General features: G+C 71.4%; 203 protein-coding genes, 4 tRNA genes and 2 pseudogenes (2 of these 209 running past the window's edge). 89 read left to right on the top strand and 120 right to left on the bottom strand.

Going from position 1 to position 228,927, the window contains the following annotated elements:
• Both ACIRQH_RS08870 and ACIRQH_RS08865 read right to left on the bottom strand, forming a co-directional pair.
• A protein-coding gene (locus ACIRQH_RS08870) for a nuclease-related domain-containing protein (protein ID WP_388930156.1) crosses the window boundary here: on the bottom strand, positions 1-375 show its 5' portion. 165 nt of this gene lie to the left of the window's left edge; 375 of the gene's 540 nt are visible here — the first part of the coding sequence; it begins with the start codon at positions 373-375; the stop codon falls past the left edge of the window.
• A gap of 714 nt (positions 376-1,089) precedes the next feature.
• Positions 1,090-1,563 carry a carboxymuconolactone decarboxylase family protein gene (locus ACIRQH_RS08865; RefSeq protein ID WP_388875799.1) on the bottom strand — a complete coding sequence of 158 codons (474 nt, stop codon included), beginning with the start codon at positions 1,561-1,563 and terminating at the stop codon, positions 1,090-1,092.
• A gap of 241 nt (positions 1,564-1,804) precedes the next feature.
• On the opposite strand from ACIRQH_RS08865, the gene ACIRQH_RS08860 reads away from it, so the two are divergent.
• Complete coding sequence (locus ACIRQH_RS08860; protein ID WP_404225022.1) at positions 1,805-3,790, top strand: NAD-binding protein; 1,986 nt, start codon at positions 1,805-1,807, stop codon at positions 3,788-3,790.
• 404 nt (positions 3,791-4,194) lie between these two features.
• On the opposite strand, the gene ACIRQH_RS08855 is transcribed toward ACIRQH_RS08860, so the two are convergent.
• Entirely contained in the window at positions 4,195-6,024 is a 1,830-nt protein-coding gene (locus ACIRQH_RS08855) for a prolyl oligopeptidase family serine peptidase (protein WP_358815399.1), read from the bottom strand.
• 172 nt (positions 6,025-6,196) lie between these two features.
• Between ACIRQH_RS08855 and ACIRQH_RS08850 the strand changes: the two are divergent.
• Positions 6,197-6,572: pseudogene (locus tag ACIRQH_RS08850) on the top strand (nuclear transport factor 2 family protein).
• Positions 6,573-6,621: 49 nt separating this feature from the next.
• On the top strand, positions 6,622-7,518 hold the full coding sequence (locus ACIRQH_RS08845) for an SURF1 family protein (RefSeq protein WP_358815553.1): 897 nt from the start codon (positions 6,622-6,624) through the stop codon (positions 7,516-7,518).
• Positions 7,519-7,874: 356 nt separating this feature from the next.
• On the opposite strand, the gene ACIRQH_RS08840 is transcribed toward ACIRQH_RS08845, so the two are convergent.
• From ACIRQH_RS08840 to ACIRQH_RS08810, 7 genes are all read right to left on the bottom strand, one after another.
• Positions 7,875-8,912: a hypothetical protein gene (locus ACIRQH_RS08840; protein ID WP_404224836.1), complete on the bottom strand. Its 1,038-nt coding sequence runs from the start codon at positions 8,910-8,912 to the stop codon at positions 7,875-7,877.
• Positions 8,913-8,995: 83 nt separating this feature from the next.
• A complete protein-coding gene (locus ACIRQH_RS08835) occupies positions 8,996-9,664 on the bottom strand; it encodes a SigE family RNA polymerase sigma factor (RefSeq protein WP_358815396.1) in 669 nt (222 codons plus the stop codon).
• 437 nt (positions 9,665-10,101) lie between these two features.
• Positions 10,102-11,160: an aspartate-semialdehyde dehydrogenase gene (locus ACIRQH_RS08830; protein WP_388930154.1), complete on the bottom strand. Its 1,059-nt coding sequence runs from the start codon at positions 11,158-11,160 to the stop codon at positions 10,102-10,104.
• A complete protein-coding gene (locus ACIRQH_RS08825; RefSeq protein ID WP_355880306.1) occupies positions 11,157-12,434 on the bottom strand; it encodes an aspartate kinase in 1,278 nt (425 codons plus the stop codon). The genes ACIRQH_RS08830 and ACIRQH_RS08825 overlap by 4 nt, the downstream gene beginning before the upstream one ends.
• Positions 12,435-12,681: 247 nt before the next feature.
• Complete coding sequence (locus ACIRQH_RS08820) at positions 12,682-13,341, bottom strand: DUF5063 domain-containing protein (protein ID WP_388875815.1); 660 nt, start codon at positions 13,339-13,341, stop codon at positions 12,682-12,684.
• Complete coding sequence (recR, locus tag ACIRQH_RS08815) at positions 13,334-13,933, bottom strand: recombination mediator RecR (RefSeq protein WP_328749050.1); 600 nt, start codon at positions 13,931-13,933, stop codon at positions 13,334-13,336. Before recR ends, ACIRQH_RS08820 begins: the two co-directional genes overlap by 8 nt.
• A gap of 86 nt (positions 13,934-14,019) precedes the next feature.
• Positions 14,020-14,364, bottom strand: coding sequence for a YbaB/EbfC family nucleoid-associated protein (locus tag ACIRQH_RS08810; RefSeq protein WP_081218502.1), 345 nt, complete (start codon positions 14,362-14,364; stop codon positions 14,020-14,022).
• Between the two features lie 351 nt (positions 14,365-14,715).
• Here ACIRQH_RS08810 and ACIRQH_RS08805 point away from each other — a divergent pair, with 351 nt between their 5' ends.
• Positions 14,716-15,456, top strand: a complete 741-nt coding sequence (locus ACIRQH_RS08805) for an SLATT domain-containing protein (protein WP_388875818.1) — start codon at positions 14,716-14,718, stop codon at positions 15,454-15,456.
• A 45-nt stretch (positions 15,457-15,501) separates the two neighbouring features.
• Here the strand turns inward: ACIRQH_RS08805 and ACIRQH_RS08800 are convergent, their stop codons facing one another.
• From ACIRQH_RS08800 to ACIRQH_RS08785, 4 genes are all read right to left on the bottom strand, one after another.
• Positions 15,502-17,034, bottom strand: a complete 1,533-nt coding sequence (locus ACIRQH_RS08800) for a substrate-binding domain-containing protein (RefSeq protein WP_404224832.1) — start codon at positions 17,032-17,034, stop codon at positions 15,502-15,504.
• A 152-nt stretch (positions 17,035-17,186) separates the two neighbouring features.
• Positions 17,187-19,247: a serine/threonine-protein kinase gene (locus tag ACIRQH_RS08795; protein ID WP_404224830.1), complete on the bottom strand. Its 2,061-nt coding sequence runs from the start codon at positions 19,245-19,247 to the stop codon at positions 17,187-17,189.
• A gap of 79 nt (positions 19,248-19,326) precedes the next feature.
• On the bottom strand, positions 19,327-19,830 hold the full coding sequence (locus ACIRQH_RS08790; protein WP_404224828.1) for a MarR family winged helix-turn-helix transcriptional regulator: 504 nt from the start codon (positions 19,828-19,830) through the stop codon (positions 19,327-19,329).
• Positions 19,827-20,462: a DJ-1/PfpI family protein gene (locus ACIRQH_RS08785; RefSeq protein WP_388875830.1), complete on the bottom strand. Its 636-nt coding sequence runs from the start codon at positions 20,460-20,462 to the stop codon at positions 19,827-19,829. Before ACIRQH_RS08785 ends, ACIRQH_RS08790 begins: the two co-directional genes overlap by 4 nt.
• Positions 20,463-20,661: 199 nt before the next feature.
• Here ACIRQH_RS08785 and ACIRQH_RS08780 point away from each other — a divergent pair, with 199 nt between their 5' ends.
• From ACIRQH_RS08780 to ACIRQH_RS08770, 3 genes are all read left to right on the top strand, one after another.
• A complete protein-coding gene (locus ACIRQH_RS08780; protein ID WP_358815388.1) occupies positions 20,662-22,017 on the top strand; it encodes an aspartate aminotransferase family protein in 1,356 nt (451 codons plus the stop codon).
• A 193-nt stretch (positions 22,018-22,210) separates the two neighbouring features.
• Positions 22,211-22,906 (top strand): GntR family transcriptional regulator, encoded by a 696-nt coding sequence (locus tag ACIRQH_RS08775; RefSeq protein ID WP_404224826.1) that lies wholly within the window; start codon positions 22,211-22,213, stop codon positions 22,904-22,906.
• Positions 22,907-23,017: 111 nt separating this feature from the next.
• A complete protein-coding gene (locus tag ACIRQH_RS08770) occupies positions 23,018-23,668 on the top strand; it encodes a hypothetical protein (protein WP_358815386.1) in 651 nt (216 codons plus the stop codon).
• Positions 23,669-23,769: 101 nt separating this feature from the next.
• Here ACIRQH_RS08770 and ACIRQH_RS08765 read toward each other — a convergent pair whose 3' ends face one another.
• The 3 genes from ACIRQH_RS08765 to ACIRQH_RS08755 form a co-directional block, all read right to left on the bottom strand.
• Positions 23,770-23,904 carry a hypothetical protein gene (locus ACIRQH_RS08765; RefSeq protein WP_404224824.1) on the bottom strand — a complete coding sequence of 45 codons (135 nt, stop codon included), beginning with the start codon at positions 23,902-23,904 and terminating at the stop codon, positions 23,770-23,772.
• Positions 23,905-24,093: 189 nt separating this feature from the next.
• Complete coding sequence (locus ACIRQH_RS08760) at positions 24,094-25,911, bottom strand: bifunctional metallophosphatase/5'-nucleotidase (RefSeq protein ID WP_404224822.1); 1,818 nt, start codon at positions 25,909-25,911, stop codon at positions 24,094-24,096.
• A 287-nt stretch (positions 25,912-26,198) separates the two neighbouring features.
• Positions 26,199-27,482 (bottom strand): adenylosuccinate synthase, encoded by a 1,284-nt coding sequence (locus ACIRQH_RS08755; RefSeq protein ID WP_388875843.1) that lies wholly within the window; start codon positions 27,480-27,482, stop codon positions 26,199-26,201.
• Between the two features lie 200 nt (positions 27,483-27,682).
• Here ACIRQH_RS08755 and ACIRQH_RS08750 point away from each other — a divergent pair, with 200 nt between their 5' ends.
• Positions 27,683-28,546, top strand: coding sequence for a diacylglycerol kinase family protein (locus ACIRQH_RS08750; RefSeq protein WP_404224820.1), 864 nt, complete (start codon positions 27,683-27,685; stop codon positions 28,544-28,546).
• Between the two features lie 182 nt (positions 28,547-28,728).
• Here the strand turns inward: ACIRQH_RS08750 and ACIRQH_RS08745 are convergent, their stop codons facing one another.
• From ACIRQH_RS08745 to ACIRQH_RS08730, 4 genes are all read right to left on the bottom strand, one after another.
• Complete coding sequence (locus ACIRQH_RS08745; protein ID WP_388875847.1) at positions 28,729-29,970, bottom strand: cytochrome P450; 1,242 nt, start codon at positions 29,968-29,970, stop codon at positions 28,729-28,731.
• 94 nt (positions 29,971-30,064) lie between these two features.
• Positions 30,065-30,766, bottom strand: coding sequence for a response regulator (locus ACIRQH_RS08740; protein WP_388930147.1), 702 nt, complete (start codon positions 30,764-30,766; stop codon positions 30,065-30,067).
• Complete coding sequence (locus ACIRQH_RS08735; protein ID WP_388875960.1) at positions 30,763-32,001, bottom strand: sensor histidine kinase; 1,239 nt, start codon at positions 31,999-32,001, stop codon at positions 30,763-30,765. Before ACIRQH_RS08735 ends, ACIRQH_RS08740 begins: the two co-directional genes overlap by 4 nt.
• Before the next feature lie 349 nt (positions 32,002-32,350).
• Positions 32,351-33,271 carry an alpha/beta hydrolase gene (locus ACIRQH_RS08730; RefSeq protein WP_388875853.1) on the bottom strand — a complete coding sequence of 307 codons (921 nt, stop codon included), beginning with the start codon at positions 33,269-33,271 and terminating at the stop codon, positions 32,351-32,353.
• Between the two features lie 196 nt (positions 33,272-33,467).
• Between ACIRQH_RS08730 and ACIRQH_RS08725 the strand changes: the two genes are divergently transcribed.
• Positions 33,468-34,085, top strand: coding sequence for a TetR/AcrR family transcriptional regulator (locus ACIRQH_RS08725; protein ID WP_358815378.1), 618 nt, complete (start codon positions 33,468-33,470; stop codon positions 34,083-34,085).
• Positions 34,086-34,273: 188 nt separating this feature from the next.
• Here ACIRQH_RS08725 and kynU read toward each other — a convergent pair whose 3' ends face one another.
• The 11 genes from kynU to ACIRQH_RS08670 form a co-directional block, all read right to left on the bottom strand.
• Positions 34,274-35,473, bottom strand: a complete 1,200-nt coding sequence (kynU, locus tag ACIRQH_RS08720; RefSeq protein WP_404224816.1) for a kynureninase — start codon at positions 35,471-35,473, stop codon at positions 34,274-34,276.
• Complete coding sequence (locus ACIRQH_RS08715) at positions 35,466-36,311, bottom strand: tryptophan 2,3-dioxygenase family protein (RefSeq protein WP_358815376.1); 846 nt, start codon at positions 36,309-36,311, stop codon at positions 35,466-35,468. Before ACIRQH_RS08715 ends, kynU begins: the two co-directional genes overlap by 8 nt.
• A gap of 168 nt (positions 36,312-36,479) precedes the next feature.
• Positions 36,480-36,893, bottom strand: coding sequence for a DUF3151 domain-containing protein (locus ACIRQH_RS08710; protein WP_358815375.1), 414 nt, complete (start codon positions 36,891-36,893; stop codon positions 36,480-36,482).
• Between the two features lie 108 nt (positions 36,894-37,001).
• Positions 37,002-38,612, bottom strand: a complete 1,611-nt coding sequence (locus ACIRQH_RS08705; RefSeq protein ID WP_388875857.1) for an MFS transporter — start codon at positions 38,610-38,612, stop codon at positions 37,002-37,004.
• 114 nt (positions 38,613-38,726) lie between these two features.
• Positions 38,727-39,749: a class II fructose-bisphosphate aldolase gene (gene fbaA / locus ACIRQH_RS08700; RefSeq protein ID WP_358815373.1), complete on the bottom strand. Its 1,023-nt coding sequence runs from the start codon at positions 39,747-39,749 to the stop codon at positions 38,727-38,729.
• A 182-nt stretch (positions 39,750-39,931) separates the two neighbouring features.
• Positions 39,932-40,480: an orotate phosphoribosyltransferase gene (pyrE, locus tag ACIRQH_RS08695; protein ID WP_358815372.1), complete on the bottom strand. Its 549-nt coding sequence runs from the start codon at positions 40,478-40,480 to the stop codon at positions 39,932-39,934.
• Positions 40,481-40,490: 10 nt separating this feature from the next.
• Positions 40,491-41,285 carry an aldose 1-epimerase gene (locus ACIRQH_RS08690; protein ID WP_404224813.1) on the bottom strand — a complete coding sequence of 265 codons (795 nt, stop codon included), beginning with the start codon at positions 41,283-41,285 and terminating at the stop codon, positions 40,491-40,493.
• Positions 41,286-41,487: 202 nt separating this feature from the next.
• Positions 41,488-42,597 (bottom strand): carbon monoxide dehydrogenase, encoded by a 1,110-nt coding sequence (locus ACIRQH_RS08685; protein WP_404224811.1) that lies wholly within the window; start codon positions 42,595-42,597, stop codon positions 41,488-41,490.
• 67 nt (positions 42,598-42,664) lie between these two features.
• On the bottom strand, positions 42,665-44,314 hold the full coding sequence (locus ACIRQH_RS08680) for a polyamine aminopropyltransferase (protein WP_404224809.1): 1,650 nt from the start codon (positions 44,312-44,314) through the stop codon (positions 42,665-42,667).
• A 139-nt stretch (positions 44,315-44,453) separates the two neighbouring features.
• Entirely contained in the window at positions 44,454-44,984 is a 531-nt protein-coding gene (locus ACIRQH_RS08675) for a DUF2617 family protein (RefSeq protein ID WP_164372825.1), read from the bottom strand.
• A 391-nt stretch (positions 44,985-45,375) separates the two neighbouring features.
• Positions 45,376-45,690 (bottom strand): hypothetical protein, encoded by a 315-nt coding sequence (locus ACIRQH_RS08670; protein WP_388875868.1) that lies wholly within the window; start codon positions 45,688-45,690, stop codon positions 45,376-45,378.
• A 138-nt stretch (positions 45,691-45,828) separates the two neighbouring features.
• Between ACIRQH_RS08670 and ACIRQH_RS08665 the strand changes: the two genes are divergently transcribed.
• Together ACIRQH_RS08665 and ACIRQH_RS08660 are read left to right on the top strand one after the other, a co-directional pair.
• On the top strand, positions 45,829-47,055 hold the full coding sequence (locus ACIRQH_RS08665) for a pyridoxal phosphate-dependent aminotransferase (protein ID WP_358815368.1): 1,227 nt from the start codon (positions 45,829-45,831) through the stop codon (positions 47,053-47,055).
• A 228-nt stretch (positions 47,056-47,283) separates the two neighbouring features.
• Complete coding sequence (locus ACIRQH_RS08660) at positions 47,284-48,387, top strand: mannosyltransferase family protein (protein WP_404225019.1); 1,104 nt, start codon at positions 47,284-47,286, stop codon at positions 48,385-48,387.
• 49 nt (positions 48,388-48,436) lie between these two features.
• Here the strand turns inward: ACIRQH_RS08660 and ACIRQH_RS08655 are convergent, their stop codons facing one another.
• Complete coding sequence (locus tag ACIRQH_RS08655) at positions 48,437-48,967, bottom strand: YbjN domain-containing protein (RefSeq protein WP_358815366.1); 531 nt, start codon at positions 48,965-48,967, stop codon at positions 48,437-48,439.
• Positions 48,968-49,360: 393 nt separating this feature from the next.
• Positions 49,361-51,973 carry an ATP-dependent chaperone ClpB gene (gene clpB, locus ACIRQH_RS08650; protein WP_404224806.1) on the bottom strand — a complete coding sequence of 871 codons (2,613 nt, stop codon included), beginning with the start codon at positions 51,971-51,973 and terminating at the stop codon, positions 49,361-49,363.
• A gap of 128 nt (positions 51,974-52,101) precedes the next feature.
• Between clpB and ACIRQH_RS08645 the strand changes: the two genes are divergently transcribed.
• Complete coding sequence (locus tag ACIRQH_RS08645; RefSeq protein ID WP_358815364.1) at positions 52,102-52,515, top strand: TIGR03618 family F420-dependent PPOX class oxidoreductase; 414 nt, start codon at positions 52,102-52,104, stop codon at positions 52,513-52,515.
• A 180-nt stretch (positions 52,516-52,695) separates the two neighbouring features.
• Here ACIRQH_RS08645 and ACIRQH_RS08640 read toward each other — a convergent pair whose 3' ends face one another.
• Together ACIRQH_RS08640 and ACIRQH_RS08635 are read right to left on the bottom strand one after the other, a co-directional pair.
• Positions 52,696-53,031 (bottom strand): hypothetical protein, encoded by a 336-nt coding sequence (locus ACIRQH_RS08640; RefSeq protein WP_355872996.1) that lies wholly within the window; start codon positions 53,029-53,031, stop codon positions 52,696-52,698.
• Entirely contained in the window at positions 53,028-53,441 is a 414-nt protein-coding gene (locus ACIRQH_RS08635) for a hypothetical protein (RefSeq protein WP_388875880.1), read from the bottom strand. Before ACIRQH_RS08635 ends, ACIRQH_RS08640 begins: the two co-directional genes overlap by 4 nt.
• Positions 53,442-53,595: 154 nt before the next feature.
• On the opposite strand from ACIRQH_RS08635, the gene ACIRQH_RS08630 reads away from it, so the two are divergent.
• Positions 53,596-54,606 (top strand): helix-turn-helix transcriptional regulator, encoded by a 1,011-nt coding sequence (locus tag ACIRQH_RS08630; RefSeq protein ID WP_355873001.1) that lies wholly within the window; start codon positions 53,596-53,598, stop codon positions 54,604-54,606.
• Between the two features lie 12 nt (positions 54,607-54,618).
• Here ACIRQH_RS08630 and ACIRQH_RS08625 read toward each other — a convergent pair whose 3' ends face one another.
• From ACIRQH_RS08625 to ACIRQH_RS08595, 7 genes are all read right to left on the bottom strand, one after another.
• Positions 54,619-55,728 (bottom strand): LuxR C-terminal-related transcriptional regulator, encoded by a 1,110-nt coding sequence (locus ACIRQH_RS08625; protein WP_388875883.1) that lies wholly within the window; start codon positions 55,726-55,728, stop codon positions 54,619-54,621.
• 417 nt (positions 55,729-56,145) lie between these two features.
• The gene (locus ACIRQH_RS08620; protein WP_358815361.1) at positions 56,146-57,273 is read right to left on the bottom strand and encodes a substrate-binding domain-containing protein; all 1,128 of its coding nucleotides are present in this window, start codon (positions 57,271-57,273) and stop codon (positions 56,146-56,148) included.
• Positions 57,274-57,763: 490 nt separating this feature from the next.
• Positions 57,764-58,219: a heat shock protein transcriptional repressor HspR gene (locus ACIRQH_RS08615; RefSeq protein ID WP_355873009.1), complete on the bottom strand. Its 456-nt coding sequence runs from the start codon at positions 58,217-58,219 to the stop codon at positions 57,764-57,766.
• 7 nt (positions 58,220-58,226) lie between these two features.
• Positions 58,227-59,417, bottom strand: coding sequence for a molecular chaperone DnaJ (dnaJ, locus tag ACIRQH_RS08610; protein ID WP_358815360.1), 1,191 nt, complete (start codon positions 59,415-59,417; stop codon positions 58,227-58,229).
• Positions 59,418-59,447: 30 nt separating this feature from the next.
• Positions 59,448-60,116 carry a nucleotide exchange factor GrpE gene (gene grpE, locus ACIRQH_RS08605; protein ID WP_358815359.1) on the bottom strand — a complete coding sequence of 223 codons (669 nt, stop codon included), beginning with the start codon at positions 60,114-60,116 and terminating at the stop codon, positions 59,448-59,450.
• Positions 60,113-61,981 (bottom strand): molecular chaperone DnaK, encoded by a 1,869-nt coding sequence (gene dnaK, locus ACIRQH_RS08600; protein WP_358815358.1) that lies wholly within the window; start codon positions 61,979-61,981, stop codon positions 60,113-60,115. The genes grpE and dnaK overlap by 4 nt, the downstream gene beginning before the upstream one ends.
• A 147-nt stretch (positions 61,982-62,128) precedes the next feature.
• Complete coding sequence (locus ACIRQH_RS08595) at positions 62,129-63,274, bottom strand: undecaprenyl/decaprenyl-phosphate alpha-N-acetylglucosaminyl 1-phosphate transferase (RefSeq protein WP_388875894.1); 1,146 nt, start codon at positions 63,272-63,274, stop codon at positions 62,129-62,131.
• Between the two features lie 274 nt (positions 63,275-63,548).
• On the opposite strand from ACIRQH_RS08595, the gene ACIRQH_RS08590 reads away from it, so the two are divergent.
• From ACIRQH_RS08590 to ACIRQH_RS08575, 4 genes are all read left to right on the top strand, one after another.
• Entirely contained in the window at positions 63,549-65,855 is a 2,307-nt protein-coding gene (locus ACIRQH_RS08590; protein ID WP_358815356.1) for a (Fe-S)-binding protein, read from the top strand.
• Between the two features lie 340 nt (positions 65,856-66,195).
• Positions 66,196-67,683, top strand: coding sequence for an FG-GAP and VCBS repeat-containing protein (locus ACIRQH_RS08585; RefSeq protein ID WP_404224800.1), 1,488 nt, complete (start codon positions 66,196-66,198; stop codon positions 67,681-67,683).
• A 184-nt stretch (positions 67,684-67,867) separates the two neighbouring features.
• Positions 67,868-69,304 carry an FG-GAP-like repeat-containing protein gene (locus tag ACIRQH_RS08580; RefSeq protein ID WP_358816962.1) on the top strand — a complete coding sequence of 479 codons (1,437 nt, stop codon included), beginning with the start codon at positions 67,868-67,870 and terminating at the stop codon, positions 69,302-69,304.
• Between the two features lie 58 nt (positions 69,305-69,362).
• On the top strand, positions 69,363-70,385 hold the full coding sequence (locus ACIRQH_RS08575; RefSeq protein ID WP_358816961.1) for a YIP1 family protein: 1,023 nt from the start codon (positions 69,363-69,365) through the stop codon (positions 70,383-70,385).
• A gap of 490 nt (positions 70,386-70,875) precedes the next feature.
• Here ACIRQH_RS08575 and ACIRQH_RS08570 read toward each other — a convergent pair whose 3' ends face one another.
• From ACIRQH_RS08570 to ACIRQH_RS08555, 4 genes are all read right to left on the bottom strand, one after another.
• A complete protein-coding gene (locus ACIRQH_RS08570; RefSeq protein WP_388875901.1) occupies positions 70,876-71,121 on the bottom strand; it encodes a hypothetical protein in 246 nt (81 codons plus the stop codon).
• Positions 71,122-71,273: 152 nt separating this feature from the next.
• Positions 71,274-71,783, bottom strand: coding sequence for a phosphoribosyltransferase (locus tag ACIRQH_RS08565; RefSeq protein ID WP_358816974.1), 510 nt, complete (start codon positions 71,781-71,783; stop codon positions 71,274-71,276).
• Positions 71,784-71,793: 10 nt separating this feature from the next.
• Positions 71,794-72,369: a dCTP deaminase gene (dcd, locus tag ACIRQH_RS08560; RefSeq protein WP_358816959.1), complete on the bottom strand. Its 576-nt coding sequence runs from the start codon at positions 72,367-72,369 to the stop codon at positions 71,794-71,796.
• A 114-nt stretch (positions 72,370-72,483) separates the two neighbouring features.
• The gene (locus tag ACIRQH_RS08555) at positions 72,484-72,645 is read right to left on the bottom strand and encodes a hypothetical protein (RefSeq protein ID WP_358816975.1); all 162 of its coding nucleotides are present in this window, start codon (positions 72,643-72,645) and stop codon (positions 72,484-72,486) included.
• A 265-nt stretch (positions 72,646-72,910) separates the two neighbouring features.
• Here ACIRQH_RS08555 and ACIRQH_RS08550 point away from each other — a divergent pair.
• Positions 72,911-72,984: transfer RNA gene (locus ACIRQH_RS08550), tRNA-Gly, on the top strand.
• A gap of 127 nt (positions 72,985-73,111) precedes the next feature.
• Here the strand turns inward: ACIRQH_RS08550 and ACIRQH_RS08545 are convergent.
• Positions 73,112-73,255 carry a hypothetical protein gene (locus tag ACIRQH_RS08545; protein WP_388875903.1) on the bottom strand — a complete coding sequence of 48 codons (144 nt, stop codon included), beginning with the start codon at positions 73,253-73,255 and terminating at the stop codon, positions 73,112-73,114.
• 347 nt (positions 73,256-73,602) lie between these two features.
• Here ACIRQH_RS08545 and ACIRQH_RS08540 point away from each other — a divergent pair, with 347 nt between their 5' ends.
• The 6 genes from ACIRQH_RS08540 to ACIRQH_RS08515 all read left to right on the top strand — a co-directional run bounded on the left by ACIRQH_RS08540 (position 73,603) and on the right by ACIRQH_RS08515 (position 79,300).
• Positions 73,603-74,376: a polysaccharide deacetylase family protein gene (locus ACIRQH_RS08540; protein WP_358816973.1), complete on the top strand. Its 774-nt coding sequence runs from the start codon at positions 73,603-73,605 to the stop codon at positions 74,374-74,376.
• Positions 74,377-74,708: 332 nt separating this feature from the next.
• A complete protein-coding gene (locus tag ACIRQH_RS08535) occupies positions 74,709-75,524 on the top strand; it encodes a hypothetical protein (RefSeq protein ID WP_404224797.1) in 816 nt (271 codons plus the stop codon).
• A 598-nt stretch (positions 75,525-76,122) separates the two neighbouring features.
• Positions 76,123-76,326, top strand: coding sequence for a cold-shock protein (locus tag ACIRQH_RS08530; protein WP_030224351.1), 204 nt, complete (start codon positions 76,123-76,125; stop codon positions 76,324-76,326).
• 510 nt (positions 76,327-76,836) lie between these two features.
• A complete protein-coding gene (locus tag ACIRQH_RS08525) occupies positions 76,837-78,390 on the top strand; it encodes a DEAD/DEAH box helicase (RefSeq protein ID WP_388875908.1) in 1,554 nt (517 codons plus the stop codon).
• Positions 78,391-78,545: 155 nt separating this feature from the next.
• Entirely contained in the window at positions 78,546-78,875 is a 330-nt protein-coding gene (locus ACIRQH_RS08520; protein ID WP_388930137.1) for a CBS domain-containing protein, read from the top strand.
• A gap of 110 nt (positions 78,876-78,985) precedes the next feature.
• Positions 78,986-79,300: an SCO5918 family protein gene (locus ACIRQH_RS08515; RefSeq protein ID WP_081218450.1), complete on the top strand. Its 315-nt coding sequence runs from the start codon at positions 78,986-78,988 to the stop codon at positions 79,298-79,300.
• Positions 79,301-79,464: 164 nt separating this feature from the next.
• On the opposite strand, the gene ACIRQH_RS08510 is transcribed toward ACIRQH_RS08515, so the two are convergent.
• On the bottom strand, positions 79,465-79,839 hold the full coding sequence (locus tag ACIRQH_RS08510; RefSeq protein ID WP_358816955.1) for a hypothetical protein: 375 nt from the start codon (positions 79,837-79,839) through the stop codon (positions 79,465-79,467).
• 448 nt (positions 79,840-80,287) lie between these two features.
• Here ACIRQH_RS08510 and ACIRQH_RS08505 point away from each other — a divergent pair, with 448 nt between their 5' ends.
• The 3 genes from ACIRQH_RS08505 (at position 80,288) to ACIRQH_RS08495 (ending at position 82,323) form a co-directional block, all read left to right on the top strand.
• Entirely contained in the window at positions 80,288-80,614 is a 327-nt protein-coding gene (locus ACIRQH_RS08505) for a MerR family transcriptional regulator (RefSeq protein WP_358816954.1), read from the top strand.
• Positions 80,615-80,893: 279 nt separating this feature from the next.
• Entirely contained in the window at positions 80,894-81,238 is a 345-nt protein-coding gene (locus ACIRQH_RS08500; RefSeq protein WP_358816971.1) for a hypothetical protein, read from the top strand.
• An 89-nt stretch (positions 81,239-81,327) separates the two neighbouring features.
• Positions 81,328-82,323 (top strand): NAD-dependent epimerase/dehydratase family protein, encoded by a 996-nt coding sequence (locus ACIRQH_RS08495; RefSeq protein ID WP_388875918.1) that lies wholly within the window; start codon positions 81,328-81,330, stop codon positions 82,321-82,323.
• 75 nt (positions 82,324-82,398) lie between these two features.
• Here the strand turns inward: ACIRQH_RS08495 and ACIRQH_RS08490 are convergent, their stop codons facing one another.
• The gene (locus ACIRQH_RS08490) at positions 82,399-83,496 is read right to left on the bottom strand and encodes a sensor histidine kinase (RefSeq protein WP_404225017.1); all 1,098 of its coding nucleotides are present in this window, start codon (positions 83,494-83,496) and stop codon (positions 82,399-82,401) included.
• Positions 83,497-83,510: 14 nt separating this feature from the next.
• Complete coding sequence (locus tag ACIRQH_RS08485; protein WP_358816951.1) at positions 83,511-84,413, bottom strand: response regulator transcription factor; 903 nt, start codon at positions 84,411-84,413, stop codon at positions 83,511-83,513.
• A 111-nt stretch (positions 84,414-84,524) separates the two neighbouring features.
• Here ACIRQH_RS08485 and ACIRQH_RS08480 point away from each other — a divergent pair, with 111 nt between their 5' ends.
• The 3 genes from ACIRQH_RS08480 (at position 84,525) to ACIRQH_RS08470 (ending at position 87,342) form a co-directional block, all read left to right on the top strand.
• Positions 84,525-85,382, top strand: coding sequence for a glycosyltransferase family 2 protein (locus ACIRQH_RS08480; protein WP_358816950.1), 858 nt, complete (start codon positions 84,525-84,527; stop codon positions 85,380-85,382).
• Between the two features lie 23 nt (positions 85,383-85,405).
• Positions 85,406-86,173 (top strand): DUF2064 domain-containing protein, encoded by a 768-nt coding sequence (locus ACIRQH_RS08475; RefSeq protein ID WP_404225015.1) that lies wholly within the window; start codon positions 85,406-85,408, stop codon positions 86,171-86,173.
• Positions 86,174-86,409: 236 nt separating this feature from the next.
• On the top strand, positions 86,410-87,342 hold the full coding sequence (locus tag ACIRQH_RS08470) for a class I SAM-dependent methyltransferase (RefSeq protein ID WP_404224793.1): 933 nt from the start codon (positions 86,410-86,412) through the stop codon (positions 87,340-87,342).
• Between the two features lie 454 nt (positions 87,343-87,796).
• Here the strand turns inward: ACIRQH_RS08470 and ACIRQH_RS08465 are convergent, their stop codons facing one another.
• A complete protein-coding gene (locus ACIRQH_RS08465; RefSeq protein WP_404224791.1) occupies positions 87,797-89,488 on the bottom strand; it encodes a molybdopterin-dependent oxidoreductase in 1,692 nt (563 codons plus the stop codon).
• 359 nt (positions 89,489-89,847) lie between these two features.
• Here ACIRQH_RS08465 and ACIRQH_RS08460 point away from each other — a divergent pair, with 359 nt between their 5' ends.
• The gene (locus tag ACIRQH_RS08460; protein ID WP_404225013.1) at positions 89,848-91,254 is read left to right on the top strand and encodes a hypothetical protein; all 1,407 of its coding nucleotides are present in this window, start codon (positions 89,848-89,850) and stop codon (positions 91,252-91,254) included.
• A gap of 79 nt (positions 91,255-91,333) precedes the next feature.
• Here the strand turns inward: ACIRQH_RS08460 and ACIRQH_RS08455 are convergent, their stop codons facing one another.
• On the bottom strand, positions 91,334-92,149 hold the full coding sequence (locus tag ACIRQH_RS08455) for a hypothetical protein (RefSeq protein ID WP_358816947.1): 816 nt from the start codon (positions 92,147-92,149) through the stop codon (positions 91,334-91,336).
• Positions 92,150-92,470: 321 nt separating this feature from the next.
• Here ACIRQH_RS08455 and ACIRQH_RS08450 point away from each other — a divergent pair, with 321 nt between their 5' ends.
• Positions 92,471-93,082, top strand: a complete 612-nt coding sequence (locus ACIRQH_RS08450; protein WP_404224789.1) for a hypothetical protein — start codon at positions 92,471-92,473, stop codon at positions 93,080-93,082.
• Positions 93,083-93,168: 86 nt separating this feature from the next.
• Positions 93,169-93,564, top strand: a complete 396-nt coding sequence (locus tag ACIRQH_RS08445) for a helix-turn-helix transcriptional regulator (protein WP_358816945.1) — start codon at positions 93,169-93,171, stop codon at positions 93,562-93,564.
• A gap of 42 nt (positions 93,565-93,606) precedes the next feature.
• Here the strand turns inward: ACIRQH_RS08445 and ACIRQH_RS08440 are convergent, their stop codons facing one another.
• From ACIRQH_RS08440 to ACIRQH_RS08430, 3 genes are all read right to left on the bottom strand, one after another.
• Positions 93,607-94,794 carry an NAD-dependent formate dehydrogenase gene (locus ACIRQH_RS08440; protein WP_404224787.1) on the bottom strand — a complete coding sequence of 396 codons (1,188 nt, stop codon included), beginning with the start codon at positions 94,792-94,794 and terminating at the stop codon, positions 93,607-93,609.
• 104 nt (positions 94,795-94,898) lie between these two features.
• Complete coding sequence (locus ACIRQH_RS08435; protein WP_388930131.1) at positions 94,899-95,834, bottom strand: LysR substrate-binding domain-containing protein; 936 nt, start codon at positions 95,832-95,834, stop codon at positions 94,899-94,901.
• A gap of 135 nt (positions 95,835-95,969) precedes the next feature.
• The gene (locus ACIRQH_RS08430) at positions 95,970-96,467 is read right to left on the bottom strand and encodes a molybdopterin-dependent oxidoreductase (protein WP_358816942.1); all 498 of its coding nucleotides are present in this window, start codon (positions 96,465-96,467) and stop codon (positions 95,970-95,972) included.
• Positions 96,468-96,706: 239 nt separating this feature from the next.
• Between ACIRQH_RS08430 and modA the strand changes: the two genes are divergently transcribed.
• From modA to ACIRQH_RS08415, 3 genes are all read left to right on the top strand, one after another.
• Positions 96,707-97,549 carry a molybdate ABC transporter substrate-binding protein gene (gene modA / locus ACIRQH_RS08425; protein ID WP_404224784.1) on the top strand — a complete coding sequence of 281 codons (843 nt, stop codon included), beginning with the start codon at positions 96,707-96,709 and terminating at the stop codon, positions 97,547-97,549.
• A gap of 97 nt (positions 97,550-97,646) precedes the next feature.
• A complete protein-coding gene (modB, locus tag ACIRQH_RS08420) occupies positions 97,647-98,540 on the top strand; it encodes a molybdate ABC transporter permease subunit (RefSeq protein WP_388875936.1) in 894 nt (297 codons plus the stop codon).
• Between the two features lie 28 nt (positions 98,541-98,568).
• Positions 98,569-99,651, top strand: a complete 1,083-nt coding sequence (locus ACIRQH_RS08415) for an ABC transporter ATP-binding protein (RefSeq protein ID WP_404224782.1) — start codon at positions 98,569-98,571, stop codon at positions 99,649-99,651.
• A gap of 84 nt (positions 99,652-99,735) precedes the next feature.
• Here ACIRQH_RS08415 and ACIRQH_RS08410 read toward each other — a convergent pair whose 3' ends face one another.
• On the bottom strand, positions 99,736-100,668 hold the full coding sequence (locus tag ACIRQH_RS08410; RefSeq protein ID WP_388875940.1) for an FkbM family methyltransferase: 933 nt from the start codon (positions 100,666-100,668) through the stop codon (positions 99,736-99,738).
• Between the two features lie 80 nt (positions 100,669-100,748).
• On the opposite strand from ACIRQH_RS08410, the gene ACIRQH_RS08405 reads away from it, so the two are divergent.
• Positions 100,749-101,198, top strand: a complete 450-nt coding sequence (locus tag ACIRQH_RS08405; protein WP_358816937.1) for a cupin domain-containing protein — start codon at positions 100,749-100,751, stop codon at positions 101,196-101,198.
• A 222-nt stretch (positions 101,199-101,420) separates the two neighbouring features.
• The gene (locus ACIRQH_RS08400; RefSeq protein WP_362969004.1) at positions 101,421-101,840 is read left to right on the top strand and encodes an ATP-binding protein; all 420 of its coding nucleotides are present in this window, start codon (positions 101,421-101,423) and stop codon (positions 101,838-101,840) included.
• Between the two features lie 217 nt (positions 101,841-102,057).
• On the opposite strand, the gene ACIRQH_RS08395 is transcribed toward ACIRQH_RS08400, so the two are convergent.
• A complete protein-coding gene (locus ACIRQH_RS08395) occupies positions 102,058-102,261 on the bottom strand; it encodes a cold-shock protein (RefSeq protein WP_020871138.1) in 204 nt (67 codons plus the stop codon).
• A gap of 302 nt (positions 102,262-102,563) precedes the next feature.
• Positions 102,564-102,878, bottom strand: coding sequence for a MerR family transcriptional regulator (locus tag ACIRQH_RS08390; RefSeq protein WP_358816935.1), 315 nt, complete (start codon positions 102,876-102,878; stop codon positions 102,564-102,566).
• 204 nt (positions 102,879-103,082) lie between these two features.
• Between ACIRQH_RS08390 and ACIRQH_RS08385 the strand changes: the two genes are divergently transcribed.
• On the top strand, positions 103,083-103,943 hold the full coding sequence (locus ACIRQH_RS08385) for a hypothetical protein (RefSeq protein WP_388930127.1): 861 nt from the start codon (positions 103,083-103,085) through the stop codon (positions 103,941-103,943).
• Positions 103,944-104,154: 211 nt separating this feature from the next.
• Positions 104,155-106,149 (top strand): TerD family protein, encoded by a 1,995-nt coding sequence (locus ACIRQH_RS08380; RefSeq protein ID WP_404224779.1) that lies wholly within the window; start codon positions 104,155-104,157, stop codon positions 106,147-106,149.
• A gap of 34 nt (positions 106,150-106,183) precedes the next feature.
• Here the strand turns inward: ACIRQH_RS08380 and ACIRQH_RS08375 are convergent, their stop codons facing one another.
• The 3 genes from ACIRQH_RS08375 to ACIRQH_RS08365 form a co-directional block, all read right to left on the bottom strand.
• Positions 106,184-106,405: a hypothetical protein gene (locus ACIRQH_RS08375; protein ID WP_081218430.1), complete on the bottom strand. Its 222-nt coding sequence runs from the start codon at positions 106,403-106,405 to the stop codon at positions 106,184-106,186.
• Positions 106,406-106,967: 562 nt separating this feature from the next.
• Positions 106,968-108,047: a tyrosine-protein phosphatase gene (locus ACIRQH_RS08370; protein WP_404224777.1), complete on the bottom strand. Its 1,080-nt coding sequence runs from the start codon at positions 108,045-108,047 to the stop codon at positions 106,968-106,970.
• Positions 108,048-108,188: 141 nt separating this feature from the next.
• Positions 108,189-109,142, bottom strand: coding sequence for a L,D-transpeptidase (locus tag ACIRQH_RS08365; protein WP_404224775.1), 954 nt, complete (start codon positions 109,140-109,142; stop codon positions 108,189-108,191).
• Positions 109,143-109,253: 111 nt separating this feature from the next.
• Here ACIRQH_RS08365 and ACIRQH_RS08360 point away from each other — a divergent pair, with 111 nt between their 5' ends.
• Together ACIRQH_RS08360 and ACIRQH_RS08355 are read left to right on the top strand one after the other, a co-directional pair.
• A complete protein-coding gene (locus tag ACIRQH_RS08360) occupies positions 109,254-109,811 on the top strand; it encodes a SigE family RNA polymerase sigma factor (protein WP_358816930.1) in 558 nt (185 codons plus the stop codon).
• Positions 109,801-110,484, top strand: coding sequence for a L,D-transpeptidase (locus ACIRQH_RS08355; protein WP_358816929.1), 684 nt, complete (start codon positions 109,801-109,803; stop codon positions 110,482-110,484). Before ACIRQH_RS08360 ends, ACIRQH_RS08355 begins: the two co-directional genes overlap by 11 nt.
• Before the next feature lie 57 nt (positions 110,485-110,541).
• On the opposite strand, the gene ACIRQH_RS08350 is transcribed toward ACIRQH_RS08355, so the two are convergent.
• Positions 110,542-111,375 (bottom strand): alpha/beta fold hydrolase, encoded by an 834-nt coding sequence (locus tag ACIRQH_RS08350; protein WP_388868467.1) that lies wholly within the window; start codon positions 111,373-111,375, stop codon positions 110,542-110,544.
• A 63-nt stretch (positions 111,376-111,438) separates the two neighbouring features.
• Here ACIRQH_RS08350 and ACIRQH_RS08345 point away from each other — a divergent pair, with 63 nt between their 5' ends.
• Both ACIRQH_RS08345 and ACIRQH_RS08340 read left to right on the top strand, forming a co-directional pair.
• Positions 111,439-111,912: a MarR family winged helix-turn-helix transcriptional regulator gene (locus ACIRQH_RS08345; protein WP_358816927.1), complete on the top strand. Its 474-nt coding sequence runs from the start codon at positions 111,439-111,441 to the stop codon at positions 111,910-111,912.
• Positions 111,913-111,923: 11 nt separating this feature from the next.
• The gene (locus ACIRQH_RS08340) at positions 111,924-112,199 is read left to right on the top strand and encodes a ribosomal protein L7/L12 (RefSeq protein WP_388930212.1); all 276 of its coding nucleotides are present in this window, start codon (positions 111,924-111,926) and stop codon (positions 112,197-112,199) included.
• Between the two features lie 181 nt (positions 112,200-112,380).
• On the opposite strand, the gene ACIRQH_RS08335 is transcribed toward ACIRQH_RS08340, so the two are convergent.
• Entirely contained in the window at positions 112,381-113,724 is a 1,344-nt protein-coding gene (locus ACIRQH_RS08335) for a helix-turn-helix domain-containing protein (RefSeq protein ID WP_358816926.1), read from the bottom strand.
• Between the two features lie 151 nt (positions 113,725-113,875).
• Between ACIRQH_RS08335 and ACIRQH_RS08330 the strand changes: the two genes are divergently transcribed.
• Complete coding sequence (locus tag ACIRQH_RS08330) at positions 113,876-114,037, top strand: hypothetical protein (protein ID WP_358816925.1); 162 nt, start codon at positions 113,876-113,878, stop codon at positions 114,035-114,037.
• 125 nt (positions 114,038-114,162) lie between these two features.
• Positions 114,163-115,404 carry an amidohydrolase gene (locus tag ACIRQH_RS08325; protein ID WP_388868463.1) on the top strand — a complete coding sequence of 414 codons (1,242 nt, stop codon included), beginning with the start codon at positions 114,163-114,165 and terminating at the stop codon, positions 115,402-115,404.
• Positions 115,405-115,499: 95 nt separating this feature from the next.
• Here ACIRQH_RS08325 and ACIRQH_RS08320 read toward each other — a convergent pair whose 3' ends face one another.
• From ACIRQH_RS08320 to ACIRQH_RS08310, 3 genes are all read right to left on the bottom strand, one after another.
• Complete coding sequence (locus ACIRQH_RS08320) at positions 115,500-116,963, bottom strand: hypothetical protein (protein WP_404224772.1); 1,464 nt, start codon at positions 116,961-116,963, stop codon at positions 115,500-115,502.
• Positions 116,964-117,084: 121 nt separating this feature from the next.
• The gene (locus ACIRQH_RS08315) at positions 117,085-118,278 is read right to left on the bottom strand and encodes a PP2C family protein-serine/threonine phosphatase (protein ID WP_358816922.1); all 1,194 of its coding nucleotides are present in this window, start codon (positions 118,276-118,278) and stop codon (positions 117,085-117,087) included.
• A 75-nt stretch (positions 118,279-118,353) separates the two neighbouring features.
• Positions 118,354-118,992, bottom strand: coding sequence for an NAD(P)H-binding protein (locus ACIRQH_RS08310; protein ID WP_358816921.1), 639 nt, complete (start codon positions 118,990-118,992; stop codon positions 118,354-118,356).
• A gap of 202 nt (positions 118,993-119,194) precedes the next feature.
• Between ACIRQH_RS08310 and ACIRQH_RS08305 the strand changes: the two genes are divergently transcribed.
• Complete coding sequence (locus ACIRQH_RS08305; protein WP_358816920.1) at positions 119,195-119,629, top strand: hypothetical protein; 435 nt, start codon at positions 119,195-119,197, stop codon at positions 119,627-119,629.
• Positions 119,630-119,710: 81 nt separating this feature from the next.
• Here ACIRQH_RS08305 and ACIRQH_RS08300 read toward each other — a convergent pair whose 3' ends face one another.
• Positions 119,711-120,268 (bottom strand): SH3 domain-containing protein, encoded by a 558-nt coding sequence (locus ACIRQH_RS08300; protein WP_358816919.1) that lies wholly within the window; start codon positions 120,266-120,268, stop codon positions 119,711-119,713.
• Positions 120,269-120,525: 257 nt separating this feature from the next.
• On the opposite strand from ACIRQH_RS08300, the gene ACIRQH_RS08295 reads away from it, so the two are divergent.
• The 9 genes from ACIRQH_RS08295 to ACIRQH_RS08255 all read left to right on the top strand — a co-directional run bounded on the left by ACIRQH_RS08295 (position 120,526) and on the right by ACIRQH_RS08255 (position 133,505).
• Complete coding sequence (locus tag ACIRQH_RS08295; protein ID WP_358816918.1) at positions 120,526-121,425, top strand: hypothetical protein; 900 nt, start codon at positions 120,526-120,528, stop codon at positions 121,423-121,425.
• 215 nt (positions 121,426-121,640) lie between these two features.
• The gene (locus ACIRQH_RS08290) at positions 121,641-122,660 is read left to right on the top strand and encodes an endonuclease/exonuclease/phosphatase family protein (protein ID WP_358816917.1); all 1,020 of its coding nucleotides are present in this window, start codon (positions 121,641-121,643) and stop codon (positions 122,658-122,660) included.
• Between the two features lie 46 nt (positions 122,661-122,706).
• Positions 122,707-124,635 carry an FUSC family protein gene (locus tag ACIRQH_RS08285; RefSeq protein WP_358816916.1) on the top strand — a complete coding sequence of 643 codons (1,929 nt, stop codon included), beginning with the start codon at positions 122,707-122,709 and terminating at the stop codon, positions 124,633-124,635.
• A gap of 160 nt (positions 124,636-124,795) precedes the next feature.
• Positions 124,796-126,283: a VWA domain-containing protein gene (locus ACIRQH_RS08280; RefSeq protein ID WP_404224768.1), complete on the top strand. Its 1,488-nt coding sequence runs from the start codon at positions 124,796-124,798 to the stop codon at positions 126,281-126,283.
• A 173-nt stretch (positions 126,284-126,456) separates the two neighbouring features.
• Positions 126,457-128,181 carry a methionine--tRNA ligase gene (gene metG, locus ACIRQH_RS08275; protein ID WP_358816914.1) on the top strand — a complete coding sequence of 575 codons (1,725 nt, stop codon included), beginning with the start codon at positions 126,457-126,459 and terminating at the stop codon, positions 128,179-128,181.
• A 195-nt stretch (positions 128,182-128,376) separates the two neighbouring features.
• Positions 128,377-128,742 carry a PH domain-containing protein gene (locus ACIRQH_RS08270; RefSeq protein ID WP_358816913.1) on the top strand — a complete coding sequence of 122 codons (366 nt, stop codon included), beginning with the start codon at positions 128,377-128,379 and terminating at the stop codon, positions 128,740-128,742.
• 131 nt (positions 128,743-128,873) lie between these two features.
• A complete protein-coding gene (locus ACIRQH_RS08265; RefSeq protein ID WP_404224766.1) occupies positions 128,874-131,960 on the top strand; it encodes an FG-GAP repeat domain-containing protein in 3,087 nt (1,028 codons plus the stop codon).
• Between the two features lie 231 nt (positions 131,961-132,191).
• A complete protein-coding gene (locus ACIRQH_RS08260; RefSeq protein ID WP_358816911.1) occupies positions 132,192-132,668 on the top strand; it encodes a hypothetical protein in 477 nt (158 codons plus the stop codon).
• Positions 132,669-132,800: 132 nt separating this feature from the next.
• Positions 132,801-133,505: a hypothetical protein gene (locus ACIRQH_RS08255; protein WP_404224764.1), complete on the top strand. Its 705-nt coding sequence runs from the start codon at positions 132,801-132,803 to the stop codon at positions 133,503-133,505.
• A gap of 64 nt (positions 133,506-133,569) precedes the next feature.
• On the opposite strand, the gene ACIRQH_RS08250 is transcribed toward ACIRQH_RS08255, so the two are convergent.
• Together ACIRQH_RS08250 and aspS are read right to left on the bottom strand one after the other, a co-directional pair.
• Complete coding sequence (locus ACIRQH_RS08250) at positions 133,570-134,520, bottom strand: intradiol ring-cleavage dioxygenase (RefSeq protein WP_388930115.1); 951 nt, start codon at positions 134,518-134,520, stop codon at positions 133,570-133,572.
• A 151-nt stretch (positions 134,521-134,671) separates the two neighbouring features.
• Positions 134,672-136,435 (bottom strand): aspartate--tRNA ligase, encoded by a 1,764-nt coding sequence (gene aspS / locus ACIRQH_RS08245; RefSeq protein ID WP_358816908.1) that lies wholly within the window; start codon positions 136,433-136,435, stop codon positions 134,672-134,674.
• A gap of 246 nt (positions 136,436-136,681) precedes the next feature.
• Between aspS and ACIRQH_RS08240 the strand changes: the two genes are divergently transcribed.
• Complete coding sequence (locus ACIRQH_RS08240) at positions 136,682-139,120, top strand: SpoIIE family protein phosphatase (RefSeq protein WP_404224761.1); 2,439 nt, start codon at positions 136,682-136,684, stop codon at positions 139,118-139,120.
• On the opposite strand, the gene ACIRQH_RS08235 is transcribed toward ACIRQH_RS08240, so the two are convergent.
• The 3 genes from ACIRQH_RS08235 to ACIRQH_RS08225 form a co-directional block, all read right to left on the bottom strand.
• Positions 139,054-140,136 (bottom strand): AI-2E family transporter, encoded by a 1,083-nt coding sequence (locus tag ACIRQH_RS08235; RefSeq protein ID WP_388868432.1) that lies wholly within the window; start codon positions 140,134-140,136, stop codon positions 139,054-139,056. The two genes, ACIRQH_RS08240 and ACIRQH_RS08235, sit on opposite strands and share 67 nt — an antisense overlap.
• A gap of 199 nt (positions 140,137-140,335) precedes the next feature.
• A complete protein-coding gene (locus ACIRQH_RS08230; protein ID WP_358816905.1) occupies positions 140,336-141,307 on the bottom strand; it encodes a pirin family protein in 972 nt (323 codons plus the stop codon).
• A 268-nt stretch (positions 141,308-141,575) separates the two neighbouring features.
• Positions 141,576-142,067 (bottom strand): SseB family protein, encoded by a 492-nt coding sequence (locus ACIRQH_RS08225; protein ID WP_081218408.1) that lies wholly within the window; start codon positions 142,065-142,067, stop codon positions 141,576-141,578.
• A gap of 144 nt (positions 142,068-142,211) precedes the next feature.
• Here ACIRQH_RS08225 and ACIRQH_RS08220 point away from each other — a divergent pair, with 144 nt between their 5' ends.
• The 3 genes from ACIRQH_RS08220 (at position 142,212) to ACIRQH_RS08210 (ending at position 145,880) form a co-directional block, all read left to right on the top strand.
• Complete coding sequence (locus tag ACIRQH_RS08220; RefSeq protein WP_404224759.1) at positions 142,212-144,038, top strand: acyl-CoA dehydrogenase; 1,827 nt, start codon at positions 142,212-142,214, stop codon at positions 144,036-144,038.
• Positions 144,039-144,189: 151 nt separating this feature from the next.
• On the top strand, positions 144,190-145,485 hold the full coding sequence (locus ACIRQH_RS08215) for a M18 family aminopeptidase (RefSeq protein WP_388868426.1): 1,296 nt from the start codon (positions 144,190-144,192) through the stop codon (positions 145,483-145,485).
• Positions 145,486-145,634: 149 nt separating this feature from the next.
• Complete coding sequence (locus ACIRQH_RS08210) at positions 145,635-145,880, top strand: DUF6458 family protein (protein WP_266847692.1); 246 nt, start codon at positions 145,635-145,637, stop codon at positions 145,878-145,880.
• Positions 145,881-146,144: 264 nt separating this feature from the next.
• On the opposite strand, the gene ACIRQH_RS08205 is transcribed toward ACIRQH_RS08210, so the two are convergent.
• Entirely contained in the window at positions 146,145-147,986 is a 1,842-nt protein-coding gene (locus ACIRQH_RS08205; RefSeq protein WP_404224756.1) for a thioredoxin-like domain-containing protein, read from the bottom strand.
• A gap of 152 nt (positions 147,987-148,138) precedes the next feature.
• Between ACIRQH_RS08205 and ACIRQH_RS08200 the strand changes: the two genes are divergently transcribed.
• Positions 148,139-148,633, top strand: a complete 495-nt coding sequence (locus ACIRQH_RS08200) for an LURP-one-related family protein (protein WP_358816901.1) — start codon at positions 148,139-148,141, stop codon at positions 148,631-148,633.
• A 41-nt stretch (positions 148,634-148,674) separates the two neighbouring features.
• On the opposite strand, the gene ACIRQH_RS08195 is transcribed toward ACIRQH_RS08200, so the two are convergent.
• The gene (locus tag ACIRQH_RS08195; protein ID WP_358816900.1) at positions 148,675-149,487 is read right to left on the bottom strand and encodes a carbon-nitrogen family hydrolase; all 813 of its coding nucleotides are present in this window, start codon (positions 149,485-149,487) and stop codon (positions 148,675-148,677) included.
• A gap of 154 nt (positions 149,488-149,641) precedes the next feature.
• On the opposite strand from ACIRQH_RS08195, the gene ACIRQH_RS08190 reads away from it, so the two are divergent.
• A complete protein-coding gene (locus ACIRQH_RS08190) occupies positions 149,642-150,466 on the top strand; it encodes a maleylpyruvate isomerase family mycothiol-dependent enzyme (RefSeq protein WP_358816899.1) in 825 nt (274 codons plus the stop codon).
• Positions 150,467-150,570: 104 nt separating this feature from the next.
• Here ACIRQH_RS08190 and ACIRQH_RS08185 read toward each other — a convergent pair whose 3' ends face one another.
• Positions 150,571-151,869 (bottom strand): MFS transporter, encoded by a 1,299-nt coding sequence (locus tag ACIRQH_RS08185; protein ID WP_358816898.1) that lies wholly within the window; start codon positions 151,867-151,869, stop codon positions 150,571-150,573.
• Positions 151,866-152,540: a GntR family transcriptional regulator gene (locus tag ACIRQH_RS08180; RefSeq protein WP_388700353.1), complete on the bottom strand. Its 675-nt coding sequence runs from the start codon at positions 152,538-152,540 to the stop codon at positions 151,866-151,868. Before ACIRQH_RS08180 ends, ACIRQH_RS08185 begins: the two co-directional genes overlap by 4 nt.
• A gap of 202 nt (positions 152,541-152,742) precedes the next feature.
• Here ACIRQH_RS08180 and ACIRQH_RS08175 point away from each other — a divergent pair, with 202 nt between their 5' ends.
• Positions 152,743-153,639 carry a D-alanyl-D-alanine carboxypeptidase gene (locus ACIRQH_RS08175; protein WP_358816896.1) on the top strand — a complete coding sequence of 299 codons (897 nt, stop codon included), beginning with the start codon at positions 152,743-152,745 and terminating at the stop codon, positions 153,637-153,639.
• An 89-nt stretch (positions 153,640-153,728) separates the two neighbouring features.
• Here ACIRQH_RS08175 and ACIRQH_RS08170 read toward each other — a convergent pair whose 3' ends face one another.
• Genes ACIRQH_RS08170 through pdhA (ACIRQH_RS08160) form a run of 3 tightly spaced genes read right to left on the bottom strand, consistent with a single transcriptional unit; the run spans position 153,729 to position 157,420 of the window.
• Positions 153,729-155,177, bottom strand: coding sequence for a dihydrolipoamide acetyltransferase family protein (locus ACIRQH_RS08170; protein ID WP_404224753.1), 1,449 nt, complete (start codon positions 155,175-155,177; stop codon positions 153,729-153,731).
• A 10-nt stretch (positions 155,178-155,187) separates the two neighbouring features.
• Positions 155,188-156,192, bottom strand: a complete 1,005-nt coding sequence (locus tag ACIRQH_RS08165; protein WP_358816894.1) for an alpha-ketoacid dehydrogenase subunit beta — start codon at positions 156,190-156,192, stop codon at positions 155,188-155,190.
• A 1-nt stretch (position 156,193) separates the two neighbouring features.
• The gene (gene pdhA, locus ACIRQH_RS08160) at positions 156,194-157,420 is read right to left on the bottom strand and encodes a pyruvate dehydrogenase (acetyl-transferring) E1 component subunit alpha (RefSeq protein ID WP_388868413.1); all 1,227 of its coding nucleotides are present in this window, start codon (positions 157,418-157,420) and stop codon (positions 156,194-156,196) included.
• Positions 157,421-157,834: 414 nt separating this feature from the next.
• Between pdhA (ACIRQH_RS08160) and ACIRQH_RS08155 the strand changes: the two genes are divergently transcribed.
• Together ACIRQH_RS08155 and ACIRQH_RS08150 are read left to right on the top strand one after the other, a co-directional pair.
• Positions 157,835-158,500 (top strand): response regulator transcription factor, encoded by a 666-nt coding sequence (locus ACIRQH_RS08155; RefSeq protein ID WP_358816892.1) that lies wholly within the window; start codon positions 157,835-157,837, stop codon positions 158,498-158,500.
• A 94-nt stretch (positions 158,501-158,594) separates the two neighbouring features.
• Entirely contained in the window at positions 158,595-159,047 is a 453-nt protein-coding gene (locus tag ACIRQH_RS08150; RefSeq protein WP_388868410.1) for a pyridoxamine 5'-phosphate oxidase family protein, read from the top strand.
• Positions 159,048-159,182: 135 nt separating this feature from the next.
• Here the strand turns inward: ACIRQH_RS08150 and ACIRQH_RS08145 are convergent, their stop codons facing one another.
• Positions 159,183-160,763, bottom strand: a complete 1,581-nt coding sequence (locus ACIRQH_RS08145) for a protein kinase domain-containing protein (RefSeq protein WP_358816890.1) — start codon at positions 160,761-160,763, stop codon at positions 159,183-159,185.
• Between the two features lie 302 nt (positions 160,764-161,065).
• On the opposite strand from ACIRQH_RS08145, the gene ACIRQH_RS08140 reads away from it, so the two are divergent.
• Entirely contained in the window at positions 161,066-162,688 is a 1,623-nt protein-coding gene (locus tag ACIRQH_RS08140; protein ID WP_358816889.1) for a protein kinase domain-containing protein, read from the top strand.
• Positions 162,689-162,802: 114 nt separating this feature from the next.
• On the opposite strand, the gene ACIRQH_RS08135 is transcribed toward ACIRQH_RS08140, so the two are convergent.
• Positions 162,803-163,345, bottom strand: a complete 543-nt coding sequence (locus ACIRQH_RS08135; RefSeq protein WP_081218391.1) for a bacterial proteasome activator family protein — start codon at positions 163,343-163,345, stop codon at positions 162,803-162,805.
• A 227-nt stretch (positions 163,346-163,572) separates the two neighbouring features.
• Here ACIRQH_RS08135 and ACIRQH_RS08130 point away from each other — a divergent pair, with 227 nt between their 5' ends.
• The gene (locus tag ACIRQH_RS08130) at positions 163,573-164,061 is read left to right on the top strand and encodes a hypothetical protein (protein WP_388868402.1); all 489 of its coding nucleotides are present in this window, start codon (positions 163,573-163,575) and stop codon (positions 164,059-164,061) included.
• Positions 164,062-164,104: 43 nt separating this feature from the next.
• On the opposite strand, the gene ACIRQH_RS08125 is transcribed toward ACIRQH_RS08130, so the two are convergent.
• The 8 genes and pseudogenes from ACIRQH_RS08125 to pdhA (ACIRQH_RS08090) all read right to left on the bottom strand — a co-directional run bounded on the left by ACIRQH_RS08125 (position 164,105) and on the right by pdhA (ACIRQH_RS08090) (position 172,984).
• On the bottom strand, positions 164,105-165,091 hold the full coding sequence (locus ACIRQH_RS08125; protein ID WP_388868399.1) for an NAD(P)H-quinone oxidoreductase: 987 nt from the start codon (positions 165,089-165,091) through the stop codon (positions 164,105-164,107).
• 31 nt (positions 165,092-165,122) lie between these two features.
• Positions 165,123-166,220, bottom strand: coding sequence for a potassium channel family protein (locus ACIRQH_RS08120; protein ID WP_358816886.1), 1,098 nt, complete (start codon positions 166,218-166,220; stop codon positions 165,123-165,125).
• 116 nt (positions 166,221-166,336) lie between these two features.
• Positions 166,337-167,788 carry a molybdopterin molybdotransferase MoeA gene (locus ACIRQH_RS08115; protein WP_388868395.1) on the bottom strand — a complete coding sequence of 484 codons (1,452 nt, stop codon included), beginning with the start codon at positions 167,786-167,788 and terminating at the stop codon, positions 166,337-166,339.
• Positions 167,785-168,627, bottom strand: coding sequence for a DUF6457 domain-containing protein (locus ACIRQH_RS08110; RefSeq protein ID WP_404225010.1), 843 nt, complete (start codon positions 168,625-168,627; stop codon positions 167,785-167,787). Before ACIRQH_RS08110 ends, ACIRQH_RS08115 begins: the two co-directional genes overlap by 4 nt.
• A 69-nt stretch (positions 168,628-168,696) precedes the next feature.
• Positions 168,697-169,113 (bottom strand): annotated as a pseudogene (locus ACIRQH_RS08105) (NTP transferase domain-containing protein); the annotation flags it as partial.
• Positions 169,114-169,191: 78 nt separating this feature from the next.
• Positions 169,192-170,814 (bottom strand): dihydrolipoamide acetyltransferase family protein, encoded by a 1,623-nt coding sequence (locus ACIRQH_RS08100; protein WP_404224748.1) that lies wholly within the window; start codon positions 170,812-170,814, stop codon positions 169,192-169,194.
• Entirely contained in the window at positions 170,814-171,818 is a 1,005-nt protein-coding gene (locus tag ACIRQH_RS08095) for an alpha-ketoacid dehydrogenase subunit beta (protein WP_358816883.1), read from the bottom strand. The genes ACIRQH_RS08100 and ACIRQH_RS08095 overlap by 1 nt, the downstream gene beginning before the upstream one ends.
• The gene (gene pdhA / locus ACIRQH_RS08090; protein ID WP_404224746.1) at positions 171,815-172,984 is read right to left on the bottom strand and encodes a pyruvate dehydrogenase (acetyl-transferring) E1 component subunit alpha; all 1,170 of its coding nucleotides are present in this window, start codon (positions 172,982-172,984) and stop codon (positions 171,815-171,817) included. Before pdhA (ACIRQH_RS08090) ends, ACIRQH_RS08095 begins: the two co-directional genes overlap by 4 nt.
• Positions 172,985-173,158: 174 nt before the next feature.
• On the opposite strand from pdhA (ACIRQH_RS08090), the gene ACIRQH_RS08085 reads away from it, so the two are divergent.
• On the top strand, positions 173,159-173,659 hold the full coding sequence (locus tag ACIRQH_RS08085; protein ID WP_388868386.1) for an Lrp/AsnC family transcriptional regulator: 501 nt from the start codon (positions 173,159-173,161) through the stop codon (positions 173,657-173,659).
• Positions 173,660-173,745: 86 nt separating this feature from the next.
• Here the strand turns inward: ACIRQH_RS08085 and ACIRQH_RS08080 are convergent, their stop codons facing one another.
• Together ACIRQH_RS08080 and ACIRQH_RS08075 are read right to left on the bottom strand one after the other, a co-directional pair.
• Positions 173,746-174,336, bottom strand: coding sequence for a TetR/AcrR family transcriptional regulator (locus tag ACIRQH_RS08080; RefSeq protein WP_358816882.1), 591 nt, complete (start codon positions 174,334-174,336; stop codon positions 173,746-173,748).
• Complete coding sequence (locus tag ACIRQH_RS08075; RefSeq protein WP_404224743.1) at positions 174,333-175,847, bottom strand: 3-hydroxyacyl-CoA dehydrogenase; 1,515 nt, start codon at positions 175,845-175,847, stop codon at positions 174,333-174,335. Before ACIRQH_RS08075 ends, ACIRQH_RS08080 begins: the two co-directional genes overlap by 4 nt.
• 148 nt (positions 175,848-175,995) lie before the next feature.
• Here ACIRQH_RS08075 and paaN point away from each other — a divergent pair, with 148 nt between their 5' ends.
• Complete coding sequence (gene paaN / locus ACIRQH_RS08070; RefSeq protein ID WP_358816880.1) at positions 175,996-177,708, top strand: phenylacetic acid degradation protein PaaN; 1,713 nt, start codon at positions 175,996-175,998, stop codon at positions 177,706-177,708.
• A 30-nt stretch (positions 177,709-177,738) separates the two neighbouring features.
• Here the strand turns inward: paaN and ACIRQH_RS08065 are convergent, their stop codons facing one another.
• Genes ACIRQH_RS08065 through ACIRQH_RS08055 form a run of 3 tightly spaced genes read right to left on the bottom strand, consistent with a single transcriptional unit; the run spans position 177,739 to position 180,736 of the window.
• Positions 177,739-178,488, bottom strand: a complete 750-nt coding sequence (locus tag ACIRQH_RS08065) for a TrmH family RNA methyltransferase (RefSeq protein ID WP_358816879.1) — start codon at positions 178,486-178,488, stop codon at positions 177,739-177,741.
• Positions 178,485-179,717: an HTTM domain-containing protein gene (locus ACIRQH_RS08060; RefSeq protein ID WP_404224741.1), complete on the bottom strand. Its 1,233-nt coding sequence runs from the start codon at positions 179,715-179,717 to the stop codon at positions 178,485-178,487. Before ACIRQH_RS08060 ends, ACIRQH_RS08065 begins: the two co-directional genes overlap by 4 nt.
• Positions 179,714-180,736 (bottom strand): DUF5819 family protein, encoded by a 1,023-nt coding sequence (locus ACIRQH_RS08055; protein ID WP_404224739.1) that lies wholly within the window; start codon positions 180,734-180,736, stop codon positions 179,714-179,716. Before ACIRQH_RS08055 ends, ACIRQH_RS08060 begins: the two co-directional genes overlap by 4 nt.
• 263 nt (positions 180,737-180,999) lie before the next feature.
• Between ACIRQH_RS08055 and paaA the strand changes: the two genes are divergently transcribed.
• From paaA to ACIRQH_RS08025, 6 genes are all read left to right on the top strand, one after another.
• Entirely contained in the window at positions 181,000-182,040 is a 1,041-nt protein-coding gene (gene paaA, locus ACIRQH_RS08050) for a 1,2-phenylacetyl-CoA epoxidase subunit PaaA (protein WP_404224737.1), read from the top strand.
• On the top strand, positions 182,037-182,324 hold the full coding sequence (gene paaB, locus ACIRQH_RS08045; protein ID WP_358816875.1) for a 1,2-phenylacetyl-CoA epoxidase subunit PaaB: 288 nt from the start codon (positions 182,037-182,039) through the stop codon (positions 182,322-182,324). The genes paaA and paaB overlap by 4 nt, the downstream gene beginning before the upstream one ends.
• Positions 182,321-183,040, top strand: a complete 720-nt coding sequence (paaC, locus tag ACIRQH_RS08040) for a 1,2-phenylacetyl-CoA epoxidase subunit PaaC (protein ID WP_388930102.1) — start codon at positions 182,321-182,323, stop codon at positions 183,038-183,040. The genes paaB and paaC overlap by 4 nt, the downstream gene beginning before the upstream one ends.
• Entirely contained in the window at positions 183,034-183,579 is a 546-nt protein-coding gene (gene paaD / locus ACIRQH_RS08035; RefSeq protein WP_358816873.1) for a 1,2-phenylacetyl-CoA epoxidase subunit PaaD, read from the top strand. The genes paaC and paaD overlap by 7 nt, the downstream gene beginning before the upstream one ends.
• Positions 183,579-184,643: a 2Fe-2S iron-sulfur cluster-binding protein gene (locus ACIRQH_RS08030; RefSeq protein ID WP_388930101.1), complete on the top strand. Its 1,065-nt coding sequence runs from the start codon at positions 183,579-183,581 to the stop codon at positions 184,641-184,643. Before paaD ends, ACIRQH_RS08030 begins: the two co-directional genes overlap by 1 nt.
• Before the next feature lie 256 nt (positions 184,644-184,899).
• Complete coding sequence (locus ACIRQH_RS08025; RefSeq protein ID WP_404224734.1) at positions 184,900-186,033, top strand: acyl-CoA dehydrogenase family protein; 1,134 nt, start codon at positions 184,900-184,902, stop codon at positions 186,031-186,033.
• A 144-nt stretch (positions 186,034-186,177) separates the two neighbouring features.
• On the opposite strand, the gene ACIRQH_RS08020 is transcribed toward ACIRQH_RS08025, so the two are convergent.
• The 4 genes from ACIRQH_RS08020 to ACIRQH_RS08005 all read right to left on the bottom strand — a co-directional run bounded on the left by ACIRQH_RS08020 (position 186,178) and on the right by ACIRQH_RS08005 (position 189,941).
• A complete protein-coding gene (locus tag ACIRQH_RS08020; protein WP_388868358.1) occupies positions 186,178-186,525 on the bottom strand; it encodes a rhodanese-like domain-containing protein in 348 nt (115 codons plus the stop codon).
• Positions 186,526-186,587: 62 nt separating this feature from the next.
• Positions 186,588-187,613, bottom strand: a complete 1,026-nt coding sequence (locus ACIRQH_RS08015; RefSeq protein WP_404224732.1) for a hypothetical protein — start codon at positions 187,611-187,613, stop codon at positions 186,588-186,590.
• Between the two features lie 149 nt (positions 187,614-187,762).
• Positions 187,763-189,394: a DUF2252 domain-containing protein gene (locus ACIRQH_RS08010; RefSeq protein ID WP_404224730.1), complete on the bottom strand. Its 1,632-nt coding sequence runs from the start codon at positions 189,392-189,394 to the stop codon at positions 187,763-187,765.
• A 175-nt stretch (positions 189,395-189,569) separates the two neighbouring features.
• Positions 189,570-189,941, bottom strand: coding sequence for a helix-turn-helix domain-containing protein (locus ACIRQH_RS08005; RefSeq protein WP_358816867.1), 372 nt, complete (start codon positions 189,939-189,941; stop codon positions 189,570-189,572).
• Between the two features lie 266 nt (positions 189,942-190,207).
• On the opposite strand from ACIRQH_RS08005, the gene ACIRQH_RS08000 reads away from it, so the two are divergent.
• Complete coding sequence (locus ACIRQH_RS08000; RefSeq protein WP_404224728.1) at positions 190,208-190,861, top strand: FMN-dependent NADH-azoreductase; 654 nt, start codon at positions 190,208-190,210, stop codon at positions 190,859-190,861.
• A gap of 414 nt (positions 190,862-191,275) precedes the next feature.
• Here the strand turns inward: ACIRQH_RS08000 and ACIRQH_RS07995 are convergent.
• Positions 191,276-191,358, bottom strand: a tRNA-Leu gene (locus tag ACIRQH_RS07995).
• 577 nt (positions 191,359-191,935) lie between these two features.
• Here ACIRQH_RS07995 and ACIRQH_RS07990 point away from each other — a divergent pair.
• The 6 genes from ACIRQH_RS07990 (at position 191,936) to pknB (ending at position 200,068) form a co-directional block, all read left to right on the top strand.
• Entirely contained in the window at positions 191,936-192,778 is an 843-nt protein-coding gene (locus ACIRQH_RS07990) for a DUF3662 and FHA domain-containing protein (protein ID WP_358816865.1), read from the top strand.
• 10 nt (positions 192,779-192,788) lie between these two features.
• Positions 192,789-193,310 (top strand): FHA domain-containing protein, encoded by a 522-nt coding sequence (locus ACIRQH_RS07985; RefSeq protein WP_358816864.1) that lies wholly within the window; start codon positions 192,789-192,791, stop codon positions 193,308-193,310.
• A gap of 98 nt (positions 193,311-193,408) precedes the next feature.
• Complete coding sequence (locus tag ACIRQH_RS07980) at positions 193,409-194,965, top strand: Stp1/IreP family PP2C-type Ser/Thr phosphatase (RefSeq protein ID WP_388930209.1); 1,557 nt, start codon at positions 193,409-193,411, stop codon at positions 194,963-194,965.
• 26 nt (positions 194,966-194,991) lie between these two features.
• On the top strand, positions 194,992-196,431 hold the full coding sequence (locus tag ACIRQH_RS07975) for an FtsW/RodA/SpoVE family cell cycle protein (RefSeq protein ID WP_358816862.1): 1,440 nt from the start codon (positions 194,992-194,994) through the stop codon (positions 196,429-196,431).
• A complete protein-coding gene (locus tag ACIRQH_RS07970) occupies positions 196,428-197,900 on the top strand; it encodes a penicillin-binding transpeptidase domain-containing protein (protein WP_358816861.1) in 1,473 nt (490 codons plus the stop codon). Before ACIRQH_RS07975 ends, ACIRQH_RS07970 begins: the two co-directional genes overlap by 4 nt.
• Positions 197,901-198,070: 170 nt before the next feature.
• Positions 198,071-200,068 carry a Stk1 family PASTA domain-containing Ser/Thr kinase gene (gene pknB, locus ACIRQH_RS07965; protein WP_404224726.1) on the top strand — a complete coding sequence of 666 codons (1,998 nt, stop codon included), beginning with the start codon at positions 198,071-198,073 and terminating at the stop codon, positions 200,066-200,068.
• Positions 200,069-200,154: 86 nt separating this feature from the next.
• Here the strand turns inward: pknB and ACIRQH_RS07960 are convergent, their stop codons facing one another.
• The 6 genes from ACIRQH_RS07960 to ACIRQH_RS07935 form a co-directional block, all read right to left on the bottom strand.
• Positions 200,155-200,922 (bottom strand): class E sortase, encoded by a 768-nt coding sequence (locus ACIRQH_RS07960; protein ID WP_388868337.1) that lies wholly within the window; start codon positions 200,920-200,922, stop codon positions 200,155-200,157.
• A 121-nt stretch (positions 200,923-201,043) separates the two neighbouring features.
• Entirely contained in the window at positions 201,044-202,309 is a 1,266-nt protein-coding gene (locus tag ACIRQH_RS07955; RefSeq protein WP_404224725.1) for a class E sortase, read from the bottom strand.
• Positions 202,306-202,944, bottom strand: coding sequence for an aminodeoxychorismate/anthranilate synthase component II (locus ACIRQH_RS07950; protein ID WP_355873320.1), 639 nt, complete (start codon positions 202,942-202,944; stop codon positions 202,306-202,308). The genes ACIRQH_RS07955 and ACIRQH_RS07950 overlap by 4 nt, the downstream gene beginning before the upstream one ends.
• Positions 202,941-203,102, bottom strand: a complete 162-nt coding sequence (locus ACIRQH_RS07945; protein ID WP_107482591.1) for a hypothetical protein — start codon at positions 203,100-203,102, stop codon at positions 202,941-202,943. The genes ACIRQH_RS07950 and ACIRQH_RS07945 overlap by 4 nt, the downstream gene beginning before the upstream one ends.
• Positions 203,103-203,133: 31 nt before the next feature.
• Positions 203,134-203,886 (bottom strand): class E sortase, encoded by a 753-nt coding sequence (locus ACIRQH_RS07940; RefSeq protein ID WP_358816858.1) that lies wholly within the window; start codon positions 203,884-203,886, stop codon positions 203,134-203,136.
• A 68-nt stretch (positions 203,887-203,954) separates the two neighbouring features.
• Entirely contained in the window at positions 203,955-204,734 is a 780-nt protein-coding gene (locus tag ACIRQH_RS07935) for a DUF881 domain-containing protein (protein ID WP_358816857.1), read from the bottom strand.
• A 142-nt stretch (positions 204,735-204,876) separates the two neighbouring features.
• Between ACIRQH_RS07935 and crgA the strand changes: the two genes are divergently transcribed.
• The gene (crgA, locus tag ACIRQH_RS07930; RefSeq protein ID WP_081218355.1) at positions 204,877-205,131 is read left to right on the top strand and encodes a cell division protein CrgA; all 255 of its coding nucleotides are present in this window, start codon (positions 204,877-204,879) and stop codon (positions 205,129-205,131) included.
• A 289-nt stretch (positions 205,132-205,420) separates the two neighbouring features.
• Here crgA and ACIRQH_RS07925 read toward each other — a convergent pair whose 3' ends face one another.
• Positions 205,421-206,326, bottom strand: coding sequence for a rhomboid family intramembrane serine protease (locus ACIRQH_RS07925; protein ID WP_388868325.1), 906 nt, complete (start codon positions 206,324-206,326; stop codon positions 205,421-205,423).
• A 178-nt stretch (positions 206,327-206,504) separates the two neighbouring features.
• Positions 206,505-207,038 carry a peptidylprolyl isomerase gene (locus ACIRQH_RS07920; protein WP_358816855.1) on the bottom strand — a complete coding sequence of 178 codons (534 nt, stop codon included), beginning with the start codon at positions 207,036-207,038 and terminating at the stop codon, positions 206,505-206,507.
• Positions 207,039-207,430: 392 nt separating this feature from the next.
• Here ACIRQH_RS07920 and ACIRQH_RS07915 point away from each other — a divergent pair, with 392 nt between their 5' ends.
• On the top strand, positions 207,431-208,132 hold the full coding sequence (locus tag ACIRQH_RS07915) for a DUF5324 family protein (RefSeq protein WP_358816854.1): 702 nt from the start codon (positions 207,431-207,433) through the stop codon (positions 208,130-208,132).
• Positions 208,133-208,616: 484 nt separating this feature from the next.
• Here the strand turns inward: ACIRQH_RS07915 and ACIRQH_RS07910 are convergent.
• Positions 208,617-208,689, bottom strand: a tRNA-Ala gene (locus ACIRQH_RS07910).
• A 182-nt stretch (positions 208,690-208,871) separates the two neighbouring features.
• Between ACIRQH_RS07910 and ACIRQH_RS07905 the strand changes: the two genes are divergently transcribed.
• On the top strand, positions 208,872-209,420 hold the full coding sequence (locus ACIRQH_RS07905; RefSeq protein WP_358816853.1) for a helix-turn-helix domain-containing protein: 549 nt from the start codon (positions 208,872-208,874) through the stop codon (positions 209,418-209,420).
• Between the two features lie 130 nt (positions 209,421-209,550).
• Positions 209,551-211,350 carry a protein kinase gene (locus ACIRQH_RS07900; protein WP_404224722.1) on the top strand — a complete coding sequence of 600 codons (1,800 nt, stop codon included), beginning with the start codon at positions 209,551-209,553 and terminating at the stop codon, positions 211,348-211,350.
• A 59-nt stretch (positions 211,351-211,409) separates the two neighbouring features.
• On the opposite strand, the gene ACIRQH_RS07895 is transcribed toward ACIRQH_RS07900, so the two are convergent.
• Together ACIRQH_RS07895 and ACIRQH_RS07890 are read right to left on the bottom strand one after the other, a co-directional pair.
• Positions 211,410-212,882, bottom strand: a complete 1,473-nt coding sequence (locus ACIRQH_RS07895) for a hypothetical protein (protein ID WP_404224720.1) — start codon at positions 212,880-212,882, stop codon at positions 211,410-211,412.
• Between the two features lie 228 nt (positions 212,883-213,110).
• The gene (locus ACIRQH_RS07890) at positions 213,111-213,239 is read right to left on the bottom strand and encodes a DLW-39 family protein (protein ID WP_003999697.1); all 129 of its coding nucleotides are present in this window, start codon (positions 213,237-213,239) and stop codon (positions 213,111-213,113) included.
• A gap of 327 nt (positions 213,240-213,566) precedes the next feature.
• Between ACIRQH_RS07890 and ACIRQH_RS07885 the strand changes: the two genes are divergently transcribed.
• A complete protein-coding gene (locus ACIRQH_RS07885; RefSeq protein ID WP_388868315.1) occupies positions 213,567-213,995 on the top strand; it encodes a DUF6344 domain-containing protein in 429 nt (142 codons plus the stop codon).
• Positions 213,996-214,690: 695 nt separating this feature from the next.
• On the opposite strand, the gene ACIRQH_RS07880 is transcribed toward ACIRQH_RS07885, so the two are convergent.
• The 9 genes from ACIRQH_RS07880 to dnaA all read right to left on the bottom strand — a co-directional run bounded on the left by ACIRQH_RS07880 (position 214,691) and on the right by dnaA (position 228,042).
• Positions 214,691-214,764: transfer RNA gene (locus tag ACIRQH_RS07880), tRNA-Ile, on the bottom strand.
• Between the two features lie 101 nt (positions 214,765-214,865).
• On the bottom strand, positions 214,866-215,585 hold the full coding sequence (locus tag ACIRQH_RS07875; RefSeq protein ID WP_358816849.1) for a DUF3566 domain-containing protein: 720 nt from the start codon (positions 215,583-215,585) through the stop codon (positions 214,866-214,868).
• A 19-nt stretch (positions 215,586-215,604) separates the two neighbouring features.
• Complete coding sequence (gene gyrA, locus ACIRQH_RS07870) at positions 215,605-218,196, bottom strand: DNA gyrase subunit A (RefSeq protein WP_358816848.1); 2,592 nt, start codon at positions 218,194-218,196, stop codon at positions 215,605-215,607.
• Between the two features lie 42 nt (positions 218,197-218,238).
• On the bottom strand, positions 218,239-220,302 hold the full coding sequence (gene gyrB, locus ACIRQH_RS07865) for a DNA topoisomerase (ATP-hydrolyzing) subunit B (RefSeq protein WP_358816847.1): 2,064 nt from the start codon (positions 220,300-220,302) through the stop codon (positions 218,239-218,241).
• Positions 220,303-220,887: 585 nt separating this feature from the next.
• Positions 220,888-221,463 (bottom strand): DUF721 domain-containing protein, encoded by a 576-nt coding sequence (locus tag ACIRQH_RS07860; RefSeq protein ID WP_388868310.1) that lies wholly within the window; start codon positions 221,461-221,463, stop codon positions 220,888-220,890.
• Entirely contained in the window at positions 221,460-222,584 is a 1,125-nt protein-coding gene (gene recF, locus ACIRQH_RS07855) for a DNA replication/repair protein RecF (protein ID WP_388868307.1), read from the bottom strand. The genes ACIRQH_RS07860 and recF overlap by 4 nt, the downstream gene beginning before the upstream one ends.
• Positions 222,585-222,715: 131 nt before the next feature.
• A complete protein-coding gene (gene gnd / locus ACIRQH_RS07850) occupies positions 222,716-223,591 on the bottom strand; it encodes a phosphogluconate dehydrogenase (NAD(+)-dependent, decarboxylating) (protein WP_358816844.1) in 876 nt (291 codons plus the stop codon).
• A gap of 192 nt (positions 223,592-223,783) precedes the next feature.
• The gene (dnaN, locus tag ACIRQH_RS07845; RefSeq protein WP_149512458.1) at positions 223,784-224,914 is read right to left on the bottom strand and encodes a DNA polymerase III subunit beta; all 1,131 of its coding nucleotides are present in this window, start codon (positions 224,912-224,914) and stop codon (positions 223,784-223,786) included.
• A 1,088-nt stretch (positions 224,915-226,002) separates the two neighbouring features.
• A complete protein-coding gene (dnaA, locus tag ACIRQH_RS07840) occupies positions 226,003-228,042 on the bottom strand; it encodes a chromosomal replication initiator protein DnaA (protein ID WP_404224716.1) in 2,040 nt (679 codons plus the stop codon).
• A gap of 398 nt (positions 228,043-228,440) precedes the next feature.
• On the opposite strand from dnaA, the gene rpmH reads away from it, so the two are divergent.
• Together rpmH and rnpA are read left to right on the top strand one after the other, a co-directional pair.
• Entirely contained in the window at positions 228,441-228,578 is a 138-nt protein-coding gene (rpmH, locus tag ACIRQH_RS07835; protein ID WP_100597229.1) for a 50S ribosomal protein L34, read from the top strand.
• Between the two features lie 21 nt (positions 228,579-228,599).
• Positions 228,600-228,927: the 5' portion of a ribonuclease P protein component gene (gene rnpA, locus ACIRQH_RS07830; RefSeq protein WP_358816842.1), read on the top strand. 44 nt of this gene lie beyond the right edge of the window; the window shows 328 of its 372 coding nt (coding positions 1-328); it begins with the start codon at positions 228,600-228,602; the stop codon falls past the right edge of the window.

The raw sequence follows: 228,927 nt of genomic DNA, 5'->3' as shown, positions 1-228,927 counted from the left end.
GAAGACGAGGACCGGCTCGACCGGGACGGTGAAGCCGCAGAAGTGGCCGAGGACGCGTTGGACGCGCTCCGCTTCGGATCGGCTCTTCCGGGCGTACGGCCGGGGCTCGCCGTTGTCGACCTTCACGGCGTCGTCGCCGACCCAGACCGGCTTCCCCGGGTGGTTCTTGGTGTTGATGCTGAAGACCCCGCCGGGCCCGATCAGCAGGTGGTCGAGGTCCACGTCCCCGGGCAACGGGATGGAGTGCAGGACATGCCATCCGTGCCGCCGCAGCCGGTCGAGTTCGGCGCCGACGCGGCGTTCACCGGCCGCGCCCTTGCGCCAGGAGTCCCCGTCGGCCGGGCGCCCGAGTATCCGGGCCAGGGCCCGTGCCACGGGACCGGCCGAGGACTCGTCGACCCTCGGTTGAAGTGCCGTGCCGGGAGTGTTCTCCGCCAGGTCGTCGGGTGGGGTCAGGGGTGGCAGGAGGGGAGTCAGGTGGTGGGGCGTCGCCGCCGCTGCCTCCGGTGCCTGCGCTGCCTCCGCTGCCTCCGGTGCCTGCGCTGCCTCCGCTGCCTCCGATGCCTCTGGTGCCGGACCTCTGTGCAGGCCGCCTTGGAACCGGCGGATGTCCGGCACCGCCCGGCGAGAGGATCCGCCCTCACGGAACGGTGCGCCCGCGCGCGACGGTGACCCCTCACGAGACGACGCCCCCGCGCGCGACGGTGCTCCCGGTGCCGGCGACTCCGGCCTTTCCCGTAAGTGCGGTGCGAGTACGGACGTCACCGGCTCCAGGTACTCCGTGTGCAGGACGGTGATCGTGCCCGTCGTACAGTCCGCCCAGCCTGCCGCCGTGCCGTCGGGAAGATTGACGTAGAGACGGTCGTGCCCGAACCGCCTCCATCGAACGACCGTGAGCTGAAGCATGGTTGCCCCCTCTGACCTCGTCGGTGCCGATGTCGACATGGCAGCAGCGCGAGGACGACACGCACAAGGGCGCGCTGGGGGCGGCCGGATCCCCGACCGGGGAACGGGTCGCGACAGCGGAACGAGAAAGTGCTGGGCAGAGGCCCCGTCACACGATGGCGACCGGGCCCCTGCCGTGCCCCCTCAGGCGAACTGGCCCGGGCGGTAGCTGCCCGCCGGCTGCTGGACCATGACGTTGCCCCGGTTGAAGGCGTTGATGAGGGAGATGACGCAGACCAGGGTGGCGAGTTGCTCCTCGTCGTAGTACTTGGCGGCGTTCGCCCAGCACTCGTCCGTGACGCCGCCCGCCGCGTCGGCGATGCGGGTGGCCTGCTCCGTCAGCTCCAGGGCGGCGCGCTCGGCGTCGGTGAACACCGAGGCCTCCCGCCAGGCCGCGACGAGGTGGAGGCGTACCGACGTCTCGCCGGCGTGCTCGGCGTCCTTGGTGTGCATGTCGGTGCAGAAACCGCAGCCGTTGATCTGGCTGGCGCGGAGCTTCACCAGTTCCTGCGTCGCGGCAGGCAGGGTCGAGTCCGCGAGCGCCTTGCCCGCCGCGTTGAGGTGCTTTCCGAACTTCGCGGCGACCGGGCTGGCGAACAGGTTCAAACGGGCTTCCATGGCTTCTCCTATGTCACGTGGGCCGCACATGCGGTGGCTTGCCGTGGTGCTTCAACCCCTTGGACGGGACGAGCCCCGCCCGTTGTGACATCGCCGTCCGTGACCCGCGTCTCGCCCCGGTGGACCGAGCGGCGACAGCCGGGTCTCATCCGGAACTGGAACCGCCCGCGCCCGTGCGGCAGTCTTCTCTCCCGTGGTGAACCTTCCGTCTCAGATCGCCTCGACCGACGCCGCCGCTCACATGGTGGTGGCCGGTGACGACGCCCTGGCGCACCGGCTGGCCGCCGAATTGCGCGGGGTCTACGGCGAACAGGTCACCCTCGTCGTACCGCCCGCGCAGCGCAGTGTGCGACCGCCGGTGGTCGGGCGGACACGGGCCACAGCCCTGTTCGACCGCGTCTCCGCAGCCGTCAACCGGGCCTCCGGGAACGGGAACGGGGCGAATGGCGGCGGGGACGGCACCGCACCCGCCGGTGGGCGCGTGGGCGAGCCTCCCGGTTCCGAACGGGTCGTGGAGGCCGCCGAGTTGACCGAAGAGGTGCTCGGCGAGGCCGGGGTGGAACGGGCCGCCGCGCTGGCGCTCGTGTATGACGACGACGAGACCAACATCCGTGCCGCCCTCACCGCGCGGCGGCTCAACCCGCGGATCCGGCTGGTCCTGCGGCTCTACAACCGACGCCTCGGACAGCACATCGAAGCCCTCCTCGACCAGGCCTCCGCCCTCGCCGGCGCCTCGCTCCGCGCCGGGACTCCCGGGTCCGGCGCCGTAGGAGACTCCGGCGGTCCCGGCGACCGCGGCCGTGACGTCTACGACGCGTCCACCACCGTCCTGTCCGACGCCGACACCGCCGCGCCCGCGCTGGCCGCCACCGCCGTGGCCGGCACCAGCAAGGTCGTACAGACCGACGGGCTGATGCTCCGCGCGGTCGAGCGGCCGCCACCGGGACCGGGCGAGGTCGCCGATCCCGGTCTGTGCACCCTCGCGTTGCTGTCCGCCACGACCAACGACCCTGCGGGCGCGGACGGTTCGGAGGGGAGTGGTTCCCAGGGACCTCGACTGCTCCCCGACGCGGGGGCGGTGGCCGCGGCTACCGGGCGCGGCACCGTCGTCCTGGAGAACGTCTCGTACGCCGGTCCCGAACTGTCCTCCGGGCGCCGCGTCGTACCGTCCTTCGGTTCGCTGCTCTCGCGGCGGCTGCGCTGGTCGTTCGCCGGGCTCGTCGCGTGCGTGGTCGGGCTCGCCGTGGCCTCGATGCTGGTCACCGGCGAGAAACCGCTCCAGGCGACGTATCTGACGCTGCTCGATCTGTTCGCCATCAACGACCCGGCCACAGGTCAGCCGCTGGGGCGCCAGATCCTCCAACTCTGTTCCGGCATGGTCGGGTTGCTGCTCCTGCCGGTACTGCTGGCCGCCGTGCTGGAGGCACTCGGCACGTTCCGCAGCGGGTCCGCGCTGCGCAAGCCGCCGCGAGGCCTGTCCGGGCACGTGGTGCTGCTCGGCGTCGGCAAGATCGGCACCCGGGTACTGGCCCGGCTGCGCGAGCTGCACATCCCCGTGGTGTGCGTCGAGGCCGACCCCGAGGCGCGCGGGCTGGCGCTGGCCCGGCGGCTGCGCGTGCCGGTCGTGCTGGGCGACGTGACGCAGGAAGGTGTGCTGGAGGCCGCCAAGATCCGCCGGGCCCACGCACTGCTCGCGCTGACCAGCGCGGACACCACGAACCTGGAGGCCGTGTTGTACGCCCGCAGCGTGCAGCCCGACCTGCGCGTCGTCCTGCGGCTGTACGACGACGACTTCGCGACCGCGGTGTACCGCACCCTGCGGGCCGCGCATCCCGGCGCGCTCACACGGAGCCGCAGCGTGTCCCACCTGGCCGCGCCGGCGTTCGCCGGGGCGATGATGGGGCGGCAGATCCTCGGGGCGATTCCGGTCGAGCGACGGGTGCTGCTGTTCGCCGCGGTCGACGTGGGCGGTCATCCGCAGCTGGAGGGGCGCACGGTGGGTGAGGCGTTCCGGGCCGGGTCGTGGCGGGTGCTCGCCCTCGACACCGCGTCGCGTGGACAACGCCGGGCGGCCGCGGCGCCGGCCTCGCGCGGCCCCAGCCTGGTGTGGGACCTGCCCGCCACGCACGTCCTGAAGTCCGAGGACCGCGTGGTGCTCGCGGCGACCCGCCGCGGACTCGCGGAACTGCTCGGACGACAGCCCCAGCAGCGGGCCGGGGGGAGCTGAGCGGGCTGGAGGCCGGGCCTGGCCGGCCGGCCGGCCGGCGGGCCCCGCTCGGGAGCCCTTCATCCGTATCTTCCCCAACCCCCCGACCCCTCCCCCGACCCCCCCCGACCCGGAGAAGGAGTGCTGTCCGCCTCCCCCCACCCACGGCCGGGGTGTTGTCCGCCCCGACCGGCCGAGGTGTTGTCCGCTTCGCCGACCCGGGCGAGAGGTCGGGACGCACGGCACAGCGCGTTCCCCGCCCCGGCCCGGAGCGACGCATGCGACCCCGCCGGGCCTTGCGACGCACGAGGGCGGGCCGGAGAAGCAGGATCGCCTCCCCGGGCACCGTGCCCCTCAGGGCGTAAGCGGTAGCCGTGGCCGTGCCCCAGCCCCAGCCGTGGCTGTAGCTGTAGCTGTAGCCCGGCCTACTTCCCCAAGTACCTTTCCGCGAAGTCCAGTTCCAGGCGGACCTGCTTGATGCGTTCCTCGACGACCAGGGAGCCGTGGCCCGCGTCGTAGCGGTAGACCTCGTGAGGGGCTTCGCGGGTGGCGAGGCGCGTGACGTAGTTGTCGATCTGGCGGATGGGGCAGCGGGGGTCGTTCACACCGGCCGAGATGTAGACGGGGGCCTTCACCGCATCGACGTAGGTCAGCGGGGAGGACGCCTCGAAGCGCTCGGGGACCTCTTCCGGCGTGCCGCCGAGCAGCGTGCGGTCCATCGCCTTCAGTGCCTCCATCTCGTCGTGGTACGCCGTGACGTAGTCGGCGACCGGCACGGCGGCGATGCCCAGGGTCCACGCGTCGGGCTGGGTGCCGAGGCCGAGGAGGGTGAGGTAGCCGCCCCAGGATCCGCCGGTGAGGATCAGCCGCTCGGGATCGGCCAGACCCGAGTCCACCGCCCAGGCGCGGACCGCCTCGATGTCCTCCAGCTCGATGAGGCCGACGCGGTGCTTGAGCGCGTCCGTCCACGCGCGGCCGTAGCCCGTGGAGCCGCGGTAGTTGACCCGGACCACCGCGTAGCCGTGGTCGACCCAGGCCGCCGGGCCCGCCGCGAACGAGTCGCTGTCGTGCCAGGTCGGGCCGCCGTGGATGTCGAAGACGGTGGGGAGCGGACCGGTGGTGCCGGCCGGCTTCTGGATCAGGGCGTGGATGCGGCCGCCGGGCCCCTCGACCCAAACGTCCTCAACGGGCACCGATCCCGGGGACTTCAGGCCGGGCGGGTCCAGGACGACCTTGCCGGCCGTGGAGCGGACCACCGACGGCTCGGCCGCCGAGGACCACAGGTACTCCACCGTGCCGTCCGGGCGGGCCGTCGCTCCGGAGACGGTGCCCGGCGGGGTCGGGACCTCGGTCAGCTCGCCGGAGGCGAGGTCGTAGCGCCAGAGGTCGCTGCGGGCCTCGAAGCTGTGGGCCACGAGGAGGGCCGAGCCGTCCGGATACCACTCGGCGGCCACGTCACCGGGGAGGTCGAGCGCCAGGTCGGTCTGCTCGCCGGTCGACACGTCCCACACCAGGGGCTCCCAGCGGCCCCGCCGCTGATGCCCGATGAGCAGCCGGCTGTCCCCGTCCACCGGTGCGAAGCCGAGCACTTCGAGGCCCAGCTCGACGGTGCCGCCCTCGGTGTCGTCGAGCTCGGCGACCGAGGAACCGTCCGGGCGCAGCACTCGCAGCGCGGAGTGCATCGCGTCGCCGTGCTCGGTGTGCTCGATCGCGATCAGCGAGCCGTCGTGCGCGAGGTCGCCGACACCGGCCGACTCGCGGTGCCGGTAGATCTCCACCGGGGACTCGCCGGCCCGCGCCAGGTGGATCGTCGAACCGTCGTCGTCCGTCGAGCGACCGACCACGGCCGTCCGTCCGTCGCGGCCGATGGCCAGGCCCGCGGGGTACGAGGGGTCGAGATCGGGGACGGCCGGTTCATCGGTCTCGCCGTCGACCAGAGCGGCCTCGAAGGGGCGGCGGCGCCAGATGCCGAACTCGTCGCCGTCCTTGTCGTCGAACCACCAGATCCACGCGCCGTCGGGCGAGAGCACACCGTCCGTCGTGCCGTTCGCCCGGTGGGTGACCTGGCGCTGCTCGCCCGTCGCACGGTCCCACGCGTACAGCTCGTACGTCCCTGTCGCGTTCGAGACGAACAGGGAGCGGTGCGGGGCGTCCTCCGCCCAGTCCGGCAGCGACACCCGGGGGGCCCGGAAGCGCTTCTCCCAGTCGGGCATGTCTGCCTGCTGCTGCTCGATGGACCTGCTGCTGTCAGTCATGGCCCCATAGTGCCTGGCCCGGGCGGCAGAGCGCCGACGGGATCCCCGGCCTGTGGACAACTCCCCCGCCGCCGGGCGTCACGCCTCCCGGAGGCGGACCGGGCCGTACCCGGCCGACGCGGTGTCCGCGCAGGTCAGGCCCTGTGTCAGTGGCGGGATGCAGACTCTTCGCATGACCGATCTGCGCACCACCGTCGAGAGCTACTGGGCCGCCGCCGACGTCCGGGACTGGGACGCGTTCGCGGACCTGCTCGCCGAGGACGTCGTCTACACCCTGCCGCAGACGCGGGAGCGCATCAGCGGCAGAGAGCGGTACGTCGCGTTTCAACCGCGAGTATCCGGGCGACTGGCGCGTCCGGATCGAGCGGATTGTGGCCGAGCCCGGTCACGCCGTCTCATGGATCGTTCTCACCGTGGGCCTGGAGGAGACGCAGGCCGTCACGTTCTTCGGGGCCGACGGGGACGGAAGGATCACCACCGTCACGGACTTCTGGCCCGAGCCGTACGAGCCGCCGGCGGGCAGGGACCATCTCGCGGAGCGCTATTGAGCGGGCCCCACGGCCGAGCCCCGCGGGGCGGCACCGTACCGTGGACGATGTGTACCGGTTCCTGCTGACGCCCCGCTGGTGGGGGATCAACGTCTTCGTGCTGTTGGCCATCCCCTTCTGCATCTTCATGGGGTCATGGCAGTTGGGGCGCTTCGAGGACCGGGTGCAGGACCACCGGGCGGCGGACGAGGCCGCCTCGGCGGCCAAGACGGACCCCGCCAGGCCGCTGGCCGGCATGCTGCCCGTGACCACGCAGACGTCCGGCAAGCAGACCGTCGCGACGGGCCGGTACGACAAGCAGCTCCTCGTGCCCGACCGCGAACTGGACGGCAGGCAGGGGTTCTACGTCCTGACGCTGCTGCGCGTCGACGGCGGCAAGGCGCTGCCCGTGGTCCGCGGCTGGCTGCCCGGGGACGCCGACCCTGCGAAGGCCCCGGCGGCCCCCGGCGGCGAGGTCACCGTCACGGGCGCGCTGCAGGCCTCCGAGAGCCCCGGCTCGGACGGCGTCAGCACGGCCGGCGGACTTCCCTCGGGGCAGACCGCCGCGATCAGCGCCGCGTCCCTGGTGAACCTGCTGCCGTACACGCCGTACGACGCGTGGATCACGCTCGACAAGGCCGACGCCGGCATGAAGGCGGTGCCGCCGGCCGCCCCGCAGAACACGAGCCTCGACCTCAAGGCGTTCCAGAACCTCGGCTACACCGGTGAGTGGTTCGTCTTCGCGGGCTTCGTCGTCTTCATGTGGTTCCGGCTGCTGCGCCGCGAGGTGGAGTTCGCCCGCGACGCCGAGTTGGGCCTGTTCCCGGACGCCGGCCCCGAGGAGCACGGCGCAACCGGATCCGCGTCCGCCCCCGGGACGGGCGACGGCGAGACCGAGGACGACCGCGACCGCTATGGCGACCCCGACGAAGCCGGCGCCGAGGCGACACCCTCCACCACCGCCTAACGACCGCGACGGCCTCCCAGCCGCCGCCCGAACCGCGACGGCCCGACCGGCCACCGCACGGCGACCACGACGGCCCGACCGGCCACCGTACGGCGACCGGGAAGTCCCAGCAGCCGTAGCCCGCGAGTACACCGTCCGTCGGCATCACCGGGCCCGGCGGGACGCGAAGGCCGCCCCGCGGCGGCCGTCCGGGCAACGCGAAGGCCCTTCGCGCATCCGCCGGCGGGCGAGCGCAAAGGGCCGTCTGTGCCACCGGCGCCCGCGAGGGCACCGAGACCGTCCACCGCCGTCTGCCGACGAGCGGCGGATTCCACGCTGTACGGCCGGCCGCTGCCGCCGGGGGCGGCGGCGGCCGGTCAGGCGGACGCCAGGATTCCGGTGTGGATGACCGTGCCGGCGCAGGCGTTGGGCACGTTCACCGAGGCCCCCGCGCCCCCCGTGGCCGCCGTGCTGGACACGATGACACTGCCCTCCTGCACACCGTCCTCGACGTAGAGCTGCGGCGCCGCACCGACCCCCTCCGACGACGTGCCGCCGGTGTCGGTGGCGCCCTCGGTGGGCGTCGGGTCCGGGGACGGCGGGATGGTCGGGCACGTCTCCGAGGGCACCCAGGCGAACTTCACCACGTACGAGCCACCCGGCTGCAGGACCAGTGAGGTCACCTCCGCCGAGGGGTCGGGCAGGCCGCCGGCCGCGTCGCCCGCGACATGTGTCGCCACGCCGATCTTGCCCTGCTCCGCCGCGCCCTCGGCCGAGGCGTTGAAGCTGCCCGAGCCGGTGACCGTGCAGGCGGTGGTGGAGACGTTCGAGACGGTGAAGGAGCCGTAGACCGCGCCCGTGGAGTCCGGGCCGGCGGCGGTGCCGGTGGCTCCGCCGAGCTGCTCCGTCGTGCACGCGGCCGCGCTCAGGGCCGACGCCGACGGGTCGGTACCGCCCGTGGTGGCACCGCTGCCCGCGCCCTTGTCCTTGCCCGGCTTCTCGGTCCGGCCGCCGGTGTCCTTGCCCTTGGACGTGCCGCCCGAGCCACCGGCCTCCTTGCCGTTCCCCGTCCCCGTGCCCTTGTCCTGGTTCGCGCCGCTCTGGGCGGGGGAGCTGTTGGCCGCCATGGACGGGTCGGCGTTCGACCCGGAGGAGTTGGAGACGTGGACGACCGCCGGGATGGCCGTACCCATGAAGAGCGCGGCGGCGGCCATGCCGACCAGGGCCTGGCGCTTGCGGGCCCGCCGGGCCGGTACGGCGCGGCGCAGGTGGGCCAGGGTGCCGTCGGTGGGTTCGACCGTGTCGACGGCCTGGTGCAGCAGTCGGCGCAGCGCCAGCTCGTCCGAGCCGAACCCCTCGGCTTCCGGTCCGTCCTGCCCGTGCGTGTCGGGCTGTTCGTCTGGGCCGTGGTTCACAGTTCCGTTCCCAGCGTGCGATTGCTTGTGCTCAGGTTCCGGGCGCCCCGGGTCGCCGGGACGCCACCGATCGTCGGACGCGCTCATGCCGGAGCCTCCATGGCGACGCGGAGCGCGGCGATACCGCGCGAGCCGTACGCCTTGACCGAGCCCAGGGAGACGCCGAGCGTCTCGGCGACCTGCGCCTCCGTCATGTCCGCGAAGTAGCGCAGGACGAGGACCTCGCGCTGGCGGCGCTGGAGTCCCTTCATCGCCTTGATCAGCGCGTCGCGCTCCAACTGGTCGTAGGCGCCTTCTTCGGCGCTCGCCATGTCGGGCATCGGCTTCGAGAGGAGCTTGAGGCCGAGGATGCGACGGCGCAGGGCCGAGCGCGACAGGTTGACGACGGTCTGCCTCAGGTAGGCGAGCGTCTTCTCCGGGTCACGCACGCGCTTGCGCGCCGAGTGCACCCGGATGAAGGCCTCCTGGACGACGTCCTCGCAGGAGGCGGTGTCGTCCAGCAGGAGTGCCGCCAGGCCGAGGAGCGAGCGGTAGTGCGCCCGGTACGTCTCGGTCAGGTGGTCTACGGTCGTGCCCGCCGCCGCGATGTCCTCGGCGCCGTCACGCTGGTCCGGAATGCGGGTAGGCCGCGTCGCAGGCATGGGCGCGATCACCGGCATGCCGCCGGGCGAGCCGGGGCTGCGGGGTCGGCGGGGTGGACGCAGGGCGGTGCCCCTCGTCTGTACCGCGGTGAATTCGAGTACCTCTGCCACGCCAGTTGGACACACGTCCCCCCTGGAGGGTTGTACGCGACGGTCGTCACATTCGCGCCGGACGCCACATTCGCCTGAACACCGCCCTCCGGTACGCCCGTTGGACCGCCCGCCGGAACGCCGTACGGCGCGCGCGACGATGCACTAGATGCCCTCATGCGTACCAGCTCTTCCCCTGTGCCCCATATGCCTGCTACCCCCGTCGCCCCTGAACGGCGACCGCAAAGACGCTCCCCGCCCTCCGCGCGGTTGCGGAGAGCGGGGAGGGAAATCTTCCGACGCCGACACGGGTCGGTTCAAGTGGTCCGGACCATTAAATTGATCACTGAACCAACACGGATCTTACAAAGGTCTCCCATAACGGCCACCAAGATTCCGGCTGGTGGACGCCCGGAGCGCAGAACCTGCGGAACGGCGCGGGTTCCGACGCCCGGGACCTACGCGCCGAAGATCTCCGCCGCCACCAGCTCCGCGATCTGAGCGGTGTTCAATGCAGCACCCTTGCGCAGGTTGTCACCGCACACAAACAGTTCGAGGGCAGTCGAATCGTCGAGGGCCCGGCGGACCCGGCCCACCCACGTCGGGTCGGTGCCCACCACGTCGGCGGGAGTGGGGAACTCACCGGCGGCGGGGTTGTCGAACAGCACGACACCGGGCGCGGTGGCCAGGATCTCCCGTGCCTTGTCGACGGTGACCTCGCCCTCGAAGCGGGCGTGGACGGTCAGGGAGTGCGTGGTGACGACGGGGACGCGGACGCAGGTCACGGCGACCTTCAGCTGCGGCAGCGCGAGGATCTTGCGCGTCTCGTTGCGGACCTTCATCTCCTCCGAGGACCAGCCGTCCTCGGCGAGCGACCCGGCCCACGGCACGACGTTCAGCGCGACCGGCTCCGGGAAGGGACCCGTGTTGTCACCGACGGCCCGGCGTACGTCACCGGGGCTCGTGCCCAGTTCCGTACCGGCGACCAGCGACATCTGCTGGCGCAGGGTCTCGACGCCCGCACGGCCGGCGCCACTGACCGCCTGGTACGAGGAGACGACGAGTTCACGCAGCCCGAACTCGGCGTGCAGGGCGCCGAGCGCCACGATCATCGAGAGGGTGGTGCAGTTCGGGTTCGAGATGATCCCGCGAGGGCGCACGCGCGCGGCGTGCGGATTCACCTCGGGGACGACGAGGGGCACTTCCGGGTCCATCCGGAAGGCGCCCGAGTTGTCGACGACGACCGCGCCCTTCGCGGCGGCGATCGGCGCCCACTGGGCGGCCACCTCGTCCGGTACGTCGAACATGGCGACGTCGACCCCGTCGAAGGACTCCTCCGACAGGGCCACCACCTCGACCTCCTCACCGCGCACGGCCAGTTTGCGGCCGGCGGAGCGCGGCGAGGCGATCAGACGGATCTCGCCCCAGATGTCCGCGTGCTGGGACAGGATCTGGAGCATGACCGAGCCGACGGCTCCGGTCGCACCCACGACCGCGAGCGTCGGTCGTCCGGTCATCGCCCGGTGCCCCCGTAGACGACGGCCTCGTCGCTGTCGGAGTCGAGTCCGAAGGCGCTGTGCACGGCGCGGACGGCTTCGTTGACGTCGTCGGCGCGGGTGACCACCGAGATGCGGATCTCGGAGGTCGAGATCAGCTCGATGTTGACGCCGGCGTCGGTGAGGGCCTCGAAGAAGCCCGCCGTGACACCCGGGTTCGTCTTCATGCCGGCGCCGACGAGGGAGATCTTGCCGATCTGGTCGTCGTAGCGCAGCGACTCGAAGCCGATCACACCCTTCGCCTTCTCCAGGGCGTCGATGGCCTTGCGGCCCTCGGTCTTGGGGAGGGTGAAGGAGATGTCCGTCAGGCCCGTGGTGGCCGCCGACACGTTCTGCACGATCATGTCGATGTTGATCTCGGCGTTGGCGATGGCGCGGAAGATCGCGGCGGCCTCGCCCGGCTTGTCCGGGACGCCCACGACCGTGACCTTGGCCTCGGAGGTGTCGTGAGCGACACCGGAGATGATGGCCTGCTCCACCTTCTGGTCCCCTTGCTGGTTCTGTGCGCTGCTGACCCAGGTGCCCTGGAGCCCGCTGAAGGACGAGCGCACGTGGATCGGGATGTTGTAGCGGCGGGCGTACTCCACACAGCGGTGGAGGAGCACCTTCGATCCGGAGGCGGCGAGCTCCAGCATGTCCTCGAAGGCGATCCGGTCGATCTTCTTCGCCTTCTTCACCACGCGTGGGTCGGCGGTGAACACGCCGTCCACGTCGGTGTAGATCTCGCACACCTCGGCGTCGAGCGCCGCGGCCAGCGCGACGGCCGTGGTGTCGGACCCGCCACGGCCCAGCGTGGTGATGTCCTTCTTGTCCTGCGAGACGCCCTGGAACCCGGCGACGATGGCGATGTTGCCCTCGTCGAGCGCCGTACGGATACGGCCGGGGGTGACGTCGATGATCCGGGCTTTGTTGTGGACCGAGTCGGTGATGACGCCTGCCTGGCTGCCGGTGAAGCTCTGGGCGCTGTGGCCCAGGTTCTTGATCGCCATCGCCAGCAGCGCCATGGAGATCCGCTCTCCGGCGGTCAGCAGCATGTCGAACTCTCGTCCGCTGGGCATCGGAGATACCTGCTCGGCGAGATCGATCAGCTCGTCCGTCGTGTCGCCCATCGCGGAAACGACCACGACCACCTGGTGGCCGTTCTTCTTCGCTTCCACGATTCGCTTGGCGACGCGCTTGATGCCCTCGGCATCGGCTACGGAGGAACCTCCGTACTTCTGCACGACAAGGCCCACGTGCGCTCCTCGGTCAATCCGTCTCTGCACCGCACAACTGCGGTCGGCTCAGTCTAACGAGCGGCCGGATTTCCCTTCCGAGGTATCGCATCGTGAGATGTCCCGCTCACGAAGTGATCACTCGGGATGTCAGGTCAGCAAGGGACATCCGGCCGCTCCGAGACGGCACCTGCCCGTCCTTCGGCCCGGCCACTCCGAAAGTGCCCGGTGTCACATCCCGCGGCACCGGGTGGGGCGGACGACCGGGCTACTTGACGGTGCGCAGGCCGAGCGGGCCGGCGATCTCCTGGGCCATGACCTGGCCCGCCTCCTCCGCGAGGGCGTCCTCGCCGAGGTCCTGGTCGGTGTCGAGGCCGTTCAGGTCGTCGAGGGGCTGGTTCAGGCGGACGTGCGCCACCAGCGACTGGAGGGCGCGCAGGGCAGCGGAGGCGGTGGAGCCCCAGTTCGAGAAGTAGGAGAACTGCCACCACCACATGGCTTCCGTGGTGCGGCCGGCCCGGTAGTGGGCCATGCCGTGGCGCAGGTCGGCCATGACGTCGGCCAGGTCGTCGGAGATACGGCAGGCGACCGGCGCCTTGCGGGGCTCGTAGGGGTCGAAGACCTCGGAGTAGACGTCGATCGGTTCGAGCATCACCGCGAGCCGCTCGCGCAGGACGTCGACGTCCGCCTCGGGGCCCAGGTCGGGCTCGTAGCGCTCGTCGGGGACGATGTCCTCGTGCGCGCCGAGACGGCCGCCCGCCAGGAGGAGCTGGGACACCTCCAGGAGGAGGAAGGGCACGGCCGAATCCGGCTCGTCGCCCTTGGCCACCTCGGTGACGGCGACCAGGAAGCTCTCCACCTGGTCCGCGATCTGGACCGAGAAGTCGTCGGGGTCGGGGCTCGTCGCGTGCAGCGTGGCGTCAGACATCTAGGAGTCGTCTCCCCTCGAAGGCACGGCCGAGCGTGACCTCGTCCGCGTATTCCAGGTCGCCGCCCACCGGGAGGCCGCTGGCCAGGCGGGTGACCTTGAGGCCCATGGGCTTGATCATGCGGGCGAGGTACGTGGCCGTGGCCTCGCCCTCCAGGTTCGGGTCCGTCGCCAGGATCAGCTCCGTGACCGTGCCGTCGGCGAGACGGGTCAGGAGTTCCCTTATCCGCAGGTCGTCCGGGCCGACACCCTCGATCGGGCTGATCGCGCCGCCGAGGACGTGGTACTTGCCCCGGAACTCACGTGTCCGCTCGACCGCGACGACGTCCTTCGGCTCCTCCACCACACAGATCACCGTGAGGTCGCGGCGCGGATCGCGGCAGATGTTGCAGAGCTCCTCCTGCGCGACGTTGCCGCAGGTCGCGCAGAAGCGGACCTTCGCCTTGACCTCCATCAGGCACTGCGCGAGCCGGCGGACGTCCGTCGGCTCCGCCTGGAGGATGTGGAAGGCGATCCGCTGCGCGCTCTTGGGACCGACGCCGGGGAGCCGCCCCAGTTCGTCGATGAGGTCCTGAACCACGCCTTCGTACAACGGACTGCCTTTCCGAGTGCTTCGGTACCGCCTGGTTCCGTCTTCCGTCTTTTCCTTGTGCGTACGGTAGTTGGCCGCCCCCGGTCTTAGAAAGGCAGACCGGGAATGCCGCTGCCGCCGCCGAGCCCCTGGGTGAGCGGGCCGAGCTTCTGCTGCTGGAGCGCCTGAGCGTTCTCGTTGGCCGCCTGGACGGCCGCGACGACGAGGTCGGCGAGCGTCTCGGTGTCCTCGGGGTCGACCGCCTTCGGGTCGATCACCAGGCCGCGGAGCTCTCCGGAACCCGTCACGGTCGCCCGGACCAGACCGCCTCCCGCCTGGCCTTCGACCTCCGTCCGCGCCAGTTCCTCCTGGGCGTTCGCCAGGTCCTGCTGCATCTTCTGGGCCTGCTGCAGCAGCTGCTGCATATTGGGCTGGCCACCACCGGGAATCACGATCAGCTCCTGGTTTCGAGTACGGCTGTACGGGCCGTTTTTCCTGTCCAGCACGAGCCTACGTGGTCGACCGGCCCGTCGCCCAAGCACTCTTTCGAGTGAGACCGTCTTGACGCCTATACCTGATCAAGGGCCTCTTCCGGGCGGAAAAGCGGGGAAACCCGGTCCATCGCCACCCATTGGGCGGTAGGAAGGGGGCGGCGCTTGCGTACCACGCGTCACACGGCATCACACAGGGTCAGTGCCGTCGGCTGCGCGGGCGCGATCCGTCGGCGCCGTACGCGCCGGCGTCCGCCGTCTTCTGGTGCCGTCCATTCCGTTGTCGTCACCGTCGTCAGTGAGGAGTGCCGGGTGAGTCAGCCGGAGATGCAGCCCGAGGGTCCGCCCCAGGAGGGGCGGAGCGAGGGAGCGGGGCTGCGGCCGGGCGATCTGACGGGCCGGCCGTTTCCGCTCGGCGACTGGGGGGAGCCCGCCGAGCGGCTCCACGAGCTGTACCGCTGGGTGGAACAGGGGGCCCTCGACACGATGTCCTGGTACCTCGGCGACCGTATGGGGAAGCGGTGGGGCGCGCGACTGCTGCGCTGCGGAGCCGCGGTCGGCGCCGTCGCCGGGGCCGCGCTGCCGCTGCTCGACCTGACCGGGTCGGTGGGCGGGGTGGCGCCCTGGGGGTATCTGGCGCTGTTGCTCGCCGTCGCCTGCGTCGCCGTCGACCGGTTCTTCGGGGTGACCTCCGGGTGGATAAGGGACGTGGCCACCGCGCAGGCCGTGCTGCGGCGCCTTCAGGTGCTCCAGTTCGACTGGGCGTCGGAGAGCGTGCGGGAGGTCCTCGGCCCCACCGACGGGACCGCCGGCGAGGCGGCCGAGCGGTGTCTCGGGGTGCTGCGGAAGTTCTCGGAGGACGTCACGGAGCTGGTGCGCACCGAGACGGCGGACTGGATGGTGGAGTTCCGTACGGGTCCGGCGCCGCTCGGCATCCAGTCGTCGGCGGTAGGCGCCCCCCGGGTCGACGGGGCTCATCTCAACGGACGCGTCCCGCTGCCGCCGGGCACCCGCCCGAACATGCCCCGCCAGCGCCCGCCGGAGCCCCGCTGAGGACGGTGTGCCGGGTTCGGTGAGGGCCGGGGCGGCGCGGGAGGGTCAGCCCGCACCGCAGATCTTCAGCCCGACCGGCGTCCCGCACGGCAGATGGCCATGGGTGCGGACGACGTCCTGGCCGCTGCCCCGGCCGACGTAGGACAGGAAGCTGGAGGCGAGCGAGTCGGCGGGCGGCTGCCCGTAGGTGTAGGCGTACTCGATCTCGCGGTACGGGTAGTCCGACGTGCCGTGTTCCAGGTCCTCGACGGAGGCGGTGTGGCCGTCGAGGCCCAGCCGGTGCAGGCCCTGGTGCCCGGTGGCGTTGTTGAGTTCGCTGTAGCCGACCGCGCCGGGCAGCCGGGCGACGGTGTTCAGCACCTGGTCGGTGGAGTCGAGCTCGCAGCGCACCAGCGGCGCCGTCGCGTCGTCCTTGTGGACGCAGTCCAGTGAGGAGTTGGCGATCTCGCCGCGACCGAGCACCCGCCGCTGGAACACCTGCCGTGTACCCGAGTTGGCGTCCCGGCTGACGAGCAGGACGGGCCGGTCGGGTCCGCCGAGCTGCTTCCAGTTCCTGATCTCGCCCCGGTAGAGCCGCCGTACGTCCGTCAGCGACAGGTTCTTGAGCGGGATGTCGTCGTTGACGACCAGCGCGAAGACCGAGACCGCGACCCGGTTCTCCCGCAGCCGGGGGAAGTCTCCCGGCTTGGGACCGTCGGAGAGGGCGACGACGGCCGGTGATCCGTTCTTCGACTCCTGCCCCGCCGCGTCGAGTTCGCGCACCCCGGCGGTGCTGCCGTGGGCGTCGACGGTGATGGTGGAGCCCGCGCAGTCCTCCTCGTACTTTTCGGCGAGTTCGCGCATCACGGGCTCGAAGGCGGTGGAGCCGGTGACCGTGAGGATGCCCTGCGCGCAGCCGATCGGGGGCGGTGAGTCGTCCCGCAGCACGACGATCAGCGCGAGGGTGACGACGCACACCGTGAGCAGCACGGTGATCAGCCGGGCGGCGCGGCTGAACAGCGGCGGCTGGTCGTCGGGGGTCGTACTGCGGTTGGGCCGGACCTCGCCGTCACGGATACCGCCGATGATCCGTATCGGGCATCCCACGTCGCCGCCGGACAGCAGGACGAGCAGCTTGAAGTGCTCGCCGCGGTTGAGCGGGACCCGCGGGATGCGCAGGGTGCCGTCCGCGTAGCCGAGGCCCGCCGCCGCGGTGAAGTGGTCCATCAGGTGGTCGGTGCCGGGCGGCTGGGTCACGGACACGCCGCGGATGGTGCGGTCGGTGAACACCGCGTTCAGGCCGTGCCGTTCGCGGCTCGTGTAGTCGTCCCCGGCGATGCTCTGCGAGCCGTCGTTCTCGATCCGCAGCAGGACGAGGGTGGCGTCGGACATACCGGGGGTCTCGTCGAACAGGCCGAGCCGTACGTTCGCGCGCCCCGAGCGGACGTCGTCGCCGATGGGGTTGTCCATCTGCACGCGGTAGCCCAGCCGTTTCCGACGGGGCACCCTGCGTTCGTACCAGACCATCACGGCGGAGGCGACGACACCGACGACGGCGGTTCCGACGGCCACGACGTTCTCTGCGCTCAGCCACTCCACTGCGCGTCACTCCCCCGGGCACTGCGGTCCGGTCACCGTACGGCCTCGGCCGGAAACGGCCGTCGTACACGGGGTGAACTTCAACAGCCCTCAGGCAAAGGGGCGTTGGCGTGGTCCGTCGCAGGTGCGCGGGGTGCCGTCCGCGGGTGTGCTCAGCCGCTCTTCGCGTAGGTGAGCGCCTCGCCCGAGGTCGTGTTCACCCGGCGCAGGCCGCCGTCCGACAGGAGGGTGATCTCGGACGCGGAGCCCGGGGAGCAGGAGGACAGCGGTTCGCCGGAGGTGACCTGGGAGGGGCCGATCTCCAGCGTTCCGCCGGCCGGGGCGCTCGTGAGGGTGGCCCGGAAGACGCAGTGGTAGGTGCCGCTGCCGGCCGGGCCGTCGGCGGTGAGGGTGAGCACGGGGTCACCGACCTCGCCCTGCTCGATGGTCAGTCGGCGGGTGTTGTGGCCGGTGGCGTTGTCGATGCTGGTGTCCCAGGTGCCGAGGAAGGCCTCCGGGACGGTGCCCGCGGCCGGGTTCTCGGCGCTCGGGGAGGTGGACGCGGCGGACGGCGCCCGCGAGGCGCTCCCGTCCGGTGAGGCGGGCCCGGCGGAGGACGCGGGGGACGCCTTGGAATCGTCGTCGCCGCCGCTGCCGCCGCCCTTCATCAGCGCGTACACACTGCCGCCCGCGCCGAGCGCGACGACCAGGGCCACCACGACGAGGAAGGCGGTGGAACGGCCGCTGCGGCGCGCGGGTTCGGGTCCGGCCGGGACGGCCGCAGGACCGTACGGCGGGGTCGGTCCGTAGGGCGGGGTCGGGCCGCCGGGACCGTACGGGGTGGTGGCACCCGGGCCGTACGGGGGCGTCGAGCCGTACGGCGCCTGCGGGCCGCCCCAGCCGGCCTGCGGATAGCCGTACGCGGCCTGGGCCGGCCCTTGGCCGGTGGGCTGCGGGTGCTGCTGCGGATAGCCGTACGCCGGGTGCGGGCCGGCCGGCGTCGGCGGAGGCGTGGTTCCCGCGCCGGCGACGAGGGTGGGGAGATGGTTCACCGGGCCGGGGCCGCCCGGCGCGGGCGGGGTCGTTCCGCCCTCGGGCGGGGCGGGGGCGTGCTCCGGGGACGCCTCGGCGGACGCGCCGGGCGTCGCGGAGGAGGCCGAGGGCGACGCGGGCGAAGAGGGGGAGGGCGGGCCCGCGGGGACGGGCGGGGCGGCCGGCGGCTTGGACAAGTCCGGAGCGGAGGCCGGGCGTTCGGGTGCGGGCGGCAGGGCCGGACGGACCGGGGCAGCGGCGACGGCGGGTGCCTGCCGCTCGTCGGGATCCTCGGTGTCCAGCAACTGCACCGCGTGACGGCCGAGTTGGGCGACCAGCGCGCTGGGCAGCCACGGATCGCGGGTGCGGCCGTCGGCGACGGTGTCCTCCGCGCCGGTGCGCGCGAGGATCTCGTCGAGGCCGGGCCGGGCCGCCGGGTCCTTGCGCAGGCAGGCGCGCACGAGGTCGGACAGGCTCTCGGGCACCCCCGACAGATCGGGTTCCTCCTGAGCGATGCGGAACATCATCGCGTGCACACCGCTGTTGGACGCGCCGAACGGCAGGGCGCCGGTGGCGGCGTACGACAGGACCGAGCCGAGGCAGAAGATGTCGCAGGCGGGGGTGACGCGGTCGCCGCGCACCTGCTCGGGGGCCATGAAGCCGGGCGAGCCGACGAGCGCGCCGGTGCGGGTGAGTCCGCCGTCGGTCACCGTCTCCAGGGCGCGGGCGATACCGAAGTCGATGACGCGCGGGCCGTCGATGGTGACCAGGACGTTCGAGGGCTTGAGGTCGCGGTGGATGAGGCCCGCGGCGTGGATGTCCTGGAGCGCGTGCGCGAGTCCGGCGGCGAGGATGCGCACGGACCGCTCGGGCAGCGCGCCGTGGTCGTGCCCGACGACGGTCTGCAGCGAGGGCCCGGCGACGTAGCCGGTGGCCACCCACGGGATCACTGCCTCGGTGTCGGCGTCCAGGACGGGCGCGGTCCAGTACCCGCCGACGCGGCGCGCGGCCTGCACCTCCTGGCGGAACCGGGCCCGGAACTCCTCCTGTTCGGCGAGTTCCTCACGGACGAGCTTGACGGCGACGGTACGTCCCCGGTCGGACCGGGCGAGATAGACGTGCCCCATTCCCCCGGCGCCGAGCCGTGCCAGCAGCCGGTACACCCCGATCTGCCGCGGATCCCCCGCCCCCAGTTTCTCCATGGCAGCGCCCACCCTCCCCCGTGTGTGTGCAACAGCCCGAGGATAGTGCGGCCCCGCAGGCCCGCGGGCGGGCACCTGTCTACGGTTCCGTCACGGATCGTGCCGTTTCGGTAACAGGAAGCACGGGTTCCGCGAGGTCCTCCGCGGCGAGGGCGTCGAGCACGGCGGAGAGGCGCTCCAGGACCTGGACGGTCTCGGCGAGCGCGTCCGGGCCGAGTGCCTCGGCGACCCGGTCGGCGTAGGCGGCGTGACCGGGCCCGATCCCGGCGATCGCTGCGCGGCCCTGTTCGGTCGGGGCGAGGAGCTTGGCGCGCCGGTGGGCGGGGTTGGGCCGGTACGCGGCGAGGCCCTTCTCGACGAGCAGGTCCGCGATGCGCTGCACGCTCTGCCGGGTGATGCCCATGACGCGGGCGATCCCGGAGACCGGCAGGGGTTCGCCGAGGACGGCGCCGAGGACCTGCCACCAGGCGGCGGTGATGCCGGCCGGCCGGGCCAGGTCCTCGGCCACGGAGAGGTACTGCCCGTTGAGCCGGAACACCGCGAGGGCGCTGCGGCTGAACAGGTCCTGGCGCCGCCGGCTCACCGGCCCGCCTTCTCCAGCACGGCGTAGGCCGCGGCGTCGGAGTCGTGGAACAGCCGGTACCAGGCGTCCAGGACCTCTCCCTCGTAGACCCCGAGGAGGCCGAAGACCTCGCGGGCGAAGGCGACGGGCTCGGTGGGTCCCGCGGTGACGAGGAGCCCGTCGGTGACGGCGTCCGCGTCGACGTACCGCTCGCCGCCCCCGTAGCCCGTGGCGGCCAGGTAGAAGGAGACCGCGCTGGTGTGGGCCCGGTTGTCGAGCAGGCCCTCGCGGGCGAGGCCGGCGGTCGCCCCGCAGATCGCGGCGACGGGCACCCCGGCGTCGAGGAACGCGCGGGCGGCGCGGGCGAAGGGCGCCAGGTCGCCGGAGGTGTCCCACAGGGAGGCGCCGGTGAGGACGAGCAGCGAGCTGTCCTCGGGGCGCAGCTCGTCGAGCGCGAGGTCGGGCAGCACGCGCAGGCCGCCCATGGTGGTGACCGGCTCGCGGCCGGGGCCGACGGTGCGGACCGGGTACCCGGCGCGGGCGAGGTGGGCCGTCGTGTGGCCCGTCTCCCAGTCGGCGAAGGTGTCGTACACGGCGAGGTGGACGGGCTTGCGGGGTGCGGTGCCTGCGTCGGTGTCCGTGGTGGCGTTCATGTCGGTCACTCCTCCTCGGCGGGCGAAAACCTATGGAAGCATGCTGTCAATTGGACAGCACACTGTCAAGATAGGCGGGAGTGTCGGCCGGGCACGCCACGAGGGTGTCCGCGAAGCCCGACAGACTGTCGCGGAAAGCCGCCGTCCACAGACAGGACGCCGATATCGCCTCCGGTCCGTGGACATTTACGCTGCGCGCATGACCCCTCAGCCCAACCCCCAAGCCGGCGCCGCAGTGAAGGCCGCGGACCGCGCGCACGTGTTCCACTCCTGGTCAGCGCAGGAGCTCATCGACCCGCTCGCCGTCGCAGGCGCCGAGGGGTCGTACTTCTGGGACTACGAAGGCAAGCGGTATCTGGACTTCACCAGCGGGCTCGTCTTCACCAACATCGGCTACCAGCACCCGAAGGTCGTCGCCGCGATCCAGGAACAGGCCGCGACCCTGACCACGTTCGCGCCCGCCTTCGCCGTCGAGGCCCGCTCGGAGGCCGCCCGACTGATCGCCGAGCGGACCCCCGGCGACCTGGACAAGATCTTCTTCACCAACGGCGGCGCGGAGGCCGTCGAGAACGCCACCCGGATGGCCCGGCTGCACACCGGCCGCCCGAAGGTGCTCTCCGCCTACCGCTCGTACCACGGTGGCACCTCCACCGCGATCAACCTCACCGGTGACCCGCGGCGCTGGGCGAACGACAGCGGCGCCGCCGGTGTCGTCCACTTCTGGGCGCCCTTCCTGTACCGCAGCCCCTTCCACTCGGACAGCGAGCGGCAGGAGTGCGAGCGCGCCCTGACGCACCTGGAGGACACGATCGCCTTCGAGGGGCCGGGGACCATAGCGGCCCTCATCCTGGAGACGATCCCGGGCACGGCCGGCATCATGACGCCGCCGGCCGGCTACCTGGCCGGGGTGCGCGAGATCTGCGACCGCTACGGGATCGTCTTCATCCTGGACGAGGTCATGGCCGGGTTCGGGCGCACCGGCAAGTGGTTCGCCGCCGACCACTTCGACGTGACGCCGGACCTGATGACCTTCGCCAAGGGCGTGAACTCCGGTTACGTCCCGCTGGGCGGCGTGGCGATCTCCGCGGAGATCGCCGAGACCTTCGCCAGGCGGCCCTACCCCGGCGGGCTCACCTACTCCGGTCACCCGCTGGCCTGCGCCGCCGCCGTCGCGACGATCAACGTCATGGAGGAGGAGGGGATCGTCGGCCAGGCCGCCACCATCGGCGAGACCGTCATCGGACCCGGCCTGCGCGAGCTGGCGGAACGGCACCCGAGCATCGGCGAGGTGCGCGGCACGGGCGTCTTCTGGGCGCTGGAGCTGGTGAAGGACCGGGAGACCCGGGAGCCGCTGGTCCCGTACAACGCTGCGGGCGAGGCGAACGCGCCGATGGCCGCGTTCGGTGCGGCGGCCAAGGCCCGCGGTCTGTGGCCCTTCATCAACATGAACCGCACGCACGTCGTGCCGCCGTGCAACGTCACCGAGGCCGAGGCCAAGGAAGGGCTCGCGGTGCTGGACGAGGCGCTGTCCGTCGCGGACGAGCACACGGTCTGAGGCCGTAGCGGTTCCCGCCCCCGCCCTCCCCTCCCTTCCCTCCCTTCCCTCCTCAGGGGCGCGGGTGCGGGCGGGTAGGGGCCGGTCGTGCGGCTCCCCCCGCCGCTACGGGCGGCGGGGACCCGCCCGCCGAATCCCACCGCGTATGGTGTCCTGCTCGGGGAGACACGCGACGGGGAGTGAGACCACCACCATGGCCGGCACCGGCCGCGCGGGCGGCGTAACCCGCAGCACCCTGCGCCAGCAGATCGCGGACGCGCTCCGCGACGAGGTGCTCGGGGGCCGGCTCCAGCCGGGCCAGGAGTTCACGGTCAAGGAGATCGCCGAGCAGTACGGCGTCTCCGCCACCCCCGTCCGCGAGGCCCTGGTCGACCTGTCGGCCCAGGGGCTGCTGGACGCGGACCAGCACCGGGGCTTCCGGGTGCACGAGTACTCCGCCGCCGACTACCGCGGCATGATCGAGGCACGCGGCCTGGTCACGGAGGGGATGTTCCAGGCCCTCGTGGCCGGCGGCTTGCGGCAGTTCGACGATCCGCGCGCGGTCGCCCTCCTCGCCGGTGTCCGGCGCCGCGGCGAGGAGGCCCAGCGCGCGGCCTCGGCCGGTGACCTGAACATCCTCATCGGGTACGACCTGCGGTTCTGGCGCGAACTCAGCAGCCTCTACGGCAACCCCTACCTCGGTGGCTTCCTGCACCGGCTGCGGGTCCAGTCCTGGGTCTGCACCGTCCAGCACCTGCGCCACGTCGCGGACCTCAAGGGTCACCTCTGGTCGGCCCACACGGAGCTCGTGGACGCCCTCGCCCGCCGCGACCCCGGGACGGCGCGGGCGATCGTGACGGCGTACAACGAGCACGCGCTCGGCCTCATCGAACACCTCGACGCGGAATGAACCCACGGGTCCGCCGGGTACGGACTTGCGTACGGCCCCCTTCACAGGACCGCCACGCGCACTACGCTGCCCTGACCACCGTGCACCCCAAGGAGCAAGAGGAGCCGTCTGTTGGCCTGTGACCTGTGGTTGGTCCCGCTCGTCGACGTGCTGTGCCACACCCCCGACAACCCCTTCGCCGAGGAACTCGCGCTCTACGACAAGGTGCTCGCCGAGGCCGGACTCCCACCCGTCCCGGTGTACGCGTACATGCCCGGCCTCTCGGGTGACGTCGCACCGGTCGCCGGCTTCGACTACGACGCGCTGCACTTCCTGCGCCGCGCCTACCTCCTCCAGATGTGCGGGCTCGCCGTCACACCCGTCGACGAACTGGGCGGCGACTACGAGCAGTTGCTGGAGATGTTCGAGACGAACGCCCAGCAGTCCCATCTGGTCTGGCACTACGACCACGCGGGCGCCTACGTCCCGGTCGACTTCCCGCATCCGCTGGCCAACGACGAACTCCTCGCGGGCGGCGGCCCCCTGGGCTCCTCCCAGGCCCTGCTGCGCGAACTCGAGTTCGTGGCCCCCGCCATCGGCATCGACCCGGCCAACCCGCCGGCCCCGCCGCAGCCCCCCAACGCTCCCACCGAGCTGGAGGAGCCGGCCGCCCCCGCCCCCTACGACGCCAGCCCCTTCGCCCGCGAACGCCATGTCTGGCTGGGCCTGCACGCCGCGGCGACCCGCAGCCTCGCCCAGGGCTCAATGATCATCTTCAGCTGACCGGTGGTTTCCTGGTGCGGGGCTCCGGCCCGTCCGGACCCGCACCGGGCTCACCCCGACGCTCGCCCCGCCCGGTCCGGCGCGGGACGCGTTCCGCCGGCTCAAAGGCGCTGCGACTGCGTGTCGCGGACGCGTGCACGGCGGGCCAGGGCGGCCGCCACCAGCACGGCCGTCGCCGGATTGACGTAGCCCGGGACGACCGCCTCGATGGTGTGGCCGTCGCTCCGTAAGGACACCCAGGGGGTTGTGGCCGGCGTAGGGATCGTCGCCAGACATGGCGATCACCCTAGGCGGGCGCCACGGTGAACTCCTCCGGGAGTATGGGAGTTGACGGACATCGGCATGAACGGCCACCGCCGCCGCCACCCTCCGGGGAGGAGGAGGGAGGCGGCGGCGGAGTGCTGGGCGGGGTTTCCGCGGGGTGGTCAGAAGACCGGGGTGCCGTTCTGGGTCAGTCGCCAGTTGGCGGCGGCGAAGTCCGCCGGGTCGAGGGAGCCCTTGGCCGTGACGTAGTCGATCATCAGCTGGCGGATCTCGTTGGTGGAGCTGTAGGCGATGTCGGCGGCCGCGATGTGCGGGTAGCCGCTGCCGCCGTTGGCGCGGTAGTTGTTGACGGCGACGACGAAGACCTGGCCGTCGGCGACCGGGGTGCCCTCGTAGGAGAGGTTCTTGATCCTGGAGCCCTCCGGCTGCGCGATGTCGATGTCGTACGAGACGCCCGCCGCCGTGTCGTACATGTAGTCCCAGAAGCTGTTGGCGTTGGTGAGGGTCGCGGTGTCGACCTTCGTGCCGGACGGGACCTGGTGGTAGTACTTCGCCGCGTACTCCAGGTAGTCCTTGAGCTGCGCGCCCGTGAGCTTCTTGCCGTACAGGGTGTTGTCGTAGATGTAGAGCCCTGCCACGTCGCGGATGGTGACGTCGCCCCGGGGGATGTCGGCCGTCCGGCTGAAGGGCGCGGCGACGGAGATGAGCGGCAGCGCCGCGTCGGCGGTGGACAGCCCGGTGGCGACGGCGGCCATCTGGACCTGATGGATGAAGTCCATGACGGGGACGTCCTTCCAGCACGCCTCCGCCGCGGAGAGGTCGGCGGTGCACGTGCCGACCGGGGTGTTGACGTACTTCACCACCAGGTCGTGGTCCGCCGTGAGGAGCCCGGTGATCTCGGCGTCCTCCTCGACGGTGTTGCTGTTGAGGGTCTGCGCCTTCGTGCTGGTCACCTTCCACTGCCCGTGGACGAGTTCGAGCTCGAAGTCGAAGACGGTCAGCCGCATGCCGTAGCAGTACGGCTCGGAGAGGACGACCTCCTTGCCGGTCTCGGTGTTCGTCACCGTGTAGGAGGAGACCTCGGTGTGGGTGTGGCCGACGAGGATCGCGTCGATGCCGGGGACCTGCTGGGCGACGAGGTTGGAGGCGTTCTCCACGTAGGGCAGTTCGTCGCCGTAGGACGAACTGCCGTCCAGGCCCGAGTGGTCGGTGAGGAACACGACGTCGCAGCCGAGCGCCCGCATCCGCGGCACGTACTTCTTCGCCTGCTCGACGAGCCCGGTGAACGCCATCTTCCCGGCGACGTTGTCCTTGTCCCACAGGGCGATTCCGGGGTTGGTCAGTCCGAGGATGCCGACCTTGATGTCCGGGGCTCCGGGCACCCGGAGCCGCTTCACGGTGTACGGCTGGAAGGCCGGCCGCAGGGTCTTCGCGTCCAGCGCGTTGGCGCCGAGCAGCGGGAAGTGGCACTGCTCCTCGAAGCGGCGCAGCGTCTCGATGCCGTAGTTGAACTCGTGGTTGCCGAGCGCGGCGGCGTCGTACCGCATGGCGTTCATCGCGATCGCCATCGGGTGCTTGGGACCCCGCTTGCCGCCGGTGCCGACGATGGGGTCGACGCGCGCGTAGTAGTACGCCAGCGAGGTGCCCTGGATGATGTCGCCGGCGTCGACGAGCAGGACGTGGTCCTCGCCCTTGGCGGCGCGCTGCTGCTTGACGAGGGTCGCGACGCGGGCGACACCGACCGAGTTGCCCTTGCTGTCCTGGTAGGCCGCGTCCGTGTAGTAGTCCCAGTCGAAGACGTGGCTGTGCAGGTCGGTGGTGCCGAGGATCGAGAACGACCAGGTGCGGGGCGGCTTCGGCGGCTTGCGGTGGGCCGCCTGCGCGGGCGTCGCCGCGACCGTGCCCGCGACGGCCACGGCCGCACCGGTGACGGCCGACTTCTTGACGAACTCCCGGCGGTTCAGGGGAGGGACGTGCATGGAGGACACTCCTGGGACGAGGGCGAGGGGGCGGACGTACGAGCCCGTGCGGGGTCTTCGAGGTCTGCGAGCCGTGCGGGACTACACGCGTAGAGCGTGGTCGCCGACGAGCCCCTCCGGAACCAGGAGCACCCCATCTCCCGGTCAAGTAACGGTCAGTTCGCGCCCGCCGCGGACACCCCGTCGCCCGGCTTCAGGACGAGTTCGTCCCCCGGCGGGCTCCCGGGTACGACAGCGCCCCCGGCCGGAGACCCGGCCGGGGGCGATGATCCGCCTGACGTCCCGTACTAGATGAACGAGTTGATCTCGATCGTCTCGTCACGGCCCGGGCCGACGCCGATCGCCGAGATCCGGGCGCCGGACATCTCCTCCAGGGCCCTGACGTACGCCTGGGCGTTCTTCGGGAGGTCCTCGAAGGTCTTGGCCTTGGTGATGTCCTCGGACCAGCCGGGGAGGGTCTCGTAGATCGGCTTCGCGTGGTGGAAGTCGGTCTGCGAGTACGGGAGTTCCTCGACGCGCTTGCCGTCGATCTCGTACGCCACGCAGACCGGGATCTCCTCCCAGCCGGTCAGGACGTCCAGCTTGGTGAGGAAGAAGTCGGTCAGGCCGTTCACGCGGGTCGCGTAGCGGGCGATGACGGCGTCGAACCAGCCGCAGCGCCGGTCACGGCCGGTCGTCACACCGCGCTCGCCGCCGATGCGGCGCAGCGCCTCGCCGTCCGCGTCGAGCAGCTCGGTCGGGAACGGACCCGAGCCGACCCGGGTCGTGTACGCCTTGAGGATGCCGATGACCCGGCTGATCTTGGTCGGGCCGACACCGGCACCCGTGCAGGCGCCGCCCGCGGTCGGGTTCGACGACGTCACGAACGGATACGTGCCGTGGTCGATGTCCAGCAGCGTGCCCTGGCCGCCCTCGAAGAGCACGACCTTGTCCTGCTCCAGCGCCTGGTTCAGCACCAGCACGGTGTCCGCGACGTACGGCTGGAGCCGGTCCGCGTAGGCCAGCAGCTCCTCGACGACCTGGTTCACCTCGATGGCGCGCCGGTTGTAGAGCTTGGTGAGCAGCTGGTTCTTGACCTCCAGCGCCGCCTCGACCTTCTGGATGAGGATCGACTCGTCGTAGAGGTCCTGGATGCGGATGCCGACGCGGTTGATCTTGTCCGCGTAGGTCGGACCGATGCCGCGTCCGGTGGTGCCGATCTTCCGCTTACCGAGGAAGCGTTCCGTCACCTTGTCCACGGTGACGTTGTACGGCGTGATGATGTGAGCGTTTCCGCTGATCAGGAGCTTGGAGGTGTCGACACCGCGCTCGTTCAGTCCGTTCAGCTCGGAGAACAGGACCGACGGGTCGATGACGACTCCGTTGCCGATCACCGGAGTGCACTCCGGCGTGAGGATTCCGGAAGGGAGGAGGTGGAGGGCGTACTTCTGATCGCCCACGACTACCGTATGGCCGGCGTTGTTACCGCCCTGGTAGCGCACCACATAGTCCACGGATCCACCGAGCAGGTCGGTGGCCTTTCCCTTGCCTTCGTCACCCCACTGAGCACCGAGCAGCACAAGTGCGGGCACAGGCGTACACCCCTTCCGGGCGGGGCATGTCCAAGGTCGGGGACGTACGCGGCTGCTTCTTGACACAGCTGAGTACGCCGGCGACCACCTTTGGCCGCGACCGTCGGACCGGATGCCCCGGAATAGACGAAGCCCCTGGCGCAATAGCGCAAGGGGCTCTTGCACAAAGATGCTACCCGAGGAAGCGAGGCAGGACCGAGGTGGCGGCTTCCGACCAGCTTCTGGTGGTCATCGACCCGGTCGCCCGACGGACGGACGGCGAGTCTGTGCGCATCGCGAAAGACGTGCTCAGCGCGGGTGCGGCGACCAAAGTGTGCCTTCCGGAGGGACCCGAGGAATTCGCCCGGGCGCTGATCCGCCGGGGTGCGCGGCGACCCGTCGTGATCGGGGACGACGGCGCCCTGCTGCGGGCGGTGGCCCTGCTCCACCGGCAGCGGGAGCTGGCCGGATGCGGGCTGTCCCTCGTGCCCGTGGGCGGCGTGCTGTCGCTCTCCCGGGCGCTCGGGGTGCCGCTCGGCGCCGTCGCGGCGGCCCGGGCGGTTCTCGACGGCGCCGCGCGGCGCCTCGACCTGCTCGTGGACGACAGCGACGGCGTGGTGCTCGGCGCGCTGCGCATCCCGTCCCTGCCCGCCCGGGCTGCCGCCGCGCTGGGCACGGTCCCGTCCGGGGAGCCGGGGGAGGACGGCGCCCACCCCTGGCTGCGCACCTGCCAGTCGCTGGTGCGCACGCTCGCCTCCCGTCCCACCCGACCGGCCGCGGGCCCCGCCCACAGTCCCTCCCGGCTGCGGATCGAGGTCGACGGCGTGTGCGTGGTGGACCTGGACCAGCCCGTGGAGACCGTGTCGGTGACCCCCGGGGCGTCCGGGACCGGCGCCGAGATCGAGGTCCGTCCGGTGTCCGTGGGCGCCGAGGCCACCCCGCTCCGGCTGACCGGACACCGGGTCACCGTCTCCGGCGCCGACTTCCGCTACCGCGCCGACTCCGTGGTGAGCGGCCCGGTACGGACCCGGACGTGGACGGTGCGGGAGTCGGCCTGGGGGCTGATGCTGCCCACGGTGCGCTGAGGGGCCCCTGGGACCGTTCCCGGCACGGAGGGCCGGGCGTGCCACCCGTGCCACCCGTGACGGTCCTCAGGAGCGTCGTACCCCGTCAGAGGCGTCAGGCGTTCCCGTGGAGCTTCGTACCGTGGGCGCCCCGGCGTTCCGTCGGCGCGCCGGTCCCACACCGCCGGCGCACCCGGAGCACGTCACACCTCGACCTTCAGGCCCTCCAGGCCGCGGATCACGAAGCCCGGCTTGCGGACCGGCTCCTCGGTGAGCCGGAGCCCGGGAGCCCTGGTCAGCAGCGCACTCATGGACGCGGCCAGTTCGATGCGTGCCAGCGGGGCGCCGATGCAGTAGTGGATGCCCGCGCTGAAGGAGATGTGCGGGTTCTCCGCCCGCGACAGGTCCAGCGTGTCCGGGGACGCGAACACCTCGGCGTCACGGTTCGCCGAACCGAAGAGCATCGCGATCTCCGCGCCCCGCGGCACCGTCGTCCCGTCGATGTCGATGTCGTCGAGGACCCAGCGCTCGAACAGCTGGAGCGGGGTGTCGTAGCGGAGCAGTTCCTCGACCGCCGACGGGATCAGCGTGTGATCGGCCCGCAGATCGGCCAGCTGCGCGGGGTGCCGGAACAGGTTCCACCAGCCGGTGACCGTGGAGTTGACCGTCGCCTCGTGCCCCGCGTTCAGCAGCAGGACGCAGGTGGAGATCATCTCCTGCTCGGTGAGCCGGTCGCCCGCGTCGTGCGCCGCGATCAGCCCCGAGATCAGGTCGTCCGCCGGCTCCTTGCGCCGGGCCTCGATCAGCACCCGCAGATACTCGGTGAACTCCACCGACGCCCGGACCGCCCGCTCCGCGACCTCCTCGGACGGGTTCAGCTCGTACATCCCGCAGATGTCCGCCGACCAGGGCCGCAGCGGCGCGCGGTCGGACTCCGGGATGCCCAGCATCTCCGCGATCACCGCCACCGGCAGCGGCTCCGCCACGTCGGTCAGCAGGTCGCCGCCGCCCGCCTCCACCAGCCGGCCGACCAGCTCGCCGGCCAGCCCCTCCACGTACGGCTTCAGCCGCTCCACCGTGCGCGGGGTGAACGCCTTCGACACCAGCCGTCGGATCCGGGTGTGGTCCGGGGGCTCCAGGTCCAGCATCCCGTGGTCGTTGAGCACATGGAACGGCTCCTGCTCCGGCGGCGGCGCCGTCCGGCCGAAGTCCTCGTGCGTGAACCGGTGCCGGTAGGTCCGGCCGAGCCGGCGGTCCCGCAGCAGCGCCGACACGTCCGCGTGATGCGACACCAGCCACTGGTCCGTCGGCTCGTAGTGGTGCACCCGGCCCCGCGCGCGCAGTTCCTCGTACGCCGGGTAAGGATCCGCCACGAACGCCGGGTCCCACGGGTCGAAGGCCCCCGGGGCCGGACTCTTCGGGGCGGACGTCTCCAAAGCTGCCATGACCGGACGCTAGCCCGAGGAGAGCCCCGCTGAACAGGGGTGACCGGGGCGAGGTGCCCGGAGGCGGGCGGGTCGGGGCGGGCCACCCAGGGCGTCAGCGCGGGGTGACCAGGCGGGCCTCGTACGCGAACACCGCCGCCTGCGTACGGTCCCGCAGGCCCAGCTTCACCAGGATGCGGCTCACATGGGTCTTGATCGTCGACTCCGCCACGACGAGCCGGCCGGCGATCTCCGCGTTCGACAGGCCCTGCGCGATCAGCACCAGTACCTCCGTCTCCCGGTCGGTCAGGTCCCCGTACGCCGCGTGCGCCGTCGCCGACATCCGGGGCGTTTCCGCGAGCTTGGAGAACTCCGTGATCAGCCGCCGGGTGACCGAGGGGGCGAGCAACGCCTCCCCGGCCGCCACCACCCGTACCCCGTCCGCGAGTTGGCGCGCCGACGCGTCCTTCAGCAGGAAGCCGGACGCGCCCGCGCGCAGCGCCTGGTACACGTACTCGTCGAGGTCGAACGTCGTCAGCACCAGCACCTTCGCGGCACCGTCCGCCGCGACGATCTCCCGGGTCGCCTCGATGCCGTTCATCTCCGGCATGCGGATGTCCATCAGGACGACGTCCGGGGCCAGTTCGCGGACCCGGTCCACCGCCTCGCGGCCGTTGACCGCCTCGCCCACCACTTCGATGTCCGGCATCGCACCGAGCAGCACCGAGAAGCCCTCGCGGACCATCATCTGGTCGTCGGCGATCAGGACCCGGATCGTGCCGCCGTCCGGGCCCCCGCCGAGCGTGTCCCGCGTCATCCCGTCTCCTCCGCCGACGGCACCGGCAGGAACACCGCCACCTCGTAGCCCCCGTCGTCCGTCACCCCGGCCGTCATCTCGCCGTCCAGCATCGTGACCCGCTCGCGCATGCCGGTGATGCCGTGCCCCGCGCCGTGCGAGGACTTCTCCAGCGACGTCACCGGCGCGGGGCCGTTGACTATCCGCAGGCCGAGCCCGCCGAGGACGTAGCCGATCTCCACCCGGGCCGGCGCTCCCGGCGCGTGCCGCAGGGCGTTGCTCAGCGCCTCCTGGACGATCCGGTACGCCGACAGCTCGACGCCCTGCGGCAGCTCGCGCACCGCTCCGGTGACCGCCTTCTCCACGGCAAGGCCCGCCTCCCGCACGTTGGCGAGGAGCGCGTCCAGGTCGGCGAGCGTGGGCTGCGGGGCGTCGGGGGCCTCGTAGTCCTCGGCCCGCACCACGCCCAGCACCCGGCGCAGTTCGGTGAGCGCGGCGACGGCGTTCTCGCGGATCGTGACGAAGGCCTGCTCCAGCTCGGGAGGCGGGTTCTGCACCCGGTAGGGGGCCGCCTCCGCCTGGATGGCGACCACCGACATGTGGTGCGCGACGACGTCGTGCAGCTCGCGGGCGATCGTCGTGCGCTCCTCCAGCAGCGTGCGCCGGGAACGCTCCTGCGCCGTCTCCGACTGGTGCGCGGTCACCTCCTGCTCCGCCGCACGGCGGATGTTGCGGACCGTGACGACGAGCAGGGCCAGTGCGGAGACGAACAGCAGCGGGAACGTGTTGGAGGCGTAGTAGCCGCCCCCGAACAGGGCCTCGGAGAACATGCTGTACGCCGCCGTCAGGAGCCACATCCAGGCGGCGACGCGGGGGCGGCTGCGCAGCGCCACGACGGTCATGACCGTCACCTGCGCGACGAAGCTCCCCGGCGCCCACGGCCAGTCGGCCCAGGCGCCGCCGAACAGCGCGACGACCGGGGCCGCCGCGATCGAGAACCAGAACGCGCCGATCGGGCGGATCAGCGTGGCCAGCACCGGGAGCAGGGCGAGGAGGCCGCACGACAGGGGCCCGAAGCCGTCGTCGCCGTCGGCGGCGGTGTAGCCGGCGGCCATCGCGATCAGGCCGGCCGCCACCACCGTCGCGTGCGGGGTCCAGGCGGCGTAGGCGCGCAGGGTGCCGGAGAGACGGCGGGTGAGGGGGCCGTCCGTGCGCATCGGGGGCAGCGGACGGTAGGCGAAGACGTCGCGGAACATGTCCTGCCGCAGATCCGCGACGAGGCGGTACTCCGGGCTGGGGTGGCTGGTGTCGGTCACGTTCGAAACGGTAGGCGGGAGGCGACCCCACGGTCGTCACCTCCGAGGAGGGTCCTTCGGGGTCCGTCTCAGGTACTACACGGTCCGGGTCCGGTGGGTGGGACGGCCCGTGCGCCGGGGCGGGGGACGGGATCTCAGCTCCGCCGGAGGGGAGAACCCTGCCCCTCCGACGTTTGGGGACCGGGGTCCGGGGCGGAGCCCCGCGGACGGGAGGGCAGGGGCGGCGGGGGCGAAGAAGGGTTGCGCCCGGCCGGGGCAGAGGTGACGGGCTCCGCGTCAACTCAACTGGTTACCAAGCCAGTTGGGCGATCTCCTCGGCCACCACCGCGCAGGCGTCGGCGGCCGGATCGATGAGGGGGAAGTGACCGACGTCCTCCAGGAGCGTCAGGCCGACCACCTCACCCGCCTTGGCCGCCGCATCGGCATACGCCTCGGCGACGGCCTGTGGCACCACGGCATCTTTCCGCCCCTGGACCAGGGTGGTGGCGATCCCGGTGGGCAGCAGCCGGACGGGGTCGGCGTACGGCAGACGCTCGTCGAAGCCGGCCTCCCCACCGAGCAACTGCCGCGCGGCCCCGCCACAGACGCCCAGCTTCTCCGCGACCTCGAAGTCCGCGATCGGAGCGAGCGCCACGACCCCGCGCAACTGCACGGGACGCTCGGTGCGCCAGGGCGCGTCGGCGGGCAGCAGGTGACGCGCCGCGGCCCACAGGGCGAGGTGCCCGCCCGCCGAGTGCCCGACGACCACCATGCGGCGGGGATCGGCCCCCGGCACCGCCTCGCGCACGAGCGCGGGCAGCGCGTCCAGCGCGGCGGCCACGTCGTCGAAGGTGTCGGGCCAGCGTCCGGCGACCGGACCCGCGGGGTCCACCGGCCCGCCCTGCGCGGGGATCGGGCCGCCCGACGCGGGCGCCGGAGCCTCGCCGCGGCGGTACTCGACGTTCGCCACGGCGAAGCCGCGCCGGGTCAGGAAGTCCGCGAACGGGGTGACATGCCGGCGGTCGTACGGGGCCCGCCACGCGCCGCCGTGCAGGACGACCACGAGGGGCGTGGGGATCGCCGGGTCGGGGTCGCGCGGGGCGTAGAAGTCGATCACCTGGTCGGGGTGGTCGCCGTACGCCACCGTGACGTCGGGGTCCACGGCCGGGTGGGAGAAGGCCGACGCCTCTTCGGCGTCGGAGCCGTCCTGGGGTGCGGCGTCGTCCTGCATGCTCCAACCTCTCAGCGGTGAAACGGATTTGGCGGACCAGGGAAGAATTCGGCCGTTGGCCGGGACGGTATCAGGCCCGTGACGTGCGTCGACACGCGGTTGTCACGCTCGGTGAGGGTTAAACGGTTCTGCTGTTTCGTTACGCTGAGGGTCGGCACCCCCGCCCGCCCGCACGTGATCCACGAAGGAGACCGACATGTCCGCCGAGTCCGCCGAGCCCGGCACCGTACGTCCCGGCGGGCGCACCGCACGTGTCCGCGCGGCCGTCCTGCGGGCCGCCGGCGACGTGCTCGCCGAGGAGGGTTTCGCACACCTCGATCTCGCCGACGTCGCCCGGCGGGCCGAGGTCGGCAAGACGACCGTCTACCGCCGGTGGGGCTCCGTGACGGCCCTGGTCGCCGACCTGCTCGGCGACATGGCCGAACAGTCGCTTCCCCGCGCGGACACCGGCAGCGTGCTCGGCGACCTGCGCGCCAACGCCGACCTCGTACGGCGGACGCTCGCCGATCCCCGGCAGGGGGCGCTGTTCCGGGCGGTGATCGCCGCCGGGGCGTGCGACGCGCGGACGGCGGAGGCGCTGCGCCGGTTCTACGAGGTGCGGGTCGCCGAGTGGGCACCCTGCGTCGAACAAGGTGTGTCCCGGGGGGAGTTGCCGGTGGGAACGGACGCGGGGGCGGTCGTGCGTGCTGTGTCGGCGCCGTTGTACTACGGGCTGCTCACGGGCGGGGTGGTGCCCAGTGCCGCCGATGCCGAGCGGGCCGCAGGCGCCGCGGTGGCCGCCGCCGCGGCGGGGGCGTTCGCCGTCACCGGGTGACCCCCGTGCCCCAGGGTGCGATGGTTCCCGCGGGCCGGTGGGGCGGACGGGGGTTTTCGCCCCCTGCGCCCCTGCCCTTCCCGTCCCCGCGGCTCCGCCCCGGACCCCGCTCCTCGAACGCCGGAGGAACTGGATCTTCCCGAGCGGCGGAGGGACTGGACGCTCCCCTCCGCCGGTGCTGAGGCCGCCTAGCCCAGGACCTCCGCCAACACGCGTGCCGCCCGTTCCGTCTCCGTGAAGCCGACGTACAGCGGGGTGAAGCCGAAGCGGAGGATGTCCGGGTGGCGGAAGTCGCCGACGACGCCCCGGTCGATCAGCCGCTTCATGACCGGGCCCGCGTCGGCACAGCGCAGTGCCACCTGGCTGCCTCGTTCCGCGTGGGCGGCCGGGGTCACCGACTCGACGCGGCCCTCGGGCGTGTAGGCCGCGACGCACTCCAGGAAGAAGTCCGTCAGGGCGAGGGACTTGGCGCGGACGGAGTCGACCGAGACGCCGTCCCACACCTCCAGGGCCGCTTCGAGAGCCAGCATCGAGAGGATGTCCGGCGTGCCGACCCGGCCGCGCAGCGCACCCGGCGCGGGCGCGTACGACGGGCTCATGCCGAAGGGCTCCGCGTGCGAGTTCCAGCCGGGCAGCGGGGAGTCGAAGCGGTCCTGGAGGCCGGAGCGGACGTACAGGTACGCGGGCGAACCGGGGCCGCCGTTCAGGTACTTGTAGGTGCAGCCGATCGCCAGGTCCACGCCGTGCTCGTCCAGCCCCACGGGCAGGGCGCCCGCGCTGTGGCACAGGTCCCACACCGCGAGCGCGCCCGCCGCGTGGATGGCGCCGGTCAGGGCGGGGAGGTCGTACTGCCGGCCCGTGCGGTAGTCGACGTGGTTGAGCAGGACGGCCGCCGTACGCGAGGTGAGCGCCGAGGGCACCTCGGCCGGTTCGACCGGGCGCAGTTCACACCCGGTCAGGCGGGCGGCCGAGGCCGCGATGTACCCGTCGGTCGGGAACGTCGTCGCGTCGACCAGGATCTCGTCCCGGCCCTCGGCGGCGAGCCGGACCGCTCCCACCAGGGCCTTGAAGACGTTGACGCTGGTCGAGTCGCCGACCACGATCTGGCCGGGCGCGGCGCCGACGAGCGGGGCGATCCGGTCGCCGATCCGCTCGGGCGCGGTCCACCACCCGCTCTCCTCCCAGGACCGGATCCGCAGTTCGCCCCACTGGCGGCGGACGACGTCCTCGACCCGGCCGGGGACGTCGACCGGCAGCGCGCCGAGCGAGTTCCCGTCCAGGTACACCACGTCGTCGAGCACGAACCGCTCGCGCAGCTTGCCGAGTTCGTCGGCGGCGTCCAGCTCCGCCGCCCGCTCGGCCAGGGACTCGGGGGCTCGCTCAGACATAGGACCTCGCCGTCCACAGCTCGGGGAACACGTTCTTCTGCGCGCGCTTCTCCAGCCAGGCCACCCCGGCGGAGCCGCCCGTGCCGGTCTTCGAGCCCATCGCCCGCCGGGTGGCGACGAGGTGGTCGTTGCGCCAGCGCCACACCAGTTCGGCCACGTCGGTCATCGCCTCGCCGAGACGCGCGAGCTCGTCGCTCTCGTCACCGGCGTACAGCGCCGTCCAGGTCGCCTCGACCTCGGGCGACGGCTCGTAGCGCTGCGACACGTCACGCTCCAGCACGGCGGCCGGGATCGCGTGCCCGCGCCGCGCGAGCAGCCGCAGCACCTCGTCGTACAGACTCGGCTCGTGCAGCGCCTTCTCCAGCTCGGCGTGAACGCGCGTCGCGCCCCGGTGCGGGACGAGCATGGACGCGGACTTCTCGCCGAGCAGAAACTCCATGCGCCGGTACATCGCCGACTGGAAGCCGGACCCCTCGCCGAGGGCCGAGCGGTAGGAGTTGAACTGCGCGGGGGTGAGCTGTCCGAGCGGACGCCAGGACGCGTTGAGCGCCTCCAGCTGCCGTACGGAACGCTTCAGCGCGGCCACCGCGACGGGGATGTCGTCCGAGCGCAGCGCCTTGGCCGCCGTCTCCCACTCGTGGACGATGACCGTGAACCACAGCTCCATGACCTGGGTCGTCACCAGGAAGACCATCTCTCCGGGGTCGTCGGAGAGGGTGTGCTGGAGGTGGGTGAGCACGTCGGCCTGTACGTAGTCCTCGTACGGCGTCGTGCCCTGGAAGTCGAGATGCGGGGTCTCGGGCTCCTGAGCCTGCGCGGGCTGAGCCTGGTGGGACATCGCTGTCTCCTGCGTTGTGCTCCGGGTAGCGGTCCGCCCCTGCCGTTACCGACACGGGGGCCCCGGTCCCCACCGGGCATCCTCCACAATCGTCCCCCGAAACCGCAAGGTCCGCCTGGTCACACCAGGCGGACCCGCATCAGAGCCCCCGCCGGGGGGCTCCCGGTACTAGCCCAGCGTCTGGGCCGCCGTCGGCGAGGAGTCCTTCAGGAACGAGCTGCAGCGCTCGTACTCCTCCTGCTCGCCGATCGCGTGCGCGGCGCGGGCGAGGCCGTGCAGGGCGCGCAGGAAGCCGCGGTTCGGCTCGTGCTCCCACGGCACCGGGCCGTGGCCCTTCCAGCCGCTGCGGCGCAGGGAGTCCAGACCGCGGTGGTAACCCGTGCGGGCGTAGGCGTACGACTCGACGACGCTCCCCCGCTCGAACGCCTCGTCGGCGAGCTGCGCCCAGGCGAGTGAGGAGGTGGGGTACTTGGCGGCGACATCGGCGGGGGCCGTGCCGTTCGCGAGGAGCTCGCGCGGCTCCGGGTCGTCGGGGAGATGGGTCGGGGGCGGTCCCCCGAGGAGGTTCTCGTGAATCGTCATGGGTTCCAGTCTGGCGCATGCCCGCACCGCTCCCACCGCCCGGCGGAGCGACAGCGGCGGCATTCCGGGCGGGGCACGGTCAGGGGCTCCGCGTGAGCCAGGGCGCGGTCAGGGTGTCGGGCCCTCGGCGGAGGTGTCCGGGCCCGCCGGGCCCAGGCTGCCGTGGCGGGTGCGGCGGGGTTCCAGCGGGGGCGCCAGGATCGAGCCGTGGGTGCGGCACTCGGGGCGCCGGCAGCCGGGGGCGGGACGGCGCACCGTCGTGAAGGCGATCACCGCGCCGACCACCAGCACGCCCGCGCACAGCGGCATCGCCCGCCGGAACGCGGCGTCGAAGGCGTCCGCCGAGCGGTACGCGTCCTCCCCCATCCCGGTGAGCACGGGCAGCGCGGCCACGGCGACGAGGCCGGCCGCGCGGGCCGCCGCGTTGTTGATGCCGCTCGCGAGCCCCGCCCGGCCGGTGTCCACCGAGGCCAGCACGGTCGCGGTCAGCGGCGCGACCAGCGCCACCAGGCCGACGCCCATCACCAGCAGCGCGGGCAGCACGTCCGTGGGATACGAGGCGTCCTCGCCGACCCGCAGCATCAGCAGCATGGCCGTCGCGCACAGCAGGGGGCCGACCGTGAGCGGGATGCGCGGTCCGATGCGCTGGGCCAGTTCACCGGAGCGGGCGGAGAACAGCAGCGTCAGAACCGTGATCGGCAGCAGTGCCGTGCCGGCCTGCAGCGCCGAGTAGCCCGCCACCACCTGGAGCTGGAGCGCGGTCAGGAAGAAGAAGCCGCCGAAGGCCGCGTAGACGCACAGCGTCACCAGGTTCACCGCCGTGAACTGGCGCGAGGAGAAGATGTCCGGCGGCATCATCGGATCGGACCGCCGCCGCTCGACCTGCACGAAGGCCACGCCCGCCGCGACACCCGCGACCGCCGTCACCGGCACGAGCACGGAGCCGCTCCGGGCCTCGATCAGGGCGTACGTCACCAGGGCGAGCGCGGCCGCGCCGAGGACGGCTCCGAGGACGTCGAAGCGGCGGTGCGGGGCGGCTCCCCCGCTGTCGGCCCCGCCCGTGCCGTCGGCCTTCCCCACGTCGAAGGTGCCGGAGGACTCCGGGACGTGCCGCAGGGCGACGGGCACGCAGACCAGGGCGACGGGGATGTTCAGCAGGAAGACCCAGCGCCAGCCCGGCCCGTCCACCAGCCAGCCGCCCAGGAAGGGTCCGACGGCGGCCCCGACGCCCCCGAAGCCCGACCACAGGCCGACGGCCCGGGCCCGGTCGGCGGGGTGGAAGGAGGCCTGGATGATCGCCAGCGAACCGGGGGTGAGCAGCGCCCCGCCGACGCCCTGCAGGACGCGGGCCGCGATGAGCACGTCGACGTTCGGCGCGAGCCCGCACAGCAGCGACGCGGCGGCGAACCACACCACGCCGACGACGAAGACCTTCCGGCGCCCGAAGCGATCGCCGAGCGAGCCGCCGAGCAGGATCAGCCCGGCCAGCGAGAGCATGTAGCCGTTGACGGTCCACTGGAGCGCGGCGAGGCTCGCGTCCAGGTCGCGGCCGATGGCCGGCAGGGCGACGTTGACGACCGTCGAGTCCAGCAGGGCCATGCCGGAGCCGAGGACCGTGGTCAGCAGGACCCACTTCCCCGCCGGGGAGGCGATCCTTAGGGCAGGTCCGACGGATGTGTCGGGTCCGTCGTCCGATGCGTCCCGCTCGGGCACAGCCATACCCCGGAGCATACGGAAGGGCCCGGCACCGCGTGGGGTACCGGGCCCTTCCTAGAGCGACGAGCGTGCGCGACGTGCGGATGCGAAGCTGCGCGTGCGCGAGCAGGCGTGCGACTACTTGAGGCGGGTGCCCGTGGAACGCAGGGCACCGCAGGCCTCGGTCACGCGCGCGGCCATGCCGGCCTCGGCGAGCTTGCCCCAGGTGCGCGGGTCGTACTTCGACTTCGTGCCGACCTCGCCGTCGACCTTCAGGACGGCGTCGTAGTTGCGGAACATGTGGTCCACGACCGGGCGGGTGAAGGCGTACTGCGTGTCGGTGTCGAGGTTCATCTTCACGACGCCGTTCTCCAGCGCGGTGGCGATCTCCTCGGCGGTGGAGCCGGAACCGCCGTGGAAGACGAAGTCGAACGGGCTCGCCTTGCCGTACTTGGCGGCGACGCCCTCCTGGAGGTCCTTGAGGAGCTCGGGGCGGAGCACGACGTTGCCCGGCTTGTACACACCGTGCACGTTGCCGAAGGACGCGGCCAGCAGGTAGCGGCCCTTCTCGCCCAGGCCGAGGGCCTCGGCGGTGCGCAGCGCGTCGTCGACGGTCGTGTACAGCGAGTCGTTGATCTCGTGGCTGACGCCGTCCTCCTCACCACCGGTGGGGGTGATCTCCACCTCGAGGATGATCTTCGCGGCGACGGCCTTGGCGAGCAGCTCCTGGCCGATGGCCAGGTTGTCGGCGAGGGTCTCGGCGGAGCCGTCCCACATGTGGGACTGGAACAGCGGGTTCCGGCCCTGGGCGACGCGCTCGGCGGACACCTCGATCAGCGGGCGCACGTAGGCGTCCAGCTTGTCCTTGGGGCAGTGGTCCGTGTGCAGCGCGACCGTGATGTCGTACTTGGCGGCGACGATGTGCGCGAACTCGGCGAGGGCTACGGCACCGGTCACCATGTCCTTGTTGTGCTGGCCGCCCAGGAACTCCGCGCCACCGGTGGAGATCTGGATGATGCCGTCGCTCTCCGCCTCCGCGAAGCCGCGCAGCGCAGCGTGCAGGGTCTGGGACGAGGTCACGTTGATGGCCGGGTAGGCGAACTTGCCTGCCTTCGCCCGGTCGAGCATCTCGGCGTAGACCTCGGGGGTTGCGATGGGCATCTGTCCGCTCCTTGTATGTGCGGGTCTGCGTACTGCTGCTGCCGTACGGGACTGGTGCTATGGCCCTGACCTAGGGGGGCGACGTCATCGTCGGCCCCATCTTTCCAGACGTGCCCGCCTGGTCCGCACCCCGTGTCCGGCATACGGGACCCCGCGCCCGGCGGGGTCCCGCAGGGGTGTCGTCAGTCGAGCCCCAACTCGTCCTTGGAGTAGGCGAAGAGGTACGGCACACCGGCGCCCGCCTCGATCTTCTCGGCGGCTCCGGTGGCGCGGTCGACGATCGTGGCGACGCCGACGACCTCGGCGCCCGCCTCACGGACGGCCTGGACCGCTTCGAGCGGGGAGCCGCCCGTGGTCGAGGTGTCCTCGACGACGAGCACGCGCCGGCCCTTGATCTCGGGGCCCTCGACGCGGCGCTGGAGGCCGTGCGCCTTCGCGGCCTTGCGGACGACGAACGAGTCGACCTTGCGCCCGCGCGCGGCGGCGGCGTGCAGCATGGCCGTGCCGACCGGGTCGGCGCCCATGGTCAGGCCGCCCACCGCGTCGTAGTCCAGCCCCTCGGTCAGGTCGAGCAGGACCTGACCGACGAGCGGGGCGGCCTCGCCGTCCAGCGTGATGCGGCGCAGGTCCACGTAATAGTCGGCTTCCAGACCCGAGGAGAGGGTCACCTTGCCGTGCACCACGGCCTTGTCCTTGATCTGCTGCAGCAGCTCGCCGCGTACGTCACTCATGCCCGCCAGCTTAGAGGCGCCGCCAGCTCCAGGTCATGGTGGCTTCGAGGGGCTCGATGGGGGTGACCAGGCGCGGGTGGGTGTTGAGGCCGTTCGGCGGGCCGGTCTGCGGCTCCACGCACACGGCGGCCTCCTGCTCGTCGTAGACGACGGCCCACTCCTCGCGGCTGGTGACCTTCAGCTCCAGCCGCTCCGGCCAGGTGAGCGTGACGTCGACGCCGTCGGGCATGCCGAAGCAGTCGTCCCAGGGGCCGGGCTGCGGGTCGAGGCGGCGGCCGGTGGGCAGGTGGTCGTCGCCGCGCTCCTCCTGCCACGCGGGCAGGAAGTCGACCCGCACGTCCGCGCCGCCGTCGCCGAGGTTCCGGTGGAACCAGGGGTGCCAGCCGATCTGGGCGGGGAACGAATCCCCGTACGTCTCCACGGACATGGTGACCGTCAGCGCGTCCCCGGTGAGGGCGAGCACCTGGGTGACCCGGCCGGGGTGCGGCCAGGGCTCCACCATGTCGTACGTGATCACGGCCTCGTCGGCGGCGACGCGGGCGGTGCGCCAGGAGCCGTCGCGGGCGGTGCCGTGGATGGTGTGCGGCGGGGAGTTCAGCGGCATCTGCCGGACGGTCGCGCCGTCGAGGAACCGGCCGTCCCGGATGCGCCCGCACCACGGGACCATCGGGAAGCACCCGAACTTCGCGCCCTGCCGCAGCAGTTCGACGCCGCCGACCCGCAGACCCCCGATCCGTCCGCCGTTGCCCGGCGTCACGGTCACCTCCGCGTCACCCGCGGTCAGCGTGATGTCTTCGTCACTCACACGCCGACCCTACTGGCCCGCCCCCACCCCTCGCTGTCCCACCCTCGGGGACGGCAGCCGACACGCGGGTACCGCGCCACGACGGACGTCAGCCGGCGCACGCGGTCACCGCACGCACTCCGCCGCCACGACCGGCACCCGTCACCGGGGCCGTTCCGTCACCGCACCGCACGGGCGTTCTCCCCGCGAGGGCTCCCGGCGCCTACCGGCGCTTGCGCAGGGCGCGGGTCACGGCGATCGCCGAGGCCACGGCAATGGCCGCGGCCGGGGCCGCCCAGCGGAGGGTGGCGCGGGCGGCGGTCGCCTCGGGGGGCGGGACGGGGGCGTAGCGGCCACGCGGCGGGGCGTGGTCCACCTCCTCCGCGCTGCGTCCGATCATCGTCCGCCGCGCATGGGCCGCCTCGGCCATCGCGTCCTCGGCCCCCGGTTCCCCCTCCTCCACGACGAAGGCCTCTCCCCCGAAGTCGTCGTCCTCGGCCGACGGGTCGAGGGACGAGGGCGGTACGTCGGTCTCGAAGAGGCCGGACGCCTCGGCGCCGGGCACCGGCTCGGTCCCGTCGCCGGGGACCGCCCCTTCGGTCCCCTCCGCGGGGACCCTTCCGGCATCCGGGCCGGGGGCGGGCTCGGCATCCGGGCCGGGGGCAGGCTCGGCATCCGGGCCGGGGGCAGGCTCGGCATCCGGGCCGGGGGCGGGCTCGGGCGCCGCTTCCGCGTCCGCCTCGGGCGCGGTGTCGGCGGTGGGCCGGGGTCCGGTCGGCACGGAGCCCTCGGGGTCGCGCTCGGGCGCGGTCTCCCCGGCGGCGGCGTGCGGCCGGGGCTCCGGCTTCTCCCCGCTCTCCGGTGCGAGGCCCGTCGTCAGGGACTCCGTGAAGCGCGTCAGCAGGCGGTGGGCCGCCGCGGTGACCGAGTCCTGCGGGAGTTCGGTGACGCGGCCGTCGGCGGACGCCGTGCCGCCGTAGGTGAGCGTCGTACCGCCCTCGGAAGTCGTCAGTCGCAGGGTGAGCGCCAGTTTCACCACGCCCGTGCCGCGCACCTCCGTGCCGTCGCCCTCGACGGCGTAGGACCCGTCGTCCTGGGCGGTGACCCGAAGAGCCCCGCGGTAGGTGATCGTGTGGCCGGCGACCCGGACCTTCAGGCGCCCGGCGACCCGTGCGGGCCGCGGCTGCGGGGGCCCGGCGGGGTCCTGCCCGGCGCCGGGGCCGGCCGACGCGTCCTGCTGGAGCCCCGGGACGGCGCGGGCGACCCGGACGGGGTCGGCCAGCGCCTCCCTGAGCGGCCCGGCCGGAAACGGAACGAACACCTCATGCTCCATGTCAGCCGAGCCTACCCAGCACGCCCCGGACCGCACCCGGGTATCACCGGATTCCCGCTCCTCCTGCTCAGTCGGAGTACCGCGGGTGCACCAGCGTGGAGGGCGCGAGGGGCCGGTGCGGCCGGCTGCGGTCCGCCGCCCGGGCGTCGGCGGCCAGCGCGGCCCGGGTGAGCGTGCGCAGCCGCGGCCCGGAGGCGGGCAGCCGCAGGGGCGCGGGCGAGCGGGCGGCCAGCACGAAGCCCCAGTCTCCCGGCGCGCCCGGGGAGCCGCCGGCGGTGCGGTCGGGCCCCGCGGCATACCCGGAGTCCCGTCCGCCGACCCGGTAGGGCGTGGCGCTCAGGCCCGCCGCACGGAGTGTCGCGTCGACCGTCCAGAACGCCCGCTGCCGCCCGCCGAGCGGCCCGGCGTGCACGACGAGACGCCCGCCGGGGGCGAGGACACGACGGGCGAGGCCGTAGAACTCCTGCGAGTACAGCTTGGTGCTCGCGGTGATGCCCGGGTCGGGGAGGTCCGAGACGACCACGTCGTACGTCGACGGAGCCCCGCGCAGCCAGCTGAAGGCGTCCGCCGTCGCCTCGTGCACGCGGGGGTCGTCGTACGCGTGGTGGTTGAGGGCGGTGAGCGCCCTGTCGTGGCGGGCGAGCCGGACGACGTCCGCGTCGATCTCCACGACGTCGACCCGGCGCACCCCGGGGTGCCGCAGCACCTCGCGGACGGCGAGCCCGTCGCCGCCGCCGAGGATGAGCACGCGCGCGTGCGGGCCGTTCATCGCGGGGTGCACGAGTGCCTCGTGGTAGCGGCGCTCGTCGCGGCCGCTGAACCGAAGGCGGCCGTCGAGGAAGAGGTGGAGCGGGTGCCCCCGGGTGCCGCCCGCGAGGACGACCTCCTGGACGCCGCCGGGCAGCGCCACGCGGACGTTCCCTCCGTACACGGCGTGCCGGGCGGCACGTTCGAAGTCGTCGACCAGTACCGCGGCGGAGGCGAGCAGCCCGAGGACGACGACGTTGGCGACGAGCAGGGTCCAGCGCGCACGGCGGCTCAGGTCCTTCCGGAACAGGCCGAGGACGAGGGCGCCGCCCGCGACCGCGTTGACCGTGCCGGTGAGCAGCGCGCCGGTGAGCTGGCCGAGCAGGGGCAGCAGCAGGAAGGGGAAGGCGAGGCCACCGACGAGGGCGCCCACGTAGTCGGCGGCGAACAGGTCGGCGACCGCGCCGCCCGGGTCCTGGCGGCGGATGCGCTGTATCAGCTCCATGAGGAGAGGGACCTCGGCGCCGATGAGCAGGCCGATGGCGAGCGAGAAGGCCACCAGCAGCCAGCGGGACCCGTCCGCCCACAGGCCGCCCCAGCCGCCGGTCCAGGCGAACGCCGCGTAGAGGGCCATCGCGCTGCAGCCCCCGACCAGCGCGAGAGCCGCCTCGACCGCGCCGAAGCCGGCCGCGGCGCGCGGGCGCAGCCGCTTCGCGGCGAGGGAGCCGACCCCCATGGCGAAGACCATGACGGACAGCACCACGGAGGCCTGCGTTACGGAGTCGCCGATCAAGTAGGAGGCGAGGGCGACGAGTTCCAGTTCGTACACCAGTCCGCACGCCGCGCAGACGAACACGCCGGCCAGGACGAGGAACCGGCCGACGCCCGGGCGGACGGGCAGCCGCGCCTGGCCCTGGACGCCCCAGGACGGCGGCGCGCCGGGTGGGGCAGGCGCGTGCGGTTCGATCACGCTGCGAACGCTACGTCACGGCGCCACCGCGCTTCGTCACCCACACGTGTGGAAAGCGTTGCGCTTCATGGCACACGGGGCCGGCGCGGGCATCTTCCCCCCGGGCCCGGCACCCATGCGCCGCCCGCGGCCCGCTTCCTCAGACCCCGGACGCGCTGAGCGCGTCCGCACGCACGCCGACCCGTGTACGCGTCGCGACCAACTGCCCGTCCTGCGGGTACGCGTGCCACGTACGCCAATGGACCTGGCCGTCGTGGCGCTGGGCGAGCATGGCGGTGAAGGCGTGCGGGCTGCCGGGGAAGACGCCGGCGAGGCCCTGGGGGTGGTCCGAGACCAGCGCGAGCAACTCCTGCGCGCGGCCCGCGAAGGAGCCGGGCGACAGGACCTCGACGCGGGCCGCGAACTCGTACTCCCAGTCGCCGAACTGCTTGGCCACGCCGAGGGGCAGGGGCGTGCTGCTGCCGGGGATGCAGGCGACGGTCTCCGAACAACTGCCGCGCTCCTCTTCGAGGAGCACCTGGTGGGACGCGCCGAGCAGTCTCAACTGCAGGTTCGCCCCGTTCAGTTCGAGATCGAGGGTGGCGAGGGCCGGCAGCGGTTCGCGGCCCAGTGTCCAGGCGAGATCGGCCGCGCGCGTGTCGGTGTACGAGGTGTTCAGGGTCGTGAGCATGGGTCGGCTCCGCTAGCACGCAAAGGTGAGGTGGGGGTTCCGGCGCAGCCGGTCAGCACCGGGGGAACGGCCCGGTCGGCCCGGCCGGAAGGACATCCGAAGGACGGTTCCGATAGGACCATCCGATGGACTCCGAGTCCTGTCGGCCCAGGGCTGTTTCGGTGATTTACCAGGGCTGCTTCGGTGGTTAGAGGGAATCATGAACGGTGGCGCCGCCACAGCGTTTTTACCCAACTTCGTAGGGTTTCCATCCCCCCGAGGGCTGCACAGCTCAACTGTTCAACTACGGCGTACGCCCGGGGGAATGGAAGTGCCCGCCGGCAGAGGTCTGCCGGCGGGCACTTCCGTGCGCCGGATGCGCATTCCCCGCGGGGAGCTCAGCTGCCCCGTGTCAGCTGCCTCCGCCGCATCCGCCGCCGCCACCGCACGAGGACCCGCCTCCGCAGGACGAGCCTCCGCACGACGAGTGACCCCCGCAGGAGTGACCCCCGTGACCTCCGTGGTGACCACCGGACGAACCGCCGGACGAGCAGGACGTGGCGCTGCCGCCCGCCGCGGCCCCGCCGCCGGCCCACCAGCTGCTGTCGCCGCTCCCCGAACCGCCTCCCGACCGGCCCCCGGACCGGCGCTTGCGCTTGCTGCCCCCGCTCACGGCCTTCACGAACACGACGAGCAGGACGACCGCCAGGATGATGCCGAAGATCATGGCGTCACCCTCCTTTCGTTCCCCCGAAGCGGCCCCCCGTGGGCCGTGCTTCTCGATTCCGGTCTTGCGTGACAGGGGGATGCCCTCACGCGTCACGGCCCAAAGCAGAGTTGAGGAACTCCAGAGCTTGGGCGGAGGATGGCCGGCATGACCTCCAGCGCGCGCCCCCTGTTGAACCGCCGGCTCGCCGAGTTCGGGACGACGATCTTCGCCGAGATGTCCGCCCTCGCGACGAGCACCGGATCGATCAACCTCGGCCAGGGTTTTCCGGACACGGACGGTCCCGAGGAGATCCGGGAGGCGGCCGTCCGCGCCCTGCGGGACGGGCGCGGCAACCAGTACCCGCCGGGCCCGGGCGTCCCCGAACTGCGCGCCGCCGTCGTCGCGCACCAGGAGCGCCGCTACGGCCTGTCCTACGACCCCGACACCGAGGTGCTGGTCACGGCGGGCGCCACCGAGGCCATCGCCGCAGCACTGCTCGCGCTGCTGGAACCGGGTGACGAGGTGATCGCCCTGGAGCCGTACTACGACTCGTACGCGGCCTCCATCGCCATGGCGGGCGGCACGCGCGTGCCCGTGACCCTGCGCCCCGACGACGCGGCGGCGCCCGCCGGCACCCCGGGCGGCGGCGCGCACCGCCGGTTCCGCCTCGACCTCGACGAACTGCGCGACGCGGTCACCGACCGGACCCGGCTGCTGCTGCTCAACACCCCGCACAACCCGACGGGCACCGTCCTGACCCGGGCGGAGCTGACGGAGATCGCCCGGCTCGCCGTCGAGCGGGACCTGCTCGTGGTGACCGACGAGGTCTACGAGCACCTGGTCTTCGACGACGCCGAGCACGTCCCCCTGGCCACCCTGCCCGGCATGCGCGAGCGGACGGTCACCATCGGCAGCGCGGGCAAGACGTTCTCCTTCACCGGCTGGAAGGTGGGCTGGGTGACCGCGCCGCCGGCCCTGGTCAGCGCCGTACGGTCGGCGAAGCAGTTCCTGACGTACGTGGCGTCGGGCCCCTTCCAGTACGCCGTCGCGGAGGCGCTCGCGCTGCCGGACGCCTACTTCGACGGGTTCCGCGCGGACATGCTGCGCAAGCGGGACGTGCTGGCGGCGGGGCTCACCGACGCGGGCTTCTCGGTGTTCCGGCCGCAGGGCACGTACTTCATCACGACCGACATCCGGCCGCTCGGCGAGTCGGACGGCTTCGCGTTCTGCCGCGCGCTGCCCGAGCGGGCCGGGGTCGTCGCGATCCCGAACGCGGTCTTCTACGACCACCGGGAGGCGGGCGCGCCCTTCGTGCGGTTCGCGTTCTGCAAGCGGACGGACGTGCTGGAGGAGGCCTCGCGGCGGCTGAAGGCGGCCTGGTAGCCCGGCCTGCACGAACGCACCCCTAGCACCGGCGGACGTCTCCGTCCGCGCGGCACGCCGGTGGGCGGGCATCCGTACCCGCACGGGTGCTCCCGGCTCGCGAACACCCCGCAAGGATCGCACAGTTCGGGTGTGACCCGCCCGAACGCCCTCGCCCGCCCCGCCGTTGCGGAACCCGCCGGCCGGACCGTCCGCCCCTCCAGCGTCGCGCGCGCCGGGCGGTCCCCCATGCTGACCGCGCTCGGGCTGTTCGCCGCCGCGCGCATGACGGGCGTCCTCGTGCTCGCCGCGACCGCGTGGGCCACCGGCAGGCATCCGGCGACGCTGCTCGCGCGGTCCTGGGACTCGCTCTGGTACCTGAGGATCGCGGCCCACGGCTACGGCCGCACCCTGCACTTCCGTCCCGGGGTCGTCTACAGCGACCTGGCGTTCTTCCCGCTGTACCCGGGGCTCGTCCGCGGCCTCACCGCGCTGACACCGCTGAACGCGAGCACCGCGGCCCTGTTCGTCTCCTGGTTCGCGGCGGCGGCCGCCGCGTGCGGGGTCTACGCGGTCGGGGCGCGGCTGCGCGGCCGGGCGGTCGGCACCGCGCTGGTGCTGCTGTGGGGGCTGCTGCCGCACTCGGTGGTGCTGTCGATGGCGTACACCGAGCCCCTCCTGACGGCCTTCGCCGCCTGGTCGCTGTACTCGGTCCTCGACGGACACTGGGTCCGGGCCGGCTCGCTGGCCGCGCTCGCGGGGCTGACCCGGCCGAACGGCCTCGCGGTGGCCGCGGCGGTCCTCGTGGCGGCGGTGTGCGAGCTCGTGCGCCACCGCGGCAGGGTTTCCCACAGGCTGTGGACGGGCGCCGCGCTCGCGCCGCTCGGCTGGGCCGGCTACGTGCTGTGGGTCGGCCACCGCAGGGGCGACCTGCTCGGCGGCTACTTCGCGGTGCAGCGGCGCTGGGGCTCGCGCTTCGACCTCGGCGCGGGGGCCCTCCGCTTCGTCCGGCACCTGCTGCTGCACGGCGGCCGGTTCGTGTTCCCCATGACGATGGTGATCGTCGCGGCGGCCGTGCTGCTGTACGCCCTGCTGATCGCGGAGCGGGCGCCGCTGCCGCTGCTGGTGCACAGCGGGGTCCTGCTGCTGATCGCGCTGGGCGGCTCGGGGTTCTTCGCGTCGAAGCCGCGCTTCCTGCTGCCCGCGTTCCCGCTGCTGCTGCCGCTCGCCTCGGCCCTGGTCAGGACGGCGAGAGCCCGCCCCTGGCACGCGACCCTGATGGTCGGCGCCCTGGCCGGGCTCTCGTTCGCCTACGGCGCGTATCTCGTCGTGGTCGCGCACACCCCGCTCTAGAGCGTGTCCACGAGGGTGCGCGAGGGGTGCGCCGCCGCGAGGAGGAGAACTACTCCCCGTCGTCCTCGGGCTTGTCCGTCTCGTTGATCTCCTGCTCCAGGCCGAGCTGCTCGACGAGCCACTTGTCGAACTCGATGGCGGCGCGGACCCAGCTGACCGTGGAGGACACGAAGTGCTCCAGGCTGACGCCGGTGCCGATCAGCATCTGCGCCTCGCCGATCAGGCGGACGGTGCCGTCGTCGTGCGTGTGGCTGTAGACCTTCGGCCACAGGGTGCGGCGGTTCCAGTCGTCGATCGACTCCAGCAGCGCGGGCTTCTCCTCGAGCTGGTGCGGCCGGTCGTAGAACGTCCGCACCGAGAAGACCTGCTGGTCACCCTCGCCGCGGAACATGAAGTACGTACGGAACTCCTCCCACGGCGCCGCGAGGTCACCCTCGTCGTCGACGACGTACTTCAGCTCCATCTGCTCCAGGAGCTGCTTCACGAGGTCCTGATCCGGGACCACGGGGCCCGCGGGGCCGCCGGGCTGCGGCTCGGGCTGGCCCCCGAAGTTCGGAATCGAGGACGGGTCGATGCTCACCGTGTATTTCCCTTCGTACGGATCCTGCCATCCTCCCCCATGCGGGGCGGGGGGTGGCAACCCCTGGCCGGGCCTGTCCGCCGGGGGCTGACAAGATCCGGTCACATCGGGACATCGGGCCAGGTGGGAATGGGCCGCGGGGGTATGCGGGGCGTCGCGACGGAGACGACGGGATGAACATGCACATGTCGGTCCCCGAGGGGGCCGGACGCTCGGCCCCGTTTCCGGCCGCCGAGGGTGCCGGACGCTCGGCTCGGCTCCGTTCCGGCTGCCGAGGGTGCCGGACGCTCGGCCCGGCTCCGTTCCGGCCGCCGAGGGTGCCGACCGGCTCCCGACACGCCGAGGGCCCGCGACGACGGAGCCGCGGGCCCTGGCCGGAACATGCGCTCCGGACTACAGCGTCTTGCCGGTGGCCGGTCCCACGATCAGGCCGTCGCCGAACGCGTCCACCCGGACCGTGTCGCCGTCCTTGACCTCGCCGGCCAGGATCTCCTTGGCCAGCCGGTCACCGATGGCGGTCTGGACGAGGCGCCGCAGCGGGCGCGCTCCGTACGCCGGGTCGTTCCCCTCCTCGGCGAGCCAGGCCAGGGCCGCGTCACTGACCTCCAGGGTGAGCCGGCGCTCGGCGAGCCGCTTGGCCAGCCGGTCGATCTGGAGGCGGGCGATGCGCTCCAGCTCCGCCCGGTCGAGCGCGGAGAAGACCACGAGGTCGTCCAGCCGGTTCAGGAACTCCGGCTTGAACGAGGCCCGGACGACCTCCAGGACCTGCCGCTTCCTGTCCTCCTCGGAGCTGAGCGGATCGGCGAGGCTCTGTCCGCCGAGGAACTGGCTGCCCAGGTTCGAGGTGAGGATCAGGATGGTGTTGCGGAAGTCGACCGTCCGCCCCTGACCGTCCGTCAGCCGCCCGTCGTCCAGCACCTGGAGCAGCACGTCGAAGACCTCGGGGTGCGCCTTCTCCACCTCGTCGAGCAGGATCACGCTGTACGGGCGGCGGCGCACCGCCTCGGTGAGCTGGCCGCCCTCCTCGTATCCCACGTATCCGGGCGGCGCGCCCACCAGCCGGGACACGCTGTGCTTCTCGCCGTACTCCGACATGTCGATGCGGACCATCGCCCGCTCGTCGTCGAAGAGGAAGTCGGCGAGAGCCTTGGCGAGTTCGGTCTTGCCGACGCCCGTCGGGCCGAGGAACAGGAAGGAACCGGTGGGGCGGTCCGGGTCGGCGATGCCGGCGCGGGTGCGGCGCACGGCGTCGGAGACGGCGCCCACCGCCTCGGTCTGACCGATCAGGCGGCGGCCCAACTCCTCCTCCATACGGAGGAGTTTCTGCGTCTCGCCCTCCAGGAGGCGCCCGGCGGGGATGCCGGTCCAGGCGCCCACGACGTCGGCGATGTCGTCGGGTCCCACCTCCTCCTTGACCATGGTGTCCCGGCCCGCCTCCTCCTCGGCCTCCGACGCCTCCTCCAAGTCCCTTTCCAGGGTGGGGATCTCGCCGTACAGCAGCTTGGAGGCGGTGTCGAAGTCACCGTCGCGCTGCGCGCGTTCGGCCTGGCCACGCAGCCCGTCGAGCTTCTCCTTCAGCTCACCGACGCGGTTGAGGGACTGCTTCTCCTTCTCCCAGCGGGCAGTGAGCCCGCGCAGCTCCTCCTCCTTGTCGGCGAGGTCGCGGCGCAGTTTGTCCAGCCGCTCCCTGCTGGCCGCGTCCGTCTCCTTGCCGATCGCGAGCTCCTCCATCTTCAGCCGGTCGACGACCCGCTGGAGCTCGTCGATCTCGACGGGGGACGAGTCGATCTCCATGCGCAGCCGCGAGGCGGCCTCGTCGACGAGGTCGATGGCCTTGTCGGGCAGGAAGCGGGAGGTGATGTAGCGGTCGGAGAGGCTCGCGGCGGCCACCAGCGCGCGGTCGGCGATCTGGACCTTGTGGTGGGCCTCGTACCGGCCCTTGAGTCCGCGCAGGATGGCGATGGTGTCCTCGACGGTCGGCTCGGCGACCAGCACCTGCTGGAAGCGCCGCTCCAGCGCCGGGTCCTTCTCGATCCGCTCGCGGTACTCGTCGAGGGTGGTGGCGCCGACCATGCGCAGCTCACCGCGGGCGAGCATGGGCTTCAGCATGTTGCCGGCGTCCATGGCGGAGTCGCCGCCCGCGCCGGCCCCGACGACCGTGTGCAGCTCGTCGATGAAGGTGATGACCTGCCCGTCGGAGTCCTTGATCTCCGCGAGCACGGTCTTCAGCCGCTCCTCGAACTCGCCGCGGTACTTCGCGCCGGCGACCATGGCGCCGAGGTCGAGGGAGACGAGGCGCTTGTTCTTGAGCGACTCGGGCACGTCGCCCTTCACGATCCGCTGGGCGAGCCCCTCGACGACGGCGGTCTTGCCGACGCCGGGCTCGCCGATGAGGACCGGGTTGTTCTTGGTGCGGCGGGACAGAACCTGCACCACCCGGCGGATCTCCTGGTCCCGGCCGATGACCGGGTCGAGCTTGCCCTCACGCGCGGCGGCGGTGAAGTCCGTACCGAACTTTTCGAGTGCCTTGTACTGGCCCTCGGGATCCGGGGTCGTCACCCGGCGCCCTCCCCTGGTCTTCTGGAACGCCTCCAGCAGCTTTTTCGCACCGGCGCCCTGCTGGGAGAGTACGTCGCCGCTCCGGCCGCCCTTCGCGGCGATGCCGACGAGGAGGTGTTCGGTGGAGATGAACTCGTCACCCAGCTCCTTGGCGCGCTCGGCGGCGTCGGCGATGACGGCGAGCAGTTCGCGGTCGGGCTGCGGGGGCGCGACGGTGGAACCGGCCACGCTGGGCAGGCCGGCGAGCACGCGCTCGGCGCCGGCCCGTACGGAGGCCTGGTCGGCCTCCACCGCTGTCAGCAGGTCGATGATGTTCTCGTTGTCCTGCCCCTCCAGCAGAGCGAGCAGCAGGTGGGCGGGGGTGAGGTCCGGGTGCCCCTCCGTCACGGCGCGGCTGCCGGCCGCGTTGATCGCGTCCCGGCTCCTGTTGGTCAGCTCGGCGTCCACGTTCGCGTTCTCCTCCTCCTGGTGTCCGACCGTTGCCTGACACGGGCAACGTACACAAACTTGAGTCTATTCCACTCAAGGCTGGAACGGGACAGGAACGGGCGGGCCGGAGCGTAGATTCAGGCCTCATGGCTTCCCTTCCGGTGGACCCGCGGCAGCCCGACGCCGCCTACCTGCGCTTCTGGCGCGAGCGCCACCTCTGCACCCTGACCACCCTCCGGCGCGACGGCACCCCGCACGTGGTGCCCGTCGGCGTCACCTACGACCCCGAGGCCGGACTCGCCCGGATCATCACCGGCGGAGCCACCGCGAAGGCGGCGCACGTGCGGGCGGCGGGGCCGGACGGGGCGCGGGTGGCGGTCTGCCAGGTGGACGGGCGGCGCTGGGCGACGCTGGAGGGGCTGGCCCGGGTGTCCACGGACCCGGAGCGCGTCGCGGACGCGGTGCGCCGCTACACGGAGCGGTACGAGCGGGTGCCGTCCCCGAACCCGGCCCGCGTGGTCATCGAGATCGAGCTGACGAGGGCGCTGGGCCACGGCTGAGAGCGGGACGGCCGGGAAGGCGGCGCGCCGCGTCGCCTACGGCTGGTTTCAGCCCTTGCCAGGATCGGCGGAAACCCGGAGATTTCCGGGAAAACTGCAGCGGCGTCACCGTGTTCAGGTCACGGTGACGCCGCTGCGGGGGGAAGTACCTGCGCGATCTACTACGACGGGGGAATCGCGTCAGGCACTGCGGGGGGTGGCTGCGATGGTCTCTACGTCGGGGATGTCGGGTCCGGTCAGGCGGTGGTCGCGCTGATCGAGGTTCACGAAGATCATTCCGTACCGGATGGCGCACCGTACTGGCTGCGGCGCCCCCCGAGGCCGCCGCAGACACCGATAGGCCCGTACGTCCTCGTCGTCGTCGCGGGTGACGACGACGGGCTCACCGAAGACGGTCACCATCAGCGAGTCACCGTTGTGGGGGATGGCGGTGACCAGGTCGATGAAGTGCCAGCCGGAGCGGTACGCGGTGGCCATCTCCCGCCGGAACGAACGGTCGTCGGGTGGTGTAGTCATGAGTCCACTGAAGCCTTCGTGACGTCACTCGAAGCACTGCCGGCCGGAGCCACGAAACCCCAGCCGCTGTCAGCCAGCACGATCGTCTTCGCGTTGCCCCAGCCGCTGTCGGCCAGGTCCGTCCGTACGTTGCCCCAGCCGCTGTCGCCAGGCAGCGCCTTCACCGCGTTGCCCCAGCCGCTGTCCGCGGGCTGCGCCTTCGCCACGTTGCCCCAGCCACTGTCCAGAGCGAGCGCCGCGGGCCCGTTGCCCCAGCCACTGTCCAGAGCGAGCGCCGCAGGCCCGTTGCCCCAGCCACTGTCCAGGGAGAGAACCGCGGGTGCACTGCCCCAGCCACTGTCCGGTGGCGCCGAGGTGGTCGCCGAACCCCCCGCCGCGAGACCCACGGCACTCAGGGCCCCGACAGCCACAACCGCGGAGAAAGCGGTGGCAAGTACCGAGCGAAGCATTCTCCTGTACATAGTCGGCTTCGTCCTCACTTGATCGGATCCTCTCCCCCGGTAATGAAGACGATGTCTCATTCAGGCACGTCACCACCACCGACACGATGCATCATGTTCCTGCATGTTCAGGACCCTGGGGGGTGGCGATTTGCCCATAGAACACACAAACCAGACACATCCCCATCCCGTCACGGAACTTTGTGACGAAGGGGCACGCTTGTACACGAGCGCTTTGAGCACCGGACGGATCGCCCGGGCCGAAGCGGCGGCAGCCCCATGCCTGCTGGAGTTCGCCCTGCTGCGCCCGGATCCCGACGACTCCAACTGGCTGCGCCCGGTGCCGCCGTCCGTCGCGCTCACCCAGCGCCTCCACCCTATTGAGCGCGAGATCCAGGAGCGCAGGCGGCGCACCATCGAACTGACCGAATCATTCGAGCCGTTCATGATGGTCAGCGCGATGGCACCCGCTCCCACCCACGCCATCACCGTGCTGGAGGGCATCGACCGGATCAACGCCGCGCTCGACATCGCGACCTCCGAGTGCCACACGGAGATGCTCACCATCCAGCCCGGCGGCCGCCGCAGCGAGCACATCCTGAACCAGGCCCTCGAACGGGACCGCCCGCTCACCGACCGCGGCGTCCGCATCCGAACGCTCTACCAGCACACGGTCCGCTACAGCCAGGGCACCGCCGCCTACATGGACCGCATAGCCAGCGGAAAGATCGAGATCCGCACGCTGGAGGAGCTGATCGAGCGGCTCATCATCTGCGACGGAACGGTCGCCTTCATCCCCGCGAGCGACGACAACCAGTTCGCCCTCGAACTGCGCCACCCCGGCCTCGTCCGCTATCTGACCAGGGTCTTCGAGCAGCTCTGGCGGCGCGCCACCCCGCTGCGCGAGGAAGTCACCTACGAGTCCACCCCGGACGGCATCACGGGCGTCCAGCGCTCCATAGCCAAGCTCCTCATCGAGGGCCACGTGGACGAGGCCATCGCCCGCAGACTCGGGATGAACGTCCGCACCTGCCGCGCCCACATCGCGAAGCTGGCGGCCTCCCTGGGCAGCGGCAGCCGGGCCCAACTCGGCTTCCTGATCGCCCAGTCGGGCATCCTGGAGCAGGACCACTGAGGAGCCGGGCGCTCAGCGCTGGGCGGGCGAGCCCTGACCGGGCAGCCCCTGGACGCCGGCCGCGCCCGGACCGGCCGCGGAAGGGCCTGTGGCGGCCGTAGCCGCGCCCTGACGGGGGACGGTGACGGGGGACGGCTCCGGCGAGCGCGGCGGCCCGTCCAGCCCCGCCTGCGCGATCCGCACGCCCAACTGCGTACGGCTGGCCGCCCCCAGCGTCTCCGAGAGGCGGGCGATGTGGGCCCGGCAGGTGCGGACACTGATGCCGAGGCGCTCCGCGACCACCGCGTCCTGATGCCCCTCCGCCAGCAGCGCGGCGATCGAGCGCTCGCGGTGGGTGATCCCCTCGATGCCCGTGGACGGCAGCGGCGAGGCCAGCGGGATCGCGAGACGCCACAACCGCTCGAACACCGTGACCAGGTAGTCGATCAGCGCGGGATGGCGCAGTTCCAGCGCGATCGTGCGGTCGGAGTTCGCGGGGATGAAGGCGACCTTGCGGTCGAAGAGGATGAGCCGTTCCACGACCTCGTCGAGAGTCCGGGCCTCGGCCGCGTCCCCCATCAACTCCATGTAGTTCAGCAGGCCCTGGCCGTGCCGGGCCACATGCGTGTACAGGTCGCGCATGCGCACCCCGCGCCGGCGCATCTCCAGCGCCCGGTGCAGCCCCTCCACCAGTTCGTCCTCGCGCCGGATGCCACCGGGCTGGACCGTCAGGACCTCGCTCGCGCACTCCTCGGTCGCCTTGTCCATGGCGGCCCGGATGCGTGGCAGTCCGTCCAGGACGCGGATCGCGGCGCCCTCCGCGGGTGCCTGGACGTGGCCGCCGAGCCCGGCGTACCACTCGAACGCGGACACCGCGTCGCCCACCCGCGCCTGGCTGGCGCTGACTTCCTCGTACACCCCGCGCAGCAGCCGGGTCATGACCTCCTGCGGGGAGGTCGGCACCAGCCAGCCCATGTCGTCGGGGTCGGGGTGCAGCAGCGCCAGCTCCAGCAGGCACGGCACCGTGCCGGCGTCGTCGCGGGGCACCCGGCCGCGCCGCACGGCCCGCGAGTACACCCGGTCGCCGGCCTCGCACAGTCGGTCAGCGCCGTGCGGATGCCCGTCCGTCCCGTGCCCGGCCATCTCCCACCTCTGGCTGCAGCTCCGACCCCTGGCGTGAGCACCGCGTCAGGGCGTCCTACGCAGCGCAACTATGCGCGGACGCGTCCGGCACCGCAACACGGCTGTGCCGCCCCCGGGAGCCGGTTCGCCCCTTCTGGTCACCATAAATCCGCACCTCCGCCCCGCCCGTTGCAACAAGCTGCAAGCAGCGGCCCCCGGACGCCCGGGACTTCGCGGAAAGGGCCCTCGCCGGACCTCCGGCGCACCGCTCGGGCTTGGCCGGATATCTCCCTCGTCGGCGGGCGTCCGGCGGGGAGCGGGCCCCGGAGCGCGTCGAGGGCCCGGGGTGTGCACCCCGGGCCCTCGATGTCGTGCGCCGTGCCGTGGCCGCCAGGAGGCCCTCGCCGCCACCGGGCGGCCTCCTGGTCGGCTCCGGTCCTACTTGAGCTTCAGAGCGTCACAGGCCGCCTTGTAGGGGGCGGTGCAGATCTGCTTGAGGGTGTAGATGCTGTCCTGCAGGACCGTGTCCTCGATGTTGTCCTTGGTCAGGTCGACCACGGGCACGAGCTGCGCCGGAATGTCCTTGTTCGTCGGGCTGGTCACCTTGTCGCGGGTCAGCGCGTCGAACTCGATCGAGCGTCCCTGGACCCGGGCGACCGCCATCTCGGCGGCGGCGTTCGCCTCCTGCGGGTAGGACTTGTAGACGCTCATGAACTGGTCGCCCTTGAGGATCCGCTGCACGGCGACGAGTTCGGCGTCCTGGCCGGTGACCGGCGGCACCTTGCTGACGCCCGCGCTCTTCAGCGTGTCGATGACCGCGCCCGCGATGCCGTCGTTGGCGGCGTACACCCCGGCGATGTTGTCGAGGCCGACCTCCTGGATCGCCTTCTCCATGTTGGCCTTGGCGTTGACCGGGTTCCAGTCCTTGGTGTCGTACGTCTTGGCGACGGTCACCTTGTCCTTGAGCTCGGATTCCGCGCCGGCCTTGAACTGCGCCGCGTTCGGGTCGGTCGTCGCGCCGTTCATCATGATGACCTTCTTCGACGCGGAGTTGCTGCCCAGCGCGCCGACCAGGGCCTTGCCCTGGACCTCGCCGACCAGCTCGTTGTCGAAGGAGATGTACGCGTCGATCGGGCCCTGCGCCAGCCGGTCGTAGGCGATGACCGGGATGCCGGCCTCCTTGGCCTTCTTCACGCCCTTCGCGATCGACTTCGAGTCCACCGCGTCCACGAGGATGACGTCGAGCTTGTCGTCCACCATCTGCTGGAGCTGGGCGAGCTGCTTGCCCGCGTCCTGCTCGGCGTTCTGGTAGACCACCTCACCCTTGTTCTCGGTGAGCTTCTCGACCTGCTCCTTGATGATCGGGTAGTCGAACTTCTCGTAACGGGTGTTCTCCTTCTCCGGAAGGAGGAGGCCCACCTTGATGTCGTCGCCCTTCGTGGGGCTGGCCTTGGCGTCGCTTCCACCGAGCCCGTCGACGACCCCGCAGCCGGCGAGCGAGAGGGCGGCGGCGGACGAGGCCAGGGCTATGACGGTACGACGGAGACCGGTGTTACGAGTGTTCACATCAGGTGCCTTCCGGGCGAGGTTGCAGCATTGCGACCCAGGTGGCTGAAAGCCAACGCGGCGATCACCTCAGCGTCAAGGACTAGCCACTTAACGAGATGGCAACAGCGTTCTGTGTTCCACAAGTGAACACGGTGGGAAGAGGTTACGCCCGAGGTTCCAGCAATCCCCTCAGCTTCACCTTCTGTCATCCACGCGACGCGGGCGGCGCCGCGGACCGCGCGACGCCATCCACCATGCCTTTAAGGGTTGTTGACACTCCGGTAAACGCCGGGACACGGGCCCCGGCACGAGTCCGTGTGCGGCACCGGATCCCGCCACCGCGCGGTGCGGGCGCCCGAACGAATGCGGTCAACCCGGCCATTCCGACCGGACCGTCAAGATCGAGCCACCGCGGATCGCGACCGGTCGAAAACGGTCACGGACTCCGCCGGGTACGCGAGAGGGGGCCCGGAGGAAGAACCTCCGGGCCCCCTCTCGGGTGCTTCGGTCACTGATCGGGCGACCTCTTGGGACGCCAGACCACCAAGGCACTCGTCTGCTGGACCTCCTGGTACGGGACCAGGTCACGCCGGTAGGAGGCGTGCACGGCGGCCTCGCGCTGCTGCATGGCCACCGCGGCGCCGTCGAGGGCCGACTGGAGCTCGGCGGCCCGGGACTGGAGCGCCGCCACCTGGTTCTCCAGCTCGATGATGCGCTTGATGCCGGCCAGGTTGATGCCCTCGTCCTGCGACAACTGCTGGACGGTGCGCAGCAGTTCGATGTCGCGGGCCGAGTAGCGGCGGCCCCGGCCGGCCGTGCGGTCGGGAGAGACCAGGCCGAGCCGGTCGTACTGACGCAGGGTCTGCGGGTGCAGTCCGGAGAGCTGGGCCGCCACCGAGATGACGTAGACCGGCGTCTCCTCGGTCAGTTCGTACGGGTTGCGCCGCCGACCGGTGGTGTCCATGGCTCCGTCATGCTCCCTTCGCGGCCTGGAACAGCTCCGCCCGCGGATCCTCACCCGCGGTCGCCTCGCGATACGCCTCCAGCGCGTCCCGAGCCTTGCCCGACACGTCCTGCGGAACGGCCACCTCGACGGTGACGAGCAGGTCGCCCCGTGTGCCGTCCTTGCGGACCGCACCCTTGCCCCGGGCACGCATGGTGCGTCCGTTGGGCGTGCCCGGCGGCAGCTTCAGTGTCACCGCGGGTCCGCCCAGGGTGGGCACCTTCACCTCGCCGCCGAGCGCCGCCTCCGTGAAGGTGACGGGCACCGTGACGGTGAGGTTGTCGCCCTTGCGGCCGAAGACCGGGTGGGCGTCGACGTGGACGGTGACGTACAGGTCGCCGGAGGGGCCCCCGCGTTCACCGGGAGCGCCCTTGCCGCGCAGCCTGATCCGCTGGCTGTCGCTGACGCCGGCGGGGATCCGCACCTGCATGGTCCGGGACGACTTGGCCCGGCCGCTGCCCTTGCAGACCTCGCAGGGGTTCTCCGAGATCAGCCCGCGGCCCTTGCAGTCCGGGCACGGGTCGGTGAGCGAGAAGCCACCGCCCGAACCGCGGGCGACCTGGCCGGTGCCGACACACGTCGGGCACACACGGGGTGTGCCGTTCGCGTCGCCGGTGCCCGAACAGGCCTTGCAGGGGGCCTGCGAGGTCATGCGCAGCGGAACGGTCGCGCCGTCCACCGCCTCGGTGAAGCTCAGCGTCACCTCGGTGTCGATGTCCTGGCCGCGCCGGGGCTGCGTACGGGTTCCCGTACCGGCTCCGCCGCGGTTGAACAGGCCGCCGAAGACGTCGCCGATGCCTCCGCCGAAGCCACCGGCTCCGCCGGCCTGGCCGCCGCCCTGGGGGGCGCCTCCGAAGAGGTCGCCCAGGTCGAAGTTGAAGTTGCCGCCGCCCGCGCCGGGACCCGGCCGGAAGCCGCCGTTGCCGAAGAGGGCGCGTGCCTCGTCGTACTCCTTGCGCTTCTTGGGGTCACCGAGGACGTCGTTCGCCTCGGAGATCTCCTTGAAGCGCTCCTCGGCCTTGACGTTGCCCTTGTTGGCGTCCGGGTGGTTCTCGCGGGCGAGCTTCCGGTACGCCTTCTTGATCTCGGCCTCGGTGGCGTCCTTGGGGACGCCGAGGACCTTGTAGAAGTCCTTCTCGATGAAGTCCTTGGTGCTCATCCCCGACGTCCCTCCTTTCCTCGTTCAAGCTCAGCCCTCGTCCGGGCCACCGCTCTCCTTGTCCGTGGCGGTCTCGGCCGCCTCGGCCGACTCCTCGGCCTTGACCGTCTGCGCCCCGGGCTGCGGCTCGGCGACCGCCACCCGCGCGGGGCGGATGGTGCGCTCGCCGAAGCGATACCCCGGCTGCAGAATCGCCACGCACGTCGTCTCCGTGACGTCCGGCGCGTACGAGTGCATCAGTGCCTCGTGGATCGTCGGGTCGAAGGGCTCGCCCTCCTTGCCGAACTGCTGGAGCCCCATCTTGGCCGCGACGGTCTCCAGCGACTCGGCGACGGACTTGAATCCGCCCACGAGTTCGCCGTGCTCCCGCGCGCGGCCGATGTCGTCGAGCACGGGCAGGAGCTCGGTCAGGAGGTTCGCCACGGCGACCTCCTTGACCGCGATCCGGTCACGCTCGACGCGGCGGCGGTAGTTCTGGAACTCGGCCTGGAGACGCTGGAGGTCCGCGGTGCGCTCGGTGAGACCCGTGCGTGCCTGGTCCAGCTGCGCCGTCAGGCCGGCCAACTGTGCACTGTCGTCCCCGTCCGGGGCCGCCGCCCCCTCCGCAGAGGGGGTGGCGGACTGCGGATCGGCGTCGTCGGAGGTGGCGCCGGAGGGGACGTCAGGCTGCTCTTCGAAGCCCGGGGTCTCCTCCGTCACGCGGCACCGTCCTTGCGGTCCTCGTCGACGATCTCGGCGTCGACGACGTCCTCGTCGGAACCGTCGGCCTTCGGAGCCTCGGCACCCGGGGCGTCGCCGCCCGCGGCCTGCGCGGCCTGGGCGTCGGCGTACATGGCCTGGCCCAGCTTCTGCGAGACGGCGGCGACCTTCTCGGTGGCCGTACGGATCTCGGCGGTGTTGTCGCCCCCGGCGGCCTCGCCCTTGAGCGCGGCCTTCAGCTCCTCGACGGAGGCCTCGACCTCGGTCTTGACGTCACCGGGGACCTTGTCCTCGTTGTCCTTGAGGAACTTCTCCGTCTGGTAGACGAGCTGCTCGCCCTGGTTGCGGGTCTCGGCGGCCTCGCGGCGGGCGTGGTCCTCGTCCGCGTACTTCTCGGCCTCCTGGCGCATCCGGTCGACCTCGTCACGCGGCAGCGAGGAGCCGCCGGTGACGGTCATCTTCTGCTCCTTGCCCGTGCCCAGGTCCTTCGCGGTCACGTGCATGATGCCGTTGGCGTCGATGTCGAAGGCGACCTCGATCTGCGGGACGCCACGCGGGGCCGGCGGCAGACCGGTCAGCTCGAACATCCCGAGCTTCTTGTTGTACGCCGCGATCTCGCGCTCGCCCTGGTAGACCTGGATCTGCACGGACGGCTGGTTGTCCTCGGCCGTCGTGAAGATCTCGGACCGCTTGGTCGGGATCGTGGTGTTGCGCTCGATGAGCTTGGTCATGATCCCTCCCTTGGTCTCGATACCGAGGGACAGCGGGGTCACGTCGAGGAGCAGGACGTCCTTGACCTCGCCCTTGAGGACACCGGCCTGGAGGGCGGCGCCGATGGCGACGACCTCGTCCGGGTTCACGCCCTTGTTGGCCTCGTTGCCACCGGTCAGCTCCTTGACGAGCTCGGCGACGGCGGGCATACGGGTCGAGCCGCCCACGAGAACGACGTGGTCGATCTCGGAGAGGTTGATGCCGGCGTCCTTGATGACGTTGTGGAACGGCGTCTTGCAGCGCTCCAGCAGGTCGGCCGTCAGCTGCTGGAACTGGGCGCGCGTGAGCTTCTCGTCCAGGTGCAGCGGGCCCTCGGCGGACGCCGTGATGTAGGGCAGGTTGATCGAGGTCTCGGTGGACGAGGACAGCTCGATCTTGGCCTTCTCGGCGGCCTCGCGGAGGCGCTGGAGGGCCATCTTGTCCTTGGACAGGTCCACGCCGTGACCGGACTGGAACTGCTTGACCAGGTAGTCCATGACCCGCTGGTCCCAGTCGTCACCACCGAGGTGGTTGTCGCCGTTGGTGGCCTTCACCTCGACGACGCCGTCACCGATCTCCAGGAGGGACACGTCGAACGTGCCGCCACCGAGGTCGAAGACGAGGATCGTCTGGTCGTCCTTGTCGAGGCCGTACGCCAGGGCGGCGGCGGTCGGCTCGTTCACGATGCGCAGGACGTTCAGGCCCGCGATCTCGCCGGCCTCCTTCGTCGCCTGACGCTCGGAGTCGTTGAAGTACGCCGGGACGGTGATGACCGCGTCGGCCACCTTCTCGCCCAGGTACGCCTCGGCGTCGCGCTTCAGCTTCTGCAGGATGAAGGCGCTCATCTGCTGCGGGTTGAAGCTCTTGCCGTCGAGCTCGATCTTCCAGTCCGTGCCCATGTGACGCTTCACCGAACGGATGGTCCGGTCCACGTTCGTGACCGCCTGGCGCTTGGCGACCTCGCCGACGAGCACCTCACCGTTCTTCGCGAAGGCGACGACGGACGGCGTGGTCCTGGCGCCTTCGGCGTTGGTGATGACGGTGGGCTCGCCGCCTTCAAGAACGCTGACGACTGAGTTAGTCGTGCCCAGGTCGATGCCGACCGCACGTGCCATTTCGATTCCTCCAACGATGACTTGAGTGGAACAGGCTCAAGTGTGCACGACGTCCGCCGCTCGGTCAACAGACCTGAGTCGTGGGGGCTCAACTCTTATCCGTTCCTTACGCGCAGGAAGCTCTTGACCTGCGCCTTTCACACGGAGCTAGGGGACTTTTACCCCACCGTTCGCCACATCCGCCGGGCGACGGAGGAGACCTGCGGGCCGATTCACGGTCCCGGTGACGGGTCCCCCGGGAGCGGGGATCGCATGCGGACGGGATCGGGGCCGGGGGCCGGGGCGGCGCGGGCGGCGTCCGGGGCGCAGGGCGCCCGCGGCGGCGACGATCAGCACGGCCCCGGCCACCCACCAGGCCGCGGCGGCCCCGAGCCGGCCGAGATCGATGGACAGCCCGACGAGCGCACCCGCGAACGTGGCGAGCCCCATCACGACCATGACGCCCTGCCGGGTCAGCCCGGCCCTGCGCAGCCGGTGCACCAGATGGTCGGGCGCGGACCGCAGCACCGGCCGTCCGGCGCGCCACCGGCACACGAGCACCAGGGCGGCGTCGGCGCTGACCACGGCGGTCAGCGCGAACGCGGCACCGAACCCGGCCCCCGCGGGCCGCTCCGCGTGCACCAGCACGACGGCCGAGGCCAGCACGAACCCGGCGAACTGGGAGCCGCACCGGCCGGCCGCGATCCGGGCCGGTGGCCAGCCGTGCATCAGGAAGCCGGTGAGCGCGGCGGCCAGCACGCTGAGCAGGGCCGCGAGTCCGTCCATGACCTCGGCCGCCGCGCAGCCGCTGAGCGCGAACGCGGTGACGACCCCGACGGTCCCGAGCACCCCGTCGGACTGGTCGAGCGAGCGGAAGGCGTGGGTGACGAGGACGATCCAGCAGGCCGCGAGCACCCCTCCGGGCACGCCGAGCGCGTCGTAGGGCACGGCGAGGACGGCGGCACCGGCGACGGCGGTCAGCCGCAGGAGGGGCGGCACGGGCAGCAGGTCGGCGGCGAGGCCGGCCAGGGCGACGACGAGGCCGGCGACCAGCAGCCGGCTGGTCTCCGGGCCGAGCGGGGCGACGCCGGTCCAGTCACCGGCGCAGCCGACGAGGGCCGTCGCACCCGCCACGGCGATCCCGCCGAGCACGGGGACGCGTCTTTCCCGGCCCGGCGGACGGGGCCGGGAACGGCCGGCGAGGAGCCCCGGCCCGCCGGCCGCACCGAGGCGCAGGGCGAGCGACCGCAGCAGCGCGGCGAGCGCGGCGGTCAGGAGCAGAGCGGCGGTGGCAGCCGCGATTCCGTACAGCACATCGCTAATTTAGGGGTAATTGTCACAGTATTGTGCGAATAACACGATCGGGTTTACGTGTCCTTGCGCCAGAACGCCCCCGATCGCGAAAAGGACCGCCTGCCCGCCCGCGACGCACCCACTCAGGTTTGCCTCAGCGACGCAGATCACCGCACCTCTGGCTACAGTGCGGCGGAAGAAGTGGGTAGTCTCAGACGGACTGCATAAGTTACCGCTTAGTAATCACTTCGAGGTCGCTCTCGAAGAACACCTCGCAGGCCCGAGGAGCCCCCGAATGCAACTCGCCGCGATCGTTGTGTCGCTGGTCCTGACCGTGGTCGGCGTCGCGCTGATCACCCGGGCCGTCGCACAGATCTACCGGTTCATCAAGCTCGGCCAGCCCGTCCCCGCCGGCAGCCGCACCGACGACTGGAAGGCCCGCACCGTCACGCTGGCCAAGGAGTTCGTCGGCCACACCCGGATGAACCGGTGGGGCATCATCGGCGTCGCGCACTGGTTCGTCGCCGTCGGCTTCCTGACCCTGGGCCTGACGATCGTCACCGCCTACGGCCAGCTCTTCAAGGCCGACTGGACCCTCCCCGTGCTCGGCGGCTGGCTCCCCTACGAGCTGTACACCGAGTTCATCGCGCTGTTCACGACCCTCGGCATCCTGGTGCTGATCGCGGTCCGGCAGCTGAACCGGCCGTCCAGGCCCGGCCGCAAGTCGCGCTTCGCGGGTTCCAAGACGGGCCAGGCCTACTTCGTCGAGGCCGTGATCCTCGTCATCGGCCTCGCCATCATGACCCTGCGCGGCCTGGAGGGCGCCCTGCACGGCGTCGACCACTACGAGGCCGCCTACTGGGCCTCGTACCCCCTGGTCGCCGCCTTCAAGGGCCTGAGCCTCGACACCCTGCAGACGCTGGTCTACCTGACCGCCATGATCAAGCTCGGCGTCACCATGGGCTGGGCGATCACCGTCGGCCTGAACACCAACATGGGTGTCGCCTGGCACCGCTTCCTCGCCTTCCCCAACATCTGGTTCAAGCGCGACGCCAAGGGCGCGACCGCCCTCGGCGAGCTGCTGCCGATGACCAGCGGCGGCCAGGCCATCGACTTCACCGACCCCGGTGAGGACGACGTCTTCGGCGTCTCCCAGGTCGAGCAGTTCTCCTGGAAGGGCCTGCTCGACTTCTCCACCTGCACCGAGTGCGGCCGCTGCCAGTCGCAGTGCCCCGCCTGGAACACCGGCAAGCCGCTCTCCCCCAAGCTCCTCATCATGTCGCTGCGCGACCACGCGCACGCCAAGGCCCCGTACCTGCTGGCCGGCGGCGGCAAGACCATGGAGGGCGAGGAGAAGGCGTCCGCGGAGCAGCTCAAGGACGTCCCCGCGGCCGCTCTCGCCGAGGCCGAGCGCCCCCTCATCGGCACCGCCGAGGAGAACGGCGTCATCGACCCGGACGTCCTGTGGTCCTGCACCACCTGCGGCGCCTGCGTCGAGCAGTGCCCGGTCGACATCGAGCACATCGACCACATCGTCGACATGCGTCGCTACCAGGTGATGATCGAGAGCGCGTTCCCGTCCGAGGCGGGCACGATGCTCAAGAACCTGGAGAAGAAGGGCAACCCCTGGGGCCTCGCCAAGAAGCAGCGCCTGGAGTGGACCAAGGAGGTCGACTTCGAGATCCCCGTCGTCGGCCGCGACATCGAGGACCTCACCGAGGTCGAGTACCTCTACTGGGTCGGCTGCGCCGGCGCCCTCGAGGACCGCGCCAAGAAGACCACCAAGGCCTTCGCGGAGCTGCTGCACATGGCGGGCGTCAAGTTCGCGATCATGGGCGGCGACGAGAAGTGCACCGGTGACTCCGCCCGCCGCCTCGGCAACGAGCCCCTCTTCCAGGAACTCGGCATGGAGAACGTCGCCGCGCTGAACATGGCGTTCGGCGAGGAGACGGACGACGAGGGCAACAGCACGCCCGAGTCGAAGAAGCCGAGGTCGGCGAAGAAGATCGTCGCCACCTGCCCGCACTGCCTCAACACCATCGGCAACGAGTACCCGCAGCTCGGCGGCGACTACGAGGTCATCCACCACACCCAGCTGCTCCAGCACCTCATCGACGACGGCAAGCTGCTCCCGGTGACCCCGGTCGAGGGCCTCATCACCTACCACGACCCGTGCTACCTGGGCCGGCACAACAAGATCTACACGCCCCCGCGCGAGATCATGTCCGCCGTCCCGGGCCTGCGCCAGCAGGAGATGCACCGCCACAAGGAGCGCGGCTTCTGCTGCGGTGCCGGTGGCGCGCGGATGTGGATGGAGGAGCGGATCGGCAAGCGCATCAACAACGAGCGCGTCGACGAGGCCCTGTCGCTGAACCCCGACATCGTCTCCACCGCCTGCCCGTTCTGCCTCGTCATGCTGACCGACTCGGTCAACGGCAAGAAGAACGACGGCAAGGCCAAGGAGTCCATCCAGGTCGTCGACGTGGCCCAGCTCCTCCTCGACTCGGTCAAGACCCCGCTCGACGACACCGACGGCGACGACGAGCCCCCGGCGGGCGCGGCGGAGTCGGAGAACGAGCCCGAGCCGGAGCCGGTGAAGTAGCGCTTCCGACGGCCCGGTTCACCCCGGTCGGCACCATCGACACCCCCGTGTTCTCAGGAACACGGGGGTGTCGGCGTGTCCGCACGCGGCCCGCCGGGTCCGCCGCCTCCGGCCGCGCGGCGTCCGGACGCCGCCCCACCCGCCACGACCGCCACGACCGCCACGAAAATTATCCGAACTCACGTACAACCCTCACCCCCCACCAGCGGTCTCCTGTTCGCCGATCACCCAGTGAACCGCCGGACGACTCATGGACAACCACCGGCAAACACGGGCAGTCGGAACCCCATTGACAGTGGATGTCCGCCAGACATCCCCGCATGCCGCAGGAGAATCCCGCATGCACAAGCGTCACCCGCACTCCGTGCGTATCGCCCTCGCGACGGCCACCGCTGCCGCGCTGACGGGCGGACTGCTCACCTTCTCGGCCGCGACCGCGACCGCCGCCGACTCCGCGCACGTCCCGCAGGCCGACTTCAACGGCGACGGCATCGGCGACGTGGTCTTCTCGGCGCACGCCGCGTACGTCGGCGGCCACAAGGCGGCCGGCCAGATCGTCGCCCTCTACGGCACCGCCACCGGCGTCTCGTCCGCCAAGCGCTCCACGATCAGCCAGGACACCTCGGGCGTCCCGGGCACCGCCGAGGCCGGCGACGGCTTCGGCGGCGAGACCGCCTACGCCGACTTCAACAAGGACGGTTTCGACGACCTCGCCGTCGCCGCCCCGTGGGAGAAGGTCGGGAGCGACACCGGCGGCGGCACCGTCGCCATCCTGTGGGGCTCCGCCGCGGGCCTCACCGGCAAGGGCGTCACCATCGCCGACCCCTCCCCCTCCTCGCACGACTACTGGGGCAAGGACCTGGCCGCCGGCGACTTCGACGGCGACGGCAGGGCCGACCTCGCCGTCGGCAGCTCGACCAGCACGATCTACGTCTACAAGGGCGGCTTCAGCACCTCCGGCACGCCCGGCGGCCGGTACACCATCAAGCCCCCGATCCAGTCGGGCTCCAACGACTTCCCGTACGGGCCGCTGAGCCTGACCGCGGGCGACGTGAACGGCGACAAGCGCACCGACCTCATCGTCGACGGCTTCGAGAACGGCACCGGCTGGAACACGAACTACTTCGTGCCCGGCACGGCGAGCGGCCTCAGCGTCGCCTCCGCCGAGGCGCTCAAGGCCGGTCAGATCACCGGCGTCGGCGACATCAACGGCGACGGCTACGGCGACATCGTCAGCGGCGCCGGCTGGGACCACCACACCGAAGAGGGCGAGACCATCCCGGACTCCTCCGACGGCGGCCAGGCGAACATCACCTACGGCTCCGCCTCCGGACCCGCCGGCACCACCGGGATCAACCAGAACACCGGCAGCGTCCCCGGCAGCTCGGAGAAGGGCGACAGCTTCGGCTGGGACCTCGACATGGGCGACGTGAACGGTGACGGCTTCCAGGACCTCGTCGTCTCCGCCCCGAACGAGGACATCGACGGTGTCACCGACACCGGCATGGTCACCGTCCTCTACGGATCGTCGAGCGGCGTGAACGTCTCCTCCGGCACGCAGTCCTTCGCCCAGAGCACCGCGGGCGTCCCCGGCAGCGACGAGGCGAACGACCTGTTCGGTGCCGACATCAAGCTCGACGACGTCACCGGCGACGGCAGGGCGGACCTGCTCGTCGGCTCGTACGAGAACGCCGGCAACGGCGCGGTCACCTACCTGCCCTCCAACGGCACGACGATCACCACGGCCGGCTCCCGCACCCTGTCCCCGAGCACCTCGGGCGTCTCGACGACGGGGTCGCCGCAGTTCGGCGCCCTGTTCGCCGACTAGCCCACACCCGGCGACCCTTCCGCTCGCCCCGGGCCGGCCCTCGGGCCGGCCGCTCCACGCACCACCCGGGGCGCTCGTCCGCGAGCGCCCCGCTCCCGACACGCCGGGCCCGCACCGCTCACGGGCCCGGCGTGTCTCTCCCTGCGGTGTCCCCTCCCGCCTTCTGCCACCCCGGAGCCCCACGTTGCGCAACCGCACCCTCCTCCTGGCCGCGACCCTCACCACCGGCCTGCTCACCGCCCTGCCCGTCACCCCGGCGACCGCCGCGCCCTCCGGGCTCTCCGGTGACTTCAACGGCGACGGCCACCGCGACCTGGCGATCGCCGCTCCCCTCGCCAAGGTCTCCGGCAAGTCCGGCGCCGGCTACGTCGCCGTGGTCTACGGCACCGCGAGCGGCCTCGACACCTCCAAGCGGCAGATCATCAGCCAGGCCACCACGGGCATCCCGGGCACCCCGGAGTCGTACGACTACTTCGGCGACCGCGTGACCACGGGTGACATGGACGGTGACGGCTACACGGACATCGTCGTGGGCGTGCACAGCGAGCGGATCGGCTCCACCGACTCCTACGGCACCCTGACGGTGCTGTGGGGCGGCGCGAGCGGGGTGAAGTCCGGCACCGACATAGCCTCACCGCTGCCGCAGTACCTCAACGAGCTGGGCTGGGAGGTCGCGGCCGGCGACTTCGACGGCGACGGCCACACCGACCTGGCCGCCGCGAACAACGCGACGCCCGCGCTGAACATCTTCAAGGGCCCCATCTCCCGTACCGGCAAGGCCGCTTCACGCATCGGCGTCGACACGATCGCCCAGAGCACCATCTACCCGGACCAGCTCGTCGCGGGCGAGGTCAACGGCGACGGCAGGACCGATCTCCTGGTCATGGGCCAGGAGGAGACCAGCGGCGGCGACTACCGCACCCGCAGCGTCCTCTACACCGGCTCCGCCACCGGCCCGAAGCTCGGCAAGAAGCTCGCGGGCGGCTACGCGGGCACGATCGCCGACGTCGACAAGGACGGCTACGGCGACATCGTCACCGGCAACTTCATGGAGAAGTCGTCGACCGAGCCGGACGGCGGACTCGGCGGCGCGATCACCGTGACGTACGGCGCCGCCGGCGGCCTCAGCACCCGTACGCCGAAGCGGATCACGCAGGACACGGCGAGTGTGCCGGGCACCGGCGAGAAGAACGACGGCTTCGGCTGGAGCCTGTCGTCGGGGGACACCGACGGAGACGGATACGCCGACGTCGCGATCGGCTCGGACAGCGAGTACATCGGGTCGGTGAAGCACGCCGGCCAGGTCAGCGTCCTGCGCGGCTCCGCCTCCGGCCTGACCGGCACCGGTTCCACGTCCTTCTCCCAGAACACCTCCGGAGTCCCGGGCACCGCCGAGGCCCAGGACTACTTCGGCGACGCGGTCCGGCTCACCGACGCGAACGGGGACGGCCGCGCCGAGCTGATCGTCGGCGCGCTCGGCGAGAACAGTGCCGACGGCGCGGTCTGGTACTTCAAGGCCGGTGCCTCCGGCATCACCGCCACCGGCTCGAAGTCCTTCAACGGCACCACCCTGGGCGGCCCCTCGGGCGACGCCTACTTCGGCAACGTCCTGGCGGGCTGACCTGCCCCGAGGCCCCCTTCGGTACCCGTAGGGGGCCACCTCACCTCCCCCGTAGGGGATGTCACAGCTCGGCAGCAAAGCCGGGCCGGATGCCCCGGGCCCGGCACGTCACTCTCCGGGACCAGGTACGTTCGATAACGTGGCTGGATTCAGGATCGGACGCGGCGGCCGGGACAACCGTGCTTCGCAGGCGCGACCGCAACAACGACCGTCGTACGGACAGCAGGCCCCCCAGGGAGGCGGCCGGCAGCCGTACGGTTATCCGAACGCGCCTTCGCAGCCGCAGTACGGGGCACAGCCGCCGTACGGCGGCTCGCAGGGCGGCGGGCAGCCCTACCGCGGCAACGCGCAGGGCGGCTGGCCCCAGACCGGCGGCGGACAGGGCGAGCCGGAGTACTTCGGCGACGGCCACCCGCAGCAGGGCCCCGACCCGTACGCGGCGAACAGCCCCGGACACACTCAGGCCTTCTCGATCGACGAGGACCCGTACAGCCAGGGCGGGACGTACCGCGCCGGCCAGGCGGCGGCTCCGCCGGTCGGACCACGGCTGCACTGGAAGGACCTGCTCAAGGGCGTCGTGACCGCCCCGAACAGGACCTTCCTCCAGATGCGCGACTACGCGATGTGGGGCCCGGCCCTGGTCGTGACGTTCATCTACGGCCTGCTGGCGGTCTTCGGCTTCGACGGCGCCCGCGAGGACGCGATCAACGCGACCCTCTCCAACGCGATCCCGATCGTCCTGACGACCGCCGTCGCCATCGTCCTCAGCACATTCATCCTCGGCGTGGTCACCCACACCCTGGCCCGCCAGCTCGGCGGCGACGGCGCCTGGCAGCCCACGGTCGGCCTCTCGATGCTGATCATGTCCATCACGGACACCCCGCGTCTGCTGGTCGCCATGTTCCTCGGCGGCGACGCGTCGTTCGTGAAGCTCCTCGGCTGGGCGACGTGGGTCGCCGCGGGCGCGCTGCTGACCCTGATGGTCGGCAAGTCCCACGACCTCCCCTGGCCGAAGGCGCTCGCCGCGTCATCCATCCAGCTCATCGCGATCCTGTCGATCATCAAGCTGGGCACGTTCTGACGCCCACCGCACCAAGGACACACAAGAGGGGCTCCCGGCACACCACCGGGAGCCCCTCTCACGTCACGACCGCGAGCCGCCCTGGCCACAGGCGCTCGCCTACGGGATCATCACGCGTGAAACTGGGGGAGGACATGACAGACACCGAGGAAGATCGATGGTGGCCGCAGGGGATCGGCTGCACGGCCGCGGCGGTCTGGGCCGGCGTCCGCGCGGTGGGTGGAAGCCAGCCGCCGTTGATTCGGTGGGGCCTGGGCACAGGGGCGGTCTGCTTCCTCATCGCGCTCGCGTGGCCCGTCATCGACCGCATCCGCGCAGCCGGGCGGAGCCGCAAGACCTCAGCGGTCGACCCTGACACGGGCGAGCGGCGAGAGCCCTCACGCCGGAAGGTACGGGAGCCGGCCACACCGCCCACTGATGTCTGACATCAACGGCTGACACCGGCCCCGGACGACCAACCGTCGAACGAACCTCGGGTGGTTCGGGGTCGTCAGGGCGCTGAATCGCTCGCGGCCAGCCGCCGACCGATCTCCTTCAGCTCCACCCGGGCTGCCGGCGTACCCGCGGGCGTCTCCCAAAAAGGATGCGCCGCGATACGCCGGGACAACGCGAGCAAGCGCCGTCGGTGGCCGGCGGCGCCCGTGTCCTGCACCGACACGAGGCGCTCGTAGGTCACGTACCAAGCCGTCTGCGCAGCCAAAAGATCATCTGGGATCCGGTGCCTGTCCATACTCATTATTAGATCGTACGTTCGATTTTTGCATCAAGCCGACTCCCCCGGGACGCGGTCAACCGTGTACGACGCCGACCGCGACGCGACAGGGCCCCCGGCTCACACCGAGGGCCCTGATCTTCGTCAGTGAGAAGCTGCCGCGACGTGTCCGCGGCTCAGAGCGCTTCCCTGTTCTTCTTGGCCGCCTCGCCGGACTTGTGTACCGGAGGCAGGACACTCCACGGAAAGTTGATCCACTCGTCCGTGCGCTTCCAGACGTACTCGCATTTCACGAGCGACTGGGTCTTCTCGTAGATCACCGCGCTGCGGACCTCGGCCACGGCGCCGACGCAGAAGTCGTGGACGAGCTTGAGCGTCTTGCCGGTGTCGGCGACGTCGTCCGTGATCAGGATCTTCTTGTCGGAGAAGTCGATCGCGTTGGGGACGGGGGCGAGCATCACCGGCATCTCCAGCGTTGTCCCCACCCCCGTGTAGAACTCCACGTTCACCAGGTGGATGTTCTTGCAGTCGAGGGCGTAGGCGAGCCCGCCCGCGACGAAGACGCCGCCCCGGGCGATCGACAGCACGATGTCGGGCTCGTAGCCGTCGTCGGCGATGGTCTGGGCGAGTTCGCGTACGGCGACGCCGAACCCCTCGTAGGTGAGGTTCTCGCGCTCGGAGGACACGGTCACCGCCTCACACCTGGGTCCGGTGGAAGTTCAGGAAGGACCGGGAGGCCGTCGGTCCGCGCTGGCCCTGGTAGCGGGACCCGTACCGGTCGCTCCCGTAGGGGAACTCGGCCGGCGAGCTGAGCTGGAACATGCACAGCTGCCCGATCTTCATGCCCGGCCAGAGCTTGATCGGCAGCGTCGCGAGGTTCGACAGCTCCAGGGTCACGTGCCCGGAGAAACCGGGGTCGATGAACCCGGCGGTGGAGTGGGTGACCAGACCGAGGCGACCGAGCGAGCTCTTGCCCTCGAGGCGCGAGGCGAGGTCGTCTGGCAGCGAGATGACCTCGTACGTACTGGCGAGGACGAACTCACCGGGGTGCAGGATGAACGGCTCGTCCCCCTCCGGCTCGACGAGCCGCGTGAGGTCCGCCTGCTCGACCGAGGGGTCGATGTGAGGGTAGCGGTGGTTCTCGAACACCCGGAAATAGCGGTCGAGCCGCACGTCGACGCTCGACGGCTGCACCATGGATTCGTCGTAGGGATCGATCCGGACCCGCCCGGCGTCGATCTCGGCCCGGATGTCCTTGTCTGAGAGAAGCACGCCCTGAGGATACGCAAGGGGCGCGGAGCCATCACCATCGCGACGGCACCACGCACCCGCAGACCGGCGATGCGACGCCCCGGCACCGGAGCGTCACGTCACCGGCTCACCGCGTCAACGCTTCTCCATGGTCACCGGCACCACACTGCGGAGCCGGGCGCAGCGTGGGCACCGGACCAGCCGTCCGGGGCCGAGCCGCTCGGCCTGCTGCATCGGGAACGACGCGGTGTTGAACACGTGCCCCTCGGCACAACGGACGACGGTGCGCTCCATCACGTCCCAGAGTCCCTTCCCCAAGAGCTGTGTCAGGCTGATGCCCTGACAACGAAAGCCACATTACGGGATCAAAGGGAAGGCACTCCAGGCGGCACTCCGGTACCGTCCGGACCCGCTCGAAGGCCCTCACCGTACGCCTCAACTCCGCGCCGCCGCAGCCTCATCCACCCCCTGGAACACGGGCGGCCCCCGCGGCTTCGACGCCGGCTGCCGGGCATGAGGTAGAGTGAGCGAGCATTCGACACCGGTTCAACCGGCGTCTTACGCGGGTGTAGTTTAGTGGTAGAACATCAGCTTCCCAAGCTGAGAGTGCGAGTTCGATTCTCGTCACCCGCTCCATAGAAACGGATAAACCCCCAGGTCCATGACCCGGGGGTTCTTTGTTGTGGTGCGCGGGGTCGTCGTCGTGGCGCTTCGCCCGCCCGGCGCGCACCATGCCGGCGAGCCCGGCCGCCACGTCCCGTCTTCACCGCTCCTCGTCGGAGCGGACTCTCCTCTGCAGCCGGTACCGGACGACACCGGTGACCGCGAGGCCCATGGCCAAGTAGAACCAGCGCAGTTCGGACGTGTCGTTCTGAGCGGACAGCGAGAAGGCGGTGGTGCCCGCCACGGCTGCGACGTGAGGCACCCACGCGGGACGGCACGGCCTCCGCATCCCCTGGCGAGCGCGGATACGCACCATCAGTGCCCATGCGCCGAGGGCCAGGGCGAGTCCGATGAGGGGGTCCGTCAGGCCTGGCCCGCCGTTGCTGCCGAGCGTCCGCGCCCCCTGGCCACCCCGAACCGTCGAAGTCCTCCTGCTCCAACCCCGGCCGAACCGTCTCCACTGTCCCTGAACTCCCCCGGGATTGTCCGTGATCGGTAACGGGTGCATCCCCCGGTGCGCATCTCTCGTCCTGCCAAGTGGTCGCATCGCGACCGGGGATCGACGGGGCACTGGGCGAGAGCGGGGCGGACATGGCGCGGCACGGCGGAACGCGGGGCTGGTACGGCAAGGTGGTCGGGGCGGCACTCGGGGTGACGCTGTTCGCGGTCGGGGCCTCGGTGTGGACCGCGCAGGCCGACGCCGTGGGCGGCCCGTCGTCCAAGGCGACCGCGCCGGCCAGGCCGGGCAGCGACGTGAAGACGGTCGCGATGACCATCGCGCACGCCTCGGACAAGGGGGCGCACGGGGTCAACATCACCATCGACGACGGCCCCGACCCCATATGGACGCCCCAAGTACTGGACGTGTTGCGGGAGTACGGAGTGAAGGCCACGTTCTGCATGGTGGGGACGCAGGCGCAGGCCCACCCCGACCTCGTGAAGAAGGTGGTCGCGGCCGGGCACCGGCTCTGCGACCACACGGTGTCGCACGACACCGCCATGGACAAGAAGTCCCCCGCCTACCGCTCCCAGCAGATACTCGACGCCGAACGCATGATCACCAAGGCGTCCGGAGGCGTGCGGCCGATGTACTACCGGGCCCCCGGCGGTGCCTTCACCCCCGACAGCCGCAAGCTCGCCGCGTCCCGGGGCATGCGCCCGCTGGGCTGGAACGTGGACACCAAGGACTTCGAGCGGCCGGGCACGGACGCCATCGTCACCACCGTCCAGCAGGAGCTTCCCAACGGGCCGACGCTCCTCTTCCACGACGCCGGAGGCGACCGTTCGCAGACCGTCGAAGCGCTGCGGCGGGTCCTGCCCTGGCTCAAGCAGCAGGGCTACTCGTTCGGCTTCCCCGTGCGCTGAGCCACCGCATCCGCCCGTGCCCACCCGTGTCACCCGAGCCACCGGCCCCGGCCGGTGGCTCCTTGCGTGGTCCCGGCGCCGGCCGGGCGCGCGGGCACCGCGCGCCGGGTGCGCCCGTGCCTCACGCGCAGCTCGCGTCCGCGGCACGGCGGCGCGTCGCCGAACCGCCCTCCACAGCCGAAGTGTTGCCGTGTCACGACGCTGCCACGGCGGTGTCCGGAAGGGACGACGGGCGTGACCCGCGGGCTCTCGGACCCCTCATAGTCGGCACAGAGCGAGAGACCGGCGGAGAACGCCGGCTCCCCGTCGTCCCGCCGGAAGGAACTCCCGTGATGAACCGCCACCTGCGCAAGGCCGTCTTCGCCACCGCCGCGATCACCGCCGGGCTGCTGATGACGGCGTGCCAGAACGGCGCCGACTCCGACTCGTCCGGCAAGAGCGGAACGGGTACGTCGGCCGTCGCGGAAAAGGCCTCGGACTCCAAGAAGTCCGCGCACTCCAAGGGCGTCAACGGCTCGTTCGAGAACGGCAAGGTCACCTACCTCGCCCCGGGCAAGTACATCGTGTCCGTGCCGGGCAAGCAGGGCCAGGAGTTCTTCGTCGCCGACGACACCGAGGTCTACGGCACCGGCACGATCTGCGGCGAGGCGGGAGCCAAGGTCGACGCGCCTTGCACGCTGGACCAGTTGGAGGCGGCGACGAAGAAGGGCGCCGTCAACGCCGACGTCCGGATGAAGAACGGCATCGCGACCCTGGTGAACGAGCGGCGCGCCGCCCAGCAGGGCTCGGGCTCCGACTCCGGCTCCGACACGGGTTCCGGCTCCGACTCCGGCTCCGATTCCCGCGACACCGCCGTCGAGGGCATCAACAAGGGCAAGGGCGTCAACGGCACCTGGTTCGGCAACGTCTCCTTCCTGGCTCCGGGCAAGTACACGGTCTCCGACATGAAGGGCAGCGAGCAGGAGTTCCTCGTCGCCGAGGACACCCGGATCGTGGGCTACGACGACATCTGCGGTGACGCGGCCCGAGCCGGCCAGGACGGCACCAAGTGCACCGAGGACGAGCTGGAGACGGCCGCCAAGAAGGGCTTCGGCGCCGAGGTCGTGATCAGCAACGGCATCGCGACCAGCGTCCGCGACGACCACTGAAGCGTCGCTCCACTGACAGAGGAGGCCCCGGTCATCGACCGGGGCCCTTTCCCTGTCCGCTTCCTTGTCCGCTTCCCTGTCCGCCGCGACCGTTCACGGAGGGCCGGACAGGGACGAGAGCTTCGCCACATGGCTCGTCCCGGGCGGGAAACCGTGGATCCGGAGTCCCCCGGTGGCACGGGACGAGGGCGTCGGCCACGTCCGGGACCATCACGACAACCCGTGGACCGGCGCGGGCGCCACTGGCATCCCTATCGGGCGTCCCTCGGGCCCCGGTGACGAGCTGAGAAAGAACGAGGAAACGCTGCGACCCGGGCGAGCCAATATCTGTGACCGCCACATGAGAAATGGGCGTCGGACGCGATCAGGATTTCTTGATCCGCTTGGGGTGTGGCGTTATCCACCGCACACGGACGATCTCGTCGTGCTACTGTCGACAACAGTTGCAGTTGTGGTTCCCAAAAACTTGTGAGCTTCCACCCTATTTTTGTGGTGGAGTTCTTTTGTGTCTCCGGTCTTTTTCCGGCGGGGTAATCATCACGGCGACGCGGAATCCGCGCACTGCGGACTCCGAGCACCGTCCCGAAGGAGAATTGACATGGCTACTGGCACCGTGAAGTGGTTCAACGCTGAAAAGGGCTTCGGCTTCATCGAGCAGGACGGCGGCGGCGCTGACGTCTTCGCCCACTACTCGAACATCGCCGCGCAGGGCTTCCGCGAGCTGCAGGAGGGCCAGAAGGTCTCCTTCGACATCGCGCAGGGCCAGAAGGGCCCGACGGCGGAGAACATCGTTCCCGCCTGACACCCACACGCACAGCGCAGCTGGGGCCCGCACCTTGGGGTGCGGGCCCCAGCTCGCCGCTTTCCCGGGTACGGAGACGGGCACCGGCCGACGCGACAGGCGTCGCCCACCGCCCCGCCCCGAGAACCCCTCACCCGGACCGCCGTACGAGAGTGGCCGACCCGAACGCGGGTATGAATCCCCTCGGGACCGCCCGCGAAAGTCCTGGTTCCGCCGGTGGCTCCGCCCCGGCTCCCCCTCTTCGCTTCTCGGCACCGCCGCCGGTTTCGTCCACGGTTGCATCGCCCCCTGGTTCCGCCGCCCGGCAACGCCGCCGTTTCGGACTCATCGCTTTCGGGACAGTGCCGGATTCCCGGCCCCACGTCCCGCTCGAATTCTTCACCGCCCCGGACCGATATCGGTCCGATCCCTTTCGGTGTCGTATTTCATTCGGCTCGTTCTCGCGATTCTCTGCGCTGCACATTCGCTGCGGGAATTCCTTGATACGCGCCCGTTCAAGGAAGGTTCCGCATGAACCGCACGCGCACGAACGATCGTTTCGCCCGTACCCGATCCGAGGGCGCCGGCCCCAAGAGGAGCGGTGGCAGCCGCTTCGGGTCCGCGTCCTCGGGCCGTTCCGGCGGCCCCAGCAGGTCGAAGGGCTACGGACGCCAGCAGAACTCCCTGCAGGGCGAGTTCGCCCTCCCGGTGACGGTGACGCCCGCCCTGCCGGCCGTGGAGGCGTTCGCCGACCTCGCCCTGCCGGCGCCGCTGCTGACCGCGCTCGGGCACGAGGGCGTCAGCGTCCCCTTCCCGATCCAGGCCGCGACCCTGCCGAACTCCCTCGCGGGACGTGACGTACTCGGCCGCGGCCGCACCGGCTCCGGCAAGACGCTGGCCTTCGGCCTCGCGCTGCTGACCCGGACCGCCGGCCGGCGCGCCGAGCCGCGTCAGCCGCTGGCCCTGATCCTCGTGCCGACCCGCGAGCTGGCCCAGCAGGTCACCGACGCGCTCACCCCGTACGCCCGCTCCCTGCGGCTGCGGCTCGCCACCGTCGTCGGCGGCATGTCGATCGGCCGCCAGGCCGGCGCGCTGCGCAGCGGCGCGGAGGTCGTCGTCGCCACGCCGGGCCGCCTCAAGGACCTCATCGAGCGCGGCGACTGCGCCCTCGGCGACGTCGCCATCACCGTCCTCGACGAGGCCGACCAGATGGCCGACATGGGCTTCATGCCGCAGGTGACGGAGCTGCTCGACCAGGTGCGCCCGGAGGGGCAGCGGATGCTCTTCTCCGCCACCCTCGACCGCAACGTCGACCTGCTGGTCCGCCGCTACCTGAGCGACCCGGTCGTCCACTCCGTCGACCCGTCCGCGGGCGCCGTCACCACGATGGAGCACCACGTCCTGCACGTGCAGGGCGCGGACAAGAACCGTACGACCACCGAGATCGCGGCGCGGGACGGCCGGGTGCTCATGTTCCTGGACACCAAGCACGCGGTGGACCGGCTGACCGAGCACCTGCTGAACAGCGGCGTGCGGGCCGCGGCCCTGCACGGCGGCAAGTCGCAGCCGCAGCGCACGCGGACCCTGGCCCAGTTCAAGACCGGGCACGTGACGGTCCTGGTGGCGACCAACGTCGCGGCGCGCGGTATCCACGTCGACCAGCTCGACCTGGTGGTGAACGTCGATCCGCCGAGCGACCCCAAGGACTACCTGCACCGTGGTGGCCGTACGGCCCGCGCCGGTGAGTCGGGCAGCGTCGTGACGCTGGTGACGCCGAACCAGCGCCGCGACATGAGCCGCCTGATGGCAGCCGCCGGGATCACCCCGCAGACCAGTCAAGTGCGGTCCGGAGAGGCCGAGTTGACTCGCATCACGGGCGCCCAGGCGCCTTCGGGCGTGCCGGTCGTCATCCGCGCGCCCGTGTCGGACCGCCCGCGGCGCGGGGCCTCCGGTTCCTCCCGCGGACGCCGTGGCCGCTCCGGTCAGGGCGGTGGCCGCCCCACCGGTACGGGCGCGCACCGCACGTCCGAGGCGGGCGGGCGGCGTACCGCCGAGGCCGCCGCGCGCCCCACGGCCGAGCGCTAGGCCGGACCCGGCCACGCCCCGCGTCGCACGTCGGACGTCCGGTCCCGCCGCTCCCCTTTTCGGGTGAGCGGCGCGGGCCGGACTCCGGTGCGGCGCACGGCCCGCTCCGCTCCGCCCCGTACGTCCTCTCCGCAACCACGCCGCAGGAGGCACCTTTGACGATCATTCAGCTTCCGTCGAGGCAGCAGGGCCAGCAGCCGCGGACGCGTTCCGCCGGAGCTGTCCCCGGAGTTCTCGTCGACCTGGAGGACCTCTCCGGGCCGCGGGTGGGGGCCGACATGACCGTCGAGGTGGCGCTGTCCGTCATGGCGGGCGCCGGTGTCACGTACCTGCTCGTCTGCGACGAGGACGACCAGTGCACGGGCTCGGTCACCGCGGCGCAGCTCGCCGTCGTCCGCGGCGGCTCCGCCTACACGGACCGCGTCCGCGTCGGGGACGTCCTCACCCACCGCCGTTCCCAGGGCGCGCTCGCCCTGTCCTGCTGAGCGTCCCGCACGGCCGCCCGCGCGTCCCCCGTACGCTGGGCGACACGCCCGGCCGCACTCCCCGCTTGCTTCTCCCCGTTCCCGCTTCCTCCCGTCACCTGTGAGGCACCATGCGCTGCGTCATCGCCCGCTTCCCGTTCGATCTCACCAAGAGCGGTGTGCTGGACTCGATGAAGGGCGTCAAGCCCGAACCCATCACGGGGGAATCCGTGATCATCGGCCGCTGCCACTACCCCGTCAAGCAGGTGGGTGAGGTCATCACCCGCCAGGACCGCCGCGACTTCACCAGCGGTGAGGTCACCCGCGCGATGGCCCGCCTCGGCTTCACCTGCCGTACGCCGGAGGTGGCCCCCGTACCGCGCGCGCTCAGCCCGCTGCAGAACGCGTCCGCGCTGCTCGGGAGCCCCGCCCCGCTCGAGCCCTGAGGGCGCCCCACACCACCGGGACGGACCCGTCGGGTCCGGACCGCCAGAGCAGGCCGCAGTCATGAGGGCCCCGCCGACACCCGTCGGCGGGGCCCTCATGACGTTCCGGCCCATAAGCCGGGACCGCTGCGTCCGTACGCCCTCACGGCCGCCGCCGGTGGGCCTCAGTGGTCGGAGTAGCTGAAGTCACCCACCGTCCAGGCCCCCACGTCCCTGATCGCGACGCGGTACATGCCGCCGGTCTCGGGGATCCCGACGCTGCCCTGGAGGATGCGGGCGAGGTGGAAGTGCAGGTGGGTCGGTGCCGGGGCGTTCTCGGAGCGGGCCGCCGCCCGGCCGGTGTCGAAGATGTCGGAGAACGGGCCCAGGCGGTCCGAGTCCCTGAGGACCTCCGACACCCGCTCCCGCCACACCGCTTCGGGGGCCAGCCGGCCGGTGATGACGGCGCCGCCGACGACGACCGTCAACGACATCTGCGTGCTGTGCCCGGACTCCACCATGGCGGAGATGTCAACGAGGAGCTCGTCAGGGTTCGACATGGGAGCCGATTCTATTCAGCAGCCCCGCCCGGCGCTCCGGTGCCCGCGCATCCCAGTATTCCTGTGACCCGAGCGAACCAAAATCTATTGTTGTCACGGTAGACATCGGGCGGTCGCATGATTAGGGTTTCTCTTGTAGACATCGTGGCCGCCGGAGTTCCGGGCAGGCCCGACTTGAGATTCGTCCAGAGGAAGGACTGAGGAAGCAGACGCCATCAGGATCGCCCCGTCCGAGAGGGATTCGGACGCGGGTACCGCAAGACCAGGATTGGAAGGTGGTCCCCGGTCACGCAATCGCGATCCCCGCTCACCCGCCCGACGCCCGGGCCCGGGAGCGGAAACAGACGGTCGGCTCCGCAGTAGAGCCGGCAGATGGTGTTCAATTTCCTTCGGGGCCCTGGTGCCGTACGGCATCGGGGCCCCTCGACGCGTGCCACAACGAGGTGAAATGACAGCGGACACTCCACTCAGTGGTCGTCTCGACGACGACGACTACCCCGCGTACACGATGGGCAGGGCGGCTGAGATGCTCGGCGCCACGCCGGGCTTCCTGCGGGCGATCGGCGAGGCCCGCCTGATCACCCCGCTCCGCTCGGAGGGCGGCCACCGGCGCTACTCCCGCTACCAGCTGCGGATCGCCGCCCGTGCGCGCGAACTCGTCGACAAGGGGACCCCGATCGATGCGGCGTGCCGCATCGTCATCCTCGAGGACCAGCTGGAGGAGGCCCAGCGCATCAACGCCGAGTACCGGCGCGCGGCCGCGACCTCGGACTGATCCGGCGCCGCCGCCGGCCGAACCCGTCCGAGGGACGGAGACCTCGTTGACACGGGCAGTCACCCGGCGTTGACTGACAGCCCGGTGCACAGCCGGCCCACGCCTCTCCGACGACCGTGGCAGCCGTGGTCACCGACGTGACCGGCACAGCGGCCCGCGAAGTGATCACCGAGGTGATCGTCGCCGCGACGGCAGCCCACGCGGGCGGGTCCTCGACCGTACCGACCGATCGCGCCCGCGCGCCCGGCCGGTACGACGTACAGGAAGTGGCCCACGATGATGTACGACCAGACACGCGCCCAGCAGCCCCCGGACCGGCAGCCCGGGTCCTCCGGGCGTCGCTCGGCAGGCCCGGAGCCACTGCTCGGGCCGGACGAGCGGGGCGAACTCACCCAGCGGCTCAACCGCGCGCTCAACACCTTCGCGCACAACCCGCGCGAGGCACTCGGAGAGGCCGAGACCGCGTTCGACGAAGCGGCCGCCCACCTCATGAGCGCCCTCACCGAACGGCGCGCCGCCCTCCACGACGGCTGGCAGGACCGGGACCCCGAGACCCAGGGCGACGAACTCCGCCAGGCACTGCGGGAGTACCGCGAGATCACCCAGCGACTGCTGCGCATGTGAGCCCGCCGGCCCCGCGAGGTCTTACGGAGCCGTGACATGTCGGGCGCGGTGCCACCGTGCGACGGGGTGCCGGTCCTAGCGTTCAGGGCATGCGTGTACTGGTAACCGGCGGGGCCGGGTTCATCGGAAGTCATGTCGTCGAGGCGCTGCGGGCGCGCGGGCACGAACCCGTCGTGTTCGACCTGCGGGACGGACAGGACGTACGGGACGCCGAGGCGGTCGCGGGCGCGCTCGCCGGCGTCGACGCCGTCTGCCACCAGGCCGCGATGGTGGGCCTCGGCGTGGGGTTCGGCGACGCGGTCGAGTACGTGTCGCGCAACGACCTCGGAACGGCCGTGCTGCTGGCCGCCATGGCGGACGCGGGGGTACGGCGGCTGGTGCTCGCCGGATCGATGGTCGTGTACGGGGAGGGGCGCTACGCGTGCGAGTGGCACGGGGTGGTGCGCCCGGGGCCGCGGGCCGTCGCCGACCTGGACGCCGGGCGGTTCGAGCCGCGGTGCCCGCGCTGCGGCGAGGAGTTGACGCCGGGGCTGGTGGAGGAGGACGCGCCCGTCGACCCGCGCAACGTGTACGCGACGACCAAACTGGCGCAGGAGCACCTCGCGGCCGCGTGGGCCCGTTCGACGGACGGTTCCGCCGTGTCGCTGCGCTATCACAACGTCTACGGCCCCGGGATGCCCCGGGACACCCCGTACGCCGGTGTCGCCTCCTTCTTCCGTTCCGCGCTCGCCCGCGGTGAGGCGCCGCGTGTCTTCGAGGACGGCGGGCAGCGGCGGGACTTCGTCCACGTGGGCGATGTCGCCGCCGCCAACGTGGCCGCCTTGGAGGCGGGTTCGGCGCCCGGCGCGCTCGCCGTCTACAACACCGGCAGCGGTGACCCCCGTACCGTCGGCGAGATGGCGCACGCGCTGGCCGCCGCGTACGGAGGCCCAGAGCCGGTCGTGACCGGCGAGTACCGTCTCGGCGACGTCCGCCACATCACCGCCGACTCGGCCCGGCTGCGCGCCGAGCTCGGCTGGAAGGCGGAGATCGGATTCACCGAGGGGATGCGGGAGTTCGCGGGCGCGAGGCTGCGGGGGGAGTAGGCGACGGAAGCCGGGCCGGGGCGCGGTGGCGCCCCGGCCGGCGGCAGGTGTGAAGCCGACGTGCGGCTGGTGTCGTCAGACTCCTGCCACCATCGGCAGGGTCACTTCGAAGCGGCAGCCGCCGGGGACGTTCCGGACGGCCGCCCGGCCACTGTGGGCCTCGACGATGCCGCGGACGATGGCGAGGCCGAGGCCGGCTCCGGCCGGCGGGGTCCGGGCGTGGGTGCCGCGCCAGCCGGTGTCGAAGACGCGCGGCAGGTCCTCCTCCGGGATGCCGCCGCAGCCGTCGGTGACGGACAGGACGACGCCCACGTCGGACCGTTCGGCGGTGACCGCGACGGTGCCGTCGGCAGGTGTCCGGCGGATCGCGTTGACCAGCAGGTTGCCGAGGACCCGGCTCATCTCCTTGCCGTCCACCTCGACCGGCACCTGCTCGATGCGGTCGCCGACCAGGCGCACGCCGTGCTCGCGGGCCAGCGGGTCCGCCCCCGCGAGGGCGTCGCCGACGAGGTCGTAGACGGAGACGCGGGAGGGGGACAGGGCGAGGGCGCCCGCGTGGATGCGGGACAGTTCGAAGAGGTCGCCGACCATGTCGTTGAGGCGCTCGACCTCCGTGCGGATCTGGCGGAGATAGCGGTGCGGGTCAGCCGCGACCCCGTCCTCCAGGGCCTCGGACATGGCGCGCAGTCCGGCCAGCGGGGTGCGCAGGTCGTGCGAGATCCAGGCGACGAGCTCGCGCCGCGAGGTCTCCAGCGCACGCTCGCGGTCACGGGACTCCGCCAGTTTGCGGCTGGTGGCGGCCAGCTCCCGGCTGAGTGCCGACAGTTCCGCCGTCGCCGGGCCGGTCGGGGCCGCGAAGTCGCCGCCGTCACCGAAGGAACGGGTGGCCAGCGTCAGCGCCCTGCTGCGGGCCACCACCCACCGGCCGAGCAGCAGCGCGGTGGCGAGGGAGACCACGGCGGCCATGGCGACGACCGTGGTGACCACGTACAGGTCGTGCGAGGAGAGGAACATCGCCCACGCGACCACCAGCGTGCCCGCGAGCATCGCGCAGACGGCCACCGCGGCCACGACCGCGAGCGAGGCGGTCAGCGAGCGGCGCCGGATCAGCCACAGGACACCCGCCCCGCCCAGGCCCGCCACGGCGGCGCCCAGAAAGGCGTACAGGGCCATCGCCACTATCGCGTTCACGGGCGGGCCTCTTCCTGGCGGGTGGCGGGGGACTCGTCCGGGTGGGACGGCACGGTCCGGTCGGCCGGGTCCATCTGGTCGGCGCTTGCGGGCGCGTCGCCCTCGGGGTCGGCGAAGCGGTAGCCGACCCCCCACACCGTCTGGATCAGGCGGGGGCGCGCCGGGTCGTCCTCGACCTTGCCACGCAGCCGGCGCACATGGACGGTGACCGTCGACAGGTCACCGAAGTCCCACCCCCACACCTCCCGCATCAGGTCCTCCCGCGCGTACGCCCGTCCGGGATGCCGGAGGAAGAAGGCGAGGAGGTCGAACTCCCGCAGGGTCAGGGCGAGTTCGACACCGTTCTTGGCGGCGCGACGGGACGACGGGTCGACGGTGAGCCCGGCGGCGTCCAGGGGACGCGCGGCCGGGGCGGGGCGGGCCCTGCGCAGCACCGACTCGACGCGCAGGACGAGTTCCCGGGGGCTGAACGGCTTGGTGACGTAGTCGTCGGCGCCTACCTCCAGGCCGAGGATCCGGTCGTCCTCGTCGCCGCGCGCGGTGAGCATGATCACCGGTACCGGGCCCTGCGCACGCAGCCGTCGGCACACCTCCAGGCCGTCCATGCCCGGCAGCATCAGGTCGAGGACCACCAGGTCGGGGCGGTGCGCGGCGGCCCGGGCGAGCGCGGCGGGACCGTCGGCGGCCCGGTCCACGAGGTGGCCGGCGCGGTCGAGGTACCCGGAGACCACCTCGGCGACGGTCGGATCGTCGTCCACGACGAGGACCCTGCTGGCCGCCACGCCGGGAGCGGGCTCCTTCCTCGCAGCGGAACCCGAGCCCGTACGGGCGTCGGCGCCCACGCCGGGACGCGGGCCCTCGTCGGCGCCGGTACCTGGGGATTCGTGCGGTCGATGCATGCCTTCAGCGTCCCACCCGGCCGGGCACGGCGCGGCTTCCCACCGTCGACGTCCGAGTTTCGTAAGGTCCCGAAGTCCGGTATATCCCTTTCGTGTTCGTAGGGTGAGGCCGTGACGACCTTTCCCGTACCGAACCCGGACGTCGACGTGGTCCTGCCCTGCCTCGACGAGGCCGGCGCCCTGCCCTGGGTCCTGTCCCGCATTCCGCCCGGCTGGCGGGCGCTGGTCGTGGACAACGGCTCCACGGACGGCTCGGCCGAACTGGCCCGTGAACTCGGCGCGACCGTCGTGCGGGAGGAGCGCCGCGGGTTCGGCGCCGCCTGCCACGCCGGCCTGACCGCGGCCACGGCGGACATCGTCTGCTTCTGCGACTGCGACGGCTCCCTCGACCCGGCCCTGCTCCAGCCGTTCGTCGCCGAGGTCCTGGCGGGCGACGCCGACCTCGTGCTCGGCAGACGTCGCCCGCAGGAACGCGGTGCCTGGCCGCCGCACGCCCGCGCGGGCAACATCGCGCTGGCCCGGATGCTCCGGCGGCGGACCGGCCTGCGGCTGCACGACCTCGGGCCGTTGCGTGCCGCCCGTCGTGAGGCGCTGCTCGGGCTGGGGCTCACCGACCGGCGCAGCGGCTACCCCCTGCAGATGGTCGTCCGCGCCGCCGACGCCGGCTGGCGCGTCACCGAGCACGACGTGCCGTACCTGCCGCGCACCGGTGTCTCCAAGGTCACCGGGACCTGGCGCGGCACCTGGCAGGCGGTCCGGGACATGAGCCATGTGCTGGCCGAACCGCCGGTGTCCACCTCCGGTGCCGAGGCCGTCCGGTCCACCGTCGGCGTGCCCTCCCAGGCCGTGCTCGGAGCCGAGGCTGCGGGCCGGACTCCGGCGCACGCCTCGGCCACCGCTCCCCCACCGGCGCCGGCCCGCGTGTCCGCGCCGGCGCCCGCATCGCCCCGAGGAGGATCCGTCCAGTGAGCCCCGCAAGCCCCGCTGATCCCGTGGACCCTGCGTGTCCCGAGCGCCCCCGGCACCCCCAGGGTCCTGAGGGCGTCACCCTGCTCGTCATCGCCAAGGAACCGCGGCCCGGCCGGGTGAAGACCCGGCTCACGCCTCCGTTCACCCCCGAGGAGGCGGCGGCACTCGCCGAGGCGGCCCTCGTCGACACCCTGCACGCGGTCGCGGCGACGCCCGCCCGGCGCCGGGTGCTGGTCCTGGACGGAGCGCCCGGCGCCTGGCTGCCGGACGGCTTCGACGTCGTACGTCAGTGCGCGGGCACGCTGGACGAACGGCTGGCGGCGGCCTTCGCGGGCTGCGACGGGCCCGCGCTGCTCGTCGGCATGGACACCCCGCAGGTGACGCCCGAACTCCTCACCGTGGACTTCGCGGACTGCGACGCCTACTTCGGGCCGGCGGAGGACGGGGGCTTCTGGGCGCTCGGCCTGGCCGAACCCGATCCGGCCCTGCTGCGGGGCGTACCGATGTCGACGCACACCACGGGTGCCGTGCAGCGGGCACGGCTCGTCGAGGCCGGACTGCGGGTCCGGGATCTGCCCCGGCTGCGGGACGTCGACACGGCTCCGGACGCGACGGCGGCGGCAGCGGCGGCACCGGGCGGGGCCTTCGCCGCGGAACTGACGCGCCTGCGAGGCCCGGTGCCGTCCTCCCCGCCGACCCCGGTGCCTGCTCCGCTCCCGGGTCCGGTCCCGGCGCAGGCCGCGGGCCAGGATGCGGCGCGGGCGACCGCCGGACGGGGTACCGCCCGATGAGCGCGGCCCGCGGGACGACCCCGCCCGGCGTGACGGGCCCCCGAAGGCCCCGACCGACCCCGGAGAGCACCACGCCGGAGGCGGAGCCGGGAGCCGAGGCCTGGTCCGGGTCCGAGTCCGGGACAGGCGCACAGGCCGTGCCCCGGACGAAAGCCGGGTCCGGGCCGGACTCCCGGGCGGCGGCGGTGCTCCCGTCCGGGAGGAAGGCCCGGCCGGAATCAGGACACCCCGCCGGGATGGAGGCCAGGTCCGGCGCAGGAGTCCGTGCCGGGTCCGAAGCCCGTCCCCGGGCCGGGGCCCGGGTCGGGGGAGAAGCCACCGGCGGTGAAGGTGCCCGGTGCGGTGGACGGTCCTGGGCTGCCGACCCCTATGCGGACGCGCTCGGTGCCGAACGGGGACCGCTGTTCCTGCGCCGCACCGACGGCTGGCTTCTCCCGCTGGAGGTGGAGCGCTGGTGCGCCCGCGCCGACGCGGTGGACCTCCAGGTGCTGGCCCACTGCGAGGGCACCGTGCTCGACGTGGGATGCGGGCCGGGCCGGCTCGTCGCGGAACTCGCCGCCCTCGGACGGCCCGCGCTCGGTATCGACGTCAGCGAGGCCGCCGTCGCCCGCACCGTGCGCCTCGGCGGCCAGGCCCTGCGCCGGTCGGTCTTCGAGCCGCTCCCCGGCGAGGGGCGCTGGGGCACCGCCCTGCTCGTCGACGGCAACATCGGCATCGGCGGCGACCCGGCCGCTCTCCTGCGCCGCACGGCCCAACTGCTCGCCCCCGGCGGGCTGCTGATCGCCGAGACGGTGGCGGGCGCGGACGTCGACGAACGCGTCGACGTCCGGATCGTGAGCGCCGCGCACCCCGGCGACGCCGTGGACGACACGGCCGGCGAGGGCGCCGACGCGCGGGAGGGCGGCCCGTCCGCCGACCGGGCCGCCTTCCCCTGGGCACGGGTCGGCACCCCTGCCCTGCTGCGCCACGCGGTCCGGGCCGGCTGGCGCACGGACGCTCAGTGGGAGGCCGGCGGCCGCTCCTTCGTGGCCCTGCGCAGCGGCCCCGGACGCGACGGCCGCAGGGACCGCAGGACGAGCAGCAGCGCGGACCCCGCGAACAGCGCCGCCGTGATCAGCAGCCAGTGGGCCAGGAAACTGTCGCCGGGCAGGGCGGTGGCCGACCGGTAGTGGTCGGCCACCTGGCCGCTGATGAGCGGGTACCAGATCAGCAGCAGGAGCCCCGAGAAGGCCGCCGGAACACGGACGTACATCGTCAGGTTCCGGTGGCCCGTCGCCTTCAGCGTCTCCGACACGGCCCGGTCCGCGCCCGCGTACAACGGCACGAAGACCAGGTCGTGCAGGACGGCGGCGCCGACGAACCAGAGCGCCACCTGGAACCAGTCGCCCTGGAGGAGCCGCACCGCCGCGTAAGCGGCGAGCGCGAACGTGCAAGCCAGCATGCAGAGTTGGAAGGGGCTGCCGATCAGGGCCCGGGCGGAGACCGGGCGCCTCTCCGGCAGCCGCGCCTCGATCCGCCGCCGCTGCGTCGCCGCACGCTGTCGCAGCGCGTCGAGGCGCCGCCGCATCGGGGGCCGGCGGCGCGCCCCGCTCTCTTCTCCCACGTCGGGCCTCCGTCGCGTCATCACAGGGCCCCGAACGTCATCCGGGAGACCCACTTGGTGTTCAGCACACCCGGCGCGGCCGGGACGATGATCCGCGCCGGGTAGCCGTGGTCGGGGGTCAGATCCGCCCCGTTGACGGACAGGGCGAGCAGGGAGAGCGGATCGCGGACCTGGTTGTAGCGCAGGGCCGCCACCCGGAACGCCCCGGCCCGCTGCAGCGACTCCACGACGACGTCCGGGGCCGCGTCGGCCTCGTAGCCGACGAGCACCGCGAGGTCCCGCAGCCGTACGCCCCGCCACGCCTGGTCGGACGTCGACCAGCCCTCCACGCAGGCGATGGGCAACGCCGAGCCGTGCAGGGGGAGTTCCTGGAGCTGGGCGCGGCTCAGCCGGACCGTCCGTCCGTTGCCGGCGACGACCAGGCTCCATGCCTCCGCGCCGGTCTCCTTCGGGTCGATGCCCCGCGACGCGGCGGTCTTGTTGATCTGGAAGGCGCCCGGTCCGGAGCCCGGTTCGGGGCCACCGTGCGGGGCGAGCAGTGCCGTCTCGCGCACCGGCGCGTCGAAGCTGTGACCCACCGTGGTGGCGGCCAGAAGCAGGGACCCGCCGCCGACGAACGCGATGGCCCCGCGGCGCGAGACCGTGGGCGGCAGCGGGTCGGGGGAGATCAACTCGTCCTCGGACCGCGCTGGTTCACCCGCTTCCGGCGCCGGGACGGACGGCCTCGGCACCCGGTCCCGGCCACCCCGCTGCCCCTCCGGAGCACTCGCGGGCCCCGGGGGCGCCCCCGGTCCGCCCGCGACACCCGCGCCGCCGGACGCCCTGCCCGCGCCGTCCCGGTCACGGCCCGCGTCGTCGGGCAGAGGGGCCGACCGGTCGGCCGCAGGGCCGGAGTGATCGGGCGCGGCGCCCGGCACACCGGGTTCCGGGTCCGGTCCGCCGGGCGAGGTGCTCGGCCGCCCGGACGCCGAACCCGGCCCGTCCGGTGCCGAGTCCGAGCCGTCGGAGGCCGAGCCCGGCCGGTCGGAGGCCGGACCCGGGCCGTCGGCCGTCGTGCCGGGCGCGCCCGGCGCCGCGCCCGCCGCCTCGGACGGTCCCGCGCCCGCCCCGTCGGAGGGTTCGCCCGAGCGGTCGGGCCACCCGCCCGGTCGGCGCATCTCGCTCAGGTTGCGCAGGGCGATCGGCACGCGCAGGACCGCGTGGGTCACGAAGGCGGCGATGAACACCCAGGCGCCGTAGAAGTGCAGCGTGTAGAAGGAGCCCGGGAAGATGTAGTCGAGCTGGATGTTGAGCACGCCGGTGGTGAACTCGAAGAGGGCACCCCCGACGAGCAAAAGCAGCGAGAGCCGTTCCAGGGCGTGCGCGAGCGAGCGGGCCGGCGGCAGCGCGAACAGCTTCGGGACCACCGACCACAGCTTCGCCAGCAGCACGGGGATCAGCGTGATGCCGAGCGTGACGTGCACGCCCTGCGTGAGGCGGTACAGCCAGACCGGGTGGGTCGGCCAGGAGAACAGGTAGAACCCGAGGATCCCCTTGTCGGGGGTCTTGTCGTTCACCGCCGCGAGGTTCGGGTTGTACGCGGCGTAGGACAGCAGCCCGGTCACGAACATCACCGTGATGCCGACGAGCAGCACCACGCCGAGCAAGGAGGTGAACCAGGGACCGCGCAGCGGGCTGCGCCAGAACGCGGGTGAGGAGGGGGACCGTGACATGCCCCGACCGTAGGCCGCGGGGACCCCCCGAACGGGTTCTCAAACCATGACGAAACTCTGACGTCCACCCCTGTCACGGCTCTGTCGAGGGCTGTCCGGCCTAGTGTGCGAGCGTGAACCGCGATCTTCCCCGCGACATCCCCGGCGACCTCCCACGCGATCTGCTCGACGACCGCCCCGGAGGCGCGTCCCGCGCCCCGTCCCCGGTCCCCTCCCCGGTCCCCTCCCCGGCCCCGGCCAGGTCCCGGGGCGTGTCACAGGTCCTGGCCGTGGCCGGTTCCCGGGTCCGCGCGCGGGCCCGCTCCCGCGAACTCTCCGGCGCGCTCCTCGGCGACCGGCCGCGGGAGGTCCGCCGCGACCTGGCGGTCGCCGTCGCCGCGGCGCTGCTCGTCGCGACGGCGGCAGTCGTCGGGTACGCCATCGAGCACAGCGACGGCACCCTGTTCGTCAGCGCGGCCCCGCTGTACGGGCGCTGGGGACCCCACGTCGGACCCGGCACCGCGGCCGCGATCGCCCTGGCCGCCGCCGTCGTCACGTACGGACCGTCCCTCGCGGCCCGGCTGCCCTGGCGGTGGCTGCTGCCCGCCACGTGGGGCACCGGGACGGCGTGGACGTTCTCCCTCGCGCTGATCGACGGCTGGCAGCGGGGTGTGGCCGGACGTCTCACCGCACGGTACGAGTACCTCCAGGTCATCTCCCCGGTGAACCGTTTCCACGACATCCCGGCCACCCTGCGGGACTTCACCCATCACATCCTGATCCACTCCCCCGGCCACTGGCCCGCGCACATCGCCGGGCACCCGCCGGCCGCCACGCTCACCTTCGTGTACCTCGACCGGATCGGTCTGGGCGGCGGGGCCTGGGCGGGCGTCTGGTGCGTGACCGTCGGCGCGACGGCGGCGACGGCGGTACTGGTCTCCGTCCGCGTACTGGCGGGCGAGGCACTCGCCCGGCGGGCCGCGCCCTTCCTCGTCCTCGCCCCGGCGGCCGTCTGGATGGGCACCTCCGCGGACGGCTACTTCGCCGCGGTCGCCGCCTGGGCCGTCGCCCTGCTCTCCCTCGCGGTCACCGGCCACCGGCCCAGGACGGCCGGCCTCGCCTCCGGGCTCCTCTTCGGCCTCACCGCGTATCTCTCGTACGGGCTGACCCTGTTCGCCGTGATCGCGGGCGCGGCGGTGCTGCTCGGCTCGCGGCCTCGGCTCCGGCCGCTCCCCTTCGTGCTGGCCGGACTCACCGTCGTACCACTGGTGTTCACACTGCTCGGCTTCAACTGGTGGGAGGCGTATCGTCTGTTGGTCACCCGCTACTACGAAGGCGCGGGCGGCGTAAGGCCGTACGGCTACTGGGTCTGGGCGAACCTCGCCTGCACGGTGCTGATCGCGGGCCCGGCGACGGTCGCGGGCCTGCGCCGGGCGGGAGTGACGACGGTACGCCTGGCCGCGACGGCCCCCCGCACCCCGGCGCCCCTCACGCCGCTGCCCGCCCCCGCCCGCCGGCCCGGCTCCACCGACGCCACCGTCACCGTCACCGGCACCGGCACCGGCTCAGCCGCTCCCCGGCTCGCCGTTCTCGTCGTCGCCGCGCTGATCGCGCTGCTCGCCGCCGACCTCTCCGGGATGAGCAAGGCGGAGACCGAACGCATCTGGCTGCCGTTCGTCCTGTGGATGCTCCCGGCGGCCGCGTTCCTCCCCCGCCCCCGCGCCTGGCTGATCGCCCAGGCGACCCTGGCCCTGCTCCTCAACCACCTGCTGATGACGGGCTGGTGACCGTCCGGGCCGGGGAACGCGCGGAGGAACGGGAACGGGCCGGCCCCGGACATCCAGGACCGGCCCGACAGGGGGAACGTCAGGTCACGTCGACGAAGTCGCTGGTGGACGTGGCCGTGCCCGTGGTGGAGGTGCCGCCGAAGCTCCAGCGCCAGTAGCCGTCGGCGTTCGCCGTGACGGTGGTCCTCAGCGCTCCGGTGGATCCCGACTTCACCGTCTTCACGGTGGAGTACGCGGAGCCGCCCTTCGGACGGAACTGGAGCTTCGCCGACTGTCCGGCGTAGCCCGCGTACGTGTGCTTCACCCAGTCGGCCCGGGTCAGGCTGCCCGTGACCGTGATCGTCCTGCCCTTGGCGACCGGCTCCGGGGAGGCGTTCACGGTGGCCTTCGCCCAGCGCCTGACGGAGACGCCGCCCGGGGCCGTCTTGTACTCCTCGGCCTTCAGCGAACCGCTGGACTTGAACAGGCGCAGCGCCAGACCGATCTTCCAGGTCGTGGCGTCGCCGTTGGAGTCGAGGTCGTAGCGCGGACCGATGTACAGCTCGCCCTCGCACGTCTCCTTGCGCGCGCTCTCCTGGTAGCAGGTGTAACTGCCCATGTAGAGGCCCCCGCCGTCGGCACCCGCCGCGGCGCTGGTGCCGTGGTACAGGAAGGGTTCGGCCTCCCAGTCGAACGGGTCGTCCGTCGAGTAGCCGGACGGCAGGCTGACGGTGAAGGTGACCGGAGGTTCCTTCTCGTCCGAGGTGCCGACCACGATCGGCAGGCCCTTGTTGACGACCACGTTCGACACGGTGATGCCGGTGGTCGCCGCCTGTGCCTCCGGGACGGTCAGCACGGAGAGCGCCACGGCCCCCACGATCGCCGCCACGACACCGGTTCGTCTGCCAGGGTTCATTCGCACCTCTTCGCTGCGCTCTGCGGAACCGCCCGAACGTATGAACGTTCAACCAGCGGGAGGTGGAGGCTATCAAGCCATGATCACCACGTCATCCGCCGCGGAAAGCCTGTCTTCGGAGCGACGCCGGCCCAGCCGGCCCGGGCCGGCCGCTGACCGTATCGGGCGGCCCCGTCGACCACGAGGCGCTCTTCCCGCGCCGACTGGGCGGCCCCGGTGCCCCGGGGCCCCGTTGAAGTGAACCGGACGGACCTCCCGTGCGTCCCCGTACCGGTCGCGCGCAATCGCCGCGACCGGTCGCGGGTGGACGGGGAGCACCGGATGAGCGGGCGAAGCAGGATCAGGGGAACCGCCGGCGTCGCGGCGGCGAGTGTCGCGGCACTCGTGGCGATCCCGGGAGCGGCGGTCCAGGGTGCGACGGCGGCCGGGGTGTCGGATGCCGGGCGGACGCACACGGCCGGGCGGACGACGGAGTGTGTCGGCACCCGCCCGGCGGGCAGCCTGCCCGGGCCGGGGCCCTCGCTGTTCCGCGTGCTGGACTACGTACAGAAGCGCGGCGACACCCGATTCCGAAACGTCTTCACCGGCCTGTCCGTCGACGAGGGACGGCGGACCGCCGACGTCTACCGCATCCCCTCACGGGCGTTCGACGCGGACGTCTGCGCCAACGCGGAGCAGGGCGTACGGGTGCGCCTGCACGCCACGGACGTCAGCGGGGCCAGGCTCGACGCCCTGGTCGAGCGGGTCGGCGACGACATGGACCGCTGGGACGGGCGGTTCGAGCTGCGCGAGGTGGGTCCGGACCACCGGGGTTTCGTGTTCTTCGGCGTCGACGACCCGGCCGCGGCCGAACCGGTCCTGCGCAAGGCCTTCGGCCCGTTCTGGGCGCGGCACATCAGGGTGCGGCACGCGGAGCGGGCCTCGGCTCTCTGACCCCGCTCCGACCTGTTCGAACGGGCCGTCGGACCTGCCGGGGCCCGGCTTGCAGGGGCATGGACCACCTGCCTATGGTCGCGCGTATGCAGTCCTACACCATCGGCCAGGCCGCCCGGCTTCTCGGGGTGAGTCCCGACACCGCCCGGCGCTGGGCGGATGCCGGGCGGGTGACCACGCATCGCGACGAGGGCGGCCGGCGGCTCATCGACGGCCGCGACCTCGCCGCGTTCTCCGTGGAGTTGGCCGGAACCGGCGGCGAGGACGGCGTCCCCTCCTACACCTCCGTGCGCAACGCCTTCCCCGGCATCGTCACCGCCGTCAAGCTCGGGGACGTCGCGGCCCAGGTGGAGATCCAGGCGGGACCGCACCGGCTGGTCTCCCTGCTGACCCGCGAGGCCGTCGAGGAACTGGGCCTGGAGGTCGGCATGGAGGCCACGGCCCGGGTCAAGTCGACCAACGTGCACATCGACCGGGCCTGAGCCGCATCCGGGTCGGCCGGGCCCGGGCTCGGGAGGTCCGGCTCAGGTCGTGGGCGTGATCGCGGTCGCAGGTGTGCTCGTCGAGTACGAGTGGGCTCCCGTGCCCGCGAGCGCGCCCCCGTCGACGATCAGGTACTCGTCGCGGATCGGCGTGCCGTCCAGCCAGGACTCCAGGATCTCCCGGGTGCCCGCCGCGTAGCGGGTCTGCGCGGAGAGCGAGGAACCCGAGATGTGCGGGGTCATCCCGTGGTGCGGCATGGTCCGCCACGGGTGGTCGGCGGGGGCCGGCTGCGGATACCAGACGTCACCCGCGTAACCCGCCAACTGCCCGCCGCGCAGGGCCCGGTCGACCGCGTCCCGGTCCACGATCCGGGCGCGCGCCGTGTTGATCAGGTAGGCCCCGCGCTTCATCGCGCCGAGCAGTTCGTCGCCGAACAGTCCCTCGGTCTCCGGGTGCAGCGGGGCGTTGACGGTGATGACGTCGCAGTGCGGCGCCATGTCCGCGGCGGACGCGTGGAAGGTGAGCCCGAGTTCCCGCTCGACCTCCTCCGGCAGCCGGTGCCGGTCGGTGTAGTGCAGCTTCACGTCGAAGGGCGCGAGCCGTCGCAGCACCGCGAGCCCGATGCGCCCGGCGGCGACGGTCCCGACGTGCATGCCCTCCAGGTCGTACGAACGGGCCACGCAGTCCGCGATGTTCCAGCCGCCGTCGAGCACCACCTGGTGCGAGGGAAGGTAGTTGCGGACCAGGGAGAGCGTCATCATCACCACGTGCTCGGCGACGCTGATGCTGTTGCAGTACGTCACCTCGGCGACGGTCACGCCGTGCTCGATGGCCGCGTCGAGGTCGACGTGGTCGGAGCCGATGCCGGCGGTGACCGCGAGCTTCAGGTTCTTGGCCGCGGCGATGCGCTCGGGGGTGAGGTAGGCGGGCCAGAACGGCTGTGAGATCACGACGTCCGCGTCCGCGAGTTCACGGTCGAAGACCGAGTCGGCGCCGTCCTTGTCGGAGGTGACGACGAGGGTGTGACCGCGCTCCTCCAGGAAGCGCCGCAGGCCGAGTTCGCCGGTCACGCTGCCGAGAAGCGTCCCCGGGGCGAAGTCGGTGCCCTTGGGGGTGGGCGTGGTCTGGCCGCCGGGGTAGTGGTCGATGACGGGCAGGTCGTCCCGGGCGTACGTCGTGGGGTATCCGTCGGTCGGGTCGTCGTACAGCACGCAGAGCACCTTGGCCATGACGCGGCTCTCCTCAACTCCGTTGTTCGGAAGGTGTTTTCCACCATCCTCGGGGCCGAAGGCGCTGGTCAAAGCGAACCTCGCTATGTGCCGATAGCCGGCGGCTATGAGTGGGCCCGGCCCAGGTGCTCGTTCAGCAGCGCGTCGAGCGCGTCCCGCACGCCCGCCTCCCTCGCCACCGCCAACAGGGCCTGGGCCAGCACCGACTGAGGCTCGTGCCGGGCGACCACGAGGCCGACCCTGGGGCCGTGCGCGGGACCCTCCAGCGGCACCACCCGCATCCCCTCCGGCACCCCGAACATGTGCAGCCAGGCATGCGAGATGACACTCGACCAACGGCCCCCCGGGAGGTGGGCGTACAGCCCGGCGACGCTGTCCGACTCGATCGACGGGTTCGCCCGGGCGCCGTCGGCGGCGAAGCACTCGTCGATGATCCGCCGGTTGCGCATACGCGGGCTCAGCAGACACAGCGGCAGGACCGCGGCCCGCGCCCAGCGGGCCGTCGTCGCACCGGCGAGGGGTCCGTCCACCGGGGTGAGGAGGACGTACCGCTCCTCGTACAGCGGGAAGCGCCGTACGTGCCGCAGGTCCTCGTCGTCGAGGTACGTCATCGCCGCGTCGAGTTCGAACTCGGCGAGCCCGTGCTGGATGTCCGCCGACGACAGTGACTCCAGGCTGACCCGGGCCGCCGTGTGCCGCTCACAGAACGGATTGGTGAGCAGGGACGCGGCGGGCAGCGCGGTGGGCACGATGCCCAGGCGCAGCGTGCCGGTCAGTCCGCCGCGCAGCGCCGACAACTCCTGGTGCAGGGCGTCGCGTTCGGCGAGGATCCGGTGCGCCCAGGCGAGCACCACCTCGCCCTCCGGGGTGAGGCCCTCGTAGCGCCGGCCGCGTCGCACGATCGGCACGGCCAGTTCGTGTTCGAGACGGCGGACGGCGGCGGACAGCGAGGGCTGCGACACGAAGCAGGCCGCCGCCGCGCGCGCGAAGTGCCGTTCCCTGGCGAGCGCGACCAGATACTCCAGCTGACGCAGCAGCATGCGCCCCCTCCCGTCGGCGGGCCAGCGTCGCAGACACCGGACACCCCTGTCACGGTCACGGCCGCGCCGGCCGGCGCGGGCGGCAGACACCCGGGACCGGGTCCGGCTGGCCCTGCACCGGGCCGCGCGGGGCGGTCAGCCCGCCGCGGCCGGGGGCCAGGCCGGGTAACAGCCGTCCACCCGGATGGCGTTGATGCCGCTGATGTGCCGGGCCCCGCACCGGTCCTGCGGCAGGACCAACTGCGGGCCCGCCCGGTCGAGCGGCGTGCCGTCGATGCCCACCGCGAGCAGGACGGGGGCGTCCGCGAAGTCCGGGTCGATCTCGGCCCAGGTGAGCAGGGCGTGGTGACCGTCCGCGCCCGCCACCGCGATCAGGAAGCGCAGCCGGTCCTTGCGCCGGGCCGGATCGAAGCGCGGTCCGGCGTCCCTCAGCACGTCGTGCAGCAGGGGTCCCGCGAAACCGTGGTGCTGCACCCCGCTGGTCGCGCAGTCGAAGCCGACCCTGACGCGGTGCTGGGGCCAGGCGAGCAGGTCGGGCACCGTCAGCCGCACCGGCCGGGCGAGATCGCCGCTCAGCGCGAGTTCGGCGAGCGACGGCGCGGGCGGAGTCGGCTGTGTCAGGGGCTGGCTCACGGGGCAGCACCTCCCGCAGAACGGTACCCGGCGAGGGACCCCGTACAAACGCACATGCGTACATCCCAAGCACTAACCCACAGCTCATGCGATGCAACAGGAGACTTCCCACTTGCATCTGCGTCACTATGATCTGGGCATGCTGAAGAGAGCTCAGGACTGAAGAGCACGACGGAGGCTTCAGCGACAGCGAGCCGCAGAGTTTTCCGTCTTTCGTTTTCCGAGGGAGTAGATCCGTGATGACCCGATCCGCGCGCCGGACCCGCCGCACCACCCGGAGCCTTCAGGTGGCCGGCGTCAGTGCCGCCGCGCTGCTGGCCCTGAGCGCCTGCTCCTCGTCCGACGACACGTCGGACTCCTCGTCGACGCCCACGTCCTCGGCCTCCTCCTCGCCGAAGCCCACCGGCACGGTGACCGTCTTCGCCGCCGCCTCGCTGAAGGAGAGCTTCACCTCCCTCGGCAAGGAGTTCGAGCAGGCCCACCCGGGCACGAAGGTCACCTTCAACTTCGGCGGCAGCGACACCCTCGCCGCGAGCATCACGGGCGGCGCCCCCGCGGACGTCTTCGCGGCGGCCAGCCCGAAGACCATGGCGGTCGTGACCGACAAGAAGGACGCGGCGACCGCCCCCGCCACCTTCGTGCGCAACCAGCTGGAGATCGCCACCCTGCCCGGCAACCCGGACAAGGTCGCCTCCCTGAAGGACCTCACCAAGTCCGGCCTGAAGGTCGTGCTCTGCGACAAGACGGTGCCGTGCGGCGCCGCCGCGCAGAAGGCACTGGACGCGAGCCACCTCAAGCTCACCCCGGTCTCCTACGAGCAGGACGTCAAGAGCGCCCTGACCAAGGTGGAGCTGAAGGAGGCCGACGCGGCGGTCGTGTACAAGACCGACGTGAAGGCCGCGGGTGACAAGGTGGAGGGCGTGGAGTTCCCCGAGTCCGCCGACGCCATCAACGACTACCCGATCGCCCTGCTCAAGGACGCGCCCAACGCGGAGGCGGCCAAGGCGTTCATCGCCCTGGTGCAGTCCCCGGAGGGCCAGAAGGTGCTGACGGCGGCCGGGTTCCTGAAGCCCGCCGCCTGACCGGACCGCTCCACCCGTCACGGCACGCGTCGTCCGGCGCGTGCCGCCCGGTACGGCCCTCTTGCCGCCCAAGTCCCCCAGCCCGTCTCCTGAAGACATGAGTGATCCCGTGCCCGCGCTCGACAAGTCCGACGCCCCGGCCGACACCCTGACGGGTGGGCCGCGGCGCGGACGTGTCGGGAAGCGGGCCGGATCGGGCGGCGGCCGGCTCCGGGGCGGGGCGCCGCTGCCCCTGCTGCTGCCGGCCCTCGTCGGGCTGGCGTTCCTGCTCCTGCCGCTGCTCGCGCTGATCGTGCGGGCACCCTGGCGCAGCCTCCCGGACCAGCTGGCCAAACCCGAGGTGTGGCAGGCCCTCCAGCTGTCCCTCTTCTCGGCCACGGCGGCCACCGCGGTCAGCCTGGTGCTCGGTGTGCCCCTCGCCTGGCTGCTGGCCCGCACCGAATTCCCCGGACGCGGCCTCGTCCGGGCCCTGGTCACCCTGCCGCTCGTACTGCCCCCGGTGGTCGGCGGCGTGGCCCTGCTGCTCGCCCTCGGCCGCAACGGCGTGGTCGGCAAGCTCCTCGACTCCTGGTTCGGGATCACGCTGCCCTTCACCACGGCCGGAGTCGTCGTGGCCGAGGCGTTCGTGGCGATGCCGTTCCTCGTCATCAGCGTCGAAGGCACCCTGCGGGCCGCCGACCCGCGCTACGAGGAGGCCGCCATGACGCTCGGCGCCTCCCGCTTCACCGCGTTCCGCCGGGTCACCCTGCCGCTGATCGCCCCGGGCATCGCCGCCGGTGCCGTCCTCGCCTGGGCCCGCGCGCTCGGCGAGTTCGGCGCGACGATCACCTTCGCGGGCAACTTCCCGGGCCGCACCCAGACCATGCCGCTCGCCGTCTACCTCGCCCTGCAGAGCGACCCCGACGCGGCGATCGCGCTGAGCCTCGTGCTGCTCGCGGTGTCGATCGCGGTGCTCGCCGGACTGCGGGACCGCTGGATCACGGCGTCATGACCGGCGTCCACGCGAGGGAGAACACGCGATGACCGAGACGACCCCGGACGGCGTGGCCGCGCCGTCCGGCACGGGGCTGGACGCCCGGCTCGTCGTCCGGCGCGGAGCGTTCCACCTCGACGTCGGGCTGAGCGCCGCCCCCGGTGACGTCGTCGCCCTCCTCGGCCCGAACGGCGCCGGCAAGACCACGGCCCTGCGCGCACTGGCCGGACTCACCCCGCTGTCCCAGGGCGGCCGGCTGCGGCTCGACGGCGCCTCCCTGGACCGGACGCCCCCCGAGTCCCGCCCGGTCGGCGTCGTCTTCCAGGACTACCTGCTCTTCCCGCACCTCTCCGCCCTCGACAACGTCGCCTTCGGGCCGCGTTGTCAGGGGGTGCCGAAGGCGGAGGCCCGCGCGCAGGCCGCCGCCTGGCTGGAGCGCATGGGCCTGGCCGAGCACGCGGGGGCCAAGCCGCGCCGGCTGTCCGGCGGCCAGGCGCAACGCGTCGCCGTCGCCCGCGCCCTCGCCACCCGCCCCCGGCTGCTGCTGCTCGACGAGCCGCTCGCCGCGCTGGACGCCCGCACCCGCCTGGAGGTCAGGTCCCAACTGCGGCAGCATCTGGCCGAGTTCGAGGCGGTCGCCGTCCTCGTCACGCACGATCCGCTGGACGCGATGGTGCTGGCCGACCGGCTCGTCGTCATCGAGGACGGCCACGTGGTCCAGGAGGGCGGCCCCGCGGAGATCGCCCGCCGGCCGCGCACCGACTACATCGCCCAGCTCGTCGGACTCAACCTCTACCGGGGCGAGGCCGCGGGCCACACCGTACGGCTGGACGCGGGCCCGGAGATCACCACGACCGAGGACCTCCAGGGGCCCGTCTTCGTGGCCTTCGCGCCGAGCGCCGTCACACTGCACCGCGACCGCCCCACCGGCTCCAGCGCCCGCAACGTGTGGCAGTGCGGCGTGCGTGGTCTGGAGACCCACGGCGACCAGATCCGCGCGGACCTCACGGGTGAACTCCCCCTCGCGGCCGACCTGACGACGGTCGCCGCGGCCGAACTCGACCTGCGCCCGGGCGCCCCGGTCTGGGCGACCGTCAAGGCGGCCCAGACCCACGCCTATCCGGCCTAGCCCCCCCCCAGTCCCTCCCGGGCGCCCCGGCACCGGCACGGCTGTACGGGACACGCCCCAGGGGGCCGCCGCCCGCGCCCCGCGCTAGTCGTTGCCCGGGGCCGCCGCCGCGCGCACCATCACGCAGTCGAACTCGACCACCCGGCCCGTCGCCTCTTCCCGCGTGACGGGGTACATGCCGGTGATCTCGAAGCCGTTCTCCTCGTAGAGCGCGATCGCCTCGTCCATCCGCGGACTGCCCTCGTACAACCGCAGCGCCGCGACCTCCGACTGCATCCCGACGAACTGGCCGACGCGGTCCCCGGCGCCCGCGAACACCTCCAGGTCGTATCCCTGGGTGTCCATCTTCAGGTAGGGGCGGGGCTCGGTGATCCCGTCGAGCGCCTTGTCCATCATCCCGTCGAGCCGGCGTACCTCGATCTCCTCCGTCCGCGACGTGGCGAAGCGCTTGTAGCGGCCCTTGCCGTAGTCGCTGGGCGGGAGAAGGGAGTTCATGGACTTCCAGTCGACGTGGATGGACAGGCTCGTGTCCTCCCGTCCCAGGCCCATCTGGAAGACGAGCCAGTCGGGGTCGCCCTCGGCCGCCTTGCGGAGTCTGCCGAAGGTCTCCGTGGTCGGCTCGAAGGAGACGATCCGCCCGGTGTAGCCGAGACGGCGCAACTGCCGGGCGTACTGACCGGAGTTGGCACCCACGTCGAAGACGCAGTTCACCGCGTACCGGTCGAGCAGGGCGGTGACGTGCTGCCCGCACAGATAGGAGGCGGCCGCCAGCTGGAACCTTCGCTCGTCCGCCGCGGTCCGCCTCTCGTCGAGCAGGAGCCGGGCGCCGCTGTCCCCGAGGGGCACGTGCCGGTAGGCGGCGGTCCGCCCGCTCAGCACCAGATCGGCGCCCCGGCCGAGCGCGACGCGTCGGCGCACTCCGCGCCGGTAGACCAGCGCGGTACCCGATCCGAGATCCAGCACCTGCACCCCGATGCGAGGCAGCAGACCGAGCAGCTTTCGGTGAAGGGTCGCCATGTCCCCCACCCTGGCAGACTCCAACCCGAGTCCACCGGGCGTTTGTTGAACCCCTACCGGCCCGCGTGGTACATGAGGGGGTGACCTCTCCTGACACCGGGATCCCGGACCTGGCCGCCGCCCTCGACATGCGACCGCACCCGGAGGGCGGCTGGTTCGTCGAGACCTGGACGGCGCCGCAGGCCTTCCGGCCCGACGGCTACCCCGGCCCCCGAGCCGCCGCCTCCGCCATCTACTTCCTCCTCACCCCCGGCGACACCTCCGCCTGGCACACCGTCCGATCCGACGAACTGTGGCTCTGGCACCGCGGTGGCCCCCTGGATCTGATGCTCGGCGGTGAGGGCCCCACTCCCGAGTCGCCTCCGAAGGTCGTCCGTCTCGGCCCCCGTGTCGAGGCGGGCGAACACCCCCAACTCCTCGTGCCTGGTGGCGTCTGGCAGTCGGCGCGCCCGGCCGGCGACGAGGAGGTGCTGGTCAGCTGTGTGGTGGCCCCGGGCTTCGACTACGAGGACTTCCGGCTGCTGGACTGACGACTTCGGTGGGCGATCCGGCCGCAGACCCGGCAAGTGAGGGTGCTGCGGCGGCCCCGGGACGTCTTTGTGACGTACGTCGTTGGTTGCGGATCATCCGGGTGGGGCATCACCCGTGGGCAGGACCGGCCGCGCACCGTTCGGCGCGGGGTCCCGGCCGACGGGGACGGAGCCGTCGGGCGGGTGCTGGATGTCCTGGGAGGGGGAAGAGAGGTGTCAGTCATGCGTGCGCACCAGCGCACCGTCCGGCCGACCGCCCGCGTGGAGTACACACTGCCGCGTACGGCCGTCTCGGCGGGCAGGGCCCGCAAGCTGACGACGGCGTTCCTGACCCGGCCACGGCCACTTCTCGCGTCACCGACCGCCGACCAGGTGGACGACGCGACGCTGATCGCCTCCGAGCTGGTCGCCAACGCCGTGCGGTACGGACGTACCGGCTGCCGGCTGAGGCTCCAGCTGGGGCACGGAGTGGTGACGGTCGAGGTCCACGACGACAGTCCGGGGCAGCCGAAGGTCGGCGTCCTGGACACCGAATCGGAGAGCGGCCGGGGGCTGGCGATGGTCCAGCAGCTCGCTCACAGCCTGGAGGTCGTCAGCACGAGCTTCGGCGGCAAGACCGTCCGGGCCGTCCTGGCGATGTGACGACCGCACGTCACCGCCGGTGGCGTGCTCACGATGCGCCCCGACCGAACCGATGATCCGCGTTTGGCTTCACGGGAAACGGGAAGAGGCCGCCGAAAATGTCGTCGGAAATTCATTGAGCGCCGCAGCGCCGCAGCGCTCCAACGCGCGAGCGCAAAAAGCAGATGGCCGGGGCCCGCACCTTACGGTGCGAACCCCGGCCATCCGGTGTCCCAGACTAGGCGGGGACGATGTTCTCCGCCTGCGGGCCCTTCTGGCCCTGCGTGACGTCGAAGGTCACCTTCTGGCCTTCCTGGAGCTCACGGAAGCCAGAGGTGGCGATGTTCGAGTAGTGAGCGAAGACGTCGGCGCCGCCGCCATCCTGCTCGATGAAGCCGAAGCCCTTTTCCGCGTTGAACCACTTCACGGTGCCAGTAGCCATGTCAAATCTCCTTCGGGGCAAAGCTCGAAGGCCCACACTGTGTGGACCTGCGTCGCCGCAATGATTGCCCCAACCGGAATGCACCGGAAAAACTTTGGGAACCACAACTGCAACTGAAATCGACAGTAGCACGCCACGAGCCTCGAAGGGCGCGCACTATCTCACCCCGGCGTGGGGAATATCAAAACCTCGCGGGATCGCTGCCCAATTTCTGTAACGGCCGAAGCAGATATCCCGGCCCGGTGAAGAAACGCCCACCGAGCGCGCCCAGCAGCCGCACGGCCCGTACGGTCCTACCGCCCTCACGCGTCCTGCGGGCTGGTGCCCCGCAGTTCCGCGTTGATCCGCAGGGCCTCGTCGAGGCTGTCCTCCAGCGAGACGATGCGGCAGGCGGCCTCGACGGGCGTGCCCTGGTCGACGAGGTCGCGGGCGCGGGCCGCGGCACGGAGCTGGTTGCGGGAGTAGCGGCGGTGGCCGCCGTCGGAGCGCAGCGGGGTGATCAGTCCGGCCTCCCCGACGGCCCGCAGGAAGGCGGGGGTGGCGCCGATCAGCTCGGCGGCACGGCCCATCGTGTAGGCGGGGTACTCGTCGTCGTCGAACCGGTCGGTGGCGTTCATGGTGCTTCCCTGGAGCGCGTGCATCACCTTCCACTCTGGCAGATCCGGGCCCGCGGCGGCCGGAATCCGCGGGGGCGGACGGAGCGGGGGCGGCAGGGGCGCGCGCTCACCCGGACGGCCCGGTGCGCTGGTGGGGGACCGTCGCCGGTGGTGGCGTGGGAGGACACACGCCCGACCTCGGGACCGTCCTCGGGAGGCCTCCGCATGAACCGTTCGTCCTGTCTCCTCGCGTCCGCCCTCACCGCGGGGATGCTGCTGTCGACGGCAGCCTGCTCCAGCGACGACGGCAACGCCTCCGGCCGTACGGACCGCTCGGCGTCGCCCGCCGCCGCTTCGGCCTCCCCCGCCGCCGCCTCGCCCGTGGCGGACGAGCCGCGCGCCGCGGCTTCCTCCGCCTCCGCCTCGCCGGCCGTCCGCGGGCTGACCAAGGACGAGGCGCACACGGCACTGATCACCAACACGGACCTGGGTTCGCAGTGGACGGCCTCGGAGGGGGCGGCGACCTGGCGCGACGCGCTGCTGAAGAGCAAGGTCGACGCGTCGCAGTTCGTGACGGACAAGGGGAACGCGGCCGACTGCCAGAAGCTGCTGGACGGGCTGTACGCCGAGGACCTGCTGGGCGAGCCGAAGGGCGAGAGCGCCGACACCGGCTTCGACGACAGCGACAACGAGGCGCAGATGCGCTACGAGGTCGCCGCCTACGGCAGGCAGGCGCTGGACGATCGGTTCACGTGGCTCGACTCGCTGCCGGACAAGTGCGACCAGTTCACGGCCGTCAGCCCCAAGGGCGGCCGGCAGACGGTCCAGGTCATCCACACGGACCTGGACGACGCGGGTGACGCCCGCAAGGGCCTCCAGATCAAGATGACCGGCGATCTGGACGACAACCCCGACACCCTGACGCTCGACTTCGCCGCGGTCCGCGTCGGCGACAGCGCCCTCTCCCTCACGAACGGCGGCCTCTCGGGAGCCGAGCACGACTCCACGACCCAGGCCACCGAGGCGGGTGCCGACCGACTGAAGGACGTCCTGAACGGAAAGTCCCCGAAGCCCACACAGGGCTGAGAAGAGGGGGACACCGCCTCCACCGCGTCACCGATCGGGGCCCGCGGAACGGGCCCCGCGGGCCCCGGGAGCAATCGGGACGATCCGATGCCGGTGATCGGCAGTGGGGGATAAGGTTCCCCCGATGCGCAGGGTGTGGGGCGCGTCACACACGGCAATGGGAAACAGGCCGCTGCGGCACGCTCGCGCGGCTGTGCATCTGGGGGGCCTCATGCACGAGATGATCAAGGGTGCCAACGTCGGTCTGACGTCGTTGAGCACGGACGTCGGCTCGGTGATGGTGAGCCTGGGCTGGAGCAGTCCGACGGGGGAGGGCGACGCGGACGTCTCCGTACTGCTGCTCACCGCCGACGGCAAGGTTCGCAGCGACGCGGACTTCTACTTCTACAACAACCCCGTGGCGCCGGACGGCAGCGTGCAGCTGCTGGGCAAGGCTCCGACGGCCGGCGGGAGCGAGGACCGCATCACCTTCGACCTGTCCGCGATCCCGTCGCAGGTCGAGCGGATCGTCGTCGCCGCGAGCCGTCACGAGGGCGCCGGGTTCGAGGAACTCGACGACCTGCGGATGAGCGTCGCGGACGCCTCGGGCGAAGGGTTGCTGCGGTTTGCCATCGAGGAGGCGGGAGCGGTCGGCGCGCTGCTCTTCGGCGAGTTCTACCGCCGGTCCGGTGACTGGAAGTTCCGCGCGATCGGTCAGGGCTACGGGTCGGGCCTCGCCGGTCTGGCCACCGACTTCGGCGTCGACATCGACGACGCGGCGGAGACCGAGCCGGAGGGGACCGTCGAGCAGGCGGTCGTCGAGGCCGCCGCGGCGGTGGTCGAACAGGCGGTGCCCGAACCGGCGGCGGCCGTCCCGCCCCGGGCCGAACCCCGTCCTCGTACGGCGAAGAAGAAGGTCACGCTGCCCAAGGTGGCGAAGAAGTCGCTCGCCGAGAACGACGCGTGGCGCACGGCCCGGCTCTTCCCCGCCTCGGCGCTGAAGAGCGACCGCGAACGGGAGACCCGGGCGACCTCGGTCCTGCTGTCGGTGATGGCGCAGGTACCGGAGTTCGGCCGCCGGCTCACCGCCGGTTTCGGCGCACCGGCCGGGCGGACGGAGACGTTCACCGAGGTCACGCTGCCCAACGGCGACTCCCCGAGGCGCCCGGACGGGGTCATCCGCGTCGAGCGGGCGGGGAAGCTGTGGACCGCGCTCGTCGAGACGAAGACGAACGGCAATTCGCTCAGGCAGGAGCAGGTGCAGGCATACGCCGACATCGCGGCCCGGCGCGGGTACGAGGCCGTGATCACGCTGTCGAACGACGTCGAACTGGACGGCAGCCCCCTGATCGAGGTCAGGACGGACGGCCGGCGCAAGAACAAGGTGGCGCTCTGGCATCTGTCCTGGGCCGAGGTGACCCACCAGGCGCAGATGCTGATCCGCCACGAGGGCGTCGCCAACGGGGCGCACGCCTGGCTGCTCCAGGAGCTGCTGCACTACCTCCAGCACGAGAACTCCGGCTGTCACGGGTTCCAGAACATGGGACCGGCCTGGGTGCCCGTGCGCAAGGGGATCGATGACGAGACCCTGTGCCAGGGCGACGCGCGCGCCGTGGACGTCGTGGAGAGCTGGGAGCGGCTCGTGCGGCAGGTGTGTCTGCGGCTCGGCGGCGAGCTCGGGCAGAAGGTGCTTCCCGTCCAGCGGGCCAGGCGGGGAGCGGAGCCGCATGCCCGGCGCGCCGCGCTCGCGGACCGGCTGTGCCGTGACGGAAAGCTGGACGCCGAGCTGCGCATCGAGGGCACACCCGGTGTCCTCGCGCTCTGCGCGGACCTGCGGACGGGCAAGCTGCGGACGTCCATCGAGATCCCGGCACCGGAGCAGGGGTATCCGCTCACCTGGGCCAAGCGGCTCGTGCGGCAGCTGGACGAGGCACCGGCCGACGTGCACGTGGAGACGCTGGTCGCCGGGGACCTGGGTGGGCCGCGGGGGACCCTGGAGCGGCTGCGGCCCGAACCGGCGGACATGCTGCCCAGGAACGGCGCTCAGATCACCGGATTCCGGCTGTCGCTCTTCCGGGGCATGGGAAACACCCGGGGCAACGCCGAGTCGGGCTTCATCCGAAGCGTCGACGACTCCGTCGACCGCTTCCACACGTATGTCGTGGAAAACCTCGACCGCCGCGCACCGCGGCCCCGGCAGCCGGTGGTGGGGGCTGCCGCGGGCTGAGGTGGCGGGCCGAGGTGATGTCAGGGAATGTGCGTCAGAGCCGGTCCATCCGGGTGTAGGGACTCAGGACGCGGACCTGGCGAGCGCCGAAGTCGACGAGCATCGCAATGCCCTCTTCGACGCCGACGATCGTGCCCAGGCCGTACTGGTCGTGGGAGACACGGTCTCCGAGGCTGAACTCCTTGGCCACGGGGACGACCGGGGCGGCGAAGGGGCTGGTGGGCAGGTGGCGCCGGGGCGCGGAGGGTTTCGTCATCGTGTTGCCAGTATGGGCCCTATTCCGGCGCGCGGTAGGGCTTGATGGTCTCGATCCCGCTCCGACTCCGTGTCCCGGGGCGCCCCGGGAGACGGGTGGGCCGGGAGCCCGGCCCGGCGTCCCGGCCGGTCCCGCCACGCGTTCGCTGAGGTCAGCCGCGGGGGTCGGCCCCGGTGATCATCCTGGCGCGCGGACCGGTCCGCCGGGCGAGCATGTCGCGCACGCCACGGAGATCTCCGTGGCGGGTCCGGGGCCGGGCGGACCCGGGATCGCGGGTGCCCTGCGGGGCGGTGCTCCGGGGGCGTACGCCCGCGCGTCGGGGGCCGCGGGTGATGCCGGACGCGGTGGCCGTGGTGGTCCCCGGGGCCTGCGGCGCAGGGCGCTCCGACCCCGCCGACGGGTTTCCGGCCGGCCTCCGGCAGCCGGCCGCCCGGGCCCGTCCTCGCCCGGGGACGCGACCGGTCGGGGCGCCGGACTTGTCGCACTTGGATTCGAGGAAGCGGACGATCCCCCGCCGCGCGGGCGCCGGGACGTCTCGCGGCGCGGGGTGGACCGGGCGGGATCAGCCGACGAGCAGCTCGCCGCACAGGTCGCGCAGTTCCTCGGAGTCGATGTGCAGGCCCTTCCGCAGGTACGAACCGAAGTCGCCGTACGTGGAGCGGACCTCGTCGAAGCCGGAGTTGAGGTACTCGGCGCGGACGTCCATCAGCGGCTTGTAGACGGCCGCCTGGGCCGGGGGCATGGAGGCGAGCGCGGCGGCGTTGGCGGCGGCGCGGTAGGTGTTGCTGGCGAGGTAGTCGTTCATCACGGTGTCGCGCGGGACGCCGAGGGCGGTGAGCAGGGCGGCGCTGGACCAGCCGGTGCGGTCCTTGCCGGCGGTGCAGTGGTAGAGCACCCCGTCGCCGTCCGCGGCACCGGCGTAGACCGTGCTGAACGCGGCCCGCGCGGAGTCGCCGCTGACCATGAACTTCTCGCCGTCCACCATCATCTTGACGGCCTCGGTCTCGGTGGTCGGCATCGCCGAGTAGGCCGGGGATCCGGCGAGCACGTCGGCGACCGTGTAGATGGCGCCCGACGGCACGCGGTCGGGGGCGGTCGAGCGCTCCGACTCCATCCGCAGGTCGTACACGGCGTGTATGCCGAGCCTCTTCAGCTTCGCGAGGTCGGCGGCGGTGAGCTTGTCCAGGGCGTCGGAGCGGTAGATCTCGCCCATCTTCACCCAGTGGCCGTCGCCGGTGCGGTAGCCGCCCGCGTCCCGGAAGGTGACCGCGCCGTCGAGCTTGATCAGGCGGTCGGCGAGGCGCAGGGAGCCGCCGCGCCCGGGGACCAGGTCGAACCACCGCCGGTCGGCGGCGGGCAGGCCGCGCACGGTGACGTCCCCCGTGGCGCCGCCGCGGGCGACGACCCGCCCGGCCGCCCGCACGACCACCTGGCGCACGCCGGGGGCCTTCCACACGATGCGGTACGAACCGTCGTCACCGGCGGTGACGGTCGCGCCGGTGAACGGGATGCGCTGCGAGGCCGCGTGGTGGGCCGAGCCGTGGCGGGCCGGCGCGTGGAGCGGAGCGGCGGAGGCGGCCGGGGCGGTCACGGTGACGGCCGTCAGAGCGAGCACGACGCCGGTGAGGGAAGCGATCTTCATGACCTGGATAGTTGGCCGTTGAAACAAACTGTCGGTGTACACGGCAGGGCACCACCAGGACCCCGAGATGTCGGACCGGCGGCCGGATCCGGCCACGGGTGGGGACGGGTCGGCCGCCGGTCCGGGAACCCCCAGGTCACGTCAGTCGAGCGCGCTCGACGTCCGCCACTGGTTCCAGGTCAGGTTCCAGTCGCCGTAGCCGTTGCCGACGGCGACCGTGTCGCGGGAGCCGACGACCTTGATGACGTCGCCGGGGACGACCTCGTCATAGAAGCGCTTCGCGGTGCCGTCGGTGGCGAGTCCGACGCAGCCGTGGGTGACGTTCTGGCGGCCGCCGTAGGTGTTCGCCTTCGGGTTCTGGTGGAGGTAGGTGCCCGAGGTGGTCAGGTGGACGGCGTAGGCGTAGTAGCCCGCGTAGGCGTCGCCGTAGCCGACGGTCCGCGAGTTCATGAAGACGCGGGTCGCCTTGTCGGAGACGACCATGGTGCCGTTCCAGGTGTCCATCCCCGGTGCGCCCGCGGTGATCGGGACACGGCGCGAGGAGCCGTCCTTCTCCACCGTCATGACGTGGGTGCGGACATCGACCGTGGCGACGAGGGAGCGGCCGACGGTGAAGTGCCGGGTGATGCCCGCGCCGGCGCGGACGGTGACCGCCGTGCCGGGCTTCCAGTAGGCGCGGGGCCGGAAGTCGACGCGCTGCCCGTCGAGGAGGTTGCGGTCCTTCACCCAGCCCCAGGACCCCTCGACGTCGGCCTTCACCTTCAACCGCCGCTCCACATCGGCCCGTTCACCGGCCGGCACCGGGCGGTCGAAGGTCACCGATATCGGCATGCCGACACCCACGGTCTGTCCCTCGGTGATGTTGATGTGCGCGCCGGGCAGCGGACCGAGCGGTGTGGCCAACGCTTTCGGACGGGTGCCGCCCGACGGGTCGCCGGTCCCGGTGGCCGTGGCGGCGGGCCGCTCCTCCGTCCCGCTCCCGCCGCCGTCGGCCACCGCCCGCGCCGAGCATCCGGTGAGCGCGAGCGCGCACACGGCGGCCGCACCCCAGGCGCGGGCGAACCGGCCCCGGCCGAGGCTGAGTTCCGTGGTCATGGTGATCCCCCTGTGATGTGTTTCGATGTGCGACGTACGGGACCTGTACGCACGGCACCGACGGCCGGGTTGCACGCGGCCGGGAGAAATCCGCACCATCCGGCGGGGGGCATGACCGAGGAAGAGTTCGACGCGTTCTACGCGTCCGCGTTCCCCCGGCTGACCGGCCAGCTCTACGCGTTCACCGGGGACCACGGCGAGGCGCAGGACGTCGTCCAGGAGGCGTTCGTCCGCGCCTGGGACCGGCGGCGGGAGTTCCTCGCCGAAGGCGCGCCCGAGGCGTGGATACGGACGGTCGCGATACGGCTCGCGGTGAGCCGCTGGCGCCGTGCGCGCCGCTGGCTGGAGCTCGTACGCCGCACTGCGCCGCCCGAGCACACCCCGGGCCCGGGGCCCGAACGGGCCGCGCTGGTCGCCGCGTTGCGCTCACTGCCCGAGGCGCAGCGGATGGCGGTCGTTCTGCACCATCTGTGCGACCTCAGCGTCGAGCAGGTAGCCTCCGAAACCGGTGCCCCCGTCGGCACGGTCAAGGCCCGGCTGTCCCGGGGCCGGGCGGCGCTGGCACGGGTGCTCTCGGAGGAAGCGGCCGACCCTGCCGGTTCCGCGCGTCCACCGGACGGCGCGGGCCCGTCGGACGAGGGGGAGAGGGAGGACGACCGTGTCCGATGAACTCACCTCCGGACTGCGGGAGCTGGCCGCCGAGGGCGAGACGTCTCCGTCGCTCACCGGCGCGGAGATCCGGGGCCGGGCGGGACGCCGCCGGCGCCGCCGCCGTACGGCACTGGCCGCTGCCGGAGCCTCCGCCGCGGGCGCGCTCGCCCTGGTCGTCGTGGTGAGCCTGGGCGGCGGGACGGACCACGGCACGCCCCCGGCCGCGAGCCCCGCCGGCACACCGGGCGTGCCGGTCACGCCGAACGCCACGGTCGACCTGTCCCGGCGCGCGCTCTCGGCGTCCGGCCGCACCATGCCGCTCACCGCGGGGACCGCGAAGACCCCCACGCCGACGGGCCGGATGACGGTCACCGCCAAGGAGACGGTCAGACGGATGGTCGCCGAGGACGTCGGGCTCGGGGAGAAGTACGACGTCAAGATCCCGTGGGTGATCGAGCTCACCGGCTCCGACGGCACGAAGAGCTTCGTCGCGGCCCTGACCTACGACCCGAAGGCGCCGGGAAACTACGACCGGACCAACGGCTGGATCGGGTTGCGCCCGCACGACGCGCAGTGGCTGTACGCGCGGCTCGACGTGGGCGCGGTGGTCGACATCGAGGCGTCGGCCGGCTCGACGTCGTCCCCTCCCGCGAACGGGGCCGGCGGCGAGAGCGGGGCCTCGGGCGGCTGACTCCGGGCGCCGGTTCCCGAGCGCGCGGCGCGAACCCCCTGGCCGCGCCGGCCTCGGTCATCCGGCGGACGTGCTCTTGCTGTCGGCGAGCGCGGCGAGGTGGGTGTCGAGCGCGGCGAACGTCTCGGCGGGCCGCTCGATCTGGGGCAGGTGGCCGGCCTCGGCGATCGTCTCGAACCGGGCCTGCGCGAAAGCGGCCGCGAAGGCCCGCCCGTAGGCCGGTGTGACGACGCGGTCGCTCTCGCCCCACAGCACGAGGGCCGGGATCCGCACCCGGCCGAGCCGGTTCAGCAGCTTCGGGTCGTGCATGTACGGGTCACCGGCGAGGATCCGCATGGTGGCCATGTTGGCGCGCTGGGCGGCGATCCGCTCCTCGCCGAGGGCGGCGGGGTCCACGGCGAAACGGGCCGGGTCGTGGAACGAGTACGCGGCGAGCTCTTCCGGCCGGAGCCCGAAGACGTCACGGACCGGCTCCCCCGGGACGGCCACGCCCGCGGCGTCGATCAGCACCAGTGAGCCGATGACCGCGCCGTCGTCGCGGAAGGCCATCTCGGCGCCCGTCCAGCCGCCGAGCGAGGAGCCGACGACGAGGACGTCACGGTGGCCCTCGTCCTTCAGCCAGTGCAGATACGCGAGGGCCAGGTCGTCGACGCCGGTGAACCAGTCGGGGCGCTCTGTCCCGTTCCAGCCCGGGTGCGTGGGGACGACCGCGCGCATACCGTGCCGGTCGGCCAGGTGCGCGGCGACGCCCTGGACGGTGGCGGGCCCGCCACCGCCGTGCAGGACGAGGGCGAGCGGGCCGTCGGCGGGGCCGCTCTCGGTGAGGTGCAGGGGGAGGTCGGGGCGCGGGAAGACGGTACGGGTACGGGTCGCGATCTCTGTTCCGGTCATGCGCCCCACGGTATCTACGCATACGTATATACGCAAGCTTAGATACTCGATTAGGATGCGGTCATGACCGCGAACCATGAGGAAGCGGGGGCCGCGGACGCCGGGTCCCGTCCCCGCCCCGTCGATCTCGAAGAGCTGGGCCGCGCCGTGAAGGAGGCGCAGTACCGGCACCACCGCACGCTCGACACCCGGCTCGCCGGGGTCGGCACGACTCTGGCCCAGTGGGACGCGCTGCGGGCGATCGCCCGGACGCCCGGCGCGTCCGCGCACGAGCTGGCGGTCGCCACCTTCCAGGGCGACCAGGCCTTCGGCACCCTGGCGTCACGTCTGGCGGCGCAGCACCTCGTCGAGCGCCACCCGGGTCACGGCCGCCGGATCGAGCACCATCTGACGGAGGCCGGCGAACGCGTCCTCGCCGCGGGCCGCACCGTCGCCCGCGAGATCCTCGCCACGTCCTTCGGTCCCCTGACCGAGCCCGAACGGGCCACGCTGCTCGCCCTGTTGCGCCGCGTGGGCTCTCCGGGCGAGGCACCCTAAGATCCGTGACCATGGAAATATGGGGTCTTTTTCTCACCGCGCTGATGATCGCGAGCTTCGCCGGTCTCGAAGCCCGACTCGGGCGCACCCACCGGAAGGTCGCCCGCGTCGAGCGGCAACTCGACCTGATCCTCGGTCACCTCGGCATCCACGAGGAGGAACCGTCGCTGCCGCGGGTCACCGAGCTGCTGCGGGACGGCAAGAAGATCGAAGCGATCAAGGCGTACCGCCAGGCCACGGGCGCGGGGCTCCTGGAGGCGAAGGAGGCCGTGGAGCGCATGGACTGACGGCCCTCCCGCCGTTCCCCGCTCCCACGCCCCGGCCCGGGAGCTGCCCGGCTCGCTGTCCCGCCGCCTCTCACAGTCCCGGCGGACGGCTTCGCGGGCCCCTCGTCGCCCCACCCGTACGTCCGCCGCTCCCGGGTTCTCCGCCCGGCGGCCGTCGCATACAGGGGAGCGCCCGGCGCCGTCAGAGCGGGGGTTGCGCCGGGGCCGGGCCCAGGGTCGTGGTGCCGGGGGCCGTGCGGTGACCGAGGCCTGTGCGGTAGGCGTCCAGGGCCGCCTCCACGCGGCCCGTGCGGCGCAGCAGGTCGCCCAGCAGCCTGCACAGGTCGGCCAGGTCACCGGCCGCGCCGGCCCGCTCCAGGAGGCTCATCGCCCGGACGTAGTGCTCCTCCGCGGCCTCCGTGTCGCGGGCGTCCTCCGCGATGATGCCGAGCAGTCGGTGCGCGGCGGCGGAGTGGATGGCACCCCGCTCGGAGTTCAGATCCCCGAGCACCTGGCGCAACAGGGCGCCGGCCTCGTCGGACTTGCCCCGCCGGTGCAGCACGTCGGCCAGTTCCACCGCGACCTGGCTCGTGTAGAGCGCGGCCCGCTTGGCGGAGAGCATGGCCTGCGCCTCGCGCAACTCCGTCTCCGCCCGCTCCAGTTCACCGTTCTGCGCGTACAGGTACCCGCGCATCCAGTGACAGTTGGCGAGTTCGGTACGGATCTGGAGCTGCCGGTACAGCTCGGCGGCCTTGCCGAGGGACACGTCGGCCTCGGCCATCCGTCCCTCGGCGATCATCGTCCGTGCCACCGACCGGTGCATGCGTGCCACCAGGGCCGGGTCGCCGACCTGCGGCGCGAGGGCGAGGGCGAACTCGGCGGCCTGCGCTGCCCGGGCGTGCGCGCCCATGTCCATGTAGGGCGCTATGACGCCCGTGTAGAGGAGGAGGAGAGCGTCGGGGTCGTGCAGGCCGGTCCGGTTCAGCTCGTCGAGCGTGGACTCGAACAGGTAGCAGGCGTACCGGAGTTCACCGGCGAGATAGTGGGAGGTCGCCCGGCCGCGCACCGCCGGCACCCGCTGCGGCAGCGGGGCGTCCCCGAGCCGCTGCTCCGACTCCTCGAAGCGCCGCCGCGCCGTCTCCAGGTCCCCGGTGTCCAGGGCGCATTCGCCGAGCCCGAGGAGCGCCGCCGCCTCCTCGGCCTCCAGCCCGTGCGCGACCGCCTCCGCGAGCAGCGCGGTGTACGCCTCGGCGGCGACCTCGGCCTCGCCGGTGGCGAGCGTGCGCTGCGCGTCGGTCAGCCGCAGCCGCAGGCCGGTGGCGAGGTGGGCGGGGCGCCCGGTCGCCAGCTCCTCGTAGGCGATGCCGAGCCGCTCCGCGATGTGCCGCAGCGCGGGCTCGGAGGCCCGCACGCGTCCCGCCTCCAGGGTGGAGATGTACGCCGGGGTATAGGCGGGTTCCGCCAACTGTTTCTGCGTCAGACCGCGTTTCGTCCGCAACTGCTGCACCCTGCGCCCGATGATCTCCGGGCCGTCCCGCTCCGCCATGGGTTAAGCATGCCATTAAGCCGAGTTAAGTCGGTCCGGCTTTTGACTATTGTCCAACTCCCTTGGCCCCCTTGCGAGATGAGCCCGGAAGCCTCTACGTTAAGCGGCGGATTAAGCATGCTTAATACGCCGCTGTTGTTGTGAGGTCACCGTGCTCCGACGTATTTCCGCGCGCTACTCCAGAGGGTTTCTCGCCGCGCTCCTCGCGGTCGCCGCGCTGGTGACGGTGGCGAACGTCGGCCCGGCGAGAGCGACCGTACCGAGCGGTGCCGCGCGCACGTCCGAGCAGGGAGCCCTGCCCGCCGGACGGTGACCGGGCCCGCGCCGGACCCGTCGACCCTCCGCCGGCCGGCGCCGTCCGCGCGTCCTCTCCCGCCCGGACGGCGCCCACCGCGCCGCTCCCTGCCCACGGCACGAGGCGCGGCATACGCTGACCAGGTGACCTCAGCCGCAGCCCGCACCGCACTGGACCTCACCGCCGACCTCCCGGTCCCCGCCCTGGAGGACTTCTACCGGGACCTGCACCGGCATCCCGAACTCTCGCTCCACGAACACCGCACGGCCGCCGCCCTCGCGCAGCGGCTGCGCACGTCCGGGTACGAGACGACCGAGGGCGTGGGCGGTACGGGCGTGGTGGGCGTCCTGCGCAACGGGGACGGGCCCACCGTCCTGCTGCGCGCCGACATGGACGCGCTGCCCGTTCCCGAGCAGACCGGCCTGTCGTACGTCTCGGAGACCGACGGGGTCATGCACGCCTGCGGTCACGACCTGCACGTCACCTGGCTGGCCGGGGCCGCCGACGCGCTCGCCGCCGGACGCGACACCTGGTCCGGCACGCTCGTCCTGGTCGGACAGCCCGCCGAGGAGACCGGCGAGGGCGCGGCCCGCATGGTCGGGGACGGCCTCCACGAACGCTTCCCGCGTCCCGACGTGCTGCTCGGCCAGCACGTGGCGCCCGGTCCCGCCGGCCTGTACGCGCACTCCCCGGGGCTCATCATGTCCGCCTCGACCGACATCGACATCGTGGTGCACGGCCGGGGCGGTCACGGTTCGCGGCCCGAGTCGACCGTCGACCCGGTGGTGACGGCCGCGTACATCGTGACGCGGCTCCAGACGGTCGTCAGCCGGGAGATCGCGGCCCGTGAGTCCGCCGTGCTGACGGTCGGGCGTATCGAGGCGGGCACCCGGCACAACATCATCCCGTCCGAGGCCCGGATCTCCCTCAACCTGCGGACCCAGTCGCCGGGTGTGCGTGAGCGGATGATCGCCGCCGTGCGGCGGGTGGCGGCGGGCGAGTGCGCGGCGGCCGGCTGCCCGAGCGAACCCGACGTGATCGTCGGCAACGACTTCCCCGTGACGGTCAACGACTTCGAGACCGACCGGCGGATCGCCGCCGTGCACGGCGAGGTCTTCGGTGCCGGGACGATCCTCGACCCCGGCCCGGCGATGGGAAGCGAGGACTTCTCCCGGCTCGCGGCCGGCGGACTCCCCTACTCCTTCTGGTTCGTGACCAGCACCCCGGCCGACGTCTGGAACGCGGCCCCCGGGGGCGACGACCTCATGGCGCGGCTGGAGGCGGTGCCCAGCAACCACAGTCCGCACTTCGCCCCGGACCTCTCCACGGTCGCGCCGGGCGTACGGACCCTGGTGTCGGGGGCACTGGCCTCACTGTCCGCCTGAACCGTCCGCCCGAGCCGTACGACTGCGCCGTCCGCCCGAGCCGTACGACTGCGCCGTCCACCCATCCGTACGGCCGACCTGTCGTCCTCCATCACTCAGGCCTGCGTCTGCAACTGGCGCAACTGCTGCCGGACATGGTCCAGCGCGCCCTCCCGGCGTCCGGGCACCCGGAGTCTCAAGGCGGCCAGTTCCGCGCCGAGTTCGCGGGCCCGCGCCGGTGCGTCGACACGGCCCCACTGGTGGTGCGCCCGGTCCACGGCCGACTCCACCTCCGCTGCGTCCGGGGCCTGCCCCGAGTCCAGCCGGGCCGTCGCCACCGCCAGCCAGGTACGGCAGCTGTGCTCCGGGTCCCCCGCGAACATCGCCAGGTCGGCCCGTACTTCCATCCAGTGCAGCACCTGCTCGGAACGGGGCCCGTGCACCCGTGTCGCCTCCTCCTCCCACGTCCCCGCCAGAGCGAGCGCCTCGCCGTGCCGGCCCGCCTGCACGGCGGTGGTGATCGTCTCGTGGGGGTCGAGGGGGGCCGAACTCCGCTGCTGGGACTGGCCGGGAAGCGCCACGGGGGCCGCACCGGCAGGTCGCTCCGCCCGGGAAACCGGTGCCGGTGACGGCGGGGTCGCCTGCGCGGCCGGGGCCGTACGCGGCTCACCGCCGGGCGGCGTGAGGGGCGGCGGCGGTGCGGTGGGGAGCGACGCGGTGACGAGGGAGGCTGCACGGTCGGTGCGGCCGGACGCCGGTGGAGCGTGCGGGGGCAGCGGGGTCACCGGCGTGAACTCGGGTGCGGGGGGCCAGGGTTGTCCGGCCCAGGACTGGCCGGGGGCGGCCTGGAACGCGGGTGCGCCGGCCTCCGGGACCGCCGCGGCCGAAAGGGTCGCGGCCGGAATCACCGCGGCCACGACCGGAGCGGCCGGACCGCTCCGCCCGGGTGCGAACACGAGGTCCGCCGGTCCCGGCCGGCCCGTCTCCTCGCCCGACGTCCTCGTCAGGGCCTGCTGGTGCAGTTGGGGCAGCGGCGGGCGGTGGCCGCTGCGCAGCAGGGTGGCGACGGCCTTCATGTATGTCGGGTGAGCCACCGTACGACGCGGGGGCGGCGGGGCGACCCTGCCGTACAGCGCGGTCGACGGACCCGCGGTGAGCGGGCGGCCGGAGAGCAGGGACCAGGTCGCCGCGTCCGCGTGGAGATCGACGAAGATGCTGGTCAGGCCCGGTGGACGCAGCCGCAGCTCCTCGGTGACCCAGTGCCAGGGGAAGGCGGTGTAGCGGACCGTCGCCGGAGTGGTGCGGGCCAGCGCGAGATGGGGGAGCCGCTGCCGGCGGTCCAGCTGGAGCTGTCCGGTCACGAACATCGTCAGCGGTCCCGGCGCCGTCGCCGCGGCCCGCAACCGGGTCAGCACGGCCTGCGGCTCCAACGGATCGGCCAGCTCCACCACGTTCGCGGTCTCGGTGCCCGACAGCACCGCCGGGGCGACGGCCGCGAGTACGGGGAGCACGGACGCGGCGTCCACCAGACACCCCTTGCCCACCGGCGAGGCCGCGAGAAGCAGCACGGTTCCGGGCATCGGTTCCCTCCCCCATCGATCACGTACGTCAGCACCGTAACCGCTGCGCATGCAAAGGGGGGACGTGACGGCCGGGAACCCCCACCCTCGCCACGGCTCCCGGCCACCCGGGATGCGCCCCCTAGATGACGTCGTTCAGGTCGCCCGCGTACCCGTGCGCCCGGCGTCGTACGGCGAAGATCGTCGTGTCGTCGCTGAGACGGCCCGCCGAGTGCTCCAGCGTTCCGTCGCGCACGAGTTGGACGAGGAGCGCCGGTTCGGCGACGGCCGGGTCCCGGGCCACGGCGGCGGTGACCGCGTCGCGGAGCGGGAAGAACTCGCCCGACGCGTCACGGGCCTCGGTCACCCCGTCGGTGACCAGCAGCAGCGTCTCACCGGCGGCGAGCGGGACGCGGAGCACCGGCGGCGGCTCGGTCGCCAACTCGCTCAGGCCCAGCGGCAGGCCGTCACCGGGCGGCAGGCTCCGCACCCCCGCCGGCCCGACCACGAGGGGCGGTTCGTGGCCGAAGTTGATGACCTCGACGGTGGCCGGGGTGTCCTCGGGGAAGGCGACGAGGACACCGGTCGCGAACCGGTCGCCCTCGTCACGGCCGAGCGCGGCGCAGTAGCCGACGTGCCGCAGCATCCGCACCTCCAGGCGTCCGGCGACCGTCTCCAGAAGCGGCTCGTGGTACGCCGTCTCGCGGAACGTGCCGAGGAGCGCGGCCGCCGCCTCCACCGCGCCGAGCCCCTTGCCCTGGACGTCGCCGAGGAGCAGCCGGGTGCCGTGCAGTCCCGGCTGGATGTCGTAGAAGTCGCCGCCGACGCGGGCTTCGCTGTCGGCGGTCAGGTAGACGGCCGCGTGGTCCAGGCCGCCCCAGCCCGGCGCCATCGGGCGCAGCACCGTACGCCGGGTCGTCTCGGCGACGTCCTGCATGTGCAGCATGCGCCGCACCCCGCGCACCCGCACCGAGCAGGCGAGCACCGCGAGCACACCGCCGGCCAGCACGAGGATGAAGTCGGGCAGGCCGGTCTGGAGCTGGTGCGGCCAGGAGCTGTCGACGACGACGTAGGTGAGCAGGGACAGCAGCGCGAGGGCCGCCGTGCCCCACACCCCGCAGAGCGCGGCGGCGATCGCGGGCACCAGCGCTACCCAGGAGATGATACGGAACCGGCCGGAGGTGTTCGCGTCGAGCAGCGCGATGCCGATGAGCAGCAGGACCGGGGGCATCCAGGCGACACTGCGCCCGCGCAGCAGCAGCGGCTTCTGCCGCTGGACGGCGTCCCGCCGCCCGGCGCGCGGGAGTCGGTCGAGCAGGGATCTCCGGGCGGCCACCGTGCCGTACCGCCTCTTCCTCCAGGGCCGGGCGTCGCGGACCCGGGCTGATCCGGGCGACACCCCCCGGCTCGCTCAGTACGCCACCGACATCCGGGCGTGCGGGTGGACGGGCATCTCCAACTGGTCGACGAACGCCATCGCGTAGTCCTCGGCGCTGATCCGGCTGTTGCCCTCGGCGTCGAAGAGCATGCGGTCGCCGCCGATCCTGAACTCGCCCGTCCGTTCACCCGGACCGATCTCGGCCGCGGGCGAGACGTACGTCCAGTCGAGGTCGTCGACGTCGCTCCGGTAGAAGGCGAGGGTGTCGCGGTGGGCGAGCGCTTCGGGGAGGTGGGCGTCGGGGAAGTCGGGCTGTTCGCAGGCGGCCTGACCGGGCGCGACCTCCAGGGTGCCGGCGCCGCCGACGATCACGAGCCGCCGCACCCCCGCCGCCCGGACCCCGTCCACCAGGGACTGGTTGAGGGCGAGGAAGGGTTCACGCGGGTCCGAGCCGTCCCGGGGCGGCACACACGCCGACGCCACCGCGTCCGCGTCGGCCACCAGCTCGGCGACCTTCGACGGGTCCGAGGCGTCGGCCGCCGTCGCGGCGATACCGGGCACGGGGGACTGCCCGGACCGGCTCACCGCGACGACCTGGTGTCCGCGCGCCGAGGCCTCCGTGGCGATACGGCTGCCGACCATGCCGGTGGCGCCGAAGAGTACGAGCTTCATGGACCTCAGCGAAGCACGCGACCATGATCACCGCATCCCGGCATGCGGCCGGAAGGAGCACGGCCGCACCTCCGGCAGCGTCCTGGGTGAGTGGGGAGCGTCCCGCCGAAGGAGTGGCCGCGGGGCGTTCCCGTCCCGAGTTGCCGGGGGCTCGGGCGGGGTGTGACCTGGAACGCGGGGGCCAGAAGAGAGGAGTCCTCCCATGGCGCATGCCGCACCCGTGTCAGGGACACCGCGCACCTCGGGACCGATCGACGTGTTCGGGCCCCGCACGCACAGCATCGGCAAGTGGTCGGTGCCCGTCGCCACCGGTCTCGTCTACGGCTTCTGGGCCGCCAACATCAACCGGGACGCCGGCGCCTTCACGGGCTGGAACGTGCTGTTCGGCTTCGTGTCCGCGATCGTCTTCGCGGCCGCCTTCTACGCCGTCCTCACGCTGACGAGGGCGACGCACCCCGCCCTGCACGCCCTGGCCTGGACCGTGTTCGCGGGCTGCGCTTTCGGGTTCATCTACAGCCAGACGGACACGACGATCCTGCGGTCCGTGTTCATGTCCCTGGGGGTCTCCGTGGGCGTATTCGCCACGACCTTCTACCACTACTACACGCACGAGGACGCGCTGGGAAAGACGCGGTGACGGCGACGCCGTAACGCGTGCACGCACGAGGCCCCGGCGGACCGCCGGGGCCTCGTGCGTTCCCTCGACTCACTCACCCACTCACCCGCCACCCGGGACCCAGTCCCAGGAGTCCGAGGAGGAACCGGAGACGGTCCAGGTCCACGAACTGGAGACGCTGAAGGTCCAGGAGGAGCCGTTCGAGCTCCAGCCGGGGTCCTGGCTCAGGTCCCGGTCGTTGTGGTCCCAGTGCGCGTTGTGCCACACACCGTCCTTCTCCCCGGGGCACGGGTCCGAACAGCTCGGCACCCGGTGGCCGCCGGTGTCGACGAAGGCGGCGCTGGCCCAGGCGTGCGCGCCCACGAGCCAGTACCAGCTCGTGTCGCCGAGGACGCTCTGCCCGCTCACCGCGCACTGGACGCGGTCCTGGCTGCCCGGTGAGAGCGCCGCGACGACCGGTGAGGTCGTGCTGGGCTGGAGCCGGACGTTCAGTTCTCCGCCGGAGACGACGGTTCCCCGGACGGGGCCGTCCGAGCCGCCACCGCCGTTGGCGGGCGCCGACGGGGCCGCCGCCATGGAGGTGCCGGCGGCGGCGACGGTGAGGACACCGCCGCTGAGCAGGGCCGCGGCCAGAGTCCGCAGGGCCGGGGTGGTGCGCATATCGGCCTCCTTCTCCCCAGTTTTCCCGGATCCAGGTAACACCCGTTCGAGTGAGGCCTCCACCGGAGGGCGCGGAGGCCTTGGGGCCACTGGGGCGCGGGGGGCCGGGCCGGGCGCCGGAAGGCCTCCGGAGCCCGCCGGCCGCGCCGAGGGGACCCGTGGGCCCCGGATGCCGCGGGCCCCGTTCGGCTGGTCGTCTGCGCCCATTTGCAGTCAACCGGCTCGCGGGCGGCGGTGCGGAGGCCTTGCCTGGAGAGGTGTCCCCTCGTCTCCGGAGCGTCCTGTCGGCGGTGCTGATCGTCCTCGCCTGCCTCCTCGCGCCGCTCGGCGCGCTGTCGACGTGGGCGATGTACGGACTCGGCGACTCCGGCCGGTACGAGGCCACCGTGGCGCCGCTCGCCGCCGACGCCGACGTCCGTGACGCGGTCGCCGCCGGTGTCACCGACGGCATCCTGCGCGAGGTCCACGTACGCCCGAGGCTCCAGGGGCCCGTCAACCACTTCGTCCGTGACGCCGTGCGCTCGTTCACCGAGACCGAGGCGTACCGAACGGCGTGGGAGACCGCCAACATGGCCGCCCACGACGCGGTGATGCGGGCGCTGCGCGACGACCGCGAGGGCGCGGTGACCGTCGACCTCGCGCCCGTCACCGAGCGGGTCAAACTCCGGCTCGCCGCCGACCACATGCCGCTGGCCGACCGGATCCCCGTCGAGCACACCGAGATCACCGTGCTCGGGGCCGAGGACCTGGCCCGGCTCCGGAAGGGGTTCCACGTGCTCGAAGTCGCCGGTTTCTGGCTGCCTGTGGCGTCGGTCGTCTTCGCGGCGGCCGGGATCGTCCTCGCCCTGTGCCGCCGCCGTGCGGTCCTCGCCACGGGCATCGGCACCGCGCTGGGCGCCGCGCTGCTCGGCGTGGCGGTCGCCGTCGGCCGCGGTCTCACCCTCTCCGGCCTGCCGGACGGCGTGTCCCGCACGGCCGCCGGCGCGGTCTACGACGCGCTCACCGAGACCCTCCGGTTCGTCTCCTGGCTTCTGCTGGCCGTCGGTGTGACGGTCGCTCTGGGCGCCGCGCTCACCGGCGCGTACGCCCGCTACCGGCGGCCCGCCGCCACACCCCGGCAGACCCCCGCGGAACCGCCCACGCGGGTCGGCGCCTGATCCGGCCCCGGAGCCGTCCGCCGGGGGACCGGCACCGGACGGGCGACGCGACGGCGGCGCACCGGCCACGCGCTGCGTGAGCCGTCCCCCCTGTGACCGGCGGGACGCCCCGGCCGCGCTCCCCGCGTCCCGCCACCCGGGCAACCCTCCCCCCGCGCACCCCGTCTTCGGGGGAGGATGCGGACATCCCACGCGGACGAGCGGAAGGCGGGGAGTTGGACACTGCGGCGGCTGACTGGCGGGGCGCGGAGGAACCCGCGTACCGCGAGCCGAGGAAGCGGCGCGGCGGCCGCACCGTCGCGGCCTGGCTCGCCGGACTGCTACTCGCCGGGGTGAGCGTCGTCACCGGCTGCCGCGTCGCCGACATCGACGGGATCACGCCCGTGCCGCAGCTGCTCGCCTTCCTGCCGTGGCTGCTCGTGCCGACCGCGATCGCGCTGCTGCTCGCCCTGCTCGCCCGGTGGCGGACCGGCCTTGTGTGGGGAGTCGTCGTCCTCGGCTTCCTCGCCTGGTACATCGAGCCCTACGGCAGGACCGGCGGGCCGGGCGGCCCGGCGCTCGCCGAACTGCGGGTGATGACGTCCAACGTGGAGTTCGGGCAGGGGACCGGCTCCCTCATCGACACCGTCCGGCGGCGCAAGCCCGACATCCTGTTCGTCGAGGAGTGCGAGTACGGCTGCTCGCGGGCCCTGGAGGACGCCTTCGGAGGCAACGGCGGCACCTATCCGTACCGGGAGGCCGTCGAGGGGGCCGGGTCCGGCGGATCGGTCGTGCTGAGCCGCTTCCCGCTGCGGGGCGCGGACGGAGTGCACGGCACCATGGGCATGCCGGGCGCGGTCGCCGACGTACGCGGCCACAGTGTCGGGCTGCAGCTCGCCCACCCGATGCCCCCGCTCCCGGGGCAGGTCGGCGTCTGGCGGCGGGAGCTCGGCGCGCTGCGCCACTACGCGGCGAACAGCCGCGGGCCGACGATCGTCGCCGGGGACTTCAACGCCTCCCAGGACCACGCCGCCTTCCGCCGCATCCTCGACACCGGGCTGCGCGACAGCGCGCGGCTCTCCGGTTCACCGCGGACCCCGAGCTGGCCCGCCAGGACCACGCCGGAGTTCGGCGCGCAGATCGACCACGTCCTCGTCTCCGCCGACTTCTCCGCCCGACGGGCCGCCTTCCTGCGGATCAGCGACACCGACCACCGCGCCCTCGTCGTCGATCTGACGCTCCACCAGCGGGGATGACCGCCCTACGGCCCTGACGAGCCACCGAAACCCGCATACTTGGGACATGCCCCGCGCCTTCCCCGTCGGCCTCACCCCACCCGACTGGCTGGTCAGGAACCTCACCCCGCAGCGGGCCCCGGTCAACCGGCCCGCCGTCGCCCGCGCCGCCGTCGCCATGGCGCTGCCGCTCGCCGTCGGCCTCGCCTGCGGACAGCCCGCGTACGGCGCCCTCGCCTCCATGGGCGCGCTGTCCGGAGTCATCGGCGACACGGCCGACGCGTACCGCATGCGGATCTTCAACATCGCCGTGCCGCAGCTCTTCGGCGCGGTCGGCGTCACGATCGGCGCCCTGGTCTTCGGCCACGGCTGGGTCGCCGTCGCCGCCGTGACCGGGGTCGCCCTCGTCTCCGGGATGACGTCCTCGATCGGCGCCGTCGCCTCCGTCGCCGGGCTGCTGCTCCTCCTCAACTGCGTGATCGGCGCCGGACTTCCGCTGCCCGGTTCCTGGTGGCTCGCTCCGCTCCTGATGACCGGCGGCGGGCTGCTCGTCCTCCTGCTGGCGCTGCTGGCCTGGCCACTGCGGTCGGGGATGCCGGAACGGACCGCCGTCGCCGACACCTACCGGAAGGTCGGCGACCTGCTCGCCGCGAGCGGCACCGGCGACTACGAGGACCTCCGCCTCACCGTCACCCGCTCCCTCAACGAGTCCTACGACGTCGTCCTCGCCCGCCGTGTCTTCCACCACGGCCGCAGCCCCGAACTGGTCCGGCTGCTCGCCCAGCTGAACGCCGTCACCCCGGTCGTCGAGTCCGCCCCCGCCGCCCACCAGCGGGGCGAACCGCTGCCCGCCGCGATCCCCGCCACCGTGCACCTGCTCGCCGAGGCCGTCGAGACCGGCTCCACCACCCCCGTCGAACTGCGACTGCCCGCACCCGCCGACGAGACCGCCCGCGCCGTCGACCACGCCGTACGGCACGCGGCGGGCGTCGTCACGGACGTGTCGCCCGACCCCCTCGACGACCGTCTCGGCCGGCCCGCCACCCTCCGCGTCCGCGCCGCGCGCGCCACCCGCGGCGTCCTGATGTCCGCCGCCTCCTGGCGCTACGGCATCCGACTCGCCCTGTGCATCGGCCTCGCCCAGGTCCTGGTCTCGACCGTCGCCGTGCCGCGCTCCTACTGGGTCGCGCTCACCATCACCTTCGTCATGAAGCCCGACTTCGGGTCCGTGTTCTCCCGGGCGCTGCTGCGCGCGCTCGGCACGGTCGCCGGTCTTCTCGTCGCGGCGGCGGTGCTGACCGTGGTGCCGCGCGGCTGGGCGGACGTCGGCGTGATCCTGCTGCTCGCCCCGCTCATCCCGGCTCTGACACCCCGCGGTTACGGCTACCAGACGGCGGCGATCACCCCGGTGATCCTCCTGCTGTCCGACATCCTCAACCACCAGGGCACCGGCCTGGTCGTCCCCCGTCTCATCGACTCCCTCGTGGGCTGCGCGATCGCCCTGGTGGCGGGGTATCTGCTGTGGCCGGAGAGCTGGCACGCCCGGGTCGGCGACCGGCTCGCGGACGCGGTCGCGGACACCGCCGAGTACGTCGAGCTGGCGTTCGGCGACCGCGCCGAGCCCGCGGCCCGCGCGCGCAGCAGGCGCCGCCTGTACCGCGACCTGTCCTCCATCCGTACGGAGTTCCAGCGCGCCCTGACCGAACCGCCGCCCAACGGGCGCCGGGCCGCCGCCTGGATGCCGCTGGTCGTCGCCGTCGAACGGATCGTGGACGCGACGACCGCCGCACGGGTCCGCGTCCGAGAGGGAGCGGCCGAACCGTCGGCCGCCGAGATCACCACCATCGCGCGCCAGCTTCGGGAGCTTTCGGACGGACTCCGCGCATCGGACGTCCTCGTCGCCGTCCGCACGGATCTGACCGGCCCGTCGGGCAGCGTGCTCGAACCTCTGCGCCAGGAGGTCGCGGCGGCCCGCACCATCGCTTCACCGCACTGAGGGCGAACGCAGAGTGAACGAGGCTGGCCCACAAGGGGGGTTGACCGGCCTTCTGACCAGCGGGCCGCCCCTGCCGAAGATCACCTTCTGTGGCCGCTAACCTTACGTGTCCGTCCTGGCCAGGGATTGACGGGATCAACTCACGCGAAGGGTTGCGCACATGGGCATTCTCACTCTCCTGCGGAATGCGTTCGGCCGCTCACGCAAGGGTCGTGACGCCGACGCGGAGACCTCGCGAGAGGCAACGCCGACGGTTCCGGCTCCTTCTCAGGAGGCCGAGCCGACTCCGGCCCCCACTCCGGAGACCGACCCGGTCTCCACCCGGCTCCCTGACCCCGGGCCGAAGATCCCGTCCCCCTCGACCGAGCCGGACCCCTCCGCCGTCGACGACCTCGTCTCCGCGGCCTTCGACAACGTGACGGTCCCGAAGCAGACGTCCTCCCCCAAGGAGGAGTCCCCGTCGGCCCCGGAGCCGGCTGCCGAGGTCGCCCCGGTCGCCGAGGCCGAGCCCGAGGCGGAGCCCGTAGCGGACGCCGGACCGGTGGTCGAGGCCGAGCACGTCGTCGTCGCCGAGGCGGGCCCCGTCGCGGTGATCGAGCCCGAGCCGACAGCGGAGCCCGACGCCGTGGTCGAACCGGTCGAGGTCACCGAGCCCGAGGCGGCCATCGAGCCGGCGACGGTGATCGAGCCCGAGGCGGCGCCTGTCGCTGCGGCCGAGCCGGTCGTCGAGCCCGAGCCGGCGCCTGTGGCAGAGGTCGAGCCCGTCGTCGAGCCCGCGGCCGTGATCGAGCCCGAGCCGGCGCCTGTCGCTGCGGCCGAGCCCGCACCCGTGGCTGCGCCCGAGCCGGCCGTCGAGCCCGAGCCCGTAGTTGAGCCCGAGCCGGCGCCTGTGGCAGCGGTCGAGCCCGTCGTCGAGGCGGAGCCGGAGACGCCGGTCACGGCGGAGGCCACCCCGGTGGCCCCCTTGGCCGCCGCAGCCCCGGGAGCCCCGGCGGTCCCCCTGACCAGGGTCAAGTCGAAGGCCCCGGCGCTGGCAACGGCGTACAAGGAGGCGGGTACCGCGCTGGACAAGCGGGACCTGACAGGCACCCGCGCCAAGATCTACCTCGTCCTCGACCGCTCCTCGTCGATGCGCGCGTACTACAAGGACGGCTCCGCCCAGGCCCTGGGCGAGCAGGCCCTCGCCCTCGCCGCCCACCTGGACCCGGAGGCGGCCGTCCACGTCGTCTTCTTCTCCACGGAGCTGGACGGCACCGGCACCCTCACCCTCGCCGAGTTCGAGAACAAGGTCGACGACCTGCACGCCGGCCTCGGCCGCATGGGCCGTACGAGCTATCACGCAGCGGTCGAGGAAGTCGTTACGCACTACCAGAAGTCGGACGCCACGGGCCCGGCCCTGGTGATCTTCCAGGTGGACGGCGCCCCCGACGCCAAGACCCCGGCCACCCAGTCCCTCGCGGACGCGGCCAAGGACCACCCCGGCGTCTTCTTCTCCTTCGTCGCGTTCGGCGAGCCGGAGAACAAGGCCTTCGACTACCTCCGCAGGCTGAAGACCGGGAACACGGCCTTCTTCCACGCGGGCCCGACCCCGCGCGAACTGACGGACGTCGAGGTCTACGACGGCGTGCTGGAGAACTGGCGCCCGTAGCTCAACCGACCACCCCGCAGCGCAGCACCCGGCCGCCCCCTTCCCACCCTGCAGAACGGGAAGCGGGCGGCCCGCGCGTGTCGGCTACGATTTCAAGGTTCACCGATGACGACGCGCCGGCCGGGGAACCGAGGCGGTCGTCACCCCACGTAGCGACTTGGGAGCAGCCCGCGATGGCTCGACACCTCATCACCAGCGCCCTTCCGTACATCAACGGGATCAAGCACCTGGGCAACATGGTGGGGTCCATGCTCCCGGCGGACGTGTACTCCCGGTACCTCCGCCAGCGCGGTCACGACGTCCTCTACATCTGCGCGACGGACGAGCACGGCACCCCCGCCGAACTGGCGGCCAAGGAGCGGGGTCTGCCCGTCGACGTGTTCTGCGCGCAGGCGCACGACGCGCAGAAGGCGGTGTACGACGGCTTCGAGCTGGCCTTCGACTACTTCGGCCGCAGCTCCAGCGCGCAGAACCGCGAGATCACGCAGCACTTCGCGCGCCGACTGAACGAGAACGGCTTCATCGAGGAGCGCGCGATCCGTCAGGTGTACTCGCCGACGGACGGCCGGTTCCTCCCGGACCGTTATGTGGAGGGCACCTGCCCGCACTGCGGTTACGACAAGGCCCGCGGCGACCAGTGCGAGAACTGCACGCGCGTCCTCGACCCCACGGACCTGATCAACCCGCGTTCGGCGATCTCCGGCTCGACGGACCTGGAGGTCCGCGAGACGAAGCACCTCTTCCTCCTCCAGTCGAAGCTCCAGCACGAGGTGGAGGAGTGGGTGGCCCGTCACGAGTCCGAGTGGCCGCAGCTGGCCTCCTCCATCGCCCGCAAGTGGCTGACCGAGGGCCTGCACGACCGCGCGATCACCCGTGACCTGGAGTGGGGTGTCCCGGTCCCGGCCGACACCTGGCCGGAGCTGGCCGCCGAGGGCAAGGTCTTCTACGTCTGGTTCGACGCCCCGATCGAGTACATCGGCGCGACGAACGAGTGGTCCGACCTGGACCCGGAGAACCGCGACTGGAAGTCCTGGTGGTACGACGCGGACTCCGGCGAGAACCCGGTCCGCTACACGCAGTTCATGGCGAAGGACAACGTGCCCTTCCACACCGTCATGTTCCCCGCCACCGAGCTGGGCGTGCGCGAGCCGTGGAAGAAGGTCGACTACGTCAAGGCCTTCAACTGGCTGACGTACTACGGCGGGAAGTTCTCCACGTCCCAGAAGCGCGGTGTCTTCACCGACCAGGCCCTGGACATCCTGCCCGCCGACTACTGGCGCTACTTCCTCATCGCCAACGCCCCCGAGTCGGACGACTCGTCGTTCACCTGGGAGCACTTCACGGCCACGGTGAACAAGGACCTGGCCGACACCCTCGGCAACTTCGTCAACCGCGTGCTGTCCTTCTCCAAGAAGCGCTTCGGCGAGGAGGTCCCGGCGGGCGCGGAGGCCGGTGAGGCCGAGACCCGGCTGGGCGAGGAGATCGCGGGCCTGCTCGGCGAGTACGAGACCCAGATGGAGGCCCTCCAGTTCCGCAAGGCGGCCTCAGCGCTGCGCGCCCTGTGGTCGGCCGGCAACTCCTACCTGGAGGAGAAGGCCCCCTGGCTGGAGATCAAGACCAGCCCCGAGGGCGCGGCGCTGACCCTCCGCACCGCGATGAACCTGATCCACCTCTACTCGGTGGTCTCCGAGCCCTTCATCCCGTCGTCCGCCCGCGCCATGCGCTCGGCCTTCGCGCTGGCCGAGGACACGGCGACGTGGGTCACGCAGGACGAGGTCCGCGCCCTGTCCTCGGTGCCCTCCGGCACCCCGTTCACGGTTCCCCCGGTCCTCTTCGCGAAGATCACGGACGAGGACCTGGAGTCGTACAAGGAGCGCTTCGGAGGTACGTCCGAGTAACGGCGACCGGTCGGCAGGAGCCCGGGAACGATCGGTTCCCGGGCTCTTCGCGTGCCGGGAGCGATGCCGTACAGAACTCCCTCGTGCTCTGTCCGTACCCCGGCCCGGACGGTATACATGGCCAAGATCAGGTGAAGCCTCCGGCTTCCTGGGACACGAGTGGACGGACGAGTCCACCGAGTGGGGGGATCATCCATGGCACTCTTCGGAAACGCGCACACCGTCGACCCGGCCGCGGCACAACAGGACTTCGCTCGCCTGCTGGGCCAGAACGAGCAGATCCACGCGGCGTACCAACTGATACGTGACACCATCCTGTTCACCGACCGGCGCCTCATCCTGGTCGACAAGCAGGGCATCACCGGTAAGAAGGTGGAGTACCACTCCGTCCCGTACCGCAGCATCACGCACTTCGCGGTGGAGACCGCCGGCACCTTCGACCTCGACGCCGAGCTCAAGATCTGGGTCTCCGGCACCGCGCTCCCCATCCAGAAGACCTTCACCAAGGGCGTCGACATCTACGAGGTCCAGGCGATCCTCACGCAGTACGTGGCGAAGTAGCCCCACTCGCCGCAGCCCGGCCCGACCCGGCTCAGCCGCGGCACCCCTCTCCGTCGGGGCACTGGTCAAGCCCTGGTAAAGTCCGCTCACTTGTACGAGGGCGGAAGCCCTCACGGGGAGGGACAACGCACGTGGGCAGACACGCCCCGAGACGGCGCGGCCTTGCCGCGGCCGTCTCCTCGTTCGCGGTCGTCATGGCGGCCGCGGCCATCGCCGTTCTACCTCAGAACGGCGCCTCGGCGGACCCGGCCGCACCGGCCGCGAACGCCTCCGAGATCACCCTGACCGACCCCGCCGACACCCGACCGCGCGCCGACCGCCCGCTGGTGGCCGGCGCGAGCGGCTTCCTGCACCGGCAGACCGGGGTCACCGGACTGCTGTGGACGGACTACGACGACGGCACCAGCACGGTCGTCAGGACCGCGGACGGTGTGTACGCGCCCACGGGCGCCTGCGCGAGCATCGGTTCGTCGACCTGCCCGACCGGCTGGTACGGCAGCGACGGCGACCTGGTCGCACTGCCGTCGGCGGGCTCCGTCGCCCTGTGGGACCCGGCGACCCGGACGACGTCCACGTTCACCTCGGACGAGGCGTACCGGGGGCTGGCCGGACGGACGGTCCTCACCGAGTGGTCGGTGCACGACCTCGTCGACGGCACCTGGCGCTCCCGCGCCATCACGCCCGACCGGATGCGGATCACCTCGGGCGCCGTCACGGCCGCCGACGCACATGGCGTGCTGTTCAAGGTCGACAGCTACCTGTACTACCTCGACCTGGCCACGGCCACCGCCACCCAGGTCTTCTCCGGCATGGACGCGCGGCCGTACACCGTCCTCAGCGACGACCGGATCGGCTGGTACGACTCTGCCGGCGGCAACCTGCACGTCAGGCCGCGCACGGACCCGGGCGCCCCGGAGCAGGTGATCGACCTGCCCGCGCCCGGTGCCCAGCTCGACGGCGCCCCGGTGCTCTCGGGCGACTGGCTGCTGCTGCCGCTGCACACCGGCACCGGCACCAGCGAGCTGCGGGCCGACTCCCTGAAGGACATCTCCTCACGCACCCTGGCGGCCAAGGCGGGGGCGTACGTGCTCAGCGCGCCCGGCGACACCGCCCTCGTCACCGGCGGCCCCGCCGCGAGCGACTGGTGGGTGCGGCGGTTCGCCCGGGCCGCGGACGGCACGCCCGGCCTGGAGCAGCTCGCCCTGATCCCGGCGACGGAGAACGCCAAGACCGGCCTGGCCCTCAGCCGCGGCAGTCTGCGCGTCGCCGAGGACGACCCGAGCGGCACCACGGACACCACCTCGCTGCGCACGCTCGCCGTGGTCGGCGGACAGCTCACCGCCTCAGCGCCCGAGGCCGGGGACAAGGTGCTCACCCGGTGCCCGTACACGGGCGCGACCTGCTCGATGCTCTGGGGCAACCTCGGCAACAACCCCCGAGACGCGTTCCTCGGCACCACCGGCACCGGCCTGACCGGCAAGGACCGGCTGGTCGCCCTGCTGGACGGCTCCTCGGACTGGACTCTGGAGTTCGGCACCACGGGCGGTCACATCGTCGACGTCTCGGACAACTACGCGGTCTACGACTCCGGGGGCACCTCCCCCGAGCAGTACATCGGCGAGTTCGGTCAGGGCCAGAAGCTGAAGCGGTCCGTGCGCGCCGCCGCGCTGAACGGCTCGACCCTCTGGAGCGCCTCGACGACCGGCAAGCTCACCTCGTACAGCCTGACCGAGGACAAGACCCTCGCGACGGTGACCGTTCCGGGCATGTCCTGCGTGCCGGGCGAACTCCAGGCGGCTGGCCGCTGGGTGTACTGGACGTGCGGCGGCTCGGCCGGCGTGTACGACACGAAGAGTGCCGTCTCCCGTGCGATGAGCGGCGGCGACGTGCTGCTCGGCGACGGCTTCACCGTCCGCCACGACCACGCCGCGGGCACGCTGGTGCTGACGGACGCGGCGACCGGCACGAGCCGGGTGCTCGCCACCGATGTCGCCGACACCGGCCTCGCCATGGACCGCCGCTTCAAGTGGACCGTCGACGAGTACACGGGCCTGGTGGCCTGGACCGACCTGTACGAGCGGACGCACCTCGCCAGGACCGGTGTCACGCCGTCGGCCGTCACCGCCTTCACGTCCGAGGCGTCGGACTTCGTCGGCTCCGGCACTCCCTTCCACGGCTCCTGGCTGCTGTCCCGCCCGGTCACCTCCTGGTCGGTGACCTTCGCCTCCGTCCAGAGCGGCGCGCGGGGCAAGGCGACCCGCACGGTCACCGGGGGCGCGTCCACCGTGTCGGTGGGGACGGACTGGTACGGCACGACGGTCGACAACGCCCGTTTCCCCAACGGGCAGTTCACCTGGACCCTCAAGGCCACCGGCACCGGCACCGCCTCGGCGGTCACCGTGGCGACCGGCAAGGGCTATCTGGAGGGAGGCGCGCCGGTTCGGCACGACTTCACCAGCCCGGAGGGGCCGGACGGCCGCGGCGACCTCCTCACCCTGAACGCGTCGGGCGGCCTGACCTTCCAGTCGGGCACCGGCAACGGCACGTTCGGCGAGAAGATCAGCGGCTCCGGCTGGGCCACCACCGTCAAGGCGGTGCCGTTCGGCGATCTCAACGGCGACCGCTGCAACGACGTCCTCGTCCGCCTGAGCACCGGAGCCCTGCGGCTGTACAAGCCGGGCTGCGGCGCCGCCGTCAAGCCGACGACGTCGTACACGACGCTCGCGACGAGCGGCTGGACGCAGTACGACGTCCTGACCTCGCCCGGCGATGTGAGCGGGGACGGCCGCCCCGACCTGATCGCGCGCGTCGCGTCCAGCGGGACCGTCTACCTCTACAAGGGAACGAGCACGGGCACGCTGTCCGCGCGCGTGAAGCTCTACGACGGCTGGAAGGGCTACAAGAAGATCGTGGGCGCCGGTGACCTCGACGGCGACGGCGTCGGCGACCTGCTCGCCCAGGACACGTCCAACACCCTCTACCGCTACAACGGCAAGGGGGACGGAACCTTCGCCGCGCGAGTGAAGGTGTTCGGCGACTGGGGCAGCTCCTACAACGTGGTCGTCGGCGTCGGTGACATCACCGACGACGGCAGGGCCGACCTGGTCTCCCGGGACACCGGCGGCAACCTGTACCGCAACAGCGGGGACGGCAAGGGATCGTTCGGATCCCGTACGAGGATCGCCACCGGCTGGAGCGGATACCGGTCACTCTCCTGAGGCTCCGCGCCTGGGAAAAGGGGGTACGGGACCATACGTCCGTACCCCCTTTCGCCATCTCAGGGCCGCACCCGCCGAAGCCACCGCCGGGACGCCGAATACCTGGTCGAGACCGGCTGAGTCCCCGTGAAGGCCCGGTGGAGAGCCGGAAAAACGCCTTCTGTCCGGTCCCTCCGATCCGGAGTGGACCCCGGCGCCATAAGGTCCCCGTACACCCGTATGGTTTCCGCCATGGCAGTCCCCGAGGTCATTCCGATCGCCTACGAACCGAAGCGCCGCACCGAGACCATCGGCCGGTACGCGGACGGTCAGTTCCTGGCGTCGATCACGTACGCCTTCCCCGAAGGGTTCCGTCCCGACGACGGCTGGGAAGAGCACAAACGGCTCTACACCGTGCTCCACACCTTCGACTCCGAGGGGCGCTACCGCGACTCGGAGATCTGGTGCGCCGGCACATGGGCCGAGCAGCAGAACGACCCGCACGGCGACACCTCCGTGCTCTCGCGCGCCCGCGTCCACCTGGCCAAGCTGCTGCGCAGCCTGCCCCGGCGCTCGTACACGGACATCGCGATCCGCCCGTTCCAACTCACGGTCGACGGCGTGCTGTTCGGCCTGCTGAGCGGAGTCGACGAGGGCGAGCCCTGGGCGGAGCTCTACCCCGACCGCCTCGGCTTCACCGAACCGTGGGACGGCACGTACGACACCTGAGTCAAACGCCCCGTACGATGCGGCCGTTGAGGCACACGGGACGGCCGCGTCACGTGTGACCGTCGGGCTGGGGGCTCGGATGCGGGTGCGGAAGAACGGGTGGCTGCTGCTTGCAGGCGCCGCGCTGACGGCGTGGGGGCTCACCGCGTGCGCGGGCACGGGCGGGGAGACGTCCGCCGCCCCGGCGTCGGGTGGCACCGCACCCCCAGGACGACCGCGTCCACCACGGCCGCGCCGCAACCGCCTCTCTCCGCGCAGACCTTGAAGGCGGTCGCCCTCACCGAGGACGACGTGCCGGGAAACCTCGGGGTCTCGGCGGACGAGCGGCACCCTGCCGACACGGGGAGCACCTTCCCGCCGGCCTCGGACGCCTCCTGCCAGAAGCTGCTCGACGCCCTCGCCGCCCACGGCGCGACGGCCGTCGTCGACCAGGTCTTCAACTGGAAGGGCAGTGTCTGGGCGGGCGGCGGCACCCTCGCCTCCTACGAGGGCACCGCCGCCGAGAAGGCGTTCGGCCAGGTCCGTACGTCCCTGACGACCTGCTCCGACTTCACGGGCTTCGGTTTCACGGGAAAGCACACCGAGCATGTCGCCCGGGAGAAGATCCCCCGTCTCGGCGACGAGTCGATCGCTCTCAGGTTCACCGTTGCGCTCAAACAACCGGCCGGCCTCCGTAGCGGCAAGCGGGTGTCCATCCGGAGCGAACAGAACGTCCTGGTCCGCGTCGGCAACGTCACCGCGCTCTTCACGATGCTGAACATGGACCGCGACGACCACTTCCCGCTCGCCCTCATCCGCAAGGAACTCGCCCGCATAGCGAAGGCCCAACAACCCTGAGAGCGAGGGCCGACCCGGTCGGCACCGTCGGACAGTGGCGGTCCGAGCCCTCAGGCGCGGGGAGTCAGGCCCCCGACGGAGACGCCGACGGTTCGGCCGACGGCTGGGATTCCGTGGTGTCATGGGTTTCTGTCGGGGTCACGCCCATCGTGAGGTGGGCGTGGACGCCACGAGCGATGTGCTTTCGGTCGTAGGTGAGGTACAGGAGACCGCCCTCGTGGCCGTTGTCCGGGTAGATCGTGTCCTCGTCCAGCGTGGTGCGGGTGGTGGTGTTCGTGGAGTACGGGGCGACCTCCGCCGATGCCAGGACCGCCTTCTCGGCGAAGAAGAGCTGACCCGTGTGGCAGGTGTGGCCGCCCTCGTAGCCCGCGTCGGTCCAGGTGCCGTCCACGTGCACCTTCACGTGGATGTGGACGCAACGGCCCTGGTACCAGCCGGGGAAGACCGTCCTGAAGGCGACGTGGCCGTGCTTGTCCGTCCGCCACGTACCGCGCAGGTACCGCTCGTCGTCGGTCGGTTCGGCGTGACCGCCACCGCCGCCGCCCGGGCCGCCGGGTCCACCGGTCGGGGGCTCGCCGGTCGGCGTGCCGGTCGGAGGTTCGCCCGTCGGGGGAGTTCCGCCACCACCGTTGCTCATGGACTCGTAGCCGGAGTACACGCCCAGCGCCGAGCAGTGCCAGATGTCCACCGCTGCGTTCCGGACCGGTCTGCACGTCTCCGCGTCGATCACCGTGAGCGCGAGGGCCAGCGGGATGCCCTCCTCGTCCTCGGTGATGTCCTGGCGGATCTTGTCCGCGTCGATGTAGTAGGGGCCCTCGGTGGTCTCCGAGGTCAGTCGGTAGCAGGTCTCCGCGCTCGACGCGGGCGACGGCGTGCCGGCCGCCCGGTCGTCGGCGAACGCGGTCGCGGCGACGCCGCCGCCCACGCCCACGGCCGCCACAGCCGCTCCGCCTGCGACGACGAACGTGCGCCGGGTCATGTTCCGTTGGTGCGCCGGTTCTTGGGGCTCAGTCATGCGGCGGAACGTAGGGATTCCACCTGTCAGCAGCATGGGTGCGGGCTGTGGTTTCCCCAGGTACGCGAAAGTGGCCCGGAACCGTCGTCGGTTCCGAGCCACTCTGCTGTGCCGGGCCCGCTGCCGGGCCGGCCCCACCGCTGTGTCGCGCCTACTTCGGCTGCGGCTTGCGCACCGTGAGGTGCAGTTCGCGCAGACGGGTCTCGTCCAGCTCCGTCGGGGCGCCCATCATCAGGTCCTGGGCGTTGCCGTTCAGCGGGAACGCGATCGTCTCGCGGATGTTCGGCTCGTCCGCGAGCAGCATGACGATGCGGTCGACGCCCGGGGCGATCCCGCCGTGCGGCGGGGCGCCGAAGCGGAAGGCGCGCAGCATGCCGGCGAACTGCTCCTCGACGGTCTCCCGGTCGTAGCCCGCGATCTCGAAGGCCTTGAGCATGATCTCGGGCTCGTGGTTCCGGATCGCGCCGGAGGACAGCTCGACGCCGTTGCAGACGATGTCGTACTGCCAGCCGAGGATGTCCAGCGGGTCCTGGGTCTCCAGGGCCTCCAGACCGCCCTGCGGCATCGAGAACGGGTTGTGCGAGAAGTCGAGCTTCCCGGTCTCCTCGTCCTTCTCGTACATCGGGAAGTCGACGATCCAGCAGAACCGGAAGACGTTCTCCTCGAAGTTGCCCGAGCGCTTGGCGGCCTCGACCCGCACCGCGCCCATGATCTTCGAGACCTCGTCGAACTCGCCCGCGCCGAAGAACACCGCGTGGCCCGGCGCCAGGGAGAGGCGCTTGGTCAGCTCGGCGACGTTCGCCTCGGTGAGGAACTTGGCGATCGGACCGGACAGCGCACCGTCCTCGCCGACCCGCACCCAGGCCAGGCCCTTGGCGCCCTGCTCGACCGCGTAGTCACCGAGGCCGTCGAAGAACTTGCGGGACTGACCGGACACGTCCGGCACCGGCAGGGCGCGCACGTGCTTGCCGGCGAACGCCTTGAACTCGGAGCCCTCGAAGACGTCGGTGATGTCGACGAGCTCCAGCTGGGCCCGCAGGTCCGGCTTGTCGGAGCCGTACTTCAGCATCGACTCGCGGAACGGGATGCGCGGGAACGGCGAGGTGACGTGACGGTCACCGCCGAACTCCTCGAACAGCTCAGTCATGAGCTTCTCGATGGGCTGGAAGACGTCCTCCTGCTCGACGAAGGACATCTCGACGTCGAGCTGGTAGAACTCGCCCGGCGAACGGTCCGCGCGGGCGTCCTCGTCGCGGAAGCAGGGCGCGATCTGGAAGTACCGGTCGAAGCCGGAGATCATCAGCAGCTGCTTGAACTGCTGGGGCGCCTGCGGCAGCGCGTAGAACCTGCCCGGGTTCAGCCGGGAGGGGACCACGAAGTCGCGCGCGCCCTCGGGGGAGGTGGCGCTGAGGATCGGGGTCGCCATCTCGTTGAAGCCCAGCGCCGTCATCTTGTGACGGATCGCGGAGATCACGGCCGTACGCAGCAGGATGTTGCGGTGCATGCGCTCGCGGCGCAGGTCGAGGAAGCGGTACTCCAGACGCCGCTCCTCGTTGACCCCGTCCTCGGCGTTGATCGTGAAGGGCAGCGGCTGGGCGGCACCGAGCAGCTCGACCTCACCGACCTCGACCTCGATCTCGCCGGTCGGCAGCTCCGCGTTCACGTTCTCCGTGCCGCGGGAGACGACCTTGCCGTCGATGCGGACGGTCGACTCCTTGGAGACCTTGTCGAGGGCCTCGTAGGCAGGCGTGCCGGGGCGCGCGACGAGCTGCGTGATGCCGTAGTGGTCGCGCAGATCGATGAAGAGGATGCCACCCAGGTCTCGGCGATTGTGCAGCCAGCCGCTCAGCCGGACGTCGGTGCCGACGTCAGAGGCGCGGAGCTCGCCGCAGGTGTGGGACCTGTACCGATGCATCGTCGTTCATCCAGTCTTCGCGGATCGGGGGCGTGTTTCACGTGAAACACCCCCAGGGTACCGGGCAGCCCACGATCACCTCCCCACCATTTACGGCTCGACGCCCCCGACGGCCCGGTGACCCCGAGCCGGACGACGTCGTGGCCCGGACAAGGGCGGCAACCCGGGCCGCTCGGTGTCCCGCGCAGCCCTTGCCCCGGACGGCTTCGGTGGCAGGCTCCGATCACCTGTTCCTACAGTGGGCCCATGCGCACTGGTGAGCCCCTGCCCGCTGTGGGGGACGTCCTGGCCACTCTGGCGACCGGCCTGTGGCGCTGGGACAACGCCGCGGGCCTCGTCACCTTCGACGCGGAGGCAGCCCGTCTCATCGGCCTGCCCGCGGAGCAGACGACCCTCACCGAGGCGGGTGTGCGCTCCCACGTGCACCCCGTCGACTGGAACGAGATGGACGGGGTGGTCCAGCTCGCCGTGGCCGAGGGCACGCTCGCCGAGGCCCGGATGCGCATCATGGACGGGCACGGGCGGGTGCTGCGCACGGTCCGCAGCCGCTCCAGACCCACGGTCGACCCCGAGACGGGCCACTACCTCCTGGTGGGCACCCTCCAGGAGGTCACCGAGCAGCCTCCGGGCGCCGCAGCCCGCACTCCGGTCACCGGGGACTGGCGCCGCTCGCGGGAGGCGTTCCTGCTGGACGCGGGACGGGCGCTGGCCGAGGCCCGCTCCACAGCGGAGGTGCTGCGCGTCGCGGCCGGGCTGTCCATGCCCGGCTTCTCCCCGGACGGACTCGCCGTCTTCGGCGCGGAGGGCGACCGGCTGACGATCATCGGTCACCACGGACACCAGCCGGGTGACGAGGGTCCCTTCACGCACATGTCGCTGGCCACGGACTACCCGGCCGCCGAGGTGGTCCGCACGGGCCGGGCGGTCTATCTCTCCTCCCCGGAGGCCTACAAGGAGCGCTACCCGGCCTCCTGGCCGCTCGCGCAGCACTTCGGGCGGCAGTCCTGGGCGTTCCTGCCGCTCACCGTCGCGGGCAGCACCATGGGTGCCTGGATGGCGGCCTTCACGTATCCCGTCTCCTTCACGCCCGACGAACGCTCGGTCCTCACGACCGTGGCCCGCATGCTCGCCCAGGCACTCTCCCGCGCCGGCGCCGCCGAGACCGAGCGGGAGCTGACGGACGGTCTGCAGCGCTCGATGATGCCGACGCTGGGCCCGCAGATGCCGGGCATGAGCGTCGCGGCGCGCTATGTGCCGACCGGCGGCGGGCTCCAGGTCGGCGGCGACTGGTACGACGTGATCCCCCTGCCGACCGGCCGCTTCGCGCTCGTCATCGGCGACGTCCAGGGCCACGACGTCCGTGCGGCGGGTCTGATGGGCCAGCTCCGGATAGCGCTGCGCGCGTACGCCTCCGAGGGCCACCGCCCGGACGCGGTGCTGTCCCGGGCCTCCCGGTTCCTCTACGGGGTCATGGACTCGGTGACGTACGGGTCGAGCGGCGGTGCCGACGACGGCGACGGGGAGCCCGGGGACCTGCGCTTCGCGACCTGCCTCTACGTCGAGGTCGACCCGGCCACCGGCACGCTCGACATCGCCCGCGCCGGGCACCCCGACCCCGCGATACGCATGGCGGACGGGACGGTGCTGATGCGGTCCACCGCGGGCGGACTGCCGCTCGGCATCGACCCGGACGCCGACTACCCGACCACCCGGCTCGTCCTGGAGCCGGGCGAGACGATGCTGGTCTGCACCGACGGGCTCATCGAGACCGGCGGCCACGACCTGGACACCGGCTGGCGCCGGATCCGCCGGACGCTCGAGTCCCACGACGGTGACATGGAGGCCCTCGCGGACGCCCTCGTGCAGGCCGTGCACGGGCCCTCCTCGCACCACACCACCGGCCCGCTGGCGGACCGCCGCGAGGACGACATCGCGGTGCTGCTGCTGTCCCGGGAGGCGGAGCGCGGGTACGGCGGCGCGACGCCGACCGTGCGGCCGACGGTGCGCCGCACGATGCTGACCGTGGCGCAGGCAGAGCCCGAGCGGATCGCGAGTGCCCGCCAGCAACTGCGCGAGCTGCTGCACGACTGGGCCTCCGCCGACCAGCTCGACTCCGCGGTCCTCCTCGTCTCCGAGATGATCACGAACGTCCTGGTGCACACCGACGCCGACGCGCTGCTCGCGGCCGCGGTGACGGGTGAGCCGGGGAAGCGGCGGATGCGGATCGAGGTCACCGACGGCAGCGACGACCTGCCGCACCGGCGTGATCCCGGGGAACTGGCCTCGTCCGGACGGGGGCTGGTCCTCGTGGAACTGCTCGCGGACGCCTGGGGGGTGGACCCGAGGGGCGAGGGGAAGAGCATCTGGTTCGAGTTCTCGGAGGAACAGGACCCGGAGGCCGCCAGGGCGGAGACCTCCCGGGACGCCGCCATGCTGGAGGCCCTGGAGGCGTTCGGCGACGCGGCCGACTTCGGGGACGCGGCCGACTTCGGGGAGACCACGCGGCTCAGGGAGACCGGCGCTCCCGGGAACACGGGCGGTCCGGGGCAGACCCCGGGCGCCCCGGACGCGGGTGACCTCGGAAAGGCGGCGGAGGCCGACCTCGGCGGGCCCGCCGGCTACGGCTCCTCCGAGGGTCCCGGTACGCCGGGCACCCCGGGTGTTACCGGCCCACCGGGCCCGTAGAGTTCCCGGAGTTCGTGGACGACCCCGAAGACCGCCGCGGTCAGCGGAACGGCGAGCAGCATGCCCAGGATCCCGGCGACGGACGCGCCCGCGGTGATCGCCAGCAGCACCACCGCCGGATGCATCTGCACCGTCCGGCTCTGGATCATCGGCTGGAGGACGTGCCCCTCCAGGACCTGCACGGCGAGGACGACCCCGAGCGCCCACAGGGCGATGACGAACCCGCGGTCCGCGAGCGCGACCAGCACGGCGACCGTGCCGGAGATGAACGCGCCGAGGTAGGGCAGGAAGGCGCCCACGAAGACGAGCGCGCCGAGCCCCACCGCGCCCGGGACCCGCAGGATCAGCAGTCCGACGGTGATGCACAGGGCGTCGATGAGCGCGATCAGGGTGGTTCCGCGCATGAACCCCTCGACGGCCCCGAAGGCCCGCCGGGCCATGGCCTCGACGAGGTCGGCGGTCCCCCGGGGCGCCAGCATGCGCAGGGCCCCGGCCACGCGGTCCGAGTCCCGCAGGAAGAAGAAGACGAGCAGCAGGGCGAGGACGGCCATGGCGAGGGTCTCGCCCACGACACTGACCCCGCTGATGACGTTGGCCGCGGCCGTGCCGCCGAACTTGGCCAGCAGTTCCTTGGAGTGGGCGGCGAGATCGTCGAGCGAGGTGCCCGCCGCGCCGAAGTGCTCGGCGACGGAACGGGCCGCCTGTCGGAGCGAGGTGACGATCTGTCCGCCGGTGTGGATCAGCGCGGCGACGACGATGTACACGGCGCCGCCCACCACCACGGCCACCGCGACACAGGTGAGCGCAGCGGCCAGCGACTGGTTGACCCGCATCCTCAGCATCCGGCGGTACAGCGGCCCGAGCAGGGCGGTGCCGAGGAGGGCGAGCAGCACCGGGACCACCGCCGTGCGGAACTCCCCGCACAGGAGGATTCCGACCCATCCCACCCCGGCCGCGAGCAGGATCACGACACACCAGGCCGCCAACCGCCGGGCGCCTTCGGGGAGTAGCTGCACTTCCTCACCTGACCATGCGTCAGCCCGGCTGGCGCTCCGGGGCGGCCGAACGAGGGAGGCGAGGGAGGCGGGGGAGGGGCGGAGCGACGGGCGCACGAGGAACCCCGTCCGCCGTGGCGGACGGGGCTTCCCGTGTTCAACGCTCGCGAGCGGCGGCGCCCGGCCCGCGGGCCGCTCGCTCCGGAGGACCCGGCCTCGCTCAGAGGCCGCCCTCCGACATGCCGTGCACCGCGGGGACCGTCCCGAGGCGGCCCTTCTGGAAGTCCTCGAAGGCCTGCTGCAGCTCGTCGCGGGTGTTCATGACGAACGGGCCGTAGTGGGCCATCGGCTCGCGGATCGGCTGCCCGCCGAGGAGGACGACCTCCAGGTCGGGGGTGTTGGAGTCCTGCTGCTCGTCCGCGCGCACGGTCAGCGAGGAGCCCGCGCCGAAGACGGCGGTCTGGCCGGTGTGCACCGGCCGGCGGTCCGCTCCCACGCTGCCGCGTCCGGCGAGGACGTACGCGAGGCCGTTGAAGTCCTCGCGCCACGGCAGGGTGAGCTCGGCGCCCGGCCGCACCGTGGCGTGGACCATGCTGATCGGCGTGTGCGTGATGCCCGGGCCCTGGTGACCGTCGAGCTCACCGGCGATGACGCGCAGCAGCGCGCCGCCGTCCGGGGTGCTCAGGAGCTGCACCGTGCCACCGCGGATGTCCTGGTAGCGCGGGGCCATCATCTTGTCCTTGGCGGGGAGGTTCACCCACAGCTGGAGGCCGTGGAAGAGACCGCCGGACATGACGAGAGACTCCGGGGGCGCCTCGATGTGCAGCAGGCCTGAGCCCGCCGTCATCCACTGGGTGTCACCGTTGGTGATGGTGCCGCCGCCACCGTTGGAGTCCTGGTGGTCGAAGACGCCGTCGATGATGTAGGTCACGGTCTCGAAGCCGCGGTGGGGGTGCCAGGGGGTGCCCTTCGGCTCGCCCGGCGCGTACTCCACCTCGCCCATCTGGTCCATCATGATGAACGGGTCGAGGTGCTTGTAGTTGATCCCGGCGAACGCGCGGCGGACCGGGAAACCCTCGCCCTCGAAGCCACTGGGCGCGGTCGTCACGGTCAGCACGGGACGGTCCACGGCGTCGGCCGGCGCAGCCACTCGGGGCAGGGCCAGCGGGTTCTCGACGGTCACTGCAGGCATGTCGGTACCTCCTTGTGCTTCGAGTTTAGTTGAGCGTTGAACTTTCTGCCACCCGTAACGACGAACGCCCGGAGGGCATTCCCTCCGGGCGTCCCTGTCCGGGTGAGGCACGTCGGCATCACGGGGCACCGGCCTCGGGCCGGGCGCGCGGCGACACGCCAGTCGTACGGCGGCCACACGCCGGCGGTACGGCGTCGAGACGTCAGCCGTACGGCGTCCGCACGTCAGCCGTACGGCGTCGGCGCGTCAGCCGTACGGCGTCGGCGCGTCAGCCGTACATACGGCGCATCGCGAAGTCCACCATCTGCTCCACGGCCTTCGCGTCGAAGACCATCCGGTGCTCGCCCTCCATGTCGATCACGAAGCCGTAGCCGGTGGGCAGCAGGTCGATGACCTCGGCGCCGGTGATCACGAAGTACTTGGACTCCTTGCCGGCGTAGCGGCGCAGCTCCTTGAGCGAGGTGAACATCGGGATGACCGGCTGCTGCGTGTTGTGCAGCGCCAGGAACCCCGGGTTGTCGCCGCGCGGGCAGTACACCTTGGACGTCGCGAAGACCTGCTGGAAGTCCTCGGCGGCCATCGAGCCCGTGGTGAACGCGCGGACCGCGTCCGCGAGGGACGGCGGGGACGGCTCGGGATACAGCGGCGGCTGCTGTCCGTACCCGCCGGGCATCTGCCCGCCCGGCATCTGCCCGGGCATCTGCTGCTGCGGCGGGACGTACCCCTGCTGGGCGCCTGCGCTCTGCTCGTAGCCGTACATGCGTCAAAGAGTAGTGGGCCACATATGGCCCATCCGGGGTTGCTTCTTATTACTGACGGGTAGCATCATCGTAGCTACTTGCTGGTACGTGAATCTAGGCGCGAGGAGTCAGTGCCTCGCCGATCCCTTAACGGAGCCGTCGCCATGGGGCACTACAAGTCGAATCTCCGCGACATCGAGTTCAACCTCTTCGAGGTACTCGGGCGCGACAAGCTGTACGGCACCGGCCCGTTCGCGGAGATGGACACGGACACCGCCAAGAGCATCCTGGAGGAGCTGACACGCCTCTCGGAGAACGAGCTGGCCGAGTCCTTCACGGAGGCCGACCGCAACCCTCCCGTCTTCGACCCCGAGACCAACACCGCCCCGGTCCCGGCTTCCTTCAAGAAGTCGTACCAGGCGTTCATGGACTCCGAGTACTGGCGTCTGGGCCTGCCCGAGGAGATCGGCGGCTCCACCGCCCCCCGCTCCCTCATCTGGGCCTACGCGGAGCTGGTGCTCGGCGCCAACCCGGCCGTGTGGATGTACTCCTCGGGCCCGGCGTTCGCCGGGATCCTCTTCGAGGAGGGCAACGACGTCCAGAAGCACATCGCGAAGATCGCCGTCGACAAGCAGTGGGGCTCCACCATGGTCCTCACCGAGCCCGACGCGGGCTCGGACGTCGGCGCCGGCCGCACCAAGGCCGTCCAGCAGGACGACGGCTCCTGGCACATCGAGGGCGTGAAGCGCTTCATCACGTCCGGTGAGCACGACATGTCGGAGAACATCCTCCACTACGTGCTCGCCCGCCCCGAGGGCGCCGGACCGGGCACCAAGGGCCTGTCCCTCTTCCTCGTCCCGAAGTACGAGTTCGACTTCGAGACCGGCGAGCTGGGCGCGCGCAACGGCGCGTACGCGACGAACGTCGAGCACAAGATGGGCCTCAAGGCGTCCAACACGTGCGAGATGACCTTCGGCGACCGCCACCCCGCCAAGGGCTGGCTGATCGGCGACAAGCACGACGGCATCCGCCAGATGTTCCGCATCATCGAGTTCGCCCGCATGATGGTCGGCACGAAGGCGATCTCCACCCTCTCGACGGGCTACCTGAACGCCCTGGAGTACGCCAAGGAGCGCGTCCAGGGTCCCGACCTGGCGAACTTCATGGACAAGACCGCGCCCAAGGTCACCATCACGCACCACCCCGACGTGCGCCGCTCGCTGATGACGCAGAAGGCCTACGCCGAGGGCATGCGCGCCCTGGTCCTGCACACCGCCGCGATCCAGGACGAGATCCAGGTCAAGGAGACCACCGGCGAGGACACCGCCGCGTTGGAGGCCCTCAACGACCTGCTCCTGCCGATCGTGAAGGGCTACGGCTCCGAGAAGGGCTACGAGCAGCTCGCCCAGTCGCTCCAGACGTTCGGCGGCTCCGGCTTCCTGCAGGAGTACCCGATCGAGCAGTACATCCGCGACGCCAAGATCGACACCCTGTACGAGGGCACCACCGCGATCCAGGGCCAGGACTTCTTCTTCCGGAAGATCGTCCGCAACCAGGGCACCGCGCTGAACTCCCTCGCCGAGGACATCAAGAAGTTCCTGGCGCTCGGCACCGGCGGCGAGGACCTCTCCGCCGCCCGTGAGCAGCTCGCCAAGGCGGCCGTCGAGCTGGAGGCCATCGTCGGCCTGATGCTCACCGACCTCGCGGCCACCGAGCAGGACGTCAAGAACATCTACAAGGTGGGCCTCAACACCACCCGCCTGCTGCTCGCCTCCGGCGACGTCGTCGTCGCCTACCTGCTGCTGCGCGGTGCCGCCGTCGCCGCCGAGAAGCTGGAGACGGCCGCCGCCAAGGACAAGGCCTTCTACACCGGCAAGATCGCGGCCGCGAAGTTCTTCGCCGCCAATGTCCTGCCGGGCGTCACCGGCGCCCGCAAGCTCGCCGAGGGCGTCGACCTGGACCTGATGCAGCTGGACGAGGCCGCCTTCTAGAGGCGCCGGCCCCTCGGGCGCCAGGCGGTCCACCGAACCGGAACCTGTCCATCCAGTCAGGTGCCCCAAGGTGTCCGCCCTTCACATCCCCCTTACGAGGGCCCGCTCCCATCCCCGGGAGCGGGCCCTCGTGCGTCGTTAAGGTGAACCCATGAGTGCACCCACCCGCTTCGACCGCGGCCACACCGACGACCTCATGTCCTTCCTCGCGGCCGGCCCGACGCCGTACCACGCCGTGGCGACCGCCGCCGAGCGGCTCGAGAAGGCCGGATTCCGTCAGGTCGCCGAGACCGACGCGTGGGACGCCACAAGCGGCGGCAAGTACGTGCTGCGCGGCGGCGCGATCGTCGCCTGGTACGTGCCGGAGGGGGCCGAGCCCCACACGCCGTTCCGGATCGTGGGTGCACACACCGACTCCCCCAACCTGCGCGTCAAGCCGCTGCCGGACACCGGCGCGCACGGCTGGCGCCAGGTGGCCGTCGAGATCTACGGCGGACCCCTGCTGAACTCCTGGCTCGACCGCGACCTGGGCCTCGCCGGACGCCTCTCCCTGCGCGACGGCTCCAGCCGTCTGGTCAACATCGACCGGCCCCTGCTGCGCGTACCGCAGCTCGCCATCCACCTCGACCGGTCGGTCAGCACCGACGGCCTCAAGCTCGACAAGCAGCGCCACCTCCAGCCGATCTGGGGCCTCGGCGACCCCCGCGAGGGCGACCTGATCGCCTTCCTGGAGGACGAGGCGGGGCTGCCCGAAGGCGAGGTCACCGGCTGGGACCTGATGACCCACTCCGTCGAGAGACCCGCCTACCTCGGCCGCGACAAGGAGCTGGTCGCGGGCCCACGGATGGACAACCTGCTGTCCGTGCACGCCGGCACCGCCGCCCTGGCCGCCGTCGCCGCCGCCGACACCGGACTGTCGTACATCCCCGTCCTCGCCGCCTTCGACCACGAGGAGAACGGCTCGCAGAGCGACACCGGCGCCGACGGACCACTGCTCGGCGGCGTACTGGAACGCTCGGTCTTCGCCCGCGGCGGCTCCTACGAGGACCGGGCACGCGCCTTCGCCGGCACCGTCTGCCTGTCCTCCGACACCGGTCACGCGGTGCACCCCAACTACGCCGAGCGGCACGACCCGACGCACCACCCGCGCGCCAACGGCGGGCCCATCCTCAAGGTGAACGTCAACAATCGTTACGCCACCGACGGTTCGGGCCGTGCCGTGTTCGCCGCCGCCTGCGAGAAGGCCGGCGTGCCCTTCCAGTCCTTCGTGTCCAACAACTCCATGCCCTGCGGCACGACGATCGGTCCCATCACGGCCGCCCGGCACGGCATCAGGACGGTCGACATCGGCGTGGCCATCCTCTCCATGCACAGCGCCCGCGAACTCTGCGGCGCCGACGACCCGTTCCTCCTGACGAACGCGCTGGTGGCGTTCCTGGAGGGATAGCCCCCGCCCCAGGTCACAGGCCGCCGCCCCGCGTCCGGGACCGGCGGCCTGTGACGTGAGCGCTCGCCTCCGCATGGCTCGCGGGGTCCCGGGTACCCGGAACAAGCCCCGAATGACTCCGAGTTGCTACTTCAAGGAGGCGGACACCCATGGGCCTGGGCGGATGCATCATCCTGATCGCCGCAGGTGCGATCCTCACGTTCGCGACCGACTGGCACATGGCGGGGGTCAACCTCCACGTGGTCGGCGTGATCCTCATGATCGTCGGTCTGATCGGCGTGGCCACCTTCAGCAGCGTCGCCCGTCGGCGCCGCGTGGTCATGGAGCCGACCACCACGGTGGTGGAGGAGCGTCACCACCGCGGCGACGGCTACCACGACGGCTACGGCGTCTGACCGCGAGCGGACGTCCACGGGCGTCCGGCCCGGTCCGACACCCACGGGCGGCCGGTCCGAACCGGACGGCTCCGACGAGCCGATGCCGCTCCGTGCGGCTTCGTCGAGCCGATCCGAAGCCGTCCGACGACGACGGCCGGGCGATTCTCCGAGCCCGCGCCGGCCGTACAGCCGCCGCTGCTGAACCGGACCGCTCCTGGTCCGGTTCAGCAGGGCCGGGCGAACTCAGCCGTTCACCGTCGGTCAGCTGTCTCTCGGCCGCCCTCAGCCGTCCATGCCGGCGAGCACCAGGGGCAGCCGGTCCGCACCGCCTTCGACGAGCCGGACCGGAACGCCCCAGTCCTGCTGGTGGACATGGCACGCGGGGTACTCGTTCGCCGGGTCGTCGTCGCAGGAAGCGGCCATCGCCGAGACGTGCAGCACACCCTCCTCCACGGCCGGGTTCAGCTCCACGGACCGCGCGAGATCCGTCCCCGCGCCCTCACCCGTGAGCAGCAGCTCCGGCGGCGTCGCGGAGACGAGCAGGCGCGTGGACGGTCCGTACCGGGTGTCCAGCTTCTGCCCGGCCGGAGCCTGGAAGATGACGTCCAGCCGGACCGCGCCCGGGGTGACCTCGGTCGCCGCGCGCTGGGTGCGGTGGGCGACCGACTCCACCCGCACCGCCTCCTCGGGGAGCCGCAGCCGGGTCAGCCGGTGCCGGGCCGACTCCACCACCACGATGTCGGCCCCGACCAGCACGGCGTCGCTCGGCTCCCGCAGATCCGTGGCCAGCGTCGTCACCTCACCGGTCGCCGGGTCGTACCGGCGCAGCGCGTGGTTGTACGTGTCGCTGACCGCGACCGAGCCGTCCGGCAGCGCGGTCACGCCCAGCGGATGCTGGAGAAGGGCCTGGTCCGCGGCACCGTCACGGTGGCCGAAGTCGAAGAGCCCCGTACCGACGGCCGTGTGCACCGCGCCGTCCCGGTCGACCCAGCGCAGTGCCGAGGTCTCGGAGTCCGCCAGCCACAGCCGCTCCTCGGTGGCGGCGAGGCCGGACGGCTGCGCGAACCACGCCTCGGGGCCCGGTCCGTCCACCAGACCCTCGTTCGTCGTGCCCGCGACGACCCCGACCGTCTCCGTCGCCGGGTCGTACGCCCACAGCTGGTGGACGCCGGCCATGGCGATCCAGACCTTGCCGCCGAAGAGGGCGACGTCCCACGGCGAGGACAGGTCGACCTCGGGCGCGGGTCCGGAGGTCGGCGACCCCTGCCACCACTGGCGGCCCGTGCCCGCGAGCGTGCCGACCTCGCCGGAGGCCAGATCGACCCGGCGCAGGGCGTGGTTCACCGTGTCCGCGACGACGACCGTGCCCTCGTCGAGCAGCGCGAGACCCTGCGGCTCGCTGAATCCGGCCGTGTCCGCCGGGCCGTCCACGAAGCCCCGGACGCCGGATCCGATGCGCCGCACGACCGTCTCGCCGTCCTCCGCCAGCTCCACCAGCTGATGCCGGGTGGTGTCGCTGACCAGCAGGTTTCCGCTCGGCAGGGCCAGCGCCTTGCCGGGGAAGCGCAGCACGGTCGGCTCTGGCTCCGGCGCCACGTACGGCCCGTCGCCGCGCCGCAGCGTGCCCTTCGCCCCGTGCTCGGCCTCCAGCTCCTCCACCAGCCGCTCGATCGCGTGGGCGTGCCCCTCACCGGCGTGCTGCGCGACGACGTACCCCTCGGGGTCGATCACGACGAGCGTCGGCCAGGCCCGCACGGCGTACTGCTTCCACGTCGCGAGCTCCGGGTCGTCGAGCACCGGGTGCTCCACCCCGTACCGCTCGACGGCGTCGACGACGGCCTGATGCTCCGCCTCGTGCACGAACTTCGGCGAGTGCACCCCGATGATCACCACGGTGTCCCGGTGCTTCTCCTCCAGCTCCCGCAGCTCGTCCAGGACATGCAGGCAGTTGATGCAGCAGAAGGTCCAGAAATCCAGTACGACGATCCGACCACGCAGGTCGGCGAGGGTGTACTGCTGACCACCCGTGTTCAGCCAGCCACCCGCGCCGATCAGCTCGGGGGCACGGACACGGGCACGGCGGGAGGTGGGCGTCGGGGCCGACGTCGGGGCGGAGTCGTTCATGGATCAAGGGTGCCACCTGCCACGGACATCGCGTCGAGCGCCCGCCTCCGGCCGGCCCCGACCTCGTCCTCCGGCCCCCGCGGCCCCCGCCCTCTCAGTCCGTCGGCCTACCGGCGGCGTTTCCGGGTGTCCGTCGGGGAACCGGTGAGGACATGAGATACCTCGTACGCGACCGGCTGCTCGGCTTCGGTGACGACTACTGGATCGAGGACGACCACGGCAACAAGGTCTTCCTCGTCGACGGCAAGGCGATGCGGCTGCGGGACACCTTCGAGCTGAAGGACACCCGCGGACGCGTCCTGATCGACATCCACCAGAAGATGCTCGCGCTGCGCGACACGATGATCATCGAGCGGGACGGCGAACCGCTGGCGACCATCAAGCGCAAGCGTCTGTCCCTGCTCCGCAACCACTACCGGGTCTCCCTGGTCGACGGCACCGAACTCGACGTCAGCGGCAAGATCCTCGACCGCGAGTTCGCCATCGACTACGACAACGAGCTGCTGGCGCAGATCTCCCGACGCTGGCTGCACGTCCGCGACACGTACGGCGTGGACGTCGTCCGGGAGGACGCGGACCAGGCGCTGCTCATCGCGGTGGCGGTGTGCGTGATCCACCTGGCGGAGAAGGAGCGGGGGGACGACTGACGGCGCCGGAACGCGACGACGGGCCGGTCCGGGCGCCCGGGTCAGCGGCGGGGAGGCTCCAGGCCCAGCATCCGGTCCTTGAGCGCCGGGAACTGCTCCCGGGTCGTCGCGACCTTCGCCGGGTCGAACTCCACCGTGAGGATCTCCTCGCCGGAACCCGCCTCGGCGAGGACCTCTCCCCACGGGTCGACGACGATCGAGTGTCCGGCCTGGGGAACTCCCGCGTGCGTACCGGCCGTTCCACAGGCGAGGACGTACGACTGGTTCTCGACGGCGCGCGCCTGGGCGAGCAGGGTCCAGTGGGCGCGGCGCCGCTCGGGCCAGCCGGCCGGGACGACGAGGATCTCCGCCCCCGCGTCGACCAGGCCGCGGAACAGCTCGGGGAAGCGGAGGTCGTAGCAGGTGGCGACGCCGATGACGGTCTGCGGGAGCCCGACCGTCACCAGTCCGTCGCCCGCCGCCATGAGGACGGCTTCGCCCTTGTCGAAGCCGAAGCGGTGGATCTTCCGGTAGGAAGCGACGCGTTCTCCGGAGGGGGAGAAGACGAGGGAGGTGTTGTAGAGGGGGGCCTCGGAGGGGGAGCCGTCGGAGGGCGCCCGCTCGGGGATCGAGCCCGCGTGCAGCCAGACGCCCGCGTCGCTCGCCGCCTTGGCCATCGCCTCGTGGGTCGGGCCGTCGAGCGGTTCGGCCTCGGCCGCGAACTCCTCGTAGGCGAAGGCGCCGGTGGTCCACAGCTCGGGGAGCACGACGAGATCGACTCCGGCCTGATCTCGTACCAGATCCGCCACACGGCGCCGGCGCGCGGCGACCGATTCGTCGTCGTTTACGTCGATCTGGAGGAGAGAGGCGCGCACAGTACCACCGTCCTGGCATTCGAGCCGTCGATACGGGCCTACGATCGTCACACGAAAGCACTGCCGGGGTGCCACACAGCAGCGTAACTTAGCGTCCCAAGACACCCGCTGCCTGTGCACTGCCCGCGTCCAACCGCCCGAGGGGTCCCGTTCCGTGAGTCTGCATCCCAGCCTTCAGTCCTACGCCGACGCCTGGACCCACTCGATCGACGCGATATCCGAGCTGGTGCAGCCGCTTGTGGAGGGTGAGTGGAACCGGCGGACTCCCTGCCCGGGATGGTCGGTTCGTGACATCGTCTCGCATGTCATCGGACTGGACTGCGAGATGCTCGGCGACCCGCGGCCGATCCACACACTCCCCCGCGACCTCTACCACGTGTCGAACGAGCACCAGCGGTACATGGAGATGCAGGTCGACGTGCGCCGTCACCACACGGCGCCGGAGATGACCTCCGAGCTGGAGTACACGGTGATCCGCCGCAACCGCCAGCTGCGGAACGAGACGCGCCAGCCCGACGCCAAGGTGCGCGGCCCCCTCGGCACCGAGGTCACCCTCGAACAGGCCATGCGCAACCGCGCGTTCGACGTGTGGGTGCACGAGCAGGATCTGCGCGTCACCTTGGGACAGCCGGGGAATCTCGACTCCCCCGGTTCGCTGATCGTGCGGGACGACCTGCTGGCCGCTCTGCCGAAGGTGGTCGCGAAGGACGCGGGGGCGCCGGCGAACTCCGCGGTCGTCTTCGACGTGCACGGGCCCGTGGAGTTCCTCCGTACGGTCCGGATCGACGCGGACGGGCGCGGTTCGATAGACGGCGCGCCCTCCCTCGGTCCCGCCGCGAGCCTGTCGCTGGACTGGGAGACCTATGTCCGTCTCGCCTGCGGCCGGGTGACCGCGGATTCCGTGGCCGACCGGATCAAGACCGAGGGCGACCCGGACCTGACGACGGCGATCCTGCGCAACTTCACGGTCACGCCGTAGCCCTTCGGCCCACGAGGCTGTCCGTCCGGGTGGGCGGGCGGGCGGGACGGCACGGGCGGGCCCCGCGCCGGGAGGCGGCACAGGGCCCCGGCGGCGTCCGGCGGTCACGCGGGGACGTGCACCGTCTCCACCCTGCTCGCCACCAGCCGTTCCCGCTCGCGACGGTCCGCCTGGCCGCGCAGCCGGAAGATCTGGCTGAGGCCGAGCGCCTGCAGGACGAACACCGCGGCGAAGGCGATGCGGTAGTTGTCGCCGGTGGCGTCGAGCAGGACGCCGATGGCCAGCAGCGTGGTCATCGAGGCGACGAAACCGCCCATGTTGGTGATCCCGGAGGCGGTTCCCTGACGTTCCGGCGGGTTCGCGGGGCGGGCGAAGTCGAAGCCGAGCATCGAGGCGGGTCCGCAGGCCCCGAGGACGGTGCAGAGCACGATCAGGGTCCACATCGGCGCGTGTTCGCCGGGGTACACCAGCACCGTCGCCCACACGACCGCCGTCGCCGCGACGGTGCCGAGGGCCAGCGGGAGCCGCGCCTGGTGGTGCCGGGCGACGACCTGGCCGTAGACGAGTCCGACGACCATGTTGGACAGGACGACGAGGGTGAGCAGTTCACCGGCCGTGGCCCGGGAGAGCCCCTGCGCCTGGACGAGGAACGGCAGCCCCCACAGCAGCAGGAACACCATCGCGGGGAACTGCGTGGTGAAGTGCACCCACATACCGAGCCGGGTGCCGGGTTCCCGCCAGGAAGCGGCGATCTGCCGGCGGACGTAGGCGGCGCCGCGGTGCGGGAACGGCTCGGGCTCGTGCCCCTCGGGGTGGTCCTTCAGGAAGAGCAGCAGCAGGACGAGGACGACGACACCGGCGGCGGCGCTGCCGGCGAACGCGGCGGTCCAGCCCACTCCGTGCAGCAGGCGGGCGATGACGAGCGTCGACACGAGGTTGCCGGCCATGCCGACCAGGCCCGCGAGCTGCGCGACGAGGGGCCCGCGGCGGGCGGGGAACCACCGGGTGCCGAGCCGCAGCACGCTGATGAAGGTCATCGCGTCACCGCAGCCGAGCAACGCGCGCGAGGCGAGCGCCATGCCGTACGAGGAGGAGAACGCGAAACCCAGCTGTCCGGCCGTGAACAGCAGGACGCCGATGGTCAGCACCTTCTTGGTGCCGAGCCGGTCGACGAGGAGCCCGACCGGTATCTGCATGCCCGCGTAGACGAGCAGCTGGAGGATGGAGAAGGTGGACAGGGCGGAGGCGCCCACGTGGAACCGGTCCGCCGCGTCGAGCCCGGCCACGCCGAGGGACGTACGGAAGATGACGGCGACGAAGTAGACCGCGACGCCGACGCCCCAGACGGCGACGGCGCGCCGGCCGCCGGGCGGGTCGCCGGGCAGCGTGGCCGAGGAGCTCATCGGACCTCGCCCCGGGCCAGGTTGGAGAACCAGCTGACGTGTCCGTGGATGAGGCCGACCACCGCGTCGGCGTCGCCGGAGCGCAGGGCCTGCAGGATCTGCTCGTGCTCGGTGAGGGTCTTGGTGATCCGGTCGGGGTGGGCGTGCATCACGGCGACTCCCATCCTCAACTGGCGGTCGCGGAGCTGGTCGTAGAGCCGGGAGAGGATCTCGTTCCCGCCGCTGCGGACGATCTCGGCGTGGAAGCAGCGGTCGGTGACCGCGGCGGCGGCCAGGTCCCCCGCGGCGGCCTGCTCCTTCTGCTGGGCGAGCAGTTCCTCGAGGCGGGCGATGAGCCGCGGCGACGCCGGTACGGCCTTGCGGGCGGCGTGCTCCTCGACGAGCTGGCGGGTCTCGACCACGTCCGCGATCTCCTGGGCGGAGACGGGCAGGACGAGCGCGCCCTTCTTCGGGTAGAGCCTGATGAGGCCTTCGGCCTCCAGACGCAGCAGTGCCTCGCGGACCGGGGTGCGCGAGACGCCCACCGCGTCGGCGAGTTCGCCCTCGGTGAGCAGCGTCCCGCCCTCGTAACGGCGTTCCAGGACACCCTGCTTGACGTGTGCGTAGACGCGGTCGGCGGCGGGCGGCTGCTTCACGGGCTGTCGCGCCGGGGCAGGTGGGGCTGAAGGCATGCGCACATCATAGATACAACACGTACGCATGCCGGGCGGAGTTCCAGCATGCGGACCCCGTCGGGTACTTGATGTAACGCAGGTCACATAAACTTCACCGTTTCGCCGTACATCCCTTTGCCGTTCTGGGGAGTCGGTACACCAGACGGCATTGTCATGTGCCGTTCTCCCAGGGGCATTTCGCGCATACGGAGCGTTCATTTTGATTACCGGCATTAAGGGCACGCGTTTCCGCAGGGCCGCCGCTGTGACCGTCACCACCGGCGCCGTTCTGGCCGCCGGAGCCTTCGGCGCCGCACCCGCCGGCGCCGTCGCCACGCCCACGATCGCCGCCAAGGGCGGCTACGTGATGAACAACGGCACCGGCTCGACCCTCTACACCAAGGCGGCGGACACCCGGCGTTCCACGGGCTCCACGACCAAGATCATGACGGCCAAGGTGGTGCTGGCCCAGTCGAACCTGAACCTGGACGCCAAGGTCACCATCCAGAAGGCCTACAGCGACTACGTCGTCGCCAACAACGCCTCGCAGGCGCACCTGATCGTCGGCGACAAGGTCACCGTCCGCCAGCTCCTGTACGGGCTGATGCTGCCGTCGGGCTGCGACGCGGCCTACGCGCTGGCCGACAAGTTCGGATCGGGTTCGACCCGTGCCGCCCGCGTGAAGTCGTTCATCGGCAAGATGAACTCCGCCGCGTCGAGCCTGCACCTGACGAACACGCACTTCGACTCGTTCGATGGCATCGGCAACGGCTCCAACTACTCGACGCCGCGCGACCTGACGAAGATCGCCAGCAGTGCGATGAAGAGCTCCACGTTCAAGTCGATCGTGAAGACGAAGTCGTACTCCGCGAAGACCGTCACGAAGACCGGCACCACCCGCAACATGGCCGCGTGGACCAACACCAACGGTCTGCTCAGCAGCTACAGCGGCACCATCGGCGTGAAGACCGGCTCCGGCCCCGAGGCGAAGTACTGCCTCGTCTTCGCCGCCACCCGCAACGGCAAGACCGTCATCGGTACGGTCCTCGCCTCGACGTCCATCCCGGCCCGTGAGTCGGACGCGAAGAAGATCATGAGCTACGCCTTCGCCAAGTAGTCACGCGTGCGGGGGCCGATCAGCCCCGCGCACGGGAAGGGGCCTGCCGCGCCATCGCGCGGCAGGCCCCTTCCGTTCGTCCCTCGGGCTTACGCCCAGGTGATCAGCCGCTTGGGCTGCTCCAGGATCGCGGCCGTGTCGGCCAGCACCCGGGAGCCCAGCTCGCCGTCGACCATGCGGTGGTCGAACGAGAGCGCCAGCGTGGTGACCTGACGAGGCTTCACCTTGCCCTTGTGCACCCAGGGCTGCGGCTTGATCGCGCCGACCGCGAGGATCGCGGACTCGCCGGGGTTCAGGATCGGCGTGCCCGTGTCGACGCCGAAGACGCCGACGTTGGTGATCGTCACGGTGCCGCCCTGCATCGCGGCGGGAGACGTCCTGCCCTCACGGGCGGTCGCCACCAGGGCGCCCAGCTCCTCCGCCAGCTGCGGCAGCGTCTTGTCGTGCGCGTCCTTGATGTTCGGCACGATCAGACCGCGGGGCGTGGCGGCGGCGATGCCCAGGTTCACGTAGTGCTTCTGGACGATCTCGGCGTTTCCCTCGTGCCCCTCGTCCCAGGACACGTTGATCCCGGGGTTGCGCTTGATCGCGACCAGCAGGGCCTTGGCGATGAGCAGCAGCGGGTTCACCCGCAGCCCCTGCATCTCCTTGTCCTGCTTGAGTTCCTCGACCAGGCGCATCGTGCGCGTCACGTCGAGCGTCACGAACTCGGTGACGTGCGGCGCGGTGAACGCCGAGCCGACCATCGCGGCGGCCGTCGCCTTGCGCACGCCCTTGACCGGGACGCGGGTCTCCCGCGCGCCGTCGTACGACGCGGCCGGAGCCGGGGCCTGGACGCGGACCGGGGTCTCCTGCGTTGCCTGCGGAGCCGGCACGGCGGCCGGAGCCGGTGCCTGCGCCGGGGCCACCGCCGCGTGCACGTCCTCCCGCGTGATGATGCCGTCCGGGCCCGATGGGGTGATCGTCGCCAGGTCCACCCCGAGGTCCTTGGCGAGCTTGCGGACCGGGGGCTTGGCCAGGGGACGCTGCGCGGGGGCGGCGCCGTGGCCGTTCAGCTCGGACTGGAGCGCGGTGGCCGCGTAGAGCGTCTCGCCCTGCTGGGCCGGGACCTCGACGCCCCTGCGGGCGCGGCGCTTGGTGGAGGACACCGCCACGCCGTACCCGACGAGGACGGGCGTGCGGCCCTCGGGCTTGGCCTCCGCAGCGGGAGCGGGCTCCGCGGCCGGCGCGGCCACGGGTTCCGCGGCGGGAGCCGCGGGTGCGGCGGCTCCGCCGGACACGTCCACCGCGATGATCACCTGGCCGACGTCCACCGTGGTGCCCTCGGGGAAGTGCAGTGCGTGCACCACACCGTCGAACGGGATCGGCAGTTCGACCGCGGCCTTCGCGGTCTCGACCTCGCAGACGACCTGGCCGTCGGTGACGGTGTCACCGGGCTGGACGTACCACTTGAGGATCTCCGCCTCGGTGAGTCCCTCGCCCACATCGGGCATCTTGAACTCGCGGAGTCCCGACGCTTTCTCAGTCATCGTCGTCACGACCCTCTCCTCAGTACGCCAGCGAGCGGTCGACGGCGTCGAGCACCCGGTCCAGGCCCGGAAGGTACTCCTCTTCCAGGCGTGCCGGCGGGTACGGGACGTGATAGCCGCCGACGCGCAGGACGGGCGCCTCCAGGTGGTAGAAGCACCGCTCGGTGATGCGGGCCGCGATCTCCGCGCCCGTGCCCAGGAACACCGGGGCCTCGTGCACCACGACCAGGTGCCGGGTCTTCTCGACGGAGGCCTGGACGGAGTCGAAGTCGATGGGGGACATCGAGCGCAGGTCCAGGACCTCGATCGACTTGCCCTCCTCCTGGGCGGCCGCGGCGGCCTCCAGGCAGACCTTCACCATCGGGCCGTACGCGACGAGGGTCAGGTCGCTGCCCTCGCGCACCACGGTGGCCTTGTGGAGCGGCCCGGGGATGGCGTCGTCCGCGTCGGAGCCACTGGTGGACCAGGTGACCTCGCCCTTGTCCCAGTAGCGCCGCTTCGGCTCGAAGAAGATCACCGGGTCGTCGCTCAGGATGGCCTGCTGCATCATCCAGAAGGCGTCCGAGGCGTTCGACGGCGAGACGACCTTGAGGCCGGCGACGTGCGCGAACAGCGCCTCGGGGGACTCCGAGTGGTGCTCGACGGCGCCGATGCCGCCGCCGTACGGGATGCGGACGACGACGGGGAGCTTGATCTTGCCCAGCGCCCGCGCGTGCATCTTGGCGAGCTGCGTGACGATCTGGTCGTAGGCCGGGAAGACGAAGCCGTCGAACTGGATCTCCACGACCGGGCGGTACCCGCGCAGGGCCAGGCCGATCGCGGTGCCGACGATGCCCGACTCGGCGAGCGGGGTGTCGATGACCCGCTCCTCGCCGAAGTCCTTCTGGAGCCCGTCGGTGACACGGAAGACGCCGCCGAGCTTGCCGACGTCCTCGCCCATGATCAGGACCTTGGGGTCGGACTCCATGGCCCTGCGCAACGACTCGTTGATCGCCTTGGCGAGCGCAACCTTTTCCGCGGCCATGTCAGTTACCCCCCTCGTCCACGAACGACGCCTGGTAGGCGGCGAACTGGGCTCGCTCCTCGTCGACGAGCGCGTGCCCGTCCGCGTACGCGTGCTCGAAGATGGCGAGGCTGTCCGGGTCGGGCATGGCCCGCACGGCTTCGCGTACTCGTTTGCCCAACGTCTCGCTCTCGGCTTCGAGTTCCGCGAAGAATCCCTCGTCCGCGTGGTTTGCGGCCTCCAGGTACGTGCGCAGGCGCAGGATCGGGTCCTTCGCCTCCCATGCCTCGCGCTCCTCGTCGGCCCGGTACTTCGTCGGGTCGTCGGAGGTGGTGTGCGCGCCCATGCGGTAGGTGAAGGCCTCGACGAGGGTGGGGCCCTCGCCCGAACGGGCCCGCTCCAGCGCCCAGCGGGTCACGGCGAGGCTGGCGAGCACGTCGTTGCCGTCCACGCGCACGCCGGGGAAGCCGAAGCCCTGCGCGCGCTGGTACAGCGGCACGCGCATCTGGCGCTCGGTCGGCTCGGAGATCGCCCACTGGTTGTTCTGGCAGAAGAAGACGACGGGCGCGTTGTAGACCGCCCCGAAGTTGAAGGCCTCCAGGACGTCGCCCTGGCTGGAGGCGCCGTCACCGAAGTACGCGATCACGGCCGAGTCCGCGCCGTCCTTGGCGACGCCCATGGCGTAGCCGGTGGCGTGCAGCGTCTGCGAGCCGATGACGATCGTGTACAGGTGGAAGTTGTTGCTGTTGGGGTCCCAGCCGCCGTTGTTCACGCCGCGGAACATGCCGAGCAGGTTCGTCGGGTCGACCCCGCGGCACCAGGCGACGCCGTGCTCGCGGTAGGTCGGGAAGACGTAGTCGTCGTCGCGGGTGGCGCGGCCCGAACCGATCTGGGCGGCCTCCTGGCCGAGCATCGAGGCCCACAGGCCCAGCTCGCCCTGACGCTGCAGGGACGTCGCCTCCGCGTCGAAGCGGCGGCTCAGGACCATGTCCCGGTACAGGCCGCGCAGCTCCTCGGAGGTGATGTCGGCGACGTACGGGTCGTACGTGGCGTCCTGGACGCGCTCGCCCTCAGGGGTCAGCAGCTGGACGAGCTCCGGCTCGCCGCCCGTCGCCCCCGGGGACTTCTTGGCGGCCGCGCCGGCGCGCTTGCTCGCGGCGCTCTTGGTACCGGTCGTACTGGCGCTCGCGGCGCTCTTCGTACCGGCGCTGCGTCGCGGCTTGCGCGCGGCAGTGCTCTCCACGGTCACGTGTGCTCCTCCGTCGGTCCGGCCCCCGGGATTGCCGGAAGGCTGGGGTCCCCCTCGCCCGCTTTTTGGGCTCGGGGAATCGGCTCACCTGTTCCGGCACCCGTGCACGGGGTGGGTGCCACTCGGCCGGGAACAGGCGTGACAGGTGCCCCGGCGAGCGCCCTGCACAAGTCACGTTACCCAGTGCTTCACAATTCTGTGAAACCTCTCCTGACCTGCGATTTTGATAGGAAATCCAACTACTTCGAAACGTGGATTTCCTACTAAACCGAGCCGGTCGGGAACAGTCGCTGGTCACAGCACTGGTTACAGCCTTGCAGGGGGCCGGAACACCGGCACGTTATCCCGGCCACCCCGGGCACGGGAAGAGCTCACCCGAGGGCAATGGCCATGATCGTGTGTGACACTGACACCGTGCCGCAAACCGGGAAAATCAGTGTATTTCTCCTCGATGACCATGAGGTGGTCCGCCGCGGGGTCCACGAACTGCTCTCGGTCGAGGACGACATCGAGGTGGTCGGCGAGGCGGGAACGGCGGCCGACGCACTGGCCCGTATCCCGGCGACCCGTCCGGACGTGGCCGTCCTCGACGTCCGCCTTCCCGACGGCAGCGGCGTGGAGGTATGCCGCGAGATCCGTTCCGCGCACGAGGACATCAAGTGCCTGATGCTGACCTCGTTCTCCGACGACGAGGCCCTGTTCGACGCGATCATGGCGGGTGCCTCGGGCTATGTCCTCAAGGACATCCGCGGCAATGAGCTGCTCGCGGCCGTCCGGGACGTGGCGGCCGGAAAGTCCCTGCTCGACCCGGTGGCCACGGCCCGCGTCCTGGAGCGGCTGCGGGACGGAGGGGCTCCCAAGGGCGACGGGAAACTCGAGCGGCTCACGGACCAGGAACGCAGGATTCTCGACCTGATCGGCGAGGGGCTCACCAATCGCGCGATCGGGGAGCGACTGCACCTCGCCGAGAAAACGATCAAGAATTACGTGTCCAGCCTGTTGTCCAAGCTGGGAATGGAACGCCGCTCCCAGGCTGCCGCCTATGTGGCGCGCATGCAGGCGGAACAACAGCACCGCTGATCGATGAGGAACGTGACCGACCAGGGACTTAAGGCCCCTCTTCGGAGGGCGGGTGCCCCTTTTCCCCGCCTCGCTCGTCCCGGACATTGGGGGCATGCCCACCGACGAACGTCCGGCCCTCCAGCGGCCCGCCGACGTGCAGCTCGCCGTGGAACTGATCGCCCGCTCCGACTACGGCCGGGTGGCCACCAGCATGCGCGCGATGCCCTTCCTCGCGCTCGCCCGCCACATCGTCGTGGACGGGCGCGTCCTGCTGCGCATGCCCCTGAACTGCGGTTACCACCTCGCGTGCGCCGGCAGCGTCGTCGCGTACGGCACCGACAACCTGAGCCGCGCGCGGCGCGGCGAGAGTCTGTGGTCCGTGCAGATCGTGGGCCGGTGCGAGCCGGTCGAGCCGACCGCCGCCGAACGGGAGCTGTTCGGCCCCGCCCCGGCGCTCGTCGACGGCGCTCCCTACGAGCCCGTCTACCTCGGCATCGAGCCCCGGTTCGCCAGCGTGAACTCGGCGGGGGACGACCTGGAACGGCACCGGAAGCGGGTCCCGTGACGGGCGGCTGCCTCGTCCTGTGACTCTGAGACCTTGTGACACAGACACGCGCGCGTGGAGCCCCTTCTCGGGCTCCACGCGCGCGTCTGTCGTCTCAGGGCCGTCCGGACACCGTCCGGCCGTCGTGGGCTCCGATCAGAGCCCGCCCACTCCGTCTGTCGTCACTCCGCCGTCGCCGCCGTCGCCCGGGTCCTCCGACTGCGTCGGGGTCGTGGTGGGCGTCACCGGGTCCTCCGACGGCTTCTCGGTCGGCTTGGTCGGCTTGTCCGTCGGCTTGTCCGTCGGCTTGTCCGTCGGCTCGTCGGTCGGCTCGTCGCTCGCGGACGGCGTCTCCGAGGGCGTGTAGTCCGGGGTGTCGCCCGTGCCCGTCGAGTTGTCGCCCGAGGTGTCGTCCGTCGACTGGTCCGTCGTGTCGTCGCTGGGCGTCTGGTCGGACTCGTTGTCCTTGGTGGAGTGCGTGCTGGTCGGCTTCTCCGACGTGCCCGTCCCTCCGCCTCCTCCGCCGCCGCCGGTGTTGAGCGCCAGCGCGACACCCGCCGCGATCGCGATCACGGCGAACACCGCGAGGATCCACAGCTTTCCGCGGCCGCCGCCCTTGTTGCCGCGTCCCTCGAAGCCGCCGTCGTCACCGCCGCCGTAGGGCGGGATCATCGGCGCCGGGATCTGCGCGGTCCCGGAGTCGCCGGGGTGCGGCATCGCGGCCGTCCCCGCGAAGCCGGCCGCGGGGGTGTTCAGCCCGTCGTGGACGGTGACCGGGCCGGTGTTCCAGGTGCCGGTGTGGCTGCCCTGGTCGTACAGCATCTGCAGCCCGTACTGGACCAGACCGCGCATCTCCTCGGCGGTCTGGAACCGGTCGTCCGGCTCCTTCGCGAGGGCACGCATGACGAGCCCGTCGAGCTCCGGCGGCGCCGCGTTCGACACCTGCGACGGGGGTACCGGGGTGTCCTGGACGTGCTGGTAGACCACCGAGAGCGGCGTCTCGCCGGTGAACGGGGGCCGCAGCGCGAGGAGTTCGTACAGCAGACAGCCGGTGGCGTACAGGTCGGAGCGGTGGTCGACGGCCTTGCCGAGCGCCTGCTCCGGGGAGAGGTACTGCGGCGTGCCCATGACCATGCCGGTCTGGGTCATCGTCGACTGCGCGCCGTGCAGGGCGCGCGCGATGCCGAAGTCCATGACCTTGACCGCGCCGGTCTCCGTGATGATCACGTTCGCCGGCTTGATGTCGCGGTGCACGATGCCGTGCTGGTGCGAGTAGGCGAGCGCCTCCAGGACACCGGACACGATGATCAGCGCCTGCTCGGGCCCGGGGGCCTCGGCGTTGATCAGCAGGTCGCGGATCGTGTGACCCTCGACGATCTCCATCACGATGTACGGGACGACGCCGTGCCCGACCACGTCCTCGCCGGAGTCGTACACGGCGACGACGGCGTGGTGGTTGAGCCCCGCGACCGACTGGGCCTCGCGCGTGAAGCGCGCCTTGGACACGGGGTCCTCGGCCAGATCGGACCGGAGCAGCTTGACCGCGACGGTCCGCCCGAGGCGCACGTCCTCGGCGGCGAACACCTCGGCCATGCCGCCCCGGCCGAGTCTGCGTGTCAGCCGATATCGGCCGTCGCCGACCAGCCCGCCGTTACCCCACAACTCCGGCGCATCTGACATACCGCCGCCAGTCGCCTCGGGGTCGGACGGGCCCTGAGCGCGCTGCTGCTGTGCCATCAGTCCTCGCCGTCGTTTCTGCCCGCGGTCTGCGCGGTGGTTGTTACGGTCTCCGTCGGGCCACGCTACAGGCTCCGTGCAAGGCTCCGGCCCGAGATGAAAGTGAGATGGACGGGCCATCCAACCCGTCCCAGGTCCGTGCGTGCAAATTCTGTGTACCGGCCGCGCGGCACCTGTAACGCTTCCGCGACGCTTCTTTCGCAGACGGTCACGGAACGGGCACCGCGCTTGACGTGTCAGTGCCCTCGGGCAGACTTGGCCCGGAATAAGCCAATCGATCACGGCCGCGGGGGACGCAGAAGATGAGCCAGGACGGCGCACAGGGCCGGTATGCGGGGCGTGCGGTCGCCGGCGGCCGCTACCAGCTGCGCGATCTGCTCGGCGAGGGCGGCATGGCCTCGGTGCACCTCGCGTACGACTCGGTGCTCGACCGGCAGGTCGCGATCAAGACGCTGCACACCGAGCTCGGCCGTGAGCAGGCGTTCCGCGAGCGCTTCCGCCGCGAGGCCCAGTCGGTGGCCAAGCTCACGCACACGAACATCGTCTCGGTCTTCGACACCGGCGAGGACGACCTCGACGGCATGACGACGCCGTACATCGTCATGGAGTACATCGAGGGCAAGCCGCTCGGCTCGGTCCTCGACGCGGACATCCAGCAGTACGGCGCGATGCCCGCCGACAAGGCCCTGAAGATCACCGCGGACGTGCTGGCGGCGCTGGAGATCAGCCACGAGATGGGCCTGGTCCACCGGGACATCAAGCCGGGCAACGTGATGATGAACAAGCGCAACGTCGTCAAGGTCATGGACTTCGGCATCGCCCGCGCCATGCAGTCCGGCGTCACGTCCATGACCCAGACCGGCATGGTCGTCGGCACCCCGCAGTACCTCTCCCCCGAGCAGGCGCTCGGCCGGGGCGTCGACGCCCGTTCCGACCTGTACTCGGTCGGCATCATGCTGTTCCAACTGGTCACCGGGCGGCTGCCGTTCGAGGCGGACTCCCCGCTGGCCATCGCGTACGCGCACGTCCAGGAGGAGCCGGTCGCGCCTTCTTCGGTGAACCGCTCGCTGCCTCCCGGGGTGGACGCGCTGGTCGCCCGCGCGCTGAAGAAGAACCCGAACGAGCGTTTCCCGAGCGCCGAGGCCATGCGGGACGAGTGCCTGCGAGTCGCCCAGTCCTTCCACGCGGCCCCGCCGAGCATCGTGCCGGGCGCCCAGACGCCGAGCGGTGCGGGCGTCGCCTCCGCCGTCTTCCCGCCGGTCGAGCAGGGCACCCCCGCGCCGGGCCCCGTACAGACCCCGTACCAGCCGGGCCCGTACGGCACACCCGCCCCCGCCTACGGCTACCCGCAGCAGGGCGGCTACCAGACGCCGGCGCAGCAGACCTCCGCCTACGCCCCGCAGCACGGCACGACGACCCCGCCGCCGTACAACCTCACTCCGCAGCACCCGGCGCCCGCGTCGGGCGGCTCGGGCGGCGGAAAGAGCAACAGGGGTGTGGTGATCGGGGCGATCGTCGTCGCACTCCTCGCGATCGGCGGCCTGGTCGCCGCTCTCACCCTGAGCGGCGGCGGCAACGACGACACCAAGGGCGGTGACGACACGACCAGCGCGTCGCCCTCCGTGGTCGCCGGCCACAAGGGTCCGGACACGTCGAAGACCATCGACACCGACACGTGCACCGACGCGCAGGAGTCCTACGACGACCCCGACAAGATCCAGGTCCCGGACTTCCACTTCAAGAACCTCACCTCGGTGAAGTCCTGCTTCCAGGCCGCCGGCTGGCAGATGAAGGTCACCCGCGTCGACGAGAACACGTACGGCGAGGACACGATCATGGATCAGTTCCCGTCGGCGGGCACGGACGTCGATCCCAGGAAGATGCCGGAGATCGAGCTGAAGGTGTCCTCGGGCGACCCGTCCTGAGCCACCCCGCACCCGCACCGACGTGAACGGGCCCGGCACCTCGGTGCCGGGCCCGTCTCGTTCGGGGTGACGTGGGCGAATCAGGTGTCCGGGAGTACCCGGTGATCCCTCCGGCTACAGGTACGGTCCGCCCGAGCGGCCCCCTGTACGGGGGTCCTCGTCGCCCTCCGCGCCGCCGACTCCCGGCGGAAGCGCACGGCGCATCTGCTCCAGCTGTGCCCTCGCCGCCATCTGCTGGGCGAAGAGGGTCGTCTGGATCCCGTGGAAGAGTCCCTCGAGCCAGCCCACCAACTGGGCCTGCGCGATCCGCAGTTCCGCGTCGCTGGGCGTCGTCTCGTCGGCGAAGGGCAGGGAGAGCCGCTCCAGCTCGTCGACGAGCTCGGGGGCCAGACCGTCCTCCAGCTCCTTCACGGAACTGGCGTGGATCTCCTTGAGCCGGGCCCTGCTCGCCTCGTCCAGAGGTGCCGCGCGCACCTCCTCCAGCAGCTGCTTGATCATGCTGCCGATACGCATCACCTTGGCGGGCTGTTCCACCATCTCTGTGACCGGGACCTCGCGGGAGTCCTCGTCTCCGGTGCCACCGAGAGCCATACCGTCCTGGCCGACAACCAGGATCTGGGGGTTCTCCGGCGACCTTTCGTTCCTCGGCATCTCCATGCCGCCATTCTCTCGCACCCGTGCACTTCATCACGGTGGCGCCCCCTCCACACGGTGATCCACCAGGTACGAGGGCGGCCGTTCCCCGCCGGGAGCCGCGCAGACGGTCCGCGGGCGCTCGCGGAGCGTCACTTTCCGCCGGGATGCCGGGAACGGCCCGTCATGTGAGGCTTGTCCCGTCGATCACGGCACGTCTTGGCGAACCGCACCGGGAGGGGGTCACCGGCGTGACTCCATGGCTCCGCGTACTGCCCACGGCCGGACTCCTCGCGGCCGCACTGCTGTGCGGCCCCGGCCCCTCGGCGAGCGCCGCCCCGCCGGACGCCCGCACCCTCGCGTCCACCGGTTCCCTCGGACAGCCCGGACCCGGTGTCCCCGAACCCGGACGGGCCATCCCGACGCCGGACGCCTCGCGCGCCGGCAGCCTCGCCGGCGAGGGCCGCGTGCGTCCGGGGCGCCCCGACGAGGACCCCCCGGAACCCGAGGACTCGGACCCCGGCACGGACATCGGCAGCGACATCGGCGACGGACTCAGCCAGGTGGGTGACGTCCCCGACGCGTCGGGGCAGGAAACGGCTCCCGTGCAGCAGAGCGTCGTGGGCCCCGGGTCCACCACCGAGCCGGTGTGGCAGATGCTGCCGCTGGGCGGCGGCCTGATCCTCGTCGGCCTCGGCCTGGGTCTGGCCTTCGTGGGCCTGCGTGTCCGCCGCGGCTGAGGCGCACCGCGAGGGACACGGTGCGCCTCGAAGCCGGGAGGGGTCAGCTCTGCGGGGCGACCAGCAGGACCTTGCCGATGTGACCGCTCTCCTCCAGCACCCGGTGCGCCTCGCCCGCCTCGCTCATCGGCAGCTCACGGTCGACGACCGGACGGACGTGACCGCCGTCGATCAACGGCCACACGTGCTCGCGTACGGCCGCAACGATCGCCTTCTTCTCACTGAGCGGCCGGGCGCGCAACGAGGTGGCGGTGACGGCGGCGCGCTTGTTCAGGAGGGTGGCGATGTTCAGTTCGCCCTTGATCCCGCCCTGCATGCCGATGATGGCGAGCCGCCCGTTCACCGCGAGGGCACGCACGTTCCGGTCGAGGTACTTGGCGCCCATGTTGTCGAGGATGACGTCGGCGCCCGCCCCGTCCGTCGCCCGCTCGATCTCCTCGACGAAGTCCTGCTCGCGGTAGTTGATCAGGATGTCCGCGCCCAGCTCGGCGCAGAAGTCGAGCTTCTCCTTCGTGCCGGCCGTGACGGCGACCTTCGCGCCGACGGCCTTGGCCAGCTGGATCGCCATGGTGCCGATGCCGCTGGAGCCGCCGTGCACGAGCAGCGTCTCACCCGGGAGCAGGTGGGCGACCATGAAGACGTTCGACCAGACGGTGCACGTCACCTCGGGCAGCGCCGCCGCCTGCAGCAGGTTCAGACCCTTGGGCACGGGCAGCAGCTGTCCCGCCGGTACGGCGACCTTCTGGGCGTATCCGCCGCCCGCGAGCAGCGCGCACACCTCGTCGCCGACGGCCCAGCCCGAGACGCCGGTACCGACCTCGACGACGCGTCCCGAGCATTCGAGCCCGGGGTAGGCGGAGGCTCCGGGCGGCGGGTTGTACATGCCCTGCCGCTGGAGCAGATCGGCGCGGTTGACGGCGCTGGCCACCACCTCGACCAGCACTTCGCCCTCGCCCGGCACCGGATCGGGGACCTCGTCCCACACCAACGCCTCGGGCCCACCAGGTTCAGGAATCGTGATCGCGTACATGGGGACGACGCTACTCCTGGGCGGTGGCTCCCTAGTCCTGCGGGCGGAGCCGGTTCCCCGGTGTCACCTGGGTGCCCGGGGTGGCCCGCGCGATCGTGATGAGCCGGTCCGTCAACTGGAGTGTGCCGACGGCCGGATCGTCGTACCCGAGGACGCGATGCCCGCGGACGACGCTGACCACCAGGTCGGGGGTCTCGCGGACCCCCTTGCCCACCTCTGCCTTTATGACGGGCCGTTCGACCATGTCGAGCCCGCTGCCCTGATGGATCAGGTCCTCCATCACCATGCCGGCGGCGGGGCTGAGGACGGAGAGGCCGAGCAGTCGTCCGGCCGCGCTCGCACTGGTGATGACCGCGTCGGCGCCGGACTGCTTGAGCAGCGGCGCGTTCTCCTCCTCGCGCACGGCGGCGACGATCTTCGCCCCGCGGTTGAGCTGCCGGGCCGTCAGGGTCACGAGCACGGCCGTGTCGTCGCGCTGGGTGGCGATGATGATCTGGCGGGCCCGGTGGAGCTCGGCGCGCATCAGGACATCGCTGCGCGTGGCGTCGCCGATCACCCCCGCGTATCCCTCGGCGGTCGCCGCGTCGACCACCCTGGGGCTCGGGTCGACGACCACGACCTGCTCCTTCTTCAGCCCGGTCGCGCAGACGGTCTCGACGGCCGACCGGCCCTTGGTCCCGAAGCCGACAACGACGGTGTGATCCCTCAAGGCCGCCCTCCAGCGGTTCAGGCGCCATTCCTCACGGGTGCGTTCCGTGAGGACCTCCAGCGTGGTGCCGACCAGGATGATCAGGAACAGCACCCGCAGTGGCGTGATGAGCAGGATGTTGATGAGCCGGGCGCCGTCGCTGGTCGGGGTGACGTCGCCGTAGCCGGTGGTCGAGAGGGTCACCGTCGCGTAGTAGAAGGAGTCGAGCAGGTCGACGCTTCCGTCCGAGTTGTCGGTGTAGCCGTCGCGGTCGAACCAGACGATCAGCGCGGTGGCGACCAGCACCAGCAAGGCCATCGCCAGCCGTTTGGCGACCTGCCGCATCGGACGCTCGACGACCTTCCGCGGCAGTTTCACCTGGTGGGTCACGAGATGCTCGCCCGCCTGGCGGGCGATCGCATCATGGCCCGGAAGTTTCACGTGAAACACACCCCGTTCGGATTCATGCCGCTCCCACCCTGGACGTCACGCCGCCACCGCCCCGCCGTCACGCCGCTTCCTCCGTCGTCCCGCTCCCGTCCCCGCCCGGCACCGCCTCAGACGAAGCACGCGTCGATCCCCGCGGACGCCCACGGCAGGTCGATGAGTTCAAGCTCCTGACCCGCCCGCGCGCCGGCCGGCGGTACGACGGCGAGGGCATCGGACGCGGCGATGCCCCGCAGCATCGCCGGGCCGTTGTAGTGCAGTGGCACGGCACGCTCGCCGCGCAAAGAGACGGGGACGAGCCGGGTGTCGTACGGATGCCCCTGCACGGCCTCCCTGCACGGCAGCGTGTACGGCTCCGGGGCCACGCGGCCGGCCAGCGTGCGCAGCAGCGGCTCGGCGAGCGTCAGGAGGCCGGACACGGCCGCGAGCGGGTTGCCGGGCAGGCCGACGAGGTGCTGGCCCTCCTGGGTACGGGCCAGCAGCATCGGATGCCCCGGCCGCACCTTGACGCCGTCCACCAGCAGCTCGGCGCCGAGCCGGCGCAGTATCGGGTGGACATGGTCGACGGGGCCGGACGCGGTGCCCCCGGTGGTGACGATCAGGTCGGCCCGGGAGCCGGTGATCGCCTTGTGCAGCGCCGCGGCGTCGTCGCCGAGGCGGCGTACCGCGACGACCTCGGCGCCGAGCGCCCGCAGCCACGGCGGCAGCATCGGGCCGAGCGCGTCCCGGATGAGGCCTTCGCGGGGCAGTCCCTCGGTGAGCAACTCGTCGCCGAGGACCAGCACTTCGACGCGCGGGCGGGGGATCACGGTGAGGGTGTCGTAGCCGGCCGCGGCGGCGAGGCCCAGCACGGCGGGGGTGACGAGGGCGCCGAGCGGCAGCAGTTGGTCTCCGCTGCGGCACTCCTGCCCGCGTGGACGGATGTCCTGTCCGTGCGCCACGTCCAGGGTTCCGGCCTGTCGGGCGGGGCCGTGGCCCTGTGCGTGACGGGCGTGCAGGCGTCCCTTGTCGTCGATGCGTCCGTGTTCGCTGCGCAGGACGGCGGTCGCGTCGCGCGGGACGCGGGCGCCGGTGGCGATGCGGACGGCTTCGCCGTCGGTGAGGCGCTCGGGCGCCGCGTTTCCGGCGAGCACGCCGTCCCCCCGCACCTCCCAGGGCCCGGGGCCGGCGACGGCCCAGCCGTCCATCGCCGAGGTGTCGAAGGAGGGGAGGTCGGTGAGCGCGGCCAGTGGGGCGGCGAGGACGAGGCCGAGCGCCGCGTCGAGGGGGACGGAGATCGGGGCACGTCGGGGCACGGACCGGGCGGCGCGCTCGGCGAGGACGCGGGCCTCGGGCCAGGGGGTGGCCCTGTGCTGGGCCTGCTGGTCCGGGGTGGCTTCCTGCGTTCCGGTGGCCGAGGCCGGGGGGCGGTCGCTTCCGCGAGGTGCCCCCGCGGGGGCGCTCTCCGCGCGGATCTGCTCGGCCGTCGGGCGCGGTCCTGGGTCCTTGACCAGGGCGAGCGCCTCCTCGACGTCGAACTCGTCGGCGTCCTGGCCGTCCCGGGTGGAGCGGGCGGCGGTCATCCGGCGTCCGACTCGGTGGCGGCGGTGGGCGAGGTGCCCTTGGCGGCATCCGGGGCGGCGTCCGGGGCGTCTTCTTCGGCCCAGCGCAGCGCGAGCGCCGTGGCCTTCCGGGACGCCTCGGCCACCGCTTCGGGTCCGCCGCCCGCCCGGGCGGCCGCGTACCCCACGAGGAACGTGGTCAGCGGCGCGGCCGGCCTGGCCACTCCGTGCGCGGCGTCGCGGGCCAGGTCGAGCAGCACGCCGGTGTCGACGTCCAGGTCGATGCCCAGTTCGTCCTTGACTGCGGTCATCCATTCATCCAACACGTGCCCATGCTCCCTGATGCGTGCCCGAGCGGCGGCGATGTCGTCCCAGGTGTCGCAGTCGAAGGACGCGACGGGGTCGGAGAGGCGAAGAAGGTCGAGCGCGGCGACGAGCCGTCGCAGCGGCAGTCCGCCGAGTCCGCCGTGGGCGGCTGCCAGCGCGGCCAGTTCACGGCGCAGTGCGTCGGTCCGGTAGGCGGCCACGAGGGGCTGGTCGCGCCCGTCGGGGTCGGCGAGGAGGACGCCGTCCGGACGCGTGTCGTCGGCGGTGGCGCGCTTGTCCTCGGCGCGCGGGGAGGTGCCTTCGGCGGTTCGGGGTCCCCGATCGGGCGGGGTGGCCACGTCGGTGGGAACGCCCGGGGGCGTCGGACCAGCCGCCTCGGCCGGGGTGCCGGAGGAAACCGGGGTGGCGCTCTCGCTCGGAGGGGCGGCGGGGGCGGCAGCGCCCTCGTTCCGGCGGTCGGCAAAGGCGGGGGTGGCCCGTACGGGGGGCGCGAGGCTTCCAGGGAATCCCCGGGAGGCACTCGGCGGGGTCACGAGACCGGCTGAGCCGTCTTGAGAGGCTTCCGGAGCGGTGTGGGCAACCGTGGAGCGCGCAGGCCCGGCGAGGGCGTCCAGCAGGCGCCGCACGGTCTTCTCGTCCAGGAACGGCAGGTCGGCCGAGAGCACGACGACGTACGGCGCCGTGGTGTGCCGCAGGCCGGCGTCGAGCGCGGCGAGGGGTCCGCCGCCCGGCGGGTCCTCGCGAGCCCACCGCACGGGGCGGGCGGTGGCCCGGGATTCCGCCACGACCACGGTGACGGCCGCGTCGGCGCACGCCGCGAGCACCCGGTCAAGCAGTGCCCGGCCGCCCACCCGCACGCCGGGCTTGTCCGCTCCGCCGAGCCGCCGCGCGGAGCCGCCCGCGAGCACGACGGCGTCGTACGCGACGGCGTCGCCGGAGACACCGGGCACACCGGGTCCGCCCGGTCGCCCGATCGCATCCGACCGCCCAGGCGCATCCGGTCGCTCGTTCGCGGTCATCCCCCGAGTATGGGCGCCCGAAGGATCATTGCCACCCCCGTACACAGCATGTGGACGGGGAGGACCGGCCCGGCGGTGCTACAGCGTGCGCAGCAGCACCGCCGGCTGTTCCACGCAGTCCGCCACATACCGCAGGAAGCCGCCCGCCGTACCCCCGTCGCACACCCGGTGGTCGAAGGTGAGCGAGAGCTGGACGACCTGGCGTACCGCCAACTCGCCCTGGTGCACCCAGGGCTTGGGGATGATGCGGCCGATACCGAGCATGGCCGCCTCAGGGTGGTTGATGATCGGTGTGGAGCCGTCGACGCCGAACACCCCGTAGTTGTTCAGGGTGAAGGTGCCGCCGGTGAGGTCCGCGGGCGTCAGCGTCCCGGTGCGGGCCGCCTCCGTCAGCCGGGCGAACTCGGCACCGAGTGCCTCGGCGTCCCGCCCGTCCGCTTCCCGCACGACCGGGACCACGAGCCCCCGTTCGGTCTGGGCGGCGAACCCCAGGTGCACCCGGTCGAGCCGGACGATCTCACGGGCTTCCAGGTCGACCGTCGAGTTGAGCTCGGGGAACCGGGCCAGCGCCGCGGTGCAGATCCGGGCCAGCAGAGCGAGCAACGAGATCTTCGCGCCGCCCGCCGCGTTCATCGCCGTGCGGGCCCGCATCAGCTCCGTCGCGTCGGCGTCCACCCAGCAGGTCGCGTCGGGGATCTCCCGCCGGCTGCGGGAGAGCTTGTCGGCGACGGCTCCGCGCACGCCCCGCAGGGGAACACGGACTCCGTTCGGAGCGGCCCCCCGGGAGACGCCGGACGCGCCGGGCACGACCGCCGTGATGTCCGCGTACGAGGAGGCGGCGTTGCGTGTCGGCTCCTGCGAGGGCGCGTCGGTGTACGCGTCCGGGCCGGTCGCGGTCGCCGGGACGCCGAGCGGTTCCATGAGGGAGGAGGGACGCGTCCGGCCGCCCGCCGCAGCGCGCAGCGCGTACTCCACGTCGGCCCGAAGGATCAGGCCGTCGGGGCCGGAGCCCTCCAGCTCCCGCAGGTCCACGCCGTTCTCCCGGGCGAGCCGACGCACGAGGGGCGAGATGACCGGCACGGGGCCTTCCCCCCGCGCGGCTCCGTTCCGGGAGGTCCGCGTGTCCGCCTGCGGGGAGGACCGGCTCGTGTCTGGCTGCTCCTGCGATCCCGGCTCACGCGAACCGGCCACCGCGCCTGGAGCCGCCGGGACGGCCGCACCGGTCCGGTCCGCCGTGCCCGCACGCGCCGGTGCGCCGGCCGGGGACGCTGCGCCCGCCGGGCCATGGCCGCCGGCAGCCTGGCCGCCCGGGGCACGCTGCCCGCCGGCCGCCGGACCGCCCGCGGGCCGCACCCTCCGGCGCCGCGCCGGAGGCGCTCCCGTGCCGTAGCCCACCAGCACGTTCCCGGAGCCCTCGTCGTCCTGGGGGTCCTTCTCGTCCTCGCCGGAGGCCGGCGTGCCCACGGCGACGGTCAGCAGCGGTGCGCCGACGGGCAGCTCCGTGCCCTCCTCGCCGAAGCGGGCGGTGACCACGCCTCCGTAGGGGCAGGGCACCTCGACCATCGCCTTGGCCGTCTCGACCTCGACGACGGGCTGGTCGACGGCGACGACGTCGCCGATCTCCACCAGCCAGCGGACGATCTCCGCCTCGGTGAGCCCCTCCCCGAGGTCGGGGAGCTTGAACTCCAGCACCTGCGCCATCAGTTCACCGCCTCCCACTGAAGACGCCCCACGGCGTCCAGGATCCGGTCGACACCGGGCAGGTGGTGCCGCTCCAGCATGGGCGGCGGGTACGGGATGTCGAATCCCGCGACGCGCAGCACCGGCGCCTCCAGGTGGTGGAAGCAGCGCTCGGTGACGCGGGCCGCGATCTCCCCGCCCGGACCGCCGAAGCCGCCCGACTCGTGCACGACGACCGCGCGTCCGGTCCGCCGGACCGACGCCGCCACCGTCTCGTCGTCGAACGGCACCAGGGAGCGCAGGTCGAGGACTTCGAGGTCCCAGCCCTCGGCCCGAGCCGCCTCGGCGGCTTCGAGGCAGACAGGCACGGACGGCCCGTACGTGATGAGGGTGGCGCTCCGGCCCGAGCGCCGCACCACCGCGCGGCCTATCGGTTCAACGGCCGGCGGCTCGTCGGCGTTCCAGGAATCCTTCGACCAGTACAGCCGCTTGGGTTCCAGGAAGACGACCGGGTCGTCGGAGGCGATGGCCTCGCGCAGCAGCCCGTAGGCGTCGGGGACGGTCGCCGGTGTGACGACATGGAGACCCGGGGTCGCCATGTAGTACGCCTCGGAGGAGTCGCTGTGGTGCTCGACGCCCCCGATGCCGCCGCCGTAGGGGACGCGGATCGTGATGGGCAGCGGCATGGCACCGCGGGTGCGGTTGCGCATCTTCGCCACGTGCGAGACGAGCTGCTCGAACGCCGGGTAGGCGAACGCGTCGAACTGCATCTCCACGACCGGGCGCAGGCCGTACATGGCCATGCCGACGGCCGCGCCGAGGATGCCCGCCTCGGCGAGCGGGGTGTCCGTGCAGCGGTCCTCGCCGAACTCCTTGGCGAGCCCGTCGGTGACCCGGAAGACACCGCCGAGGGTCCCGACGTCCTCGCCCATGACGTGGACGGTCGGGTCGGCCGCCATGGCGTCGCGCAGGGCTCGTCCGAGCGCCTGCGCCATGGTGGCCGGCTTGAGGGCAACCGTGGTCATCGCCCGGCTCCTTCCGGGCCGTGCGGGCCCGCTCCGTGCGAACCGTCCGCCTCCGCCTCCAGCTCCGCCCGCAACTGTGCTTGCTGCTCCAGCAGTTGCGGGGTGGGCCGGGCGTACACGTGGGCGAAGAGGTCCATGGGGTCGATCACCGGATCCTGGTTCATGCGCTCGCGCAGGTCGGCGGCCATCACCTCGGCGTCGTCGCGCACCGCCTTGAGGGCGGCCCCGTCGAGCAGACCGCGCTCGGTCAGCTCCCGTTCGAGGAGGGTGACGGGGTCGTGCCCGCGCCAGGTCTCGACCTCGGAGTCGCCGCGGTAGCGGGTGGCGTCGTCGGCGTTGGTGTGGGCGTCGATGCGGTAGGTCACGGCCTCGACGAGGGTGGGACCGCCGCCCGCGCGCGCGTGGGCGATGGCCTCGCCGAGGACCTGGTGCACTGCCAGCGCGTCGTTGCCGTCGACCAGGCGGCCCGGCATCCCGTAGCCGACGGCCTTGTGGGCCAGCGACGGGGCGGCGGTCTGCTTGGCGAGCGGCACCGAGATGGCGAAGCCGTTGTTCTGGACGAGGAAGACGACCGGGGCCTGCCACACGGCGGCGAAGTTCAGCGCCTCGTGGAAGTCGCCCTCGCTGGTGCCGCCGTCGCCGACCAGGGCGAGCGCGACCACGTCGTCGCCCTTGAGGCGGGCGGCGTGCGCGAGGCCCACGGCGTGCGGGAGCTGGGTCGCGAGAGGGGTGCTGAGGGGCGCGACGCGGTGCTCGCGCGGGTCGTAGCCGGTGTGCCAGTCGCCGCGCAGCAGCGTGAGGGCCTGGACGGGGTCGAGGCCGCGGGCGACGGCGGCGAGGGTGTCGCGGTAGCTCGGGAAGAGCCAGTCGCGGTCCTCCAGGACGAGCGCGGCGGCGACCTCGCAGGCCTCCTGTCCGGTGCTGGAGGGGTACACGGCAAGACGGCCCTGCTTGGTCAGCGCGGTGGCCTGCGTGTTGTAGCGGCGGCCGCGGACCAGCTCCTTGTGCAGGCGGCGCAGCAGCTCCGGGTCGGCCTGCGCGGCCGCCTCGGTGCCGAGCACGCGGTGGGGCAGCGCGTCGGGCAGCAGCGGCGCGGGGTCGGTGCGGGGCTGCCAGGCGGGCGGCGGCGTGGGCCGGTAGGCCCCTCGCTGCTCCATGACCGTCATGACGGCACCTCCTCGTGGGAGCGGCTTCAGGCGCGTCACGGGTGTGATGCGCCTCACCTACCGATTGTTCGGTCGTCGGCACATTTTGGCTACAGGCGGCGCCAGGCTGTGGACAAACGGTTCTGCACAGCCTGAGATGGACGCAGTACGTCCATGGTAGGGAGGCGGGGGGACATGGCACCTGAACAAATGGCCGAGCCGCCGGAGCCCGGCCCCGTCGAACCGCCCGCCCGGCCCCTCGACGCGATCGACCGGGACATCCTCCGCATGCTCCAGGCGGACGGCCGCGCCTCGATACGGTCCGTGGCCGAACGTGTCCATGTGTCCCGGGCCAACGCCTACGCGCGGATCAACCGCCTCATCGAGGACGGCGTGATCCGCGGCTTCGGCGCCCGCGTCGACCACGAACGAGCTGGTCAGGGCACCTCGGCGTACATCACCCTCAAGATCGTGCAGAACTCCTGGCGCACGGTGCGCGAGCAGCTGAGGGTGCTCCCCGGGGCCTCCCACATCGCCCTGGTGGGCGGGGACTTCGATGTCCTGCTCCTGGTGCACACGCCGGACAACCGTGCGCTGCGCGAGCTGGTGCTCACCCGCCTCCAGGCCATCCCGGAGGTGCTCAGCAGCAGGACGCTTCTCGTCTTCGAGGAGGAGGACCTGGAACCGGAGAACTGACCCCGGGGCTCCCGTGATCTCACGGCGGTCCCAGGTCCTCACCCGTTCGGGTCATCGCCGTCCCGGACCGGGCGGCCGCGAGGCTCTCATGCCTCCTTCCGGAGCCCTCCGAAGACCAGCAGCACCACGGCGTCGGCGACCTCGGGCACCCCCATGCCGCGCGCGTCCGGCCGGAACCACTCCACGAGCGAGTTGATCATTCCGAAGACCAGCCGGGTCGCGAGCCTGACCTCCACGTCACCGCGTACGTCCCCGTCGGCCGCCGCGGCCTTCAGGAGCTCGGCGACCTGGTGGTCGAACTCGCGGCGCCGCTCCAGCGCCCACCGCTCGGTGTCCGTGTTGCCGCGCACGCGCAGCAGCAGCGTCACGTAGGGCAGCTCCGAGGTGAGGACCTCGACCATGCGCCGAACGACGTACTCCAGGCGCTCCACGGCACGCCCCACGCGCGCGTCCTCCTCGTCGAGGATCCCGAAGAGGCCTTCCAGCGCCCGGCTCACGGCGCGGCGCAGCAGCTCCTCCTTGCCCGCGACGTGGTGGTAGATCGAGGACTTGGAGATGCCGGCCGCCTTGGAGAGGTGCTCCATGGAGGTGCCGTCGTAGCCGCGGTCGTTGAAGACCTGGACGGCGACGGACAGGAGCGTCTCCGGGGTGTACGTGTCGCGCTTGGCCGTGGTCATGGGGTGCCCTCGCGCTTCTCGGTGGCGTACGCGTGACGGTAGAGCGCCAGGGACGGCGCGTAGCGCCCGGAGGGGTCGCGTACGTGCAGCTCGTCCAGGAGGTCGTACGACCAGTTCGTGCCGAGCCTTCGGCTCCATTCGAAGGGGCCCAGGGGGTAGTTGACGCCGAGGCGCATCGCGGTGTCGATGTCCTCCTCGGTCGCGACGCCCTTGGCGACGGCGTCGTGCGCGAGGTCGATGATCCGGGCGACCGTGCGGGCCACGATCATGCCGGGGCAGTCCCCGATGACACTGACGTCCTTGCCGAGCGCCTGGAAGAGCCCGACGGCCTCGGACAACGTCCGGGCGGCGGTGTCCTGGGACGCCGACAGGGCGATGCGGGTCGCCTTGCGGTAGTCGAGCGCCAGGTCGAAGTAGACGACGTCGCGGAACTCGACCGAGGTCTGGCCGTCGGCGAGGACGAGCTGGCCGCCCCCGGGCAGAACCAGGCGGGTGCCGTGGTCCTCCTCCTCGACGCGGACCGGGATGCCCGCCTCGCGGATGACGTCGAGGAGGTCGGCGGCGGGTCCCAGGTCCCCCTCGGCGACGACGTACGCGGGCGGCTGGGCCTTCTCCGCGGTGTGCGGCTCGGCGGCCTCGGCCTCGTCCCCGTAGTCGTACCAGCCGTGGCCGGCCTTGCGGCCGAGCCGGCCCGATTCGACGAGCCGCCGCTGGGCGAGCGAGGGCGTGAACCGCACGTCCTGGAAGAACGACTGCCACACGGAGTGGGTGACCGACTCGTTGACGTCCTGGCCGATCAGGTCGGTGAGCTCGAAGGCGCCCATCCGGAAGCCGCCGGACTCGCGCAGTACCGCGTCGACGGTGGCGGGGTCGGCGGCCTGCGACTCGTGGACCGCGAAGGCCTCGGCGTAGAAGGGGCGCGCGATGCGGTTGACGATGAAGCCGGGCGTGTCCGCGCAGGCGACGGGGGTCTTGCCCCAGGCGCGCGCCATCTCGTACGCGCGCGTGGCCGACGTGACGTCGGTCGCGTACCCGGAGACGACCTCGACGAGGGGGAGCAGCGGAGCCGGGTTGAAGAAGTGCAGTCCGACCAGGCGGCCCGGATTGCGCAGCGCGCCGCCGATGGCCGTGACGGACAACGACGAGGTGTTGGTGGCGAGCAGGCAGTCGTCCCCGACGATGTCCTCGAGGTCGCTGAACAGCTGCTGCTTGGCTTCGAGTTGTTCGAGCACCGCCTCGATGACGAGCATGCAGTCCGCGAGGTCGGTCAGAGCGGCGGCAGGATGGAGCCGGGCGCGGGCGGCGTCCCGGTCGGCGCCGGAGAGCCGGTCCTTGGCGACGAGCCGGTCGAGCCGGGCGCTGATCGCCTCGGTCGCCGCCTCGGCACGCCCGGGGGCCGCGTCGTAGAGCCGCACGGGGTGGCCCGCCACCAGCGCGACCTGGGCGATGCCCTGGCCCATGGTGCCGGTTCCGACGACTGCCACGGGGCTGCTGAGGTCGAGTGCTGTCATGTGCGCGATCCTCCCGCACGGCGTTTTCCACAGATGCGGCGGACCCCCTTGTCCCGACCGATCGTTCGGTTACTCTAACCCTGACTGTCCCTTCCTGCCCAGCTCGCGAGCTCGACGAAGAGTTCCTGAGACGAGGAGTTGGTCCCTGATGGCCGCCGAACTCACCGCGCACCAGCTGATCGCCCAGCACCGGCCCACCCTGGACCAGGCGCTGGAAGCGATCCGCACGCGCGCGTACTGGTCCCCGCACCCCGAGCATCCCAAGGCGTACGGCGAGCACGGCAGCCTGGGCATGGCCGAGGGCAAGGCCGCCTTCGACGCCCTGCTGGGCACCCGCCTCGACCTGGGGCAGCCCGGCACGGACGACTGGGTCGGCGGCGAGATCTCGCCGTACGGCATCGAGCTGGGCGTGACCTACCCGCACGCGGACATCGACGCGCTGCTGCCCGCCATGCGCGCCGGGCAGCGCGCCTGGCGGGACGCGGGCGCCGAGATGCGTGCCGTCGTGTGCCTGGAGATCCTCAAGCGGATCAGCGACCGCACCCACGAATTCGCGCACGCGGTCATGCACACCAGCGGCCAGGCCTTCATGATGGCGTTCCAGGCGGGCGGACCGCACGCGCAGGACCGCGGCATGGAGGCGGTGGCGTACGCGTACGTGGAGCAGGTCCGCACCCCCGACACCGCGGAGTGGACCAAGCCCCAGGGCAAGCGCGACCCGCTCGCGCTGACCAAGGACTTCGTGCCCGTCCCGCGCGGCATCGCGCTGGTGATCGGCTGCAACACCTTCCCGACGTGGAACGGCTATCCGGGCCTGTTCGCCTCCCTGGCCACCGGCAACGCGGTCCTGGTGAAGCCCCACCCGCGCGCGGTGCTTCCGCTCGCACTCACCGTGCAGGTCGCGCGCGAGGTGCTCGCCGAGGCGGGCTTCGACCCGAACCTGGTGGCGCTGGCCGCCGAGCGCCCCGGCGAGGGCATCGCGAAGACGCTGGCCACCCGTCCCGAGATCCGGATCATCGACTACACCGGCTCCACCGCGTTCGGCGACTGGCTGGAGACCCACGCCCGTCAGGCGCAGGTCTACACGGAGAAGGCCGGCGTCAACACGGTGGTCGTGGAATCGACCGGCGACTACAAGGGGATGCTGTCCAACCTGGCGTTCTCCCTGTCGCTCTACAGCGGCCAGATGTGCACCACCCCGCAGAACCTGCTGATCCCCCGCGACGGCATCCGCACGGACGAGGGCCCCAAGTCGTACGACGTAGTGGTCACCGACCTCGCGAAGTCGGTCGGCGGTCTGCTCGGCGACGACGCCCGGGCGAACGCACTGCTGGGCGCCATCGTGAACCCGGACGTGAAGGCCCGCCTGGAGGCGGCCGCCGGTTTGGGTGAGGTCGCCCTGCCCTCGCGGCAGATCGAGAACCCCGAGTTCCCGGACGCCGTCGTGCGGACCCCCGTGATCGTGAAGCTCGACGGTGCGCGCAAGTACTGGGAGGGCGCCGAGAGCGCCGACGAGGCCGCCTTCATGAGCGAGTGCTTCGGCCCGGTCTCCTTCGCCGTCGCGGTCGACTCGGCGGCGGACGCCGTGGAGCTGCTGCGGCGCACGATCCGGGACAAGGGCGCGATGACCGTCGGCGCGTACACCACCGACGAGGAGGTCGAGCGCGAGGTGCGGGAGGCCTGCCTCGAGGAGTGCGCCCAGCTCTCCCTGAACCTGACGGGCGGGGTCTACGTCAACCAGACGGCCGCGTTCTCGGACTTCCACGGCTCGGGCGGGAACGGCGCGGCCAACGCGGCCCTGTGCGACGGCGCGTTCGTCGCGAACCGCTTCCGGGTGGTCGAGGTGCGCCGGGAGGCGTGAGCCGACCGGCGGCACAGTGATCGGCTGCCCCTAGGCGGGTGCGCCCCCGGTCGCGCTCCAGTGGAACAGCGTCATGGCCACACTGGTCGCGAGGTTGTAGCTGGAGACCTGGGGGCGCATCGGCAGGGCCAGCAAGCGGTCGGCCCGGGTGCGCAGGCCGGCGGACAGCCCGCTGCGCTCCGAGCCGAAGGCGAGCACCGCGTCGTCGGGGATCTTCGATCCGCGGATGTCCTCACCTTCCGGGTCGAGCGCGAAGACCGGGCCCGGCGGCAGTTCGTCCACCGTCACGCGTTCCACGGCGGTCGCGAAGTGCAGTCCGGCCCCGCCGCGGACGACCGTGGGGTGCCACGGGTCCAGCGTGCCCGTGGTGACCACGCCGGTCGCGCCGAATCCCGCCGCCAGCCGGATCACCGCGCCGGCGTTGCCCAGGTTGCGCGGGTCGTCGAGGACGACGACGGGTGCGGTGCGGGGTGTGCGGGCCAGCGTCTCCAGGTTGGCGGCCCGGGAGGGGCGGACGGCGAGAGCGGCCACCGAGGTGGGGTGCGGACGCGCCACGAGGTTCGTGAACGTCGCTTCCGGGACCTCGGCCAGCAGGCCGTCGAGGGTCGCGCGGACGTCGGGGGCGAGTTCCGCGGCCAGATCCAGCGTCGCCCGCCGGTCGGTGGTGACGGCGACCGGGATGTCGGCCCCGAAGCGCACCGCGTGCTTGAGGGCGTGGAAGCCGTCGAGCAGGACGCAATCGTCGGCGAGCCGTCGCCAGACACGTACCGGGTCGTTCATGCCGTGAAGCCTACGTGCGTCGGCTCGGCCCCCTCCGGAACGCCCGGCTCGGGCTTCCGCGGGCCCGGTACCGCACGCCCGCCGACGGCGGACAGGCGTCCACGCGTGCGTGCCGTCCATCCGCCGAGGCGGCGCAGGAACGACGTCGGCAGGAACACCGCGTCCGCGGCGATCATCGCGAGCGAGAAGAACGGCAGGCCGAGGACCACGGCGATCACCGCGTGCTCGGTCATCATCGCCACCAGCAGGACGTTCTTGACCCTCCGGTTGAACAGCGTGAACGGGAAGGCGACCTGCATGATCACCGTGCCGTAGGTGACCAGCATGACGAGGGTGCCGTGCGCGGACAGCACGCCGGACAGGGCGGACCAGGGCGAGAAGTAGTCGAGGTGCAGCGGGTAGTAGACGGCGGTGCCGTCCTGCCAGCGCGAACCCTGGACCTTGTACCAGCCGGCGGTCGCGTAGATCAGGCACGCCTCGGCCATGATGATCAACAGGGCGGCGTTGTGCACGAGGTTGGCGACGACGTCCAGCAGGACCCGCGGCTCCGCGGTCCGCGCGAACCGGCAGACCGCCCACCACAGTGCCTGGACCGCCCACAGCCCCCAGAACACCGTGAGCCAGCCGCCGAGCCAGCCGCCTTCGATCCGTCCGGCGCCCGTCGCCGTCGCCAGCAGGACACCGAGCGCCGCCCACAGCCCGGGCCCCACACGGTCCGGCCCGGTCCACTCGCCCCGCGCGCGTGCCTGGTGGGCGAGGCGCTCGCGGCGTGCGTCCAGGGACCACACCCGGCCGCAGCGGGTGAGCACCAGATAGATCGACATCAGGTGGAGGACGTTGTCGCCGCCGTCTCCCATGAAGACGCTGCGGTTCTGCAGGGACAGCACGCCGATCATGAAGAGGACGGACGTCGTCCGGGTCCGCCAGCCCGCCAGCAGGAGGACGCCGGACAGGACGGCGAGGGCGTAGACGATCTCGAACCACACCTGGCTGTCGGACCAGAGCAGGGCCGTGAAGGCGTGGTTGCTCGCGACGAGCCGCTGCGCGAGATCCCAGCTCCAGGGCCCGTCGGGCCCGTACATCTCCTGCCGGTTCGGGTACTCGCGCAGCAGGAACAGCAGCCAGGTGGCGGCGAAGCCGATGCGGATCGCGGCGCTCTGGTACGGCCCGAGGGCCGACTCCGTGACGCGGGCGATGCCGCGCGAGACCGTCGGAGCGAATCGGTTCACCGGGCGCTCGCCTCCGTCAGGCCGCCCGCGCGGTCGGTCGCGGGGACCGGCCACCAGGGCAGTTCCCGTACGACAGGCCGGCCGGACACCTTCTCGTCGCTCCATCGGGGCGGTTGCACGTCGGTCGTACGGGAGCGGAACTGGACGCGTTCGACGGCCGCCCCCGTGCCGCCCGCGTGCTCGCGGTCGAGACGCAGCACGGCGATGCGGCGCAGGTAACGCTCGGAGAGGTCGCCGCGCAGCCCGGCCGGACGGTTCTCGGCGTCGTGCGTGCCGACGTAGAAGTCCCAGGCTCGGCGCAGTTCGTTCTGCTGGGTGTGGCTCGGCAGCGGATTCCCGTCGATGGCGCGCCCGTCGAGCGCCGACAGGTCGTACCAGCCGGTCTCGCCGCTGGTGCCGTCCGCGGACCGGACCAGGGCGCGGACCTGGACCCCGATGTTCTGCTGGAGCGGGTTGGGCGCGAAGAGCTTCCAGTTCTGCTCGAACTCGGGGTAGATCCACTCGTCGATCGCGCTGCCGTGCTGCTTGGTCACCGTGTTCGAGGGCGCGACGTGCAGGAACACCATGCCGAGGTGCACGCAGGCGGCGACGACCACCACGGCGAGGGTGAAGGCGGCGGCGACCTGATAGCGGAGCGAGAGGGCCGCCAGGCCCGCGGGTCTCGGCTCGTCGTCCCGGCCCGCGAGCCCCTCCTCGTCGTCCCGGTCCGGGGGAGCGGGCTCGTCGGGCCCGGCGTCGTCCGCCGTCGACAGATCCGGGAAGGGCATCCTGGCGTCGCGGCCGGGCGCACCCGGGTCGGGCACGGCTCCACCGGGCGCGCCACCGTCCGACGAGGAACGGCGGGAACCGGGGATCTCAGGATCGGTCGCAGCGCTGTCGGGCAGGTCGCCGCCGGGCACGGCCGGGTCGGGAGCCGCGTGATCCGGGCCCGCGTGATCGGGCGACACTCGATCGGGCATCGCGTGATCGGGCGCGTCCGGGCCGGGCCCGGTCGTGGAGCCCTCGTCGTTCGCGTCCATTCCGCCCCGATTCACGATCCCGAATCCGACTGCCGGCCGCCGGGCCGCGGGCGTCGTACCGCCACATCGCACCTCACCACGGCGTTTCGCAAGCGAACCGTACTCAGCACCGGCCGCCCGGCACAGCCCCGTGCGTCACAACGGTCACGCGGACGCCCACGACGTCATCCACAGCGGTTGACACCTTACGGCGCGCGGCCGACCATGGTTGCGAGCGGACCGAACGATCGGTCGGTCGGGAGCGAGAGGTCGAGGGGGACCGCATGGCGACGGCAGCAGCGCACCACACGGCCCGCACACAGGCGGGCCAAGCCGCCGAGGAGGCGGCCGGCACAGCGGCGTACGAGGCGGTCTTCGACGCCGCGGTGGCGGCGGACGACCGCATCGAGCCCCGCGACTGGATGCCCGACGCCTATCGGTCGACCCTGGTCCGCCAGATCGCGCAGCACGCGCACTCCGAGATCATCGGCATGCAGCCCGAGGCCAACTGGATCACGCGCGCGCCCTCGCTGCGCCGCAAGGCGATCCTGATGGCGAAGGTCCAGGACGAGGCGGGCCACGGCCTGTATCTCTACAGCGCCGCGGAGACCCTCGGCACGAGCCGCGACGAGCTGCTGGACAAGCTCCACTCCGGCCGCCAGAAGTACTCGTCGATCTTCAACTACCCGACGCTGACCTGGGCCGACGTCGGCGCCGTCGGCTGGCTGGTGGACGGCGCCGCGATCACCAACCAGGTCCCCCTGTGCCGCTGCTCCTACGGCCCGTACGCGCGCGCCATGGTCCGCGTGTGCAAGGAGGAGTCCTTCCACCAGCGCCAGGGGTACGAGCTGCTGCTGGCCCTCAGCCGGGGCACCGCCGAGCAGCACGCGATGGCGCAGGACGCGGTGGACCGCTGGTGGTGGCCCTCCCTGATGATGTTCGGCCCGCCCGACGACGAGTCCTCGCACTCCGCGCAGTCGATGGCCTGGAAGATCAAACGCCACTCGAACGACGAGCTGCGCCAGCGTTTCGTCGACATCTGCGTACCGCAGGCCGCGTCCCTCGGCCTGACCCTGCCCGACCCGGACCTCGTCTGGAACGAGGAGCGCGGACAGCACGACTTCGGCGCCATCGACTGGACGGAGTTCCGCGAGGTCCTCAAGGGCAACGGCCCCTGCAACGAACAGCGGATCTCCCAGCGCCGGACCGCCCACGAGGAAGGCGCCTGGGTCCGGGAGGCGGCCACGGCGTACGCGAAGAAGCACACGAGCGGAACCGGCGGCGCCGCGAGCACGGCCGGTGAGACAGGAGCGACCCGAGCATGACGAACACCGACTGGCCCCTGTGGGAGGTCTTCGTGCGCTCGCGCCGCGGGCTCTCGCACACGCACGCCGGCAGCCTGCACGCGCCGGACGCCCAGCTGGCGCTGCGCAACGCACGCGACCTGTACACGCGCCGCGGAGAGGGAGTCTCGATCTGGGTCGTCCCGTCCGCGGCCGTCACGGCCTCCTCGCCCGACGAGAAGGACCCGTTCTTCGAGCCCTCCGCGGACAAGCCCTACCGCCACCCGACGTTCTACGAGATCCCGGAAGGGGTGAAGCACCTGTGACGACCACCGTGAACACCACGGCCGCCCTGGCCCTCGGCGACGACGCCCTGGTGCTCTCGCACCGCCTGGGGGAGTGGGCGGGCCACGCACCCGTCCTCGAAGAGGAAGTCGCCCTGGCCAACATCGCGCTGGACCTGCTCGGCCAGGCCCGGGTGCTGCTGTCCCTCGCCGGCGACGAGGACGAGCTGGCGTATCTCCGCGAGGAACGCGCCTTCCGCAACCTCCAGCTGGTCGAGCAGCCGAACGGCGACTTCGCCCACACGATCGCCCGCCAGCTCTACTTCTCCACCTACCAGCGGCTCCTCTACGCCCAGCTCGCCTCCGGGGACGGAGAGTTCGCGCCCCTCGCCGCGAAGGCGGTCAAGGAGGTCGCCTACCACCAGGACCACGCCGAGCAGTGGACGCTGCGCCTCGGCGACGGCACGGACGTCAGCCATGAGCGGATGGACCGGGCCTGCCGGGCGCTGTGGCGGTTCACCGGCGAGATGTTCCAGCCCGTCGAGGGCGTCGGCGTCGACTGGGAGGCCATGCGGGCCGCCTGGCTGGAGTCCGTGAGGGACGTCCTGCGCCGCGCCACCCTCTCCGTCCCCGACGGACCGCAGTCCGGGGCCTGGACCGCGGGCGCCGGACGTCAGGGAGTGCACTCCGAGTCCTTCGGGCGGATGCTCGCCGAGATGCAGCACCTGCACCGCAGCCACCCGGGGGCGTCATGGTGACGGCCACCGCCCTGGAGGAGGAGCTGCGCCGGCTGGCCGGCTCCGTGCCCGACCCCGAGCTTCCCGTCCTCACGCTGGACGAGCTGGGCGTGGTCCGCGCGGTGCACGTCCGCGGTGCGGACTCGGTCGAGGTCGAACTGACCCCGACGTACACGGGCTGCCCGGCCGTCGAGGCCATGTCCACGGACATCGAGCGGGTGCTGCACGAGCGCGGGATACGGGACGTGTCCGTGCGCACCGTGCTCAGTCCCGCCTGGTCCACCGACGACATCTCCGACGAAGGGCGCCGCAAGCTGCGGGAGTTCGGGATCGCGCCGCCCCGGGGCGGCCGCCCCGCGGGACCCGTGACGCTCTCCCTGGGCACCACCCGCACAGTCGCCGAAGCAGGAGCCGAAGCACCGGAGCTGGAGCCCATCCTCTGCCCGACCTGCGGCTCGGCCGAGACCGAGCTGCTCAGCCGTTTCTCGTCCACCGCGTGCAAGGCGCTGCGCCGCTGCCTGTCGTGCCGCGAACCGTTCGACCACTTCAAGGAGTTGTGATGGCCCGCTTCCACCCGCTCCCGGTGGCCGCGGTCGACCGGATCACCGACGACTCCGTGGCCCTGACCTTCGCGGTGCCCGCCGACCTGCGCGAGGACTTCCGGCACGCGGCCGGACAGCATCTCGCCCTGCGCCGCACGCTCGACGGTACGGAGATCCGGCGCACCTACTCGATCTGCTCACCGGCGCCCGCGCCCGACGGCGAGGCACCGCGCATCCTGCGTGTCGGCGTGCGCCTGGTCGACGGCGGGGTGTTCTCGACCCACGCGCTCAAGGAGATCGCCGTGGGGGACGAGATCGAGGTGATGACTCCGGCGGGGCGCTTCACGCTGGAGCCGTCGGCCGGTCTCTACGCGGCGGTGGTGGGCGGCAGCGGGATCACCCCGGTGCTGTCGATCGTCTCCACTCTCCTCGCCCGTCGCCCGGACGCCGGGTTCTGCCTGATCCGCAGCGACCGCACCTCGGCGTCGACGATGTTCCTGGAGGAGGTCGCGGACCTCAAGGACCGCTATCCCCAGCGGTTCCAGCTCGTGACGGTCCTCTCCCGGGAGGAGCAGCAGGCCGGACTCCCGTCCGGACGGCTCGACCAGGAGCGGCTGACCCACCTGCTCCCCGCGATGCTCCCGGTGGACCAGGTCGCGGGATGGTTCCTGTGCGGGCCCATGGGCCTCGTGGAGGGCGCCGAGCAGGCGCTGCGCGGACTGGGGGTGTCCCGGGGGCGCATCCACCAGGAGATCTTCCATGTGGACGCCGGCACGGCGACCGTCTCGGTCATACCCGCGCCCGCGCACAGCACGGTGACGGCACGGCTCGACGGACGCGGCGGAACATGGCCCGTCCAGGACGGCGAGTCCCTGCTGGACACCGTGCTGCGCAACCGGCCGGACGCTCCTTACGCCTGCAAGGGCGGCGTGTGCGGCACCTGCCGCGCCTTCCTGGTCTCGGGCGAGGTGCGGATGGACCGCAACTTCGCCCTGGAACCGGAGGAAACGGAGGCCGGCTATGTCCTGGCCTGCCAGTCCCACCCGTCCACGGAACAGGTGGAGTTGGACTTCGACCGCTGAGCCTGTGGGACCGGCCCTCGGGGCCGGCCCCTCCGGTGACGGTGACGCCCCCTGGCGGGTGATCGCGACGTCGGACGCGGGCGATCGGTGACCGGCGATCACCGGCCGCCGCCCACCGAACACCGAACACCGAACTGCAGTGAGGCGTGTCCACCCCCGACCGTTCCCTTCTCGTAGAACCTGTTCTATCTTGACGCTCCGTCAGATCAGGCGCTCTGTCTGGTCGGTGGTCCGGCGCGTGCGGGAGGACGGGATCGTGGACTTCACCTTCACCGAGGAGCAGCAGGCGGCGGTCGAGGCGGCGCGAGCGGTGTTCGCCGGGGTCGCTCCGGACGGGGTCCCCAGTCCCGCCCTCACCGCGGGCGCCGTCGCCGCGGACTTCGACCGGCAGGTGTGGGCGAAGCTCGCCGACGCGGACCTGCTGAGCCTGCTGCTCGACGAGGAGTACGGCGGGGCGGGCCTCGACGCGGTCGCCCTGTGCCTGGTGCTGCGGGAGTCCGCGAAGGTGCTGGCGCGGGTTCCGCTGCTGGAGAGCAGCGCGGCTGCCCTGGCCGTACAGCGGTACGGCGGGCCCGAGTCGAAGGCCGATCTGCTCGCGCGGGCGGGCCGGGGCGAGCTCGTGCTGACCGTCGCCGCCAGTGGCAGGACCGGACACGAACCGGCCGAACGGGCCGTGACCGCACGGCGGGACGGTGACGCCTGGGTGCTGGACGGCACGCAGACGGCCGTCCCCTGGGCCTACGGCGCCGACATCATCGTCGTCCCCGCGCACACCGACACGGACCGGACCCTCCTCGCGCTGGTCCCCCGTGATCTCGAAGGTGCCGTACTCGCCGAGCAGATCTCCACGACCGGCGAGCGGCTCGGCCAGCTGCGCCTGGACTCCGCGCGGGTCGCCTCACGGGATGTCATCGACGCGGAGGGCGCCTGGGAGTGGCTGCGCGAGCTGCTGGCCACCGGAACCTGCGCCCAGGCGCTGGGCCTCGGCGAGGCGGTGCTCCGGATGACGAGTGAATACACCGGCAAGCGCGAGCAGTTCGGGTTCCCGGTCGCCACGTTCCAGGCGGTCGCCGTGCAGGCCGCCGACCGCTTCATCGACCTGCGGGCGATGGAGGCCACCCTCTGGCAGGCCGCCTGGCGGATCAGCACAGGGGCCGGCGGCGCGCTCCCGACCTCCGGTGACGTGGCCGTCGCCAAGATCTGGGCGTCCGAGGGGGTCCGCAGGGTCGTGCAGACCGCCCAGCACCTGCACGGCGGATTCGGCGCCGACACCGACTACTCCCTCCACCGCTATCACGCCTGGGCCAAGCACCTGGAACTGTCCCTGGGACCGGCGGCTGCGCATGAGGAAGCCCTGGGCGATCTGCTGGCGGCGCATCCACTGGGCTGACGGCCGGCACATCCACCGACCTGACGCGCACATCCGCCGGGCTGCGGCACAGGCCTCGGCGGGGACCCGATTCCGGGCCGCAGCACGAGGCCGACCGCCCACGGCCGCAGCACGGAACCGGTAAGGGCACTCCGACAGCTACAGCTACAGCACGAAGCCGGACTCGCCCTTGTCGTTCACCACGGGGCGGCCCGTGGCCTCCCAGGTGTGCATGCCGCCGTCGACGTTCACCGCGTCGATGCCCTGCTGGACGAGGTACTGCGTGACCTGGGCCGAACGTCCGCCGGAGCGGCAGATCACGTTGACCCGGCCGTCCTGCGGCGCCGCCTCGGTCAATTCGCCGTACCGGGCCACGAATTCGCTCATGGGGATGTGCAGCGCCCCCTCGGCATGACCTGCCTCCCACTCGTCGTCCTCACGGACGTCCAGCAGGAAGTCATCGACGGTGAGATTGTCGACCCCGACGGTGGGCACACCAGCTCCGAAACTCATGCCTCCGACGCTACCCGACCGCGCCGACGACACGGCCCGGGGAGCCTCGCCGGGCCGGAGACTCAGGGAGTCTGGCCGATCAGCTCCGCCAGCTCGGTCTCCCGCTCACCGACCTGCGTCAGCAGCTGTTCGGCGATCTCCTCGAGCAGCTGGTCCGGGTCCTCCGGAGCCATCTTGAGCATGGCGCCGATGGCGCTCTCCTCCAGTTCGCGCGCGACGAAGGTGAGCATCTCCTTGCGCTGGGCGAGCCATTCGAGGCGGGCGTACAGCTCCTCGCTGCGGCTCGGCTTCCACTCCTGGGGCGCGGGTCCGGCGGCCCACTCCTCCGCCAGCTCCCGCAGCAGCTTCTCGTCCCCCCGCGCGTACGCGGCGTTCACACGGGAGATGAACTCGTCCCGGCGCTTGCGCTCGTCCTCGTCCTGCGCGAGGTCGGGGTGCGCCTTGCGGACCAGCTCACGGAAGAACTTGCGGGCCTCCTCGCTGGGACGCACCCGCTGCGGGGGCCGCACGGGCTGCTCCGTGAGCATCGCGACGGCCTCGGGGAACAGGCCGTCCGAGTCCATCCAGCCGTGCAACAGCTCCTCGACGCCGGGCATGGGCATGACCCGCGCCCGTGCCTCCTGCGCCTTGCGCAGATCCTCCGCGTCGCCGGTGCGCGCGGCGCGCGCCTCGGCGATGTCGGCGTCCAGTTCGTCGAGCCGGGAGTACATCGGACCGAGCTTCTGGTGGTGCAGCCGGGAGAAGTTGTCGACCTCGACGCGGAAGGTCTCCACGGCGATCTCGAACTCGATCAACGCCTGCTCGGCGGCCCGCACGGCCCGTTCGAGCCGCGCCTCGGGCCGAGCGTCCTCGCTCGGGACCTCGGCCGTCGCGTCACCCCCAGACCCGGCCTCACCATCGGCCTCGCTCGCGGCGGGGTTCCCGGCAGCCGGGGAGGCCTCCGTGCCCTGCGTGGCCTGGGCGTCCGAGCGACCACCGCCCTCGCCGGGGGTGGCCTGGTGCGTCTCGGCCGCCGGAGCACCGGACTGTTCCCGGCCCCCCTCGATGGTGGGCTCGGACTGGCTCTGATCGGCTTCCGGGGTCGTCACCCGACCAGCCTAGGCCACGCTCCCCCGCGGCTCACGGTCTTCCCCACCTCTCCACCCACCTGACCGGCCACAACGGCCCCAAAGACCCCAACCGCCCCGATCATCCCGACGGCGCCACCATCACCGGGACCACCGACGCGTCCATCGGGTCAGACGCCTGGTTCGGAGGCGATCCGGCCGGTTCTGATGGCCTCGACCAGAGCCGCGTGGTCCGCCTCCGTGCGGTCCGCGTAGGCGACGGCGAAGGAGGCGACGGCCTCGTCCAGCTCCTCCTTCTTTCCGCAGTAGCCGGAGATCAGACGGGGATCGACGCTGTGACTGTGGGCGCGGGCCAGCAGGGCGCCGGTCATGCGGCCGTAGTCGTCCATCTGGTCCGCGGCGAGGGCGGCGGGGTCGACGCTGCCCTTGCGGTTGCGGAACTGGCGCACCTGGAAGGGGAGACCGTCGACCGAGGTCCAGCCGAGCAGGATGTCGCTGACCACCTGCATCCGTTTCTGGCCGAGGACGACCCTGCGGCCCTCGTGCGCCACCTCGGGCATCCGGTGCCCGGCCGTCGCCAGGTGGGGCAGGAGCGCCGAGGCACGGGCCTCCTTCACCTGGAGGACGAGCGCCTCGCCGCGATGGTCGAGCAGCAGCACGACGTACGAGCGGGTGCCGACGCTGCCCGTGCCGACGACGCGGAAGGCGACGTCGTGCACGGCGTAGCGCGCGAGCAGGGGGAGGCGGTCCTCCGAGAGCGTCGTCAGATAGTGCTCCAGCGACGCGGCGACCGCGGCCGCCTCCGCGTCGGGCACCCGTCGCAGCACGGGCGGCGCGTCCACGAACCTGCGGCCGCCGCCCTCCACCGCCTCCGTCGACCGGGCGGCGAACCGCCCGCTGGTGTTGGCCCGCGCCTTCTCGGAGACCCGTTCCAGGGTGCCGAGCAGATCGTGGGCGTCGGCGTGGGAGACGAGTTCCTCGTCGGCGATGGCGTTCCAGGCGTTCAGCACCGGCAGCTTGGCCAGCAGGCGCATGGTGCGGCGGTACGCGCCCACGGTGTCGTACGCGGCGGCACGGCAGGTGTCCTCGTCCGCTCCAGCCTCCCGGCCGGCCAGCACGAGAGAGGTGGCCAGCCGCTTGAGGTCCCACTCCCAGGGGCCGTACACCGTCTCGTCGAAGTCGTTCAGATCGATGACGAGGCCGCCGCGCGCGTCGCCGTACAGACCGAAGTTCGCCGCGTGGGCGTCACCGCAGATCTGGGCGCTGATGCCGGTCATGGGGGTGCGGGCGAGGTCGTAGGCCATGAGGCCCGCGGAACCCCGCAGGAACGCGAAGGGGGTGGCGGCCATTCTGCCGACCCGTATCGGGGTGAGACCGGAGAGCCGGCCGCGATTGGACTCCTCGACCGCGGAGACGGCGTGGGGCCGGTCGGCGTCCGACGTCAGCTCGGCGTGTGCGGAGCGCGGCACCCGCCCGCGCAGAGCCTTCCCCTCCGCCTTGGGCGACCCCTGCACCGGCCAGGCGGCGAAGCCCGGGACACCGAATCCCCGGCTCCCGAAGCCCGCCGCAGCCGGTCGGCGCTCGGACAGGGAGACCACCTTGGGCAGAGGCGCACTCGCGATCGGGGACAGTCCGCTCACACGCTCCGCGGGCTCCCCCGGCTTCACATCGGAGACGGGACGCTCCGCCCGGCCACCGCCGTCCTGCCGCTCGAACTCCGCGGCTCGGACGACCTCGGACCGCCCGTCCGGCACGGCCGCGACCGCCTGCTGCTCCGCCCCCGCTGAACCGACCTCGGTCATCACGACCGCCTCCCCCGCACACGAACATCAACTCGTGCTGACCGTACAGCCGGTCGCGAAAACGCGTCAGACCCTGTGGACAACTCGGCCGGCACCCGGCACGGACCGCCCGGCCCCCGGGCCGACCGATCATCCGCACCGGGCTCGGGAGACGTCGGTCACGCCCCGCCCCGGCCTACTTCCGCAGCTCTCCCGGACAGGGACCGCTCCCCGGCAGATACATCTCCGCCCAGGCACCCAGTTCCTTGAGCGCGGGTTCCAGTGCCGCCCCCGCCTCCGTCAGGCGGTACGCAACCCGCAGCGGAGGCCCCTCGCTGACCTCGCGCACGACCAGGCCGGCCACGGCGAGTTCGGTGAGCCGGTCGGAGAGCATCCGTTCGCTGATTCCGGGGATCGCTCTGCGCAACTCGGCGAAGTGGACGGGATGTTGCAGCAGAACCGCGACGACCAGGCCCGTCCAGCGCTTTCCGAGCAACGTGAAGACACGGGTCATGCCGTCGTCGACCTTCTGGCACGGCCCCGCGTCGTGGCTTCCCGGTTCTGCCATGCCTCCAGAGTACTGCGTCCACACAAGGGGATGAAAAAAAGTAAGTAACTGTGTTATCTCTAGTTAGGTACGAATGAGAAGCCCTCCAGGGCGTCGCGTCGCCGTCCATGCGCCGCCCTGCCCTGGATCCGTTTCCGAAGCCCTGCCCGGGCCCGTCCTCCCAGGTCGACCGGACTCGGCACCAAGAGCCCGCCCGGGCTCCGCCCCACGGCCCTCCCCGGGCCGGCGGGCTCCACCGGTTCACATCGCTCTCCTTGGAGATCCCCATGGCCACCCTCCTTCACATCGACTCGTCCGTCTTCCCGGGCAGCGCCTCCGCCTCCCGGGCCGTGACGGACGCCTTCCGCACCGCCTGGCAGGAGCAGCACCCCGACGGCACGGTGATCTACCGCGACCTCGCCGCCGAGCCCGTGCCGCACATCACCGCCGAGGCCCACACCGCCGGATTCGTCGCCCCGGACACCCACAGCCCCGAGCAGGCCGCGGCCTTCGCCGCGCGCGTGAAGCTCATCGAGGAGATGGAGAACGCGGACGCGATCCTGATCGGCGCCCCGATGTACAACTTCTCGATCCCCTCGACCCTCAAGGCGTGGCTCGACAACGTGGTGCTGATCGGCCGCACGGCGATGGCCGAGGAGTCGAAGATCAAGGGCACCCCCGTGACCGTGGTCGCCAGCCGCGGCGGCTCGTACGCGCCGGGCACCCCTCGCGCGGGCTTCGAGTACGTGCAGAACTACCTGGAGGCCGTGCTGCGCGACATGCTCGAGATGGACCTCGACTTCATCGTCCCGGAGCTCACCATGGCGCCGAGCAACCCGGCGATGTCCGAGCTGGTCCCCCTCTTCGAGGCGTCCCGCGACAAGGCCCTCCAGGACGCGGCCGCCAAGGCGAAGGACGTCGCGCAGCGCCTCGCCGCGTAACCCCACGGCTGGGACGGCAGGCCGCCGGCATCCCGCCGCCCGCCCGTAGGCGACGACACAGAGCCCCGCAGGGCCACGCCCCTCACCCTGCGGGGCTCGGCGCGCTCTCCGGGTGGCTCCGCCCGCTTTTCGCAGGACTTCGCCGGAAAACCGCTCACGGACCGATGACAGGGAAGCCCATTACCGGGCAGCTGAGAGCATCGTCACACTTGCCGAGCGAACAGCAGGGCTCCCGGCTGGGTGACGAGCCGGACCGGCCGTGACGAACCATCACGCGCGCCGTAGCGGCAATCGGCCGGTTCCGGGCCGGATCCGCAAGGGTTCCGGCCGACATACCAACCTGGACCGTCGCGAGCGCTAACGCGGACAACGCAAAAGCCCCGCAGGTCCGAAGACCTGCGGGGCTTTCAACTGTGCGCGAGGGGGGAGTTGAACCCCCACGCCCTTTCGGGCACTGGAACCTGAATCCAGCGCGTCTGCCATTCCGCCACTCGCGCATTGAGTGTGTCGTCCGTCTCCCACCAAGTGGTGCGAGCGCCTGCCGACATCCAGAAGATTAGCACGCTGTCCGGGGTGGATTCACATCCCTTTTCGCAGCCCCCGGCACCCGCCGACCACCTCCCGGCGTGCGTCGTCCCCGGCCCCGGTGCCCGTGTGCCGCCCGGCCTGTACCCCTCGCGGCCTCGCCTCCTGAGCCGGCCGGCTCCGTCACAAGGACACCGTTCCGCCCCACACGTCTCAGACCGAACCGGTTCACGTATCAACCTCGTACCGGTCCTGCCCATCTCCCCAGGAGCCGGACGGGCCGCACAGTCAGGTGCGGGACACTGGTCGCGGGGCGCCTCTACGATCCATGGCAGGAGTAGTGCCGGGAAGAGTTCGAAGAGGGCCCTCTCAGGGAACGTGCGGAGGGGACTTCCGAAGGCGTCGACAACCTGTCGACCGGGCCGACAGGGGGAACCAGCCGATTTCCCGACGCGTGGATACGATCAGTAAGCAGTACCAGCAGCGCCAGCAGGATCAGGTAGACGACAGCAAGCTGTACCAGGACGGCTACGCAGGAGGAGGTGCCCCATGGGAGTCCTGAAGAAGTTCGAGCAGCGTCTCGAAGGTCTGGTCAACGGCACCTTCGCCAAGGTGTTCAAGTCCGAGGTCCAGCCCGTGGAGATCGCCGGAGCGCTGCAGCGCGAGTGCGACAACAACGCCACGATCTGGAACCGGGACAGGACCGTCGTCCCCAACGACTTCATCGTCGAGCTGAGCACGCCGGACTTCGAGCGCCTCAGCCCGTACTCCGGCCAGCTGGGCGACGAGCTCGCCGGCATGGTCCGCGACTACGCCAAGCAGCAGCGCTACACCTTCATGGGACCCATCAAGGTCCACCTGGAGAAGGCCGACGACCTCGACACCGGTCTGTACCGGGTGCGCAGCCGTACGCTCGCCTCCTCCGCCAACCAGCAGTCCCCGGAGCGTGCCCCCGCGGGCCCCGCTCCGGCGGCACCACGCGCAGCTCAGGGTGGCTACGGCTACCCGCCCGCGGCCGCTCCTCCCATGCCGTCCGCGCCGCCGCCCGGCGGCCGTCAGGGCGCGGCACCCGCGGCTGCCCGGCCCCCGGCCGCTGCTGCGGCGGGAGCCCGCATGCGGCACTGGGTGGAGATCAACGGCGCACGCCATCAGATCTCCCGCTCGACGCTGGTGCTGGGCCGCAGCACCGAAGCCGACGTGCGGATCGACGACCCCGGCGTATCGCGCCGGCACTGTGAGATCCGGACCGGAACGCCCCCGACGATCCAGGATCTCGGGTCCACCAACGGCATCGTGGTGGACGGGCAGCACACCACCCGCGCTACGCTCCGCGACGGCTCGCGGATCGTCGTGGGCAGCACCACCATCATTTACCGGCAAGCCGAAGGGTGAAGCGGGGGCAATGTCAGAGCTGACCCTCACGGTCATGCGGCTGGGTTTCCTGGCCGTACTGTGGCTGTTCGTGATCGTGGCCGTGCAGGTCATCCGCAGCGACCTGTTCGGAACGCGCGTCACACAGCGCGGCTCGCGCCGGGAGGCCCAACGGCCTCAGCAGGCCGCGCGACAGGCCGCGCCTCCGCAACAGCGCCAGCAGCAGCCGCCCAGCGGCGGCGGCCGGCAGCGTCGTGGCGCCCCGTCCAAGCTGGTCGTCTCGGAGGGCACCCTCACGGGCACGACAGTCGCCCTCCAGGGGCAGACCATCACTCTGGGCCGTGCGCACGACAGCACCATCGTGCTGGACGACGACTACGCGTCGAGCCGGCATGCCAGGATCTACCCGGACCGGGACGGCCAGTGGATCGTCGAGGATCTCGGCTCCACCAACGGCACGTATCTCGACCGGAACCGACTGACGACCCCCACGCCCGTTCCGCTGGGCGCGCCGATCCGCATCGGCAAGACAGTCATCGAGTTGCGGAAGTAGTGCCACGTCATGAATGAGCGCGAGCGGAGCGAGCACGCGGCGGCGGTCCACGTGGTGGATGCCGGCGCGCTCCCGACCGGAGGGTGGGCACCGTGCGGATGTACCCGGAGCCGACGGGCGAGGTGCGCATGAGTCTGTCACTGCGCTTCGCCGCCGGATCGCACAAAGGCATGATCCGCGAGGGCAACGAGGACTCCGGCTACGCCGGTCCCCGGCTCCTCGCGATCGCCGACGGGATGGGCGGCCAGGCCGCCGGTGAGGTCGCCAGCTCCGAGGTGATCTCCACCATCGTCGCGCTCGACGACGACGTGCCCGGCTCCGACATCCTCACCTCGCTCGGCACCGCCGTGCAGCGCGCCAACGACCAGCTCCGGCTGATGGTCGAGGAGGACCCGCAGCTGGAGGGCATGGGCACCACGCTCACCGCCCTGCTGTGGACGGGCCAGCGCCTCGGCCTCGTCCACGTCGGCGACTCCCGCGCCTACCTGCTGCGCGACGGCGTGCTCACGCAGATCACGCAGGACCACACCTGGGTGCAGCGCCTCGTCGACGAGGGACGCATCACCGAGGAAGAGGCCACCACCCACCCGCAGCGCTCCCTGCTGATGCGCGCGCTGGGCAGCGGCGACCACGTCGAACCGGACCTCTCCATCCGCGAAGTCCGCGCCGGCGACCGCTACTTGATCTGCTCCGACGGCCTCAGCGGCGTCGTCTCCCACCAGACGATGGAAGAGACTCTCGCCAGCTACCAGGGCCCGCAGGAGACGGTCCAGGAGCTCATCCAGCTCGCGCTGCGCGGCGGCGGCCCGGACAACATCACCGTCATCGTGGCCGACGTCCTCGACATCGACTCCGGCGACACCCTCGCCGCCCAGCTCTCCGACACCCCAGTCGTGGTCGGCGCCGTCGCCGAGAACCAGCTCCAGCTCCACGACAACGGCGCGATGCAGACGCCCGCCGGACGGGCCTCCAGCCTCGGCCGGCAGGTCCCCGGACAGGGCGGTGGCGGCGAGTTCGGCCCGCCCGGCAGCGGCGACACCACCGGTTACGTGTCCACGGGCGGCTTCGGCGACTACTCGGACGAGGACTTCGTCAAGCCGCGCAAGGGCCGCAGGTGGCTGAAGAGATCCTTCTACACCGTCCTGGCGCTCGCCGTCATCGGCGGTGGCCTGTACGGCGGTTACCGCTGGACGCAGACGCAGTACTACGTCGGCACCAAGGGCGAGCACGTGGCCCTGTACCGCGGCATCAGCCAGGACCTCGCCTGGGTCTCGCTCTCGAAGGTGGAGAAGGATCACCCCGAGATCGAACTCAAGTACCTGCCGCCGTACCAGCAGAAGCAGGTCAAGGAGACCATCGCCGAAGGCGGGCTCGGCGACGCCAGCTCCAAGGTCGACGAGCTCTCCGTCCAGGCCTCCGCATGCAAGAAGGACTCGCAGCGCCGCGCCGCAGAGAGCGAGAACAACGCGAAGACCGGTGAGGGCGAGGCCGGTGGGACCACGGGAACCACAAAGACCTCCCTGACGTCCAAGGCCACGTCCACCCCGAGCCCGACACCTTCGTCCTCCCCGTCCAAGACCGCACCCACTCCCACACCCGGCCCCAGCCTCTCCGACGAGGAGCAGAAGCTGGTCTCGCTGTGCGGTAAGCAGTAAGAAGCCGTGAGGGGCCCTGTCACACGATGAGCAGTAGTACGAACACGCCGACGCACCACACGTCCACGATCGGATCGATCGGCGCACCGAGCCGACGCAACACCGAACTGGCCTTGCTGGTGTTCGCCGTTGTCATCCCGGTGTTCGCCTACGCCAACGTGGGCCTCGCCATCGACGACCAGGTGCCCGCAGGGCTGCTGAGTTACGGCCTGGGACTCGGCCTGCTGGCCGCCGTCGCCCACCTCGTCGTACGGAAGTTCGCCCCGTACGCGGATCCGCTGCTGCTGCCGGTGGCCACGCTGCTGAACGGGCTGGGTCTGGTCGTCATCTGGCGCCTCGACCAGTCCAAGCTGCTCCAGCAGATCAAGCAGGCAGGCACCGCGGCGCCCCGCCAGCTGATGTACACCGCGCTCGGCATCGCCTTGTTCGTGGTCGTACTGGTGTTCCTGAAGGACCACCGCGTCCTGCAGCGCTACACCTACATCTCCATGGTCGGCGCCCTGGTGCTGCTGCTCCTGCCGCTCGTCCCCGGCCTCGGCGCCAACATCTACGGCGCCAAGATCTGGATTCACGTCGGCAGCTTCTCCATCCAGCCCGGTGAGTTCGCGAAGATCGTCCTGGCGATCTTCTTCGCCGGCTATCTGATGGTGAAGCGCGACGCGCTCGCCCTGGCCAGCCGCCGCTTCATGGGTCTCTACCTGCCGCGCGGCCGCGACCTCGGCCCGATCCTGGTCGTCTGGTTCATCTCGATCCTGATTCTGGTGTTCGAGACGGACCTCGGTACGTCGCTGCTGTTCTTCGGAATGTTCATCATCATGCTGTACGTCGCCACCGAGCGGACCAGCTGGATCGTCTTCGGTCTGCTGATGTCGGCGGCGGGCGCGGTCGGCGTGGCCAGCTTCGAACCCCACGTCCAGCAGCGTGTCCAGGCCTGGCTCAACCCTATGGGGGAGTACAAGCTCAGCCAGTCTGGCGCTCCCGGAATCCACTCCGAGCAGGCCATGCAGGCCCTGTGGGCGTTCGGCTCCGGCGGCACCCTCGGCACCGGCCTCGGGCAGGGCCACTCCGAACTGATCCGGTTCGCCGCCAACTCCGACTTCATCCTCGCCACGTTCGGCGAGGAGATGGGCCTCGCCGGGATCATGGCGATCCTGGTGCTCTACGGCCTGATCGTAGAGCGCGGCGTCCGCACGGCCCTCGCCGCGCGTGACCCGTTCGGCAAGCTCCTCGCGATCGGCCTTTCCGGCGCCTTCGCGCTCCAGGTCTTCGTGGTCGCCGGCGGTGTGATGGGCCTCATCCCGCTGACCGGTATGACGATGCCCTTCCTCGCGTACGGCGGTTCGTCCGTCATCGCCAACTGGGCGCTCATCGGCATCCTGATCCGCATCAGTGACACCGCGCGCAGGCCGGCCCCCGCGCCCGCCCCCAACCCCGACGCCGAGATGACCCAGGTGGTCCGACCGTGAACAAGCCCCTGCGCCGGATCGCGATCTTCTGCGGGCTGCTCGTCCTCGCCCTGCTCATCCGCGACAACTGGCTCCAGTACGTCCAGGCGGACGAGCTGCGCACGGACACGGCCAACCGCCGCGTGAACATCGAGCGGTACGCCACACCGCGCGGCGACATCATCGTGGACGGCAACCCGATCACGGGGTACGTGAAGTCCAAGACGGGCGACTACGAGTACAAGCGCACGTACAAGGACGGCGCGATGTGGGCCCCGATCACGGGCTACGCCTCGCAGGCCTTCGGCGCCAACCAGCTCGAGAAGGTCGACGACGGCATCCTCACCGGCAACGACGACCGGCTCTTCTTCCGGAACACGCTCGACATGATCACGGGCAAGAAGAAGCAGGGGGGCAACGTCGTCACGACCCTCAACGGCGCCGCGCAGAAGGCGGCCTTCGAGGGGCTCGGCGACAAGAAGGGCGCCGTCGCCGCCATCGACCCCAAGACGGGCGCGATCCTGGCGCTGGCCTCGACGCCGTCGTACGACCCGTCGACCTTCGCGGGCAACTCCACGACCACCGACTCCAAGGCGTGGAACGACCTCCAGAAGAAGAACAACCCCGACGACCCGATGCTCAACCGGGCGCTGCGTGAGACCTACCCGCCGGGCTCGACCTTCAAGGTCGTCACCGCCGCGGCCGCGCTGGAGAACGGGCTCGTGCCCGACGCGGACACCGACACGAAGTCCCCGGACCCGTGGACCATGCCGGGCACCACGACCAAGCTGCCCAACGAGGGCAACCTGCCGTGCAAGAACGCCACCCTGCGCACCGCGCTCCGGGTGTCCTGCAACACGGTCTTCGGCAAGGTCGGTTCGGATCTCGGCAACGACAAGATGCTGGAGGAGGCGAAGAAGTTCGGCTTCGGCTCCGAGCAGTTCACGCCGGTCCGCTCCAGTGCCTCGGTCTTCTCCGACGGCATGAACCAGTCGCAGACCGCGCTGTCCTCGATCGGCCAGTACAACACCGCCGCCACCCCGCTCCAGATGGCGATGGTGGCCTCCGCGGTCGCCAACGACGGCACCCTGATGAAGCCGTACATGGTCAGCGAGCTGAGCACCCACAACCTCGACGTCATCGAGCACACGGACCCCGAGAAGCTGAGCCAGCCGCTCAGCGAGAAGAACGCCCAGGTCCTCCAGTCGATGATGGAGACGGTGATCAAGACCGGTACCGGCACCAAGGCCGCGATCCCCGGTTACACGGTCGGCGGCAAGACGGGTACCGCCCAGCACGGCGTCGACAACAGCGAGAAGCCGTACGCCTGGTTCATCTCCTACGCGAAGCTCCCGGACAACAGCTCGCCGGTGGCCGTGGCCGTGGTCGTCGAGGACGGCAGCGCCAACCGCGACGACATCTCCGGTGGCGGTCTCGCCGCTCCCATCGCGAGGGACGTGATGAAGGCAGTCATCGACAGCAAGAAGTGACCCCGATCACGTCCCCTTCACATCGGTGCACGTTGCGATACCGGTCCTGTCACGGGTGACGGTCTTGGCCAGGTCACACAAGGCGATCCGGGTACGGTATGCCCGGACAGCACACCGCCGGACCACACAAAGGTGCGGTCGGGACCGACGGAGAGGGCTGGTAGGTAGCTATGGAAGAGCCGCGTCGCCTCGGCGGCCGGTACGAGCTGAGCCACGTGCTCGGCCGTGGTGGCATGGCGGAGGTCTACCTCGCGCATGACACCCGGCTGGGGCGCACGGTGGCGGTGAAGACGCTGCGAGCTGACCTCGCACGTGACCCGTCGTTCCAGGCTCGGTTCCGCCGGGAGGCCCAGTCGGCCGCCTCGCTCAACCATCCCGCGATCGTCGCCGTGTACGACACGGGTGAGGACTACATCGACAACACCTCCATCCCGTACATCGTGATGGAGTACGTCGACGGGTCCACGCTGCGCGAGCTGCTGCACTCCGGCCGCAGACTGTTGCCCGAGCGGTCGATGGAGATGACCATCGGCATCCTCCAGGCCCTGGAGTACTCGCACCGCGCGGGCATCGTCCACCGTGACATCAAGCCGGCCAACGTCATGCTGACGCGCAACGGCCAGGTCAAGGTCATGGACTTCGGCATCGCCCGCGCCATGGGCGACTCCGGTATGACGATGACGCAGACGGCCGCGGTGATCGGCACCGCCCAGTACCTCTCCCCGGAGCAGGCGAAGGGCGAGCAGGTCGACGCCCGCTCGGACCTCTACTCCACGGGCTGCCTGCTGTACGAGCTGCTGACCGTGCGTCCGCCCTTCGTGGGTGACTCCCCGGTGGCCGTCGCGTACCAGCACGTCCGTGAGGAGCCGCAGGCCCCGTCGGTCTTCGACCCCGAGATCACGCCCGAGATGGACGCGATCGTGCTGAAGGCCCTCGTCAAGGATCCCGACTACCGGTACCAGTCGGCCGACGAGATGCGCGTCGACATCGAGGCCTGCCTCGACGGCCAGCCGGTCGCGGCCTCCGCGGCCATGGGCTCCGTCGGATACGGCGGGTACGGCGACGACCAGGCGACCACGGCCCTGCGCTCCTCGGACGCGCAGGCCACGTCGATGCTGCCGCCGATGAACCCGGACGACGGCGGTTACGGCTACGACGACCGCCCGGACCGCCGTCGCCAGAAGAGCAACAAGAACAACACCTCGACGATCCTCCTGGTCGTCGCGGGTGTCCTGGTGCTGATCGGCGCGATCCTGATCGGTAAGTACCTGGTCGGCGGCAACGGAGCCGGCAGCGACGAATCGTTCGAGGTGCCCAACTTCGTCAGTCAGAAGTACGCGGACGCCCAGAAGATGGCGGACAACCGCGATCTGACGCTCTCCCCCACACGGAAGCCGTGTGAGAAGGAGCCGAAGGGCAACGTCTGCTCGCAGGACCCGGCTGTGGGGGCGACGGTGAAGAAGGGCGACACGATCGACGTGGTCGTGTCCACCGGAGCACCGAAGGTCGCGGTTCCGAACGTCACGGGCGAGACCGTGGACAAGGCCAAGGAGATCCTCGAAGCCGAGAAGTACGAGTTCCAGGTCGACACGAAGTCCAAGGAGTCCACGGAGAAGCCCGGCACCGTCCTGGCCCAGGATCCGGAGCTCGGCGAAGAGGTGCAGAAGGGCTCGACGATCACTCTGACCGTAGCCCGGGAGAAGAAGCAGTCCACGGTCCCCGACGTCTCCGGCAAGAACTGCGACCAGGCCAAGGCGCAGATGACGGCCAGCAACCTCGTGGGCGAGTGCACCGACGTCGAGACCGACGACCAGAACCTGGTCGGCAAGGTCGTCGCCATCACACCTACCGCCGGCAACAAGGCGGACCCCGGCTCCAAGGTGCAGATCCAGATCGGCAAGGCCAAGCAGCAGTCGGCCGTGCCGAGCGTCGTCGGCAAGAAGGTCAACGAGGCGAAGCAGATCCTGCAGCAGGCGGGCTTCAACAACGTCCAGTTCGCCCCGGGCAGTGACGGAAGCGACGGCGCCACGGTGATCCGTCAGGACCCGGGCGGCAACAGTCCGGTCGACAGTCCGGACAACACGACGGTCACGCTCACGACCGTCAACATCGGCGGCAACAACGGCGGGAACGACAACGGCGGTGGCGGGTTCATCGGCGGTAACTAGCCGCTGAACAGGCAAGGCCATCAGGCAGGGGCCCGGTACTCCTCGGAGTACCGGGCCCCTTCGTCATGTCCTACGTGCCCGTGGACTCAGCGCAGTTCCTTCGGCGGCGTCCGGGCGTTGTCGACCTTGTCGACGCGCTCCAGTTCGCCCCAGACCACGTAGCGGTAGCGGGAGGTGTACACCGGGGTGCACGTGGTCAGCGTGATGTAGTGGCCGGGCTTCGTCTTGCCGGACTGCTTCGGGACCGTCTGGAGAACTTGGACGTTGTACTTAGAGGTCTCCGGGAGAGTGCCGAAGACCTTGTAGACGTACCACTTGTCCTTGGTCTCGAAGACGATCGCGTCGCCCTTCTCGACCTTGTCGATGTTGTGGAACTTGGCGCCGTGGCCGTCCCGGTGGGCGGCGAGCGTGAAGTTGCCGTCCTTGCCGGTCGTCGGGAGGGACGACTTGACGGGGTCCGTGTAGTAGCCGGCGACACCGTCGTTGAGGATGGTCGTCGACGTGCCCTTCTCGACGAGGACCTCGCCGTTCCTCATCGACGGGACGTGCAGGAAGCCGATGCCGGCTTTGGTGTCGAGGGCGCCCGGACCGCTGGGGCCTCTGCCCTGCGCCCAGTTGTCGCGCACCTTGTCGCCCTGCTGGTGGGCCGCCCGGTCGGCGACGACGTTCGTCCACCACAGCGAGTAGACGACGAAGAGTCCGAGCACCAGGCCCGTGGTGATCAGCAGTTCACCGAAGACGCTGACGATCATCGCGAACCATCCGATACGGGGGCGGTCCGCGGGCGCTTCAGCGTCCGGTGCGGATCCGGCTTCCGATGCGGCGCGCTCGTCGTGGTCGGTGCTCGCTGCCACTGTTCATCCGCCCCGTCTGGTTCTGTCCCGCTGGTTGTCTCGCGTACGTGTGCCGCGCGAAGCGCGCGTGATGCGTGCGCGCTTGGTGCGTGCGTCCGCGCCCGCTGCCCGGCCTACGCCGTCAGCCGACCAGCGCGTCCGGTTTTCCCTTGCTGCGTGGCCGGTCCTCGACCATCTTGCCCCAGACGATCATCCGGTACTTACTGGTGAACTCCGGTGTGCAGGTGGTCAGTGTGATGTAGCGGCCCGGCGCCGTGAAGCCCGACCCCTTGGGGACCGGGTCGAGCACACTCGTGTTGCTCGGACTCGTGACCGGAAGGATCGACGACATCTTGTAGACGTAGTAGTCGTCCTGCGTCTCGACCACGATCTCGTCGCCCGGCTGGAGCCGGTTGATGTAGCGGAACGGTTCCCCGTGGGTGTTGCGGTGCCCGGCGAGCGCGAAGTTGCCCGTCTTGGCGTCCGGCATCGCCGTCTTGAGATCACCCTCGCCGTAGTGGCCGACCATCCCGCGGTCGAGCACCTGCGTCTTGCTGATTCCTTCGGCGATCGGCGCGACGACGTCCAGCTTCGGGATGTGCAGGATGGCGAAGCCCTGCCCGGGCGAGAACGTCCCCGGGTTCCGCTTGCCCTCCGCCCAGTCCTGCTGAAGGTGGTGAGCGGCGCTGCCCGCCTGCTGGTGCGCCCGCACGTTCGACCACCACAGCTGGTAGGTCACGAACAGCAGCATGAGGACGCCGGTGGTGATGAACACCTCGCCGATCATCCGGCTCATGAGGACGCCCGCGCTGGGCTTGCGCGCCTGAGCCGCCCGTCGGGCCTCCATCCGGCTCAGAGGGGCCTCAGCGGCCCCCTGAGCGGACTCCTGGGGCTCTTGGTGCTCCTGAGTGCCCCCGTGCCGTCCGCGGCGCCTGGCAGCCTTACGGCGGGCCGCACGGCCCCCGGGTACCGCGGCCCCGGCGGACCCGGGCGCGCTTCCGTCGCCCGTTCTCGGCAGATCGGCCAGCCGCAGCGCGACGGTCTCGTCGTCCAAGGGGAGCGCGGCGACCGCTTCCTCGTAGGACGACGGGGAGGGCTGGGAGGTCGGGGCGGTCCGCGCGTGCTGCGGTGCCGGCGGCTGCCCGGAGGACCACTGGAGCGCGAATCCGTCCGGGCCGTACCCCTGGGCACTGCCGTGGGCCTGGGCGTGCCCCTGTGGTGGGGTCTGGCTCTGTGCTTGACCGGGCAAGGGGTCCGTCAGCGGGTCGGCGAACCCTCCGACCGCGGTCTGGAAGGCGTCCGCGCCGCGGAAGGCCTGGGTGCCCGCACCCTCGAACGCGTCGGCGCCCCCGTACGCGGCCCGGCCGCCGTAGGAGGAGCTGTCGCGCTCGGGGCGCAGCGCGGTCACGCCGTGGCCCTGCCCACCACCGGGGCGAGCCCCGCCGACCTCGCCACGGCGACCTTGTCACCGCATTCGTGCAGCCAGTTGGCGAGCATCCGGTGGCCGTGCTCGGTGAGTACCGACTCGGGGTGGAACTGCACACCCTCGACGGGAAGTTCGCGGTGTCTGAGGCCCATGACGATGCCGTCGTGCGTGCGGGCCGTGACCTCCAGTTCGGCCGGGACCGTCTCCGGCTCGGCCGCCAGGGAGTGGTAGCGGGTCGCGGTGAACGGCGACGGCAGACCGGCGAAGACGCCCTTTCCGTGGTGCTCCACGAGTGAGGTCTTGCCGTGCAGCAGCTCGGGGGCCCGGTCGACGACACCGCCGTACGCCACCTGCATCGACTGCATCCCGAGACAGACGCCGAAGACGGGAACCCCGGTGGCTGCGCAGTGCCGGACCATGTCGATGCAGACGCCGGCCTGCTCGGGAGCGCCCGGCCCCGGGGACAGGAGAACGCCGTCGAAGCCGTCCTGTGCGTGCGCGGTCGACACCTCGTCGTTGCGCAGCACCTCGCACTCGGCGCCCAACTGGTAGAGGTACTGGACCAGGTTGAAGACGAAGCTGTCGTAGTTGTCCACGACGAGGATGCGCGTGCTCACTGGTTGTCCACCGTCACATCATTGAAGGGCAGCAGCGGTTCGGCCCAGGGGAAGACGTACTGGAACAGCACGTAGACCACTGCCAGGACGAGCACGAGGGAGACCAGGGCCTTCACCCACACGGTCCCCGGCAGATGCCGCCAGATCCAGCCGTACATGCCGTCCCTTCCGTCGCCGTACGTCAACAGACTAACGGCGCAGAGCCGCCGGTTTCCCTGCCTCCACGGGCTGCGTGGAATCGAGGTGCGCCCAGACGATCAACCGGTGACTGTGACCCCACTCCGGATCGCACGTGGTCAGCGTGAGATAGCGCCCCGGCCGCGTGTACCCGGATTTACGTGGCACAGGGTCGATCACCTCAATGTCCGACGGCACGGTTTTGTAGGGGCCTTTGTCGATCCGATACGTGAACCAGGTCGTCCCGTCGGTGAGCACCACCGCGTCCCCGCGCCGCAGCCTGGGAAAGTCCTTGAAAGGGTCGCCGTACGTGCGCCGGTGGCCGGCGACGGAGAAGTTGCCCTCCTGGCCGAGCTGGGCGGTACCCCGGTAGTGACCGAGCCCCTTCTTCAGGACGTTCGTGGCGGTGCCTTCGAGCACGGGCTTGTTCCACGTGAAACCAAGCCGGGGGATGTACATGACCGCGAAAGGGCCGCCGTACTTGTACGGTCCCGGCTCTTTCGGAGTCGCGGAGGCGGCGCCGGCCTGGGCCCCCGGGGAACCGGCGGATCCGGAGGGCGCCGGGGAGACGGTGGGATCCCCGGGAACGGTCGGATTCCGGGTGACCGCGCCCTTCGACCACTGTTTCTGGAGAACGTCGATCTGGTGGTCCATCGCGCTGTCGGCCTTCACGCCCGTCCAGAAGAGCACGTAGACCACGAACAGCACGATCACGCTGCCCACGGTGATGCACAGCTCACTGATGGTCCTGACGACCACTCGCACCGACACAAGGTCCCCCCGGCGGCAGCTCGCTCAATACGCTTCGCCCTCTGCTCCGCGATGGCGCGCGGTTACTCCACGGGCTTCGCGTAGTGGAGATCCACTGTGCCCGAGTACCCGGGAAGAGTCACCGTCCCGTCCTCGTCGACTTTCCAGCCGAGCCCGTAGACGTTGACGTAGACCATGTAGTTCTGGATCGCCGAGGAAGCGGCGAGCGCGTTCTGCAGCTTCTTCGGATCACCGATCGCGGTGATCTTGTACGGGGGCGAGTAGACGCGGCCCTGGAGGATCAGGGTGTTGCCCACGCAGCGCACGGCGCTCGTGGAGATCAGCCGCTGGTCCATGACCTTGATGCCCTCGGCGCCGCCCTGCCAGAGGGCGTTCACCACGGCTTGGAGGTCCTGCTGGTGGATGACGAGGTAGTCGGGCTGCGGCTCGGGGTAGCCGGGCAGCTTGGCCGTGGCGTTCGGCGGAGCGTCGTTGAGCGTGACCGTGACGGCCTTGCCCTTGAGCTTCTTGGTGCCCGCGTGCTGCTCCAGGGCGGCGAGCTTGGCGTCCTCGGCCTCGCTGCTGCCGTCCTCACGGCCGGCGAGGGAGTCCACGTCGTCACGCAGGGCTCCGTTGGACTCGTCCAGCGTCGCGTTCTTGTGGCTGCGCTCCTGGATCAGGTCGGAGAGCTTCAGCAGGGAGGTGTCCGTCCGGATGTTCGTGCCCTTGGCCGTGTCGAAGCTCGTGAAGAAGATGAGCCCGGCCAGGGCGAAGACGGCCGCCGTGAGTACGCGTACGGGCCGGAAACGGCGCTTTCCGGCAGGACTGGGACCCGTCCCGGGGGAGTCGGCAGAATTGCTCAACGTACCCTTATCTCCTTAGGCGCCGCGGAAGCACTACGCTAACGGACGCCCGGGGGAGCACTCAGTGTCCCCTTGTACGCTGCCCCGGAGCCCGCCCCAGTTCCCTGCGCGGCCACGCAGCGCATCGACAGGAGAGACCCTCGTGCCGAAGTCACGTATCCGCAAGAAGGCCGACTACACGCCGCCCCCGGCGAAGCAGGCGTCCACCATCAAGCTGACCAGCAACACCTGGGTCGCCCCGGTCATGCTGGCCATGTTCCTCATCGGCCTCGCCTGGATCGTCGTTTTCTACGTGACAGACGGCTCGCTGCCGATCGACGCGCTCGACAACTGGAACATCGTGGTCGGCTTCGGCTTCATCGCGGCCGGATTCGGTGTCTCCACGCAGTGGAAGTGACTGCTTCCACTCACAGGTGAGCAGTCGGGCACCAGCTCTGCCCACGGCTATCCACTGAGTTATCCACAGCAGTTGTCCACAGGTGGAAAAGAAAGACGATCTGTGGATAACTCATCAGCGGTTGACGCCGGTGTGACTGACCTACCGGGATCCGTAAACCTGTTCGCCCCCTGTCCGACCTGCGGAAACTCAGGTCAGCGACAGGGGGCACAGCTGTTCCCACACAGCGTGCACAAGATCCGCCACAGTCTGTGGACAACATCACCTCTCACCTGAGCCGAAGCCCTCCTCAGGTGAGCTGAGCGGTCCTCAGCAGCGTCGTCCCCACGACGACGACCAGGAAGAGTGCGCACACCCCGTACTGGACGAGGTTCCTGCGCTCACGCGGTGCGTGCACCATCGCGTACCCGACCACAACACCGGCGACCAGACCACCGATATGCGCCTGCCAGGCGATACCGCTCCAGCCGAAGGTGAAGATCAGGTTGATCACCAGAAGGGCGATGACCGGGCGCATGTCGTAGTTGAGCCGGCGCATCAGGACCGCCGTCGCTCCGAACAGGCCGAAGATCGCCCCCGAGGCACCGAGCGACGGCTGGTTGGGCGCGGCGAGCAAATAACAGAGCGCGCTGCCCGCGAGGCCCGAGATGAAGTAAAGGGCGAGATAGCGAGCGCGGCCGAGGGCAGCCTCCAGGGGGCCGCCGAGCCACCACAGGCTGAGCATGTTGAAGATGATGTGGATCGGGCTGCCGTGCAGGAACATCGACGTCAGCATCCGGTACCACTGGCCTTCGGCCACGCCCTGGATGTCTCCGGCGAGGAAGGCCCGGCCGAAGAGGGTGAAGCGGTCGGTGAAGGTGTCGCCCGCCACCTGTTGGACCACGTACAACGCGACGTTGAGCCCGATCAGAACCTTCGTCGCGAGCCGCGGATCCCGGGCGATCGTGCCGCCCGCGATGGTCCGGGGCTGCGTGGCTGCCGGGGCGTGCCCGGTGCCGGAGCCGCCGCGGATGCAATCGGGGCACTGGAAGCCGACGGAGGCACTGACCATGCACTCCGGGCAGATCGGACGCTCGCAGCGGGTGCAGCGCACCCCGGTCTCGCGGTCCGGGTGCCGGTAGCAGGCGGGCAGGTCGTGGGCGTCCTGCGATCCCTGGTCCCGCGGCCCCTGCGGGTTGCCGGGCGGCTGGTCCATGGGGTCCCCTCAATCTCCGTACGGCGGCTCGCACACGCTCACCACAGGTCCGTGCGCACAACGCGCCGCCCCGTCCATCCTTACGGATGAACGGGGCGTTTGGTTCCCCGCCTGAGCGGTCGAAGCCGGGGCTGCCCTGCCCCGAGTCTTCGCGCCTCGCGGCGCGGGCCAGGCGGGCTCAGCCCTCGCGGGTCTCGACGACGACCGACTCGATGACGACGTCGTTGACCGGGCGGTCGGTGCGCGGGTTGGTCTGCGTGGCGGCGATGGCGTCCACGACCTTCTGGCTGGCCGTGTCCGTGATCTCGCCGAAGATGGTGTGCTTGCGGGTCAGCCAGGCCGTCGGGGAGACGGTGACGAAGAACTGCGAGCCGTTCGTGCCCGGGCCGGCGTTGGCCATGGCGAGCAGGTAGGGCTTGTTGAAGGACAGGTCCGGGTGGAACTCGTCCTCGAACTGGTAGCCGGGGCCGCCGGTGCCGTTGCCGAGAGGGTCGCCGCCCTGGATCATGAAGCCGCTGATCACCCGGTGGAAGACCGTGCCGTCGTACAGCTTGTCGGTCGACTTCGCACCCGTCTCCGGGTTGACCCACTCACGCTCACCCTTGGCGAGCTCGACGAAGTTCCGGACCGTCTTGGGCGCGTGGTTCGGCAGGAGCCGGATCTCGATGTCGCCTTGGTTGGTCTTCAGGGTGGCGTAAAGCTGCTCGGCCACGATCTGCCTTCCGTTGCCTTCTTTTGACTGACCGATCCTCGCACGGCCAAGGACCCCCGGCGCCCGTCCGCCACCGCCGGGCGGGCATCCGCGCATCGGGCTTGCAGAAAACAGGCCGAGTACTTCCGGGACGGGGGCGAGGGGCGGCGATCCGTGGCATTGTCGACGACAAGCTCCCGTTGCCCGTATTTTCCGCTATCTCATGTGATCGACACCTGACCGGCTGAGGTGGGCCCGTCGCCCCGGGACTCAGCACCCCTGACACGGATGCCCGTCCTCACATGCCCCGGCCCCGTCAGACGGGCATGATCCCCGTAGGGGTGGAAAGGTGAACTGTGTGTCTTTGGGGGTACCCGAACCCCCGACGTACGCCACCGAGGAGGAGGAAACCCGTGACCCGCATCGACAGCGTGCGCGCCGCGACCGGCTCGGCGAAGGACAGCGTGCTGCACGCCGCGGAAGTGGTGGCGCCTTACGCCGACACCGCCAAGGACAGGGCTGCTTACTACGCGACCGAAGCACGCGTACGGCTGGCGCCGAAAGTGACGCAGGCCGCCGAGCAGGCCCGCGTGCAGTACGACGCCCATCTCGCGCCGCGCCTTGAGCAAGCCCGCACGCATGTTCCGCCGAAGGTCGACCAGGCCGCGCAAGAAGCGGCCGTGCGCACCCGGAAGGCGGCCCGACAGGCCGCCGTCTATTCCAAGCCGAAGATCGAGCAGGCGGTGGCAGCCGCCCAGCCCGTCGGTGAGGAAGCCGCGTCCCGTGGTGCGGCGGCCATCGCCGCGCTGCGCGGTCAGGTGTCGCCGAAGGAGATCCAGAAGCTGGTCCGCAAGCACGAGCGGCGGGCGAGGGCAGGTCGCCTCGTGAAGGGGCTGGCCGTCCTGGGGATCCTGGCGGGCGGCGCTTTCGCCGCCTGGAAGTGGTGGGACAAGCAGGCCAACCCCGACTGGCTGGTCGAGCCGCCGGCCGCGACCGAGGTGCCCGAGACCGGGCGCCTGACGTCGGTCGACGGCAGTGGCCAGTCCGATCTGGACCCCGAGGTACAGGTCAAGGAAGCACAGGAAGAGGCGGCCGAGCGCGACGACCTGCGCTGAGCCCGACCGACTCACAACATCGCCGCGGGGCAGGAGACTTGAGGGTCTCCTGCCCCGCGGCGATGTTTCACGTGGAACGACGACAGGGTCACCGCGGACCATTTTCACCGGCCCCGATCGCGATGACATTTGCAACGGTCTTCGTGTGCAGCATCCGTGGAGATGTTGTTGACGGGCTGCACCCGGACGGCTACGCGACCTGCTGCGCGCCAGCTCACACAGGGGCTCGACCGTCGACCGCCCTGCCGAGGCCGTGTCGCCGACGCCTGTAGGGCCACCGCGCGCACCCCTCCTTCAGTTCATGTTTGCGCAAAGAAACGCAACGACTGCAAAGAGAATTCGGGTGACGCAGTTCATCGTCCCCCTTTTCGGTGCCCTGGATTCCACCCGGAAGGCGCCGCTCGCCGGCCCTGCGGGTCGGTGAAAGCGGGATACGCAAAAGACCGGCCAGACGCCACTGAGGGCGTCTGGCCGGTCCGGGTTGTGGAGCCTAGGGGAGTCGAACCCCTGACATCTGCCATGCAAAGACAGCGCTCTACCAACTGAGCTAAGGCCCCGTAAGGGGAGCGTCCGGCCACAGGAACCACCTGCCGACGGGCGCCGCAGACCAGAGTACCGGGTCACCCCCGGTATCTCGCAAAAAGATTGGGGGTCCCCGTGGACGACCACTCTCCGTAAGATGCTCGGCGTGGTTCGCGACAGCGAACCGCGGTACTTGGGGAAGCGATGGGGAGACGCAATGGACGCCGCACAGCAGGAAGCAACCGCGAGAGCCCGGGAGCTGCAGCGGAACTGGTACGGGGAGCCTCTGGGGGCGCTCTTCCGTAGGCTCATAGAGGACCTGGGCCTGAACCAGGCCCGTCTCGCCGGAGTACTGGGCCTCTCCGCTCCCATGCTGTCGCAGCTGATGAGCGGTCAGCGGGCCAAGATCGGCAATCCCGCGGTGGTCCAGCGCGTACAGCTCCTGCAGGACCTGGCGGGCCAGGTCGCCGACGGCAGCGTCAGCGCCGCCGAGGCGACCGAGCGGATGGACGAGATCAAGAAGTCCCAGGGGGGATCGGTGCTCAACAACACCACGCAGTCCACGACCAGTTCGGGCGCCCCGACGGTCAAGCGTGTGGTCCGTGAGATCCAGTCCCTGCTGCGGTCGGTCGCCGCCGCCGGAGACATCATCGATGCGGCGGACACCCTCGCCCCGACCCATCCGGAACTGGCAGAGTTCCTCCGGGTCTACGGCGCCGGCCGCACCTCGGACGCGGTCGCGCACTACCAGTCCCACCAGAGCTGAGCAGGCCGCCCGGCCGCCGGGCATCCGGCCACTGGAGGCCCGTAGGACCTTCCAGCCGCCGCACGTCAGGCAGCCGGGCACCTCGGAAGAGGTCTTTGGAGCGACCGCCGAAGGGGAGCGACGTACGACCATGGGTGAGGTCTTCGCAGGCCGGTACGAACTGGTCGACCCGATCGGGCGCGGGGGAGTCGGCGCCGTCTGGCGCGCCTGGGACCACCGGCGGCGACGCTATGTCGCCGCCAAGGTGCTCCAACAGAGCGATGCGCACGCCCTGTTGCGCTTCGTGCGGGAGCAGGCGTTGCGGATCGATCATCCGCACGTGCTGGCTCCAGCGAGCTGGGCGGCCGACGACGACAAGGTCCTGTTCACCATGGACCTGGTCGCCGGAGGCTCCCTGGTGCACCTGATCAACGACTACGGTCCGCTGCCCGCGGTCTTCGTCCACACGCTGGTCGACCAACTCCTCGCGGGCCTCGCGGCCGTGCACGCGGAAGGGGTCGTGCACCGCGACATCAAGCCCGCCAACGTGCTCCTCGAAGCCACCGGCACCGGCCGGCCACGACTGCGGCTGTCCGACTTCGGCATCGCGATGCGTCTCGGTGAGCCTCGGCTCACCGAGACCAACTACGTGGTGGGGACGCCCGGTTACTTCGCCCCCGAGCAGATGCTGGGATCCGAGCCCGATTTCCCCGCGGACCTGTTCGCCGTGGGCCTGGTCGCCCTCTATCTCCTGGAAGGCGCCAAGCCGGACGCCAAGGCGTTGATCGAGTACTTCGCCGAGCACGGCACACCGCCCGCCCCCCGGGGCATACCCGAGCCCCTGTGGCAGGTGGTGGCGACACTCCTCCAGCCGGATCCACAGGCCCGCTTCCGTACCGCCACGGGGGCGCGCAAGGCGCTCGCCGCAGCCGCCGAGCTGCTGCCGGAGCCCGGCCCCGACGACGAGCTCATCGAGGTGTTCGACCAGCTCGGTCCGCTACCGCTGGGCTTCGGACCGGAGGGGCCCCTCGGAAAGGGGTCGGCCTCGGCGCCGACGGGCGGGAATCCGGCGGCCCTGTTCTCCCCCGGGCACCCGGACAGCACTGCGGCGCATCTCGGGCCCGGCCTGGACGACAGGCCTGACAGCACCGCGGGCACGGCTTCGGACAGGACTCCTCATTCGCCGGGTGCCGGTACGGGCCCACCGCCGGGTACCGGTACGAGCAACAGCATCAGCACGGGGGCCGGCCCCGCGCCCCAGGCAGACCCGGTCCCCCCAGCCGACGTCGCCACGGACGGCACCCCCAGCGACCCCGAGGGCGAGGATTCCGGAGGCGTTCCAGAAGCCGGCGCCGCCACTACGGCACGATCGGATCCCGCTCCCTCCCTCCACTCCTCGATGTCCGACACCGGCAGCTTCCACCTGCCGCCGCCGAGGCCGGCCCTCGCGTCCGACTCCTCACCGGCACAGGGGGCAACCCCACAACCCCTGCCGCAGCCGCAGCCGCAGCCGCAGCCGCAGCCGCAGGCCGAACCCCCATACGCACCTCGTCAGTCCCCGGTCCATCTGGCCAAAAGCGAGGCGGAGGCCCCCACTCCCCCCACCTTGGTCCCGCTCCCACCTCTGGCGCAGTCTTCGGCGGTCGTTCCGCCCGGCCGCCCGGCGTCGGAGCCCGCCCCGACCGCGACTCCGCACGCGCCGTTCCCCCATCGGCATGGACCTCCGGCCGCCGCGATGCGGCAGCACGCGTACACCCCTACTGCTTCTTACACCGCTCGATCCGCCCAGGTTCCGCCTCCGCAGGTCGCACCGCCGGCAGCCGCGGCTCCGGGGCACCGAGGAAGGCGGGCACGACCGCGTCCGGGACCGCCTGCGAAGATCGCGGTCCCGATGCTCGTGCTGGCAATGGCCTGCTTCGCGGTGGGGTTCTGGGCACTGACCCAGATCTGAGAACCGGCAGAGATCCGAAGGGCCGTGGCACCAGCCCCGGCTGCTCTCTCTGGGGCGCGTCACCAGTTCCGTGGTGTGCCGTGGCCCCAGGGCGCGGGATCCGGCGCGGGCAGGGGAGCCGGAACCGTTTCCGCCTCCTCCGATGCGGGCCACGGAGCCCGTATCGGCCGCCGCCGCCGGGCGGCCACGGTCCATGCTCCGAGCGTCAGCACCAGCAGGCTTCCCAAGCCGATGCTGCCCACGGCGAGCAGTTTCATGGTGGTGTTTCGGCCGTCGCCGTTCCCTGTGCCCGTCGAACCCCCCGCTGTGCGGCTGTCGCCGGCCGCGGCGTCGAACACGTCACGTGGCAGGGGCCGCCCCGCGTAGGCGGGCCCCGACCGTGCCGCTCCGGTCACACGGACCCGCAGGGTCAGCCCGAGCGGGCCGTCACCGAACCGGTCGGCGACCTGCGCGGCGAGATGGACCACGAGGTAGTAGGAGCCGGCGAACCGCATACCGCTCACGCGGTCGCTGAGCGCGTAGCGGTTCTCGTAGGCGACCGGAGGAACGGGAGCGAGCGCGGCGGATCGCTGCCCGCCGTCGTATCCGGAGCCGACATCGTCGACGAAGCCGCGGACCGGGTTGTAGAGCGACAGGGCCAGGGCGGTGCCCACGTAGCCGTCACCCCCGCTCGAACTGCCCAGGTCGGCGACGGCGTGGAACTGCTGCCCCCAGTCGACCGGAACCTTGTAGAAGCGGGTCTGTCCCGGGCTGATGCCGTCCCGCCAGACGCCCTGCCCGAGAGTGGTCGCGGTGCTGAACCCGGCTCCGCCCTCGCGGCGCCGCGGGGTGCCCGCGAGGGCTTCAGGGGTCGCGGAGTCCCAGGCTTCCGGCGCCGTCGTCGAGCGGGCCTCCTTCAGACCCGGCTCCGACACATAGCCGATCTCCAGGTCCCACGCTCCCGACGCCGAGCCGTTCGGATCAGCCGTACCTCCCGACGCAGTCCCCGGGGAGGCCTTCGAAATGCCCGCTCCGCTGCGCTCGACCACCACGTAGTACGTCCCGGCCGCCTGGCAGGCGTACTGCTTGCCGCCCGTCTCCCGTGCCGCCCAGGCTGTGATGGGGTGCGGACTCTGGGTGGCGCCGAAGTGCGCACTGCCGGAGGCCGAGCAGTTGCGGCCGTTGCCGTCCTGCAGGGAGACCTTGAGACCGTCCGAATAGGAGACGCTCGCACCGGGCCGGGGGACGGCGGTGGCGGAGACGTACGCGGTGGACACGGCGTCGAGTTCGAGACGGTAGTAGAGCCTGCCGCCCCGGCCGGAGGGCCCTATGGAGCTCTTGTACGTGTGGCCTGCCCCAAGCCGTGCCGAGTCGGTGGTGCCCTCGGCGCCCGGGACGGCGGTGGCGTCCTCGGCGAAGGCGTACGGGCCCGGCGTGCCGTCAGCGGCCCAGCCGGCGGGAGTGAGCGCCCCGCACAGCGCGATCGCCGCCGCGGCCGTGAAGGCCCTGCCGTGCCACGTTCTCGCACGCCGGCTCTCCGTGCGAACCCCCATCACGCGCCACCCCTCGTCGCAGCCCCCTGGCGTGGCCCCATCCTGCCCCCTCGGCCACGGCCGCACCCGGGCTATCCCGGGGAGCGGCCGAAAGGGAACGGCCGTACGACGGTCAGCAGTCGCGCTGACAACGCGTCTGCTTGCTTTCCTCAACCGGAGAGCGCCCGGACAACACAAAACCCCGACCGCCAGGGCGGCCGGGGTCTGCTCTGAGACTGTTGTCGGTACTCACGAACCCGTAGGCACGGAGTCGGTCGCCTCCGTCCACAGATCCTGCTCGGCGCGATCCGCCTGGATCTGGCGGTACACGAGGAGCCCGCCGATGGCGGCCAGTGCGACCAGGAGAAGCTTCTTCACCGCGCGACCTCGTCTTTCGTTGACGTTGGGGACTTCTGGCGCCCGACTATACACACCGACCGATACCGATCGGTGACCTGGTTCAGCCCTCAACTCCGGCCCTGAGAACAGCAATAGGACCGGACATCACCGCCCCGATCTGAGGGTGATCACATGTCACAGAAAGTGACTTTCAGTGGCATCTGGTGACTTTCCCGGTCACTTGCGGCCATCCGGGTGGTGTTCATCTGAACATCGACGCGCCACGAGCGTAGGTCCACCACTTCGCGGCCCGCATACACATCATGAGGAAAGTACGCAAATCGCCTGACCCGAAAGTGAGGGGCCATGACCCAGAACAAGGTCATGAAGCTGTGGACCGCGATCGTCACCGCGTTCCTGGCTCTGTGCACGACGCTCGGACTCATCACGACCACCGCGGCCGCCGCCGTACCGCAGGCCACCGCGGCCCGCAACACCGAGGCCGCTGTGACGGCCCCCACGGTCTCCCCCTGGACCCTGTCCTTCAGCCGGGCACTCCCCCCGACGATGAAGCAACGGATCCGCGCCGAGGCCCACGGTTCCTCGCCGAGCTGCCGCCACCGCGCGCCGGCCGAGGAGGACGCGACGGACACCGCCGCCCTCACCGAGGCGGAGAGCCTGACCGAAGCGGAAGGCCTGGCCGATCCCACCGCCTGCTCCGACCCCGCGGCCCTCGCGGCGACCGACGCGGCCGCGATCACGCCCCTCAGGGCTCCGGTACCCCTCCAGCGCTGACCAGCGCGCGACGTCCAAGGGGAGAACACCGTACGGAGCACGAAACCGTACGAGAGCCGGTCCGAGAACGAGTGCGGGAACCAAGGACAGAACCACGTACGGGGGCCCCGTCCCTGCCCGAGCGTCGTCCCTGGCCTTCCTCGAACCTGGCAGCCCCGCAGCATCCCGCCTCACGTACTCCTCCGCACCGCACCGCTCTTCGGCACCACCTTTTATCAGCACCCCCTTTTGCCACTCCCCGCTTTCCCGACCCCTCTTCTCCCAGCCTCACCTTGCACAGACCCCGCAGACCCCTGACGTAGCGGCGAACTTGCGTACAAAGCACCCAGGGCAAAGGCCCGGCGACTCGGACGAGTTGCCGGGCCTTCGACGTCTCACCACCCTGCGGCCGGCCGTCGGAGGCCACCCAGCCCCGCCACGCGACAGCCGTCCCCACCGTGGCGCCGCCGGTGTCCCACCACGGCGCGGGCCGTGCCCCATCACTCCGACAGCGCGGCACACCACCGCCGCGCCTCCTCTACGCCCACCGCAGCCACCGTTGAAACAGCCCGCCTGGGCGGCTCCGGCCTCCCCGGGCACATCCGTGACGGCCCCGAGAGGCATCCAGGGCCCCCGCCCCCGTGAAGCCCGCCACAACCCCCGTACACGCAACGCAAAGACCCCCAACCGTGAACCGGTTGGGGGTCTTGATGCTGTGGGGCTAACAGGATTTGAACCTGTGGCCTCATCCTTATCAGGGATGCGCTCTAACCAACTGAGCTATAGCCCCGCCGCGCTTTGCGGTGTGTGTCCCGCGCGCTGACCTCTGAAGATTAGCGCACGACGCGGCCAGTCCCAAAATCGATAGTCAGAGGGCGTTTGAGCGGGCCCTCACTCGTCCTCGGCGAGCGTCAGCTCGACACCGCCGACGAAGCCGGCGGAGAGGTTGTAGATGAACGCGCCGAGGGTCGCGAGAGCCGTCGCGAGGACGACGTCGATGACCGCGATGACCGACGTGAACATCAGGACGTGCGGCAGCGAGAGGAACGACTGCAGGTCGAAGCCGTTCGACTCGTTCGAGCCCGTCGCCTCGGAGATCGTGCCGCCGACGGTCGAGAAGACGCCCATGGCGTCCATGACCATCCACAGCACCGCGGCCGCCACGATCGTGCAGATGCCGAGCGCGATGGAGAGCAGGAAGCTGACCTTCATCACCGACCACGGGTCGGCCTTGGCCACCCGGAGCCGTGCCTTGCGTGTGCGCGGCGTGGTGCGCGCGCCGGTGCGCGGCCTGCGGACCGCGTTCGAAGGCGCCTGAGCCGGGTAGGCCTGCGGCGGGTGATACGGCTGCGCGGGCTGCTGCCCGTTCCGTTCGCCCGGCAGCGGTGAGCCCGGCAGTGCCGGTCCCGCCGCTGGCGCGCTCGGCGCCGAGGTCGCCCCGGCCGGGGCCGCCTGCCCGCCCGCGTACTGCTGGGCCTGCTGGCCTCGGGTGTCCGTCACAGTTCCCCCCTGGGATCCATGAGAGTCATGGGAGTCGTCCTCATCCATGGCGGGGCCACGGCCGCCGTCCGTTTCCGTACCGGTCGATCCGGCGCCCGTGGCTCCGCTCACAATGAACTCACTCCTCGCGCTACTCGGCCGAGGACGGATCGCCCTCTTCCGTACCGACGGCCTCGACGCCTTCGGCGACGTCGTCGACAGCGTCTCCGCCGTCGACCTCCTCCGCCTCACGACCGGCCTCGGCGTTACGAGCGATGCCGACCACGGCATCGCGCTTGCCCAGGTTGATCAGTTGGACGCCCATGGTGTCACGGCCCGTCTCCCTGACCTCGTTGACTCGCGTACGAATCACACCGCCGGACAGCGTGATGGCGAGGATCTCGTCGGTCTCCTCGACCACCAGCGCACCGACGAGAGAACCGCGGTCCTCGACGATCTTGGCGGCCTTGATACCCAGGCCACCGCGACCCTGGACGCGGTACTCGTCGACGTTGGTCCGCTTCGCGTACCCACCGTCTGTGGCAGTGAACACGAACGTACCGGGTCGAACAACATTCATCGAGAGAAGCTGGTCCCTCTCGCGGAAACTCATTCCCTTGACGCCCGAGGTCGCACGGCCCATCGGTCGCAGAGCGTCGTCCGTGGCGGTGAACCTGATCGACTGGGCCTTCTTGCTGATCAGCAGCAGATCGTCCTCGGCCGAGACGAGTTCGGCTCCGATCAGTTCGTCGTCGGAACCGTCCTCCGTCTCGCGGAGATTGATCGCGATGACGCCGCCGGCGCGGGGCGAATCGTAATCCTTGAGAGGCGTCTTCTTGACCAGTCCGCCCTTGGTGGCCAGCACCAGGTAGGGCGCCGCGTCATAGTCACGGATGGCGAGGATCTCGGCGATCGCCTCGTCCGGCTGGAAGGCCAGCAGGTTGGCGACGTGCTGCCCGCGCGCGTCCCGGCCGGCGTCAGGAAGTTCGTACGCCTTGGCGCGGTAGACGCGGCCCTTGTTGGTGAAGAACAGCAGCCAGTGGTGCGTCGTCGACACGAAGAAGTGGTCGACGATGTCGTCCTGCTTCAGCTTCGCGCCGCGGACGCCCTTGCCGCCGCGCTTCTGCGAGCGGTAGTCCTCGGTCTTCGTCCGCTTGATGTAGCCACCGCGCGTGATGGTGACGACGATGTCCTCTTCGGCGATCAGGTCCTCGATGGACATGTCGCCGTCGAACGGCACCAGCTTGGAACGACGGTCGTCGCCGAACTTCTCGACGATCGCGGCGAGCTCCTCGCTGATGATGCCGCGCTGACGCACGGGCGAGGCGAGGATCTCGTTGTACTCGCGGATCTTGGCCTGGAGCTCGTCGTGCTCCGAGACGATCTTCTGGCGCTCCAGGGCGGCGAGCCGACGGAGCTGCATCTCGAGGATCGCGTTCGCCTGGATCTCGTCGATCTCCAGGAGGCCCATCAGGCCCTCTCGCGCGATCTCCACGGTGTCACTGCGCCGGATGAGGGCGATGACCTCGTCGATGGCGTCCAGGGCCTTCAGGAGGCCGCGCAGGATGTGCGCGCGCTCCTCGGCCTTGCGCAGCCGGAACTTCGTCCGCCGGACGATGACCTCGATCTGGTGCGTCACCCAGTGGCGGATGAACGCGTCCAGGGAGAGCGTGCGCGGCACACCGTCGACGAGCGCCAGCATGTTCGCGCCGAAGTTCGTCTGCAGGTCGGTGTGCTTGTAGAGGTTGTTGAGGACGACCTTGGCGACCGCGTCCCGCTTGAGCACGATCACGAGGCGCTGGCCGGTACGGGAACTGGTCTCGTCCCGGACGTCCGCGATCCCGCCGATCTTGCCGTCCTTGACCAGGTCGGCGATCTTCTGGGCGAGGTTGTCGGGGTTGGTCTGATACGGCAGTTCCGTGACCACCAGGCACTGGCGGTTCTGGATCTCCTCGACATCGACGACCGCGCGCATCGTGATGGAGCCACGCCCCGTGCGGTACGCCTCCTCGATGCCCTTGCGGCCCACGACCAGGGCGCCGCTCGGGAAGTCGGGGCCCTTGATGCGCTCGATCAGGGCGTCCAGAAGCTCCTCGTGAGAGGCCTCGGGGTTCTCCAGGTACCACTGGGCGCCGGCCGCGACCTCGCGCAGGTTGTGCGGCGGGATGTTGGTGGCCATACCGACCGCGATGCCCGCCGAACCGTTGATCAGCAGGTTCGGGAAGCGGGCCGGCAGGACCGTCGGCTCCTGGTTGCGGCCGTCGTAGTTGTCCTTGAAATCGACGGTGTCCTCGTCGATGTCGCGGACCATCTCCATGGACAGCGGCTTCAGCTTGCACTCGGTGTACCGCATGGCGGCGGCCGGGTCGTTGCCGGGAGAGCCGAAGTTGCCGTTGGAGTCCACCAGCGGCATCCGCATCGACCACGGCTGCGCGAGGCGGACCAGCGCGTCGTAGATCGAGGAGTCACCGTGCGGGTGGTAGGTGCCCATGACGTCGCCGACGACGCGGGCGCACTTGTAGAAGCCCTTCTCGGGCCGGTAGCCACCGTCGTACATCGCGTACAGGACGCGGCGGTGGACGGGCTTGAGACCGTCCCGCACGTCGGGCAGCGCACGCGACACGATGACGGACATCGCGTAGTCGAGGTACGAGCGCTGCATCTCGGTCTCGAGCCCGACGGGCTCGATGCGCAGGGCGATCTCGCCCTCTTCGGGGATGCTCGGAATGTTCTCGTCGGTCATTGCTGGTGAAGATCCTTTCTGACGCGGTCAGCTGAGACCGACTCAGATGTCGAGGAAGCGGACGTCCTTGGCATTGCGCTGGATGAACGCGCGGCGCGCCTCGACGTCCTCGCCCATGAGGACCGAGAACAGGTCGTCGGCCTGGGCGGCGTCGTCGAGCGTGACCTGACCGAGGACACGGTGCTCCTGGTCCATGGTCGTGATGCGCAGTTCCTCGGCGTTCATCTCACCGAGACCCTTGAATCGCTGGATCGAGTCCTCACGGACGCGCTTTCCGGCCTGGCGGCCCAGCTCGATCAGCGCGTCGCGCTCGCGGTCGGAGTACGCGTACTCGAAGTCGTCCCGGCCCCACTTGATCTTGTAGAGCGGCGGGCGCGACAGGAACACGTGACCCGCTTCGACCAGCGGCCGCATGAAGCGGAACAGGAAGGTCAGCAGCAGGGTGTTGATGTGCTGGCCGTCGACGTCGGCGTCCGCCATCAGGATGATCTTGTGATAGCGGAGCTTCTCGATGTCGAAGTCCTCGTGGACTCCGGTGCCGAAGGCGGAGATCAGTGCCTGGATCTCCTGGTTCTGCAGGATCTTGTCGATCCGCGCCTTCTCGACGTTGAGGATCTTTCCGCGGATCGGGAGGATCGCCTGGTACTGCGGGTTACGGCCGGACTTGGCCGAGCCGCCGGCGGAGTCACCCTCGACGATGAAGATCTCGCACTTGGTGGGATCGTTCGACTGGCAGTCGGACAGCTTGCCCGGCAGGGACGCCGACTCCAGGAGGCCCTTGCGGCGGGTGAGGTCACGCGCCTTGCGGGCCGCCACGCGCGCGGTGGCCGCCTGGATGGACTTGCGGATGATGTCCGCGGCCTCGTTCGGGTTGCGGTCCAGCCAGTCGTTGAGGTGCTCGTAGACAGCCCTCTGGACGAAGGTCTTCGCCTCCGTGTTGCCCAGCTTGGTCTTGGTCTGGCCCTCGAACTGAGGCTCGCTCAGCTTGACCGAGATGATCGCGGTCAGACCCTCGCGGATGTCGTCACCCGTGAGGTTGTCGTCCTTCTCGCGAAGAAGCTTCTTGTCGCGCGCGTACTTGTTGATGAGCGAGGTCAGCGCCGCACGGAAGCCTTCCTCGTGCGTACCGCCCTCGTGGGTGTGGATGATGTTGGCGAAGGAGTACACGCCCTCGCTGTAGCCGCTGTTCCACTGCATCGCGACTTCGAGGGACAGGCTCTTGTCCTTGTCCTCCGCCTCAAGGTCGATGACCGTGGGGTGGACCGCCTCTCCCTTGCGGGAGTTGAGGTACTTCACGAAGTCGACGATGCCGCCTTCGTAGTGGTACGTGACGGTCTTGACCTCGTCCTTCTCGTCCGCGCCGGCCTCGTCCGCCCCAGCGGTGGCCTTCGCCGACTCGCGCTCGTCAGTGAGTTTGATCGTCAAACCCTTGTTGAGGAACGCCATCTCCTGGAAGCGCCGCGAGAGCGTCTCGAAGGAGTACTCCGTGGTCTCGAAGATGTCCGCGTCGGCCCAGAAGGTGACCGACGTGCCGGTCTCGTCCGTGGCCTCGTGCTTCGAGAGCGGGGCTGTCGGGACGCCCAGCTTGTAGTCCTGCGTGTACCGGTGGCCGTCCGTCTTGACCACGACGGCGATCTTGCTCGACAGCGCGTTCACGACGGAGACGCCGACGCCGTGGAGACCACCGGAGACCGCGTAGCCGCCGCCGCCGAACTTGCCGCCCGCGTGCAGGACGGTCAGCACGACCTCGAGGGCCGGCTTGCCCTCCGAGGCGACGATGCCCACCGGGATGCCTCGGCCGTTGTCGGTGACGCGGACGCCACCGTCGGGGAGGATCGTGATGTCGATCGTGTCGGCGTGGCCGGCCAGCGCCTCGTCGACCGAGTTGTCCACGACCTCGTACACGAGGTGGTGGAGCCCGCGCTCACCGGTCGACCCGATGTACATGCCGGGTCGCTTGCGGACCGCGTCCAGACCCTCGAGGACGGTGATGGCGCTGGCGTCGTACGAGGCTGTGACCTCGCCGTTCATGCCGGCGTCGATGGACGGGATGTTCTCGTTGGGGTTGCCGGAATCGGCCACGAAGCGCCCTTTCTGGCACAGCACAAGCCAAACTGCCGGCGGGTGGCCGGAGCGGCTGCGGCGTGTTGCGTTGGTAAGCCTTAGTCAGCGTTGCTCGGTGCGTCCCACAAGTGGGGCGGGATTAGCTCTCAGTCTACCGGTAGCGCCGACAGTGATGGGGGTTTGCCGGTACCTGAGTCCGCATGTGCCGCCCTGAACCGGTCTCGCCCGACTCCCCATATGCGGACCCGGGCCCAAAGAGGCTCACAGCGGCACTCAGCGCTTCCGGGTGTCAACCCTTGGCTACTGGCAAGTCAGGTCGGTCTTCGCAACTGCATCCGGTTTCCCCCGTCAGCCCTCCGGAGCAGGCCGGGATCGGCCGTACGAGGTGCGTGGAACAGCTGCCTAAAGGGGCTCAGCACGCCCCTGAACAGGGAGAACGGGCGTCGCGGAGGATCAAGGGGAGGAGACGTCGGCAGGTCGGCCGCCGCCGGGCTCGGAGCGGCGCGGGCTCGACGTGGACGCGCGATGCCCGTGAGGAGGAGTGACGAAAGAGGCCTGGGGTGAACCGGCGTGGCTCCGGGGGAGACGCGGGTGATCGCCGAAGTCGGGACGAGCACCGCGCGGAGGTCATCCGTAGGTGTCGCCGGGACCCTTGCTGCCGGGAGCCCGCAGGGGCCCGTAGCGGCGGGCGGGGCCGTTGGGGCCCAGGACCTTGATCAGGCGGACGGCGCCATGGCCGAGGTCCTCGTTGAGCCGTGCGACGAGCTGCGGGGCCAGCAGGCGCAGCTGGGTGGCCCAGGCGGTCGAGTCGCACTGCACGGTCAGGACCCGCTCAGCGGGGTCCTCGTCGTAGCGCAGCGGGACACAGTGGTTGGCCAGGTCCTCGCCGACGATCTGCGGCCAGCGCCCCATCACGCCGCCCACCGCGGCCGGGGTCTCCCAGCCGCGCTCGGTGAGAAGCCGGTTGATGGCGGCGCCCAGCGCCATGGGGTCGCGGCCGTCGGCGCCGGAGCCGGAGCGCAGACCGCCTCCGCGGCGAGCCTGCTTCTTCTGCTGGGCAGCGTCCCCACGCGCGCGTGCCTGCTCTTTCGCGGCGCGCAGCGCGACGCGCGCGAGGTCGACGCCGGACGGTTCGGGGGTCTTCTTGCGGGCGGCTTCGCCGGACGCACCCTCGGCAGCCGCTCCCGATGTGTTCTCCGTCATACGCGCTCCACCGTTCCTTCGGACACGACGTACCGCGTCCCGCTGAGGACCCCCGGCACGTCGTCGTCCACGGCCGCCGTCACCAGCACCTGCTCGCCCGGGGCGACGAGTTCCGCGAGCCGCTCGCGCCTGCGGCTGTCCAGTTCGGCGAACACGTCGTCGAGGACCAGCACCGGTTCGTTGCCCTCGGCGCGAAGCAGGTCGTACGAGGCCAGGCGCAGCGCCAGCGCGAACGACCAGGACTCGCCGTGCGAGGCGTATCCCTTGGCGGGCAACTGGCCCAGCTTGAGTACGAGGTCGTCGCGGTGGGGGCCCACGAGGGTCACGCCGCGCTCGATCTCGGACTTGCGGGCCTCCTCCAGGGCCGCGATCAACTGCGCGAAGAGCTCCTCGCGCGCGTGGCCCACGATGCCGGGCGAGGAGGCCTTGTACTCGAGGGCGACGGGTCCGCCGCCGGGTGCCAGCTGCTCGTACGCCTTGTCGGCCAGCGGCTGGATCGCGGCGACCAGGTCGAGTCGCTGGGCGAGCAGCTCGGCGCCCACGCGCGCGAGGTGCTGGTCCCACACGTCGAGGGTGGAGAGGTCCATGGTGCGGCCGCCGTGCCGACGGGCGAGCGCGGCCGACTTCAGGAGGGTGTTGCGCTGTTTGAGGACGCGGTCGTAGTCGGAGCGGACGCCCGCCATGCGCGGGGAGCGCGCGGTGATCAGCTCGTCGAGGAAGCGGCGCCGCTCGCCGGGGTCGCCCTTGACCAGGGCGAGGTCCTCGGGCGCGAACAGCACGGTGCGCACGATGCCGAGTACGTCACGGGGCTTGACCTGAGAGGACCTGTTGATGCGGGCGCGATTGGCCTTGCCCGGGTTCAGTTCCAGCTCGATGAGCTGCTGGCGCTCTCCCTGGCGGACGTTGGCCCGGATGATCGCCCGCTCGGCGCCCATGCGGACCAGCGGCGCGTCGGAGGAGACGCGGTGGCTGCCGAGGGTCGCCAGGTAGCCGACGGCCTCGACCAGGTTCGTCTTGCCCTGTCCGTTGGGGCCTACGAACGCGGTGACGCCCGGGTCGAGCGGAACCTCGACCCGGGCGTACGAGCGGAAGTCGGCCAGCGACAGATGCGTGACGTGCATGGTCGTTCGCCGACCTCCCCCAGCGTGGTGTTTCGGGTTCCGCCCGGGGTCCGGGTCACCCCGGTCCCCAGGTTCTTTCCCCGGCTGTGGACAACCGGGTCACCCCGGGTGTGGAGAACCCGGGGCGTCGATCAGGCCTTCTCGACGGCGTGGCCGCCGAACTGGTTGCGCAGGGCCGCGATCATCTTCATCTGCGGCGAGTCGTCCTGCCGCGAGGCGAAGCGGGCGAAGAGCGACGCGGTGATCGCGGGAAGCGGCACCGCGTTGTCGATGGCGGCCTCCACCGTCCACCGGCCCTCGCCGGAGTCCTGTGCGAAGCCCTTGAGCTTGTCGAGGTGCTCGTCCTCGTCCAGCGCGTTGACCGCGAGGTCGAGCAGCCAGGAGCGGATGACGGTGCCCTCCTGCCAGGACCGGAAGACCTCGCGGACGTCGGTGACGGAGTCGACCTTCTCCAGCAGCTCCCAGCCCTCGGCGTACGCCTGCATCATGGCGTACTCGATGCCGTTGTGGACCATCTTCGCGAAGTGGCCGGCGCCGACCTTGCCGGCGTGCACCGCACCGAAGTCGCCCTCGGGCTTGAGCGCGTCGAAGATCGGCTGCACCTTCTCGACGTTCTCGGGAGTGCCCCCGTACATCAGCGCGTAGCCGTTCTCCAGGCCCCAGACGCCGCCGGAGACACCGCAGTCGACGAAGCCGATGCCCTTGATGCCGAGCTCGACGGCGTGCTTCTCGTCGTCCGTCCAGCGGGAGTTGCCGCCGTCCACCACGACGTCGCCCGGCTCCAGCAGGGCGGCCAGCTCGTCGACGGTGGCCTGGGTCGCGGCACCGGCCGGGACCATGACCCACACCACGCGCGGGCCCTTGAGCCTGCCCACGAGTTCTTCCAGGCTATGGACGTCGGCGAGGTCCGGGTTGCGGTCGTATCCGATGACGGTGTGGCCTGCGCGGCGGATCCGCTCGCGCATGTTGCCGCCCATCTTGCCGAGGCCGACGAGACCGAGCTCCATCAGTTGTTCCTTAGGGTTGCGACGTGGCGTGAGGGCACTCTCGTACCTGGGTCCGAGCCTAGACCGGGGGGGACCACCCACGCCTTTCGGGCACCGGGGGAACACCTGCGCATCTGGGGGCATAGCCGCTCAGACGTGTACTCCGTCCGCGGTGCCGCCCGCCGGCCCCTCGGAACCGGCGGGCTCCGGACGTCAGCCGGAGAGGCGGACCGGCATGATCAGGTACTTGTAGGCCTCGTCGGCCTCGGCGTCCAGAGCGGGCCTGCCGCTCAGCAGTGCGGGCTTCGTGGACGTCGTGAAGGACAGCTGGGCCACCGGCGAGTCGATGGCGCTCAGGCCGTCGAGCAGGAACGTCGGGTTGAAGGCGATCGAGACGTCGTCGCCCTCCAACTGCGCGTCGACCCTTTCCACAGCCTGTGCGTCGTCGCTTGAACCGGCCTCGAGGATCAGCACGCCCTGCTCGAAGCTCAGTCGCACCGGGGTGTTCCGCTCGGCCACGAGAGCCACACGCTTGACGGCCTCCACGAAGGGGGCGGTCTCGATGACGGCGATCGAGTTGAACTCGGTCGGGAACAGCGAGCGGTATTTCGGGAGGTCGCCTTCGAGCAGACGGGTGGTCGTACGCCGGCCGGCGCCCTCGAAGCCGATGAGGCCCTCGCCCGCGCCGGAGCCGGAGAGCGCCAGGATGACGCTGTCGCCGCTCGTGAGGGCCTTGGCGGTGTCCAGGAGCGTCTTGGCGGGCACCAGGGCCACCGCGGACGCCTCGGGGTTCTCCGGCTTCCACAGGAACTCGCGGACCGCGAAGCGGTAGCGGTCGGTGGACGCGAGGGTGACGGTGTCGCCCTCGATCTCGATCCGCACGCCGGTGAGGACGGGAAGCGTGTCGTCGCGTCCGGCGGCGATGGCCACCTGGGCGGCGGCGGAGGCGAAGACCTCACCGGGGACGGTGCCGGTCGCCGACGGCATCTGCGGCAGCGCCGGGTACTCCTCCACAGGCAGGGTGTGGAGGGTGAAGCGCGAGGAGCCGCAGACCACGGTCGCCCGTACACCGTCTGTGGAAATCTCCACCGGCCGGTTGGGGAGGGCGCGACAGATGTCGGCGAGGAGACGGCCGGACACGAGGACCGTGCCCTCCTCGTCGATCTCCGCGTCCACGGAGACCCGCGCCGAGACCTCGTAGTCGAAGCTGGAGAGGCTCAGGGCGCCCTCCTCGGCCCTCAGAAGGAGGCCGGCGAGCACAGGAGCCGGCGGACGGGCCGGGAGGCTGCGTGCCGCCCAGGCCACTGCCTCCGCGAGTACGTCGCGTTCCACCCGGATCTTCACCGTTGCCGCCTCCGTCTGTTGCCGGCGCTCTCGCCCTGCTGGCCTTCGTCGTCTGACTCGGTGTCGTTCGGCCCTGTGAGGGGAAGGACACCGGGGAACAGTCTGACGCACCTCGCTGACAGTCGTTGCCCCTCGGGGTCAAGTCGTGCCGAGCGGCAGTCGAGCCGCCGAGAGCGAGTTGTGCACAGCCCCGTCTTCGAAACGTTTCCCAGACTCTCTCTAGTTGGTCTTAGTAGTAGGGGCTGTGGAAACCGTGGATAACCCCGTTTTCGCAGCTCAGAGGCGGTTTTTTGTCCACTGGCCCTGTGGGCGGAGGCGGTGGACAACCAGGCCTCTCTGTGGACGGCGAAAAGTTCTGCACACTCGATGCACAGCCTGGGGCCACTTCTCCCCAGCTCCGTCCCCAGCTTTGCCCCCGTTCCCCACAGCCCAATCCGGCACCTTGGTGTGACGCCTTTCACTCGACCCGGTGAGATCGCGCGTCGCGTTGCCGAACAGTGGACAGAGGTGTGGAGAAGCTGGAGATCGCTGGGGACAACGGGCTCCCGCCTGTGGGCTGCCAGTGGACAACTCGGTGCACACCCTGTGGGTCTTTTCTTTGTCCACAGGGTGTGGACAGGCTTCGTCCACGAATCCACAGGTGGTTGACCTGGTCTGATGGTCTTTCAACAGACTCCCCTGTGGACACGATCTGGACAACTTCCCGGTCCCCAGGATGTGGACAGCAGAAAGTCACCGAATCTGTGGAGGGTGGCCGTAACCCCGCCCGGATTCGAACAGCAGGTGTCGGGCCGGTAGCGGTGGCGGAGGTCTCCGAGCCCTGGGTGAGGCCGTCAGAAGCCGTCGAAACGCGTTTCCGAGCGCTCGCAGGACGCTTCCACGGGCACTGGCAGGACGCGTCCGACCGCTCGGGAAGGGCCCCGTATCCCTCCGAAGGGGGTTCCTGAACTCCGGGGCGGGGGCGGAGGGGACCCGCGAGAGGACGACCGAGCCCCGACGCACGCGCCTGGCGAGCTTCCGGAAACGGCGGAGGGCGCCCCGGGAAGATGTCCCGGGGCGCCCTCGGCAGGCTGCTGCGGCCGCCTGTGTCAGCCGTTCTTGATGCGGTTCGTGAGCTCCGTGACCTGGTTGTAGATGGAGCGGCGCTCGGCCATCAGCGCGCGGATCTTGCGGTCCGCGTGCATCACGGTCGTGTGGTCGCGGCCGCCGAACTGCGCACCGATCTTCGGCAGCGACAGATCGGTCAGCTCACGGCACAGATACATGGCGATCTGGCGCGCCGTCACCAGGACCCGGCTGCGCGAGGAACCGCACAGGTCGTCCACGGTGAGCCCGAAGTAGTCGGCGGTCGCCGCCATGATCGCGGGCGCCGTGATCTCCGGGGCCGAGTCCTCACCGCCGGGGATCAGGTCCTTGAGGACGATCTCCGTCAGACCGAGGTCCACCGGCTGCCGGTTGAGCGACGCGAACGCCGTCACCCGGATCAGCGCCCCCTCCAGCTCGCGGATGTTGCGCGAGATCCGGGACGCGATGAACTCCAGCACCTCCGGCGGGGCGTTGAGCTGCTCCTGGACCGCCTTCTTGCGGAGGATGGCGATCCGGGTCTCCAGCTCGGGCGGCTGGACGTCCGTGATCAGACCCCACTCGAAACGGTTCCGCAGCCGGTCCTCCAGGGTGACCAACTGCTTGGGCGGCCGGTCGCTGGAGAGCACGATCTGCTTGTTCGCGTTGTGGAGCGTGTTGAAGGTGTGGAAGAACTCCTCCTGCGTCGACTCCTTGTCCGCGAGGAACTGGATGTCGTCGACGAGCAGGATGTCCATCTCCCGGTACCGCTTGCGGAAGCTGTCTCCCTTGCCGTCGCGGATGGAGTTGATGAACTCGTTGGTGAACTCCTCCGAACTCACGTACCGCACCCGCGTGCCCGGGTAGAGGCTGCGCGCGTAGTGCCCGATCGCGTGCAGCAGGTGCGTCTTGCCGAGGCCCGACTCGCCATAGATGAAGAGGGGGTTGTACGCCTTCGCCGGCGCCTCGGCGACGGCCACCGCGGCGGCGTGCGCGAAGCGGTTCGAGGCGCCGATGACGAACGTGTCGAAGAGGTACTTCGGGTTCAGCCGCGCGGTGGGCTCGCCCGGACCCGATGCCGGCGCGGGCTGCGCCGCCTTCGGTCCGGGAGCGCCGCTCGAGGGACCGCCCCTGCGCACCTGGCCGTTGCCGGAGGGGTCCTGGAGGTCGCGGCGGTCGGGACGCTGGTCGTAGTCCGAGCGCGACTGGTCGTAGTCCTGGCGCTGCTGCTCGTAGGGCGAGCGGTCCATCGACTGCGGCCGGTAGTCCTGCTGCGGCGAGGCGTAGGGGTCCCGGTCCGGGAACCCCAGACGCTGCTGCTGCCAGCCGTAGTCGTCCTGCGAGTGCCGCGGCCAGGCACCCGGCTCGGGGCGCTGGTAGTCCGGGTAGGCGGGACGCGCGGTCGGGAGCTGGTCGCCGGGCGCGCCGGGCAGCGGCTCGGAGCGGCCGCCGCGGTGGTCGTCGGCGCGGTGGCGGCCGTACCCCTCGTATCCGTCGCGCCGCTGGGGCTCGTACGGGCTGCGCTCCTCGCGCCCCTGCGGCTCGTAGGGGTTGCGGTCGTCGCGGCCCTGGCCGTCGTAGGCGGCGCGGTCGTCCCGCTGGCCTTCGTAGGCGTTGCGGTCGTCGCGCCCCTGTCCGCCCTCGTAGGCGCCGCGGTCGTCGCGGCCCTGAGCGTTGTCATAGGGGCTGCGCTCTTCGCGTCCTTGGCTCTCGTACGCGTCGCGGCCCTGTCCGGTGGGGTGCTCCGACTCCTCGTAGCGAGGGGCGGCGGGCGTGGGGGGCGGCTCGCCGGCGGAGTCGTCCACGGTGATCGCGATACGGATCGGGCGGCCGCACTCGCGACTCAGCGTCTCGCTGACGATCGGCGCGAGACGGCCTTCAAGGACGCCTTTCGCAAATTCGTTCGGGACGGCGAGCAGGGCGGTGTCCGCGACCAGGGCCAGGGGCTGGCAGCGTTTGATCCAGTGCTCGTCCTTGACCTCGACGCCCTGCCCACGGCCCTCACCGAGGAGTTGTTCCAGTACTCGTGGCCACACTGCGGCAAGATCGGCAGGTACGTCAGCCACAGGGCACGCTCTCTCACGGGTCCCACGAACGTGTGGTTCTGGGAACGGGTTGGTAAATCAGGCGGGGCGGGGCGGAGGAACAAAACCGCTGGGGCGGCGAGAACGGAACGAATCGGAGTTCAGCCACGGTAGTCAGGGCGACCGGTACGGTTCAAGTTGTTGTCCCCAGCCTGTGGATAGTGTCTCCTGCGAGGGACTGGTTTGACCGGATGGCGTAGCCGCGCGTACCGTAACCAGGTCGAGTTGTCGATGGCTGCTGCCGCCTGCCTCCGATGGGCACAGATCGCGAAGAGTGATCGGGAAGCGGTGCACTCGGGCGTAATACGAGTTTCCTCGTGGGCGCACGGTGACAGCCAGGACGGCACCCCGCCACCACCGATTCTTTCTGGAGCCCCCTAGTGAGCAAGCGCACCTTCCAGCCGAACAACCGTCGTCGCGCCAAGACCCACGGCTTCCGCCTGCGGATGCGCACCCGTGCCGGCCGCGCGATTCTCGCGAACCGCCGTGGCAAGGGTCGCGCCGAACTGTCCGCCTGATAACAAACAGGTCATGATCTCGTGCTGCCTACCGAGCATCGGCTGAGGCGGCGCGAGGACTTCGCGACCGCGGTACGCCGAGGACGCCGGGCCGGACGCCCGCTCCTCGTCGTCCACCTTCGTAGCGGTGCACCGGACCCGCACGCGCCTGGGGAGAGCGCTCCCCAGACGCGTGCGGGTTTCGTCGTGAGCAAAGCCGTGGGCGGAGCGGTCGTACGCAACAAGGTGAAGCGCAGGCTTCGCCATCTGATGCGTGACCGAGTCGCACTGCTGCCCCCCGGTAGCCTGGTAGTCGTACGAGCGCTGCCCGGTGCGGGTGACGCCGACCATGAACAGCTGGCCCGAGACC

The sequence above is a fragment of the Streptomyces sp. NPDC102279 genome (assembly GCF_044766365.1).
Lineage (GTDB): Bacteria > Actinomycetota > Actinomycetes > Streptomycetales > Streptomycetaceae > Streptomyces.
The sequence above is the reverse complement of the archived record's forward strand: the minus strand, read 5'-3'. Positions and strand labels throughout refer to the sequence as shown.

Coding starts and splice junctions, on each gene's coding strand:
- ACIRQH_RS08865 (WP_388875799.1), bottom strand. CDS start 1,563: ATGGAAGCCCGTTTGAACCTGTTCGCCAGCCCGGTCGCCGCGAAGTTC.
- ACIRQH_RS08860 (WP_404225022.1), top strand. CDS start 1,805: ATGGTGGTGGCCGGTGACGACGCCCTGGCGCACCGGCTGGCCGCCGAA.
- ACIRQH_RS08855 (WP_358815399.1), bottom strand. CDS start 6,024: ATGACTGACAGCAGCAGGTCCATCGAGCAGCAGCAGGCAGACATGCCC.
- ACIRQH_RS08830 (WP_388930154.1), bottom strand. CDS start 11,160: ATGACCGGACGACCGACGCTCGCGGTCGTGGGTGCGACCGGAGCCGTC.
- ACIRQH_RS08820 (WP_388875815.1), bottom strand. CDS start 13,341: ATGTCTGACGCCACGCTGCACGCGACGAGCCCCGACCCCGACGACTTC.
- ACIRQH_RS08795 (WP_404224830.1), bottom strand. CDS start 19,247: ATGGAGAAACTGGGGGCGGGGGATCCGCGGCAGATCGGGGTGTACCGG.
- ACIRQH_RS08785 (WP_388875830.1), bottom strand. CDS start 20,462: ATGAACGCCACCACGGACACCGACGCAGGCACCGCACCCCGCAAGCCC.
- ACIRQH_RS08780 (WP_358815388.1), top strand. CDS start 20,662: ATGACCCCTCAGCCCAACCCCCAAGCCGGCGCCGCAGTGAAGGCCGCG.
- ACIRQH_RS08775 (WP_404224826.1), top strand. CDS start 22,211: ATGGCCGGCACCGGCCGCGCGGGCGGCGTAACCCGCAGCACCCTGCGC.
- ACIRQH_RS08760 (WP_404224822.1), bottom strand. CDS start 25,911: ATGCACGTCCCTCCCCTGAACCGCCGGGAGTTCGTCAAGAAGTCGGCC.
- ACIRQH_RS08745 (WP_388875847.1), bottom strand. CDS start 29,970: ATGGCAGCTTTGGAGACGTCCGCCCCGAAGAGTCCGGCCCCGGGGGCC.
- ACIRQH_RS08740 (WP_388930147.1), bottom strand. CDS start 30,766: ATGACGCGGGACACGCTCGGCGGGGGCCCGGACGGCGGCACGATCCGG.
- ACIRQH_RS08735 (WP_388875960.1), bottom strand. CDS start 32,001: ATGTTCCGCGACGTCTTCGCCTACCGTCCGCTGCCCCCGATGCGCACG.
- ACIRQH_RS08730 (WP_388875853.1), bottom strand. CDS start 33,271: ATGCAGGACGACGCCGCACCCCAGGACGGCTCCGACGCCGAAGAGGCG.
- ACIRQH_RS08725 (WP_358815378.1), top strand. CDS start 33,468: ATGTCCGCCGAGTCCGCCGAGCCCGGCACCGTACGTCCCGGCGGGCGC.
- kynU (WP_404224816.1), bottom strand. CDS start 35,473: ATGTCTGAGCGAGCCCCCGAGTCCCTGGCCGAGCGGGCGGCGGAGCTG.
- ACIRQH_RS08715 (WP_358815376.1), bottom strand. CDS start 36,311: ATGTCCCACCAGGCTCAGCCCGCGCAGGCTCAGGAGCCCGAGACCCCG.
- ACIRQH_RS08710 (WP_358815375.1), bottom strand. CDS start 36,893: ATGACGATTCACGAGAACCTCCTCGGGGGACCGCCCCCGACCCATCTC.
- ACIRQH_RS08705 (WP_388875857.1), bottom strand. CDS start 38,612: ATGGCTGTGCCCGAGCGGGACGCATCGGACGACGGACCCGACACATCC.
- fbaA (WP_358815373.1), bottom strand. CDS start 39,749: ATGCCCATCGCAACCCCCGAGGTCTACGCCGAGATGCTCGACCGGGCG.
- pyrE (WP_358815372.1), bottom strand. CDS start 40,480: ATGAGTGACGTACGCGGCGAGCTGCTGCAGCAGATCAAGGACAAGGCC.
- ACIRQH_RS08685 (WP_404224811.1), bottom strand. CDS start 42,597: ATGGAGCATGAGGTGTTCGTTCCGTTTCCGGCCGGGCCGCTCAGGGAG.
- ACIRQH_RS08675 (WP_164372825.1), bottom strand. CDS start 44,984: ATGCTCACGACCCTGAACACCTCGTACACCGACACGCGCGCGGCCGAT.
- ACIRQH_RS08670 (WP_388875868.1), bottom strand. CDS start 45,690: ATGATCTTCGGCATCATCCTGGCGGTCGTCCTGCTCGTCGTGTTCGTG.
- ACIRQH_RS08665 (WP_358815368.1), top strand. CDS start 45,829: ATGGCCGGCATGACCTCCAGCGCGCGCCCCCTGTTGAACCGCCGGCTC.
- ACIRQH_RS08660 (WP_404225019.1), top strand. CDS start 47,284: ATGCTGACCGCGCTCGGGCTGTTCGCCGCCGCGCGCATGACGGGCGTC.
- ACIRQH_RS08645 (WP_358815364.1), top strand. CDS start 52,102: ATGGCTTCCCTTCCGGTGGACCCGCGGCAGCCCGACGCCGCCTACCTG.
- ACIRQH_RS08640 (WP_355872996.1), bottom strand. CDS start 53,031: ATGACTACACCACCCGACGACCGTTCGTTCCGGCGGGAGATGGCCACC.
- ACIRQH_RS08630 (WP_355873001.1), top strand. CDS start 53,596: ATGTTCAGGACCCTGGGGGGTGGCGATTTGCCCATAGAACACACAAAC.
- ACIRQH_RS08625 (WP_388875883.1), bottom strand. CDS start 55,728: ATGGCCGGGCACGGGACGGACGGGCATCCGCACGGCGCTGACCGACTG.
- ACIRQH_RS08615 (WP_355873009.1), bottom strand. CDS start 58,219: ATGGACACCACCGGTCGGCGGCGCAACCCGTACGAACTGACCGAGGAG.
- dnaJ (WP_358815360.1), bottom strand. CDS start 59,417: ATGAGCACCAAGGACTTCATCGAGAAGGACTTCTACAAGGTCCTCGGC.
- dnaK (WP_358815358.1), bottom strand. CDS start 61,981: ATGGCACGTGCGGTCGGCATCGACCTGGGCACGACTAACTCAGTCGTC.
- ACIRQH_RS08590 (WP_358815356.1), top strand. CDS start 63,549: ATGCAACTCGCCGCGATCGTTGTGTCGCTGGTCCTGACCGTGGTCGGC.
- ACIRQH_RS08585 (WP_404224800.1), top strand. CDS start 66,196: ATGCACAAGCGTCACCCGCACTCCGTGCGTATCGCCCTCGCGACGGCC.
- ACIRQH_RS08575 (WP_358816961.1), top strand. CDS start 69,363: ATGTCACAGCTCGGCAGCAAAGCCGGGCCGGATGCCCCGGGCCCGGCA.
- ACIRQH_RS08570 (WP_388875901.1), bottom strand. CDS start 71,121: ATGAGTATGGACAGGCACCGGATCCCAGATGATCTTTTGGCTGCGCAG.
- ACIRQH_RS08540 (WP_358816973.1), top strand. CDS start 73,603: ATGGCGCGGCACGGCGGAACGCGGGGCTGGTACGGCAAGGTGGTCGGG.
- ACIRQH_RS08535 (WP_404224797.1), top strand. CDS start 74,709: ATGAACCGCCACCTGCGCAAGGCCGTCTTCGCCACCGCCGCGATCACC.
- ACIRQH_RS08530 (WP_030224351.1), top strand. CDS start 76,123: ATGGCTACTGGCACCGTGAAGTGGTTCAACGCTGAAAAGGGCTTCGGC.
- ACIRQH_RS08525 (WP_388875908.1), top strand. CDS start 76,837: ATGAACCGCACGCGCACGAACGATCGTTTCGCCCGTACCCGATCCGAG.
- ACIRQH_RS08515 (WP_081218450.1), top strand. CDS start 78,986: ATGCGCTGCGTCATCGCCCGCTTCCCGTTCGATCTCACCAAGAGCGGT.
- ACIRQH_RS08510 (WP_358816955.1), bottom strand. CDS start 79,839: ATGTCGAACCCTGACGAGCTCCTCGTTGACATCTCCGCCATGGTGGAG.
- ACIRQH_RS08505 (WP_358816954.1), top strand. CDS start 80,288: ATGACAGCGGACACTCCACTCAGTGGTCGTCTCGACGACGACGACTAC.
- ACIRQH_RS08500 (WP_358816971.1), top strand. CDS start 80,894: ATGTACGACCAGACACGCGCCCAGCAGCCCCCGGACCGGCAGCCCGGG.
- ACIRQH_RS08495 (WP_388875918.1), top strand. CDS start 81,328: ATGCGTGTACTGGTAACCGGCGGGGCCGGGTTCATCGGAAGTCATGTC.
- ACIRQH_RS08490 (WP_404225017.1), bottom strand. CDS start 83,496: ATGGCCCTGTACGCCTTTCTGGGCGCCGCCGTGGCGGGCCTGGGCGGG.
- ACIRQH_RS08485 (WP_358816951.1), bottom strand. CDS start 84,413: ATGCATCGACCGCACGAATCCCCAGGTACCGGCGCCGACGAGGGCCCG.
- ACIRQH_RS08470 (WP_404224793.1), top strand. CDS start 86,410: ATGGAGGCCAGGTCCGGCGCAGGAGTCCGTGCCGGGTCCGAAGCCCGT.
- ACIRQH_RS08465 (WP_404224791.1), bottom strand. CDS start 89,488: ATGTCACGGTCCCCCTCCTCACCCGCGTTCTGGCGCAGCCCGCTGCGC.
- ACIRQH_RS08455 (WP_358816947.1), bottom strand. CDS start 92,149: ATGAACCCTGGCAGACGAACCGGTGTCGTGGCGGCGATCGTGGGGGCC.
- ACIRQH_RS08450 (WP_404224789.1), top strand. CDS start 92,471: ATGAGCGGGCGAAGCAGGATCAGGGGAACCGCCGGCGTCGCGGCGGCG.
- ACIRQH_RS08445 (WP_358816945.1), top strand. CDS start 93,169: ATGCAGTCCTACACCATCGGCCAGGCCGCCCGGCTTCTCGGGGTGAGT.
- ACIRQH_RS08440 (WP_404224787.1), bottom strand. CDS start 94,794: ATGGCCAAGGTGCTCTGCGTGCTGTACGACGACCCGACCGACGGATAC.
- ACIRQH_RS08435 (WP_388930131.1), bottom strand. CDS start 95,834: ATGCTGCTGCGTCAGCTGGAGTATCTGGTCGCGCTCGCCAGGGAACGG.
- modA (WP_404224784.1), top strand. CDS start 96,707: ATGACCCGATCCGCGCGCCGGACCCGCCGCACCACCCGGAGCCTTCAG.
- modB (WP_388875936.1), top strand. CDS start 97,647: ATGAGTGATCCCGTGCCCGCGCTCGACAAGTCCGACGCCCCGGCCGAC.
- ACIRQH_RS08415 (WP_404224782.1), top strand. CDS start 98,569: ATGACCGAGACGACCCCGGACGGCGTGGCCGCGCCGTCCGGCACGGGG.
- ACIRQH_RS08410 (WP_388875940.1), bottom strand. CDS start 100,668: ATGGCGACCCTTCACCGAAAGCTGCTCGGTCTGCTGCCTCGCATCGGG.
- ACIRQH_RS08400 (WP_362969004.1), top strand. CDS start 101,421: ATGCGTGCGCACCAGCGCACCGTCCGGCCGACCGCCCGCGTGGAGTAC.
- ACIRQH_RS08395 (WP_020871138.1), bottom strand. CDS start 102,261: ATGGCTACTGGCACCGTGAAGTGGTTCAACGCGGAAAAGGGCTTCGGC.
- ACIRQH_RS08390 (WP_358816935.1), bottom strand. CDS start 102,878: ATGAACGCCACCGACCGGTTCGACGACGACGAGTACCCCGCCTACACG.
- ACIRQH_RS08385 (WP_388930127.1), top strand. CDS start 103,083: ATGAACCGTTCGTCCTGTCTCCTCGCGTCCGCCCTCACCGCGGGGATG.
- ACIRQH_RS08380 (WP_404224779.1), top strand. CDS start 104,155: ATGCACGAGATGATCAAGGGTGCCAACGTCGGTCTGACGTCGTTGAGC.
- ACIRQH_RS08375 (WP_081218430.1), bottom strand. CDS start 106,405: ATGACGAAACCCTCCGCGCCCCGGCGCCACCTGCCCACCAGCCCCTTC.
- ACIRQH_RS08370 (WP_404224777.1), bottom strand. CDS start 108,047: ATGAAGATCGCTTCCCTCACCGGCGTCGTGCTCGCTCTGACGGCCGTC.
- ACIRQH_RS08365 (WP_404224775.1), bottom strand. CDS start 109,142: ATGACCACGGAACTCAGCCTCGGCCGGGGCCGGTTCGCCCGCGCCTGG.
- ACIRQH_RS08360 (WP_358816930.1), top strand. CDS start 109,254: ATGACCGAGGAAGAGTTCGACGCGTTCTACGCGTCCGCGTTCCCCCGG.
- ACIRQH_RS08350 (WP_388868467.1), bottom strand. CDS start 111,375: ATGACCGGAACAGAGATCGCGACCCGTACCCGTACCGTCTTCCCGCGC.
- ACIRQH_RS08345 (WP_358816927.1), top strand. CDS start 111,439: ATGACCGCGAACCATGAGGAAGCGGGGGCCGCGGACGCCGGGTCCCGT.
- ACIRQH_RS08340 (WP_388930212.1), top strand. CDS start 111,924: ATGGAAATATGGGGTCTTTTTCTCACCGCGCTGATGATCGCGAGCTTC.
- ACIRQH_RS08335 (WP_358816926.1), bottom strand. CDS start 113,724: ATGGCGGAGCGGGACGGCCCGGAGATCATCGGGCGCAGGGTGCAGCAG.
- ACIRQH_RS08320 (WP_404224772.1), bottom strand. CDS start 116,963: ATGCCCGGAACCGTGCTGCTTCTCGCGGCCTCGCCGGTGGGCAAGGGG.
- ACIRQH_RS08310 (WP_358816921.1), bottom strand. CDS start 118,992: ATGAAGCTCGTACTCTTCGGCGCCACCGGCATGGTCGGCAGCCGTATC.
- ACIRQH_RS08305 (WP_358816920.1), top strand. CDS start 119,195: ATGGCGCATGCCGCACCCGTGTCAGGGACACCGCGCACCTCGGGACCG.
- ACIRQH_RS08300 (WP_358816919.1), bottom strand. CDS start 120,268: ATGCGCACCACCCCGGCCCTGCGGACTCTGGCCGCGGCCCTGCTCAGC.
- ACIRQH_RS08285 (WP_358816916.1), top strand. CDS start 122,707: ATGCCCCGCGCCTTCCCCGTCGGCCTCACCCCACCCGACTGGCTGGTC.
- ACIRQH_RS08280 (WP_404224768.1), top strand. CDS start 124,796: ATGGGCATTCTCACTCTCCTGCGGAATGCGTTCGGCCGCTCACGCAAG.
- metG (WP_358816914.1), top strand. CDS start 126,457: ATGGCTCGACACCTCATCACCAGCGCCCTTCCGTACATCAACGGGATC.
- ACIRQH_RS08270 (WP_358816913.1), top strand. CDS start 128,377: ATGGCACTCTTCGGAAACGCGCACACCGTCGACCCGGCCGCGGCACAA.
- ACIRQH_RS08260 (WP_358816911.1), top strand. CDS start 132,192: ATGGCAGTCCCCGAGGTCATTCCGATCGCCTACGAACCGAAGCGCCGC.
- ACIRQH_RS08250 (WP_388930115.1), bottom strand. CDS start 134,520: ATGACTGAGCCCCAAGAACCGGCGCACCAACGGAACATGACCCGGCGC.
- aspS (WP_358816908.1), bottom strand. CDS start 136,435: ATGCATCGGTACAGGTCCCACACCTGCGGCGAGCTCCGCGCCTCTGAC.
- ACIRQH_RS08240 (WP_404224761.1), top strand. CDS start 136,682: ATGCGCACTGGTGAGCCCCTGCCCGCTGTGGGGGACGTCCTGGCCACT.
- ACIRQH_RS08230 (WP_358816905.1), bottom strand. CDS start 141,307: ATGCCTGCAGTGACCGTCGAGAACCCGCTGGCCCTGCCCCGAGTGGCT.
- ACIRQH_RS08225 (WP_081218408.1), bottom strand. CDS start 142,067: ATGTACGGCTACGAGCAGAGCGCAGGCGCCCAGCAGGGGTACGTCCCG.
- ACIRQH_RS08220 (WP_404224759.1), top strand. CDS start 142,212: ATGGGGCACTACAAGTCGAATCTCCGCGACATCGAGTTCAACCTCTTC.
- ACIRQH_RS08215 (WP_388868426.1), top strand. CDS start 144,190: ATGAGTGCACCCACCCGCTTCGACCGCGGCCACACCGACGACCTCATG.
- ACIRQH_RS08210 (WP_266847692.1), top strand. CDS start 145,635: ATGGGCCTGGGCGGATGCATCATCCTGATCGCCGCAGGTGCGATCCTC.
- ACIRQH_RS08205 (WP_404224756.1), bottom strand. CDS start 147,986: ATGAACGACTCCGCCCCGACGTCGGCCCCGACGCCCACCTCCCGCCGT.
- ACIRQH_RS08200 (WP_358816901.1), top strand. CDS start 148,139: ATGAGATACCTCGTACGCGACCGGCTGCTCGGCTTCGGTGACGACTAC.
- ACIRQH_RS08185 (WP_358816898.1), bottom strand. CDS start 151,869: ATGAGCTCCTCGGCCACGCTGCCCGGCGACCCGCCCGGCGGCCGGCGC.
- ACIRQH_RS08180 (WP_388700353.1), bottom strand. CDS start 152,540: ATGCCTTCAGCCCCACCTGCCCCGGCGCGACAGCCCGTGAAGCAGCCG.
- ACIRQH_RS08165 (WP_358816894.1), bottom strand. CDS start 156,192: ATGGCCGCGGAAAAGGTTGCGCTCGCCAAGGCGATCAACGAGTCGTTG.
- ACIRQH_RS08150 (WP_388868410.1), top strand. CDS start 158,595: ATGCCCACCGACGAACGTCCGGCCCTCCAGCGGCCCGCCGACGTGCAG.
- ACIRQH_RS08145 (WP_358816890.1), bottom strand. CDS start 160,763: ATGGCACAGCAGCAGCGCGCTCAGGGCCCGTCCGACCCCGAGGCGACT.
- ACIRQH_RS08140 (WP_358816889.1), top strand. CDS start 161,066: ATGAGCCAGGACGGCGCACAGGGCCGGTATGCGGGGCGTGCGGTCGCC.
- ACIRQH_RS08135 (WP_081218391.1), bottom strand. CDS start 163,345: ATGGAGATGCCGAGGAACGAAAGGTCGCCGGAGAACCCCCAGATCCTG.
- ACIRQH_RS08125 (WP_388868399.1), bottom strand. CDS start 165,091: ATGTACGCGATCACGATTCCTGAACCTGGTGGGCCCGAGGCGTTGGTG.
- ACIRQH_RS08115 (WP_388868395.1), bottom strand. CDS start 167,788: ATGACCGCCGCCCGCTCCACCCGGGACGGCCAGGACGCCGACGAGTTC.
- ACIRQH_RS08100 (WP_404224748.1), bottom strand. CDS start 170,814: ATGGCGCAGGTGCTGGAGTTCAAGCTCCCCGACCTCGGGGAGGGGCTC.
- ACIRQH_RS08095 (WP_358816883.1), bottom strand. CDS start 171,818: ATGACCACGGTTGCCCTCAAGCCGGCCACCATGGCGCAGGCGCTCGGA.
- pdhA (WP_404224746.1), bottom strand. CDS start 172,984: ATGACGGTCATGGAGCAGCGAGGGGCCTACCGGCCCACGCCGCCGCCC.
- ACIRQH_RS08085 (WP_388868386.1), top strand. CDS start 173,159: ATGGCACCTGAACAAATGGCCGAGCCGCCGGAGCCCGGCCCCGTCGAA.
- ACIRQH_RS08080 (WP_358816882.1), bottom strand. CDS start 174,336: ATGACCACGGCCAAGCGCGACACGTACACCCCGGAGACGCTCCTGTCC.
- ACIRQH_RS08075 (WP_404224743.1), bottom strand. CDS start 175,847: ATGACAGCACTCGACCTCAGCAGCCCCGTGGCAGTCGTCGGAACCGGC.
- paaN (WP_358816880.1), top strand. CDS start 175,996: ATGGCCGCCGAACTCACCGCGCACCAGCTGATCGCCCAGCACCGGCCC.
- ACIRQH_RS08065 (WP_358816879.1), bottom strand. CDS start 178,488: ATGAACGACCCGGTACGTGTCTGGCGACGGCTCGCCGACGATTGCGTC.
- ACIRQH_RS08055 (WP_404224739.1), bottom strand. CDS start 180,736: ATGGACGCGAACGACGAGGGCTCCACGACCGGGCCCGGCCCGGACGCG.
- paaA (WP_404224737.1), top strand. CDS start 181,000: ATGGCGACGGCAGCAGCGCACCACACGGCCCGCACACAGGCGGGCCAA.
- paaB (WP_358816875.1), top strand. CDS start 182,037: ATGACGAACACCGACTGGCCCCTGTGGGAGGTCTTCGTGCGCTCGCGC.
- paaD (WP_358816873.1), top strand. CDS start 183,034: ATGGTGACGGCCACCGCCCTGGAGGAGGAGCTGCGCCGGCTGGCCGGC.
- ACIRQH_RS08030 (WP_388930101.1), top strand. CDS start 183,579: ATGGCCCGCTTCCACCCGCTCCCGGTGGCCGCGGTCGACCGGATCACC.
- ACIRQH_RS08020 (WP_388868358.1), bottom strand. CDS start 186,525: ATGAGTTTCGGAGCTGGTGTGCCCACCGTCGGGGTCGACAATCTCACC.
- ACIRQH_RS08010 (WP_404224730.1), bottom strand. CDS start 189,394: ATGACCGAGGTCGGTTCAGCGGGGGCGGAGCAGCAGGCGGTCGCGGCC.
- ACIRQH_RS08005 (WP_358816867.1), bottom strand. CDS start 189,941: ATGGCAGAACCGGGAAGCCACGACGCGGGGCCGTGCCAGAAGGTCGAC.
- ACIRQH_RS08000 (WP_404224728.1), top strand. CDS start 190,208: ATGGCCACCCTCCTTCACATCGACTCGTCCGTCTTCCCGGGCAGCGCC.
- ACIRQH_RS07990 (WP_358816865.1), top strand. CDS start 191,936: ATGGGAGTCCTGAAGAAGTTCGAGCAGCGTCTCGAAGGTCTGGTCAAC.
- ACIRQH_RS07985 (WP_358816864.1), top strand. CDS start 192,789: ATGTCAGAGCTGACCCTCACGGTCATGCGGCTGGGTTTCCTGGCCGTA.
- ACIRQH_RS07980 (WP_388930209.1), top strand. CDS start 193,409: ATGTACCCGGAGCCGACGGGCGAGGTGCGCATGAGTCTGTCACTGCGC.
- ACIRQH_RS07975 (WP_358816862.1), top strand. CDS start 194,992: ATGAGCAGTAGTACGAACACGCCGACGCACCACACGTCCACGATCGGA.
- pknB (WP_404224726.1), top strand. CDS start 198,071: ATGGAAGAGCCGCGTCGCCTCGGCGGCCGGTACGAGCTGAGCCACGTG.
- ACIRQH_RS07945 (WP_107482591.1), bottom strand. CDS start 203,102: ATGTACGGCTGGATCTGGCGGCATCTGCCGGGGACCGTGTGGGTGAAG.
- ACIRQH_RS07925 (WP_388868325.1), bottom strand. CDS start 206,326: ATGGACCAGCCGCCCGGCAACCCGCAGGGGCCGCGGGACCAGGGATCG.
- ACIRQH_RS07905 (WP_358816853.1), top strand. CDS start 208,872: ATGGACGCCGCACAGCAGGAAGCAACCGCGAGAGCCCGGGAGCTGCAG.
- ACIRQH_RS07900 (WP_404224722.1), top strand. CDS start 209,551: ATGGGTGAGGTCTTCGCAGGCCGGTACGAACTGGTCGACCCGATCGGG.
- ACIRQH_RS07895 (WP_404224720.1), bottom strand. CDS start 212,882: ATGGGGGTTCGCACGGAGAGCCGGCGTGCGAGAACGTGGCACGGCAGG.
- ACIRQH_RS07885 (WP_388868315.1), top strand. CDS start 213,567: ATGACCCAGAACAAGGTCATGAAGCTGTGGACCGCGATCGTCACCGCG.
- gyrA (WP_358816848.1), bottom strand. CDS start 218,196: ATGACCGACGAGAACATTCCGAGCATCCCCGAAGAGGGCGAGATCGCC.
- ACIRQH_RS07860 (WP_388868310.1), bottom strand. CDS start 221,463: ATGACGGAGAACACATCGGGAGCGGCTGCCGAGGGTGCGTCCGGCGAA.
- recF (WP_388868307.1), bottom strand. CDS start 222,584: ATGCACGTCACGCATCTGTCGCTGGCCGACTTCCGCTCGTACGCCCGG.
- gnd (WP_358816844.1), bottom strand. CDS start 223,591: ATGGAGCTCGGTCTCGTCGGCCTCGGCAAGATGGGCGGCAACATGCGC.